We start from the raw sequence: 193,760 nt of genomic DNA, 5'->3' as shown, positions 1-193,760 counted from the left end.
CTAATCGGCCAAGCCACACATTCATATTACATCGCATTGGATCCGTGATTCGTGAACGGGTCCGGACGCAAACTGGACTACACATACACACGGTCGAAGAGACCACCGATATTGGCATTACAGCGGTTCGATTCCGTTGATCGGCGTTACGGCGGCCACAGCGGCGGGGTTCCTCCCGTACCCATCCCGAACACGGAAGATAAGCCTGCCTGCGTTACGGTGAGTACTGGAGTGGGCGACCCTCTGGGAAACTCGTTTCGCCGCCTTCATTCATACTTATCACCCTCAGAGAGCCATGGCTGTGGCTGTCTGGGGGTTTTCGTATTTATGTACGGCACATCGTAACACCGTTCGTGCCGTACCGCTATGCTTAAACGAACGCAACAACAATGCTGAGATGCGCCAAGGTGGCAGAGTCCGGCCGAACGCAGCGGCCTGCAGAGCCGCCCACCGCCGGTTCAAATCCGGCCCTTGGCTTTTATTGCGATGTTTCAAAACAGACTGAAACACACGTGTCTGCTGTAGCAGATCTTCTCAACTTATCTGGTTAGACTGCACAGACAGAAAGCAGGAATGTACACAGCTTGGCTCGTCGATGACTTTCAGTAACGGGACTCTCGATATGTTGACCTCGTGAGGCTGTGCTTTCCTTGCGTTCAAATCGCGGAGTCGCTTTGCTCCTCGGGTAGGTGCTCGGAGGAAAAGCGGGCCGGGCGCGATTTGAACACGCGACCGTCTGGTTAAAAGCCAGACGCTCTGCCGGACTGAGCTACCGGCCCTGTACATCCTACTTTTGGGGTTATGTGGTTAAACGTTTCTTTCTTCGTCGACCAGCCGACGGGAGCGAGGGTGACCCATAACGGGTCGGTGTCAGATGTTACGTTTGACTGCTACTCGAGGTACTCCTCGAGTGCGTCGCTGACGATCGTCCCGGGTTCGACGCCGTCGATCGAGGCCCGCCGCCGGAGGTCGCGGTAGGTCGTCGGTGAGAGCGTCAGCTCGAGGCGGCCAAGCGTGACGCCGTGGTCGCCGAGTGCCTGTTCGATGGGGACGTCGTTGTTGATGGCACTGGCGATGCTGCGGACCTCACGGACGGTAAGCGAGCCGTCGAGGGCGGCCCACGCGAGGAGGAGTCGCGCTTCGCCACCGACGCGGGCGATGTGTTTGGCGGCCGTCGGTGCGATGCGGCCGAGTGCGACCTGCTTGCGGACGGATCGGGGAAGATCGTGGACGCGGGCCCATTTTCGAATGAACGAGACGGTCGTGTCGCCACCGGCGCGTTCGGCCGCAGCCTTGTACGACCCCTCACCGCGAACAAGCGCTGCACAGGCCGCGGCTCCGCGGAGCATATAGAGGTGATCGTCGTTGATTGTGCCGGCGGCGAACTGCCGGACGGTTTCGGCGGCGTCGGCGAGACTGTCGGGATCGTCGGGGTCGAACTGAACGGCTTTGCGGGCACGAGTCCCGGTGACCGATTCGTCGCCCCGGATAACTGGTGCACCGACGGGCGATTCACGATCCGTCGGGATCGAGCGGTCGTCGTCACGACGGCGGTAGTTATCGGGTCGATTATCGGTCATTGGCAGTCAGTATGGGCCTCGAGGGCAAAAGTGTCGCTACCTGGGCCAACGGCTTACTCACCGCGTTTCTCGGCGAGGTGCTCCCAGATCTCCGTACATCCAGCACCTTCTTCGATGTCGTCGAGATGAGCATCGTCGCGCTCGTCGTTGTGGTCGTGGTCGATCGGCTTCGATTTACATTCGGCCGCATCTGTCATGGAACCCCCTTCGAACGGGGAGTGTATAAGCACGGCTTCGGCTGCAAGCAATACCCGTGCTTGGGTCTATCGGTCAGTGATGCCGCTATCCCGGACACGCTGTGTTGCCCACTCAGCGGCGGGATTTCGTGCTGTCGGCTGGGCCGGTGGACGATCGTCTCACGAAGCGGTGTCGTCACGGATCGGGTCGAGTTGCGCTGTCGTGGCGGTCGATACCACTGGCAACATTCGCCGACAAATGGGGCACCACCCGAGGGTGAGCGAGTCGAGTATGGGGATCAGACGCCGCTACTACTTTTAGTACTCGAGGCGCTATCTTTGAACGTGACAACACAGGCTCCCGGAATCGGTGATGGTGGCGGCCGCTCGATTCGAGCCGCCGAGCGGGCTGATCTGCTCGCAGTTGTCCGCATTGAGAACGAGTCGTTCGCCCAGCCATGGCCCTACGACGCCTTTGAACGCTTTCTCGGTGAGCCAGGCTTTCTCGTCGCATTCGAGGGACCAGACGCGGTCGTTGGCTACATTGTCGCCGATGTCGTGAAGAACTTCGGACGCAAACTCGGCCATGTCAAGGATATCGCTGTCCATCCCGACCGCCGCGGGACGGGTGTCGGCACCGCGTTGCTCACACAGGCGCTTGCCGTGCTTGCGGCCCACGGCGCAGAGACGGTCAAACTCGAGGTTCGAACCTCGAACGACACTGCTAAACGACTCTATCGGGAGTTTGGATTCGAACCGCTTCGGCTCGCCCCTGGCTATTATGAGGACGGTGAGGACGCGATCGTGATGCTCCGGAAACTCGACTGAGCGTGCAACCCGGATGCGGTGTGGACAGTCGAGCGCTGTCGGACGTGGACGTTTTACTGTCGGCACTCCTAGCCGCGACTATGGGATACGCTTGCCCGGTTTGTGATACCGAACAGGCAGATGCCGTCCATCTCGCGAATCACCTCGCGGTCACCGCTTCGCTTGGCCGACAAGACCACAGCGAGTGGCTTGCTGAGTACGCCCCTGACTGGAGCGACTGCTCACCTGAAGAATTAGGCGAGATCGTGAGTCAGTATGCTCGCGAAATCGAAACACCGGGGTTCGAGGACTCGAGGCACGACCATGACCACGGCCGTCCGGGATCGCTCGAGGAGGGACTCGCCCGGCAGAGTCGCCAGCCTGGTCGTGGGACCCTGTCTGCCGACGCCGAGAGCGTCATCCAAGAGGCCAGGGTGATGTCCCGACGGATGGAGGGCGAACGCGACGCTGACGACGGAGCCACGGCTGACGAGGAATCGATTGACGACTCGAGTGCGTAGACTGAACGCGTAACTGGTAACTGGATGCCCACAGCACGTCGAAGTATGCACACTGTCGGGACGGTTTCGCCGGCGTCGGTCGAGGAGGCACGTGACCGCTATGCAGCTATCGGCCCCGCGGCACAGACCGTTGTTCGGGAGGTCGCCAAAGCCATGGCGTTCGACCGCGAGGAGTACAACGACCGCGTCACGGGCGAGGTCGTCGAAACCGCTCGAGAGGCGCTCTTTGCGAGCCTCCTCGAGGTTCACGTTGGCAGCCGTGAGGCGTTCGATGACTGGCGAGCGTCCTACGACGGCGACGTCACGGTACTCGGCCACGAGAACGTTGATTGTGTCGTCTGGCATGCCGGGCCCGACGACGAGGCCGTCGCCGCCACCTTCCAAAACGAGGAGGATGCGGCGGTCGCAACCCTCCGTCGACAGGCGTTCGGACGACTGTACCGAGAACTCGTCTAACGCGGCGAACATCGGAAAAGCGGCAGCTATTATGGTCTCGAGACCGACACTCGTTGCTAATGACGATACCCGACGAGTGGGACCTTCAGGAGGCTGTCACCGAGTACGAGACGCCGTGGTACGACGGCGGCTACGACCTGCTCGAGCAACCCGATGGCACCGAAAAGCGCTACTACTGGGCGGACCTGCCACCGGCGGTCGTCGTGGTCGCCCGGATTGATGCCAGTGTGCTCGACTCAGATGACGGCGTCGACGACGGTGACGGGACCGACGGCGATCACCTGCTGTTCGTCGAGCAGTATCGGCCAACGATCCGTGAGACCCATCTCGAACTCCCTGCCGGCATCGTCGAAGACGGAGAGTCCTACACGCACGCTGCGGCCCGCGAACTCGAGGAAGAGACCGGGTTCAAACCATCAAGCACCGTGTTGGTACAGGAGTATGCGGTCGCGACCGGGGTCCTCCGGCACGATCGGGGCGTCGTCTACGCCGAGGGCCTCGAACCTGGCGAGCGCGAACTCGACAACAACGAGTTTCTCGAGGTGACAACGGTCCCGATCGAGTCGGCACTCGAGCGTGCGCGCGAGCAGCCGGCGAACGACTCGACGTTGACGTCGCTGCTGTTGGCTAGCGAAGATGACTTGATCTGAGCGGTCGCGATTCGGGGGCGTCGGCTACTTCGAACTGCGACTCAGAAGCGATCGGAGCCGGTTACTGTATCCGGGTGCATCAACCGTTCGATCGTGCGTATCGTCGAGTGTCGCCATGAGGGCCAACCCCGCAATACAACACAGGATGATTGCGCCGCCGACGAACGTCAGTGTGGTCAGACCGCCCAGGAACAGCCCAGCGATGAGCACGACCGTTCCGAGGAGTTGGCCGACGAACAGGGCTTCGAAGGCCAGTGAGTTACTGTTCATGTGGTTCTAAACGACACGCACGTAGATAACCGAGATACACGACCCACAGGACTGTCCGTATCGCTGGATGCTTTCCGGCGTCCATTGGTTCCGTCGTTACGGTGACACTCTCGAGTGACATACCAGTTGATCCGCGAGCGGAAGCGGGTTCGTGATACTGTTGGACAGCAGTCAGTACGACGTCGGTCGCGAACTCGTGGCCGTCTCCGGGGGCGACGGCCGCAGTAGTGCGACCGATCCTCGACTAGTTCTGTCTGACAGTATGAGTCGGCGTCGACCCGTGGTCTTATTCTGCCGGCGTCCCAATCCGGGTGTGATGGACGGCGAAATCTCTCCCGGCGAGGTCAATGAGCTTCTCGAGGACGATGCAGACGTATGTATCGTGGACATTCGGGATGCACGGAGCTTTGCACACAGCCGGATTCCGGATAGCCAGAACGTTCCGTTTCACGAACTCTCGAGGCGAATCACGGAACTCGAGGGCGAAGACCATATCGTGACCGTCTGCCCACACGGCGAATCAAGCATCCAGGCGGCCCAACTCATTAGTACCTACGAGGGCACCGCGGACGCTCGTGTCGAGAGCATGGAAGGCGGGCTCGATAAATACGGCATGAAGTTCGGACTCGTCAGTGAGACGGATGGTACTGACGATCCCGACGAATCCGCGAACGCTGAATCGCCGTTCTGAGTGGGCTGTCGCTACTGGTTGTCCGGATGTCTGTGTCGTATAAAAAAACGCAGTCACTGAAAAAGCGATACGCGAGACGGCCGTGGATTCGGAAGTCGTCTCAGATCATCGCGGGCATCAGGCGACGTTGAAGCCGCGGTCCCGAAGGAAATCCTCGATGCGGCCGGTGTGGTTTCCCTGGAGTTCGATGTGGTCGTCTTCGACAGTCCCGCCACAGGCGAACTTGGACTTGAGATCCGACGAGAGACTATCTAAGTCGACGTCCTTCGGATCGAATCCTTCGACGATCGTTACCTCTTTTCCGTATCTGCGCTCGTCAATGCGGATATTGAGTTGCTGTTGTCCCTTGGCCACGTCTTCACAGACGCAGAGTTCCTCGGGCAGCCCGCACGTCGAGCAGACTTCCGACATTACGTTCGGTGCTACGAAACGGCCATATTAAACACTATCGGGACCCGTATCCCGTCTCGTGGTTCTTTTTGAGTGTGTGCTGAATTGTCAGTGCCGCTGGCCGATCACTGGCAGCCGCGCTCGAGTGAGCTCGTCGACGATTGCGACCGACTCGTCGGCGGCTGCCTGACTGACGCCGCCACCGTATACGGCCCGTTCGTATCCTTCGACGACCGTTTTTTCGCGTGGATCGATTGCGTGCTCCGGATCCGACGCGAGTGCGTTCAGATACTGGCGGGCGGACTCCGACTGCTTGCGCGGTCTGTACTCGCGGGCGAGTACGCGCTCGAGCCGTCGGTACGCGCGTTCGGCGTCTCGGTCAGGATCGCCTCGAGAGCGTTGCCAGTAGAGGTCGAGTTCCCGGCGCACGGCGGTGGTCACCCCAGTTCGGTGGCCGCCGGCGACTAGTCCGATGAGGGCGATGAGCCCGATCGCAGCCGTCTCACGCGACACGGTTAACAACGATACGAGACTGTGCCAGAGACCGTTTCCGTCGTTACTCGAGTCGGAGACCGTCTCAGGGTCGGCATCCTCCGATTCGGGCTCGGTCGACTCCGTTTCGTTTTCGGGCTCGGAGTCGGGCTGGCTGTCCTCGGGTGTCTCGACATTCTCGTCTGGCCGCTCGGTCACATCGTCGTCTTCGGTGTCCGAGATGGGATCGTCCGCGCTCGTGTCGGTGTCGACGTTTTCGGCCCCCGCCTCGCGAGCTTGCTCGACGCGTTCGGTGTGGACCGAATCGCGGGATTCGCCGGGTGTCGGCTCGAAGGCGACCCAGCCGTGGTCGGGGAAGTAGACCTCGACCCAGGCGTGGGCGTCCGTGCCGCGGACGACGTACTCGTCGTCGCCGACCGGTTGGCCGCTCGTGTAGCCAGTGACGTAGCGAGCCGGAATCTCCTCTGCCCGCAGCAGTTGGACCATCGTCGTCGCGAAGTAGACACAGTAGCCCTCGTTCATCTCGAAGAGGAACGCCTCGGCGACGTTGCCGTCGGGGCGCTCGACGTCGAGGGAGTACCCCTTCGACGAACGGAGGTGGCGTTCGATGGCGACCGCCTTGTCGTACGGCGTCTCGGCGTCGGCAGTGATCACGTCGGCTCGCGCTTCGAACTCGCTCGAGGCCCCCTCGGGCGTCTGGAGATAGTCGAAGTCCTCGGTGATCGGCTCGGGGTAGTCAGTGCCCGCGGCGCGAAGTTGTTCCGGGTCGGGATCGACGATCGCGCTCTCGACGGCGTACTGATCTCCTTCGAGAATCGGTGATTCGGGGTGGACCTGTCCGTGTCGGGAAACCTCGGCGTGCTGGGTGAGATCGCCCTCGATCGCAAGTGGCTGGGCTGCTGTCGGCATCACGCCCAGATCGGTCTCGGCGGTGATGATCTGTGAAGACCGCTCGTACTGCCCGGGGGGCTCCTGAATACGGCCGTCGTACGCCCTGTTCTCACCGGTACGGATCCATCCATCGCCGGTGAAGCGATCGTAGACTCCCGTTCGCCAGTAGGACGCCTGGTCGGCTTCGACGGTAAAGCGCACTTCCGGCGAGAGGTCGACCGGGCCGCCGATTCCGGACTGCTCGGAGGCGAAATCCATCGTTCCCTCGAGCGTCCCGGAATCGCTCCCGGCGACCTGCCCCGACGGTCCGGAGCCGCTGGGGACGAACGTGACCGACAGCGAGAGGACGACGATCAGCGCGAAGAGCACCGCAAGCAAGTCTGCCTGCGCGATCGAGCCGCCTCGCCGCTCGAGTTCGCCAAAGCCGATCGCGCCGACAGCAGCGAGCGTCCCGACCAGGGTAACGATCGTCCCCGCGTCACCGGTCAACACGAGAAAGACGAGCGCGAAGCCGCCAGGAAGAACACTGAGTGCGTACCGGCCCCGAACAGCGAGATACCACGAGAGGAAGACGGGTGCGGGGACGAACGCGAGCGTCCAGATACCTGCTTCGACCATCCGGAGCAGCGGGAGCCCAGCCGCGAGTGCGGCTGTATCGGAGAGCACTGTGTCGCCTGCCGTGCGGACGATACCGATGCCGACGCCGCTGCGCTCGAGGTAGTAGGCAAAACCGATGATTCCGGCAGCGACTGCGCCGACCGTCGCGGTACGGGGCCGGATTAGCCACGCGAGCACCGTCGCCGCCACGAGCATCGCGCCGACGAGGGCCACCAGGGCCCGTGTCCCACCGACGACCTGCGTAACGTCGTGGAGCACGCTCACGTACGACGCCGTCAGGACCAGGATACAGCCACACGCAAGCAGCCGGAACGCCTTCGAACCGATCGGTTCCTCGAGGTCGAGACGAGCCGTTCGATCGCCGGCGTGAGCGTCCGATTTCGTGCTCATGTGGCTACCCCCGGCTCGTCGCCGTCGGGTCGGCCTCGAGTCGATTCAGCGAGTCGTCCACTTGCGACGTCGCCCGTGAGCCGGTCGAACGGGACCGTCCGGCCGTCGACGACGATTCGCGTCCCCTCGGCATCGGCCCGGACCAGTATATCCGCCGCCTGTCGCTGCTCGGCCTCGAGTTCACCGGCCTCGAGGACGGCGAACGCTGCCAGAAGGTCGCGGCGATGTTGCCGTCCCGTTCCCGGTGCGTAGTCGCTGCCGGGCACGCTGACGCCGACGCTGACATCGGTCTCAAGCAGGTGGGTCGTGACGCTTGCGACGGCCGTCGCCAGGTCGTCGGCCCAGCCGGACGGACAGTCGGCGGCGACGGTTACGGAGCCGTGTTCCTCGGCCGTGGCATACTCCGTGACGACGAGGTCGGCGTCGGGTCGTTTGGCGGCGACGTTCCAGTTGACGTCCCGCAGGTCGTCTCCGTGCTGGTACTCTCGCAGGTGGTCGAACTCCGTGCGGTCCCGTCCGTCGATCGTCTCGACAAACGCCCTGAGATCGGTGCCGGCAGCGCCCTGTAGCTCGTGAACGCGCGGGTAGACGAGCACGGACGTCTCCTGGTCGTCGGTGAACCGTCGCTCGACTAGCCCGAAGACGTCGCTGACGGTGATCGACAGTGGGCCGACTCGCGCCTCGCCTCGCTCTGTGAGTTGGAGCTCGTAGCTGAACTGATCGTCGCCCTCGAGTATCGTCTCGAGGACGAGATCATGGTCGGTGTCGTCACCGTCGGCAGTTGCGGTGTCGAGGCCGTTTGATACCGAGAGGCCGTCGCCGACGGTCTCACGAACGGTCGCCGAGACAGTTGTGTCGCTCTCGAGTGCTATTTCGACCGTCCGGTGGTCGCCGACGCTCCCGTCCGGAACGGGAGCACGCGTGATCTCGGGCCGGTCGACTCGGTAGGTCGTGATCAGGCCAGCGACCAGAACGACCAGCAGCGGCGTGACGACGGCGTTCAACGCTCGTGGGCCGTACTGCCACGCCATCGCAACCGAAGCCGCCAAGACGGCGACGACAGTCCAGCCGCGGATCGTCAGTCTCATCGTTACTCGACGGGGACGCGCTCGAGGGCGTTTGCGACGATCGTCGCTCCGTTACGATCGCGGTCGGTCGTCTTGATCCGGTGAGGGAGGACGACGGGTGCTTCGGTCTGGACGTCGTCGGGGAGGACGTACTCGCGGCCGTTGACGACGGCCCGTGCCTGAGCGGCACGCAGGAGGGCGATCGTTCCGCGGGGGCTGACACCGATTCGAGCGTGGTCGCGGGTATCGCCGACCAGTCGGGTGGCGTACTCCCGGACCGGCGACTCGACGGCCACGTTGGCGACAGTCTCGCGGGCGGCGACGAGCGTCTCGCGGTCGGTCACCGGCTCGAGGGCGTCGATCGGGTGGTGGCCGACCGTCCGCTCCAGCAACTCGGCTTCCTCTTCGGGGTCGGGATAGCCGAGCTCGAGTTTCTTCATGAAGCGGTCGAGTTCGGCAAACGGAAGCTCGTAGGTGCGGTTGGGCTCGATGGCGTTTTGGGTCGCGATGACGGTAAACGGGTCGGGCAGTTCGCGTGTCTCGCCGTCGACGGTCACCTGTCTCTCTTCCATCGCCTCGAGCAGCGCCGACTGTGTCTTCGGCGGTGCGCGGTTGATCTCGTCGCCCAGCACAATGTTGCCGAAGACGGGGCCGGGCTGGAACTCGAACTCTCGCGTCTGTTGATTGAAGACGTTCACGCCGGTGACGTCGGCAGGCAGGAGATCGGGGGTGAACTGAACGCGGCGGAACGTACAGTCGACGGACGTCGCGATCGACCGGGCGAGCATCGTCTTGCCGACGCCGGGGACGTCCTCGAGGAGGACGTGGCCGCGTCCGAGCATCGCGGTGACGACGTGTTCGATCGCCTCCTCGTGGCCGACGATCACGTCGGCGACGTTCATCTCAATCTCGGTACAGAGGTCGGCGACCTGTGAGACCTCGAGCGTCTCGGTCGTGGTCCGACTCCCGGTCTGGGTTGGCGGCGTAGGCTCGGTCATAGCTCGAATACATACCGCGGTGGAGAACCGGTCAGACCGCTCATTGCTACGTCAGATGTGACTTGGAGACATATGTTTTGTGTCGAACAGTGTCGCGATCGCCGTCGCTGCTCGGGTAATTGTCTGAAAACGATACCACTACAGCTGGACGTCTTACAGGCGCTCGAGGTTCGTCGCGCGTGGGCCTTTGTCGGCCTGCTCGATATCGAACTCGACTTCCTGTCCCTCCTCGAGATCAGGACCGCCGATGTCTTCCATGTGGAAGAACACGTCGTCGTCTGCGTCGTCAGTTTCGATGAAGCCGTAACCGCCAGTGTCGTTGAAGAAGTCGACCGTACCTTTCGCCATTACAGGTTACCAAACCCCCGACTGAAAGATAAACCTTTGGGGATCGATCCACGCCACGGAGCGACCCAAAACGTGGCGTGTTGGCGTCGAACACGAACTTACCAGTGCTTACACGCCGGACAGACCAGTTCCCCATCCGCACGCCAGACGCGTTCGGTTTCGGTATCACACCGACGACAGCGATACGTCCCCCACGCGTACGTCGAGAGTCCACTGTCGTCGTTGTCAGTTGCCCCCGCGTCCTGCTCATCCGTGTCGTATTCGTCCGTCTCCGCGGCCGAACCGAACTCGGAACGAGTCACGTCGTCGGTCACGGTGGCGGCTACGGCCGGTGCTGGCTTATGTGTTGGCTGTCGGGCCGACGCTGGACCGGCATCGCCAAGTAGCATCGGTGACAACCCCCGCACATGGATACCGTCACACCAATGAACGTGATCGTGGACAACATCATCGAGATGAACGAGTATTTCGCTGACGTCGCCGCTGGCGAGTTGTTCGCACCTCTGCTCGTCCTGATCGGCACGATTCTGGTCGCCTTCACGCTCGGCGTCTTCGGCCTGTTGACCCTTGGTGCGATCGGCAGCCTCTTCTCCTCGAGTTCGAGTTAAGCCGACTCGTCCGAGTCGGACTTACGTCCTGTCGCGCGCCGTCGCCTGTGCCAGCGCCTCGCTCGCGCGGACGACGGCGTCCTCGAGATCCGGCCCCAGCGGCGAGCCGACGACGATGCCGTCGACGTGCTCGAGGACGGCCTCGAAGCGGTCGGCGACGGTCTCGGTCGTCCCGGCGATACAGAAGGCGTCGATCATGTCGTCGGTGACGTGCCCGAAGGCCTCGGTCAGATCGCCCCGTTCTAAGGCCGCACTGACGTCGCCGGCGGCTTCGCGGTCGATATCATGGCGAGCTAACACGGGGTCGGCCGCACCGCCGACGATGAACGCTACGGGTGGGCGGGCCGCCTCGCGCGCTTCCGTTTCGTCTGCAGCGACGCTGACGCTCGCGAACGCGAGCGCCTCGAACTCACCATACTCGTCGGGTCGGTCTGCACGGCCCTGCTCGAGCTGGCCGGCCGACCACTCGAGGTCCTTCGGATGGGCGGCGTTGATCAGGACGCCGTCGGCGTGTTTCGCGCTCATCCGGAGCATGTGTGGCCCCTGTGCGCCGACGTAGGTTGGAATCTCGCAGGGCTCGAGGTTGAGCGAGGCGTCGCGGGCGGTGAACGTCCCCTCGTGGGTGACAGTCTCACCCGCCCAGAGGTCGCGGGCGACGTCGAACGTCTCGAGGACGCGCCGCAGCGGGCTGTCGCGCTCGATGCCGAGATTCGAAAGTGAAGAGCGGTCGCCGGCACCGACGCCGAAGACGGCGCGCCCGTCGCTGATCTCGTCGATCGTCGCCGTCTGGGCGGCCAGTCGGACAGGGTGTGTCTCGTAGGGGTTGACGATCCCTGGCCCGAGTTGAATCTCGTCGGTGGCCTCGACCATCCGTGAGAGCGTCACGAACGGGTCGCGGTTGAAGTAATGGCTGCTCGTGAAGGCGATATCGTAGCCTTCGTCCTCGGCGAGCGCCGCCAGCTCGGCGATTCGCTCCGGCGGATGTTCCGGCGTTAGTTCGATACCCCAGGTCGGCTCGTCGGTCGTCGTGTTGTCTGTCATAAGTACAGTCACAATCGTGCTCAGTCGTCGATACTCCACTCTCGCAGCGCCTGTCGGACGAGGTCGTCCTCAACTGCGCGGAACAGTTCGTCGCTGCCCGCGTGGTCACCGAACGCCCAGTCGCGGACGACGACGGCGGGCGTTCCGCCAGCCCCCTCCCCAGTGACGAGGTTCGCCGCCGAGGCGAGTTCGTCGACCACGGACTGGACGGTGACGCCGAGTTCGTGGCCGTCGCGGTCGAGTTCGCCGCGCCAGTCTCGGCTCGCGGGCATGCCCGCCCAGCCGAGTGCAACGCCACGTTGGCCGTGGCGGAAGGGACGGCCGCAGGTGTCGGTGACGATCACGGCGACATCCTCGATTCCCCGGGCCTCGAGTCCCGACCGAATCCGCTCGGCGCTCTCGGTGGGTTTCTTCGGCAGGAGCAAGAGATCGTGGTCCGGCACGTTCGAGCGATCAATGCCCGCGTTGACGTTGATGTGTCCGAACCGAGTCTCGGTCAGCAGGAAGGGGGCGTCGATCAGTAACTCCGTGCTCTCCTCCAAGACCGCCTGTGCAAATCGCGGGTCTTTCTCTTCGCCAGCGATCGCTTCGATCCGAGCAGCGATCTCCTCGGCCCGACCGCTGACGGGGTAGTCCTCGAGATTCGCCATCCGCCCCTCGGCTTTCGAGACAATCGTGCTCGCGACCGTGAGGACGTCACCGGCCTCGAGATCGGCCCGATCCGCGACGAGAGCCGCGATGTCGTCGCCGGGACGGATCTCGGGCAGATCCGTCACTGGGGTGAGTTCCATACTGGATGAGTGGCACAGCGTCGCTAAAAGCGCACCGTCACCGGAGAATGGAGCCACCGATCCATTCCAACTCGAGTTCGACTGGCAAACGCGTCGATGACCCAGTCGGAATCACGAGCGGGGACGACAGAATCGGTCACAAAACGAGTCCAGCGGTCGAGATCGATCGTTCTCAATCCGCTTACTCGAGCCGGGTTATTGCACTGCCGAAGCCGGAGCGGGGCGCGTAAGCCGAGCGATCGACCACGCCAGTTGTCTCAGCGGCGGCCAAAGAGCCGATCGCGGAGCGAACGCGACGACTGGCGTTCGGTCAACAGGACCGGCGTGTCGACTTCCTCGATAACGTCGAACACGAGCGAGCCCCGAACGATACGCGACAGGAGTCCACGCTCTGTCGCGCCGATTATGACGAGACCGTGGTCGGCACTGAAGCGTTCGATCACGGTTTCGATGTCTCCCGTCTCGACGTGTAACGCAGCATCCGATAACTGATGGCTGTCGGCCCACTCACGCAGGAATTCACGGCCCTCGGCTTCCGCCCCCTCATCGACGACGTGTAACAACGACACCTCGGCATCGATCGTCTCGTGCAGTGCGAGGGCGACCTCTGCGGAGAGGTCAGATGACGACCCTCCGGCTGTGGGGACGACAACGTCGGTCGGATCGAACTCCGTTGCGTCCAGGACGAGGAAATCACACGGCAAGTCGTGTGTCAGTTCGTCGAGAGTACTTTCGGCACGTCCGCCCGCAAACCGCGTGCCGCCGTAGCCCATCACGACCGTGTCGGCATCGTTCGATCGCGCTGCATCGTACACTTCGTCGAGCCCCCGATGGGAGAGGATCGTCTTCGTCTCGATCGGCACATCGAACGCCGCCGCGTCCTGTTTGGCGTCTTCGAGAAGGGTCTTCGAAGCGGTGTCGATCTCTCCGTTCTCGGCAGCAGCGGTAAGCGTTGTCTGGTCGGGGACGGTAACGATGTGTGTGGCAAGGACTCGACCGCCTTCATGTTCGGCGAGTGCACTGGCAAGCGTTATCAGTGCACTCTCCGTTCGAGGGTTGGCCAGTGCGACCATGATCGTCGGTCCGTCCGTCCCACTCGGTGCAACGGCATCAGCAGCCTCGACAACTCGATCCGGCATCTTCTCCTCGCGGTTCCGAATGTAGTCAGAGAGAACACCCTGTTGTGCTGTGTTATCGCGGGCATAGAGGAAGTACCAGAGAACAGCAACGACGACAAACGCTGCGGACAGCGCAATCTCTAGCCCGTCCATAAACGCGACGAGTCCGAGCGATAATACCGCGCCAAGGATCGGTGTGATGGGGTAGAACGGGACCCGGAAATCGGGATCGTATTCCGGGATGTCCGCTTCCCGGAACACGATGAGCCCGACGTTCATCAACGCGTAGACGATGAGATGGAGGACGCTCGCCGCTTTCGCAAGCACCTCGATATCCCTCCCCAGAAACGCGATGAACGCGATAATGAGTGCCCCGGTGACGAGAATCGACCGGTAGGGCGTCGCAAAGCTCGGATGAATCTCGTTGAGCCAGTCGGTGACGATCTTATCACGGCCCATCGCGAAGTTGATGCGCGCCGAAGCGAGAATCGAGGCGTTTGCCGACGACGCAGTCGCCAACAGCGCACCAATGCTCATCAACGCAGCAGCAGCAGCAGCGATCCCCCCAACGGGGCCGAGCGAGGCCGGAAACGCGACCTCGGCAGCCTGTGCAATCGGCGCATCCTGACTGAGTTCGGGCCACGGAATAATTCCGAGCATGGTCGTCACGAGGATCGCATAGATGACGGTCACGATTCCGACACTCCCGATGATGGCAATGGGGAGATTTCGTCCCGGGTTTTTCAGTTCCTCGGCGACAGTTGCAATCTTTGCGTAGCCCAGAAACGACACGAACACGAGTGCCGTCGCCGGCAGAATCGCCCCTGTCCCGAACGGCGCAAGGCCACCCTCATCGGCCAGCGTCGCGTAATCAAAGGACGAAAAGCCCGCGAGTGCGAACGCGGTGAGGATTGCGAGCAAAATGAACACGATAATCGTCTGGATACCACCGGTCTCCTTGGCACCGATGTAGTTGACGCCAACAAAAATACCACCGGCAAGGAGTGCTCCGAACTGGATTGGACTGAGGAACGCAACCTCCGGTAATGAGACGAAGACGACGAGATACTGGCCGAACCCGATGCAGTAAAACGCGGAGGCAAAGGCAAGCCCCATCCAGTCACCCATGCCAGCGATCGATCCAAACATCGGTCCGAGTGACTTGTTGATGTAATAGTAGCCGCCGCCGGCTTTCGGCATCGCAGTACCGAGTTCGGAGACGGATAGCGCGTTCACCATTGCGATCACCCCACCTAAAATAAACGACACGACAACGATCGGCCCTGCTGCGTTGGCGGCGACGCCGGGCAAGACGAAAATCCCGGCACCGATCATCGTCCCGATACCGATCGTCATCGCGGAGATGAGGCCGAGGTCCTTTGCGAGTTCCTCGTCACTCTCGCTGTGGCTCATACTCGGACGATCGGATACTACACACATAAGAACACCGGTAGGATTACGCAATCCGAAATCAAAGAGGGTTATAATTACTCATTAAGTAATCAGTCCTCCAAAACATCGATATCAAATACCACGCGACTAAATGAATGTCATGGACTATCGGCTCGACGAGATCGACCGACGCATCATCTACGAACTGATGCGCGATGCCCGGAACACATCCGCACCGGCCATCGCAGAACAGGTGAACGTCTCTCCAGGAACCATCCGAAATCGAATCGCACAACTCGAGGAGTACGATATTATCCGCAATTATACCGCTGAGATCGACTTCGAACAAGCGGAGGGCCATTTGACGAACCTCTATATCTGCAACGCACCGGTCTCCGAACGCAGCGCCCTCGCACAAGAGGCGAGTGCTGTCCCCGGTGTTATCAACGTCCGTCAGTTGATGACCGGTCGCCGAAACCTCCATATTATGGCAGTTGGAGAGGATACAGAACATCTCAGACGGATCACTCGAGCCCTCTCACGGCTGGGTATCGAGATCGAGGATGAAACGCTCGTTGAGTCTGAAACCCATAGCCCCTATTCCGAATTCGGGCCCGACGAGGAGATTTCGGCGAGCAAGGCGACGGACTTCATTAGCCTCACTGGTGATGCGAACGTCGTCGACGTGACTGTACAGGCCGATGCCCCGATCGTCGGTCACACGCTTGAGGAAGCGGTTCAAACCGAACTCCTCGATGACGACTCGCTGGTCATCGCCATCGAACGGGGCGACCGCGTATTGACACCCCATGGCACGACCAGTATCCAGCCGGACGACATCGTGACGGTGCTGTCCCGTAGCGGCGAGACCGACCACATACTCGAGGCGTTCGTCGCTGACGAAGCGGTTTCAGAATAGTACCGAATCGGTTCGTCGGTATGCGCGCGCCATCCTCGAGTGTGTCGGCCGAGGCGGTCGACAGTTACCGGCTATCGCGGTCGAACAGCGTTCCCGGCCCGTCGCAGGCAAAGCCGGCGACCCCACAGACGTCCCACAGCGTCGCCCCGTTGCTCGTAATCACCGGGACCTCGAGCGTCGACTCGAGGCCTGCGACGGCGGCCAGCGAGCGGTAGTTCGTACAGGAAATGAAGACGGCGTCGACGTCGTCGCCGATGGCCGCGTCTCCGAGGCTCGTTTCCACTTGTCGGGTCGCGTCCGCCGGCGTCAGCGCCCCGATCTCGGTGTTCGCGGCGATTCCACGACCCTCGATCGTCGCCACTTCGAATCCTGCGGCCTCGAGGAACGCGCGTTCTTTCTCGTCGAGGTCGGTGGTGTACGGCGTCAGGACCGCGATCCGGTCGGCGTCGAGTGCCTCGAGGGCGCGGACGACGGAGCGAGCCGTCGCGACCGCGGGCACGCCGGCCGCCTCTTGCAGTCGGGCCTCGAGTTCGGCGTCGAACCCGGGTCCGTGGAGCAGGCTGCCGGTGGTACAGGCGTAGGCGACCGCGTCGACGTCGGCGTGACCCAGTAGTTCTGCCGCCCGCGCCGCGTCGTCGCTCATCGCATCGAGTGCGTCGACGGTCACGGACTCGAGTGCCATGCGCGCGCCGTGGACAGTGACGTCGTCGGGGAGGGCATGGCGAAACTCCGGCTCGGCTGTCGTGTTCGAGGAGGGGACGACCAGTCCCAGTCGGCCGCTCGCGTCGGCGTCGGGGTCCATCGCGGTCACGCCTCCTCGTCGGGCTCGGTTCGCTTGCCGGCAGCGCGGTCGGCCTCGAGCGTCTCGGAATCGCGCTCGTTGGGATCGCCGTGGCCGCCGCCGCCGGGCGTTCGCACTGTCACCGTCGTCCCGGCGTCGACGTCGACGGTCGTCTTCGCCGCGACGGGCTCACCGTCGATCAGGTTCTCGCCGGTGGCACCGTTCTCGCCGCCGGCGACACCCCGTGGCGCGTGGCGACGGCGCTCGGTCAGCAGCGAGACCGTCGCGTCCGTCTCGACGGTGACTGTTCGCTCGAGGCCGAGGCCGCCGCGGAATTTGCCACGACCGCCGCTGTCGGCTCGGAACGCGTAGCGGTCGACTCGCAGTGGATACTCGGTCTCGAGTGACTCGATGGGCGTGTTGAGCGTGTTCGTCATCCCGACCTGCACGCCGTCCATCCCGTCGCGGTCGGCCCGTGCGCCGAAGCCGCCGGCGATCGTCTCGTAGTAGGTAAAGGAGCTATCCCGGCCGCCGATGGTCAGGTTGTTCATCGTCCCCTGACTCTGGGCGGGGACACGCTCGGGCGTGGCCTCGGCGAGTGCGGTGAAGACGACGTCCGTGACTCGCTGGCTCGTTTCGACGTTTCCGCCGACGACCGCCGCGGGGACCTCCGGGTTCAGCAGCGAGCCTTCGGGTGCGTGGACGCTCACGGGTTCGTAACAGCCGTGGTTCGGCGGAATCTCCGGGTCGGTCACACAGCGGACGACGAAGTAGGTCGCGCTCTTGGCGACCGCCAGCGGCGCGTTCAGGTTCCCCTCGAGTTGGTCGTCGGTCCCCGAGAAGTCGACGTCGATCGACTCGCCGTCGACGGTCACCGTCACGCAGATCTCGATGTCGTCGTCGGAGATGCCGTCGCCCTCGAGGACGTCGCTCGCCTGATAGCTGCCGTCGGGCAGGGCATCGATCTCGTCGGCGATCCGCTCGTGGGAGTAGTCGATGACGGCGTCGAAGCCGGCGAGGACGGTCTCGCGGCCGTGTTCGTTGAATAGCGCGGCGAGTCGTTCCTCGGCGCGTTCGTTGGCCGCGAGCTGGGCGCGGAGGTCGGCGCGGCGCTCGGTGGCGTTGCGGACGTTCGCGAGGATCAGCGCACGGACGTCCTCACGGGGTTCGCCGCCGTCGACGAGCCGCGTCGGTGGAAGTCGAAGCCCCTCCTGATAGATCTCCCGTGCGCCCGCGGGCATGCTCCCGGGCGTCATCCCGCCGACGTCGGCGTGGTGGGCTCGAGAGACGGCGTAGCCGACGATTTCGTCCTCGTCGTCGCCGTTGGGCGGCGCAAGCGGCGAGACCATCGTCACGTCAGGGAGGTGTGTCCCGCCTCTGAAGGGGTCGTTGAGCACGAAGACGTCGCCCGGCTTCGGGTCGTACTCGCGCACGGCGTCGACGGACGCGGGCATCGCGCCGAGGTGGACCGGGATGTGTTCGGCCTGGGCGATCATCCGCCCCTCGGCGTCGAACAGCGCCGTCGAGCAGTCCCGGCGTTCCTTGATGTTCGGCGAGTACGCGCCGCGGATCAGGGTCTGGCCCATCTCCTCGGCGACGCTCTCGAGCTGGTTGCGCAAGACCTCGAGGGTCACGGGATCGATACTGTCGGCGGTCTGTTGCGGTTGATTCGTCGTCATCAGTTGTCCACCCCCTCTCGAGTCAGCACGAGGGTTCCATCAGCGAGGATTTCGCCCGCCCACGTCGGCGGGACGACGGTCGTACTTTCGGCCTGTTCGAGAACCGCTGGTCCGGAAATCGTCGCGCCGGCCTCGAGGCGGTCGCGCGCGTAGACGGTCGCCTTTCGCGGTTCGGTGCCGATTCCGGGGAAGTGCGCCTCCCGGGTGCCGACGAGCGCGTCGCCCGCGCCGTCGTGGCGGACGACGGGGTCGGTGCCGGGGACGGTCGCCGTCGCCCGGAGATTGACGATCTCGATCGATTCCGACATCGCGTATCCGTAGGCCTGTTCGTGGGCTTCGTGGAACCGCGTCGCGACTGCTTGCGGGTCGAACGACTCGTCGACGGGGACGGTCAGCTCGAAGCTCTGGCCCGCGTACCGACAGTCGGCCGCGCGCTCGACGCGTGCCGCCTCGCGGTCGGAGGCGTCCGCGAGCACGTCCCCAACGAGGTCGTCGTAGACGTCCTCGAGTCGGCTTTTTTCCGCGTCGTCGAGGCCGACACCGACCGTCCGTACGGCGTCGTAGCTCTCGTCAGCCGCCAGTAGGCCGAACGCCGAGAGCACCCCACCCGGTCGTGGGACGACGACGCGATCGACCTCGAGTGCGTCGGCGAGCGCCGTCGCGTGCATCGGACCCGCGCCGCCGAAGGCGACGAGTGCGAACTCGCGGGGGTCGTGGCCGCGTTCGACCGTCACCGACCGGATCGTCCGGGTCATTGTCGCGTTGGCCACGCGGTAGACGCCGCGGGCCGCCTCGAGTGCGCTCTCGAGGCCGGCCTCCTCGGCCAGTCCCTCGAGGGCGTCGTGGGCTGCCTCGACATCGAGGGTCATCTCGCCGCCGAGTGCTGTCTCCGGGCCGATGTAGCCCAGGACGACGTTAGCGTCCGTGACGGTTGGGTCGGTTCCGCCGCGGCCGTAGCAGGCGGGGCCGGGGTCGGCACCCGACGACTGCGGGCCGACGCGAAGCGCGCCGCCAGCGTCGACCCACGCGATCGAGCCGCCGCCCGCGCCGACGGTGTTGACGTCGACCATCGGCGTTCGGATCGGGAGGCCGGCGATCTCGGCGTCGGTGGTCCGGGCTGCCTGCCCGTCCCGAACGAGGCTGACGTCACTTGAGGTGCCGCCCATGTCGAAGGTGACGAGCCCTTCGGTGTCAGCGTCGTCGACGGTCGCTGCAGCGCCGACGACACCCGCTGCGGGGCCGGACATCGTCGTCGTGACGGCGTGTTCGCGCACCGTTTCGGGGTCAGCGATCCCACCGTTTGCCTGCATGATCTGCGGTGCCGGCACCCCGGCGTCTTCGGCTTCCTCGACCAGCCGACCGACGTAGGTGTCGATCGCGGGCCGGACGTAGGCGTCGACCGCCGTCGTCGATGTGCGCTCGAACTCACGGAACTCCGCGAGTACTTCGTTCGAGGCCGACACCGGGACCTCGAGTTCCTCGCGCAGCGTCTCCGCGACGATGCGTTCGTTCTCGGGGTCGGCGTAGGCATGGAGCAGACAGATCGCGACCGCCTCGACGTCGCGTTCGCGCAGCGTCGTCGCGAGGTCACGGACGTCGTCGGGATCGACCGGGGTCTCGACGCCCTCCGGCGTCGTCCGCTCGTCGATCTCGAAGCGCCGTTCGCGTGGGACGACGGGTTCGGGTTTCTCGGCCTCGAGATCGTACAGATCCGGCCGATCCTGACGGCCGATTTCGAGCACGTCGCGGAATCCCTCGGTCGTCACGAGGGCGGTCTTCGCGCCGCCGCGCTCGAGGAGGGCGTTGACCGAGACGGTCATCGCGTGGGCGAACTCGTCGATCTCGCTGGGATCGATGTTCGCGCGGTCACAGGCTTTGTACAGGCCCTCGAGGACGCCCAGATGCTGGGGGTCGGTCGAGGGTACCTTCGCGGTGACGAGTCGGTCGTCGACCGAGAGCGCGACGTCGGTGAACGTCCCGCCGACGTCGACGCCGATGCGCGTGGCCTCGTCGCCGGTGGATGCGGTCGAGTCGTTGATCGATTCCGTCGTATCTGCGTGCGTGTCGTGTGTCTCTGAATCTGCCATGTCCTTAGAGAATCAAAACGTCGTAGAGCGTTCGGAGGCCGATACCGACGACGACCAGCGTTACGATGCCGCCGAGGACGTTCTGGAGCGTCGTGTTGGTGTGCTCACCCAGCAGGTCGTCGTTGTTCATCGCGTAGATGAGGAAGACGGCGAGGATCGGCAAGAGGAGTCCGTTTGCGACCTGTGCGAAGACGATCACCTGGACGGGGTTGTAATCCAGCCCCGAGAAGACGATCCCGGTACCGAGGATCGTCATCCAGATCGCACGGAAGCGCGTCGACGTCAGGTCGCGCTCCCAGCCGAGTGCACCCGCGGTGGCGTAGGCCCCCGCAAGCGGGGCGCTCATCGCGCTGGTAAAGCCAGCCGCGAAGAGGCCGATCGCGAAGAACGTGAGCGCGTAGCCGCCGAAGACGGGCTCGAGTTGGTCGGCCATCGCGCCGACGTCAGCGATCTGGGTCCCCTCGGGGAACACCGATGCGGCCGTAACGACGATCGACGTCGTGATGAGGCCGCCGACGATGATCATCGCGACCGTGTCCGTCCGACATTCTGCAAGATCGCTCGCGCCGTCCCAGCGCTCCTGGACGGTGCTCGCGTGCAGGAACAGGTTGTAGCCGACGACGGTCGTCCCGATGAGGCCGGCGATCAGGTACGCCGAGCCCTCGGGAACCGTCGGTACGAGCCCGCCGCCGAGCGCGCCGATATCCGGTCGGACGACCGCCGCGTTGATCAGGAACGCGAGGCCCATGACGACCACGAGCCCGATGAAGACGCGTTCGATCAGTTTGTAGTTGCCAGTCCACAGCAGGCCGGCGGCGATCAGGCCGATCACTGGCCCCCAGATGTTCTCGCTGATGCCCGTAATCGTCGACAGGCCGGCTGCGCCACCGACGATGTTCCCCGTCTGGAACGCCGCCGTTCCGACCCCGATCGCGCTCACGACGAGTGCAACGGTGATACCCCTCGCCAGCGGGTTCGAGAACTCGTTTCGGAACGCTTCGCCGAGTCCTTCCTTCGAGATCAAGCCGAGTCGCGCACTCATCTCCTGCAGCACGATCGTCGCCAGAATTGAGAACGCGATCGTCCACACGAGCAGGTACGCGTACTCCGCCCCGATCACGCTTGCCGTCGTTACTGTCCCTGGACCAATGAACGCAGCTGCAATCAGTGCGCCCGGTCCGATCGCTTTGAGCCGGTCAATAACTCCCATGTTGTATGTCCACATGAACCCCTTTCCGAGAGACGCAAAAGGGTTGTTAAGCGGTGTACATACCACACGCATCAAACGCGGATTCGGTACGCTTGTCGTATGAACACGTATGAATCCGTATGAACTTCGGGATTGTCCGCCTATTGCGTCTCTTCGTTGGGTTCTCTCTCAGTAACGATTACTTTCGAGACGCCCTGATCGATTTCGATCTCGGTCGGGAGATCGACGGTACTACGCTCGATGAACCGCGTCATAAACCAGCGGATCGCCTCCGACGGAAAGACGATGTGGTAGACGCCATCTTCCTCACAGCGCACCTCGAGAAAGCCACAGAACGAAAGCCACTCGAGCAGTTCGCCGACTTCCTCGAATCGAGCCGCGTACTCACGTGCGTGGTAGTCAGAAACACGATCGGCTGCCTCGACGAACGCTGGATCGGGGTCGCCACCTGCATGACAGTGCTCGAGAAAGGCATGCAGAAAATCGACGTCGAGGAGCACGTGCTCGCCAGACGTGAGCATCTGGTAGTACTGTTCTAAGTTATCACTCGGCTGTCCGGTCGCGGCCTCGAAATTTGCTGCGTAGAAGGCGAGTGCCTGCCGAACGATTTCGCTTTGGCCGTTGCCCGTCTCGGCGAGCAGCCGCTCGAGCGCTGCGCTCGAGTCATCGTCGAGCGATACAGTGACGCGCTGTGTCATGCCTCTATCTTGAACTCGAGACGGGTATAGTTCACGCACCTTCAGTGGACGATCGCCCAGTTACGGCCGGAAAAACACTCGAGAAACGCATTCAGCGACCGATCGCGCTCGTCAGTGACAGCGACGGTGGTGAGTGTTCCGGCGTGACGACCGACCGATGGCTGCCACGATGTGTGCTGCGATGATCCCGAAACTCACTCCCTCGAGGACGACGTGTCCACAGCTATATGACTGATTCGACGGATGACGCGGCTGTGACACACGTCGTGACCGCATTTCTTCGCAACCGTGGCGAGGTCCTCTTGCTCCGCCGTAGCGATGCTGTCGGCACCTATACCGGCCAGTGGGGCGGCGTCTCCGGCTTTGCCGAGGGTGATCCAGACACGCAGGTCCGTGTCGAGATCCGCGAGGAAACAGGCCTCGAGGTCGGCGAGGACGTCTCGCTCATCCGGAGCGGACAGCCCGTCCGATTCGAGGACGCGGACCTCGAGCGCGAGTGGGCCGTCCATCCGTATCTGTTCGATTGTGAAACCCGCGACATCGAACTGAGCGAGGAACACGATGCCTTCGAGTGGCTGTCGCCGACGGTGGTTCTCGATCCCGACGCCGACCGTGAGCCGGTGCCGGAGCTGTGGACGGCCTACGAACGCGTGGCCCCGTCGGTCCGATCGATCGCGGCCGACAGCGAGCACGGCGCGGCGTCGCTCTCGATCCGGGCGCTCGAGGTGCTTCGCGATCGAGCGGCGATTGCGACAGCCGAGCGAGCCGAATTCGGTGCCGATCCCGACGGCGAATGGGACGAACTCGCCGAACTCGCCCGGCAACTGCTCGAGGCCCGGCCCTCGATGGCCGTCCTTCGCAATCGGGTCAACCGGGCGATGGCCGATGCAACGGCTGCCGCCGACTCGGAATCACCAGACGGTGCGCCGGCCGTTCTCGAGACAACCCTCGCCGGCATCGACCGTGCGCTCGCGGCTGACGACGACGCCGCAGCGAACGCGAGCGATCGCATCAACGGTGCCGTTGGGACCCTCTCGCGGTCGGCGACCGTCCTCGAGGCGCTTCGTAGCGGTGATCCATCGCGGGTGTTCGTGGCCGAATCCCGGCCGGCACGGGAAGGGATCGCCGTCGCCGAGGACCTGGCCGCAGCCGACGACCTCGACTGTCCCATGACGGTCCACACCGACGCGGCCGCGGCCCACGTCCTCTCGAGTGAGGCGATCGACCGGATCGTCGTCGGCGCAGATACGATCTGCCCCGACGGCTCGGTGGTGAACAAGACCGGCACACGAGTGCTGGCGCTCGCCGCTGCCCGCGAGGGGATTCCGGTCTCGGTCGTCGCCGCTACGGACAAGGTCTCGACGCGCGAGGACGTGAACCTCGAGTCCGGCGACCGATCAGCGGTGTACGATGGGGACGCGTCGCTTGACATTCTCAATCCGACGTTCGACATAACGCCTGCTGACTGTGTCGACGAATACGTGACCGAGCGTGGCGTGCTCGAGCCTGATGCCATCGGGGATGTAGCCGCGGAACTTCGGGAGCTCGAGGTCTGGCACGACCGGTAGCGAGAAGCGACAGACCGAAACCCCTCCGGGGACTACACTCGGCTGGCGGCCGTGACGAACTGTTACCCCCTCCGAGCCCCTTGTGACGAGGCTTTTTCCCGAGCCGCCTTTCGATACTGACATCCCACAGCGCCTGCATCGTCGGTGCAAAGCTTGAACGTCGGCTCGTCCGTACTGGCGGCTATGCAATTTGCTCTCGAGCGACTCGGTGTTCACGACTCGGTCGACGCGGTGTTTCCGCCGTCGGAACTCGCTGATTTCTTCGCCGATCTTCCAGCTCCCGTCGACGTTATTGGGGACGACGAGATCGAGGGGTACGATGCCGTCGTCACTCTCGACTATCACGAGGCGCTGCTCGAGTGTGCGTGGATTCACTCGATTCAGGCGGGCGTCGACCGGTTTCCGTTCGACGACCTCGAGGCCAACGACGTCATCCTGACCAACAGTACGGGGATCCACGACCGGACGATCGGCGAGACGGTTGCGGGCTACCTGCTTTCGTTCTCTCGACGGCTGCACACCTTCGTTGCCGCCCAGCAAGACCGCCGGTGGGACCGACCCGAGTGGGATGAAGCGTTTACGCTCCCCGGAACCACGGCCTGTGTCGTCGGCACCGGTACGCTCGGCCGTGGCGTCGCCGAGACGCTTGGCGCGCTTGGTGTGTGCATGACCGGCGTTCGGCGCTCGGGTGAGGCCGTCCCCGGCTTCGAGGAAGTGTACGCGAACACCCACCTGCTCGAGGCGATCAGCGACGCCGACTTCGTTATTGCCACCGTGCCGTTGACCGATGACACCGAGGGACTGTTCGACGCCGCGACGTTCGACGCCATGCGCGAAGATGCCTACTTCGTCAACGTCGCCCGCGGGGCTGTCGTCGACGAACCGGCGTTGATCGACGCCCTCGAGTCGGACTCAATCGCAGGTGCGGCACTGGACGTCTTCGAGGAGGAACCGCTGCCAGAGGCGTCCCTGCTGTGGGATCTCGAGGACGTCATCGTCACGCCCCACTGCGGGGCCTTCACGCGGGATTACTTCCGCGATGTCGGCGGGATCGTCCGCGAGAACGTCCAGCGACTCGAGGCTGGCGAGGCGTTCCACAACCGGGTGGTGTGAGGCGGTCCTCGATCTAGAAGAATTTGAACAAGTCGTCCCGGTTTTGGTCGTGGAGGTGCTCGCGAACGGCCTCGTTCAGTGGGTCGATCTGGCCGCGTTTGGCCGTGATCGGCGCGATGACTTCCTGCCACTGTTTCCACGGCGGGAGCAGGCCGAGTCGATCACAGAGGTCGTCGAGCCGCTCGTCTTCGTCGTCGACTTTGTCCATCTTGTTGACCGCGACGACGGTCGGAATGTCGAGTTCCCGCAGGAAGTGGAACATCTCGACGTCGTAAGGAATCTCGTCGGGGCCCGAGTGGCGGTCGATGATGTCGATGACGCTCTTGCCGTCGACAACGAGGACCGCGACGAGGATATTGTCGGCGTACTCCTCGAGATAGTGGACGATATCGGTCTTGATCTGTTCGCGGTGGTCTTCGTGGACGCCACTCATAAAGCCGAAGCCGGGCAGATCGCTGATAACGAAGTCCTCGGGTGCCCAGTCGTAGTGGTTCGGCTCGCGGGTGACGCCGGGACTGCCCCCGGTATCGAAGCTGTGACCGGTCAACTCGCGCATTAGCGTCGATTTGCCGACGTTCGAGCGACCGACGAGAGCGACTTCGGCCTCGCGGTCGGGACGTGTTTCGAACATACACCGTCGTAGGGACGTCACGGGTTTATACGCACCGCGTCAGTGACGACTGTCCTCGAGTCGAGAACCGATCGATGACACGACGAAAGCGACCCAAGTTATGACCCCGGGGGTTCTCATCGGCACACGTGCGGCTCGTACAGCTGACGATTCCGACGGGCAAGCGCCAGACGATCCTCGAGACGCTCGACGAGCGCGAGATTGATTACGTCCTCACCGACGAGGACAGCAGCCGGGAGTTCACGGCAGTCGTCTACTTTCCCCTCCCGGCGTCCGCGGTCGAGCCCGTCCTCGACGAGCTCCAGGAGACGGGAATCGACGACGATGCCTACACGGTCGTCGTCGACGCCGAGACGGTCGTCTCCCGTCGCTTCGAGGCGTTACGCGAAAAATACGAGGACGGCGACGTCGGGACGGATCGGATCTCGAGACAGGAGCTCCAGGCCGAAGCCGACTCGCTCACGCCGACGTTTAGCGTCTACTCGGTGATGACGATCATCAGCGCCGTCGTCGCGACGGCGGGACTGTTGCTCGATTCGCCCGCCGTCGTCGTCGGCTCGATGGTGATCGCGCCGCTGATCGGGCCGGCACTCGGCGCGAGCGTCGGCTCGGTGATCGACGACGAAGAACTGTTCAAACACAGCGTTGGCTATCAGGTGATAGGCGTCGTGCTCGCCATTGTGGCAGCGGCCATCTTCGCATGGACAGTCAGGACGATAAATATCGTCCCGCCCGGACTCAATATCGCCAGCGTCGGCGAAATCTCCGAGCGCCTCGCACCCGATTTGCTGTCGCTTGCGATCGCGCTCGGTGCGGGCGTTGCAGGGATCATCAGTATCGCGACGGGAACCTCTGTCGCCCTCGTCGGTGTCATGATCGCGGCGGCGTTGATCCCACCCGCTGCGGCGGCCGGGATCGCGCTCGCGTGGGGACAGCCGTCGGCCGCGATCGGTGCGACCGCGCTCGTGTTGGTCAACGTGCTCTCGGTGAACCTCGCTGGGCTTCTGACGCTGTGGTACGTCGGCTACCGGCCGGAGAACCTCTTCTCGCTCGGTGAGACCCAACAGCGTGTCCGGCGGCGTGTGCTCGGCCTGGCCGTGATCGTCCTCGTCTTCGCGGTGTTTCTGGGGGCCATTACCTACTCCTCGTACGCCGTTTCGACCTTCGAAGAAAACGCTCGCGGCGAGGTCGAGACGACGCTCTCTGAGGAGGAGTTCGCCCAGTACCAGCTCCTCGAGTTCGAAGTCGTCATGGACGATGACTACCCGTTCGTCAGCCCGGAGCGTGTCGTCGTCACGGTCGGGGGGCCACAGGGAGACGTGCCACCGGAGTTGGCCGATCAGTTACACGACCGAATCAGTCAACACACGACCGACCCGGTCAGCGTCGAGATCAGATCCGTCGGGCTCGTCGAACGCTGAGAGGGCCTGGTGTCCCGTTGAGTACTCGCCACCCGTTCGGTTTCGAGTCGGTCAACCGCGGTCGTAGACCGTCACCGGCGTAACCGCTCAAAAAGCGTCGCCTCGCCGTCTATTCCAGCAGTGTCGTCGGTCTCGCTCGTCGGCTCGGAATCGCCGTCAGTCGTCGATCGCTCGCGCCCGAGCCGTCGACGAAGCCACGTTCGCGGCCCGCCGATCCGGTTGATGATGTAGGTGGGAAAGTACAGCGCGATCGTACCGAGCGCAAGGAATCCAACGCCGGCGGCGAACTGGCCGGTTCGGAGAAACTCGACGCCGACGACGAACATCGGCCCGGCCATCGAGAGGCCGGCGGCAGTCTGCAGCATCCAGAGGATTCCAGGTCCTTTCATCCTCGATCTGGCGTCGGTTGCCGAACTCGACCGCAGTCGGTCGCTGGCACGGTTATCCCTCGAACGGGAGCTTGGGCTCGTAGTCGACTGCCTCGACGGCTGCGTCGAGCACCGTCTCGACGTCTTCGCCGGTTTCGACGCTCATGGTGTAATCGGCGTTCATCGCCTCGAGATGCCGGTCGTCCCAGACGTCTTTCCGATCGACCTTGTTCGCGATCGTGAGGACGGGAACTTCCTCGAACTGGGCAGCGATCGAGTCGCGAAGCTCGAGTTGGGACGCGAGCGGGTAGCCACACTCGGCGCTCGGGTCGATCATGACGAGCATGCAGTCGGCGAGATGTTCGATGGCGCTGACGGCCTGGGATTCGATCTCGTTGCGCTCTGCCGGGGGTCGGTCGAGCAGCCCGGGTGTGTCGACGATCTGGTAGCGGATGTGGTCGCGCTCGAAATGTCCGAGGCCAATCCCTCTGGTCGTAAAGGGGTACGATGCCGTCTCACCGCGGGCGTTGGTGATGTCGTTGACGAACGAGGATTTGCCGACGTTGGGGTAGCCGGCGACGACGATCGTCGGCTCGTCGGGGTTGATCTCGGGGAGGTCCCGCAGATCGTTCCGGGACTTGTTAATGTAGAGCAGTTCGTCGTCGATCTGCTCGACGATGTCCGCGAGGCGTGCAAAGGCCTGTTTCCGGAACTTTCGGGCCGTATCGACGTCGGTTTTGCGGAGCTTTGGCTGGTACTCCTCGTGGATCTCGCGGGCTTTTCGACTGGCCCACATCACCTCCGAGAGGCTCTGGCGGAGCTTGTCGACGTCGACGATCGCGTCCGCGAGTTCGTAGTAGAACGGATGGACGTCGTCTTCGTAGCCGAAGTCCGGCCACGCGGTGACCACGTTCTCCAAATTGTCCGAGATGATGTTCGCCGCGGTCTGGAGCATCGACTGCTGGGCCTCGAGGCCGCCTTTGGCCTTGCCGGCCCGCGCTGCCCGCGAAAACGCCTTGTCGATCAGCTCTTCCGACGTGGGCGTCGTCGGAAGGTCTTCGAAAATCATACACTGACGTAAGACCCTCGGTCTTAAAAGGTCGTTCGTTATGCGGCGAGAGCTTATTTCCGCCCAGCACCTACACATCCTATGACGAATTGGCGTGCTGTGATCATCGGCTTTCTCGTGGCGACCGTGCTCGGACTGTTCGGACTCGTCTTACCAGGCGTCGGCCAGCTCGCGGCGGGTCTGCTTGGCGGCTTCGTCGCCGGCTACATGGCCGGCGGCGGCCTCGGACGTGGCTTCTGGCACGGACTGCTCGCGGGCGCGCTCGGTGGGATCATCGCCGGGCTCCTCATCGCCGTCTTCGTGGGGCTCACCGGCTGGGTGGCCGGCCCCGCTGGCGGCATGATTACTGGCATTGCAGGGCTGGGGATCTTCGCCATAGCAGTGCTCGTCGCGCTCGTGATGGCACTCGAGAGCGCGATCGCTGGCGCGGTCGGCGGTATCCTCAACCCCGACCGGCCGGACTACAGCCGACGCGATCCGTACTGATACTGTCGGACAGCACGATTCGAAGATCGGTCACGAATTCGCGACCGACGTCTCACTGACTGCTGTCCGACAGTATGAAAACCAGCCGATCCGTGTCAGCGCCGGGCCTCGAGTTCCGCCTCGAGGTCCTCGAGGCGCATCTCTTTCATCGAGAGTAAGACGAGCAGGTGGTAGACGATGTCAGCGGCTTCATAGGCGATCTCGTCGTGGTCGTCGTCTTTGGCCGCGAGAACGAGTTCGGTCGACTCCTCGCCGAGTTTCTCGAGCACTGCGTTCTCGCCTTTCTCGTGGGTAAACAGCGAGGCGGTGTAGGAATCTTCGGGCAGCGTTTCCTTGCGATCTTCGATGACAGCGAACAGTTCCTCGAGTGTCTCCTCCATCTACATTTCACCAGACATGGTACGAATATCTTCGAGTTGCTCGAACTTTTCGGTATCGTCTCGGCCGTCCTCGAAGACGTCTTCAGTGATCTCGATCGGGGCGTTCGTCCGGGCCGCAAGCGCGAGCGAGTCGCTCGGCCGAGCGTCGACAACGGTCTCGCCGCGAGGCGTCTCGAGGTGGAGATCGGCGATATAGGTGCCGCCCTGGCCGTCGTCACGCTCCTCGATCTCGGTGACGACGATGCGGTCGATCCGACTCCCCAGTTCCTCCATGACGTCGAGCAATAGATCGTGTGTCAGCGGCCGGCCGATATCCTCGGCCGCTAAGCCGCGGGCGATGCTCCTCGCCTCGTTGAACCCGATGAAGATCGGGACCACGTCGTCTTCGCCGTCGACGTTCAGGACGACCACCGGTACCGGACCCTGTGGCGTCCCCGCGACGCGGACCGCGTCGATAGAAGCCTGCATATCCCTCTCATCGCGTGCCACGGAGAAAACACGTCCGGTCGCGAATGCATGCATCCTCGCCGAGCAGTCGCCGGTCCCGTTCTATGCCGTTTCCTCGAGCGCCGGCAGCGTCGCGTCGTCGTTTTCGAAAAAGGCCAGCCCGTGGATGCGGCTGTCGGGGGTCAGTTCGGGATGGAACGCGGTGCCGACGACCGACCCCTGTTTCACTGCGACGGGGCGGCCGTCCCACGAGGCGAGCACCGTCGCGTCGCCCACGTCGTCGATCGCTGGCGCGCGGATGAACACCGCCGGATACGGCTCGTCGAGCCCCGCCACGTCGAGTGGGGCCTCGAAGCTGTCTTTCTGCCGGCCGAAAGCGTTTCGCTCGACGGTGACGTCGAGCAGTCCGAGTTCCTCGACCCGGTCGTCAGCCGCGTCGCTCGAGGCGACGATCAGGCCGGCACACGTCGCGAGCAGCGGTTTTCCGGCGTCGACGTGGGCCCGAATTTCGGCGGCGATCCCCTCGCTGTGGAGCAGTCGCGAGATGGTCGTCGACTCGCCACCGGGCATCGCGAGCAGGTCACAGTCGGGGACGAGCCCCGCGTTGCGAATCTCGTGGACGGTAACCTCGCGGTCGTGGGCCCGCGCTGCCCGTTCGATGGCGGCCGTGTGTTCCTCAACGTCGCCCTGAACGGCGATGACGCCAGCGGTCAGTGACATGCCCGCGGGTAGGCAAGATGGGGTCAAAAAGGTCGCGTCCGAACGTCGTCGGACGGACGCCCTCGAGTCGACAGCGCCACCGCTGGTGGTGTACTGATCGCTATAACGGTGGAAACGCCGTCTACGAGACGAACGTCAGGAGCTGTACGAGGACGCCGATCATGACGCCGGTCGCGATGACCGTTTTCGGATCGATCTGGATCGCTTTTGAGTCCTCCGAGTCGAAGTACCGGACGAGCCCGGCACTGGACATCAGCCCACCGGAGTTTTGTCCTTTGTCCATGCTCGGTACTACGCCCGGGTCAAACTAAAGCTTTCGTCCCTGCCCGTTCGACACGTGGTTGCTGTGTCCACGTCGGGTAGCTGACACTGTTTCCCGGTCAAAGACACCCTATCCACTGCCACTATGCCGGTCTCGCCATTGATCTCGTCGCTCGCGGCAAAGCGATCACAGGTGGGAAACCCTTATGCGCGCTGCGTTGGAACTATCACTGGACCGTATGACTGTCACACTTAAGGACTTCTACGCTGACTGGTGTGGCCCCTGCAAGACCCAGGACCCGATCCTCGAGGAGCTCGAGGACGACTGGGAGGGCCGATTCGAGGTCGAGAAAGTAAACGTCGATGAACAACAGGATATCGCTAACGAGTATCAGGTACGCTCGCTGCCAACACTCGTCATCGAAAACGACGACGGCATCGTCGAGCGATTCGTTGGTGTCACCCAGCGCAACGACATCGAGGACGCCCTCGAGTCGGCTGGCGCGTAAGCGACGAACGGACACTCGAGTCGGTGTCGTTTTTATGCTGTCCCAAGGCTGGTGAGCAACGGCATTCTCAGAACTGACACCCTTTCATACGGACTGCTGTCAGTCAGTGCCGACGCAACTGCCAACGAGTCGCGGTTGCACCGAGATATCGGTACAGCAAGGCGTCTCAGTGACCGCAGTTACGGCTCATCCGGATCGAGATCGTCAGCGTCGAACTCGTCGGCCGATGGCTCCTCGCTGGCACCGAACGTTTCGGTCGCGGGCTCCGAATCGATATCGAACTCATCGGTCTCGAGTTCCTGCCCGTCGACGCCGACGCTCCCATCTTGAATTTCGATGACGACCCCGTCGCGCTCCGTCGCGCGGCCGAGCAGCTGGTTCGTCGCCGACTCGACTTCTCGATTGACTTCCCAGACGAACCGGAGGACGGCCTCGAGTTCGGTACCGGCCTGCCGAACGCCGCGTTCGGGCGAGCGTTCGCCGAGGCTCTGGGCACCCTCGGGGTGGAGATACTGGATCGGATGATCGGTCGGCACCTCTCGGAGGTCGACGTCGAACGACCAGAGATATGGGAGAAGCTGGATGGCATATCCGTTCGGTTTCGGTGCCCTTTGGCCGGCAGCTGTCAGCGCGACGCCGATCGCTGTCGTTCCCGAATCGGTATCGTAGTAGACGCCGGGGATGCCTGGAATGGAGAGCCGCATACTCGAGCGATAACGCCCGCCACGGGTGAGTGCACACCCGGCACATCCACGCTCGTTTTATAATACGTACGTCCCGGAGCCGGAAGGTCGCCGTCTGCCTGCTGTGTCGACTGCCTCAGAACGTGTCTGCGAACTTGTCGCGGCGGTTGACGTCGATCTCGCTGACGCTCGAGCCCTCGCGCGTGGCAGCGAGGACGACGGTTGCGCCTTCGGCCGCGAGCCCCCGGCAGGTCGCCGCGCCGATACCCGTGCTTGCGCCTGTGACGATCGCCGTCCGTCTCTCGAGTGGACTGGCTGTCATATCCGCCACCATAGGCATTGAGCCCTAAAAATCACGGTTTTCGAAACCTGTGACGGACCACGACTGTCTCCATGAACACTCCATCGTCAGTGGAAATCATCGGTTCTTGACATAGCTATTTACCCCAGATCGTGCTATCCCGATTCATGAATCCGGAGGCCGAGCACCGGTGTCATCTGCTGATCGGCATCTCGTTAGTCTTGCTGACTGTCGGGATCGGCTATGACTTCCTCGTTGGGACGAAACTAGCCGACTTTCTGGTGATCATCGCTGGCCTGTTCATCGGCTGGGTCGCTTTCCTGTACTGTCTGGGCAACGCCGCGTTCTGGCGATAATCGGTGTCGGGGTGGTCCCCGCTTACACTTCGAGGTCGTACAGTTCGCCGTACTTTGCCGTGACATACTCGAGGAAGTGGTCCGCGGTCAGTTCCTCGCCAGTTGCGCGCTCGATCAGCTCCTGGGTCGTGTACTGCTTGCCGTGCTGGTGGACGTTCTCGCGAAGCCAGCCATTGAGGTCGTCGAACTCGCCCTCGCGAATGCGGGCGTCGAGACCCCCGAGCTCGTCCTCAGCGGCCGCGTACAGTTGGGCCGCGAGCACAGAGCCGAGCGAGTACGTCGGGAAGTAGCCAAAGGAGCCGTGTGACCAGTGGATGTCCTGCAGACAGCCCTCCGCGTCGGTCTCTGGTCGGACGCCGAGGTACTCCTCGTACTTGTCGTTCCAGACCTCGGGGACGTCTTTGACGGCGAGGTCGCCCGCGATCAGGTCGCGCTCGATCTCGAAGCGGATCACGATGTGGAGGTGATAGGTGAGTTCGTCCGCTTCGACCCGGATGAGGTTGTCGTCGTGGACCTGGTTTGCGGCTTCGTAGGCGTCTTCGGACGTGACGTCTTCGAGGCCCGGGAACCGGCCGCGGGCGGTCGGCAGGAACTGCTCCCAGAACGGTCGGGAGCGGCCGATGTGGTTCTCCCAGAGCCGCGACTGGGATTCGTGAACCGAGAGGTCTCGAGCCTCACCTAGCGGTGTACCGTACCCCTCGTCGGGCAGGCCGAGCGTGTAATTTGCGTGCCCGAACTCGTGGATCGTCGAGGTGATCGAGCCGAGCAGGTCGTCCTCCTCGAAACGAGTCGTCACGCGGGCGTCGAACTGCGTCCCCGAGGAGAACGGGTGTGGCGCGGTGTCGAGTCGGCCACGACTCCAGTCGTAGCCCAGCGAGTCGAGGACATCTCGCGCGAGGGTTTCTTGATCGTCGTCATCGAACTCGCCTGCAAAGGCGTCCGTGGTCAGTTCCGCGTCGCTCTCGTCGATCGCGTCGATCAGCGGGACGAGTTCGTCGCGCAGGCGCTCGAGTACCCCCTCTGCGGTCTCGAGGTCGATGTACGGCTCGTAGTCCGAAAACAGCACCTCGTAGGGATCGGCGTCGGGGTCGATGTGGTGGGCGTACTCCCGTTTGAGTTCGACCAGTTTCTCGAGAGTGGGCGCAAACGTCTCGAAGTCGTCTTCCGCTTTGGCCTGTTTCCACGTCGGATGAGCGTTGGCGGTCGTCTCGGAGATCTCCTCGACGAGTTCCTGTGGAACGCTGGTCTCGCGGTCGTAGCGCCGGCGGACCTCTCGGACGACCGCGGCCTGCTCGTCGGTGAGGGCCGCTGATTCGAGCTCCTCGAGTAGCTCCCCGGTCTCGTCGGCCGTCAGCAGTTCGTGGCTGATCGAGGACAGCGTCGAGAGCTGTTGGGCACGGGCGGGCGTTCCTTCGTCGGGCATCACGACTTCTTGATCCCACTGCAGGATGCCGGCCGCGTTCGATACGTTTGCGATTCGTTTGACACGCGTTGCGAACTCGCTGTAGGTCTCGGATGGAGCCCCGTCGCTCTGGGGCTGGTCGGTCGCCATGGGCATATTTTAGCGAAGACACGGTATCAACGTCGTGGTTCCGGCACTCTCGAGTGTGCCGTTTCGTCCAGCCATCCCGTCGGAACGGTGAATAAAAACAGCGCGGCAGCACGCGACTCGTCGGCGGCGACTCGAGACGTATGCAGGCTCTCTGAAACCGGTGTAGAACACGCAAGCACGTGACTGTTCGGGCTCCCTGACGAGTCTTTTGATACAATGGTAGTCGCTTCGATAATCGTGTTCATCGCGAGCCTGTTGATCGGTGCCCTGGGAATCTACGTCGGCGCACGCGTCATCGTCGGCGCTGGCGACTTCGACCACGCAATCGTCACCGCGATAATCGGGGCGGTGGTCTGGGCCGTCGTCGGTTTCTTCGTCGGCTGGATACCCCTCTTGGGGCCGCTGCTGGCCCTGCTCGCGTACATCGCGGTGATCAACTTCCGATATCCCGGCGAGTGGACCGCCGCGGCGATGATCGGCATCCTCGCGTGGGTGACCGTTCTGATCGTCCTGTACGCGCTCGCCGCGCTCGGTGTCACTGATTTCGGCGCGGTCGGCGTCCCCGGCGTCTGAGAGTCGCTGGCCGCTCTATAGTAGCCACTGAAAGTCAGTGTACACCCGATCGCGCGACGGCTGTGCGATCGGTGTGTAAACCGTTTCAGTTGTTACTATAACTCCCGCAACTACAGCCACGACGCCGCGACCCGCTGGTAGGTCTCCCGGCACCGCTCGAGCACCGCAAGTGAGACGCTTTCGTCTTCGGTGTGGGCCTCGCCGGGCTCGGACGGTCCGTAGATCACGCACTCGGTCCCGGTCTGTGCGAGCCACCCCGCGTCGGTCGCGTGGGGTTTCGTCACGAGTTCCGGCGTCCCCGACTGGGCGGCGTCGGCTGCCTCGCGGACCGCCTCGGCGAACATCTCGTCCGCACAGCGCATCGGCGGGAGATCCTGGTCGACGGTCCACGTGATGCCCTCGAGGTCCCCGAGGCGCTCGAGTGGTGCCCGCTCGCCCGGGACCGTCCGCTCGTCGACGGTCAGCGTACAGCGGTCGGGGACGACGTTCATCGCCGACCCGCCCTCGATTTCGGTGACGACGAGACTGCCCGCCAGCGTTTCGCCTGCCACCTCGATTGCTGGTGCCTCGAGGCCACGGACGAGGTCGACGGCCGCGGTCGCGCGGTAGATGGCGTTCTCGCCGGCGTCGACTTCGCTGGCGTGGGCGGCCGTCCCGCGAGCGGTGATCGTACTCCCGCGCCGGCCCTTGTGGGCGACGGCGACGTCCGTCACGCCGGGGCTCGAGTACCCCGTTGACCCTTCGCCAACGATGGCGTAGTCGGGAGCGAAGCCGTGCTCGATGGCGTGTTGTGCACCGACACCGCCAATTTCCTCGCCGACGAAACTGGCGAAAACGAGTTCCCCGGCTGGCGACGGGTCGCTGTCGCGAAACGCGAGCATCGCGGCTGCGACTGCCCCTTTCATGTCCGCCGTGCCGCGACCGTAGAGGCGGCCGTCTCGCTGCTCGACGACGTACTCGAGGTCGCTGTCGGCCGTCTCCGAAGCGCGTTCGATCTGTGATGCCGCCGGCTCGACGACGTCGTGGTGGCCGACGAGTGCCAGCGTCCGGTCGCCCGTTCCCTTCCGTGCGATCACGTTCCCGGCCGCATCGCGGGTGACGGCGGCGTCGGTCTCATGTTGTAGCCACGCCTCGATGTAGTCTCCTGCGGCCGTCTCGTCGTCGTGACTTGGAATCGACACCAGCTCGCGCGTCAACTCGCGGACGGTCATGGCGTCCACTACAACGCGGTGGGTGTTGTGTCCATCGAGCGAGCACGTCCGGCCGACGGGTTACTGTACTTGCTCGTACACCGGCTGGTCGTCCTCGTCGTCCTCGTTGGTCAGCCTCGAGACCGTCTCGCCGACGCTCTGGAGGCTCGCGGTCTGTTCTTCGCTCGCCGCGGCGACCGACTCCGTGGCGTCGGCGACCTGATTGGCCGTCTGGGAAATCTCTTCGACGGTCGTCGCCGCCGACTCGACGTTCCGTGCCTGCTGGTCGGTCGCCGCGGCGATGTCTTCCATCTTCGTGGCCGTCTGGCCGACGGCGTCGTGGATCTCCTCGAGCGAGTCCATCGTCTCGCGGACCCGGTCCGTGCCGTCGTCGATGCGACTGGCCGTCTCTTCGGTCGTTTCGACCGTTTCGATCGCGTCTTCACGGACGCCCTCGACGGCATCCTCGATCGCTGCGAGGTCGCGTTTGGTCTGTTCGGCGAACGACTCGACTTCGTTTGCGATGACACCCATCGTCCCCGAGTTGGAGCCACCCGATCGAGAGGCTTCGATTTTGGCGTTTTTCGCCAGTACGGTCGTTCGCTCCGCGACGTCGTCGAGTCGCTCGAGCACCGCGTCGATCTCTTCCGTTCTCGTCTCGAGGTCGGCGGCGGATTTGGTCACGTCGTCCGTTGCGTCCTCGATGGCCTCGAGTTCGTCCAAGGCGTCGTCGGCCGCGTCGACGCCCTCGGCGGTGAGCTGTTCGGCCCGTTCGCTTTCCGATCGGACGTCGTCGGCGACGCTTGCGATTTCCTCGACCGCGGCGCTCAACTCGCCGAGTTCGGTCGCAGCCTGATTCGTGTGTTTCGCCTGCGCGTTCGTGTGACTGCTGATCGTCTGGGCACGGCTGGCGATCACGCCACCCGCTTTGTGGAGTTCTTCGATCGGTCCCTGCACGTCTTCTTCGACCTCACGTGCGAGCCGCTGGCGACGCTCGATCGAGTCCTCGAGGCGCTGGGCGTAGGAGTCGACGTACGTGTCGGTCGCGATCTGCATGTCGAGGTTGATGATCCGCAACAGCGAGAGCACGTCCATCATCCCGCCGTCGACCGCGTCTCTGACGGTTTCCTCGAAGGATTCCTCGAGTCCTTCATCCTCGTCGCCACCGAATCCGAGTGCGTTGACGAACCCGCTAAGTCCACTCCCATCCGAGTCCTGTTCGTCGACCCACTCCTCGATTGCGTCGACGACCTGCTCCTGGGCACGCTCGTTCAACTGGTGGAGCAACAGCGTGTAGTAGACGCCGTACTGGCCCACGTAGTGTTTCAGCGGCATGTCGAGCATCTCGTGGAGCTTCCCGACTCGAGCACGATTTGCAAAGAACGACTGGTCGTAGTCGCCCGTCGACAGCGAGACGAGATACGCCCGCTGGGTTTGTTTGAGTGATTCGACGCCTTTCGGCGAGCGGTCGATAACGTCCCTGGTCTGTTTGTACTGCAGAATCTTGTCGTAGAAGTCGTCCGCGATCTCGTTTTGGTTCTCGCGCAACAGCGCCTCGAGATTTGCTAGTCGCCGCTCGTCTTCTTCGTCGAAGCCGACGAACTCCTTTCGCCACGCGATCTCGTCGTCGTCGAGACCGATACGGTCGACGAGCTCATCGGCCGCGAGGAACTGATTGAGTCCACCCTGTCCAAACGTCTGCTTCGGATCCATTATCTGAACGTGTTCGGTGTGTATTGTAATATCCAACGAATGTTCTCTCCGAATAGGAATTCAGCGTCCCGTGATGTGAGACGATAGCGCTCCACTCGCACTGTTTGCCGTGGTCTAGGGTCCCCGTCGGTGGAACATCCTTATAGGTATCCGTCGACCAGTTACGGTATGCACGTCGTGCCGGATACGAGCGTGGTCATCGATGGCCGCGTTTCGGCGACGATCGATGATGGGCAGTTCGAGGGAGCGACGATTTCGGTGCCGGAAGCCGTCGTCGCAGAACTCGAGGCGCAGGCAAACGACGGGATCGACAGTGGCTGGGACGGCCTCGAGGAACTCCAGCGACTCGCCGATCTCGCTGACGAGGGCGTGATCGCCCTCGAGTACATCGGTGAGCGGCCAGACGCCATCGAACGGGGCCACGCCGCAGAGGGCGAGATCGACGCGCTGATCCGTGATCTTGCCGAGGACCTCGAGGCGACGTTCCTGACGAGCGATGTCGTTCAGGCCGAAGTCGCGAAAGCGAAAGGCCTCGACGTCGAGCACGTCTCGCCGGAGGTTCGTGAAGTAGGGACGCTGACCGTCGAGAACTACTTTGACGATCAGACGATGAGCGTCCACCTCAAGACGGATACGATTCCGATGGCCAAGCGGGGCGAACTCGGCGAGATGCGCTATGAACAAATCGCCGACGAGCGGACCGACGAGGCGACGATGGACGAGTACGCCCGCGAGATTATCGACGGCGCGAAGGAGTCGTCCGATGGCTTCATCGAACTCTCCGAACCGGGAATGAAGATCGTCCAGTTCCGAGATTACCGCATCGCCATCGGCCGCCCGCCGTTTGCCGACGGGATCGAGATCACGGCCGTCCGACCGATCGCCCAGACCGACATCGAGGACTACGAGAAGGCCGACGAACTGAAAGATCGGCTGCTCGAGCGCCAGCGTGGCGTCCTCATCTCGGGGGCCCCGGGGGCCGGGAAGTCGACGTTCGCACAGGCGGTCGCCCGATTCATCTCGGAGAACGACTACGCCGTCAAGACGATGGAGAAGCCACGAGACCTGCAGGTCGGCCCCGAAATCACCCAGTACACCGAACTGGGCGGCGAGATGGCCAAAACGGCGGACGCACTCCTGATGGTCCGACCCGACTACACCATCTACGACGAGGTCCGCAAGACCAACGACTTCGAGGTCTTTGCGGACATGCGACTGGCGGGCGTCGGTATGATCGGCGTCGTCCACGCGACGCGGCCGATCGACGCCCTCCAGCGACTCGTCGGCCGGGTCGAACTCGGGATGATCCCCCAGGTCGTCGACACCGTCGTCTACATCGAAGCCGGTGAGGTCAACACCGTCTACGACGTCCAGACGACGGTCAAGGTCCCTGCCGGGCTCACCGAGGAGGACCTCGCCCGACCCGTAATTCAGGTGACGAACTTCGAGACGGACGAGCCCGAGTACGAAATCTACACGTTCAACCGACAGGTCGTTACCGTTCCGCTCAAAGACGAAGAAGGCGGCCCCGGCAATGAGTCCGGCGTCGATCGGATCGCCAAAAGCGAGATCGAACGGGAGATCCGCTCGATCGCCCGCGGCTACGTCGACGTCGAACTCAAGAGTCAGAACAAAGCCGTCGTCTACGTCGAAGAAGACGACATCTCGAGCGTGATCGGCAAAGGCGGTGGACGGATCACGGACGTCGAGAACCGGCTGGGGATCGATATCGACGTCCGCACCCACGACGAGAACCCCAACTACGGCGCTGGCGGCGGTGCCGGCGCTGGTTCCGATGGCGGACAACGCGGTGGCGGCCAGGCAGCAGGCCAGATGGTCACCCCCGAGATCACCTCGCGACACGTCGTCGTTCCCGTCGACGGCAACCACGGCGAAACCGTCGAAGTGCAAGCCGGCGGCGAGTACTTGTTCACCGCGACGGTCAGCCGCGGCGGCGAGATTCAGGTCTCTCGAGGAAGTGCGATCGCCGACGAGCTAGAGCAGGCGATCGACCGAAAAGAGCCGATCACGATCGTGCCGTCGTAGGGACCACACCGCGAGTGACCGGTGTGAACGATCGCCCTCGTAACCGATGTGAACGAGGGCTCGGAAGAACGGAGGTTTTGCGGTGTTTTTGATGGCGGTTTTTCGAGGAGCGGTGAGTGAGCACCGCGAACGAACCCGCGGAAAAAGTACGTGTGCGAGAGTCATACGGACTGCTGTAGTCAACTACCGCCGATTACAAACCCGTCTCTGGTGATCGGCGGTAACTCGGTACAGCAGACCGTATCAGGTCTCGAGAGAGCGAGCCGACCCCTATGGCGACCAGACTCGCTGTTCTCGATCGAGCAAGGTAACGACGACGACATGTGGGAGCGTCAGCACCGCGATCGTCACCAGATAGACCGCGAGGACGTCGGCGACGGACGCGGGCGTCTGCGGGACGATAAACCAGATACCCACGAGGACGATCAGTCCGCCCACGGTCAGCGGGGCCGAATCACGGGCGAACCGCCGCCACGCGGTCCCGATCGCCCCTCGCTCGAGCGCTGTGCTGGCGACGGCGTCGACGAGCATCGTCCGAAGGATATGCCGGAGCGAATGCCAGAAACAGAAGTAGAGGCCGATCGCGAGGATTGGTGGGACGACCGTGAAGTAGACGACGAGGCCGAGCGTCTCGGTCACGTCGACCAGCCACGGACCGCGACCGCCAGGTTCCGTCCGGAGAAAGCCACGGAGCAACGCGAACGCGACCAGCGCACCGAAACCGAGTGCGATGGCTGTCCGGGCCGCCGGCGAGAACACCGGCTCGAGCGCGGCCGCCGCATCGGGGTTGAACAACCCAACGATCGTCTCGGCGACGAAGGCGTACTGCGCTGGGAACGCGACCAGCGGAACGAGCATCGGAAGGCCGCCCCGGACGACGAGGGCAAGCAATCGGCTGGGTCGCGTCTCGAGATAGTCGGCGCGGACGAACTCGAGCAGGGCGTAGACGTCACCCTGGCCCCAGTGGACGAGCGTGATGAGAATAAACAGGACGAACGCAGGGACGGGGGCGAGAAGCCACAGGACAGCGTAGGCAGTGCCGACGAACAGGTACAGCAGGCCGACGAGCGCCAGCGAGCGGCGGGTGACGGGCTCTCCTCGAGCCCGCGGCAACACGAGGTGGTCGACGGCCCCGTGGGGGAGCCCGAGGACGACGACGCTGAGCGCCAACGGAACGTACTGATATGGGAGCGGTGGCGAGCCGACGAGGGCCGTTACCGAGACGGCGACAGCGAGAGACAGCAGGCCGACGCCGAGACTCAGGCGGGCCACCCGCCGCCGACTCCTGTCACTTCCTGAGACGACGCAACGACGGGACATCTCACGGCTCATTGGAACTCGTCCCGACTCGAGTCAGCACTCGGGAGAGTGTCGGGACTTCGTGGATGCGATCGAGCAGCCACAGATACATGACGATCCCCTGAACGATGAAGACGTTGGTCACGAGAAAGAACAGCGCTTCCTCGATGGGGAGTCCCAGCAGCGTGTACCCAGTTGTGTACGTATCCGAGATGACCCAGATGCCGAGTTCGATCGCGAGTCGATCGACGATCCAGAGATAGATCGTCGGGACGGCGATCGCAACCAGTACCGGCCGACGGACGGCCCAGAGGTACGTAAGGCCGAACCCCCACTGGATAGCGAGGATCGGCCCGGCCCAGAGCAACAACCAGCCGAGATAGTACGTCGAGGTGCCACTGGTCAGGAGCCAGCCGATGGCGGCGATCGATAGGCCGCCCCCGACGCCGATCACCCGGTGTGTGAGCGGGATTGCGAGCGACCGATTGGCGGTCGCCGGCACCTGGAACAACCAGAACGCGGTCAGTATCGGTTGGAGGACGAAAAAGAGGTATTCTTCGACCGGTGTGTGCCAGACGGTTGCGACGACCGCGCCCTCGCCGTACCACCAGACCGTCTCGGGGATGAGATGATTCGTAAACGGCGTCGTGTAGACGACGGCGAGGCAGATCATGATTCCGAGTCCGGAGAGCGGTCGAACGCCCCACCAGGCCCGGTCGCGCCGAAACGCGAGCCAGCCCAGAGCCACGAGTGGCGGGAGGATAAACGCTAGATGAATACCGAAGTACGTGAGTGGGACGGTCATGGGCGTGTTGGCGTCTGTCGCAGGTTCCCCGTGCGGGGTCGTGGTTCCGTAGTCAAGCTACGGCCGGCGTCGGCAAATCCCTGAATCCAAACTGGTTAGGCCTGATCGAGGCGTGCGACAGCGCCAGTCGCGTGTTGTCGCCACCGCTGACGTACTCGAACAGCTCCATGTCGGTCGGACCGTTCTCGAGGACACGATGTTGTCCGTCGAACGCGAGTGCGAACACGGCTCGTGACTGCAGACGTACAGGTTACTTCAGCGTCACGAAACATAAACGGATATCCGCTCCAATGCGGATATTTACAGGTAGTTAACGGTCACAGCACGGTGAGAACCGGGGCGAAAACGAGAACCGAACGGCACGCGGTGTCACACCCCGTTGGACTCGAGCGAGTAACCCCGATTCCTCACGCAGCCGCGGCGGATGGTGCAGCGGCCCGTTCGAGGACGGAGCGGCTTCGGAGCAGGATGAACCCGAAGCCGACTTTCGCCGAGAGGTCGAGGACCATGAACGCGGCCGTCTCCCAGTACAGCGGGAGGATGCCGAACGTGCCCTCGGTTCCGAGGATCCAGACGACGGGGTAGAGCAACCAGAGCACGATGACCAGGTTGCGGAGGGTGCCGAACAGCGACGCGACCTCCGGAGACTGGTTCCGTGCGTTCTTCGAGAGGGTCCCGACAAGGACGTACAGCAACACGAGCAGGGCGGCGGTGCTGATGCCCCACCACGCGATCCGGGTGCCGGGAGTCGCCGCGAACGCCGCGACCGTACCGGTTCCGATCATGAGGACGTCGAGTCCGATCAGCGTCGCGATCGTGTTGCGGTTCGCGCCGGCGAGCAGCGCGAGGTCGAGCAACAGCAGCGGCGTCGTGAAGATCCAGTCGGCGTATCGCGCCCAGTAGATCGTAAGCGCTTCGTCGCCGACCACCACCTCGGTGACACCAAAGCCCGTCGCCATCGCGAAGTACATGACCGCCGCGATCGACGTGATGAAGATCGTGATGATGTAGAACTCTTGCATCTTCGGGTCTCGGACGCTGCGCCCACGACCGACGAAGTAGAGCGTTCCGAGGGTCATTCCGATCGTTCCGATCCACAGCCACAGGGATTCTGGACCAACTAGTGTGGTCATACTTCCATGTAGCCGTTTACAAAATATACCGATAATCCCTAACGTAGATAACCCCTAGCTACGAGTGTATGTCCGGAATTCTGACGTCGAATTCGAAACCGGAGTGTATATTTTGACGCTCTGTGTTCGCCCATCTGAACCGACGGCCACTGACCCCCTCGAACTGATGACTTCAACTGACCCGAACGATCCGATTGCGGACGCCCTTCTTGGTGAGTCGACGTACGAACGACTTCGAGTAAAGCGGTACGCGCTGATCAAACGACGTATTCCCCAGAAACTCGTCTACCAGAGCGGACTGTTGCTCGTGCTCGCGCTCGTCGTGCCGATCGCAGCCACCTACCCGTCCTCGGTCCGAGCAGCCTTCCCGGGCGGCGAACCCCTGTGGGCGTCGCCGCTCGTCCTCTGGGTCGGCGTGTGCGCCGGCGGGATTCAGCTTGCAACTGCGTCGTGTCTCGTCGCGGTATCGGTCGTGCGTCGCAGCCGTGAACCGCAGTTATCGGAGGCAACGGCACACACGTTGCTGAACGTCGAGGACGTCGCGTCGATGTTCGGACTGGCGACTGGTGGGTTCGCCATTCTGCTCACGGTCGGATTCTTTTTGCTCGGCCACGCGGGCGGAGAAACGTTTCAGTCTGTCATCACTGCTGCACCGCAAAACCCGTACAAGCAGACTGCCGTCTCGGTCCCCGTGATCGCAGTCGGTACGGCAGCGGCGATCGGTTCCGCCGTCGTCTACCTCTGCAGCCTGTATCTCCGGTCGAAGTCCGCGTGAACTACCCTACCCTACTCGCTCACGGCTGACGCCGTTCGCTCCTTGAGGGTAGGGCTTCCTGCTTCCACGACGCGCTTTGCAGACACTGAATGAGTGTCCGTAGGGAGCGCAGTCTCCACAGGCGTTCGAAAATCGTTCAACGATTTTCGCAGCCCATCAGAATCGCAGGAGTGGTCTGCGTCACTTCTGAATCGTGGCTACGCCGGGACGCTATTCGAATCCGATGACTCGAGCGAACGCTTCCGAAACGAGTATTCAAACCAAACCCCGATCACTCAAGCGTCTCGTTCGCACACCAGAAATCTCCGATTTCTGGGGACGCTGTATCTCCTCCCTGCTCGCGCCTTCCCTTCGGTCGGCGCTCGCTGAGGAAGGGGGCTTGGCGCCTCAATCAGCTAAAACCGGACTGAAACAGTCGAAGTCGATCGATCACTCGCCACCCTCGAGCGTGGACGATTCGGGTCGATCGCAAATCGTTCCACCGAGCGAATCGGGGAGAGAACTGCGAACGATCCGGCGTAACAGACCCTTTGAACAAATAGCTATCTTTTTACTATTCAAGAATACATTTGTGGCACTATTCTCCGTAGACTCTGAAATTTAATTTGCGAAACTCTCATCTGTTGCCTGCTTGTTCATCAATGTCACACCGATCTACTAGCTGTTTAAGGATCAGGCATTTATACAAGACGAATGTTCAGACAGAACGTAGATAATATGGGATGTGATCGCTATGGGCGCAAATAGGAAGACAATCAGGTGCTCAGATACCGGAACAACGAGAGGGTCGTTCATTACGGACCCCGACAGCCTCGAGCAAGCGCGCTCGCGCATCGTCGACGATATCCGAGCTACGGTGGACAACGCGGGCGCACAGGGAGCCGTGGTCGCGATGAGTGGTGGTATTGACTCCACCGTCACGGCAGCGTTGGCCGTCGAAGCACTCGGCAGTGACCGCGTGCTTGGGCTCGGCCTGCCCTGTCACAAGACCGAACATCCCAGCGTGAGTGAGGCCCGGACCATCGCGGAGGGACTGGGCATCGAGTTCACGGAGATCCAGCTTCGACCGTTGCTCGAGGCGTTCGAGGAGACGGTCGCGAGCGAACTCGAGTCAGCGGCCGACCGGGACGCAAGCGGTCGTCCACACGAGCGCAACCATGCGATTGGCAACGTGATCGCGCGACTGCGGATGTGCTGTGCGTACTACACGGCGAACCGTCAGCACCGCCTCGTGCTTGGAACGGCAAACCGCTCGGAGTGGCTGCTCGGCTACTTCACGAAGTACGGTGACGGTGCCGCCGATACGTATCCGCTCGGCGATCTCTATAAAACGGAGGTCTGGGCACTTGCAACACAGATCGGCATCCCACGACGGATCGTCAGCAAGGAGCCGACGGCGGGGTTCTGGGCCGACCAGACCGACGCCGACGAACTCGGCGCGTCCTACGACGTTATCGATCCGCTGTTACAGCGCCTCATCGATGACGGCGAGTCGATCCGTGAGGCTGCGGATATGCTCGATATCGATCCTGAGACGGCTCGCTCGATCGCGTGGCTGTCTACTGAAACCCGACACAAGCGTACTATGCCGCCGACACCGGGTATCGGTGGCCGAGATGGCGACACTGGCCGGTAGCTAGCGGCTGGCCTCGTTACGGTACAGATTCGGATTCCGCCACCAGAACAGTCCCCATGACAGCATGAAGCCGGCAGCCATCGCGGCGATATCTCGGAGGATCTGTGGGAGCCCTAGGCCGACGATCGCGACGAGTGCCATCGCCGACCCGACCGCTGCACCCACGACGACGAACACCAGATCACCGGCGATGTGCTCCCGGCTGTGGTCCCAGTACTCCTGCCGGTCCTCGTCGTACCAGACACCGATGTAGATCAACACCGGTGCCATCGACGTGATCACAGTAATGACCTGATACTCTGCGGGCAGTCCCGCTGGCCCGAGTACGGCGATGTTGAGCGTGTTCGCGACGAGTGCCATCGCGAATAGGCCGACCAACAGCCATCCCCACCGTGGAAGCGTCTCTTTGTCCATGCTGGGGGACAGTCACCGTTCCGGAATAATCTGCCGTTTGCGACTGGTCACTCCGCGCAGCAGGCGTCCTTTTTCGCGGACTCGTCGACGCCGTTTCCGTCGGCGGCGACCGGGTTTTCGAGTCGATAGAGACTCTGTCGGGCGTCCGCAAAGTAGATATCCTCGTCGACCATCCCGATTCCTTCCAGGCGTTCTAGTGCATACCGGACGGTCCGGGCTGACAGCATCGATTCTTCGACGATCTGTTTCTGGGTCAACGGCCCATCGTACTCGAGGACCTTGAAGACGAGTTTAGCGCTCGGTGGCAAGTCTTCGATGTCCTCCCCGTCGGTCTCTGCCATACTACAAATCGAACGGTCCCAGCGGCATAAAAGTTGAGCCTTACGAGGCGTCGTTGACATGATAAATTCCGAGATAATCAGGATGGTAAAGTGGGGTCAGATCGTGTGTATTGCGGTATATCGAAAGCTGACTCGGTAGTCAGATACTGGTAGATTCTGCAGCAACCGAGAGGAACATTGTCGGGGTCTCTGCGCCCGATACGAGAATGATCGTAGCCTGCAATTCGGAGTTCGGTCACAGAACTCGAAAGGTCGCTGGCGAGAGGCGACGCTCAACCGGTCGGTGACGGCAATGTGCGTGCCCCGGTCGCTTTGTGTGCCTCACAACTGCTTCCAGACGTCCTCGTCATCGTCGAACCCACCCTCATCGGGTGCTTCGAATTCGTTGTTGCCCTCGAGTTCGAGTTCTTCGGGCGAGAACGCCGGTTCGTCGTCCTGCGTTGGCGACTGCTTCGTGAGGTTCATTTCCGGCCAGGCGGTCTCCTCCCAGAGGCCGCGCTCGCTGTAGTAGTAGACGACATCGTCGTTGACGACGGCAAACAGCCCGCGCTGGCGGTCGTGAACGACGCGCTCGTTCGTATCGATCGCGACGTCGACGACGTCCTCTAACGTATCAAGCGAGATGTGGTAGTCGCCGACCCACATCGGGATCGAGCCACGCGAGATCCACTCGGCGTAGCGCTGCTCGTGGACTGCACGGCGGGCGGCGTCCTCGTCAACCGGTGCCCGCCGAGCGACGAACGCGGCACCCACGAGTGCGAGCGTGCCGAGCACGGAGAGCCCGCCGATGGTCCCCAGACTCCGTGACTCAGTCGTCTGTTCCGTCGCCATCTGGTAGGTATGGCTGTCGGAGGCAGACAGCGACTCCGACAGCCAGTATGCGTCGTCAGTCACCTGAACCGCCGTCGACGCCTGTTGTGTCCCCTGAGTTCTCCCGGTGTCGTACTCGACACGGAGTTCCAGTTCGAGCTCGACCGAGCCGATACCGGAGAGTTCGCGCTCTAACTGGCGCTGTCGGTCCCGGTAGGACTCGACATCGATCGTCGTCGTCGACGTCGCGGTGCCGTCTTCGACCGACGGCGACTCGTCGATCACCGTGTGGGTCTCGTTCCAGAACGACTCCCCATCCCTGGTTGCCTCGAAGCGAAGCGTCAGTTCGTGGGTTACGTCGGCGTCATCGATCGACGTCCTGTCGCCCTCGTCGACCAGCCTGGTCTCGGGCTCGAGGACCAGCTCCGGCGAGGCGTTCAGGACGTACACCCCGCTGTTCTCGAGGCGGTCGCCCTCGCTCCAGAGCTCGCCGTCCCGAACGACGACGGCACTCGTCTGGACGTCGCTCTCGACGCGTTCGTCGCCGTACTGGGTGGTCGTTTCCGTCGTGGGATTGGCGACGGCCCACCCCGTCGCGAGGAGGGCGAGTGCGCCGACGACGATCAGGGCGATTGTGATCACACGACCGTACTGGGCGAGTACTAACTCGAGGCGCGGATTATCGATCACAATTCGAACACCCTGCTAGACATATTGGCTCCGTCTCTCCACTGTTCCCGGCCCGTCCCAATGGGTCGGCTGGAGGACGCGCATATACACATTCACTTTTTGCGACCATTATAACGATATCGGCCCTTTCCGCTGGATCGATGGTTACAGCCATTTCCGAAGTTTCCGCTTGAGACGCGTCGACAGTGGAACGTGCGTGCCAGCGGAGCGAAGGCGTAAATCGCCGCGGCCGAACACCACGAGGACGATCGTGACGGCGACGCCGACAATAACGCCGTTGACGGCGGCGATCGCAACGAGAGGGTGGAGGCCGTGAAGCCAGACCAGTACCGACGGCGGGAGCACCGCGAGATAGCGGTACTCGCCGACGTGGCGGGTGTACTGCCCGGTCGTCTCGGGGGCCGTCAGCGAGACCGTCGTCTCCGCGCTCGAGCGAAGCCCGACCGTCTGCCAGGGCGGGTCCGTCTCGACGTTGTTACTTTTGGCCTCGTGAATCGCGACGATCGGGAGATAGCCCGCGTTGTCGACGGTTCGGGTGAGTTCGCCCGTCTCCCCGGGGGCGAGAATCTGTGGATCGTCTTCGGGCGTCTCGGTGCTGATGATTTCGTACTCGGTGGTGCCTGCTGGAACCACCATCGCTGCGGTCGCAAACGTCACGAACACGAGCAAGACCAGCCCGAGCGTCGTCCAGAACGCGAGGACGTTCTCTCGAGAGCGCGAGCGCTTTTTCTCGCGTCGTGCGGGGCCGAGTCGATCAACCAGCGCCCCGAAGCCGAGCAGGGCGACGCCAACGGCGACCAGCAGCGAGCCGATCCCCTCCGAGTCGGGCGACGTCGTCAGGCCGAGAATCGGACCGACCGTCCCGGCGGCCGCTGCCGCAGCGTTCTGGACGCCCATGATCGCCGTCCCGAGCTTGGGGACCGTGACGACTTCGCCCTGTACCTGCCACGCTTTGGCGACGATCTGGCCGTCCGTGACGTGGGGTTCGCCGCCGTCCTGGTCGGTAAACGGGTTAGCGTCGCCTTTCGTGACGTACCCCTCACTGGTCTCGCCGACGACGCGATGGGTCGTCAGCCCGCCGCCGTGGAGTTCGCGCGCGTCGAAGACGACCACGTCGCCCTCCTCGACCGACCCCGAGACCGCGCTTGGAATCGCGACGAAGCCGTCGCCGGCGTCCATCGTCGGCTCCATACTGCCCGTCGCGACGTAGCCCAGCAGAATCGGCTGTCCCAGTAGCTGGCCGACTAACAGCAACACGATCGCGAGTGCGACGACGACACCGACCGCTCGCTTGAGGAGCGTCGCTGACGTCATTGCCTCGTCCTGTGGACGTTCATGAATACCTGACTATTCAACTAGATTGTCGTTCGGGATCGACCATCTTAAACGCCTCGTGGAGTGGCCTCGAGTCGTCACGCTTCCCTCGAGACGAACGCCCAGCGACGGTTCGCCGCGGCTGCCAGAAACAGGAACCCGGCTGCCATCGGCGGGGCGAGCGCCGCCGTCGTCGCCGCCGAGAGGTCGCGGTTCCGAAGCACGGTCGGCTCCGGTTCATCGACCGTGATCGACCCCGCCTCGACGCCACTGACCGCGATCGCGTACGTTCCCGGCTCAGTGAACTGCCGGTCAAACGTCACCGTCCGCTCCGAGTTCGGCTCGAGCGTCACCGTTCGCGTGTCGACGACGATCCCGTCGACGGCGAGCTCGAGGGTGCGGTCGACCTGCATCTCTGTGGGGTTCGTCACCGTCGCCTCGATCGTCGTCGTCTCGCCCGCGGTGAGTTCGGCGTCAGTGACCGAGGCCGAGAGCACGTTGATCGGTGGCCCCTCGACGGTCACCGACTTGCTGACGCCGTCGACGCCGATTTCGTACGTGCCGGGCCACTGCAACTGGCGTTCGAAGCCCACCGAGGCCGTCTCCCCGGGGGCGAGCTCGAGCGTTTTCGTCTCGACGACGACGCCGTTGACGGTGAACGCGGCCATCACCGTCTCCGTCCTCGGGCCGTTGTTCCGGTAGGTCGCGGTCACCGTCACCGAGTCGCCCGTCTCGGCGGCCGTCACATCGGAGTCGACGGACTCGAGGTCGATCATGCGCGGGATCTCGACCGGATCATCGTCCTCGTCGTCTTCGTCGTCGTCATCCTCGTCCTCGTAGCGGACGTGAACCGTGAACGTCTCCGTACCGCTCTGGGCGAAGTGCGTATCGACCGCCACGCCGATGCTCGTCGTTTGGCCGGCCGTTGGCTCGAGGGGGTTCGACTCTGTGAGTTCGGCTGCTGCATTAGTTCCCGCGTAGAACTCGAGGCCGTCGACGTCGTTACTGATCCAGATCGACTCGATATCATCGGCGCCCGAACCCACCGAAATCGTAAACACCTCGATGAACTCCGTTACCGTGTTGTCGAGGACAGTGAGATCAAGCTCGAGTTCCCCATCTACGACTGTCGCATACCGCTGGTCGACCGGCTCGAGGACGACGTCGTCGCTCGCCGGGTCCTCACCGACCGTGATTGCTACAGTTGGAACTGCGAATGCCACGAGAAAACAAGCGGCTGCAGCTGCGAATAGGGTCTTGGTGGATGGCATCGAATACAGTTATCGGTCGTGTCGGTTCGATCAGACGGCCGAACGTAGGCGAGTGAATCGTAATTAAGCGTTTTCGATCGTGATAGTCAGTAGGCCATTAGAATTACCTGCGTCTCCTGTAGTGAGTTCCGTCAGGCCCATGGTTTCAGAAGTTCCCTCGGTCACAGTAACTTCGTTATTACCATCATCATCAAACGAGAGATCGTAGTTGGCCGTTCCGTCTTCATCATCGAAGTCGAACGTGACGGTGAAAGTATCATTAGTTTGGCTATTGTCATTAATTATTACAAATAGATCTTCATATGCGACCGTAGCGTTTGCTGGGATTGGGTCAAGGGAATCAAAATCTCCACCATCAGATTGTCCAAATCCGATTGTCAAGTCAGCAGCATCAGCAACTAGACTGACCGCATCACTACCCAGACTTGGGGTTTGGTCGTAGGTCGTATCACTGACGACGGTGCCACCGTCAACTCCAACACTGCCGATGCTAGTCGGATCAACTACAACGTCTACGAACTCCTCGGCGATCTCTCCTGCATTATTAATAACATTAACTTCAACTGATCGCTCCGCTGTGACCGTACTGAACGCACCCGAACCGAGCGCAGCGCCGCCGCCCACGATTGCCGTTCCCAATCCAACCATCACACTTCGTCGGTTCATTCTCATGTTTGTAATCTCCGTGTAACCGCGTTCGAACCCGACTCGCAGTCCGGTGTCGAACGCGGCTCTTACTCTCCCGCTAGGAGGCCACCCACTTTGTATTGACTCTCGAGACTTTCTTCAAGATTGATCGCACTCCGTGAAGGGACAGCGAGACCTACTTCAAGCCCGGCCTGAACAGCGAAATCAGTAGTATTCGCTGGATTTGAAGTGTAACGAATTGACAAATACCATGAGTGAGGGTGTTAGTCATGCCGATCGCAACTCTAATTTGCTGACCGATGGGATTGGAACTGACGAGGACGACCGCGGCTCACATACATCCTGAAGTCGGGAGACCGGTTCAATTGGGGGCGTCAGGCTCAATCCCAGTGGCAGTAGCTCAATCAGCGATATTGAAGGGTTCCTGAATATTATGTTGACGATCGAAACGTCCACCATTGATTGATTGAGTGAACTCCATCGACCGAACTTTCGAGGTGGCTGTCGCCATGGACACCAAGGATGACTGTCGCCGATCTCGACAGGAGATAATTAGTCGATCAACGCCATCTCCGACTCCAAATCCGTTTATTATGCACTAGGAGTTGTCGTCGAGAGGGTTGTCGTATTGAAATCACCGTTATTGTTCTCGCCCCTGATCCGCAGAGTATACAACTGGTCACTCTTGACAATCTCACCGGAGTTTGGCTCAATCGTTTCCGCTGGGTTTCCATTTGGCTTGTATCGATCGGGATCTGGGGGGATAACAGTCTTTTCAGCGACGAGTCTACCATTGGCACTCCCCTCTCTTACTTCGTATTTTATTTCAGCAAGTCCGACGTTGTTGGTTTCATCTCGGATGTCAACAGACTTGATTTCAAAGATATTCCCCGAATTGCCTTGTGGGAGAGCCGCAGTAAAGTCTTGATCTTTGTTCGGTGCTTGAATGCGCACGTTCGGATTTGTGTTTCCACTTTCTGACTCGACGGTTCGAGTCGCTTCGAGCGAAACGCTTCCAGACGTACTAATCGTATAACTGACCGTTCCCGTCACCGCTGCTTCGATACTGACGAACTGCGAATTGCCAGCGTTCAGGGTAAACGTGACCGAACAACCGGATCCGCCATCGTTGTCGTAGAGCGTCCCGTCACTACACGTATCGAGGGTAATCTCGTAGGAAACCGATCCAGTCGTGTTGTTCGAGATCTCGACCATCGGTTCCTTGTTGTTCCGCTTGACCGGTCCCTGATCGACGATTCCAATTAGCCCGTCGCCCAGTGGTGCGGCACTCACAGAGACCCCGCGTGCTGCATTGACGGCTGAAAATGCGCCGGTGCTATGCAGTGCACCGGCACCGATTGACGCCACCCCCAGCCCCATGAACACCCGGCGTTTCATTACTAGTTAACATGTTATCCATCATTATAAGTTCGCTGGCTCGACTGTCACCAAAGCGCATACTTACACAGACACACCGACTGGCCTCTCTGCAGTCAGACGCCGTTTCGGTGGCTCAACGCCCTCGTGTAGAATCCAGAATTAAACAGGCGCACTTTCGACAGTATTTCAGTATCCCTGTTCGATCGCAATCTATCTCTCTTGATCACACTATTTTTGCGACAAGAAGTGCATGTCAGTCTGATCAGTCGGGTTGTCGTGTGTACTTCATGCAGCGTTAACCTTTCTTTCAGGATGCAGCAATAGTTTTCCGAGTTAAGTATCAATCAAGCAAGATAATGAGCTTGGTATTAGGGATGCGGCAACTGTACTGATCCATAGAAATCACCACAGTTATCAGCCACTCAGTAACTAATCAGCTGATAAATACACTAAGTCAATAAATACTATTTGATAGTGTCAGCGGTTCCCTACTGTAATTTAAATTTAACTTTGTTGGGTGGCTCTAATAATGATGTTGTCCGGGATCGTGCCGTCCGCACTGGTTGTATCTGTTTCGTCGGACATATCGAACACGACGCTGAAGACCAGATCATCGCTTTGAGCGCTGCCTAGAGTGATCTGGCCACCACTTACCGATGAATTCTCAAGGTACATCCCCGCATCAGATTCGCTGCCCACGTCGCTAGTGAGAAGAGATGTATTATCACTTGCATCTTCAATTTCGAGAGTTATTTCCGAAGCTGTCCCCCCGGTGTTTGTAACGGTAAATACATCATCAAATGTTGTCACTGCGTCAAGATTGATATCGTTCTCGAGGTCGAAGGCGATTATTTCATCGTCGGTACCTCCTGTCCCTTCAAGAGCGCTTCCAGCTTCAATGCTTAGTCCAATTAATGCCCCCGCGTCACCAGTGGTAGAAACATTGACAGATCGGTTTGCTTCTACACTACTAAACGCACCTGTCCCCAGCGCTGCGCCGCCGCCCGCGACGATCGTTCCCAGTCCAACTAACACATTGCGTCGGTTCATGCTCATGATTGTACTCTCCATGTAACCGTGCCTCGATCCCTGCCGATGGGGACGGAACGCGGTTCTTACTCCTCTCTTAGGACCCTACCTACTTTGTATTGTGTATCGAGACTATATTCAGGATTGATAATACCCGTTCCAGCAACCCCAATATCAGCTTCAAGACCGGCTTGAACTCTCGAAATCGCCTTTCCCACAGATTCGGCGAGTCACCGACACTCATACGTCTCACTATCGTGGTTGCTCGAGTCACCCCGCAGAATTCACCACTAATGATACGACTGCCGAATCCGCAGTTCACGATATACTTGAGGCGACGACTCGGCGGCTTCACGCACTACCACGGCACGCCAAGCGCGAGCAAGCTATGTGATGTCGTGACTGTTCGGCGGGCTTATATTTGTGCCACCCGTAGTTCTAGTACGGGCACAGGAACCAGGCCGTAGCTAAGCTGATCTGTGCCACACGCAGCCACTTCGATCCCACTGCATCCATGATACGATCACTCACAGTCATCGCGCTCGCGCTCATCCTCGTCGGAGCGATGGCGATGGCCGGCCCGACATTCGGGTTTGCCACCATCGCCGCCGAGCGCGGCGTGAGTGTCGGGACCGCCGACGACTCGAGTGCCTATCTCGGCCTCGAGGACCGTTCAGCGTCGGCGGCGATCGACGCGCCGGATGGGACGACGACCGTCTACGCAGTGACGGACACTCTCGACGGGCACAGCCAGAGCAGTGTCGACGCCTCAGTGGTTGGGATTACTGACGAGTACAACGCAGCCGTGTCGACGACCGCTCTCGAGGCGACGGTCCAGCCGGGAAGCGACGCCGACACGTTCGATGTCGTCCTCGCGTGTGGGGACGGGGAGGCGCTCGATGGGAGCTACCGCGTCGAACTGCGGCTCGTCGCCTCGGCTGCTGGCTCGAGTGTCGATGCGACACGGACGACAGCCGCGTTCGTCCCCATTGACTGTACGACCCTTTCGGACGAGCCGGTCGTGGTCTCCGTGGACGAGGATGGTGACGTCACGACCGGCGGTGACGTGACGGTCGACAACAACGTCGCTGTCGGCGGGCAGATCACCAGCGGTGGCGATGTCACGATCGCGAACAACGTCGGTGTCTCCGAGACCATCTCCAGTGGGGGCTCAGTGACCGTCGGCAACAACGCGAACGTCGGCAGTATCGTCGCTCAGGGCGATATCGTCATCGCGAACAATCTCGTCAGCGGTGATATCATCGCCGGCGGGGACGTCACCATTGGCAACAACGCCGAGATCGACGGCAACGTCTCGGCCTGTGGATCGGTCACTGTGGGCAACAATGCGGTCGTCACCGGCACGATTCTGGAGAACCAGACCGACCTCGCTGGCGTCCAGTGTTAAGATCGACAGCCGGCGGTACGATACCGGTCGCGGGGACCGAGTTCGATCCACGATCGGATGCGATTCCCACGACTTCGTGATAGTACAGTATACTTATTGGTTGTGAGCATCTCAGCTCTAGACAGACACCGAATGGCGACACAGGCTGAGACACGGTCAGATCCAGGTCAGGGAGAAATCTTCGACCTGCTGAGCAATCAGCGCCGTCGCTACACGATCCATTACTGCAAGCGCGAGGGCGAACCGGTCGAACTCGGGGACCTCGCCGAACACGTCGCCGCCTGGGAACTCGACAAGGAGATCGACGAGCTGACCTCGGCCGAACGCAAGCGCGTCTACACGTCACTCCAGCAGACGCACCTGCCGACGCTCGAGCGCGCCGACATGATCGAGTTCGACGATCGAACGATCGCGCTGACCGACCACGCCTCGGAGTTGGACGTCTACCTGGATATCGTCCCGGGGAACTCGATCCCGTGGGGGCTGTACTATCTCGGGTTGACTGTGCTGGGGTCGGTCGTGATGGCTGGACTGTGGCTCGAGGTCGTGCCAACGGAGACGGTCTCCGAACTGGGCTGGGCAACGCTGGTGTTCGCGCTGTTTGCGGTCTCGGCAGTCGTCCACGCTGTACAGAGCCGACGGATGCGACTTGGTGGGATGGAGAAACCACGATAAACCGGATCAGTCCTGCTAATCGTTTCCGTCGCATGCCCGTCTCGAGCCACTCCCGCCGGCGATACGAGTGGCCATCACTTTCATAAGTGATAATCAAGCAGCCGCTGTGGGAGTTCCGTTCCGTTTCAAGGCGTTCCTGATACGTAGACAGACATTCTTCTATACTTTAACGTACGTGGGATATATAATATATCACTCTGATAGCATAGTAAATGACTTCCTCGACACGCGCCGCCACTCGATCAGAATCGTCCGCTGATCGGGGCGGTGCACCGATCATCGGCATCGTCCTGCTCTTTGGAATGGTACTGGCGGGTGCAATGCTGGTCATCATTGCTGCGGGGCCGCTGTTTGATGCGCTAGAGAGCCAGAGCGATCGGGAGCGGGCGATCACCTATATGGGACAGACCGATCAAGCGCTCGCGACGGCGACGATTTCGGATGGGCCACAACCGCTCGAGGTGCCACCTGATGCTGATATGTCGGTTGTCGACGACGGTTCGATCGAAGTCTCATGGTACAACGAGTCAGCGGATCCGTGGAGCGGCCAAGCGTGTACTGCACCTACCAATGAGTCAGGGACGCTTGGTGCGCTTGAGTACGAACTCGACGACCGAACGATCGTCCATCAGGGTGGTGGGGTCTGGGAGCACGACGGCGACGATACGACGGTCGTCTCGGATCCACAAATCGGCTACGACGGTGAGTCGCTACAACTCCAACTCATGCAGATCAGCGAGAGTGTCGTCGATGGCTCTGGACTGGCAGCGACGGCAGATCACAGCAAGTCAATGGCCCTGACGAATGAGATTCAGGCGACAGCAAGCGACTGTGACGGCAGTAATGTCGCGTTCAGGATCGAAAGTTCGTACCACGAAGGCTGGGCGACGTTCCTCGAGGATGCGCTTGGAGAGGACGAAAACCCCAAAGTCGACGTCATCCACCACGAGGACCATGAAACCGTTGAGGCGGTCATCGAAGACGTTAGGAAACCGGTCGAAATGCCGACATTCATGGTTAAAGAGGATAAAGGGATTGGAATTGCTGGCGAACAAGGGAAAGCGCAGCCGTCGTACGACGACCGGCTCGACAACGCCGATAATCGTGTGTTCTATATTGAAACGGTAATCAAGAATGAGGGCACCAAACGAGTCGGGCAAAACGTCACGGTAACCGTCTTCAACGAAAGCGGGGCCCTTTTTAACACGAGCGAGAACTCAGGTAAACTCGGACCTGGTCAAAACACAACTCTCGGTGGCCAGGACGAGCTGAGTTTTAAGTACGGGGAAGATTTCGGCGGCACGCTCGAGGTCGGCAACATCTATGAGTATTCCATCGAGACGGAAGATCACCAGCCCGATGATCGTGGTTCGTTTTATTATGGTAAAGCGGATCCATACTTCGAGCTGTTGGACAACGTCGAGACGTCAGTTGATGGCGACAACGTGACGATCACTGTGCCAGTCATGAATCTCGGGATCGAAGACGGTGATCAAGACGTCACGCTCGAGTTCCTCGGCGAAACGAATACCCAGAAGATCGACCTAAACTACGGAGCCGAGGGAACCGTTGAGTGGGAAATAAACAAGAGTGCGATCCCAGTTGGAGAACACGAATTCACAATCACAACAGATGAAAATGGCAGCGAAGTCAACGGCACGATCGAAGGCGACGCAACCGGTGGCGACGGAATGGCCTTCGTGGTCGTCGACGACAAGGGTGCCGGTGACGATCAGTTCGTTACCGACGATGGTGAGTCATTTACCGTCAGTGCCGAAGTTGCGAATACGTATCCGACCACCGTCGAGCGGGACGTGACGCTTTCGATCCCGGACGCGAACGTCAACGTCTCCGAACCGAAAGAACTCGAGAATGGGATGACCGACACAGTCGACTTCGAGGTCGACCCCGACAATCACGACTTCGATCACGGTGAAGTCTACGAGTACGACATTCAGGCCGAAGGCGATGGACTGAATCCGAACGGATCGTTCTACTTCGGCCATCCCGGGACCAAATTCGAACTGGCAAACGGCAACGCGACGACCAACGACGAGGCAGTCACGATCACGGCCGACCTCCACAACACGGGCGTCGACGACGGCGAACAGGACGTGACCCTCGATCTCGACCTGAAAGACGACGACGAATTCGACGACGATCCATACGCGGAGACGATCGATGCCGGTACTGCCGAACGAGTCGTCGGTGAGAACGCCACCATCGAACTGCCGATCAACCGGAGCGTCCTGGTCACCGGCACCTACGACGCGACGATCAAGACCGAGGACGACGAACTCGAGATGACGTTCGATGTCGACGCCGGTATCGATCCTGGGGATGTCGAACTCGGTGGCGTCGAGGACGCGAACGTGACTGTCGAGGTGCTGGGGTCACAGGTTTCTAGCACCCAGGGACACATCGCTCCGATGACGTTGGACGTCGTGACGAACGGTGAGACAGAACACTCGTTCCAGAATCCAGATGGCGGCAACAACATCAACATCGGCCCAACTTGGCAGGATAAGAGTGATAATAGCTATACTCACGAATTCACCGTAGACGAAGAAACCGATCTCACCTTGCGAAATACGAGGTACTCGACTTGTAGTGATAAGTATACTCACAGCAGTGATTTACCGCATTACTCGGGTGAGTCGATCTGGTTCAGCTGGTGTGAGGACGTCCCGGAGGGAGACTGGTCTTGGAACCAGATCCAGGGCTGGTATTGGGTAGATCAAGTGGAGTTCGGACCGATCGACGCTTCAGAGGACGCCAACCTTCAGAACGTCCGCGTTCGAAGTAACGAGAACAACACGATCCCGGCACTTCCTTCAGGGACCGATCATCAGCTGAGTGCCACGGAGGTGCTTGAGCAACACGATTTGATCGAAAACAGTGGCGACGAACTCGATATCGGCCCAGGGGAGTTCGTGTTCCTCTTCGAGAATACTGAGTCAACGGACAAAGACGGCATCGACGCACTCTGGGACGAGGCGATAGACGCCTACGAAGACGAGCCCAACGAGACCTACGACCCGAACTTCAACGACCTGATCGTCTACGTTGAGGTCGAACAGGCAGGCGTCGACCCCGGGAAGCCAAGCATCACTATCAGTCCCGGAAGCGGCGAGGAGGCAGACGTCGGTTCAGGCGAGGGCGGCGAGGCCGGCACGCCGGACGATTTCGACCTCAAGCTTGGCGGGGACGCCGATTCCGGTGATTCGCCCGACGTCGGGCCCGGTGACTCCGATCAGGGTGGTGCACCCGAAAGTCAAGTGGTCGACAATACCGGTATCGACATCGGCTCCGATCACGTTGTGGTCGGTTGAGTTGCCGGTTTCGGCCGGCGGCGGCTTATGTCTAAGTAACGGTCCGCACGCTCTCGAGACCAACCCGAACGCCTTTTTAGGCCCGAACGCGGACATCGAGCCATGTCGACCGAATCGATCAGCGACCGACGCGAGCATATTCGCTCGATCAGCGTGACGGCGCTGTCCGCGCTGCTCGGCGTCGCCGCGGCATTCGCCTCGATGTCCATTACGGGCGATGTCGGCCCGGCGGACGCCGCAGGGGATACGCGAGCGCTCATGTTCGTCGCAGGGGCGATCCTCGCGCAGTTTCTCCTTTACGATTTCACGGGGATCTACGGTGAGGACGAGTTTGGCGTGAAACACTACCTGTTCATCACGTTCATGACGTTCTCGCTGTGGTTCGTGACGTGGGGGATCTTGCTCACCGCAGAGGTCACGATCTAACGATGGCCGACGATAGTATCGCCGTCGTGGATCTGGATCGGTGCCAGCCCGACCGCTGTAGCTACGAGTGTAAGAACTATTGCCCGCCGAACCGCACCGGCAAGGAGTGTATCACGCTTCGTGGCGAGGAGGCCGACGAGGGCCAGCCCGAACAGATCCACATCTCCGAGGAGATCTGTCTCGGCGAGACCTGCGGGATCTGTGTCGAGAAATGTCCCTTCGACGCCATCGAGATCATCAACCTCCCGAAGGAACTCCAGGATGATCCAGTCCACCGCTACGGCGAGAACGCCTTCTCGCTGTACGGGCTACCCGCCCCACAGGACGGTCAGGTCACGGGGATTCTCGGCCCGAACGGGATCGGGAAGACGACCGCCGTCCGCATTCTCGAGGGCGAACTCGAGCCCAACCTGGGTCGCCACGACGAGTCACCTGGCTGGGACGAGGTGCTCGAGGCCTACCGCGGGACGGAGCTACAAGACTACATCGCGGCCGTACAGGACGGCGAGGTCACGATCGCTCGGAAACCCCAGTACGTCGACCAGATTCCAAACAGCTTCGACGGCAACACCCGCGAGTTGCTCGAGCGCACGAACGAGCGTGACGCTCTGGAGTACCTCGTCGAGCGCCTCGAGATCGGCCCGGTCATGGACCAGGCGATCGACGACCTCTCGGGCGGCGAACTCCAGCGAGTTGCACTTGCGGCGACGCTGGCTCGAGACACGGACTTTTACTTCCTGGACGAGATCACGCCGTATCTCGACATGAGCCAGCGGGTCACCGCAGCGCGGCTGATCCGCGAACTCGCCGAGGAAGAAGACAAGTCGGTGCTTGTCGTCGAACACGACCTCGCGATTCTCGACCTGCTTGCGGACACGCTCCACGTCGCCTACGGTGAGCCAGGAGCCTACGGTGTCATCACGTCGCCGAAATCCGTCCGCAACGGGATCAACGAGTATCTCTCGGGCTATCTCGATAACGAGAACATGCGGATTCGGCCGAACCCGATCGAGTTCGAGGAACACGCCCCCCGGAGCGAATCTCGAGGCGACACGCTCGTCGAGTACCCCGATCTCACCAAGAGCTACGGCGACGGCGAGTTCACCCTCGAAGTCGAAAGCGGCGAGATCCGCGAGAACGAAGTGCTCGGGATCGTCGGCCCGAACGGGATCGGGAAATCGACGTTCGCGAAGCTGTTGACAGGCAACCTCGAGTCGGATGCCGGCGACACCGACCTCGATTTGGACATCTCCTACAAGCCCCAGTATGTCACCATCGACCAGCCGATGCGGGTCGACGCCTTCCTCTCGTCGATCACCGATCAGTTCGGCTCCTCCTACTGGAACACAGAAATCGCCCAGCCGCTCCAACTCGAGCGAATTATGGAGCAGAACCTCTCGGACCTCTCGGGTGGGGAGCGCCAGCGGGTCGCCATCGCGGCCTGTCTCTCCGACTCCGCCGACCTCTACCTGCTCGACGAGCCGTCCGCCCACCTCGACGTTGAACAGCGCGTGCAGGCGACGAGCGCGATCCGCCGGTATGCCGAACAGCAGGACGCGACTGTGATGGTTATCGACCACGACATTTACACGATCGACCTGCTTGCAGACCGGCTGATGGTCTTCGACGGCGAACCCGCCGTTTCCGGTCGTGCTGGCCAGCCACAGCCGATGCGCGACGGGATGAACGAGTTCCTCGCGAACCTCGAGGTCACGTTCCGCCGCGACGAGCGCACGTCACGCCCGCGGATCAACAAGCCCGACTCGCAGCTGGATCGCCAGCAGAAAAGCGAAGGCGAGTATTATTACGCGCCCTGACGGGATCGACTCGAACACGCCGCGCCTCTTCTGACGGAGCCATTCGACACACAGCGAAGCGTCGCGCTCGTCTCTGAAGTAACTGTACAGCGTCTCGTCGTCAGAAAGCGCTTGCTCGATCGGTTGTGTCCCTGTGTCCCGGCACGACCGTACGTCCCCACTCGATTTCGAATCGAACATCGCACGCGTCGGCCTGTGCATCTCATAGATCGACAATAAAAAACGGACGACCGCTCGAGCTGGAGGGATGAAACCGGCTGTCAGCCAATCAGTCGCTGACAGCTTCCACAGAGGTTCTCCTCTTTGATGTCGACTTCGCGGACGGTCGGCGAGAAGTTCATCACACAGCGGTTGTTGTCACAGTGTTCGAGGCCGTAGGTGTGGCCGATCTCGTGGACGATCTCCTTGCGGACGCGGTCCTCGAAGATGTCGGCGGCGCTCTGGTTCGAGAAGCCGCCGTCACTCGAGGTCTGGAGCCGGTAGGTTGAGACGACGCTGCCGCTGCCATCGAGGTAGGCCAGCCCGAAAACGTAGTTGCGACGGCGATAGAAGAGGTCGTGTGGCGTGATGGCGATGTTTTTGTCTCCCCGGCCGACACGTTCGGCGAGTTGAATGAACGTCTCGGCGGTGTACTGGTTCCGGTCGGCATCGTATGCGCCGTTTGGGACCGACTGGGCGTCGTTGACCGTGACGTCGCAGTCGTAAACCGATCGCAACGCGGCAGAAGCCGACCGCTTGACAGTCGCGGAAACGTTGCCGACCGGCACGATATCGACGAGCATGGCAACTGCTATGGCCGCGGGTGGCATAAACGTCCCGCCGTGGCCCACTCTCGCCGGAACGCGGAGACGTTGCTCGACGTGCTGTCTGCCTACGACCGAGTCATCGAGGTCGGTATCGGCCGCCGAACAGACGTGGCGGCGGCGCTCGCCGAACGAGACCTTTCCGTCACTGCAACCGATGTTCACCACCGCGAGGTACCCGACGGTGTCCGATTCGTCCGCGACGATATCGTCGATCCCGACCCATCGGTCTACGCCGATACGGACGCGATTTATGCCCTGAACCTGCCGCCCGAACTCCATCGCCCGACACTCGAGGCTGCCCGCGCGGCCGATGCCGACTTCCTGTTTACGACCCTCGGCGGCGACCAGCCGACGGTGCCGGTCGAACGCCGGACCATCGAGACGGGGACGCTGTATGTGGCTCGAGCGATGGATCGGTAACGTGGTCACGCAGTCACTCGAAGTCGACGCCTCACCCCCATATCAGGAGCCGAAGGTATTAGGACCGGCTACGACAGTTACGTGAGTGATGCCCGCCGACACTGTCGTTCTGGCTGTCGCGATTGCCCTCGTACTCGTGGCGCTCGCGCTCGCGGTCATCGGGCTCGGAACGCTGTGGTGGATCGGCGTGCAACTACTCATGCTCCCGGGCATCGTCGTTCACGAATTCGCCCACAAGCGGGCCTGTGATCTCGTTGGCGTCCCCGTCCTCGAGGTCGCATACTTCAGATTCGGCGACCCATCGGGCTACGTTCGCCACGTGCAGCCTGAACGCTATCGTCAGTCGTTCGTCATCAGCGTTGCGCCGTTTCTGGTCAACACGATCGTTTCACTTGCTGTCTTTTTCGGCTTCGCCGTCCTCGTGACCACGGTCACCGAGAGTCCTGTCTCGTTCGAGTTGCTCGCCGACCTCGAGACGGTCTCGAGCGACGTGCTCGTCCTTGCAGCCGTGCTGGGGTGGCTCGGTATCGCCGTCGGCATGCAGGCGTTTCCAAGTACCGGCGATGCGAACACGCTTTGGGCCCGTTCGCGAGCGGAGTGGCGGCGCTCACCGATCGTTCTGGTCGGGGTCCCCGTCGTCCTCGTCATCTACGTCGCAAACCTGCTCTCGTGGCTGTGGGCCGACGTGCTCTACGCTGTTGGATTGGCCGTCATCGCGTTCTATGCGGTCGGCTTATTACTCCCCTGAAACGGATCAAAACAGAATCGAGTGTCGCTGCCTGTCGTTTTCAGACAACGTTCAGGGAAGTGGACACAACACCGGTCCGGACCGATGATGGGACTCGAGTCGGCTACGGTGTCGGGGACGGCTCGTCTATCGGCTCCGTTCCGATCGGTTCCTCACCCGGTGGCTGTGCTCCGAGATCGGTTTCGACCGGGTCGTCAGGTCCGATTTCGCCCGTCTCCTCTCCGGTTACGAGGAACTCGGCGACGTTGCCGATGAGGACGTTGTTATCGGCTCGGTAGGCGTTCTCCGGAGTCAGGAAACTCGAGTCGCCGATCACCGCGAGGTCGCCGTGGTGGGCACCGACGGCGTAGCTGTCGGCCTCGCGGGTGGTCGAGAGCCGCGTGTCGGCGCTCGTCTTCATCGTGGTTGTTCCCTGTGCGGTCCCGACTGCGGCTGCACTCCGAAGAACGACCTCGTCGACACCCGTGGTCAGCGGCGAATCGCCCGCTGGTTCGGCGTACAGACTGAGGTAGTTGTTGTCGTTCTCGGCGAGGTTGTAAAGATACCCCGCTTCGGTGTACATGCCGGTTGACGAGCCAAGTTGCATGACACCTTCGGAACTGCCCGGATCCGCGGCGATCACGACGCGGCCGCCGGCGTCGATGAACTCGTCGATCTGGTCGCGCTCAGCGCTCGAGAGCTGTTCCGGCGCGGTCGTCACGAACGCGTCGGCGTCGGCGAGTGTCTGCTGGAGCGGTCCGTCTTCGAACTCGTCGGCGTAGAACTCGACGCCGTGGCCGTTCGAGACGAGCGTCGTGGCGAGCGGGCCGACACCGCGTTCCGGACCGCCGACAGAGCCAGTCGACAGTTCGCGGTCGCCGTCGTCTGTAGCGATACTCAGCGGCTGTCCGCCTCCCATCCCGGTCCCGGTGTGGATTACCACGTCGTTCGCCGGTTCGGCACTGTCCATCGAAATCTCACCCCCATCGGCCGTTTCGTCTGGAAGTGCGTTCTCAGGCTGGAAGTGGTCGGTTTCGACCGTTGGCTGCTCGGGTGTCCCCTCCTCGAGTGCCAGCGTTCCAAGCGAGACGACGCCAACTGTCAGCACGAAGACGGCGACGAACGCAGCGATTAGGGTTGTGGCGCGGCCGCTCATTCCGTCTCACCTCCGGTTTCGACTGCCGTCTCCTGTGGGTGGGTAGCCGATCCGTCGAAATCGGTGTCATCGACCGCGTTGTGCCACATTTCAGGAGTCACCAGCTGGGGCTGGTGCGGGTTGAGCGCCTTGTCCGACCGCTCACCGACGACGACCGTCTCGTGTTCGTCTCCCGCAGTATCGAATCCGATCGGCATTCTAACGCCCGCTTCGGACCGGTGCGTGACGACGTCGTACGACCCCATTTCGGCGTCAGTTGCGACGTCGTGAATCGCGTCGTCGACCGTCCCGATCTCGTCTGCGATCCCGTTGTCGACCGCTTCGGTACCGAAGTAGATTCGTGCGTGTGAAACCTCCTCTCGAGTGAGTTCGAGGTCGTCCCCTCGCTGTTCGAACACGCTTTCGACGAACGTCTCCTTGATCAGTTCGGTGTCCGCTCGCGTGTCGTCGGGGTGTGAGGTTCCCTTATCTGGTGCCGTTGTGCTCTCGCTTGGCCCCGTCGGCGTTGGCGCAGGCCCCATCACGCCGACGCTCCCGACTGTCGAGGATGGCGTGACGTAGATTTCGTCAGCGGGAAGCATCGCGTAGTAGCCACCGGATGCACCCATCTGGTCGACAGCAGCGATCACCGGCATCGCTGCCGATGTCCGTTCGACCGCCATGTACATCCGTTCGCTCGACGCGGGCTGGCCGCCGGGGCTATTGACATCCAGCACGACGGCTCCGACCGACTCGTTGTGTCGAGCCTCCCGAAGCTGGTCTTCGAACTCCTGTGCGGTGTTCGAGTCGATTGCCCCGCTGACTTCGATTACTGCAACGGTTTCGTCTGGTCCATTCGCCTGGGCGTAAACCTGTGGTGCTGCGAGTGCACCCGCCGCGATCGCGACGAGTACGACTGCAGTGACCTGTTGTCGGCGTGTGAGACGCCGCCACGGACGTAATTCCATGTATTCCAATCGTTCTCATATCGGATATGTATGAATGCAAGTGTGTTTTCTCGACGCGAATGTCGTGCTTTCTACTTATATATGTTCTACCAGAACCATCGGTTAATGGTCTCAAGACGGTCGCTCGCTCGAAACGCGTTGGCCCTCGTCTGTGGCGGTTTCCTTTCAACCGGTGTTGGGACGGCGACACAGTCGCGGTCGATCCCGACGACTGGGTGGTACGATGCCAGTGCTGTCGCTGATGCTGCGACGACGGCGGTCGCAGCAGCCGATCCAGCGGTCGTGGAGAGTGTCGGCGTTCCCGACCCGATCGAGTCGGTGCTTACGGACGCACGTGCTCGGGCACGCTCGGTTTCGCTCGGCGACGTCGAGTACGTCCGCGGAAGTGTTGCCATCGACGGAACCACGATCGCCGGTGGCTGTGCCGCCGCGGTCGGCTCGTTCGACACTCAGGCAGTCGAAGCCGAACTCCGGGACCACGAACGTGGATTTACCAGCGTCGGCTCTCGACGACGACGCGACGACGCCGAACAGTTCGTCGCCACCGACGATCCGTACGCAGTCGCACTCGAGTCGTCGACGCTTCGGGTCGGATACGGACGGACTCGAGCGCGTGCCATGAAACATCTTGATGCAGCGCTTGCAGACGACTCTCGAGGACAGCCTCGAACGCGCACGCCGACCGCCAGCTACGGTTCGCTGCCGTCGCTACTCAACGGCGATGCTGTCGCGTACGCCGATCTTGGCCCGAAGACCCGGGCGTTTCTCACTGAGCGCGCGGCGGATCGCTCCGAGTCACTCGCCGCCGTTGTCGAGGCTGCCAGCGCAATCGGGTGCTCACTTCGGGTGGGATCGGCCCGTTCTCGTCTCCGGTACGGAATCGTCACTGGTCCGTCTCGACTCTCGCGGGAGACGATCGACGCGCTTGTCGATGAAGCCACGACGGGCGATCACGCCCTGACAGAGCCGACGATCCACCGCTCTGGACGGACGGTCGTCGTCGACGCCGCGGTCGAGACACCGTCGCTGTGGGCCGCCCACGAACAGTTCGCCGTGGACTCGCCCCAGCCGTCCATGTCGGCCGACTGACTCCGAACGGGTCGTGATACGGTCTGCTGTACCGAGTTACCGCCGATCACCGACCCCGTCTCTGGTGATCGGCGGTAATTGACTACAGCAGTCCGTATGAATCGTATCCGTACCTCGAGCGTGCTAGCTCGTCTCTGCGCGTTGTTGCTCGCCGCATCTCGATCCGTCGCCCTTTATTCACAGTGGGCCGTTAGCCCGCGTATGACCATCCGTGCCGATGCCGTCGTCCTCGATATTGATGGCGTGCTCGTCGACGTCGCCGACTCCTATCGCCGCGCGATCGTCGAGTCTGTCGACCGCGTCTACGACCGAACGATCCGAAAAGACGACATTCAGGCGTTCAAAGATGCCGGCGGGTTCAACAACGACTGGGAGCTCACCTACGCGGCTGCGCTGTACATTCTCGCGACCGGCGAGGGGTACGGCGAGTCGATCGAGACGTTTACTGATGCCATCGCTGCGAACGGTGGTGGCCTCGAGGCAGCCAAAGTCGCGGTTCGGGACGCCCTCGGTGCGCGGGCGACCCAGCGTGTGACCGATCGCTTAGATTGCGACCGACTCCGTGACGTCTTCCAGCAGCTGTATCTCGGTGCCGAACTCTATCGCGGACTCGAGGGCGGCGAACCCGAGATTGAGAGTCGGGGCTTCATCCACGACGAGCCGCTGTTGCTCGACGACGAGACGCGTACGGCGTTGCTCGAGGGCTACGACGTCGGCGTCGTGACCGGCCGACCCGAAGCCGAGGCCGAGATCGCGCTGGAGCGAGTGGGCCTCGAGGACGCGATTCCCGTCGACCATCGGTTTACGATGGACGACTGGGAGGAGGGCAAGCCGCACCCGAAAGCGCTGGTGACGCTCGCCGAACAGTTCGACGCCGACACCGTCGTCTTCGTCGGTGACACCTTAGACGACATCCGAACGGCCACCAACGCCGACGAGACCGATCCCGACCGCGAGTATCACGGGGTCGGCGTGCTCACCGGCGGGCTCACTGGCGAGGACGGACGCCGGAAGTACGACGATGCGAACGCGTCGGCTGTCCTCGAGTCGATTACCGAGTTGCCAGCATTGCTCGAGGCGTAAGCTCGTCACACGGTCCCTGTGGCTGCGATAACTTACGCGCCGTCGCCGTCGCCGGGGAGTCGAACGAACGTCAGCCAGAACTCTTCGAACGAGCGAACGAGGTCGACGAACTCCTCGGGATCGACCGGCTTCTGGAGGTAGGCGTTCGCGTGGAGCTCGTACGACCGAGCGATGTCTTCTTCGGAATCCGAACTGGTCAGCACGATCACGGGGATCGACCGCAGGGCCGGCTCGGATTTAAGCTCCGACAGGACGGCTTCGCCGCTCGTGCCCGGAAGCTGGAGATCAAGCAGAATAAGATCGGGCCTGGGGGTGTCGGCATACTCGCCACGCTGGTGGACGAACTCGAGTGCCGCTTCCCCGTCGGTAACGGTGTGGACGTCGCTTGCGATGCTCGCATCCGCGAACGATTCGGTAAATAACCTCGCATCTCCGGGGTTCGGCTCGACCAGCAGTATCGCGATCGCATTTTGGGCTGGTGGTGTCATACACTCGTTACGGCCGTGTTGAAAATGAATGACGTGGTGGTCCAATGCGTTCTCGGCTCAGCACTCAGCTACGGACCGGAAGCGACCGACACACCCGACGTGTCGACCTCGAGTCGACTGCCCAGCCCTTTTTTACCTGCCCCTGGTGTAGCTCGCCGCAGTTCCCATGGCCGAGTGTTTCCCCAGCGATCTTCCCGGCGAACCGACCTCGCTCTGGCTTGCGAGTACGCTCGAGACCGATCACGACGACCGCGAAGATGACCGAACGGAGACGACCGCACACGACGAGCCGCTCACGTCGAATCGATCGGTCGATGTGGCCGTTATCGGCGGCGGGATCGCCGGCCTTTCGACGGCGGTCGAACTGCGTGACCGAGGCCAGTCGGTCGCCGTCCTCGAGCGTGATCGCGTCGCGACGGGAACAACGGGGAAGTCGACGGCGAAACTGACGAGTCAACACGGGGTGATCTACGATCACCTGCGCCGGGAGTTCGGTCGCCGGCAAGCGACCCAGTATGCACGACTCCAGGAGAACGCAATCGACGAGGTCGAACGGCGGATCGACGACCTCGAAATCGACTGTGGGTTCGAACGCCACCCCTCGTATCTCTACAGCAACGAACCGGACGAGATCCAGCGCGAGACTGACGCTGCACAGGCTGTGGGGCTCTCCGCGACCTACGTGACCTCGGTGCCGCCGTTCGAGCGCGCGCAGGCGGCGGTCAGATTCGACGAGCAAGCGTGGTTTCACCCGCGACAGTACCTCCTCGGAATCGCGGCCGAACTCCGGCGCGACGACGGCGCGGCCGTCTATGAACACACCCGCGTCACGGACGTCGATCCGGGGTCTCCCTGTCGTGTCCATACTCGCGAGGCGACGGTGACAGCCGAGCGCGTCGTCCTCGCGACCGGCTTCCCAATCCTCGACCGGGCGGGCTACTTCGCCCGGATGCACCCGAAACGGTCCTACGTGCTCGGGATTCGCCTCGATGGCGACCCGCCTGAAGGGATGTATTACCGGTCGGGAGACAACTACCGCTCGGTGCGAACCCACCACGATTCGGACGGAACGCTCCTGCTCGTCGGCGGCGAGAACCACAAGACGGGACAGGGTGGCTCGACTGCCGACCGCTACCGACGACTCGAGCGCTGGGCACGCGAACGGTTTCCGGTCGCGTCGATCGACTACCGGTGGTCGACTCAGGACTACCAGACGGTCGACAAGGTTCCGTTCGTTGGTCGAGTCGGCCCTGGTGGTGAGAACGTCTTCATTGCGACCGGCTTTCGCGGTTGGGGGATGACAAACGGCGTCGCTGCCGGACGCCTGCTTGCCGATCTCATCACGGGCGCAAGCCCGCCGGAACGCGATTTGTTCTCCCCGCTTCGATTCACACCGAAGGCTTCGCTCAGCAAGACGCTCACCGAGAACGCCGATGCGGCGAGTCAGTTCGCGACCGACTGGGCACGGACCCTCTTGACCCCCGGTGTCGAGTCGCTCGAGCCCGGTGAGGGACGGGTCGTCCGCCACGGCGGGACACCGATCGCCTGTGCCCGCGACGCCGATGGTGTCCTCCACACCACGTCGGCGATCTGTACCCACCTCTCCTGTCTCGTCCAGTGGAACGACGCCGAGCGGAGCTGGGACTGTCCCTGTCACGGCTCACGCTTCGGACTCAACGGCGCGGTCCTCGAGGGGCCGGCGACTGACGACTTGCCGATGCGACGGCCGGAATCCGATCTGAACCCGGATCGGGATTGAGATCACCGCGCGCTCGAGCCCGCACCCAGTCCCGGATAGTCGGCGATGATCCCGTCGACGCCCGCGGCCGCCAGCTGCTCGAACTGGTGCCAGTTCGTGGCCGTCCAGACGTTGACCGTCCGACCCTCCGCGTGGGCTGCCTCAAGGATGTCGATCTCGCGCTCCCCTTCCGAAAGCCCAGCATACGATGTCTCCACCAACCCTGTCCCAGCAATCGCGTTTCTTGGGGGATGGATCGCCTCGCAGTCGTAGCGACGGGCGATCTCGAGGCCCGCCTCGAGGTCGTCCCAGACGAGTGTTGCGGCGGCGTAGGCGGGTGCAATCTCGCGGACGGCAGCGAGTGCTCCCTCACAGAACGACGAGAAGAGGAACTCGCCGTCGAAGGCCGCACACGCCTCGACGACGCGCTCGACGAACGGCGTCCAGACCTCGCGGCGCTTGGCTCGCTCGCCATTGCTGAGTGGGTCGCCGACCCGCAGGTCGCTCCTCCCCGGGTTCTTCAACTCGACGTTGACGCCGACTGTCTCGGGAATCGCCGCAAGGAACTCGGTGAGCGTCGGCACTGTTCCCTCGGTGCCAAGCACCCGGGTCGCCCGAAGGTCCTCGAGGCTCGTCTCCCAGACGAGCCCCGACGCATCGGTGAGTGGGCGGCCATCGCGGCTGCCATCGAGTCGGACATCGTGGATCACGACGGGCGTGCCACAGGCGGCTGGCTGCACGTCGATCTCGAGCATCGCTGTCTCGTCGGCTGCAGCGGCGCGGACGGCCGCGCCAATGGTGTTTTCGGGGGCGACGCCGGCGTAGCCGCGGTGGGCGATCACGATGGGGACAGCCATTGTTGATTGAGATAGTTTCAAACAGACGGCTGTAACTGTTCCCCTGAAAATTCGGTCGCGGACAGAGCAGCGTCCGTGACTCACGTTTAAGTATCATCCCAGTGTGCGATCCCCATGTCAGCCATTCGGATCACCGATCTCACCAAACGATACGGCGAGATCGCCGCAAACGACGGCATCTCTTTCGCGGTCGGACGTGGCGAGATCTTCGGCTATCTCGGCCCGAACGGCGCGGGCAAGACGACGACGATTCGGCTGTTGCTCGGGCTCATCAAGCCAACGTCGGGGACGGCGAAGCTGCTCGGTGCGGACATCCGTGACCGACGGGCGCTCACTGCGGCGAAAGCTGACCTCGGCTATCTACCGGATACGCTCGGCTTCGAGGAGCGACTCACCGGTCGGGAGGCGCTCGATTACTTCTCCCGGATGCGCGGCGACGAGCGGCGAGACGAACTTCTGGAACTGTTCGATCCGCCACTCGAGCAGCGGATCGAGACGTACTCGGCGGGGAATCAGCGGATGCTCGGGATCGTTCAGGCGTTTATGCACGATCCGACAGTCGCGATTCTGGACGAACCGACGGCCGGGTTGGACCCGCTCAAACAAGACCGTATGCACGCCTTTCTCGAGGCCGAACGCGACGCTGGCAAAACCATCTTCTTCTCCTCACACGTCCTGAGCGAGGTCCAACGCGTCTGTGACCGCGTCGGCATCATTCGGGAGGGGAAACTGGTCGCCCTCGAGGATATCAACGACTTACTCGAGCGGGGCGGCAAGGAGGTTCGAGTGCAGCTGACCGAGTCAGTCGACGAGAGAGCGTTCGTCACGGAGCAGATGATCGACGTCGAGACCGTCGACAGCACGGTTCGGTTTACTTACACTGGAGAGGCCGCAGCGCTGTTGGACCATCTCGTCCGGTTCGAGATCGACGACGTCGATATCGGGGACCCACAGCTTGACGATATCTTCAAACACTACTACGGGGACGAGACCCCCTCGGAGGGCAGATGACGGCCATTCTTCGCAACGAGTCGGGAAAGCTGCTCCGTGGGTCGCTAACCCTGACGGGGCTGCTCGTCATGCTCTCGGCGTTTTTCTTCGTCGTGTTTCCGACAATTCAGGACGAAGCGGCGCTGTTCGAGGCGGTGTATCCGGAGTATCTCCTCTTGTTGCTCGGGGTCGAAGAACTGCACACGATCGAGGGGTTCATCGGCGGCTATCTCTTCCCGTTCATCTGGGTCTTGCTGGCTGGAATCTACTTCGCGTACGTCAGCGCGGGGATGATCTCGAGGGATAGTCGCACGCGGCGGCTGGATCTCACGCTCGCAGGACCAGTCTCTCGCGAGTCGGTCGTCCTCGAAAAGGTCGGTGCGCTGTGGGTCCCGCTGGTCGCGTTGAATCTCGGGCTGGCGGCCGTGTTACTCGCCGGTGTGGCAGTCCTCGGCGAGTCGCTCGATGCTGTCGCGCTCGGAATGGTCCATCTGCTCGGGGTTCCTTACCTGTTGGTTTGCGCCGGCATCGGTATCGTCTGCTCCGTCATCTTCGACCGCGTTGAAACCGCCCAGGCCACGGCGCTGGTGATCGTATTCTTCCTCTGGCTGGTCGACGGACTCTCCCAGTTGAACCCCGATTTCGAGTGGGTCGGCGACCTCACACCAAGTCGGTACTACGATCCGTCGGCGATTCTTGTCCACGAGGAGTATGCGCTGGTCGACGCTGGCATCCTCCTCGCGACGTTTCTCGTCTTGGTGGGACTCGCTGTTCTCATCTTCGTTCGGAGGGATATCTGAGATGACCGCAATTTTCCGCCTCGAGTCCAGAAAGCGGGTTCGGAGTTCGACCGTATTAGTCGCCGTCTTCGCCCTGTTGTCGGCGCTGTACTTCTCGATGTTCCCCGGTATCCAAGACGAGATGGACGTTTTCGAGGAGGCGTTCCCGGAGTACATGTTCGAACTGTTCGGCATCGAAGCGATACACACGGTTGAGGGATTCATCGCCGCCGAAATCTACGCCTTCTTCTGGGTGTTGCTCGTCGCCATCTACTTTGCGTACATCGGGGCTGGCCTGATCGCCAGCGATATCCAGAACCGGACGATGGATCTTACGCTCTCGAATCCCGTCTCTCGCGAGTCGGTCGTCCTCCAGAAAGTCGCCGCGCTGTGGGTTCCGTTGGTCGCCCTGAACGTCGGGGTTTCGATCATCGTCTACGTCGGCGCGCTCGTCATTGGCGAGTCGTTCGACCCGGTTTCCCTCGCGATGGCGCACCTGCTCTCCGTTCCCTATCTACTGGTCTGTGCCGGGATTGGACTCGTGCTCTCGGTGCTCATCGATCACGTTCGAACCGCCAGAGCGACGGCGCTGAGTATCGTGTTTGCCCTGTGGCTCGTCGACAGTGTCTCGAGCGTGGATCCGGAGTATGAGTGGATCGGCGACCTTGCGCCGAGTCGCTACTACGATCCGACGGCGATTCTCGTCCGCGAAGAGTACGCGCTTCTTGACGCCGGCATCCTGCTGGCAGTCTTTCTCGTCCTCGTTGCCATCGCTGTCTTTGTCTTCACTCGTCGGGATATTTGAGCACGCTATCGTAACAACGGAAGCGATTCACAGTTGATCGCACAGCCGTCGTGCGATCAGGTGTGCAGTGACGTTCAGTGGCTACTATAGCACACGCCAACCGCCGCCACCGGACAGTCAGCCCCTGATGAACGAAGGGTCGGGCTATATCGAAATCGATCACATGGTACCTGCCCATGACACCAAGCCGACGAGACGTGTTGCGACTCGCGGGCACGACGGCGACGGCGGCGATGGCTCCTGTCGGCATCGCGGGCACTGTCACAGTCACTGCACAGGAGCCGGTCGACGGCGACCTCCCGGCGTACAGCCAGTGGCTTCCGGTCGACGACGGTGGCCTCGAGTTCGCCTTCGTCGATTGGGCGGCTCTCGACGAGTACGTCCAGGACGAACTCGAGACGGCCAACCCTAACGAAGCGGTTCCGGCAGCGTACGAAGCGGATCCGATGATTGCACCCGTTTCGGAGGGCTCGCTCTCGACGTATCTTTTCGTCGGGCTCACGCTCGGCCAGTTCAGGCTCGGCAGACTCCTCGACGACGAGGCGTTCGAGTCGACCATCGAGGGACTGCTCCGGACGACCGACGCATTCGTCGTGACCGGCCGGATCGACCCTGCAGAGATCGATGCCCAAATCACGGCAGCGCCGGAAGCCGAGTTCATCAGGCAACTCGAGCGGACTGACGAGATCGAAGGATACGATGTCTACACACCGGTTTCCGAAGCCACTGACGCAGCGATAGCCGTTGGCGACGAGGCGCTCGTGATCGTTACCGGCGAGGACCCTAACGCAGCTGACGATCCACGAACCAGACTCGAGCGACCTATCGGTGCGTCGACGGGAACTGCCGACCGGATGACGGATGCGTCCGAGGCGTTCGCGTGGACCCTCGAGCGCGCTGGCGACGGCGACGTCATCGTCGGGCAGTACGGCGACGGCGATGGGGTCGTCGATTTCGCGTTCGACGGACTCGAGGATGCTGAGAGCATCGTCTCGTCGCTTACTGTCGAGGACGAAGAGACCTCCACCGGTGAGTTCGCAGCGGTCATCGACGATCTCGATGAGGCGACACTCGAGGCCGTCCTCGGTGCCTCGGCGGACGAGCGCTCGCTCGATATCGAGGACGACCGCGTGACGGCGACGGGGATGTGGCGAGAACGGAACTGACGGCCAACGGTGTCGCACCCGACGACTGACGGCCCAGCCTTCACGACGCTCGCGCTCGAAGCTCGTTCCATGCCCGAGACCACGCTCGCAGACGTCCAACACAGTCTCGACCGCGCGATTGACCTCGAGACCGAGGCTGCCGTCGACGAGTTACGGACGGCCCGTCAGAACCTTGCGGCCCTCGAAGGAGAGCCAGCCGTCGACGAAGCTCGTCGACGGGAACTCGCGACGACGCTCGAGCAGCGGATTCGCGAGGTCAGGAACCGCGACGCCTACGACAGCGAGTTGGGTGCGGCGATGAATCCGGAAGAGGAGGACGCGCCGTAGTCCGTTTCGTGTTCCTTCTGATGGTTTTATTACAACATGTTCAGAACGAATTAACTGATGACCGATTCGGACCCTGAACCGAAAACGGACGGTGGCGCGACTGTCGGGTTCGATCAGGACGAACTCTATACGACTGTCCGAACCGCTGTCAAAGATGCCCTCCTCGACATCCTCGGTACCGTCTCCCTCCTCGGGTTTGCCCTCCTTTTCGTGGCTGTGGGTGCACAGGCGCTTTTTACCACGTCGTCGACGACCGGGACTGTCCTCGGCGGTGGCGCAATCGCGCTTGGCTTCGTGATCGCTGCGACAGCACTCGAGTTGCTCCCCTCAGTCAGCGGTTGACAGACAGAGACACTTGCTCTCGAGCTGTGACCGCCGCGACTGGGTCGGTGTGTCCGCTCTCGAGAACCCGGCGAGATCGGCCGCGCTCCATCCCTTTTATTCGGCTGCCGTCCCGAGTGTCTGACATGCGAATCGCATTACTCGGCGGAACCGGCGACATCGGACAGGGACTGGCCCTGCGTTTTGCGCGCGATACGGACCACGAGGTCCTTATCGGCTCTCGAGACCCCGAAAAGGCACGCGAGGCAGTCGACGACTACGAGGCCGAACTCGAGGGCCGCGGCGTCGACGCGAACATCAAGGGCTTTGCCAACGAGATGGCGGCCGATCGATCCGACATCGTCGTCCTCAGCGTCCCGCCGTACCACGTCGGCGACACGATCGAGGCCGTTGAAGACCGTCTCGACGAGGAGACGATCCTGGTCACCCCCGCGGTCGGGATGAAAGGCGACGAAGATGGCCTCCACTACCACCCGCCGGGAACCGGCAGCGTCACCGAACTCGTCGCCGAGCGAGCGCCCGATGAGGTACCCGTCGTCGGCGCGTTCCACAACCTCGCGGCCGACGCGCTTGCGGACCTCGACACCGACCTCGACCTCGACACCCTGCTGGTCGCAAACGACGACGACGCAAAGGAGACCGTCCGCAACCTTGCGAACGAAATCGAAGGCCTGCGCGCACTCGATGTCGGCCCGCTGGCCAACGCCGCCGAGGTCGAAAGCGTCACGCCGCTGGTGATCAACATCGCCAAACACAACGCCGATCTCCACGACGTCGGCGTCAAATTCCAGTAGCCGCGTTTCGGCGTTCTTTCGCTCGAGACACTCCATGTAGGCGGCGCGCGCTGTCGACGCGCTCGAGCGCCACGAAAGTGTGTCGACGACACCGCGTGGGGTAAGTGAACGACCGACGAGAGTGAACGAATCGACTGGGGAGGCCGTGGAAATCGGTGGTGCAGTCTGAGCAGTTCGCTTGACTTCGTCATTCGAATCTGTCACTTGAACTCGAAGTCGAGTCCTCATTAGTCGTTCTCAGCTCGATCAGCCCGACTCGAGGGTGACCTCGAGCCGGCTGTTTTTGCCCGTCCGCTCCCTACGATCCTCCATGCGAATCGTTACGATGCTTCCCTCGGCGACCGAAACCGTCGCCGCCCTCGATCTCGAACCGGCGGCCGTCTCCCACGAATGCGACCACCCACCCGGTGTCGAAACACTCCCGTCGGTTACGGCCTCGAGAATCGACACCGACGGCTCGAGTGCCGACATCGACAGTCAGGTGCTCGAGACCGCCGACGACGGGGGCGTCTACGACGTTGACACCGACCTGCTCGCAGAGCTCGAGCCGGAGCTAATCGTCACGCAGGGGATGTGTGACGTCTGTGCGGTCGACGAGACGGTCGTCACCGAGGCCGTCGACACCCTCGATTCCGACCCAGAGATCCTGACGACCGACCCTCACAGCGTCGGCGACGTCCTCGACGACCTCGAGCGAGTCGGCCACGCGACGGGTCGCGAGGAACGCGCCCGCGAGGTCCGGGCCGCCCTCGAGTCCCGAATCGACGCGATTCGGACCCAAACTGCTGACCTCGACCCCAACGAACGGCCACGGGTCGCCATCTTCGACTGGACCGACCCCGCCATGATCGCGGGCCACTGGACGGCCGACCTCGTCGAGTGGGCCGGCGGCACGTACGGGCTGGCCGACGCCGGCGAGCGCTCGCGGCCCCGCGAGTGGGACGAGATTCGTGCGTACGATCCCGAACTCGTGATCGTCGCCCCCTGTGGCTTTGGCCTCGAGCAGATCGCTGCCAACGCGGCGGATCTCACCGAGCGTGAGGGCTGGGACGAGCTTACTGCAGTCCAGAACGGGCGCGTCTGGGCGATGGACGGCGACCACTACCTCAATCGGCCCGGCCCGCGACTGGTCGACACCCTCGAGGCGCTGGCCTCGATCGTCCAGCCCGATCTGTTCGACGACGAGACGCCGCCGGAACCGCTTTCGGAGATCGCGGTTCCGTTCGAGACGCTTTCGGCGCGACTCGAGGCGGACGCCTAACCAGCTGATGACGCCCGATCCCGAACTCGTCGTTCCGACCGCGATCCGTGACGTGATCCTCGAGCGTGCTCGCGACGGTCGCCCCGAAGAGATCTGTGGAGTCTTCGGCGGCGAATACGACCCCGACGGGCGAAGTCGCGTTCGCTCGCAGTACCCCGCCGACAACGTCGCCGAGACGCCACGGACGCGCTACCGGATCAATCCGGAGGCCCAACTCGAGCTCTTCGATCGCCTCGAAGAGCGCGGCGAGGAAATCGTCGGCTTCTATCACTCCCATCCCCGCGGCCCACCGCGGCCGAGCGAGACCGACGTCGCACAGGCGACCTGGCCGGATCGCTCGTATCTGATCGTCTCGCTCGAGCCACGCGAGGTCGGCTCGTGGCGCTGGCGGGAGGACGAGGATGCGGGTCGGTTCGAACGAGAGCGTCTCGTTCTCGAGTGAGTGGCTGTCTCAGGTGTGGTTGGAGCGATAGTGGTCGCTCGCGCATCTTTGTGTGAGCTGAGACAGACGAAAACACACTCGCGCTGGCAATGATGAGCGCCACAGCCTCCCCAGCCGACTCGCTCGTTCACGTCGTTCACTCACTCGCCCCTCACACGACGTCGTCGACGCACACTCACCGAGTTCGGGTTCGTCGACAGCGCGCGCCACCGCACGTGGACAGTCAGTGATCGACGTGGACTGCCAGTTGTTCGGGCGTCGTTACGACGCGTCTCTGAGCACGTCCGGCACCCAGCCCTGATTCGGGTCGTCCGTCTCCTCCATCCACTCGATCAATCGCTCCCGCATCTCGCTGCGAACCTCTCCGTACTCGGGGTGGTCGATCAGGTTCTGGAGTTCGGCGGGATCGGCCTCGAGGTCGTACAGTTCGTCGATATCCGGCCCGTTGTAGACGTACTTGTATCGCTTCGTGCGGACCATTCGCTGGGTGTAGAGGCCGAACTCGTCGCCGTGGTACTGGGCGAACGTGGAGTCGGGCCACTCCAGCGACACGTCGTTCGGATTTCCGCCGGACTCGAGCAAGGGAACGATGCTCCGAGCGTCGAAGGCGTCCGGGACCGCGACGTCGCCGATTTCGAGGAACGTCGCCGCGAGGTTGTGGAGATGAACAGGGGCATCACAGACCGCTCCCGGGTCGGTAACGCCGGGCCAGCGAACCTGCAGTGGAATTCGATAGGTGTCGTCGTACATCAACGGCCCCTTGTTGAACTGGCGGTGGCCGCCGGCGAAATCGCCGTGGTCCGAGGCGTGGACGACGACCGTCTCCTCGGCGAGGCCGTGGCGCTCGAGCGCCTCGAGCACGCGCTCGAGTTGGTCGTCGAGCATTGTCACGAAGCCCCAGTACTTCGCGATGGCTTCGGCCCAGAGTTCCCAGTCGAAGCCATCAACGCCGCGATAATGAAGGTAGTTCTCCTGCACCCGTGGTTTCCCATCGTAGGTCTCGGCGTAGCTTTCGGGCCGCTCGATCTCGTCGGGATCGTACATCGAGGCGTACGGCTCGGGGACGACGTAGGGGTGGTGTGGCCCGTAGAAATCGGCTCGGTGGAAAAACGGTCCGTCCCGGTCGCGCTCGGCGTGGGCGTCGATCGCCTCGATCGTTTTCTCGGCGAGAAACCACGCACGGGTCTCTTCGACGTCGATCGGCGTTTTCGCTGCGACGAACGTCCCCGTAGTGCTGTCTCGGGGGTTCGTCCCCGTGTAGATCTCGTCCTCGAGTTCGACCGCTTTGATCGGTTCCCCGCGCTCGCGGCGATACTCGCGGAACGCGTCGTCGATGTCGTCGTGGTGGGTGTCGCTGCCGCCGAGATACGAGAAGCCGAACTCCTCGGGCGTCTGGTCGCGGCCGACGTGCCATTTGCCAACGTAGCTCAGATTGTAGCCGTGTTCGGCCAACTGTTCGGAAAACGTGGGATGCTCGGACGGCAGGTTCGGCTGAATCGAGTCGGCCTCGTGGCTGTTGTTCAACATCCCGTGACTATGGGGATACCGGCCGGTCAGCAACGATGCGCGAGCGCTCGTACAGATACTGATCGGCGTGAACGCGTGTGTAAAGCGCATGCCCTCGCTCGAGAGCCGATCCATCGTCGGCGTCTCGACGGGCGATCCCTCGGGTGCGCTGCAGTCGTATCGCTCCTGATCGGTAAGGACAAAGAGGACGTTCGGGCGATCGGCGTCGACCATCAAGGGTCGTACACCAAGAGTGTAGTTAATGTTGGGGCCTGGTCTGGATTCGACGCGAACGGTCAGTCGTGTCCTGATGGCTGCGACTCGAGCGCCGTCTCGATCCCTCGACCGTCTTCGACGAGTTCTTTCAACCGTTGGACGAACCGCGCGGCCGGCGCACCGTCGACGACGTCGTGGTCGACCGTCACCGTGAGATTGAGGTACTCGCGGGGTTCGATGTTGCCGTCGACGATGCCCGGTTTTCGTTCGATGCCACCGACTGTCAGCTGCAGCGAGTAGTTCGTCGGACTGATCCCCCAGCCACCGCCCGTGCCGAACATCCCGATGGACGTTACGGCGACAGTGCCCGCAATCCGTTTCCAGCGTCGCGGAAAGTACTGGGGCAGCCGCCAGAACAGCCGTCGAACGGGTGCTGGGAGTCGAAGGCCCAGCGACGCCAATTTGGGTTGTCGTCCCTCGTTGGGGTCGCGCTGGGCGGCACGAATCTCGTTGTGGATCGATCGTAACGACCGCCGATTCGCCGCCCTGATAACGTGTGGGACGCCGGTTTGCACGCCGTCGACCTGCGTTTCGACGATGACCATCACGTCGACGTCGTCGAACCGAACAATTCGTCCCCGCCAGTCGCGATACGACTGGAGCGTTGGGTGGTCCTCGAGGGCTTGCGCCAGACAGTATACGAGAAACGCCGTGAACGAAAGTTGCTCTCCACGCTCGGTTTCGCCGTTCCGGATGCGGCGCCGCACGTCGGTAACGTCGAACTCGACGAGCCCGTGGACGACGCTCCGTCTGCCGGCCGCCTGCATGTAATCGACGGTCCCACGGCGCTGGATCGGGAACGACTCGACCGTCTCTCCTCGGTCAGTCATAGGCGACGTAGCCCAAGGACGGGGAAACGTCTTTGCCCATAACGGGTCGCTCGAGGCTATGAAACGGAGAGTCCTTACGCGAGGTCGTCGAACGTCGGCCGCTCGTGGTCGCCGGGGAACGAGTCAACTGGAACCTGCGTCTGGTCGCCCGATTCCATATCCTTGATCGTTACTTCGTCGTTCTCGAGGTCCTGTTCGCCAACGATAACGACCGTCTCGGCGTTGATCGAGTCGGCGTAGTTCAGTTGCGCGCCGAAGGAGCGGCCCGCGACGTCGGTTTCGACGATGTGGCCACGGTCGCGGAGGTCGCGGACGACCCGGGCCGCCTCGGATCGCGTGTCGCCGATCTGGAGGACGTAGTAGTCCGTCGTCACTTCCTCCTCGGGCCAGACGCCCGCGCGCTGCATCAGGAGGGGCAGCGTTGCGTGACCCGGTGCAACGCCGACCGCGGGTGTCGGCTGGCCGCCGAAGCCTTCGATGAGGTCGTCGTAGCGGCCACCGCCGAAGATCGACCGCGAGACCTCACCTGCGGAGTCGAAACACTCGAAGACGACGCCGGTGTAGTAATCGAGACCGCGCGCGGTCTCGAGCGAGATCGTACAGTACTCACGCGCGCCGAAATCGTCGGCGGCGTCGAGGACGTTCTGGAGGTTCTCGACGGCGTCGTCGACGCGTTCGGTGTCGGCAAACGACTTGACTGCCTCGAGGTTGCCGCCGGCGATGAGGTCACCAAACTCGGCGGCCTGATCTGCCGTCAGGCCGGCGCCGATCAGCAGGTCGTGGTACTCGACCTGTGAGAGCTTATCGGACTTGTCGACGGCCCGAATCGCCGCCTCGGTGTCGACGTCGGCCTCGTAGCTCTCGAGGACGCCACCCAGAATATCGCGGTGGGAGATGCGGAACTCGAAGTGCTCGCCGGTCAGTCCCAGCCCGGTCAGTGCGTCGGCGGCCCAGGCGAGGATCTCGGCGTCGGCCTCGGGTTCCTCGGAGCCGAAGATGTCGACGTTGGTCTGGTAGAACTCGCGCTGGCGGCCCTGCTGGACCTGCTCGTAGCGCCAGAACGGCCGCGTCGAGAACCACTTGATCGGCTTCGAGAGCGCCTGTTGTTTGGCGACGACCATCCGTGCGACCGTCGGCGTCAGCTCCGGGGTGAGCGTCACGTGGCGGCCGCCCTGATCCTCGAAAGAATAGAGTTCATCGACGATGTCATCGCCGCTCTTGTCGGTCCACATCTCCGCGCGCTCGAGTGCGGGCGTACCGATCTCACGGAAGCCGTAGCTGCGGGCAGTGTCCTCTAAGGTGTCGATGGTCGCCCGCCTGGCGGCCATCTCACCGGGGTAGAAATCACGAAAGCCCTTGATGCCGTCGTACATGCCCCGGTATTGGGGCACGGCGAACTTCTATCCTGTTATTTAGTGATTGCTCGTTTACTGTCGGCACACGGCGATCACTGCCGGCCCTTAGCCGCGATGAACGCCAGTGACGTACGTCTGATCGTGGTCCGGGAACAGCTCTCTGATCGCCGCGTGCCCGTCTTCGTCGGCGATGAGCGCTCGCAATTCCGCTTCGTAATCGGCCCGATCGATCTCCTCGCTCGGTCCGGCAATCACTTCAAGTCGATCCTCGACCAGCCGGTCGACGGCTGTGCGGCCAAAGCCCGACAGCGGCGCAATGTAGTCGATGTCGTGACGATCCTCGAGGCTCTGAGCCTGGGCTCTCGAGACCGTCGGGACCCGGTCGTCGCGTCGGGTGCCGTCGGCGATGGCGTCGAACTCCCGCTGGGCCAGCCGCTCGAGGGCGTGCTGGTGGATCTGTTGGATGCCGTTGCGGGGGAAGCCGTCGGCCCGGATCTGGGCGACGGCGTCGTGGGCAACTGCGGGATCGAGTTCGAGCCGGTCGAACGCAAAGCCGATGGCCTCGGCGGTCTCGCAGGCGTGTTTCCAGTCGTCACTGATGCCAAAGTGGGCTGTGACGAGCGTTACGTCGTAGAACTCCTCGAGGAGAAGGGCCGCGAGCGTCGAATCTTTGCCGCCGCTGTAGAGGACGCCGAGCTCCATTAGCGGCGCTTGATGTCGAAGCTCTTCGAGTCGGGCTTTAACTCCTGCAGGAGCTGTTTCATTTTGTCGTCATCGATCTTCCCCTGAATGCGACCGCTGCGGGCGAGTGTGACGACCTGTCGTTCGACCTGTTCGCCGAACTGCGGCTTGCTCATCTTGACAGTGTTGAGCCGCTTGCGAGCCTCGTCGGTCAGGTGCTGGCGCAGGACGGCTTTTTTCTGGGCTTCGGCCTGTTGCTGGGCGGCCTCCTGGGAGGCACCGCCTTGCTGGCCCTCTGCCTGTTCTTGGAGCTGTTCCATCTTCTTCTGGCGGAGTTCCTCGAGTTTCTCCTCGTCTGGTGAACCACTCATAGCTACACGCATCTACCGTCGCACGGCGGAAAATGATTTCGGACGACCGTGAACGCCAGACGGCTCTCTGCGGTTGTGTCGGCGTGAAAACTGGACTCCGAATCCGTCGTCTACGCGTAGCGCTCGAGTTCCGGACGGTCGAGGTCTTCGAGAACGTCGCCGGCGGTGTCGTCGAGCAGGCTGCGTCCCTCGGGCGTGATACGGCGTCCCTCACCTTCAGCGGTCTCGACGAGGTCTTCCTCTTCGAGCTGCTGGAGAATCGTTCGAATCAGGTTCTTCGAGCCGTCGGCGCGCTTGTCGGGAGCGACCTGGTAGCGGTTCGAGCCGTTCTTGCCACCGCCGTACTCCGTCGAGAGTCGTTCGACACCGACAGGGCCGCGGTCAGCGACCTTGCGCAGGAGGCTTGCAGCACGCGTTGCCCAGAAGTCTTCCTGTTCTGGTGGGAGTTCGCGGTCGACACCGGTCTTTGCGAACTTGCCCCAGTCGGGTTCGTCGAGTTGGTCCTCGAGTTCGTCGGCGAGCGCCTCGATGAGGTCGTCCGCCGGAACGTCGTACATCGTAGCCATTGGCGTGTGGTTCCCGTCCGCGGCATTTAAGAGCATCGTATCGCCCTCAGCGTTCGTCTCTCCAAGCCACATTCGCCACGTTCGGCCCGCATCGTTTTTCGCCCTCGAGTCGAAACAGGGTGCATGGACGAACGCGCCGCCCTGGCGCTTTTAGCGCGCGAACTCGAGTTTGCCGGCGACGACGCCGCCATCATCGACGGGCTCGTGATCACGACGGACATGCTCCACGATCGGACGGACTTTCCCGACGGCACGACCCGCTACACGGCAGGCTGGCGAGCCGTCGGTGCGTCGTTGTCGGACGTGGCTGCAATGGGTGCGGAGGCGACGGCTGCCGTCGCCGCCTACGCCGCTCCGGAGTTCGATCCCGAGGAATTGCTCGGCTTCGTCCGTGGCGCACGCGATGTCTGTGATCGCGTCGACGCGAAATACGTCGGCGGCGATCTCGATGGCCACGACGAGTTTACCGTGACGACGACGGCCATCGGCCACATCGACGACCCCGTTTCCCGAAGCGGCGCTCGAGCCGGTGATCTCGTCTGTGTCACCGGCACACTTGGCCGCAGCGCCGCCGCCCTCGAGTTCTTTGAGCGCGGCGATGACGCCGCCCTCGAGCGGGCAAACGAGCTGTTCCGTTTCGAGCCACGCGTCGCAGCCGGGCGGGCGCTTGCTCCCCACGCGACGGCGATGATGGACTCGAGTGACGGACTCGCCCGTTCGCTCCACCAGCTTGCCGAGGCCAGCGACTGTGGGTTTGCGATCGAGTCCGACTCGGTGCCAATCGCCGACGCCTTGCTGGAGGTGGCTGCCGACGATGACGTTCTCGAGCGTGCGACGACGTTCGGCGAGGACTTCGAACTCGTCGTCACGCTGCCCGAATCGGCACTCGAGGCCGTCCAGTCGGCGATCGACATCGACTGTTCGGTGATCGGGCAGGTTACGGACCCTGGCCACGGGATCACGCTGGACGGCGAGCCACTCGCGGATCGGGGCTTCACCCACGGTGGATAGCTCCAGTGTGCGTACTCGTTACTGGATGACTTCGAGCGGCACTGGCATGAAACAGAGTAGCCCGAGCCCGAACGTCACGATACCGACGATAAACCGCCAGGTTCCCAGTTGTTCTTCGGCGACCGGGTGTGCTGCCCCCGCCGAGGCGAGCACCATCGCCAGGAGCCCCCAGAACACCCAGATGAACACCGTTTGGAGGCCGTAGCCGCCGACGTAATAGAGGTAGGCGGCGAGACCGAACAGGACGGCCGGAACGAGTGCGCCGATCGTTTCGTAGAACTCGCTGGTCATCGCCCGGAGGATGTGGCCCCCGTCGAGTTGGCCGACGGGAATCAGGTTGAGGAAGGTGACGAACATGCCGACCCAGGCACCGATGACGACCGGATTGATGTTTCGCGTCGGATCGTCACCGTACAGCGGCTGATCGACTGCCATCGCGAGCAACTCGAGCAAGGGTGGAATGCCGAGTTGCACTGCGCCCGCGTCGGACTGCTGGGCGATCGACTCTGGAACGGTTACCGGCGGCATGTGGAGTCCGATCACGGCGACGATGATCGTCGCGATCAGGCCCGCCAGCGGACCGGCGACGCCGATATCGAACAGCGCCTTCCGGTTTGGCATCCGCCCCTTCAGCTTGATCACTGCCCCCATTGTCCCGATAATCGTCGGCACGGGGAGGAAATACGGCAACGAGGCGTCGACCTCGTGATACCGGCTCAACGCGTAGTGGCCCAGTTCGTGGATCCCTAGTACCGAGAGGATCGCGAGCGAAAACGGCCAGGCGTGGACCATCTCGAGGGGGTCAGCGAACGGATCGATCGACGGATACCACCACAGCGCACCGACGAGCAGTGTCGAAAATACCGTGGCCACGAACAAGATAATGTTCGTCCACGGAATCCCGTCGATGCCGAGGCTGACCGGTTCGGCGACGATGACGTACTCGCCGTACTTGGTCGTCAGCTGTGGTTCGTATCCTGCCTTCCGAAACACGGGCCACAGCTCCTGTATCGCCTGTTCGGGATGGACCCGCGGATCGCCGTAGTACACCAGTTGCTCGTCCTCAGCTCGGACCTCGTAGATCGCAAACACCGATTCGATCCGCTCGAGGGGCGGGCCGTCCTCGAGTGACGGGCCATCCGCCCGCGACGATCCGAACCCGGGCGAGTCGACGTCATCCATTGCTCGATACTCAGGGACCACGCCGTATAAATCGACTGCGTCCACAGGATCGACCGACGGCTGAGACGGATTGCTGTAACTATTTATCGCCGATCGCCAGAACGGGTCGGCGATCGGCGGTAATTGACTACAGTAAACCGTATGAGACGGCCTGCTGTCCCTGTGTCTTATCCCAACTCCTGATGGGTCGGGTTGTACTGGAACTGCCGTCCAGCAGAGCGTATGCTACGATATTGTTAGAAACTAGTTAGAACGTGTGCCGGATGGCGATTTCGAACGCGCCGGCACGACGGGGGACGATCACACCGGTTCGACGCGCCACGTGGTCGCGCTCGTGTACGACCACTTCTCGATCTCGAGTTCGGTTGCCGACTCCGAGAGCTTGACCATCAACGCGCCGATCTCTTTGGGGGACATCCCGACGTCGTCTGCGATGAACTTGCCTTTGAAGTACAGTTCACCGTCTGCTGCGCGGTTGCGCAGGTAGCGTTTCAGGCGGTGTTCCTTGCTTTCCGTGGAGGGGTGGGCTGTAGTGCTCATCGACAGTTGCTCTTTGTGGGGGAGATATGTTATAAAGCAAGGATGGTTAGTGGCGTTTCATTTGCGTTCAGCAATCTGGGGGGTAACCACCGTTTTATCCGTGTTTATCTGACTCTTTACTGTCGCTCGAGAGACTGTTAGACGTTTTATAACTCGTTCTAATCTATTATCGGTGTCTAAATATTCATTGTGACTGGACTGTCTTTTTTCGTGATTGATGACCTATTTTGAACGAGATCTCGGCGAACAAATCCCTCAGGGGCGGTCGTGAACCCAGAACTCGTCGTCGACCGTGACTTCCTTTTTGAACAGCGGCACTTCGTCTTTCAGCCGATTGATTCCGTCTTCGACGGTTCGAAACGCCTCCTCGCGATGGCCGGCGAGGACGACAACGAAGACGATATCTTCGCCATCGGCGACGACACCGGTCCGGTGGTAGAGTTCGACCTCGAGTACGCCGTCGCGGGCCTCGAGATCCGCCTCGAGGGCGGCCATTCGCTCGTCTGCGACGCCCTCGTACTTTTCGAACTCGAGATACTGTGTGCGCGCGTCGTCGTCGTCGTCTTTCGCGCGGACTCGGCCGGTAAACGTCGCGATCGCACCCGCCCGATCCGCCGTCGGTGACCGCTTGACCTGATCGACCAGCGACTCGAGTGTTTCGTGGGGTTCCGTCTCCGTAAGGGCGGTGACGACGGCCTCGACATCGAGTTCGCCGGGTGTGTCGACGGCTGCAATGACGTCGTCGTCCTCGACATCGCTCGAACCGACGACGAGTTTCGGGTACCGAAGGTCGGCAACGCCGACGACGACCGCATAATCACAGGTCGGTGTCAGTCCATCGAGCGCGTCCGTGACGTCCATCCCCGTCCCGGTGGCGGTCCAGTCGCCGTCGGCACCGAGGTCGTAGATGACATCGCCGCCGACGGCCGTCGGTTCGTGGGTGTGCATTCCGTCTGCGATGGTGGCGTCGTATCTGATAACACCGACACGGCCCTCCTGTGTGAGCCGATCGACGGTTCGGTCGACGACTCGTTCGAGTGTGTCGCCGCGTGTGCCGTGGTCGAGAATACCGAGTACGTGCATGGCTGAGATATGGTGACGTCGGACTTTGTAGCTGTCGACGTCCAGCATCGTTCGCCGTGTGCTTCTCGCCGATGGGGGATTTTGCACCTGCGTCGTGACGATGTCGCTATGCCACACCATATCGGCTTTACCGGCGACGTCATGCTCGGTCGGCTGGTCGATCAGCGACAGCGCAACCGCGCCGTCGATGCCGTCTGGGGGTCCGTCCTCGAGCGACTCCGTGAACTCGACGGCCTCGTGATCAACCTCGAGTGTGTGCTTTCGACCCGCGGTCAGGAGTGGCAACGAACCCATCGCCCGTTTCATTTCCGTGCCGATCCAGACTGGGCGATTCCCGCGCTCGAGCGTGCTGGTGTCGACTGCTGTGCGCTCGCGAACAATCACGTGCTCGACTACGAGGCGGTCGCCTTGCGCGACACGCTCGAGCACCTCGACGCGGCAGGCATCGCCCGTTCCGGGGCCGGCAAGACGATCGACGAGGCGCTCGAGCCGGCAGTGTTCTCGGTCGGCGACCTCAGCGTTGCCGTCGTCTCACTGACCGACAACACGCCGGAGTACGCAGCCGACGAGGACTCGCCGGGAACGGCCTGGATCGAGCTCGACGACTGGCGACACGACTCGAGCAACCGGACTGCGTCCGACGACGGCGTCGAACACGAAGCGACACGCCAGCGCGTCCGGGAGGCGCTCGAGCGAGCACACGAGAGCGATCCCGATCTGCTGGTCGCCTCGCTGCACTGGGGGCCGAACATGGTCACGGAGCCGCCGGACTCGTTTCAGGCGTTTGCCCGGTGGCTGATCGACGAGGGCGTCGATCTGCTCCACGGCCATAGCGCCCACGTGTTTCAGGGACTCGAGGTCTACGAGGGAGCGCCGATCATCTACGATGCGGGCGATTTCGTCGACGACTACGCGGTTGGGCCTGAGTTGCGAAACGATCGCGGGTTTCTGTTCGATCTGTCGGTGACGAGCGACGGAACGCCGACCGAACTGCGACTGCACCCGACCGAGATCGACGACTGTGCGGTCCACGAGGCGAGTCAGGGTGCAGCCGAGTGGTCCCGCGAGCGGATGCGAGAACTGTCCGAGCCGTTCGAAACCGAGTTCGACCGCGATGGCGACGCGCTCGTCCTTCCAATCGGTAGATAATCTGCCCCGTGGTGAAACGACTCGCGTGGTTCCAGCCAGTTGGCAACCCTTAAGATTGGCTCGCGGTTACACCGCTGTAGCATGAAAGTGGTCGTTTCTATCGGCGGAAGTGTGCTCGTACCCGAACCCGGGGCCGATCGGGTCGCTGAACACGCCGCCGTCATCGAAGACCTCGTCGAGGATGGCTGTCGTGTCGGTGCCGTCGTCGGGGGTGGTGGTGTCGCGCGTGAGTATATCGGTGCCGCTCGTAATCTGGGGGCAAACGAAATCGAACTCGATCAGTTGGGGATCGACGTCACACGGCTCAACGCGCGCCTGTTGATCACCGCACTGAACGAAGATTCGGTGACGGCACCGGCGAAGGACTACGACGAGGCCGGCGAGGCGCTTCGCCGCGGCGACGTCTGTGTCATGGGCGGGGTTGCCCCGGCCCAGACCACCGACGCCGTCGGTGCCGCCCTCGCCGAGTACGTCGACGCCGACCTGCTCGTCTACGCGACGAGCGTGCCGGGCGTCTACAGCGACGATCCGAACGAAAACGCCGACGCGACGAAGTTTGCGGAGCTCTCCGCGACGGAACTCGTCGACGTCATCGCCGACCTCGAGATGAATGCTGGAGCTTCGTCCCCGGTGGACCTGCTGGCGGCGAAAGTCATCCAGCGCTCGGGAATGCGAACGATCGTCCTCGACGGCACCGATCCCGAACGGATCTCGCGTGCGGTTCGATACGGCGACCACGAGGGAACCGACATCATCCCCGAGGGGGCCGGCGAGGAGCCGACCTACTGGGCACAGAACGAAGATGAGTAGCAACGACGACGCGTCGGAGTCTCCGGCCGATCGGGACGTCGAGAGTCCCTACACCCTCCAACGCGAGGACAGCGACGACACGCGTCACGCCTTCTGGGCGGATACCGTCGCGGATCGAGTCGAGGAGCGCGTGGCCGACCGTCGGGAGGCCACGGAGGGGACGAGCGGGGAGGAACGACCCGCGAGCAAGGACCCCGACGAGCCGATCGTCGTCAAAGGCGGCATCTCTCCCTCTGGCGTCCCCCACCTCGGGAACGTCAATGAGATCATGCGCGGCTACTACGTCGCCACCGTCCTGCGCGAGCGCGGCCACGACGTTCGGCAGGTCTTTACTGCCGACGACCGCGACCCGCTGCGTGGACTCCCGCGGACGCTCTGTGATCTCGAGGGGACCCTCGTCGATCTCGGCGAGGTCGATGCGGGCGCGCTCGGGCGCAACCTCGGCGCACCCTATACCGACATTCCGGACCCCTTCGGCTGCTGTGACTCGTATGGCGACCACTTCTCGACGATCATCCAGGACAGCGCCGACGCGCTCGACGTCCCGATCGAACTGGTCTCGAACACGGAACTGTACGAGAACGGCGATCTCGAGGATGTGACCCGATTTGTCCTCGAGAATCAGGATCGCGCCCGCGAGGTCCTCGCCGCGTACCAGGACAAGGTCGACGAGGACTACGTCCCGTTCAATCCGATCTGTGCTGAGTGTGGCAAGGTTACCGAGACCGTTACTGGCGTCGATCTGGATGCTGAACCGCCGATCGTCGAGTACGAGTGTACCGACATGGATGCCGGCGACCAGACGATCAACGGCTGTGGGCACGAGGGGACCGCGACCCTGCGCGAGGGCAAGATGCCCTGGCGCTTCGAGTGGCCCGCCCAGTGGCAAGTACTGGGCGTCGACTTCGAGCCCTTTGGCAAGGACCACGCAGAGGGCTCCTGGCCCAGCGGCCAGGACGTCGCGCGTAACGTCCTCGAGATCGAGCCGCCTGTCCCGATGGTTTACGAGTGGTTTACCCTCGACGGCGAGCCGTTCTCGTCGTCGGCTGGCAACGTCATCCTCGTCTCGGACGTGCTCGAACTCTTAGAGCCGGAGGTCCTGCGCTACTTCTTTGCCAAGGATCCGTCAAAGGCTCGAGACTTCAGCATCGAGCGCCTCGACCAACTGGTCGACGAGTTCGACCGCCTCGAGGCGATCTACTTCGACGAGATCGACGCCAGCGAGGACGAGACGGCGTTCGCGAAACGAGTGTACCCGCTCGTGGTCGAGGAACCGCGAGAAGAGCGCGTTCGACTGCCCTACACCTTCGCTGCGGTGCTGGGGATGACTGACGACCCAGACTTGCGCGAGGAGATCGCTCGCCGCGAGGGCCACATTCCCGACGACGCCCCCGAGTGGGCGATCGAGGGCGCGCTCGAGCGCGTCGAACAGGCCCGCAACTGGGCCCGACGGACGGAAAACGAGTTCGATTACGAACTCAAGCGTGCCGAGATTCCGGATCACGAGTTCGACGAGGCGACCGAGGACGCACTCGCAGACCTCGCGGACTTCATCGAGGCGGGCCACGAACCCGAGGAGATCCAGGGCGAGATCTACGAGACGGCCAGACGCCACGACGTCGACGTGGGCGAGTTCTTCAGTGCGGGCTACCGGCTCTTTTTCGACGACTCCCAGGGACCGAAGCTCGGCTCGTTCCTCGCGAAGGTCGACCGTGAGTTCGTCGTCGCCCGACTGCGACGGGAACGATAACGCGGCTCGACAGTCCGTCGTTCGGTCGACTCGATAGACAAAAGCCCTTTGAGAACGCCACCCGGACATACGACCGATGGATCACGGTTTCCCCGCTGTCGTCTCTGTTCCCGAACTTTTCGGCTCTGAGCTGGCGACGTGGGCCCTTGTTGGCTTGTTCGCCTACTGGGCCGGCGTTATCGCGCTCCGGAGAGCTGATCTCCTCCCGGAGTACGTCGGGACCCAGGGCCCGATTCTCACCTTCCACACCAAACGCGGCCGGGAGTTTCTCGACTGGCTTGCGGGTCCGAAACGGTTCTGGCGTGCGTGGGCAAACCTCGGCGTCGGTATCGCGATCATCGTGATGGCGACCATGTTCGTCGTCCTGATTCTCGCAGCGATCTCCGCGATCACGTCGCCACAGCCGACCGGTTCGGCCGTCCAACAGCCCCGCAACGTGACGCCGATCCCCGGCGTCAACGACTTCCTTCCGTTATCCGCAACGCCGGGTATCGTCGTCGGACTCCTTGTCGGACTCGTCGTCCACGAGGGCGGCCATGGCCTCCTCTGTCGGGTCGAGGACATCGGTATCGACTCGATGGGCGTCGCGATGCTCGCGATTATCCCCTTCGGCGCGTTCGTCGAACCAGACCAAGAGAGCAGTCAAGACGCCTCGAGGGGCGGCCAGACCCGGATGTTCGCCGCCGGCGTCACGAACAACTTCGCGGTAACGCTGCTCGTGTTTGCGATCCTCTTCGGCCCGATCGCCGGCGCGATTGCCGTCGCTCCCGGCGCTGCAGTCGGCGGTGTTGCATCCGACTCGTCTGCTGATGCTGCAGGCATCGAACCCAACGACCGGATCACCGCCGTCGACGGCGAGCCCGTCGAGACGAACGACGACCTCGCGGATCGACTCGAGGCCGCAGCCGGTGACCAGCTCACGATCGAACTCAACGGCGAGCAAACCGTGACGGTCGACCGGTCGCTGCTCGTCACCACTGCAATGGCAAACGGGCCGGCAGGCGTCGCCGACGGTGACACGATCGTCGCCGTCAACGGCCAGCAGGTCGCGACCGAGCGCGGCTTCTTCGAGGCCGTCGGCGACGACGAGCGCGTCACGCTGACCGTCGAGACCGCAGCCGGCGAGGTGGACGAACGCGAAGTCCCGATCGGTGCCGCCGTCGACGTCAGCGACGATGGACCGCTCGAGGCCGCAACCGGTCCGACCGACGAGACGTTCGTCATCACCGAATTCAACGGCGAGCGAACGCACTCCTATGACGACCTCAGCGCGCTGCTCGAGGAGAGCGAAGCCGGTGACGAGATCTCGGTCGTGGGCTACTTCGGCGACGACCGCGAGGAGTACACGGTGACACTCGACGACCATCCGCGTGAAGACAGTGGCTTCCTCGGTATCTTTGTAAATCAGGGAATCTCCGGCTTCGAGGTCAGCGACATCGGTGTTCAGCTCTATCCTGCTCAGGAGTACCTCTCGATCCTCGGCGGTAATGGTGGCGGTGACGGCGGCGCGACCGACTCCTTCTTTGGGAAGATCGGACTGGCGATCTTCCTGCCGGTGATCGGCGTGATCGGCCTCTTGCCGTTCAACTTCGCCGGCTTCACCGGGGGAATCGAGAACTTCTATGAGGTGCAGGGCTCGCTCGCCGCACTCGGCGACAGCACCGTCTTCATTCTCGCGAACCTGTTGTTCTGGACCGGCTGGATCAACGTCCAGCTCGGCTTTTTCAACTGCATTCCGGCGTTCCCGCTCGACGGCGGGCACATCCTTCGGACGAGCACCGAGGCTATCGTCTCGAGACTGCCGATCGAGGCGACCCGCGGTCACGTCCGGACGGTGACGACGACCATCGGGCTGACGATGCTCGTCAGCTTCCTGACGATGCTGTTCCTGCCGTTCCTGCTCTAGGCGTTCCGGATTCCGGCCTGTTTGCGTTCACGTGAGACAGACACACCTCCTTGAGCCAGTTGGCCGCTCAATTCGGAGCGATGGATCCCGAACCCGGGCGGTGCTGGGAAGAAGCAGTTCCTTCTTGTCGGTTGCTTCCTAACCCTCGGCCATGGAACGACGGACACCACCGCGAACGAAAGAGGGCTGGTACATCCTACACGACTTCCGGACGGTCGACTGGGACGCGTGGCGGGAGGCACCCGATCACGTCCGCGAACGCGCACTCGAGGAGGGGGCAGCGTTTCTCGCCGACTGCGAGCGAGTCACGGACGCCGAAGACGGCGACTCGGGGCTGTTCGCCATGCTCGGCCACGAGACCGACCTGCTGTTCATGCACATTCGGCCGACGATGGCCGACGTCGAACAGCTCGAGCGACGGTTCAACGGGACGGCGTTTGCCGAGTTCACCGAGCAGACCGACTCGTACGTCTCGGTCGCAGAGGTCTCCGACTACGTCACCGACGCCTACTTCGAAGAAGACGAGGAGGTCGAGAGTGCCGGCCTCTCCCGGTACTTAGAGCAGAAGCTCTACCCGCAGATCCCCGACGCCGAGTACGTCAACTTCTATCCGATGGAAAAGCGCCGCCAGCCGGAACACAACTGGTACGACCTGCCGTTCGAGCAGCGCTCGGAGCACATGAGCTCCCACGGCGACATCGGCCGCAGCTACGGCGGGAAGGTCAGCCAGATCACTGCCGGGAGCATCGGCTTTGACGACTACGAGTGGAGCGTCTCGCTGTTCGCGGACGACCCCGCGAACATCAAGAACCTGCTCGCCGAGATGCGCTTTGACCAATCGACGTCGAAGTACGCCGAGTTCGGTCGGTTCTACGTCGGCCGGCGGTTCGATCCCGCCGACCTCGACGCGTACATGGCCGGCGACGCCGTCCCGGCCGAAGGGGACGCAGACGACGCGGGCGATCACCCACACGCCGAGGGCCACCACGACCACGGCGACGCCGACGACGATCACGGTCACGGCCACGGCAGTGACGATAGCCACGCTGGTGGGCCACCCGGCAGCGCCGGCGGCGACGACGTCCGCGGCGAACTCGAGGATTTGGGCGTCTATGCGGGCCAGCCACACGGCGAGGACGTCCACGCGGTCGTCCTCTACTCGGCGGCCGACGCCGACGAGTTGTTCGAGGAGGTCGACGGCATGCGGACGAACTTCGACCACTACGACACACACGTCAAGACCGCCGTCTACGAGTCGGAAGCGGGAGCTGACGACGCTGAGACGGCGATCGTCAGCCTCTGGGAGACCGACCGCGCCGCGAACACGGCCGCCGGCTTCCTCGCCGACCTCCCCGAGGTCGTCCGGCAGGCGGGCGACGACGACGGCGATTCCTGGGGAACGATGGGGATGTTCTACACGGTCAAGCCGGACCATCGCGAGGACTTCACCGGCACCTTCGAGGACGCGGCTGCACTCCTCGCCGACATGGACGGTCACCGCAAGACCGACCTGCTAGCAAACCGCGAGGACGAAAACGACATGTTCATCGCCAGCCGCTGGGACTCCCGCGAGGACGCCATGCAGTTCTTCCGCAGCGACGCCTTCTCGGAGGCCGTCGAGTTCGGTCGCGATATCCTCACCGACCGGCCGCGACACGTCTTCCTCGCCTGATACGGAATGCTGTAACGTTTTACCGGCGCGACCGCAGGACGGGACGCAGTCGCGCCGGAAAAGACTTACAGCGGTCCGTATGAGACGGGCTGCTGTACTGATTTTCCGGCGCGCCTGCCAGATAGCTCGTGCTCGTCCGGACACGACGGACAGCACTGCTCGAGCGGGCCGTTACAGTTTGTCGTAGAAAAAGTAGCCAGCGACGCCTGCAAGCCCGAGCACGAGCGTAATATACGGCCAGTTGCCGGCGTCGTGATCCGTCAGCGCGGCGTGTGCGGTGACGAAGATCGCAAAGCCGATGTGTGCGACGAGCGTCGCAGCGACGAACCCAGCGAGATCCATTGTCCGGGTGATTCGACGTTGTGCTAATAGCCGTTTCGGACCGTGCTGGGGAAAGGTACTCGAGGAGTCCCCACGAAGCGTCTCGTAGTGAATCGACGTGCGTTCCTCGGCGCTGTTCCGTCAGTCGTCCTCGCCGGCTGTGCGACCCGTCTCGGGCTCGCCGACCGCGTCGAGATCGTCCAGAAGTACGTCCGCGTTCATCCCCGAGACGCAGACGAATCGATCGATGTGGCCGTAAGACGGTACGATCCAGACGAGGGACCGTCCTATCGCGACGAAATCCGCGAGCCGCTGGCCGATGAGATCGACGACGGCGATCCCCTCGAGATCGCCGAGTCGGTCGCGGAGCGCCTTCGGGCCGAGTTTGCGATCGTCGAGTATCGAATTCGTGGCTGTGACGTCGACGGTGGCGACTGTCGACACACGACGCTGGTCCGAGAGGATTTCAACGAACTCGAGGCCGGTGATATCGCCGATATTGTCTATCGTAGTTCCGGTGCGGGATTAGTATCCGTCCACGAGTCACATCAAAGCCGCCGCTGATCGGGACGCTACTCGAACGAGCTGTGGCTGTGATCGAACAGGAGTCGTTAGAAGTCGTGGTCAGGGTCGTCTTCGACCGTCCGTTTCATCGACTCACGGCGGGACTTGGCGTCACGGCCGGTCGCCTCGAGCAGGAAGTCGTTTTTGGCGTCGACGGCGTCACCGGCGGCCTCGAGTTCGTCGGGGCCGAGTTCGGTGGGGTCGCGTTCGTAGAACTCGACGCCGAGTTTGTCCTTCTTGCCGGAGTACTCGACGGTTCCGACGACGACCTTCTCGAAGACGGGGTTGTCGGGTTCGCCGATGACGTAGAGGTCGCTGCCCTTGAACTCCTCGGTCCCGGTGATCGGACCGAAGTAATCCTCGACTGACGCTTCCATATCGGGGATTCGCTCCTCGAGATACTCTCCGCGGCGCATTTTGTACTCCTTCATGGATTGGTGATACACGGGGGACTGTTTACCTCTTTTCATAGCGGGCGTTGGGCCGTCTCAACGCTCGCCAGCAGTGTAGGGTAGAACGTCCTAGCGGCGTTCCCGTTCGCTGAGATAGCCCTTCCGACAGTCGGGACAGATGTCGCCGGTGCGAAGCGAGCCGCGGTCGCCGGCCGCGACGTACCCACATTGTGGACAGTAGAACTCGGTTGGAACGCCCTCACGCGGCGTACCGCCGCTTTCGCCGGGGGCCGGTGCCGACCCCGCTCGCTCGATGCCGGTTCCAGCGCCGGCGTCCGGCTGGCTCTCGGCGTCCGCATCCTGTTTTGTGTCGGTCGCCGGCGGCTCGGTCGTGACCGTTCTGGCGTCCGCTGCGGCAGTCGATTCGCCCATCACGCCGTCGGTCGTCCCGTCGCCGTCGTCCTCGAGGACGACTGCATCGTCCGTCACGTCGGCGTCTTTGCGTTCGGTTTCCGCGTCGGTGACCGGGTCCGACTCGTCGCGTTCGCTCTCATCGTCCGGCCAGCCTGCTGGCTCGGCTTCCGCTCCGACGGGTGGGCCGACGTCTTCCGACGCCGGCCACTCGCCGTGTTCGCGATCACGGTCAGGTTCCGGCTCGTCGTCGTCCTCGAGGATTTCGCCATCGTCGGTCACCGGTTCGCCGTGTTCGTCGGTCGGCACGTCGAACCCGTCGTTGTCCCCATTCGCGGGGGCGTCGGCGACGGTGGATGTCGATGCCGGGTCGGCGGGGTCAGCCTCGGTCTCGTCGTGGACGAACTCGACAGCGTCGTCTTCAGCCTCGGCATCGATGAACTCGGCGTCGTCTTCGTTGTCTCCGCCGTTGACGACTTCGGTGTCAACACCGGTTTCGACGGCCGTCTCGGGCGGTGTTTCGACGGCCTCGGTGTCGGCCGTCGCAGTCGTCTCTGGCTCGGGTTCTTCTTTGGTGGGACGCGAGTCGGCGTCCGTCTGGATGGAGAGACTCGTTATCTCGGTGTTCTCGCTGATGACGTTTCGCTCGCCACAGCGGACACACTCTTCGTACTCCTGGACGGTGACGACGACTTCACTGCCCCGTTCTTCGCGCTCGCGTTCGACGTCGGTCTCGCCGTAGTCGTGTCCGAGCAGCGAACATCGCAGGACCATTGTCCCACCGTTCCCAGTCATGGCATAAAAAACGTGCTGCCTGTCGGACCGAGTTCGCGACCCGACCGTATCAGTTCGGGGGAGTCACCGAGAAAACGACAAACGTCAAATCCCCGGCCGTCGAATAGCGAGACGGATGAGAGCAAAGCGGGAGTACCGAGACCGGGACGCGACCGAGGTAGCGGTACTCGACGAACTCGTCGATCGGGCCGACGACGGCATGACCGTCTTCGAACTCCGTGCCGCCGTTGAGGTCGATATCGACCACCTCGAGGACGCCCTCTCGACGCTCAAACAAGACGACCTGATCGTCGTCGAGTCCGACCACACCGAGACCGTCATCAAACCCGACGAACGGGTAATTCCCGAGATTCCGACCGACGAGGACGACGACCAATCCATCGGCGAGTGGCTTCGCGAACGGTTTCCTTTTTGAATCGAAACGCCTGATACGCTCAGGCCCGAGGGAGTATGCATGAGCGTCATCGAGTCTATTCATACCGACCACGGGGCGACGTTCGGCGAGCGTGACGGGCGAACGATCGTCGAACATTTCGGGCGACCTGAACGAACGCATCGTGCGGTTCGCAACGTCGTCGGCCTACTCGAGATGGCCTACGGCGTGATCGTCGTCGAGGGCGACGACCGCCTCGAGTACGTCGATAACGTGGTCTCGAACCGGGTGCCAGACGAGGATGGACAGGGCTGTTATGCACTCGTTCTCGATCCACAGGGCGGGATCGAGGTCGACCTCTACATCTACAACGCCGGCGAGCGACTACTCCTCTTTACGCCGCCGGCCAAAGCCGAGCCGCTGGCTGAGGAGTGGTCCGAGAAAGTCTTCATTCAGGACGTCGACATCCGGGTCGCGACCGACGACTACGGGATCTTCGGGATTCACGGCCCCAACGCCACGGAAAAGATCGCCAGCGTCCTCAACGGAGCCGCCTCGCCCGACGAACACTACTCGTTCGTCCGCGGGACGATGGGGGATGAAGGCGTCTCCGTCATCCGAACCGACGCCCTCACCGGCGAGGAGAGCTACGAGGTCATCTGCGCGGCCGACGACGCTGCGGCCGTCTACGACACCCTCCTGAATCAGGGGTTGAACGCTGCCCCCTTTGGCTACCGAACGTTCGAGAGTCTCGCCCTCGAGGCCGGGTCGCCGCTCTTTGAAACCGAACTCGAGGGGACGCTGCCGAACGTCCTCGGCCTGCGAACCGCCCTGGACTTCGAGAAGGGCTGTTACGTCGGTCAAGAGGTCGTCTCCCGCGTCGAGAACCGCGGCCAGCCCAGCCGGAAACTCGTCGGGCTAACACTCGAGGGTGAGTCCGTTCCCGAATCCGGCGCGGCCGTCTTCGATGGCGACGCCTCCGTCGGTGAGGTTACGCGCGCGGGCGAGAGCCCGCTGCTCGAGTCAGTCATCGCGCTCGCGCTCGTCGACTACGGCCTCGAGAGCGACGAGCTGACGGTCCGTGTCGACGGCGAGGAAGTGCCCGCGACGGTGACGGCGTTGCCGTTCGTCGAGGGATCCGATCAGTCGAATCGACTGCCGGCGTACCAGTAGGCGCACACACACGGACAGCTGTTCGTCAGCACGAACTGGCTGCACCCAGCCCGCGGTATTATCTTGGGCTCCATGGTCGGTCCTATATGCGCTATCTGGAGGTGACGGTCCCGAAGGGAAAACGACAGGCGGTCATCAGCATTCTCGAGGACGAAGGGATCGAGTACGTCGTCAGCGATGAAACCAGTGGTCGGGGGTACACTGCTGTCGTCCGATTTCCTGTCCCGACCCGGGCGGTCGAACCGGTGCTCGATCGGCTCAGGCAGGCCGGGATCAGCGAGGATGCAAGCGTCGTCGTGATCGACGCCGAGACGGTAATTTCCGAGAAGTTTTCGACGCTTCGAGCGCAGTACAGCCACGGCGGACAGACTGGTTCGCGAACCTCGAGACAGGTCCTGCGGACGAAAGCCGACGAACTCACGCCGCCGTTTCCGATCTACGCCGTCATGTTGCTCATCAGCGCCGTCGTCGCCACTGCCGGTCTCCTAGCTGATTCCCCAGCGGTCGTGATCGGGGCAATGGTGATTGCGCCGCTGCTCGGGCCAGCACTCGCCGCCAATGTCGGAATCGTCACCGGCGACGACCGACTCAAGGCGACCGGCTTCAGCTATCAACTCGCCGGGGTGACGATGGTGATCGTCGCTTCGATCGCCCTCGCGGCGCTCGCTCGGCTGGCCGGCCTCGAGCCCGCGGGCGTCGACATCGTCGTCGCTACCGAACTCCAGGAGCGCGTCGCGCCGAACCTCTTTTCGCTCGCGGTGGCGCTCGGTGCCGGGATCGCTGGCATCTTGAGTCTCACACGAGGGTTTTCGGAAGCCATCGTCGGCGTGATGATCGCCGCCGCGTTGATCCCGCCGTCGGCCGCGGTCGGGATCACGGTCGCCTGGGGGATGTACGGTGCGGCGACTGGGGCCGCCGTGCTCGTGATCGTCAACGTCCTGTCGATCAATCTCGCCGCGCTGGCGACTCTGTGGGTCGCCGGCTACCGTCCACAGGGGCTGTTCGAGGTGTCACCGACCCGGACGCCGACGTACACCTACGCGGCGATCTTCGGGGTGGCGCTGCTGGTGTTGGCGGCCCCGCTGGCTGGCGTCACCCTGCTTGACTTTCACACGACCGAACTCGAGTCGGTTGCCGAGGACGAGGCCGAGACGGTGCTCGCCGACCCACAGTACGACACCCGCGAGGTCGACGACGTTGTGGTCGAACTCGACGGCAACTATCCGATCCAGTCGGTCGACCGGATTATCATCACGGTCACCGGGCAGACGCCTGGTCCGGAGCCGGGACTCGCCGAGCGGCTCCACACGGCGATCAGCCACCACAGCGACGAGTCACTGACCGTCGAGGTCCAGTACGTCGTCGCCGAGCAACACGGCGACACTGGTGACTGAGAAAGTAGTCTGGCCTCGATCGTTCGCTCGAATCCATCGAAACGTACGCAAAAACGGGGTTACGTCGCTGGCTTGACGTTCTGGTTCATCCGGAACAGGTTCTCCGGATCGTACGCGGCCTTGACTTCGGCCAGCCGTTGCTGGTTCGTCCCGTAGGCGAGGTTTTCCTCGCCTTCGTCCTCACTGATGAAGTTCATGTAGACGCCGCCGGTCGCGTATGGGGCCATCGCGTCGAAGAACGCTCGAGCCCAGGCGATACAGCGGTCGTCGTCCGCTGGATCCTCCCAGCGCGTGTGGACGTTCATCGCGTACTCCGCATCCCGGTGTGGGTAGGCCGTCGCGTCTGCCGGGACGCGTTTCATCGCGCCGCCGAGCTGTGCGAAAAAGATTTCAGACTGCGGCGACGGCAACTCCTGTGCGTACTCGATTGCCGTCTCGATGGCTTCGTCCGAGAGTGTACTGAAGTTGTGTGACTTCCAGTAGTTTCGCGCACCCGGTTCGAGCAGTGGATCGAACGCTTGCTGGAACTCGGCGTACTGGTGTGGACTGACGACATCGGCGATCGGCTCGCCGTACTCACGAATCGGAGCGAGCACGTCCTCACCCGCTGCCATGTCACCGGCGTAGAACGGAACCACGACGAGGACGTCCTCACCGTGGACCTCCTCCGGGAGGAACGGAAGCGGTGGTGCCTTGCGCAGGACCATCCAGACGGCCGACTCGTCCGGTGCCGTTTCGTTGAAATCCCGCACGTGTCGGAGGACGTCCGGTGCGTCCGCACCGTGGTAGACGACCATCCCGGTGAGCACCTCCGGTCCAACCTCATGGAGGTCGAACTCGAAGGCGGTGACGACACCGAAGTTGCCGCCGCCGCCGCGAACGCCCCAGAACAGATCCTCGTTCTCGTCCTCGTTTGCGTGACGAAGCTTGCCGTCGGCGGTGACGACGTCGACCGATCGCAGGCTGTCCACGGTCATGCCGTACCTGCGAGTGAGCCAGCCGAATCCACCCCCGAGCGTCAGTCCCGCGACGCCGGTTGTCGAGTTAATTCCCAGCGGCGTCGCCAGCCCGAACGCCTGCGTCTCGTGGTCGACGTCGGCGAGGGTCGCCCCCGGTTCCACTCGAGCCGTCTTCTCTTCCGGATCGACCTGCACCGACCGCATCGCAGAGAGGTCGAGCATCAGGCCGTCGTCACAGACCGCGTTCCCTGCAATGTTGTGTCCGGCACCGCGAATTGCGAGCACCATGTCGTGCTCGCGGGCGAAGTCCACCGCCGCGATCACGTCCGAGATACCCCTCGCTCGAGCGATGAGTGCCGGCCGTCGGTCGATCATGCCGTTCCAGACCGCTCGCGTCTCGTCGTAGTTCGGATCCTCGGGACGGAGCAACTCGCCGTGAAGCCCCTCGCCGAATCCGTCTATTGCACCGTCGTCTACGGGTGTGGTAGTTACTGCCATCGTCCCTCAGAGTCAGTACGCCGCCAGTGCGGATATACTTACCATGAATAATAATTATATATAACTCGAGCCGAGAGAGACTCGAAAACCGCCCGATCAGCATGTGACTCGAGGCCTATCGTCGATTCTCGATCCGTCGCGCACACGTCACGTCGACGCGGTGGACCGTCGCGTTTGCGGTAAAACTGGTTTATGATCACTGGCGGTATAATTTATATCATGGCACAATTTGACAAACACCCGGGTGAGAAAGCGCTCGCCGACCTGCCGAGCGAGCCCGTACGGTCGTTCGAAACGGGATTCGGCGGCGACGTCGTGCTTCCGGCGGATCCGGAATACGAACGGGAACGAGCGGTCTGGAACGGGATGATCGACAAGTACCCGGCGATCATCGCCCGCTGTGCCGGCACCGCCGACGTCGTTTCGGCGGTGACGTTCGCCCGCGAGCAGGACCTACCGCTCGCGGTTCGATGCGGCGGCCACAACGTTGCCGGAACCGCCGTCTGCGACGGCGGGCTCGTCGTCGATCTCTCGCCGATGCACGGCGTGCGCGTCGACTCCGAGAATTGGACGGCCCGCGTCGACGGTGGCGCGACGCTCGGCGATGTCGACCACGAAACACAGCTGTTCGGGCTGGCGACGGCCCTCGGTGCGGTCTCGGAGACGGGCGTCGCGGGGCTGACGCTCAACGGCGGCTACGGCCACCTGAGTCGCCAGTACGGGCTCGCGATGGACAATCTGCGTTCGGTCGACGTCGTCACCGCAGACGGGAAGGTCCACACCGCCAGCGCCGACCGTAATGAGGACCTGTTCTGGGGACTCCGCGGCGGTGGCGGCACGCTGGGTATCGTCACCGCCTTCGAGTTCGAACTTCACGAGGTCGGCCCCGAGGTGGACGCCTTTTTCATCTGGTTCCACGCCGACGACATGACCGACGTGATGGCATGCTTCCTCGAGTGGACCGATGACGCGCCACGGGAGGCAGGTGTGCTCGCGTTCACCGCTCACGTGCCCGACCTCGAGGAGTTCCCCGAGGAGGCGTGGGGCGAGCCAGCCGTCGCGATGCTCGGGACGGCTCGTGGCGACCTTGAAGACGACGTCTTTGAGCCGCTGCGCTCGAGTGCGACACCGATCGCCGACCTCAGCGGGTCGATGGCGTACGCCGACCTGCAGTCGATGCTCGACGAGGACTACCCCGACGGGCTGCGCTACTACTGGAAGTCGATCTTCCTGACCGACGTTACCGACGAGGTCGTCGACATCATGGAGCGATACACCGAGTCAGCTCCGTCGGCGCTCTCGACGGTCGACCTCTGGCATCTCGGTGGAGCCGTCGCTGACGTGCCCCAGGACGCGACCGCGTTCTGGCACCGGGACAAGCCGTACATGCTCAACTTCGAGGCCAACTGGGAGGACGAAGCCGACGACGACGCGAACGTGACCTGGGGTCGCGACGGGATCGCCGAAGCGGCAGAACTGGCGGTTGCGTCGGGAAGCTATGGCAACTTCCCGGGGCTGAACGAGGATCCCGCGAAACTGCGCTTTGGCGACAACTACGAGCGACTGGCCGACCTGAAGACGACCTACGACCCGGAGACCCTGTTCGGCGCGGACGGGAGCATCGCTGCGCGAACTGATACCGACTGATCGACGGCCGCGTGACGATGGCCGTCGACGCGGTGGCCCAGTTGTGGCGCTCCCGTTCGTATCGGACTGTTATACGCCTTGGCTCATCAGGTGGCTGCGCAACACGTCACCCTCCTTGTTCCCCGAGGCGGTGTTGACGATGACGACCGTCTCGTCGCCGTCGAACGCGCCGCGCTCGGCGAGTTCCCACACACCGCTTGCGGCCGCCGCCGCGCTCGGCGTCAGCTCGAGGCCCGTCTGCTGGGCGACCTGGACTGCAGCCTCGAGGATGTCCGGATCCTCGGTTGCAATTGCCCCGCCGTCGGTCTCGGACAGCGCCTCGAGTACCCGCCGACTCGCCGGTGGGTCCGGAATCTCGAGTTCGCCACAGATGGTGTCGGGCGTCTCGACCGGCTCGTGGACGTCCCGATTGTTCTCGAACGCGTCGACGATCGGCGCACAGCCCGCCGCCTGGGCGGCATACAGCGCGGGCACCTCGTCGATCAATCCGAGCGCTCGAAGTTCCGTTGCGGCCTTGTACGCCCCGACGAGGCCGACTCCGATACCCGTCGGGTAGGCGATCACGTCGGGGACTGCCCACTCGAGTTCCTCGACGATCTCATAAAGGGTCGTCTTCGCGCCCTCGTGGCGATACGGCGTGACGAACGACTGGACCGAGTACCAGTCGTCGTGTTCGGCCAGCCCCTCCTCGGAGGCTCCGACGGCGTCACCGAAGCGGCCGCCGACGACGTTCATATCGCCGCCGTGGACGTTGATCATGGCTTTGTTCGAAAAACTCGAGCGCGAGGGGACGTAGGTGTGGGACTCGAGGCCAGCACGGCCCGCGTAGGCAGCGGCTGACTGCCCGCTGTTACCCGTCGACGCGAGCGCAATGTCCGTCGCACCGTGCTGGCTGGCCGCCGTCAGCGCAAGTGACTGGCCACGATCAGCCGTCGACCCCGTCGGATTTCGACCGTCGTCTTTGATCAGCAGGCATTCGACGCCCAGTTCGTCGGCCAGGTCGGGACAGTCGACCAGCGCCGTCGCCCCCTCGTCGATCGTTACCGCCGACTCTCGTGGGAACGGAAGCAGTTCCTCGTAGCGCCACAGCGAGTCGAACGGTCGGGACGCGAGCGTTTCGCGATCGAGGTCGATCGCGTCGTAGTCGTAGCTCGGATCGAGCGCCCCGCCGCAGTCGGGACACTGGTGCGGTTCGTCCGCGGCGTCGTAGGTTGCCCCACAGTCGACACACTCGAGGCCAACAAAGGCGTCCGTCGTCTCCATATGCGAGTGTTCGCGGCCCGAGACAAATGATTGTCCATCGGCGGGTTCACGCTGTCGAAGGCGGTTACTGCCTTCGAGGGTTATCACTCGCGGTGGAGAAAGCAGAAGCGAAAACGGCAGAAGTCGGAATCAGTTGTCGCCGGTTTTCGACTGCCACTCGTAGCCGCGTCGTTTGGCCGATTTACCGAAGCCACACGACGAGCAGACTTTCTTCTTGGTGTGGTAGGATTTCTCTCCACAGCGACGACACTTCGTGTGCGTCGTCTTGTTCTTCTTTCCTTGGCTCGGGGTTCCTGCGCCAGTCATGGAGTGATCGAAACGACGTTATCGCCGCGTATAATGGTTGTGTCTTCGGCCGGCGACTCCGATTCGACTTCGTCCCCGATGGGGATCGTCACGTCCTCAAGCACGAGATTCATGTGCTGATCGTAGCCAGCGAGGTCGCCGACGTACTCGTCGCCACTTTTGAGTCGTACCGAAACACGTTCGCCAAGTGACGCCTCGAGGACGTCAAGCGGTCGTCCACTCATACGAAAGAGCGCAGGTGATGGACACTTAATCGTACCGGTCCTGTATCTCTCTGGTACCGACTGTGACGGGTGATTGTCTGCGTTTGGCTAGAACCGATGAAGTATCACGGTCGGAGACGGACCCGTCTTCATCGCGGAGACCGGTCTCGATTCCAGCACACTCTCGTTTCAGACCGTCTCAGTTGTTACTGTAACCCAACGGCTAAGTGTCCGCTCATTGAGCATCCACTCATGGGAGAGAAGAAGTTTACATTCATCGAGTTGCATCTTGACGGCGACACCCAGTTCGGACCACGGGCGCTCGACGCGCCGCTGCCGTTCGGCGAGTCAGAGACGTCGTCCGACCTTGAGGACGAGTCCGACGACGAGGTTGCGACAGCCGACGACGGATCGAGCGGGAAAGCCATCGGTGCCATCATCGCACTCGTCGTCCTCGTTGGGATCGCCGTCGCCGCCAAGAAGTTCCGCGGTGACGACGAGACCGACCTCGAGGCCGAAGACGAACCCGACGTGATCGTCAACTAATCCGAATCGACCGAACGCTTTTGCGCCTGCTTCCCGTACCCGTATTCGTGAACCTCTATCGTAGCGCCCGGGCCGTTGCCGGGGCGTCCGGTGACGATATGATCGACTGGCGGTCGGCCGCCAGCGCTGCGAAAGCAGCAACCGAACCGGGCACGCTCGACCTCGAGGCCGGCGAACGTGACGCCTACGCACGCGACGTCCGAGACGCACGGGAAGCCGTCCGCACGGTTGCAGACGTTGAGTTCGACGTCCCCGACACCATCGAAATCCAGAACCGTCACCACTGGATCGACGCCAACATCGCGACGTTCGAACGCGTCATGGGCACCCTCGAGAATCAGATGCCGGCAAGCACGTTCCCCGGCGTCGCCCGGACGGTCAATACGGGCACGATGACCGTGTTGCTCTCGTTTCTCGGACGAAACGTGCTGGGACAGTACGACCCCCTTCTGCTTGCCGAGACACCCGACGACGACCACGCACTCTATTTCGTCCGGCCGAACATTTTGAACGCCGCCGACAAACTCGACGTCGACGCCGAACGGTTCCGGCGCTGGATCGCCTTCCACGAGGTGACCCATGCCGCCGAGTTCGGGGCCGCCCCGTGGCTGTCCGCCCACCTCGAGGCCCGCATGGAAAACGGCATTGCAGCGCTCTCGGATGGCTCGTTCAGTCGGGAGTCGTTCCGCGAACTCGATGCGGCGATGACCGTCGTCGAAGGATACGCCGAACTCCTGATGGACCACGCCTTCGACGACGAGTACGCCGACCTGCGCCGGAAACTCGACGCGCGACGACAGGGTCGCGGGCCACTTCAACAACTATTCCGGCGGCTGCTCGGGCTCGGGCTCAAAGAACGACAGTACGAACGCGGGAAGCACTTCTTCGAGACGGTCGTCGACGCACGCGGCCTCGAGACGGCGAGTCTCGTCTGGGAGGGTCCCGAGAACCTCCCGACACACGACGAACTCGACGAGCCGGGGCTGTGGCTCCGCCGTATCGAGCGCTGATCACGCACGGAGTTTGCCGACGCCGCTAGTCGGTAATCCAGTAGAGATACCAGAGTAACGCGCCGCCAGCGACGAGGCCGCCGACCATCGTCACCCCAATCGCGGCCAGTGACGCCCCGCCCTGGAGTGCCATCATCCCGCCCGAGAGTCCGACGAGCAAGACGAATCCGACCCCGATCCAGGCAGACGAACTCGTCAGCTGACTTCCGGACGGCGTTGCTCCGGGATCGCGACCGGGCCCACGCCTCATAGCTCGTGGGCCACACTGACGTGCATCGTCGCGAACAGCCACTCGCGGGTGTCGACGGCTGTTTCTCTCTCTGCTGTCTCGACGAGTGCGCCGCTCCAGCGCGTTTCGAAGCGCCGTCGCTCGTCGTCTTCGGTGTCCGTCCAGGCCATCGTCACCTCGTCGACGAACGTGGCGACGCCGTCGCGCTCGGTGACGACGAGGTGGTGGCTCTCGACGGCCCACTCCGCCGTCGTTTCGGTCTGTTCCCGGAGCGCCTCGCTGACGGCCTCGAAGCCGTACAGCGACTCGCTGATTCCGAATTTGACAGTCGACTCCTCCTCGAGAAAGTACGGTGACAGCGGCTCACCGGACCGGAGTGCGTCGTAGTAGTCTCGGACGGCGGTTTCTGCGCGGTCGCTCATACTGTCTCCTGTCGGCGTCTGCTTCCAAAGACACATCGGTCGCACATGCAGCCCGTATGAATGCTACAGCCGACGGCGCTCACATGAAGCCGCGATCGACCTCGTCGGTCTCGATCAGGTCCTCGAGTTCCGCGTGCAACAGGTCATCGGCTTCCTCGAATCGCTCGGCGAGGGCCTCGAGTTCGTCGGGGCGATCGTACTGATCGTAGGCCATCGGGCCGAACGCGGGGCTCTCGACGGCCTCCATCACGTCGTCAAACAGATCCTGTGGCCGCGTCGGCGCATCCGCGTGGGTCTCGAGGACGGTCTCGAGGCGCTTGCCGACGGTCTCGGCCTGGCTCTCGTCCTCGGGCGGGGACTGGACCGCAAAGCGGCCGCCTTCGTCCCGTTCGGGGAGAAACGAGCCGATTTCGTCGTCGAGGTTGCGCGCGACCTGCGTGCCGACGCCGCGAACCTCGAAGGGGTTTTTCGCGTAGGTCTTCAGGAAGAAGACCCCGGCGCGGGGATGGGCGAGGTACATGTCTTCGCCGACGCCGCCGGCCCGGTCACCGGCGACGGCGCGCCAACGTTCGGGGTCGACGCTCCGCTCGGTGACGTCCTCGAGTACGTCCTGCCACTCGCGAATCCGCATATGTGTTGGTTGTGACGCGGACAGAATGAACGTGTCGGTCGCGACGAGCGACGGTCGAGTCGAGCCTTACCAGTCGCCGGCCGGCTCGAGGTCATCGTAGTGGTCGTCGAACGTCTCGAGGATGACCTTGCACGCCCCGACGATGACCGGGCCGAAGAACAATCCCATAAACCCCATGAGGTACATCCCGCCGATGACGCCGACGATGATGATGCTCGGATTGACGTCGGCACGGCCGACGATCAGCGGTCGAAGGAACTCGTCGGACGTTCCGACGACGATCGCCCCGTAGATGACCAGGGCGACGGCCGCGACGGTTGAACCGGTGATAGCCAGCCACACCGCCGCCGGTGCCCAGACGGCGAACGAGCCGATCAGCGGAATCAGCGAGAGCAGGATCATGACGAACGTCCAGAAGACGACGTTCGGGACCCCGGTTGCCAGAAGGCCAAGCCCAGCGAGAACCCCCTGAATGACCGCCACGACGACGTGACCGACCAGTACCGCCCACGTCAGCCGGTCTAATTCCTCGAACAGCGTTTCCTGAACATCCCGGGGAAGGGGAACGATTTCGCGAGTCCAGGCGAACAGCCGGGTCCCGTCTTTCAACAGGAAATAGAGGAGGAACGCGGCCAGTCCGATCCCGATCAGGGCGTGGATAAGCCCGCTGAGGGCGTCGGGCGCACCGCCTAATAGCCCCTCAGAGACACGTTGAGCGCCGCTGGTTGCCGTGTCGGCGATGTTGACGTCCTGGCCCGTTCGCTCGCTGATCGTCGCCTCGAGGCGACCGACTCCCGGCCCACCGTCCTCGAGGCTCCGAGCGAATCGCAACACGTCGGTCGCGATCAGGCCGATCATCACCGCAAACGGAACGATGATCGCAAGCGTTGCCCCGATGACGAGCGAGAGCGACGAGAGCGACGAGCCGATTCGCGGCTCGAGCCGTTTCTGAAGCGGATAGAGGACGTACGCCAAGAGCACGGCGAGCAGGACGTACTGGAGGAACGGCCACACCAACGCGAGCGTCAGCACGGCCGAAATCGTGGCGAGCAGGAGGTAAAATCCCTTGCTGACGTTCATTCTATCACCAACTCCTGTCCGTTCATACCATCCGTATCGTGTCGTCGTGCAAAAGCGCGTGGCCGGCAACTTTTCCCGGCCACGACCGCCATCGGACCCCGCCCATCACCGAATCAAAAGGGATACGATGGCTCCCCCGACAGGACGAGTAACCACCGTTTGCCCATGTCCGTCCGCCAGTCACTCTCGCTCGTCGAACTGTTTCGTGCGACACCAGCCAAAACCGCCCTCCTCATGATCGGCCCGCTCGCACTGGCCGCCGGACAACTCGGGAACAGCTATGTTAACGGCGTCTCGCCCCTCGTCTCGAGTGCGTTCGCCGTCGTCATGCTCGCGTTTGCCGTCGTCGCGACGCGTCATCACGCCGCCGAACACCGGCGTCGACAACTCGAGGCGGAGCTATCGTAGCCACTGAGTCCGTCTCAGGCCCGCGTGGATTCGGTCGCGACTTGTCGGGCACCGCGGGCTTCGTAGGCGTTGTATCCTGCCAAGGCGGCGATGAGCAGTCCAGCGCCAAGTGTACTCCAGAATAGCATCCCAGTCATCTCGAGCAGTGCCGGGGAGATGATCAGCCAGATGCCGAGGATCGCCACTAGCGAAGCGACGCCGATGCTCAGCGGAATGTCGTTCGACAGCCGGTAGACGTTGTAGCCGGCGGCGATGGCGACGACCGCACCGGCCAGCAGGTTGTTCCAGAGCGCCGCCATGCTGGTGTCGAGAGCCAGCACCGAGACGGCGGCCCAGACGCCGAGTGCAGCGATGACGATGCTGAGCACCGACGTCTTCCGTCGCCGTTCCTCGTCTGCGATCGCGGTGGACTCGTCTCGAGGGTCGGGGCCGTCGGGTCGGTCGCCGACGCCGGTTCCCGAATCGACGTTGGACGGGGTCTGTTCGCGCTCGTCGCGTCCGACTCCGCCCTCGCTTTCGCGCTCCGCCTGTGGGTCACGGTCGTCCTTGTTCGGGTCACTCATGCCGTGCGAGGAGTGGCCCTAATGGGGCAAAAACATCGACGACTGTTCCACCGCGTCGCACGGCAAGTCATTGGAAATCGGTTGTTACAACGATGTGTGTCCCCGATGCGAATACCGATCGGGTGGTAGTGACTGGATTCTCGACTAGTCTTCTCTCACCCGCGACCGATAGCGCTTTTGACGGCGCGGCCCGTCACGATCAGTCGTGCACATACGCGGAACCGTCGCGGGGGAGGTCGAATCGCGCTCGGTGTCGACGAGCTACGGCGAGAGCGAACTCGCCGAGGTGCCGCTACGACTGGCAGGCGACGGCAATAGCGGCGAGCCGTCACAGACGGCACCGTTCGCTCGAGGTGGTGACGACGCGGCGGCGGAACCCGCAGACGATCACGAGACCACGACGGTAACCCTCTGGAACAAGTGGGCCGAATCGGCCGACTACCTCGAGCCGGGGCTGGAACTGCTCGTCACTGACGCGAAACAGGAGGAGTATCGGGGCGAGACGCAGTACGCCACGACGGGCGACTCCTACGTCGTCGTCGAGCCGAGCTTTCTGGTGAACGTGACAGCGATCCGCAACTGGGTGCAGTGTCCCCGCCTCTACTATCTGAACAAGCTCTCGGGCGTGCCGCTGAACTACCCCGTCGTCAAGGGGACACTCGTCCACGAGGTCTTCGGCGATCTCTTGCGAGGACGGGACCTCGAGGAGTCGATCGACGCCCGCGTCGACGAACGCGGCCTCGAGCTCGGCTTGCTCGGCGAGACGGCCGAGGCCGTCGCCGAGGAGGTCAGAGAGAACGCCACAGCGATCGAAGGCTGGCTCGAGCAGGGTCGATTAACCGAAGAAGACAGCTGGCGCTCCGAGCAGTTGCTCATCAGCGAAACGTTCGGCCTCCGCGGACGGGCCGACGCCGTCCGTCGGGGCGCGCCGGTCGAACTCAAGACGGGCAAGAACCTGAAGAAAGAGCCGCGATTCAAGGACAAGGTGCAGGCGGCCTGTTATGCGCTCTTGCTCGAGGAACACGGCGGTGACGTCGACCTCGGGACGCTGCTCTATACGAAAAACTCGGCGCTGGATCGCAACGAGGAGACGGGCGATCTCACCCCGGCAAAGGAGTTCACGATGGGCGATGGGCTGTTGAAGTTCGTCGTCCGCCAGCGCAACGAACTCGCGGCGATGGAGATCGCCGGCGACATCCCAACCGGCTACGAGGGCTCGGCCAAATGCGAGTACTGTTTCGAACAGGACACCTGCATGGTCGTTTCGGGCCGACTCGATCAGGAGTCCAAAGCCGGCCAGATCGCCACCCCGCTGCCGGAGGAGGAACGCGAGTACTTCGATCGGTTCTATCAGGCGATCGAAGAAGAACGCCGGGAGGTCCACCGCGAGTACGCCAAACTCTGGGAACAAGACGCCCAGGAGCGCGCCGACGACGATCGCGCGCTGATCGACCTCGAGTTCGTCGAGAAACGGCCGCTCGAGGGCGGTCGCTGGGAGCTTCGCGCCCGTCGAACGAGCAGCGCGAACTCGAAGATTCGAGAAGGCGACTTCGTACTGGCGAGCGACGGCCACCCGGTCCGGGGAAATTCGGAACTCGCAACCATCGAACGACTGGACGATGTGGTCGTCCTGACGGCAGACGAACCGGTCGAAGTCACTCGGCTCGACGTCTACCCCTCCGAACTGACGACCGACCGGCTGCTGGTCGCGATGCACGACGCCGTGCTCAAAGGCGACGAGCGCCGCAAGGATATCTTGTTCGGACGAGCCGATCCCGAATTCGATGAAGTCGATGAGACATTTATTGATAACAATGCGGCCCAGAACGAGGCCGTAACGAAAGCCGTCGGCGCACAGGACTGCGCGCTGATCCACGGGCCGCCGGGCACGGGCAAGACGTACACCATCGCCCGTGCCATCCGCGCGATGGTCGAACGCGGCGAGCGCGTCCTGCTCTCTGCGTTTACGAACCGAGCCGTCGACAACGCCCTCGAGGCCTTGCTCGAGCAACTCGAGGACGGCGTTGGGTCGCAGACACAACGATCTGGAGACGGCGAAGCCGTCTCCGTCGTCCGCGTTGGCTCCGAGAGCGGTATCCGCGAGGACATGGAGCCGTATCGCCTCGAGCGCTCGGGCGACCCCGAAGACCGCCTCGCCGAACTCCAGAGCGCCCAGGTCGTCGCCGCGACGACGGCGACCTGTGGCTCGCGAGTGATGAAAGAGCAGGCGTTCGACGTCGCATTAGTCGACGAGGCCGCCCAGCTCACGGAGCCGGGCACCTGTGCGGCGATCAATCTCACCGAGCGGTTCGTCCTCGTCGGGGACCACGAGCAGCTGCCGCCGGTCGTCCGCGCCGAAAACGACCTCACGGAGTCGCTGTTCGAACGGCTCATCGACTGCCATCCCGAGGCTGGCGTCATGCTCGACCGCCAGTACCGGATGAACCAGCGCATTCAGGCCTTCGCCTCGCGGGAGTTCTACGACGGTGAACTCCGACCCGCAGAACCCGAAGTCGCCGGGCGGAACCTAAACGACCTCGTGGGCGTCTCACGAGAGACACTCCCACCGAAACTGCAAGATCCGGTCGCGTTCGTCGATGTCGAGGGCGACGGCGGGCAGTACACCGACAGCGAGGAGGCAGCGCGGATCGCCGACCTGATCGAGCGTTACGAGGCCGCCGGGCTCGAGCGATCCGAAATCGGCGTGATCGCACCCTTCCGGGCGCAGGTCTCCGAACTCTCGAGACACGTGCCCGACGACGTCACCGTCGATACGGTCGACCGCTTTCAGGGCTCGAGTCAGGAAGTCATCATCATCTCCTTTACTGCGACGGGCTCGCTCGAGGGTCCCATCTTCGAGGATTATCGGCGGATCAACGTCGCACTGACCCGGCCGAAACGCGCGCTCGTGCTCGTCGGCGATCCGGCGGCGCTGTCGTCCGATCCAGTTTATGCGCGAATGCTCGAGTGGGCGCGGACGTAGCCCGACACCGGAGCGTTTGTTCCTCCGGAGAATTAGCAACATGTTTATAGATTGCTTCGAAAGCCGTCACAATGACAGAATCATCGAGACGGCGACTGCTCGCCATCACTGCGGGTGTCGTCACCACGGCAGGTGCCGGCTGTCTGGACGAGTCGTCCGCCGAATCCGACGAGCCAAGCGAAGACGACGCCGACACGGCCGACGGTGACGACAGCGACGACAGCGACGACTCGAGTGCGCTCGCCGACGCAACTGTGGACTATCCTGCGTTCGTCGACGACGACGTGCGCGTCATGGACGACGGGCGAGGGATCGAGTACTCGGATTCCGGGCCGGCGTTCGTCCTGGCTGCGAAGTTCGAGGGCGCGGACGCGGCGGCCGACGAACTCCGTGTCAGCCGTGACCTCGATAGTAACGTACCGACGGCCTACATCGCACCGGTCGTGGACGGCGACAGCGTGACGTATCACGTCTTCGCGAACGAGTCGTTCGTCGATTTCTCCGACTGGGCTCTCGTCGAGATCGTGGACGACACCCCCGCTGACGAGCGTCGAGCGTCGTTCGACGACCTGCAGGCCGGCGTGGTCCACCTCGAGACGAGTACCGACGCCGACGGCCTCGTGGTCGTCGACGGCGGTCGGAATGCGCTCGAGACGGATGCGGCGACGCTCGTCGGCATTCACCGACTGGACGCCGATACCGAAACAGAGGCCGTTCCACAGGTCGCGTTCAGTATCGAACGGTTGGACGACGGGACGACCGTCGAGATTACCCACACGAGCGGCGACCACCTCGAGGGCGATGCCGTCGTCGTCGACGTCGACGGCGATCGAATCGAGAACCCGTTCGGCGTCGAGACGGTGACCGCAGGCGACACGGCCACGCTCGAGGACGTTCCGGTCGGGGCGGAACTCGCGGTGCGCTACGACGATGGCGAGACTGCCGCCGTCATGACCACGACGACCCTCGAGTGAGGGTGTTCGCGTCGCCCAGCCCACTCGGAGTTCCGCGGTGCTGGCGGGTTGGCGAACTGTGGACTCGAGAACCGCCCGACGCGGCGACGGGATACGTTTATAATGCTTTGCTTGACAGTCAGTAGACGTGATGCGATTCGAAGCGGAGAGCAAACTCGTTCGCGAGGCAGTGTCGGCAGAGTATGCGGAGTTCGTGATCGCGATCACCGAACTCGGCGGCGTCACGGCACTGATGGGGATCCTCGCACTGTTGTTCTGGTGGGGCGATCGCCGGCAGAGCGCGCTCGTGATCAGCTACGCGATCGCCGGCCTCGCAGTGATGCTCGCGCTGAAAACAGTGCTCGCCCTCCCGCGACCGCCGGAAGACGCCATGCTGGTCGCCCTCGAGGACGAGCGCGAGGGCTACGGTTTCCCGAGCGGCCACGCGTTCGCGGCGACGGTCGTCTACGGTGGCCTGCTCTCGATGTCCGACCGCGCTCGAGAACCGTGGACCGTCGCTGGCGTCGGGGCGCTCGTCGTCGCCATCTCGCTCTCGAGAGTCGTCATCGGGGTTCACTATCTGGGCGACGTGATCGTCGGCATGCTGTTGGGCGTCGGCTTCGTCGTCGCGATGAACCGACTCACTCGCGGCGTGCCGGCGGTCGGCTTCGCGGTCGCGCTCGTCCTCGCGGTTCCCGCCCTCGTCATCACCGGCGTCAGCGAGGACACCATCCTCGCCGTCGGCGGAGCGCTCGGTGGCCTGTTGACTGCTGGCCGAATCGACGGTCTCCCGGACCTGCAATCGCGACTCGAGGGCGTCGCCCTCGCCGCCGTCGGTGGTGGCGGCGTCGTGGCGCTCCAACTTGTCGAATCGGTCGTCAGCGCCACGCTCGCGCTCGGTGCACTCTACGCCAGCCTCGTCGCGTGGATCCTCGTCGCCCCAGTGGTCGTCGGCCACGTCGGCGACCGACTCGTCGGCTCGGCGGTGGTCGATCGGCGCTCGAGTCGTTACCCCGACGAGTAGTCGACGCTCCCTTCGTCCTCGCTCATTCGAATCCAGTACAGCCGGGTGTACGGCACGTGGACGAACCCTTCGTCCTCGAATCTGAGCCGAACGCCCTGTACCTTCCCCGAGTCCGTAATGTGCTCGGCGTCGACCGCGTCCTCGGCGGTGCCGTCGGGCGTCTCGTACGCGATTGTCGCCATACTGTGACAAACGCTGTCGCGATCAAAAGACTCGTGCAGGCGAATTCGCGCAGGGTCCGGTCTCGGAGCGTGGAAGACGGCCGGGGGTTTACCGCTGTCGGCGGTGAGGGCTCGCTATGCTCGACTCGCCTTACCCGCGCCGGCCCGGCGTTCGGGTTGTGGTCTGGATCGTCGTGGTGATCGCGCTGACGTCCATCGTCACCGGCGTCGTCGCGATTCTCACGGACCCCGCTGTCGAGGGGGCTGGCGTCCTCGGGACGCTGCAGACGGTCATGGAGTTCAGCGGCACCATCGTCGGCTTTGCTCTCCTCGTCACCGCATGGGGAATGCGACGGGGCTACCGAGTCGCGTTCGCCGCCGCTGTCGTCCTCATCGGGCTGTCGGCGGCTCACGGCATCGTCCAGTACCGGCTGCTCTCGGTCCCGCTCGTCGTCCTCTCTGTCGGCGGCCTCGTCGTTCTCGTCACCACGAGCACGCGATTCCGCCGCTCGAGTCACTTCACTGCGACTCAGATCGGCGCACTGCTGGCGCTCGTCGGTGTGTTCTGCTACGGCACCGCCGGCGCGTACGCGCTCCGCAGGCAGTTCGACGGCGTCGACGGGGTCGTCGACGCGATCTACTTCACCGTCGTCACCGCGAGTACGGTCGGCTACGGCGACGTCCACGCGGCCACCGATTCGGGACGCCTCTTTGCCATCTCGCTGGCCATCCTCGGGCCCGCAACCATCGCCGCGGCCGCCGGCAGCCTGTTCCAGCCTGCACTCGAGGCCCACCTCGAGCGAACCGGCCGGCGCACGATGGCGACGAACGACACCGATGCCGCCGGCGGCACCGAGGACGGAGACGCTCCACAGATCGCCGTCCTCGACAGCGATGCGACGCTTGCACCCGTACTTGAGGGGCTTGGGAAACACGCGTCTGTTACGGTCGTCACGAGCGAGGGCGCAGTGTCGAGGCTGCCCGACGACGTCAGCAGGTTCGTCGGCGAAGTGACGGACAACGAACTGCTCGAGCGAGCGGGCCTCGAGCGGTGTCGCGTGGTGCTCGTTTCGGCTGCTGGAACCGATGCTCGCGACGCCATCGCTGCCGTCCAGTCACACAGCGACGCCAAAATCGTGGCCGTTGCTGTGGCCGACTCGAGCGACTCGTTCGTTCGGCTCGGGGCGGACGTCGTCGTCGTCGCGCCCGACCCGGTCCTCATCGAGACGATCATCGACGCGGTGCTGGCAGCCAGCAGTCCCGACGGTCAGTCCCCGGCGTCGGCCGCCTCCCAGAGCGGGTAGAGGTCGTCTTCGATCGGCTCGGTGACTGACTCGCCGTCGAGGATCAGTTCGAACGCACCCGCTTGTACCGTGCCGATTTCGGCTCCCTCGAGGCCCGCCTCGGCGAGTGACTCGAGGCAGTCGTCGACGGCCTCGCTTGGCACGGTTGCGAGCAACGCCCCGGAGCCGAAAATCCGCAGTGGGTCGACGTCGGCCGCCTCGCATAGCTGCTGGGTCTCCTCGCGAATCGGCACCGCGTCGCGATCGATCTCGAGGCGAACGTCGGAGGCGCGGGCGATCTCGAGCGCGCCGGCGGCGACGCCGCCCTCAGTGGGATCGTGCATCGCCGTGGCATACTCCCGGATCGCGCGGCCGTCGGCGACGATACTGATCTCGTCGACGAATCCCGCGGCGCGCTTGCAGGTGGCGTCGTCGACGCCGAGGTCGTCGCCGAAGTCGGACGCCAGAATCGCGGTGCCTTCGAGCCCGGCGGCTTTCGTCAGGACGACGCTGTCGCCGGGTTCGGCCCCGTGTGTCGGGACGAACGCCTCGGCCATCCCCATCGCCGTCAGCGAGAGCAGCGGGCGCTCGAGTTGGTCGACGTACTCCGAGTGGCCGCCGACGATCGACGCGCCGATATCTCGAGCGGCCGCGTCGAGGTCGCGCGTGATCGCCTCGAGTGGTGCGTCCTCGTCGGGGAGCATGATGACGGCCGTCAGCCAGCGCGGGTCGGCACCCGAGGCAGCGACGTCGTTGCAGGCGACGCGGACGGCGAGCGTGCCGACCTGTGAGGCTGCAAGCGAGATGGGATCGGAGCTGACGACGAGCGTCTCGTCGCAGCCGGGCACCGCGATTCCGGCGGCGTCCTCGCCGTCCGCGGGTCCCTGTAGCACTGTCTCGTCGTCGGCAGCCGTTCCCGTCCGGCCGAAGACGTGGTCGAGCAAGTCGTCCGGGCTCACCTTGCCGGGCATACCACGAACTGGGGGGATTGGGGGTTTGTAGCTGTCGGGGTCGACTCGAGCGGCTTCGCAAAACACACACCACGGTCGACGTCGTTCGACCGTCGCTGCTCAGTCGCTGTCCGGTGCCACCGCATCCATCGTCTGGCGAACCTCGGCTTCGGTCGCACCGCGCGGGAAGCTGACCGCGATGGCGTCGATCCCGTCGACGGCCTCGTAGCGCTCGAGGCTCTCGCGAGCCGATTCGGCGTCGCCCACGGCACAGAGATCGTCGAGCAGGTCGTCACCGAGGCACTCGAGTGCGCGCTCGCGGTCGCCTGCCTGCCAGGCGTCGTGGATCGCTACGGCCTCGTCGTAGCCCTGTCGCTCGAGTGCATCACGGTAGAACGTGCCCATGCCGCCGACGTAAAATGCGACGTGCTGGCGGGCGAGTTCGCGGGCGCGGTCGGTGTCATCGAGCACACAGCAGGTCACGCCGGTCGTGACCTGCACGTCCTCGGGGTCGCGCTCGCCCAGTTCGGCCCCGCGTTCGATATCCTCGAGGCGGTCGCGGACGCCGTCGGGGGTGAGCATGATGCCGTGCCAGCCGTCGGCAAAGCGGCCGGCGAGTTCGACGGCTTTCGGTCCCATTCCGGTGACCTCGATCGGCGGGGTGGGCTCCGGTGGCGTACAGCGCAGCCGAAAGCCGGAGAGGTCGAACTCGTCGCCGTCGTAGTCGACGGGCTCGCCCGAGAGCACCTGTCGAACGATGTCGACGGTCTCACGGGTTCGCTTGAGCGGGTTGCCGTACGCCATCCCGTGCCAGTTCTCGATGACGACGGGGCCGCTCGGGCCGAGGCCGAGTCGGAAGCGACCCTCGGAGAGTTCCTGTAGCGTCGCTGCCGTCTGTCCCAGCAAGGCAGGCGAGCGCGAGTAGGTGTTGAGGATGCTCGAGCCGATGTCAATCGAGTCGGTGCGTTCGGCCATCGCCGTCAGGACGGTCACGCCGTCGCGACCCCACGTCTCGGGGAGCCACGCGCAGTCGTAGCCGCCGGCTTCGGCCCGCTGGGTGTAGTCGACGATCGAGTCGACGGTCGGCTGTGCAGCGACCGGCAAGTGGACGTCTCGGGCAGTCATACCTCGTACTCCTCCGAAATCTGTGGGACGCCACCGGCGGTGATCGTCTCGCCGACGATGTACGACGCCGCCGGACTCGCGAGGAACTGCGTGATGTCGGCGATTTCCTCGACGGTACCGATCCGTCGGGCGACCTCCTCGCGGTCAATATTGTCGGCGGAGACGCCCATCTGGCTCTCGACGCCGGGCGTCGCGACGAAGCCGGGGGCGATACAGTTGACGCGGACGTCGTCGTGAGCCCACTCGTTGGAGAGGGTCGTCGTCAGGTTGACGACGGCGGCCTTGGCCGCGCCGTAGGGGCTCATTAGCGGCGAGCCACGCTGACCGGCGACGCTCGCGAAGTTGATTACGGTGCCGCCGCCGTCTTTGAGGTGTGCCGCAGCGGCGTGTGTGCAGTGATACGTGCCGTGGAGGTTGATGTCGACGATGGTCTTCCAGCCGTTCGGCGAGACGTCGTCGAACGCGGCCATGAACGACGCGCCGGCGTTGTTGACCAGCACGTCGAGGCCGCCGAACTCCTCGACGGTGGCCTCGACGAGCGCTTCGACGGCCTCGCGGTCCGTGACGTCACACTCGACCGCCAGCGCTCGGCCGGGGCTGTCGCTCTCGTTGATCTTCTCGGCGACGGGGTCGACGTTTGCTTGCTCGCGCGAGCAGACGACGACGTCGACGCCGTCCTCGGCGAACCGTTCGGCGATTGCCCGCCCGATCCCGCTCGAGGACCCGGTGACGATGGCGGTCTCGCCGTCGACGCTAAACTGAGCGGTGCTCACGCGCGATCACCGACGCTTCGAGCTGTCTGTGTTACCATTGTTAGTTCCACTCGAGTGTATGGAGAGTTTGTTAATAAAGATGGGTATGAATCCCGCAGCGTTAAGTGTGGGGCAGTCACTGCCACAGACAGGCGACGACAGACCACTATGACAGGCGATACCCTATCCATCCGACTCGAGGGCTCGATCCGAAACCGGAACGCCGCAAACGGAACCCGACTCGAGCCGCCGATCGCCGACGCGACGCGGCCGACGGCCCGGAGGGCCGACTGATGGCCGAGCGCAACTCGAGTGCGAGCGACCCCGACTGCATCGAGTGGGAGGCCGTCTTCTGGGACATCGGCGGCGTCATCCTCGACCTTGAGTCCGTCCGGGAGGCCCACGAGGCGTTTATCGCCACGCTCGTCGAGCGACACGACCTCGAGACGACGGTCGAGGAGGCGACGGCGACGTGGCGAACAGCCGTCGGGACCCACTTCCGCGAGCGCGAGGGGACGGAGTTTCGGGCCGCACGCGAGGCCTACGAGAAGGGGATCGACGAACTCGCCACCGAGCCGATTCCGAAACGGGCGTGGCTGTCGACGTTCGAAGACGTCGTTCAGTCGTCGATCGAACCCGTTCCGGGAGCCGTCGAGACGATTACGGCGCTGGCCGAGCGAGACCTCCACGTCGGCGTCATCAGCGACGTCGACGACGAGGAGGGCAAGTGGATGTTATCGCAGTTCGGCGTCCGCGAGGCGTTCGACTCGATCACCACCTCCGAGGAGGTCGGCCGAACGAAACCCGATCCGGCGATGTTCGAAACCGCCCTCGAGAAAGCCGGCGTCGAGCCCAGTCGGTCGCTGATGATCGGCGATCGCTACGACCACGATGTGTGTGGAGCCGACGAGATAGGGATGCACGGCGTCGCCTTCGGTGCCGAGGACGGGCCAGCCGTCTCGTATCGGATCGAGTCACCGGGGGACGTCATCGAGATCATCGACGGCGACGGCTGCTGACTCGTCCCGAACAATGTAAGAGTACAATCCGCCGAAACTATTTTCGTAAAGCAGAGGTGTGATAGTACTGTACATATATGTCGAGTTCGCACCACAGTCCGACAGTCCACGTCGTATTGACACCTGCGACCCTATGAGCGACAGCTACTACGAGCGGCTGGTCGACGAAGATGCATTGGTCGCCTACCTTGAGGACCATCTCGGCGCGGTTGACGACTCCGATATCGTCCGTCATCAGGAGGGCCACTCGAACGAGACGTTGTTCGTCACCTGGGGTGACCGGGAACTGGTAATTCGCCGCCCGCCACCAGGGGAAACCGCCGACACGGCCCACGACGTCCTTCGGGAGTATCGGGTCACGGCGGCGCTGTCGGACACCGACGTCCCCGTCCCCGAGCCGCTGTTGGCCTGTGACGACCACGACGTCATCGGGAGTGACTTTTACGTGATGGAGCGACTCGAGGGCGACGTCCTCCGGGACGACGAACCGGACCGATTCGCCGCGCCCGAACACCGCGAGCGAATTGGCTACGAACTCGTCGACACGCTCGCGACGATCCACGACGTCGAGTACGAGGCCGTTGGCCTCGGCGAGTTCGGCCGGCCCGCCGGCTACACGCAGCGACAGGTCGACCGCTGGGGGAAACAGCTCTCGTGGGCGTTCGAGGTGACCGAAGACGAACGGGCGGTGCCGGACCTCCACGCGGTCGGCGACTGGCTCCGTGCCAACGTCCCCGACACCCATCCCCACACCCTCGTCCACGGCGACTACAAACTCGACAACGTCATGTTCGGGATGACAGGAGCCGACGAGGCTCGAGCCAACCGCACAGCCGACGACAACGGCGAGCAATCGCCCGAACTCGTCGCCGTCTTTGACTGGGAGATGGCCACGCTGGGCGACCCGCGTGCCGATCTGGGCTGGATGCTGTCTTACTGGCGCGATCCAAAGGACCCCGCGCCGTCGATGCCCGAACTCACCAGCCGGTTTATGGAACGGGTGGGGTATCCAAGCCGGGTCGAACTCGTCGACCGCTGGGAGGCCCACACCGGCCTCGCGTTCGAGCACGAACGGTTCTACCGGACGCTCGCCGTCTACAAACTGGCCGGCCTCGGTGAGATGTTCTTCCGGCGCTATCTCGAGGGCAACAGCGACAACCCACTGTACCCGAAGATGGAGGCCCGCGTCCCGGCGCTGGCCGCGCGAGCGAAACGGATTCTCGAGGGTGACGAGCCGCTGTAGTTCGACCACTTGCCCTCTGATTACCGTAGTTTACGATACTGCCCAACCCGCGTACGAGCTGTGCGTTCGACAAGTCGGTGTTTAACATTGGTAACGAATCGTCGGTGGTATTAAGACAGTCCCGGCCGAGCACACGACCATGTCACTCGGAACCATCGGCCACGTTGCTGTCCTGGGTGCAGGGAACATGGGTCATGGAATCGCTGAAGTAACCGCGATGGCCGGCTACGACGTCACGATGCGTGATATCAAAGCCGAGTTCGTCGAGGACGGCTACGAGTCGATCGCCTGGAGCCTCGAGAAACTCGAGGAGAAAGACCGACTCGATGATCCCGCCGACGAGATCCTCGCACGAATCGAGACGACGACAGATCTCGAGGCGGCCGTCAGCGACGCCGATCTGGTCATCGAAGCCGCCCCCGAAAACCTCGAGTTGAAACACGACATCTTCAGCGACCTCGAGCGCTATACGGACGCGGAGACGCTGCTCGCGACGAACACCTCGAGTCTGCCTATCTCTGAGATCGCGGCCGTCGTCGACACGCCCGAGCGCGTCCTCGGCCTGCACTTTTTCAACCCGCCGGTGAAGATGGATCTCGTCGAGGTCATCTACGGTGAGGAGACGAGCGACGACGCCGCCGAGGCCGGCTCCGAGTGGGTCGAATCGATCGACAAGACGCCGATCTACGTCCGCAAGGACGTTCGCGGGTTCGTCGTCAACACCATCGTCGGGCCGTTCATCGGCGAGCCCGCGTGGATGGTCTCCGAGGAAGAGGCGACGATCCGCCAGGCCGACGCCGCGATGGTCCACCAGCGGGGCTACCCGATGGGTCCGTTCGAACTCGGCGATCTGACTGGAATCGACGTCGGCTACCACGTCCGCACGGAAGCCGGCGACGAGATCCCGCCGATCATGGAGGAAAAAGTCGAGGCCGAAGCACTCGGGCGGAAGACCGGCACGGGCTACTACGACTACGAGGACGGCGACGGTGCCGACTACGAGCGCGGGGATGGCGAGGGGTTCGATACACTCCGCGTCGAGGCCCGGATGATCAACCGCGCGGCCTACCTCGTCGGCGAGGACGTCGCCACCCCCGAGGCTGTCGACACGGGCGTCCAGCTCGGGCTTGGCTTCCCTGAAGGCATCTGCCGACGCGCGGACAAACTCGGGCTCGAGCGGGTCCTCGAGAAACTCGAGACGCTCCACGAGGCGACCGGCGACGATCGGTTCGAGCCCCATCCGTACCTCGAGGAACTCGTTGACGCGGGGAACACCGGCGAGGATGCCGGCGCTGGCTTCTACGAGTACGACGCCGACGGCGACCTCGATTCCTATCACCACCTGAACGTCGCGCTCGAGGACGGCGTCCTCCGGGTCGAACTCGACCGGCCATCGCGGATGAACGCGCTTTCGTCGGACTTACTCGAGGAGATCGACGAGCTGTTCTCGACGGTCGACACCGACGACGTGCGGTGTGTGACGATCGAGGGCGCGGGCGACCGCGCGTTCAGCGCCGGCGCCGATATCGGCGGCTTCGCCGGCGCGGAGCCGACCGACCTGATGGACGTCACGCCGGCCTTCGAGACGGTTAACGACTTCCCGCGGCCCGTTCTCGCGAAGATCGACGGCTTCTGTCTCGGCGGCGGCTTAGAGCTTGCCCTCGCCTGTGATCTCCGACTCGCAACCGAGCGCTCGACGTTCGGCGCGCCGGAAATTACCCTCGGGCTGATCCCTGGCGGCGGCGGCACGCAGCGACTCCTTCGGCTGCTCGGCGAGACCCGCGCGAAGGAACTGGTCTTCCGGGGGAACCACATCGACGCCGACCGCGCCGAGGACTGGGGGCTGATCAACCGTGCCGTCGACCGCGAGGAGTTCGGCGAGACTGTCGACGAGTTCGTCGACGACCTCCGGAGCGGCCCGCCGATCGGCCTCGAGGTCGCCAAGAAGGTCATGAACGAAGGAAAAGACGCAAGCCTCGACGCCGCCATCGCCATGGAGAGCCAGGGTTTCGGGCTGCTGGCCAGCACTGAAGACGTGCTGGAGGGAACCACGGCCTTCGCCGAAGACCGCGAGCCAGAGTTCGAGGGCCAATAAATGCCACAGGAGCCGACGGCCTCGAGCGACTGGCCCGAGTGGGGCTCGTTCGTCGAGCAACACGGCTACCTCTCGTGGCTCGACATCAGCGTCGCTCGCCTCGAGGATGGAATGGCTGTCCTCGAGGTCGAACACAACGAGGAGTTCGAGAACCCGGTCGGAAACGACGGCTACGACCCAGTCCACGGCGGAATCGTCGCGACGCTGATCGACACGGCGAGTGCGTTCGCCCTCCGGACGACGTTCGACGATCCGGCGACGGCCCGGCTGACGACGACCGATCTCAACGTCTCGTATCTTCGGCCGGCGACGGGTGATCTTCGGGCGACCGCGGAGGTGATCCGCGCCGGCGGAACGACAGGCGTCACCGAGGTGTCGATCACCGGTGCTGACGGCGAGGCAGCCGTTGGACGCACGACCTACCGGCTGTTCCGACCCAGCGACTGATACGGACTGCTGTCGTCACGTCCCGCCTCTCACCGACTCCGTCTGGAGATCGGCGGGACAGCGGTCCAACAGACCGTATGAGCCGGCAAGGGAGGGCCGGGTCCCGCTCACTGCTCGTCGCGCAGATCCTTGTAGATCTGTGGGTCGGTCTGGAACTTCAATACGTTGTGGACCGACGAGTTGCGGATGTTCGCAATGACGTCGCCGTACTCTTTGTAACAGTTGTGGATCCATCGCGAGATCTGCTCGCGACTGCGAAACATCATGACGGTCTTCCACTGGTACTCCCCGTCGGAAAGGAAGAAAAACAGGGTGTGCTTGTCCCCTTTGATGTGGTCCATCGCGGCTCGCCAACTCTCTTCGAAGTGTTCCGCGTTGAACTTGAACTCGAACAGTGCGAAGATGTAGTACTCCTCGTTCGGAATAATCGCCTCGCGGAAGACGCCCTCGTCGCGCATCCGCCGGATCGATTCGCTGACGGTGACGTGTGACACCTCGATATCGTACTCCGACTTGAGCACGCTCGTCAACTCCCGCGAGGAGAGTTGTGGATCGTTCGAGAGTTCACACAGGATGGCGATATCGCGGTCCTTAAAATCCCAGTTTGGTCGTTCGTCGTCGGTCATATTAGTGTGCAGTGTGGTGGGTCATTAGTATGCATCTGTTCTGTCTAGAATTTCTAGCAGTCGGTCGCTGTAGGCGTCCGGCCGATCCTCGGGGACCCAGTGATAGGCATCCGACAGCGGCGCGAGCGTCGCGTTCGGAACGTCGTCGGCCAGGCGCTCGGCGTACTGATAGGGCTGCATCACGTCGTCTTCGCCCCACAGCAGCAACGTCTCCGCGGTAATACCGCTGTAATCGAGTTCCGTCGTGTGGTTCGTGTTCGTCGCGACCGCGTTGCGAACGAGCGAGACGTGACCCGAATCGGAGAGCCACGGCGCTTTCATGCCCGCGACGAACTCGGGATCTGCCTCGCCGTAGGCTCCGTCGACGAACGCCGACTCAAGGCGCGCCTCGAGTTCTGACCGCTCGAGGTCGGCCGTCTTCGGCAGCCCGAGATTCGAGACGAACTCGACGGGCCAGGAATCGTAGCAGACGGCGTTCGAGAGCACGAGTTGGTCGACGGATTCGGGATTGTGCGCCGCGTATCGCAGTGCGACACCGCCGCCGATGTCGTGGGCGACGAGCGTGACCGTCTCACAGTCGAGATCGTCGAGCAGTCCCTCGAGCATCACTTCCTGGGCGCGGATCGAGCGGTCGAAGCCGTCGCCCATCGCGGAGTTGCCATAGCCCACCAGATCGGGTGCGATGGTTCGACGCGCGTCGGCGACCGCGGGGACGATGTCGCGCCAGAGGAACGACCACGTCGGGATGCCATGGAGGAAAACGACGGGCGGCTCGTCGCTCCCCTCGTCGGGGCCCGCCTCGTGGTAAGCGACCTCGAGGTCGTGGCCGTCGACGGCGACCTGTGTCGTCGCCTGCTGGTCGCTCCAGGTGTCGTGGTCGACCATTCAGGCCCCTCCGGTCACGTTTGCGATGGCCGTCAGTCTCGAGTTGCCGTGGCGTCGACTGGGAGGCCTGCTCGCGTGTACGCGACAGAACCCTCGTTCGGCTGGCTCGATCATTGTCTGTGGTGACATATGTTCACTTCAATTTCCAACACAAAACCATTTCGGTGGAATGCTACCGTTGTTAATCCGATCCGGGCCGCCGACCGCAGACTGCACACTGCCGGCCGTCTCGTTACTCGTCGGCCGAACTGCTCGACAGTCCTCGAACCGACTCATCGCCGATCTGCTTGAGGACGTGTTCGTGAAACGCCTGTAAGGCGGCGCTTTCGTCTTCAGCGAGGACGACGTCGCTGGCCGATAGCGTCGCCAGCCCGAACGCCCGCGGCGTCGGCGAATCGAGCAGGTGCCGAGAAACCTCGAGGTCGCCGGCCTCGATCGCGCCGACGACCGACTCGATTTCCTCGACGTTGAGTTTGTCCTCGAGGATCTCCCGATACGTTTCCTCGATCACAGCGAAGTTCTCGAGGTCCTCCGCGAAGCCGAGTAACATCTCACTCGAGACCTGCTGTTCGCTCGCCGACTTCTCGTAGCCCTTGTAGCGTTTGAGGATCATCAGCGCCCGCGTCGAGTTGATCCGGAAATAGCGCTGGAGGAGGTCTGTGCCCGAAATCGCCCGCCGAAGGTCCTCGCGGACGTCGTCGGCCTCGAGGTCGTCGATGAGTCCCTCGAGGTCGACCTTGCGATTTAACGGCATCGAGAGGACGAAGCCGTTATCAGCGACGGCGACACGGACGTTGGCGGTCGCCTGCTGGGCGCAGTGGTAGGCAAACAGTCTCGAGAGGCCGTCGTTGACTTTGCGGCCGTATGCCGAGTGGACGTAGTAATGGCGTTCGTACTCCTCGCGGTCGCGGACGACCTCGATCGCGAGTCGGTCGTGGGTGCTTACGCTCTCGAGGCCGGCGTACTGGAGTTGGTGGTCGAACAGTCGGGCGATCGCGCGCACGCTGTCGTCGTCCAGCGGGAACTCCCGCAGCCAGGCCCGAACGCGGGGCGGTCCGCCAGTCTCGTAGTGGTCGAGCAGGTCGGTCTGGAACGTGAGGATCTCTCGGCCGAGGTCGACCGACAGCGGCAGCCGTTCGGAGTACCACGAGGGGACCGTCGGGCGGGCGCTCGTGCGGTCGACGTACACCTTCGAACCCCGCCGGTAGCGATACTCGAAGTGGTCGCCGCCGAGGACGAACACGTCGCCCTTCTCGAGCGTATCGAGGTAGTTCTCGTCCAACTGGCCGACCCACTCGTCGCTGGCACGCGTGTAAACGTCGCAGGTAAACGAGTCCGGGATCGTCCCGATGTTGGTCATGTAGATGACCCGCGCTAGCCGGCCGCGTTTGCCGATCAGGGGCTCGCCGACGGGAAACGCCTCGTGGTGGTGCTCGCCGTCGGGCGGATCGTTCGCGTCGCGCCAGATCTTCGCGTAGACGTTTCGATCCTCGAGGCCGGCGTACTCGGCGGTGAGATACCGCATGAGCGACTCGTACTCGGCGTCGGTGTAGTTCCGATAGGGATACGCCCGTCGGAGAATCGCCTTCAGGTCGGCTTCCGGGCGGATCTCCGCGATCGCCATGCCGTAGACGTGCTGGGCGGCGACGTCCTGGGCGTTTTGCGGGATCGACACCGAGTCGACGAACCCCTCGTCGGCTTTTTTGAGCATGACCGCACACTCGAGCAGTTCGTCCCGATCCAGGGCGATCACCCGGCCGGTGACGGTCTGGCCGACGCGATGGCCCGCGCGGCCGACCCGCTGGAGCAACGCGGCAACGCTTTTGGGCGAGCCGACCTGGACCACCATATCGACGTGGGGCATGTCGATCCCCAACTCGAGGCTGGTCGAGGTGGTGACGACGTCGAGGTCGCCGTCTTTCAGCCGCATCTCGATATCCTGGCGAACGTCTTTCGAGAGGCTGCCGTGGTGACAGCCGGAGTTTCCCTCGTCGTAGGCGTCGAAGCGCTCGCGGAGGGTGTGCAAGACGCGTTCGGCACCCGAGCGCGTGTTGGTGAAGACGAGTGTGTTCGTGTGGGCCTGAATGTGCTCGTGGAGTTGGCGATAAAACCGCTCCTGGACGACCTCGCGGGAGGTGTTGATCAGATCGTCGGTCGGACACTCGAGTTCGATGTCGAACTCGCGGGCGAAACGAGCGTCGACGATGTCGTACGGTCGGGGGTCGCCACCCGGCGTTTCCTGCCCGACTAAAAACTCGGCCACCCCCTCGAGCGGCTCGACCGTCGCCGAACAGCCGATTCGTGTGATATCGTGGTCGGTCATCGCCTCGAGTCGCTCGAGGCTGACCGACAGGTGGGTACCGCGTTTGCCGTCGGCGAGCGAGTGGATCTCGTCGACGATGACGTACTCGACGGTGCGCAGTTTCTCACGGAACTTCGGCGAATTCAGCAAAATCGCGAGCGTTTCGGGCGTCGTGTTGAGGATGTGGGGCGTCTCCTCGAGCATCTGCTGGCGCTCGTAGGAGTCCGTATCGCCGTGGCGGATGGCGTGGCGGATTTCGCCCATCTCCCGGTCGTCGTCGCGCTTTGCAACGATGTCTTCGATCCCCTCGAGAGGCACCTCGAGATTCCGATGGATGTCGTTCGCGAGTGACTTCAGCGGCGAAATATAGAGACAGTAGACCGAGTTCTCGAGGCCGTCCTCCGAATCCCGTTCTTTCGTAAACAGCGCATCGATGATCGACGTGAAACTCGCGAGGGTCTTGCCGCTGCCGGTCGGTGCACAGATCAGGGTATTCGTTCTCTCGTGGATCTTCGGGATCGCATCCCGCTGTGGTGGCGTAAAAAAGCCCTCGTTCTCGGGAACGTACTCGCCGAATGCCTCGAGCCACCACTGCTGGACTGCGGGCTCGAGCAACTCGAAGACGTCGCCGTCCTCGATCGTGACCGCGTCCGGATCGAACGGCAACTCGGCGTCGGAATCCAGCACCGCTGGGCGCGCACTCCCGTCCATTGTCGTCGTCTGCGGGACGGGTATGTAAGAGGGTTTGCCCACCGGAGCGAAAGTGAATCGTGCGCTGTGTCGAACGGGTACGCAGTCAGACGATAGCGATGGAGAGTATTACGACCAGGAAGACGTGCCAGACCAGTACCGCAGCTCTGACACCCGCTGTCGGCAGCGGTGGATTCCGAAATACCGCGTCGTAGACGAACAGCGTCGCGACCGCCGCACCGCCAGCCAGCCCTGCCTCGAATGCGACGGACGTGGCGATGCCGATTGCACCTCCGAGCGCGAGGCTCCCGACGATAGCGAGCAGGAGTTTGTCGTAGTACTCGAGGGGAACTACTGACATACGATATGTAGGGCCTCCGTCACGGAAAATCCCTCGTCGAATCCGGGACGGTGGGAACCGATACAGGTGGCAACGCGCCGGCCCGTTCGAGTGTGGCAGTGTCGGGACGGCAATTCGAAAGAGGCTACCCTTATCGGGGAGGCCGTCCGAGGACCCCGTATGCGTGTCACCTTTCTCGGAACTGGGAGCGCGATGCCGACTGGCGAGCGCTTTCAGACGGGAGTGCTCGTACAGGACAACGGTCAAACCCTGCTCGTCGACTGTGGCTCGGGTGTCTTACACCGACTCCAGCAATCCGGCGTCGGCTACGAGCGAATCTCGACGGTGTTGTTGACGCACCACCACCTGGATCACGTCGCCGATCTACTGCCGTTGATGAAAGCCCGCTGGCTCGCCGGTGAAGACCACCTCGAGATCGTCGGTCCACAGGGCACGAAAGCCATGATCGACGGCCTGCTCGAGGTCCACGAGTATATGCAGGACAAACTCGAGTTGCAAGTTCGGGAGATCGTCGCCGGCGAGTTCTCAGTCGCTGGCTTCGACGTCTCGGCCTACGAGACGCGTCACTCGCTGCCGTGTCTGGCCTACCGGTTTGGCGATCTGTTTACGTTCAGCGGCGACACCGAGGCGTTTGCAGGACTGGCAAACTTCGCCGAAGGCTCGGCAATCCTGGCTCACGACTGTTCGTTCCCCGACGACGTCGACGTCTCGAACCACCCGACGCCGGAAACGCTCGGCACGGCACTTGCCGGCCGAGAGATCGGACGAGTTTATCTGACACATTTGTATCCACACACCGAGGGCCGTCACGAGGAGATGCTCGAGTCGATCGGTGCCCACTACGACGGCGACGTTCGGTTCGCCGAGGATCTCAAAACGATCTCGATCGAGTGACGACGAGACGGCCCGGGGACGGACAGTCCACGGAGAACATCCCGTATTTCAGCGGGGGTGCACTCGACTTCGAGTGGCGCGCCCCAGCAGGAATGTCACGTGGGGTATAAAAGACAGCGCTATGGCGGACACCTCGTCTTCTGACTCGCGTCGTGAAATCGATCCGCAGTGGCCGACACGACGGGGAGCCAGACGGTGGTCAAGGTGTCGATACTGCCGACAAGCCGACCGCACAGCCGCGTTATCCGTCGAACTCGCTCTCGTCTTCGTGCACTCGAGTCCGGATTTCGCCTCGTCGATAGTCGTTACGTCGATTATCGATATTGCGATCGAAAAAATATGAGTTATCTGTCCGGGGTACAGTAGTGGAGATAGCGACCCAAAACCAACAATGTCTGGCAAGTATGACCTCGTAATCGTCGGTGGCGGTATCAGCGGTGCATCCCTCCTGTATACGACCGCGAAGTTCACTGATATCGACTCGATCGCGCTGATCGAGAAAGAACCGGAGATCGCAGCGATCAACTCAGATAGTACGAACAACTCCCAGACGCTCCACTTCGGAGATATCGAGACCAACTACACGCTCGAGAAAGCCGAAGAGGTAAAAGAGGGAGCAGAACTCCTCGCGGGCTACTTGGAGGGCCACGATCCCGACCGGGAGATGCACGCAAAGCGCAGCAAGATGGTGCTCGGGGTCGGTGACGAGGAGGTGGCGACGCTCGAACGCCGATACGATGACGAAGGATTCGGCGACCTCTTCCCGAAGCTCCGGCCGATCGAACGCGAGGAAATCGCCGAGATCGAACCCAAAGTCGTGGAGGGCCGCGACCCCGGAACGGACATGCTCGCGCTCCAGACGCCGGACGGCTACGTCGTCGACTACGGGCAGACGTCGAAATCGTTCGTCGAACTCGCCGAAGAAGAAACGAACGTAGACGTCTTCACCGGGACGAAAGTCACGGACATCACGCCGACCCTCGACGGCTATACGATCGAGACGACTAGCGGCCGGTTCGACTGTGACGCCACCGTCGTCGCTGCCGGCTCACACAGCCTCCAGATCGCGAAGGAACTCGGCTACGGGCAGGACAAGGTGTTGCTCCCCGTCGCCGGGAGCTTCTTCCTCGCGGACGATCTTCTGAACGGGAAGGTGTACACGCTCCAGATGAAGAAACTCCCATTCGCCGCCGTCCACGGTGACGCGGACGTCCACGACTCGAGTATCACGCGATTCGGACCGACCGCGAAACTCGTCCCGGCGCTCGAGCGCGGCCGTATCTCGACTGTGAGTGACTTCTTCGACGTGTTCGGCTTGAACGCGGCGGCGTTCCTCAGCTACGCCAACATCCTCTCCGATCGGATCCTCCTGCCGTACGTGCTCCGGAACCTCGTCTACGACGTCCCCAAAATCGGCGCGAAACAGTTCCTGCCGAACGTCCAGAAGGTCGTTCCGAGCGTCGAACTCGAGGACATCGAACGCGCGAAGGGCTACGGTGGCGTCCGGCCACAGATCGTCGACACCAAGAACAAGTCCCTGGACATGGGCGAGGCCAAGATCGTCGGCGACGACGTCATCTTCAACATCACGCCGTCACCCGGTGCCTCGACGTGTCTCAAAAACGCCATGCGGGACACGCAGACGGTGCTCGAGTTCCTCGATGGCGACTACGAGTTCGACGAATCGGCGTTCCGTGCAGACACCATCGGCAACTTCCCGCGCGCGGACGCTGCTGATGAGACCGCCGAGACGGAGACCGTCGACGACATCTCCACGGACGACTGACGAACACGACCAGCCGAGAACTCGTCGACAATAGTTGCGTGACGACTCACGTTTTTCGAGGTGTTTCAATGCGGACCGCCGCACCGAAGTTGATTGTCAGTCAGGTCGTGATCGAGTGTCTGGTATATGTTGACGATCGGCCCAAGCAATTGTCCACACCCACGACGACCCTGGTGAGCGACGTCAGTCCGGGAACAGTTCACGTGTCTGTTCAATCTCGTCGATTAGCGTGACGTCTGCGGGGTCAAGAGCCACATCCAGCGCCGCGAGATTCGACTCGAGGTGCCGGCGACTCGATGCTTTCGGAATTGGACGGATACCCTTCGCCAGAAGCCACGCCAGACTGGCCTGCTCGGGCGTAATGCCGTGGCGAGTCGCGACCTCGACGACCGAATCAATATCACCGGCCCGCCCACCAGACAGCGGCGAGTACGCCACAAGGGGGTAGTCGTGCTTCCGAGCGTGGTCCAGGGCGGGTGTGGGCTGGAACAGCGGGTGGTACTCGATCTGATTAGCTGCGGGTGGCTCCCCGAGGACGTCGATGAATCGCTCGAGGTTGTCCAGTTCGAAGTTGCTCACCGCGACGGCATCGACCAGTCCAGTTGCACGGAGGTCGGCCAGCGCCGTCAGGGTCCGTTCGGGATCGTACGCGCCGGTCGGCCGATGGACGTATAGCAGGTCGACGCGGTCGAGATCCAGTCGCTCGAGGCTTTCGATTGTGCTCTCGCAGACGCGATCCAGCTGGTCGATCCAAAGCTTCGTCGCCACCACGAGGTCGTTCCTATCGACGGCCGCTCGAGCGATCCCCTCGCCGACGACGGCCTCGTTGTCGTAGATCTGTGCGGTGTCGAGGTGGCGGTAGCCACGCTCGATCGCCGTCTCGATCGGTTCGGGATCGTCGAGCCCCATCGTTCCCAGGCCGATCTGTGGGAGATCCATACCTGACTATCACGTCCGAAGGGCCTGTACCTGTTGCACGTGAGCGGGGCTGTATGAATCGGGACCAGAACAAGTCTCGCTCGACGCCGCCGATTGCGACGTGGTTGTCGACAGCGAGTTCGAGCAGTCGAGAGACGAGCCCGTTTTCGCCGTTGAGTAGAAGGGTGCTTTTGCGATGCTCGGAAGCGCGCACTTTTGTTGAGTCACGGATTCCTCGCAGTGCTCGGAACTCGCTCTTGGCCAGTCGAACTCAGGCAAGTTTGAATCCCGTATCCGTTCGCTCGAGAAGCCCCCGTCTCCGAAGCGTGCTGGTAACCAAGCAGACGGTTCTGGTAGTGAGATCGAGGGCAGTACAGAGATCCTCAGTTGTCGCATCCGGCCACACGGAGAGGTAAAGATACACAAGCTTTGCCTGTGCCGACTCGATGTCGTCCGGAATCGAGACCGTCGATCGTGACTGTCCGCTGTGGTGCATACGACATGGTCTGAAGTTCGACGATATTAAAACTAAGCTACGACATTTGTCGAACATCACAACTCGAGCGACGGTAGCTGGCGATTCGGTGGCTGCCGGGAGACGGAGACCATCCTCGAGTGCGTGGCGCGCAAGTCAGTGTATTTTTGTTGTCACCGGCCCGCTCACCGGTATGAATCTCGAGCTGATCCTGCTCGGTTTACTGACTGGCACGCTCACCGGTGCGTTCTTTGCGCTGTTCGACGTCCCCATTCCGGCACCGCCGGAGCTCCCGGGGCTGATGGGGATCGTCGGCATCTATCTGGGCTACAAACTGGTTCAGGCTACAGATCTCAGTATCGACGTGCTCGACTCACTTGGGTTCTAAGCGGTCCCAAATCGCAGCCGTTGGCTGTCGAACCGGGTTTTGTCATACGGTCTACTGTCCATCATTGCTGGCGTGACCGCGAGCCGTCCTGCGGTCGCACCGATACATCGGGACCGCAGATCGTCTCAGTCGAGATCCAGATCGGCGGCGAATTCGCGCGCCCGTGCTCTGATCGCGGCGGCGTCTGCAACGAGGACCTCCCCATCGCGCATGAGCACCTCGCCGTCGACCATCGTAAACTGGACGTCGTCGCCGTGGGCGGCAAAGACCAGATGCGAGAGCACGTCGTGGATCGGCGTCGCGCGGGTGACGTCCGTCTCGAGGCCGATAATATCGGCTTTCCACCCTTCGCGGAGTTTCCCGACGCGGTCGAATCCCGCTGCCTGGGCCCCGTTTGCTGTCGCCATTTCGAATACCGTTTTCGCGGGCAATGCCTGTGGCTCGAGCCGATCGACTTTCTGGAGCAGCGAGGCCTGTCGCATCTCGGTGAACGGATCGAGCGTGTTGTTACACGGTGGGCCGTCGTTGCCCAGCGCGACGTTGATGCCGCGATCCAGATAGTCCAGAATCGGCGCGACACCGCTCGCGAGTTTCATATTCGACGAGGGACAGTAAGTCACGTTGGTGCCGGTCTCCGCGAGCACCGCCCGCTCTGACTCGTCAGTCCAGACGCAGTGGGCGAGGACGACATCCTCGCCGGTCAGCCCGACCTCGTCGAGCCAGTGGATGTTGCGCTGGCCGGTTTCCTCCTCGACGGCTGCGATCTCGCCGCGGTTTTCGCTTGCGTGCGTGTGGATCATCACCCCGTCGTAGGTATCTGCGAGCTCTCTGGCACCGCGAAGTGCGGTCTCGGTACAGCTCACGGCGAATCGCGGCGTTACGGCGTACTGGATTCGGCCGTCGTCGACGCCGTGATAGCGACGGATCAGCCGCTCGCTTTCGGCGAGTGCCTCGTCGGTCTCTTCTAACAGCCCCGGCGGCGAGTCCTTGTCCATGATCACCTTCCCGAGTCGACCGCGAATCCCGAGGTCGCGGGCTGCCTCGAACGCTTTCTCGGCGTGGGCGACCGAGAGGTGATCGATACAGGTCGTCGTCCCGCTCTCGATCAACTCGAGATAGCCGAGTTCGGCGGCCGTCCGCATTGCGTCTGGCGACAACGACGCTTCCATCGGCAGAACGTACTCGTACAGCCAGTCGAGCAGTTCCGTGTCGTCGGCGATGCCCCGTCCGAGGCTCTGGACGGAGTGGATGTGTGCTCCGACGGTTCCCGGCATAAGCACGTCGTAGGTCTCGTGGCCGTGGCCCGGATACTGCTCGAGGCAGTTTTCTCGCTCCCCGACGGCGACGATCACGTCGTCCTCGACGACGACTGCCCCATCGTGGATCACCGTTTCAGAATCAGCAACAACCGTTCCCGACAGTAACATACCGACCCTGGATACCCTGCCGTGGCGCTTAGGCGTGGTGATCCGCGGCGGTCAAACGCAACGAAAAAACGCGATCGCGGCCGTTAGTAGCTGCGGACTTTCGGCTCGTAGGTCTTGTCCTCGCCCTCGAGGATGACCGGCCGGTAGAAGATCGACGGCTTGCCGTCGTCCCACGAGATGAGCGTGTGTTTGAGCCAGTTCTCGTCGTCACGGATCTGGTTCTCTTGACGCCAGTGGGCACCGCGGAACTCGTTGCGCACGAGCGCGCCGAGTGCGATCGTTTCGGCGACGTCGATCAGGTTGCGCGTTTCGATCGTCTGCTGGAGGTCGGTGTTGAACGTACGCGATGGGTCGTCGACGTAGACGTCCTGGTACTCCTCGCGACACTCGCGGATGATCTTCAGCGCTTTCTTGATGCCTTCCTCGGTACGGAAGACGTTGACGTAGTCCGTCATCGCGTTCTGGAGTTTGGAACGGATTTCGGCGTGCTGGACGCCGTCGTCTTTCTCGATCAGGTAATCGATGTGTTCGCGGGTCTGCTCGACGGTGCGCTCTAAGAGCCCGTCCGTGTCGGCCGTGACACCACCGTCTGCAGCGACGCCACCGGACTGGTCGAGACCAGATGCGCCAGGTTCGACCGGCAGATCAGCGTCGGTTTCGTTTTCGATATCGTCGCCGTAGCCGGTCTTGATCTGTGGCTCGCCGAGGTCTTTGCCGGCGGCGTGGTAGCCAGCACGCTTGCCGAAGACGATCAGTTCTGGCAGTGCGTTGCCACCGAGTCGGTTGCCACCGTGGACGGAGACACAGGCACACTCGCCGGCCGCATAGAGGCCGTCGATACAGGTCTGGCCGTTTTCGTCGGTCTCGATGCCACCCATGGCGTAGTGCTGGCCGGGTTTGACCGGCATCGGCTCGACGAGGCCGTCGACGCCTTCGAAGTCCTCTGCGAGGTGGAGAATGTTCTCGAGGCGGTCCATAATGCGCTCCTCGCCGAGGTGGCGCATATCGAGGTGGACGTACTCATCGTTGACGCCGCGGCCCTCGTTGACTTCGGTCAGTTCGGCACGCGCGACGACGTCGCGGGAGGCGAGTTCGCCGTCGTTGTTCGCGTAGCCGTACTCGAACATGAACCGCTCGCCTTTGTTGTTGTAGAGGATCCCGCCTTCGCCACGGACACCCTCGGAGATGAGGACACCGGTGGACGGAAGGGAGGTCGGGTGGAACTGGATAAACTCCATGTCCTCGAGTGGCGCGCCGGCGCGGTAGGCCATCGCGTGACCGTCGCCGGTACAGGAGACGGCGTTAGTGGTGTGGTCGAACGCCTGCCCGGGACCACCGGTCGCGAGGACGACACCTTGGTTCGCCTTGAATCCCTCAACCTTGCCGGACTGCACGTCGTAGGCGACGACGCCGTGGCACTCGCGGTCGTTGGGGTCGTCTTCGTCGGTGGTTGCGAGGTCCATGACGTACCACTCGTCGTAGACCGGAATACCGCGCTTGACGACCTGCTCGTACATTACGTGCAGCAGGTGGTGGCCGGTTTCGGCTCCGGCGTAGGTCGTTCGTGGGTACGAGAGCCCACCGAACGGTCGCTGGGAGACACGGCCGTCTTCCTCGCGGGAGAACGGCATCCCCCAGTGCTCGAGGCGGATCGTGTCTTCGGGGGCGTCCTTCGCGAGGGTTTCGACTGCCGGGGCGTCGCCCAGATAGTCGGACCCTTTCATCGTGTCGTAGGCGTGGAGTTCCCAGTCGTCGCCTTCCTGCAGGGCGGCGTTGATCCCCCCTTCGGCCGCACCCGTGTGGCTGCGAACCGGATGGAGTTTCGAGACCAGTGCAACGTCTGCACCTGCCTCGTCCGCTGCGACCGCAGCTCGAAGGCCGGCGCCGCCGGCGCCGACCACGATAACGTCGTGTTCGTACATATTACCAGAACTTCAGGTTTTTCTTGACTGCTTCCCGCTTGAGCTCCTGAATATGCTCGGTAAGCGGAATGTCTTTCGGACACACCTCGGTACAGGAGAACTGGGTCTGGCACCGCCAGACGCCGTGTTCCTGTTCAAGGATACGGAGTCGATGCTCTTTAATCTCTTCACCCTCGCGGTTGTCCATCGCAAAGCGGTAGGCCTTGTTGATCGCTGCGGGGCCGAGATACTCGTTGTCGCCTGCTGCGATGTTACACGACGACATACAGGCACCACACCAGATACAGCGCGTCGACATCTTGACCTTTTCGCGGTTTTCTCGTGTCTGGCGCTGTTCCTCGAGGTCGCTCGCGTCGGGCGTATCCTCGTTCTGGAAGTACGGCTCGACGGTGTGCATCTGGTCGTAGAAGTGGTCCATGTCGACGACCAGATCCTTGACGACCTCCTGATGGGGAAGCGGTTCGATACGAACTGGGTGTTCTAACTCGGAGATCTGCGTCTTACAGCCCAGTCGCTGCTTGCCGTTGACGAAGAAGGCGTCGGAGCCACAGACGGCCTGCCGACAGGAGTGTCGGAAGGTCAACGAGGAGTCGTACGTGTCCCGCGCGTACATGACTGCGTCGAGGACGGTCATCCCCTTCTTGAAGGGAACGTGGAAGTCGTCGAAGCGCGGTTCCTGTTTGTCCGCGACTTCGGGGTCATAGCGGAACACCTTGATGAGGACCGTGTCTCCCTCGAGTTCGGACTCGTCGACGGACGTCTCGTCGACCATGTCGCTTTCTTTCTCTTTGAGTCGCTCCTGTTGGGGCGACTCTGCTCCTTTCATCTCCGGGTCTTCCGGCGTTTCCTGCGTATTTGGTTTCTGTTGTTGAGTACTCATGTTAGGTCCACCCCGCCATAACGGTTGCAACGTAGGTTCCCTGGGCAATGAGTGCCACGCTCGCGATGACGAGCACCGCAAGCACGACTTTCTTCTGAGTCCCCTGGAGTCCCTGATTAACGAGGGCGTTGTAGACGCCGTTGACACCGTGGAACGTCCCCGCAATCAGGAACAACACCATCGTCAGGAAGTACCCGACGTTCTCCATACGGGCCTGCGTTCCCATGAACGTCACGTCCGCAGCGTGGTTGACGAAGTGCAAGAGGAAGAAATGAAAAGCGAGCACGACGACTAAGAAGGCCGCCGTAATCCGCTGTAGCAGCCACGTCGTGCCGCCCGGGGCGAACGAGGAGTATCGTTCTGCCATTAGATCGTCACCCCGTCCATGAAGGTCGGCACACTCGCAACGGTGATGATCGCCGTCAACACCAGCGAGGCGTAGAAACTCTTGTCCTGTGTGTCGAGCCCGATACCGAGGTCGACCATCAGCAAGCGGAGTCCGTTCAGGATATGAAAGACTGCCACGGCGAGCAGTCCGACCTCGAGCACTCGGATAATGAAGAGACTCTCGAGACCCTGAATGGTGTTCGTATACGCTTCGGGGCCGGTGAGGGCGCTACTCAGCACGGCGATGTGGGTAAACAGGTAGCCGATCAGCATCCACCCGGTGAACTTGTGGAAGATCCACGCCCACATGCCGGCCGAGAACTCCTTCCAGCGACCGAAGTCCTCGATGAGACCGCGATTGTAAGACTGACTCATACGCTCATGTGGTCCGTTAGACCGTGGGGGTATAGAAGTTACTTTTATCGCTTCTGTTGACCGTTATCTCAGAAATATTGAGTCGAGGTCGAATGAAGATCAGTAATGCCTCCCGAACCAGTTCGGGAATCGACGAAACTGCAGGAGCGTCCGGGCTGTCCTGGCCGTCTCACTCGCGGTCAGCGCGGCGGGCGGTCACCGGTCTGGAGCCCCGACTGTGAGTGGTCGGCCGTCCGCTCGCGCTCCAATGCGGTTAACGTGTCCGGCGAGAGTCCGACAAGGTGACATAGGGGATTCCCTGGGTAGACGACCGGGTTCTCGAGGACGCCGACGATCAGTCCGGTAAACGGGGCTTCCACAGTGACGATGTCCTCTTCTTCTTTGAACGGGTTGGTGATCGCACAGATCACCTCGTCTTCTTTGACGAGCTCGCTTCGGCCGCGTTTCATGTCGACGATGCCGCCCGCGTCCGCGCGGATCCAGGTTTTCTCGTTGTCGTCGTCGATGATGGTCCGCCAACCGGGCCAGTGAACGGACGACTCCGGATGGAGTCCGAACTCGGCGAGGACGCTCGCGACGCCGGTCAGCGCGCGGTCGATCAGATTCCGCTGGAACCGATGTGCCTCCCCCATCTCGACGGTGATCGTCGGAATATCGGCCACTGTCGCCTCCCGCCGGAGCGTGCCCGATGGGCCTTCGCCGGCGATGATGACGTTGGAACTGAACGCCTTCGCGACTCGAGCCGTCTTCGGGTTCTCCATGTTGGCTCGAACGTGGAGCATGTTCGTTCGCCCGCGCGTGGATGTGTGAAAGTCGATCCCGAGGTCACAGGGTTCGATAAAGTTCGTGAAGATCTGGTGGGCCATCCGCCGGGCGCTCGTCGACCCTTCACGGCCGGGGAACGAACGGTTCAGATCCCGGTCGTAGATCGGCAGATACCGCTCCTGTGCGAGAAAGCCGTGGACGTTCATCACGGGCAGACAGATCAGTGTTCCATGGAGATCAGAGTGATCCCAGTCGTGGGCGACCTCACGGACGACCTCGATACCGTTGAGTTCGTCGCCGTGGGCTGCCGCCGAGAGGAAGACGGTCGGTCCCGGATGTTCGCCGTTGATGACCGTCACGGGGATCCGAACCGGATCACCGAGATACGTTTCGCTGATACCGTACCGGATGTTCGCCGATTCGCCGGGATCAACGCGGCCGCCGTTGTACGTAAACGCCTCAGCCATGCGACCAGATGTGCCATCGTCGGGCGGCTCGTCGAAATCGTCGCTCATAGCAGTGTCTCCGGCGGCAGCAATGTGAATCTTCTCCTGTTGGTTCGTCAGGGAGCCGCCAACGTTAATTTCACGAACATGAGGGTCGTTCTATCGGACAGCAATCGAGAAAAAACTTGCCCCGTGGGCATATGTTTTGTATGATGATGCGTTATGAACACACATGGAGATTCGTGAAGCAACTGCTGCCGACATCGATGCCATCCGCTCGATTGCCCACCGTTCGCTCAGTTCGACGTACACCGACTTCCTCGAGGAAGCAACGATCGAAGACGCAGTCGAGCAGTGGTACGGCGACTCGTTTGCCGACGAACTCGACACCGACCACTCGCTCGTTCTCGTGCTCGAGCGCGACGGTGACATAGTCGGCTTCTCTCAGAGCGATCTAGTTGGCCAGCGATACGACACCGGTCGCATTCTGTGGCTGCATATCGACCCCGACCACCGCGGTGGCGGCACGGGCGTCCGCCTGCTCGTCCGGACCCGGGAGAAACTGCTCGATGAAGGGGCCGACCAGATTCAGGGACTCGTCCTCGAGGACAACGAGGGTGGCAACGAGTTCTACCAGGACCACGGCTTCGAACAGGCCGGCCAGCGCGAGGTCGAGATCGGCGAAAAGACGTTTACCGAGAACGTCTACGCAGAAAGCGACGCCGGCGAGGACGGCTGGGGAGCCGTCGACGAACTCGAGGTCGATGGCGAGACGATCTACGTGAGCTACGGTGAGGCGTCCCGTGGGGCAAAGGCACCGTTTTACAGCGCCTACAAGAACGAGGACCGAACGGACCGATACGCTTTGCTCTGTGGCAACTGCAACTCGATCGATAACGCGATGGACGCGATGGGACGTGTCGAGTGTAACGCCTGTGGAAACCGGCGGAAAGCGACGCGGTGGGACTCGTCGTACCTCTAATACGGACTGCTGTACTCAATTACCGCCGCTCACCGATCCCGTCTCTGGTGATCAGCAATAACTCGTTACAGCAGCCCGTCTGAGTGTCCCTCGTGTCGGCGCTCTTGCTGTCTCTCTGTAGACTACCTCTCTCGATGAGACTGCTGTCGTAGCTGGTGGCAAGCCGTGATTCGACCTAGTCGGTGGACACCCCGGAGAGCACCCCGTCTCGAACGGCCCACCAACCGTTGCCACACCAGTAGCGACACGCCACGGCGATTCATCGTGACGTTTTGGCCGAGCGTATCGGCCCCGGTATCGAAAGCATACAGCTGTTGTCACCGCATTACAATTGGTGGCTCAGTCTTCGGGACCAGTATCTCGATCGCGCGGTTCGGGCGGGTCGAGCCTCCCACCGACTGAGACATATTTCGAATGAGTAGACAGGACCACATCGTTCACGGATTCAAAGCAACGCTCGTCGCTCGAGCGGTCTATATGCTCTCGAGTGCGCTGTTGATGTTTTTGCTGGCGCGATATCTCCTCGATCCCGATGGGTACGGAACGCTGTACTGGGTGATTGGGGTGCTCGCGATCCTCCAGCTAGTCGCGGATCTCGGGTTCGGCAAGTCCGCAGCCCGCTACTTTTCGGAGTACAGCGAGAAGGCACCAGGACAGATCCCGCACCTAATCCGGACGACGATTACGGTCAAGATCGTCATCATCACGCTCGTTGGCTATACGCTTCTGGTGTTTCACGAGCGGATCGCGATCGGCTTGGGCGAGCCGACGGCCGCACCGTTTCTTGCGGCAGGCGTCATCTACATCACCGTCTTCTCGTTTAGCACCTTCACACAGGTCGCGTTTCAGGGGTTCAATCGCCTCGTCTACAGTGCCGTCGTCCAGGCTATCAGCGGCGTCGCTCGCCTCGTCTTCGCCGTCGGGTTCGTACTCATGGGACTGGGCGCACTGGGAGCCTTTTTCGGGTATATTGTCGGCTACGTCCTCTCGGCTGCCGTCGGAGTAACGTTGTTGTACTACAAGTTCTACACTCAGTACGAGCCGGCTACCACGTACGAGGACGGGCTCTCACGGCGGCTGCTCGAGTACAGCGTGCCGCTGACGGCAACACGGAGCGCAAACGTCATCGACAAACAGATCGACACCGTCCTCGTCGGTGTCTTTCTGACGCCGACTGCCGTCGCGTTCTACACGCTGGGGAAACAAATCTCGGATTTCGTCCTCGCGCCCGCCGAATCGCTCGGCTTTACCATCTCGCCGAACTTCGGTGAGCAGAAAGCAACGGGCCAACTCGAGCGGGCACGCCAGATCTACGAGACGTCGCTGACACACACGATGTTGCTGTATATTCCGGCAACCGCTGGGCTCGTCATCATCGCAGAGCCGCTCGTGACGATGGTCTTCGGGACCGACTATGCGGGTGCGGTCCCCGTCCTGCAGGTTCTCGCCGTCTTCATCGTTTTGCAGGCGATTACGAACCTGACCAGCGACAGCCTGGATTATCTCGGCCGCGCGCGATCGCGAGCCGTCGCGAAAGGCGGGACGGCCGCAGCGAACTTCGGCCTGAATCTCGTGTTGATCCCGACGGTCGGCGTCGTCGGCGCGGCGATCGCGACAGTCGCGACGCATTCGGTGTACGTGGCAGTGAACCTCTATATCGTCCACTCGGAGCTGTCTCTGCGGCTTCGTCGACTCGGTCGATCGATGGGACTGATCTGTGGAATCACCGGTGTGATGGCACTCGCCGTGTTGCTCGTGACGCCGCTGGTCTCGAGTCCCCTGATGTTGATTGGGGCGATCGCGCTCGGTGCGCTGACGTGGGCGATCCTCGCCGTCGCGAGCGGGCTGGTCGATCCACGAGATGTCCGCTCGGCGATGACCTAGAACGGACCGTGTCAGTGACTCTCACTGTCACCGGGAGCTTTCACTGGGTTGTGGAGTTACCACGGCCGGCCAGCGAATCCACATCTGACGTGATATTTGATAGGATACCAATCCACATAGCATGTCCGCCGATCGGGCTGCCGTCGGGCGATCAAGCGACACGACCTCTCAGTTATCTGTCGGTTCCGATGACAGTATCCTTTTTGCCTATGTCGCCCTGCAACTCGGTATGGCTGTTGCAGATCCTGTCACTGTTGGGGTATTGAGCCTTCATACGAGCAAAGAGACGAAAGCGATTTTGAACGCGGTCGAGGCACTGGGTCACGATACCGAATGGCTTCGCAACGAGAACACCGCCGTCAGCGTCACTGACGGCGACGTCGTCCTCGAGCCGGATGTCGACGTCATCGCGAACCGAATGCTGTTGTCGAACACCGAACAGCCCGCCGAGGAACTCGGGCTTGCGAACACGTTCGCACAGCTGATGCCGATGCTCAACGAGCCGTCGACGGTTCTGACGGCGATCCACAAGCTCTCGACGGCGACGACACTCGCAGCGAACGGCGTCCAGACCCCCGACGTCACGCTCGCTCTCAACAGCGAACAACTCAACGCCGCACGCGGTAAGTACGGTGAGGAGGCCGTCTACAAGACGGCAATCGGCACCCACGGCGGCGGTACGTGGAAGGTCGGTACCGAGGAACCGGTCAACGCGAAAGTCGGAAACCGATACGCGTTCTTACAGAAGCTGATCGACCGCGACGGTGCCGAGCACCGAGACGTTCGCGTCTACGTCGTCGGCGGCGAAATCATCAGCGCGATGTACCGCTACGCCCCCGACAACGACTGGCGAACCAATGTCGCACTCGGCGGCTCCGTCGAAAACGCGACCGACGACCTCCCCGAGGAGGCCCGGGAGATGGCCCGTCAAGCATCCGAGGCTATCGGGCTCGACTACGCCGGCGTCGATCTCGTCGAAGGTGACGACGGCTGGTTCGTCCTCGAGGTCAATCCGACGGCTGGATTCAAGGGACTGTACGAGGCAACCCACGTCAGCCCGGCTCCCTACATCGCAAAGCTCGCGATCGAGAGCGCTGGCGGTGAGGTCGACGATGAACGCGTCCAGGAGCTCTCGAACGTCCTCGACGACTCCAGACCGACGGCCCAGCCGAGTCGGTCGTCCAAATCCGACACGGAACCAACCGTGATCGGCTACACCGAAGAGATCGTCCTCTCGGGAACCAGCGGCTCGAAGTCCGTGATGGCCAAATCCGACACCGGTGCGACGCGGACGAGCATCGACACCGGTCTCGCAGCCGACATCGGAGCCGGCCCGATCAAGTCTATCACCCGGATCAGATCCGGCAGCAGCAAGACGGCCAAGAGCCGCCCTGTCGTCGACGTCGTCGTCGGCGTCGGTGGGAATCAACACACCGTCACCGCAAGCGTCGAAGACCGCAGTCACATGGACTATCCTGTCATCCTCGGCCGCGACATCCTCGAGAACTACCAGGTCGATGTCAGTCGGCGGACAGACAGCGACGCCCACGACACGCCAGAGGAAGAAGAGTAACGAGCGGTGCCATCGCCACGTCGTTACGTCGTCGAACGATGACGACAGTCGTGCGGTGGCTGTTTGCCCATCTCTATCGAGTCAAATAGCGGTTTAGAATCTCGATTTCGAGCAGCGAGAATTCTTTGGGCTACTGCGTGTAGTCCTGTTATAATTGGTTTGCGGCTTTCTTTTATATAACAAAACACAACCTCGGTGACGGCGAAGAGCCACCACCACGGTGACTGTGTTAAATACACAGCGCGAGTGTATCACGGATAAAAGCTCTTGAATGCAGAAGATTGCTTTTGCTGCGGCGAAGACATCATTACTGAATTAGAAAATCTTAACACGCGAAGGCAACAACTACCTAGTAATGAATGGGACCGACCAAGAGTGGTGGCCGAATCAGTTGAACCTCGAGATTCTCGATCAGAATGCTGAACAGGTCGATCCGAGAGGTGAGGACTTCGATTACGCCGAGGCATTCGAGTCAATCGACTTCGAAGAACTGAAGGCGGATATCGAGGACGTATTGACGACGTCACAAGAGTGGTGGCCGGCGGACTACGGCCACTACGGACCGTTGATTATTCGGATGGCGTGGCACAGCGCCGGCACGTACCGCACCACCGACGGCCGTGGTGGCGCGTCCGGCGGCACACAGCGCTTTGCACCGCTCAACAGCTGGCCCGACAACGCAAACCTCGACAAGGCGCGTCGCCTGCTCTGGCCGGTCAAACAGAAGTACGGCCGCAAACTCTCGTGGGCCGACCTGCTGGTGCTATCCGGGAACGTCGCCATGGAGTCGATGGGATTCGAGACGTACGGCTTCGCTGGCGGGCGCGAGGACGCGTTCAAGCCCGACAAGGCCGTCGACTGGGGCCCCGAAGCGGAAATGATGGCAGACAAGCGCCACGACGAAGAGGGGAACCTCGAGGGCGATCTCGCCGCCGACCACATGGGCCTGATCTACGTGAACCCGGAAGGCCCGGGCGGTGAGCCGGACCCGAAAGAGTCGGCGAAGTACATTCGACAGTCGTTCGATCGAATGGCGATGAACGACGAGGAAACGGTTGCACTCATCGCCGGCGGACACACGTTCGGGAAGGTCCACGGTGCTGACTCCGACGAGAACCTCGGTCCCGAACCCGAAGCGGCTCCCATCGAGCAGCAGGGCCTCGGCTGGGAGAACGAGCACGGCGAAGGCAACGGTCCCGACACGATCACCAGTGGCATCGAGGGCCCGTGGACCCAGTCGCCCATCGATTGGGACATGGACTTCCTCAACAACCTGCTCGACTACGAGTGGGAGCCCGAGAAGGGCCCTGGTGGTGCGTGGCAGTGGACGCCAGTCGACGAGGAACTCCACGACTCCGCACAGGACGCCCACGACCCGTCGGGGAAGGTCACCCCGATGATGCTCACGACGGACGTCGCCCTCAAGCGAGACCCAGAGTATCGGGAGATCGTCGAGCGCTTCCAGGAGAACCCGATGGCGTTCGGGATGACCTTCGCAAAGGCCTGGTACAAGCTGATCCACCGCGACATGGGTCCGCCGTCCCGGTTCCTCGGGCCGGAGGTCCCCGACGAGGAGATGCTCTGGCAGGATCCCCTTCCCGACGTCGATCACGAACTAATCGGGGACGAAGCGATCGCCGCCCTCAAAGCGGAGATCCTCGAGTCGGACCTGTCGGTCTCCCAGCTGGTCAAAACTGCCTGGGCGTCGGCATCGACGTACCGCGACAGCGACAAGCGCGGTGGCGCGAACGGGGCCCGAATTCGCCTCGAGCCCCAGCGGAGCTGGGACGTCAACGAACCCGACGAGCTCAAGACGGTACTGGAGACCCTCGAAGGGATTCAAGCGGAGTTCAACGACCCTCGAGCCGACGGCGTGCGGGTTTCGCTCGCCGACCTGATCGTGTTGGGCGGCAACGCAGCCGTCGAGCAGGCAGCAGCGGATGCCGGGTACGACGTGGCGGTCCCGTTCGAACCGGGCCGGACCGACGCCTCGCAGGAACAGACCGATGTCGAGTCCTTCGAGGCGCTCAAGCCGAACGCCGATGGGTTCCGCAACTACCTCGAGGACGAGGCCGAGCGCAAAGCCGAAGAGTTGCTGGTCGACAAGGCTGACCTGCTGGACCTGACGGCCGATGAAATGACGGTCCTGGTCGGCGGGATGCGCACGCTGGGTGCGACCTACCAGGACTCGGACCTCGGCGTTTTCACCGACGAGCCGGAGGCACTGACCAACGACTTCTTCGAGACCGTACTCGGCATGGACTACGAGTGGGAACCGGTCTCGGACGACAAGGAAGTCTTCGAGCTGCGCGACCGCGAGACGGGTGAGGTCGAATGGAAAGGCTCGCGCGTCGACCTCATCTTCGGGTCGAACTCCCGACTCCGCGCCATCGCGGAAGTCTATGGGTCCGAAGACGGCGAGGAGCAATTCGTGCAGGACTTCGTGGACACGTGGAGCAGAGTCATGAAGCTCGATCGCTTCGACCTCGAGTAACCGAGCCGCGACGGTTCTCGAGACCCCTCTTGTGGCCTGTATAATCGGGTTCGTGCTACTGTCTTAGCCAGTCGCTCAAACAGTCTGCCACCCTTTTTCGACGGACAAGAGCTGATTATACTGCTCAGTCCAGTCGAAGAATATTTACTAGCTGATGCGTCTCGTTCCGTCCGAACAACGCGCTTTTGTTCGCTCGAGCCTCCTCATCGATGACGATGGCTGATCCAGACTCCACCGCTCGCACCGCTCCCGAATCCGTCCTTCGGGACGATCCCGTGCTGGCCGACGTGATCGATCGCCGCGAGCCACACCCGCTCGAGCCGGTCGAAAACGAGTACGAGCGCCTCTGTGTGTCGATCATCAACCAGCAGCTCTCGACGGCGAGCGCCGCGGCCGTCCGCGAGCGCGTCTTCGACGTCCTCGAGGGCGAGGTCACTCCTGACACGGTGCTCGCCGCGTCTCGAGACGCGCTTCGCGAGGCCGGCCTCTCACGGACGAAAGTCGACTACGTCGAAAACGCTGCCCGCGCGTTTCAAGAGCGCGATCTCACGCGTGTCGGTCTGGCTGATTACACTAACGAGGCCGTGATCGCCGAACTCACCGAAATCAAAGGCGTCGGCGAGTGGACTGCCAACATGTACCTCCTGTTCGTCCTCGAGCGGCCGGACGTCTTACCGCTTGGCGACCTCGCGGTTCGGCGGGGAATCGAAGGGTTGTACAACGACAGTGTGGAGTTGACGCGAGCCGAGATGCGCGAGATCGCTGAGCCGTGGCGACCCTATCGGAGCACCGCGACACGGTATATCTGGGCCGAATACGAGGCCTGACGGCGGCCCGGACGGCCACGCCTTCCGCTCGGACTGCTCGTCTCGAGTCGGTTACTCGAGGTGGTGATAGTCGAGTTCGTACCCTTCCTTGAGGGCCTTACGGACTGGCTCGCTCGGTTCGGCGACACCCCGGCGTCGGATCGAGAGCCCGTGCTCGTCGGCCGAGACGATGAGATTCTGTCGCCAGGTCGGGTCCGTCTCCGGGTAATCCGTCCGGTAGTGTGCGCCACGAGACTCGGTTCGCTCGAGGGCTGTCCGGAGCAACACCTCGGCGACGGTGAGACTCACGGAGAGGTCGACGGCGTACTCGAACGACCGGGAGGTACGGTCGCCGTTGACCCGGAGGTCGGCTGTTCGCGCGCGAAGCTCCTCGAGTCGGTCCAGTCCCTCGCGAAGCCCCGCCTCGGTGCGGAGGATGCCGGCGTGGGTCCACAGCAGGTCGCCGAGTTCCTCGAGGAGGGCCGTGGGCGTGACGTCGCCGTCCGAGGCGGCAAGTTCCGCGAGCGCGGCAAACTCGCGTTCGGCCAGCGCACGCTGGCCGTCGGCGATCGTGGGCGCGTGGTCGTCCGCGGTGACCTGCTCGCTGACGTGCTCGCCCACGAGTTTGCCGATGGCGACGGTTTCGGCAAGCGAGTTGCCGCCAAGGCGATTCGCCCCGTGGACGCCCGCGACGGCCTCGCCGACGGCGTACAGTCCGTCGACGCCGGTCTCGCCCGTCTGGAAGTCGATATCGACGCCGCCCATCGTGTAGTGGGCCGTCGGCCCGACCTCCATCGGTTCGTCCGTGATGTCGACGCCGAGCTCGGCGAATCGCTCGACCATCGTCGGCAGTCGCTCGCGGATGTACTCGGCGTCGCGATGGGAGATATCGAGGTAGACGCCGTCGTTCTCGGTCCCACGGCCTTCGCGAACCTCCTGGGCGATCGCGCGGGCGACCACGTCTCTGGCGTCGAGTTCCATCTGATCCGGCGAGTACCGCTCCATGAATCGCTCGCCCTCGGCGTTGTAGAGCCGACCGCCCTCCCCGCGGACGGCCTCCGTCACGAGTCGGCCATCCCACTCGTCTCCGTAGCGTTCCCCAACCATGCCGGTCGGGTGGAACTGGACGAACTCCGCATCGAGCAGGCGAGCCCCCGCCTCAAGTGCAAGCGCTTGTGCGTCACCGTTGTTCTCGTCGTCTCTCGAGGAGTGACGATGATAAGTCGCCGAGAACCCACCTGCCGCTAGCACGACGTGGTTCGTCCGGAACAACAGCCCCTCGCCGGTCTCCATATCGAAGCCGACCGCGCCGTCGATACGGGTACCATCGGAGAGCAGGCGCGTGATCATCACGTTCTCGCGGTAGGGAATCTCGAGCGCCTGTGCCCGGCCGATCAGCGCCTCGAGCATGGCCTCGCCCGTTCGATCGCCGACGAAACAGGTTCGGCGGTAGGACTGCGCGCCGAAGTAGCGCTGGTTGATCTTTCCGTCGTCGGTTCGGGCGAACGACATCCCCCACTCGTCGAGTTCGCGGATTCGGTCGGGCATGTGTTTGGCCGTTAGCTCGACGGCCTCGGGGTCGTTCAGGTGGTGGCCCTCGTTCAGCGTGTCCGCCGCGTGGATCGGCCAGTCGTCGTCGGGATCGAGCGAGCCGAGCGCGGCGTTGATCCCGCCGGCCGCCCATGTCGTGTGAGCGTCGCCGTAGTCGCGTTTGCCGATGACGAGCGGCTCGAGGCCCGACTCGGCCAGTTCGATGGCGACTCGAGCCCCGGCAGCGCCCGCTCCAATAACGAGCACCGGCGTGGTGACGACGTCGTACTGGGCCTCGCGGTCGTTATCGGCCTCGTCTCCGCCCTGTGGTAGTCGGCCGTCGACGCCACCGTGATCGTCGGCCGTCGGCACGCCGTGGTCAGCAGGCGGTGTTTTTGTCATCAACGTACAGTATGGGCTGGCCGAATATAGGCCACACACCAAACTACGCAAGTGGCCGTAAACGAAGGATACGGGCAGTTATACGGGGTATTTAGCACGCCAAAGAAACTATTGTGAAAGAGGCTGCAGCCGGTCGTTCACCTCGTCGGCGGCGTCACACTGTGGTGGCTCGACGGCCGGCCGGGCACCGACGCAGTTCGACGCGTCGTCGACGGCGACGACTGATTAGGCCTCGAAGGCCTCCCGGTCGATGTCGTCGGGAAGCTCCGGTTCGACGTTCGCCAGTCGCATCGCGTTGCCTGTCACGCCGAGGCTCATCCCCATGTCGCCGATGACGACCGCGTGAATCACCGTGACGATCCCGAACGGCGCGCCGGCGGCGAGGACGGCCTTGACGGCCAGGCTCGCCCAGATGTTCTGGCGAATAACACCGTTTGCTTTGCCCGAGAGGGCAAACAGATACGGCAGGCGCGTTAGATCGTCGCCCATCAGGGCAACGTCGGCTGTCTCGAGTGCCGTATCCGTCCCCGCAGCCCCCATCGCGATGCCGACGTCTGCGGTCGCGAGCGCGGGTGCGTCGTTGATCCCGTCGCCGACCATGGCGACGTGGCCCGTGTCGTCTTCGCCGCCGTGTTCGTCCGCGAGCCGGTCGATCCACTCGAGTTTCTCGTCGGGCAGGAGTTCGGCGTGGTACTCGTTGATGCCGACCTCGGCGGCGATCGCCCGCGCGGTACCCTCGTTGTCGCCGGTGAGCATTACCACGCGGATGCCCTGTGCCTGCAGCCGCGAGACGGCCCATTCGGCTTCGGGACGCACGCGATCCGCGACGCCGATGACGCCGATCGGGCCGTCATCGGTGCCGATGACCACAACGGTCTTGCCCTCGGCCTCTAAGTCAGGGACGACCCCGCTCAGAACGTCCAGACAGCCCTCCCGTTCACACTGCGGTCGGCCACCGCCCGCCGTCGACTCGAGTGTCGTTCCCCCGTCGGTCGTCCGATGGACGTGCTCGAGGTTCGCGAGCCCATCGAAGAGATCGGGTTTGCCGACGTAGTGTGTCGTGCCGTCGATCTCGGCGCGGACACCTTTCCCCGTCAGCGCTTCGAAGTTCGAGATCTCGTGCTCGTCGTCGGTCACGGCCCCCTGCTCGTCGGCGTAGCCCACGATCGACTGTCCGATCGGGTGTTCGCTTCGTCGTTCCACGGCGCTTGCACGCCGGAGGACCTCCTGCTCGTCGACACCCTCGAGCGGAATCACGTCGGTCACGGACAGATCGCCCGCGGTCAGCGTCCCCGTTTTGTCGATCGCGAGAACGTCGGTTTCGCCGACCGACTCGAGATGTCGCCCGCCTTTGATCAGGACGCCGTTTCGCGCGGCGCTGGTGATTCCCGAGACGACGCTCACCGGCGTCGAGATGACGAACGCGCAGGGACAGGCGATGACCAGCAGCGTCAGCCCGCGGAGGAACCAGGTGTTCCACGACGCCCCGACGAGCAGCGGTGGGGCCACTGCGACTGCGACCGCGAGCACGACGACGATTGGCGTGTAGACGCTTGCAAAACGGTCGACGAACCGCTCGCGGTCGGTCTTTTCCCGTTCGGCGTCCTCGACCATCCGGACGATCTGTGCGATCGTCGACTCGTCGGCTTCGCTTTCGACCTCGACCTCGAGATAGCCCGACTCGGGGATCGTCCCGGCGAACACCTCGTCGCCAATCGTCTTGTCCGCGGGCACGCTCTCACCCGTGATGGGCGACTGGTCGATCGCGCTCGAGCCCTCCCGAACGACGCCGTCGGCCGGAATCTTCTCACCCGGCCGGACCACGACCGTGTCGCCGACCGCGAGGTCGTCGGCTGGAATCGTCTCTTCGCTGCCGTCTGCGCGTTTGACGGTCGCCGTCTCGGGCGAGAGGTCCATCAGTTCGCGCAGCGAGTCGCGGGCCCGATCCATCGAGAACCGCTCGAGCAACTCGGCGATCGAAAACAACACCGCGAGCATCGCCCCCTCGAAGGGATGGTGGGCCGCCACGCTGGCGACGATCCCGACGCTCATCAGGAAGTCGATGTCGAGACTCCGGTTTCGAGCGGAGTAGTAGCCGTTTCGCAAGATTGGCGTCCCCGCAACTACCGCGGCGGCGATGAACAGGAGGTGTGATAGCGCGTAGGTGCGACCGGCGACGGCACCGAGCGTCGGATCGAGCGCCGGGACGACAAACGAGAGTGCCATCCCGACTGTGACGATCGCGGCACCGATCGCGGTCCCGATGGCTCGGCGGCTCTGCCAGATCGGATCCTCGTCGGCGACCGCGTTGGTACCGTCGTCGACGGGCGTCGCGTCGTAGCCCGCAGCACCGATCACGTCGGCGACCGACTCGGCGTCGGTTCCGTCGGCGACCGAGACGGTGACGCGACCCGACGTCGGGCGCGTCTCGATCTCGCCGACGCTGTCGGCGCTCTCGAGTGCGTTCTCGACTTTCCCGGCACACGAGGCACAGTCCATGTCGGGGACCGACAGCGTTAGCTCCGACGCCGAATCGACGATTTCGTAGCCGGCCGCTCGAACCCGCTCGCGGATCTCGGCATCGCTCGTTTGCGTGGGGTCGTACTCGACGACGAGTCGGCCGCTCGTTACCCGCGGCTCGATCCCGTCGATTCCGTCCAGTCGCTCGACACTATTGGTTACCTTCCCGGCACAAGACGGACAGTCCATCTCTGGCACCCGTATCTCGAGCGTGTGACTCGAGTCGGGCGGCGTCGATGGCGATGACGCAGTCATTACGAGTCAGTAATCACTCGTAGACTATACGGGTTATTTGGCGTGCGCCAACTTGGACGTCGACTCGGCCGGCCCATCCCCAGCCCGTCGACACCGATCACAGCTCCGCCGTATGCGTCTCGACCGATCGCTCGTCAGTGACGAACGCTGTGGCGAGGCTGGCCTCGGCCCGTCGAAGCCGGTAGGAGAGCGTCGACCGCGGCACGTCCAGTCGCTCGGCGAGTTCGGAGAGGTCGATCCGTCGGGGGGTCTCGTAGTAGCCGTACTCGACGGCCGACTGCAGTGCAGCCTGTTGTTCGCTCGGCAGCGGTCGATCGTTGTCGGGGTCGATCCTGTTGTGTTCGGGACCGAGTTCCGTCAGCCGCAACATCTCGATACCCGCACATTCGCCGACTTCTTCGCCCAGTGCATCGAAAAACTCGTGGATCGGCGCGTCGCTGCCCAACACGATCCGCCAGCGGTAGCGCCGTCCCTCGCGATAGGTCTCGAACAACAGCCCCTCGCCGAGATACTCAAGGGCGATGTGGGGAACCGACGTACAGATATCGGTGCGATCCCAGTAAGTGTAGACCACCAGCGTGTCACTCGAGCGGTCGAGCACCTGCACCTCACACTCCGCCCCGCAGTCGTCTTTGACGAGACAGTCCGCGAAGAAGTCGGCCGTTTTGTAGGCATCTTCGAGCGCCTCGAGTGCCTCCGGTGGCCCCTCGGCGTGGTCGACCCGCCAGAGGCTGTCTTCGGTGACGTGACACGACAGCGACCGGATCGACGCCGCCGGATACTCGGCGAGGACGTCGGCGACCGGGTTCGCACCCGACTCGTACTCGAGGGCGAAGACGAATTCTCTCATTGGGTCTAGACAGGGGCTCGCGCGCCAAAGGGGTTTCTCGGTGGCTGGCGTAGGATGGATGATGGGATCGACGATGGTGACCCGAAGCGAATGGCTCCACGGGTTCTGGGCGTACTACCGGCGATACACGGACACGACCGTCCACACGGCCTCGACCGCGGCGCTGGCGATCTTCGGCCTGCTCGTCTTCGTCGATCCGTGGTTCGTGGCGGTCGCGATTGGCTGTTACGTCCTGCCACCCGTCGTGCTGTATACGCTCTCTGACGAGTCGGCGTCCGACGCGGGCGAGGGGGACGTGCCCGAGGAGTCGCCGTCAACCCATGCCGACCGCACCGTCGACCCTGTGACGACGGAATCGGAGACGGGTGGCTCGAGTGGCACGGACGTTTTGGGACCGACCATGGACCGACCCACTGGTGACGGAGATACCGACAGCGATAGCGACGGTGGAGACGCGGATTTCGACGGTGTCGGAACTGACACCGATGCTGACGCCGACGGGACCGACACCGATTTCGATCGTGACGACGGCGACACGGATTCGGACAGCGACGACGGTGATACCGACTCGGACACCGACGGCTGATCAGTCGTTGCGTTCGTCGTTGGAGGCCACGAAGGCGACAACTGGCCGGGAGCGCGACTCGAGCGGAGAGGAAGGAGGAGTGGTTTTAATTGACGTTTTGTGCTGCGGGCGGGTGTACGCGGCCCTCGGCAAAACTTCGTCTCTAGAAGCCCTTGCCGAGCAGTTCGCGTGCGATGACGTTCTTCTGGATCTCGGTGGTCCCCTCGTAGATCTGGGTGATCTTCGAGTCGCGGTAGAACCGTTCGACGGGGAAGTCGTTGACGTAGCCCGCGCCGCCGTGGATCTGGACGGCCTCGTTTGCAGCGTCGACGGCGACCCGGGAGGCGTACTCCTTGGCCATCGAGGCGAGTTTGGTGATGTCGTTGCCCTGATCGACGTTCCAGGCAGCCTTGTACGTCAGGTTGCGTGCGGCCTCAGTCTCGGTCGCGATGTCAGCGAGTTTGTGCTGGACGGCCTGGAACTCGCTGATCGGCTGGCCGAACTGTTCGCGGTCCTCGGCGTAATCGAGGGCCTCACGCAGTGCGCCTTTCGCGATACCAACACCCTGGGCGGCGACGCCGGTTCGGGTGGCGTCGAAAAACTGCATCTGCTGCATGAAGGCGGCGTCGCGAGTTCCGATGAGGTTCTCCTCGGGAACGCGGACGTTGTCGAGGATGAGTTCGGCCGTGTCGGAAGCGCGGATACCCATCTTGCCGGTGATCTTGTCGGCCGAGAAGCCGTCGCGGTCGGACTCGACGACGATCTGGCTGAAGCCGTTGTAGCGACCCTCGGCGTCAGGGTTGGTCTTACACAGCATGACGAAGAAATCACCAACGGTTCCGTTGGTGATCCACATCTTGTTGCCGTTGATGACCCACTCGTCGCCGTCTTTCTCCGCGCGCGTGGAGACCGAGGAGACGTCCGAGCCGGTGTCGGGTTCGGAGATCGCGGCTCCCGAAATCTTCTCGCCCATCGCAACGGGCTCCAAGAACCGCTCTTTTTGGGCTTCGGTTCCGAACTCCTGGATGGCTTCGGTCCCGAACGAACACGCCATGATTGAGAGCGCGATGCCAGGGTCGTAGGAGAACAGTTCCTCGGCGATGAGGACTGTCTCGAGCGTCGAGTAGCCCGCACCGCCGTACTCGATGGGGATCGACGAGCCGACCAGTCCCATCTTGGCGGCCTCGTCGACGATTTCGTGGGGGAACGTTTCTTCTTCGTCGTACTTCTCCGCTTCGGGGACGATTTCGTTCTCGGCGAACCGCCTGACTTCCTCACGGATCTGCTCCTGTTCTTCGGTGAGACCGAATTCCATGTCAACGAGTTCCGAGGCCAGCGGTAAAGAGCTTTGTAACCGACAGTAAACGAAACTATAGTTTTCTTTAGGAAATAGGGAAACGTTGAAACCCGTGCCGATTGGAACTGTAACCATGGAGCTGGAAGACATCAACACCGTCGCAGTTCTCGGCGCAGGAAATATGGGCCATGGCATCGCGGAGGTCGTCGCGATGGCGGGCTACGATGTAAACATGCGAGACATCAACGAGGAGTTCGTCCAGAACGGGTACGAACAGATCGAGTGGTCACTCGACAAGCTCGCCGAGAACGACCAGCTTACCCAAGAGCAAGCCGACGCGGCCCTCGAACGGATCACACCGCTCGTCGACATGGCGGAAGCCTGTGGCGATGCGGACGTCGTTATCGAGGCCGTGCCGGAGCAGATGGAGATCAAACAAGATGTTTACACCGAACTCGAGGCGGTTGCTCCCGACCGAGCCGTCTTCGCGACGAACACCTCGAGTCTCTCGATCACGGACCTCTCCGAGTTCACGGATCGAGCCGAATCCTTCTGTGGGATGCACTTTTTCAACCCGCCGATCCGGATGGATCTCGTCGAGGTCATCTCCGGCGCCCATACCGAAGATGCCACGCTCGACGTGATCGAAGCATTTGCGGAAGACGTCGGCAAGACGCCGGTTCGCGTCCGCAAGGACGTCCCCGGCTTCATCGTCAACCGCATTCTCGTCCCGCTGATGAACGAGGCCGCGTGGCTCGTCGAAGACGACGTCGCCACCATCGAAGAGGTCGACGCGACGACAAAGTTCGACATCGGGTTGCCGATGGGGAGTTTCGAACTCGCAGACTACGTCGGTATCGACGTCGGCTATCACGTCCTCGACTACATGCACGAGGTCGCCGGCGATCGCTACGAGCCGTGCCCGCTGATGGAGACGAAAGTCGACAACGAGGAGTTCGGCCAGAAGTCCGGCAAGGGATTCTACGACTACGAGGACGGGGACGGCGCGGACGTCTCGATGGACGACGACCTGTTCAGCGAGACTGTCAAAGAACGCCTGCTCGCCGTGCTCGCGAACGAAGTCGCCTACCTCGTCGGGGACGACGTCGCCTCACCCGAAGAGATCGACACGGCAGTCAAACTCGGCGGCCGCTGGCCGAAAGGCCCCGCGAAGTTCGCCGACGAGTACGGCGTCGCCGACCTCGCTGACGCGCTCGAGGACGCCTACGAGGAGACCGACCACCCACGCTACGAGCCGTTCGACCACCTCGCCACCGTCGCCGACGAAGGCGGCTTCTACGATGACGCAGGCGAGGACGACGGCACAGTGGAGTTCGACACGATCGAGCTGACCTACCCCGGCGACAAGGTCGCACAGATCGAACTCAACCGACCCCAGCAGATGAACTCCATCAGCCTGGAACTCATCGAAGAACTCGACGCTGCAATCGACCTCGTCGACGACGACGATGACGTTCGCGCACTCCTGCTGACGGGTGCTGGATCGAAGGCGTTCTCCGCGGGCGCGGACTTCATGAGCATCGCCGGTGGCGGCGCTGACCCCTTCGATGCGGTCGAACTTTCGAAGTACGGCCAGGAAACGTTCGGTCGCCTCGAGGAGATCGAGCTGCCGGTCGTGGCCGCCATCGATGGCTACTGTCTTGGCGGCGGAATGGAACTTGCGACCTGTGCTGATATCCGGATCGCGACCTCGCGTTCGGAGTTCGGCCAGCCCGAATTCAACCTCGGCCTGCTCCCGGGATGGGGTGGCACGCAGCGTCTCCAGCGCATCGTCGGCATGGGCCGTGCAAAAGAGATCATCTTCACCGCAGATCGGTTCCCCGCCGAGGAGATGGCCGCGTTCGGGTTCATCAACGAGGTCGTCGAACCAGACGAGTTCGAGACGGCCGCACAGGACTACGCTGCAAAGCTCGCTGGCGGCCCACCGCTCGCGATGCGCTTTACGAAGCGTGCGATGCAGAAAGGCTGGGACAACCACGAAGCCGGCCTCGAGGTCGAGTCGATGGGCTTCGGCCACGTCGTCAACTCCGAAGACGTCCACGAGGGGATCAATGCCTTCTTTGGTGACGACGAGCCCGAGTTCGAAGGCAAGTAACACGAGTGCGATCTCCGGCCTGAACTGACGGGCGAAATCGATCACGTTCTGCCCGTTTCCCCGTTCGACGCTGGGACGGGACATTCACCGACACACGAGACGAGTTTGGAATATCGAGTTCGATACTGTCCGACACCGGTTCGTATCTCGGACCGTCGCGGGGTTTATGACCCGAAGGTACCATGGGTAAGCCGTGGCTCCAATCGATGAAGAGAACGGAGGGGGCAACGGGTGAGTGAGGCACTCGAGGTGCTCGTCGTCGACGACGAAGCGCGTCTCGCGGACCTGTTTGCCGCATGGCTCAAGACCGAATGGGTCGTCGACACCGCCTACGACGGTATGGAGGCCCTCGAAAAGATGGGCGACGCCGTCGAAATCGTCCTGCTGGACCGACGAATGCCGGGGCTCTCCGGTGATGAGGTCTTAGCCGAGATCAGGGATCGTGGCTACGACTCGCGGGTCGTAATGGTAACCGCAGTCGATCCAGACTTCGACATCATCGAGATGGGCTTTGACGATTATCTCGTCAAGCCGGTCTCGAAGGATGAGCTCGTCGAGATCGTCGACACCGTCATCGGTCGATCGGAATACGAATCGGACATTCAGGAGTACTACGCGCTCGTCTCCAAGAAGGCACTGCTGGAGTCCGAAAAGGCAGAGCGCGAACTCGGAACCAACGACGAGTATCAGACCCTCTGCGATCGCGTCACTGAACTCCAGGGCTGTGTCGACGAGAGCGTCGCGGAGATGCGCACGCACGATGACTTCGTCGGCGCGTTCCAGGACTTACAGCCCGAAAACTGAGTGTTGTCGCTCGATCGTACCCGAATCGAACCCCGTTCTCTCTCGACCGCAGGACTGTCGATGTCCGACAGTGGCTGCTTTGACCACCCAACGAGCGATTTCGTCATCCAGCTGTAGACTGCGACGGCCCACTCATGGGGCCTGACCGTAGATCAGGTTGCGCTGGATCTCGTTTGCGCCCTCATAGATGACGGGAATTCGGGCATCACGGAAGACGCGAGCGATTCGACGGTCGTCAAGGACCGACCGGCCGCCATGAAACTGCATTCCTTGCTCGGAGACGTCGACGGCTGCCTCCGTTGCACTCGTCTTTGCCAGTGCTGCCCAGTAGCCCGCGTTTTCACCGTTCTCGACTTTTTTGCAGGCCCGCCAGGTAAGCGCTCGAGCACGTTCGAAGTCGAGCAGCATATCCGCGAGGCCGTGCTGGACCGCCTGAAACTCGTTGATCGTTCGGCCGAACTCCTCGCGGTCGTGGACGAACTCCCAGGTTTCTTCGATGGCGGCCGCGGCGAGGCCGAGTCCGTGGCCGGAGACGATGACTCGGCCGTGGTTGAAAAACTCCGCGACCATCCAGAAGCCGGCGCCTTCGGTCCCGATCAGGTTTGCTTCGGGGATCCGACAGTCGTTGAACTCGACGTGGGCCTGCTTCGAGGCGCGCATCGCCATCTTCTCGGGGATGTGTTCGGCCTCGTAACCCTCGGTGTCAGTGGGGACGATAAACATCGAGTGGTTGCCGTAGCGGTTGTCCTCGTCGTCGTCCGTCCGGGCGTAGACCGTCACCCAGTCGGCTTCGACACCGTTGCCGATCCAGTACTTCTCGCCATTTAAGACGTACTCGTCGCCGTCTTTTTCGGCCGTCGTCTGCATTCCGGCGAGGTCACTGCCCGTCTCCGGCTCCGACACGGCGAGCCCGGAGCGCTGTGTGCCCTCCGCGACTGGCCGGATATACTCCTCACACTGCTCGTCGGAGCCGTACTTGTAGGTAATCTCGCAGCCGAAACTCGCCAGTTGCAGAGTCAACGCGATTCCGGCATCCGCCCGATAGAACTCCTCAGTCAGCGCGAGTAACTGCGGGAGATCGAGCCCGCGTCCGCCCCACTTCTCCGGAATATCCTGTGCGACGAGATTCGCTTCCTGGCCTGCCTCGAGGATCTCCTCGGGGTACGTTCCCGCCTGAAAATGCTCCTGGGCGTTGGGTTCGATGTGTTCGCGCGCGAACTCGCGCGCCTCGGCTTTGATCTCGCGTGCGTGCTCCGGGACGATGCTGTCCTCGAGTAGTTCCATAACGTGTCATACGATCGCACTATGGATATAGCCGCGGGGCAACTGTGCAAGCCACAAGCGACACCTCGAGCGGACGTGCGGGAGAATGGACTGTGATACGGTCTGCTGTACCGATTTATCGCCGATCACCAGAGACAGGGTCGGTGATCGGCGGTAATTGACTACAGCAGTCCGTATGCGATCCGATCGACGTTGTGTGATCCCCCTCGAGTTGACCGAGAGTTGGGGACCCACCCACCCCACTGCTTCCGCTGTTAGCGGTGAACTGACTGCACCACCCCCATGGGAGGGGGTGATTTGTTCTTTGTGATGAACGGAGTACGGATGTGGTTTTTAGCAATACTACTTAATTCTATACTATTCGTGTAGGGCAATACATGCAGGAACGGCACCGCTAGTGTCCCCCCGAGTGTGGCTAACAGCGGAAGCAGTGGGGTGGGTGTGGACCACACAGGTATCCAGTAACAGCGGAAGTAGTGGGGTGACAGTAGAGTAACAGTAGTGGAACGATACGGCTCGACCCATTTCTCACAGTCTTTCTGGATCTGTCTCTCACTCACAACCCCCTCTCTCACTCACAACCGTTCCGTGACTGTTCGTCGCGCTCATACAGTCTCCATGACGATTGCACAGCCGTCGACACTAGTCACGCAGCGGTATCCAACAGCTCCGACAGACCAGCTTTCACACTCGAGACCGACTGATCGAGTTCGTGTTGTTTGTACTTTCCGCCGCCTTTTCCGCGATTGACCTGCGTCGACGAGATGATACCGAGCGTTTCCAGTTCGGCGAGATACTCACGAACCGCGCGGTCGGAGACGGGATCGTTGCCCTCGCGTTCACACAACATCTCGTAGGGTTCGCGGACGTCACGCGTTCGCGCCGGCGTGTTCCCCTGTTCTGCCAAAATGGTCAGCGCCCACAAAACGAGTTGGCCGTGCATCGAGTAGTTACTGATTCCTTCGACGACCTGGTCGGTCTGGAGCCGCTCTCTGGCCTCGCTGACGTGGGCTTCTGTCACCAGATCGGCGTTGGTCTCGCGGGCGATATCACCACTCTCGAGCAGCAGATCGAGTGCCTGTCGCGCGTCACCGGAGTCTTTCGCGCCGTAGGCGGCACACATCTCGATGACGCCGCTATCGAGGACGTCGTCCTCGAACGCGACCGCTTCACGCTGGCGGAGCACTTCACAGAGTTCGTTCGCGTCGTAGGCACTGAACGAGACTTCCTTCTCGCAGAGACTGGAGCGGACTTTCGAGCTGAGTTGATTCCGGAAGTCGAGGTCATTGGAGATTCCAATGACGCCGAGCCGTGCGGCCGTCACGTCACCGTTCGAGCGCGCTCGAGGGAGCTTGTAGAGGAGGCTGTCGTCACGAATGTGATCGACTTCGTCGAGGACGATCAGAACGGTGCCGCCGAGTGTATCGAGTTCGTCGAACAAAAACTGGTAGACTGATGCCTGTGGATAGCCAGTGTTCGAGATCTGATTTGTCGGATCACGAAGCTCGTTGACGAGGGCGACGGCCGTCTGGTAACTGGAGTTGAGTCCGTCGCAGTTGATTTCGACCGTGTGGAGTTCGAGCCCGTCGACCTTGCCGGCGTCGCGCTCGAGTAATTGAAGGAGAAATCGGGTCGCAGCAGTTTTCCCGACGCCGCTTTTCCCGTACAAGAAGATATTGGAGGGTGTTTCGCCTTCGATGACGGGTTGGAGTGCCGCGTGGTACTGTCTGAGTTCTTCGTCACGACCGACCAGTTCGTCGGGTGTCCACTCCTCTAAGAGTGCTTCGCGCTCTTTGAAGATGCTCCCAGTCGGCTTGAAGCTAAAATCCGACATTGCATGACGTGTCTCGGTAGGCGGCTTTAGCCTTTGGTTCCGTTGTTTCCGATGTATCCAATACGTTATATAGTAGCAACCCCACCGCTTCCGGTGTTAGTTCAAACGGGCGTTTCGAGCGGGCGTTTCGAACAGACGTCGATATCGGATTCCGGGCATCGATATCGGATTCTCGAGTCTCGAACGAGGCGTCACCACTGTCTGCTCGAGTGCTTAGCCGGCGAATCCCGAGAGCAGCCACTCGCCGTCACCGTCCTCGTCGTCCCCGATACTCGGCGCGCTGACAAGCACGAACGCGCTTTCTTCGTCCCCGTTTCGGATCTGGCGCGTCGACGCCGGCGGGATCCAGAGTGCATCCCCGGTCTCCATTGCGACTGGATCGTCGTCGACGACCACGGTCGCCTCGCCCTCGATGAGCACGTAGACTTCCTCGTGATCGTTGTCCGTGTGATCGTGTGGCTTGCTGTTCCAGCCCGGATCACATCGTGCCACCGTCACGCCGACCCGCTCGGTCTCGAGTGGATCACTCAAAAAGTGCATCGCACTCGAGACTTGCTCGACCTCCTCGTAATTGACCTTCCGATAGCTCATGCTCGACCATTGGGCGGGCGAACGCTAAAACAATACTGTTCGGTCGAAGAGAATGACATGTTTGCCGTCCAAATCGGTGTCAGTTGTCCTGAGAGATCGGATCGAAGCTATCGACCGGAATCACGGAGTAATCGACCGTCAGCGCGTCCTTGGTCGCTCGGATCTTGCCGACGAACGTCGAGATATCCTCGAGTTGGCCCTCGAGGACGAACAGTTCCATACAGTAGTGGTCGCCGACGTGACTGTGGAAGTTCGAGGCGACGAGGTCCTCGTGTTCGTGGCGGAGATGCATCATTCGTTCTTCGACGCTGGTCGTCTCGTAGTCGAACAACACCGTGACGATGCCCATCAGCTCTCGGTCCTCGAGACGAGTGTCTTCGAACTCGCCGAGCAGGTTTCGAGAAGCCTCCCGGACGACTTCGCTGCGGCCGGTGTAGCCGTGTTCGTCCGCGAACTGATCGAGTCGCTCGAGGAGTTCGTCCGGCATCGAGACGCTTACGACTGCCATATAATAACTCGGAGGCCATAATCTATTAAGGCTTATCATCGAATCTGGGTTGACAGTCTGGCGGAGTAACTACAGTTTTCCGACTCCGTCGTAAGTAGTACGTATGTACCTCTCTCATCGGACGTGGCCGGAGGTCGGCGAGTACACGGCCGACGAGTCGCTCGCGGTCGTTCCACTCGGGTCGACCGAACAGCACGGCCCCCATCTGCCAGAGGGAACCGACTACATGATCGCCGAGGCACTCGCCCGCGAGGCGACCGAGCGGACGGGGTATCTCTGTACGCCACCGATTCCGATCGGCGTCAGCTCCCACCACCGGCAGTTTCACGGGACCATGTGGGTCGAGCCGCCGGTGTTTCGGGACTTCGTCGAGAGTTTTTCACGGAATCTCACATACCACGGCATTGATCGGATCGTCTACGTCAACGCCCACGGTGGCAACGTCGACCATCTTAGGGAGGTCGGCCGCCGACTCCACGACGATAATGCGGCCTACGCCATCGAGTGGATGTGGGACGAGTCGATCCCCGACCTGATCGAGGAGGTCTTCGAGACGCCCGGTCCCCACGGCGGTCCCAAGGAGACCGCGATGATCATGCATATCGCTGAAACTCTCGTCCGTGAAGATCGCCTCGAGGAGGCCCGCGACGGCGGAACCGTCTTCGATTACGACGCAGAACGCGTCCACGGCGCGACCACGTTCTATGACTCGATCGAGAACAGTCGAAACGGCGTCTTCGGCGACCAGACGGACGCCACGCCCGAAGTCGGCGAGCGCCTGTTCGAGGCCGCCGCAGAACAGCTCGTGGCCTTGCTCGAGTGGCTCGACGACCAGCCGATCGCGACGCTTCTGCCGGAGCCACGCGTCGACCAGCGACCTGATAGGGACGAATAGGCCCTCTCCCGGACGCTGCAGGCCCAACCCAGCTAATCATCTATTACCGAAACGGTCGGCCGGGTTGCAGGTCTCCCGGTCGATGCGCGCTCCTGTCGATCTAATTGACTCCGATCGTCGTGCGTCAGAATACTGTCGAGCACGAATTCAGAGGCTCGGGCCGTTCACACCCGGGTTCTCTCCCAGCACAGATCATCCGTGGGCAGACCGGCTGCGCCCGGATGTCGCCCACGGAACTCCCCCTCGCTCTGGACGGGAGAAGCGAGTCAGCCGGGATTCGGTTATGAATGTAACTCGGTAGGTACGACGGTGTGGTGTTCTCCGAACTGGACAGCGCCATAGCGCGAGCGATCACTCGGAATGTGGTATCGACGGCAATTGTCGTTTATCGCGAGCAGGCGCAACAGTCATTGCCCTGCGTTCTGTTCAGTCTCCTCGACCGAGATGTCGCTTTTATCGTCGTTCCGTCACGGTCCACGCGAGGCACAATTCGGGGTAACGGACACTTCAATCGAAGCGTCTTCTTCGGCCACGACTGGTTGTTTTCACGACATTTTGATAGGCACTCAATTACAAAGCATGGGGTACGACAACGGTGTTCACGCATGGTACAGCAACAACCCGCCCAACAAGTTCCCGACTGGTTGCAAGATCCGGTCGCAGAACTCGTCACGTTCCTCCCGCGATTGGTCGGTGCACTGGTGATCCTCTTCATCGGCTGGCTTATCGGTCGCATCGCCGCGCGAGCCGTCCGGCGGCTCGCCGACGGGATCGAACTCGACAGAATGGTTCTCGAGACGCCCCTCGGCCGTATACTCGGTGGCACGGAGCAAGCGGTCTCCAGTGCGTTCGGCTCCCTTGCGAAGTGGTTCGTCTACGGTCTTGCCATCCTTGCGGCCGCCAACGCCCTCGCGATTCAGCTGCTGTCGGAGTGGGTTTCGACGGCGGTAGCGTACTTGCCGGCCTTTATCGCCGGACTGCTCGTTATCGTCATCGGATTCGTCGTCGCCGACTTCATCGGTGACGTCATCGAGCGGACGCAAGCGGCGGCCCAGACCGCCTACGCGAACTGGTTCGCCAACGGCGCTCGGATGTTCTTGTACTTTACCGCGATCGTCATCGGCCTCGGCACGATGGGGATCGACGTCGGCATCCTCTACGTCTTTGCACGAGCACTCGCGTGGGGACTCGCCGCAGCGGTCGCCATCGGTGCCGGCATCGCGTTCGGCTGGGGTGGCAAGGACTACGTCGCCGACAACATCGATCGCTGGATGGGACGCACCGCCACTGTCACGCCCGATGACCGATCGTCCGACAGCGGGCGGACGACCGAGCGCGACCGTTCCACCGACAGCCGATCCTCTCGGTCCGACCGCGAACCCGGATCGGAACCCGGTCCGACCGACGACTGATTCGCTCGAGGACTCCCGTCACTCGGCGGCCGATTCGACCCGCGACGCGTCGTCGGTTCGATCCCGAGGAAAAAGCGGTTTGACTGGGACGACGACGAAGGATTTGACGGAGCGATTATCCGACGGCCGCCACTTCTCGAGACGCGTCAGTGCGTGCGTTTCGGCGTAACAGTCCTCGAGTCGCTCGAGTGCGGCTTCGAACGCGTCTCGGTCGAACTGGTCAGCGGGGACGGGGTCGGTGGCGACTGCGATGCCCCGCACCCGTGCGTACACGTCGAGACGGCCCTCGAAGACGTGTTCGAGGTCCTCGATGCAGCCGTGAACCTCGCCGAACGCCGATCGATCGTCACGCGTCGGGAGGGAGATGTACGCCTGATACCGATCGGGCTGGCCCGTCACGTGTCGCTTCCAGAGTCGCTTCAGATACCGCACGAATTGTCCTCCGAACTCGGATCGACGCTTGTCCACATTCGTTCTCACGTTCGTCTCGTCGGCACCGGTAATACGTCCTTTGTTGTCGACCGCGACCGAGCAACTGACGATCCCCTGTCGCTCGGCCGCGGTCGGTCCGCGAGAGTTTTGTACACCTACCCACTACCGCTGTCAAGCCATGACTCGGCCGTTCTCTAGCTCCACCGTTCCACGACTCGTCGGTTCCGTGGCGGTCGTCGCCGTCGGCGTCGCGGTTAATACCGGCTTGGAATCTCCCTCTCGATTGCTCCTGGGTCTCGTGTTGATCGCTCTCGGGATCGCTGGCGTCGCCAGCGCCGCTCGAAACTACAGCGTCGATCGACTTCGACTGGCGACACAACGCTGGTGGACGATCGCACTCGGTAGCTTTCTCCCGTACGCGCTGGCGACGGCACCCGCGAGCGACTCGGCGGCAGCCGTCGGAAGCGCGTTCGCCGGCCCGACCGTCTCGCTCGCCCTCGAGTCGGTCGCCGCTGCGGTGGTGTGCTGTGCGGTGGCGCTGACGGTACTGTACGGGTTCGCACACTACGGGATCCATCCCGGCCGCCGGTCTCCCGAAGAGCGAATCCTGGCCGACGGGGACGGACACGACGAATAGCACCATCCCGTTCGGTTGGTGGCTATCGTCGCGTTTTCGAGCACCGGGAGATGCACTTGTACCTACGCTGGACTTATGCGTCTGAGTGGCTTGATGCAGGTAATGAGCGAACGGACAGAACCGTCGAACACGGAGTTCTGGCCGGCCGGCGACGACCGGACGGCGCTTCAGTGTTGCCAGACACTCGTCGACACGGTCGCGGGTGGCGTCTTCCGACTCGACGTCGACGACCGGCTTGTCGCGGTCGACGACACGCTCCTCGAGTTGACGGGGTATGCTCGCGAGGACCTTCTCGAGGAACACGTCTCGGTGATTCTTTCCCAGCTCGATACGGAGCAGGTCGACCGGTCCGTTCGAGTGCAACGATACGTCGACGGAGATGACGTCACCTCGCTCGAGGGCACGATACAAACCGCCGACGGAGCGGCAGTTCCCTGTGAACTCCGACTGAATCGCGTCCGAACCGACGACCAGCCCCAGGGCTCGGTGGGGGTCGTCCGAGAGGCCGATCGACCGGACTCGGAGTCGAGGAGCGGTCCGCCGACGGAAACCGTCTCCGAGTCGGCCGCGGTGGCCCTCGAGGAAGCCGACGTCGGTGTGTTCGTCCTCGACGACGAGTTCGACGTTGCGTGGATCAACGAGGCGACAGAGCGATATTTCGGCATCGATCGGTCGGCCGTCCTCGGCCGGGACAAACGACAGCTGATCGCAGAGCGGATTCGGAATCGGTTTGCTGATCCGGAAACGTTCGCAGAGACCGTCATTGCCACCTACGAGGACAACAGCTACGTCGAGCGCTTCGAGTGTCATATCACCCCTGGCGACGACCGCGACGAACGCTGGCTCGAGCACCGAAGCAGACCCATCGAATCCGGCCCCTACGCCGGTGGTCGCATCGAACTCTACTACGACGTGACCGAGCAGCATCGGCGAGCTACCCAGTTACGGCGGCTACACGAGGCCGTCCGCGAGTGGCTCGAGGGGGATAACCGCGAAGCCGTCGCCGAGCGTGCCTGTCAGGATTTGCGTGAGATTCTGAACCTCGAACTCAACGGGATCCATCTCTACGAGCCGGAGACACAAACCCTCGAACCAGTCGCCTGGTCCGATCGTGCCGCGGCACTGTTCGATGAGCTGCCGTCGTTCGGTCGACACGACGGGATTGCGTGGCAGGTTTTCGACAGTGGCGAGCCGGCGATCTACAGCGATGTCACGACCGAACCGGACGTCTACAACCCGGAGACGTCGATCCGGAGCGAACTCTGTCTGCCGATCGGCGACCACGGTGTCGTCCTCATCGGCTCGGAGACACGCGATGCGTTCGACGACCACGATCTCTCGCTGGCGAACATCATTGCCTCGAGCCTCGAGGCGACGTTCGATCGGCTCCGTCACGAGCACCGCCTCGAGCGCGAGCGCGCCCAGACGGAGGAACTGCTCCGCACGGCCCCGGTCGCGATCTGCGTCACGGATGCCACCGGCGAGCCGCTGCTGTTGAACCAGCGCGCCCGGGAACGCTACAGGCCGGTCGACGATGCGACGCTTGCCACGATCGCGGCGGCCGACGAGTGGTCGGTGACCAACGCCAGCGGGACACCACTCGAACCCGAGGACACCCCGGCAGCACGCGTTCGAACGACTGGCGACCCAGTCACCGACGCCGAACTCGTGATCGAGGACCCGTCGGGTGAACGAACCTGGCTGTCGGTAAACGCCGCGCCGGTAGCCGATCCCAACGGCTCGCTCGCTCGCGTGATCACCATCGGTGAGGATATTACGGTCCGGAAATCCTACGAGCGAAGCCTCGAACGCCGCAAGAGCGAACTCGAGACGGAACTGAGCGAGATCCTCGGTCGAGTCTCGGATGCCTTCTACGCACTCGACGAGTCGTGGCGGTTTACCCACGTCAACGAACGCGCCGAAGCACTCCTCGGCTACTCGAGCGACGATCTCATCGGCGAGGTCATCTGGGACGTCTTCCCCAGCGGGAAACGGTCGGGACTCGCCGATCGCTATCAGGAAGCGATGGCGACGCAAGAATCGATCTCCTGGGAGCGGTACTCGGAGTCGCTCGAACTGTGGCTGGAGATCCAGGCGTATCCATCCGAGACGGGGCTCTCGGTGTATTTCCGGGATATCACGGCCCGAAAACGGAGAGAACAGCAACTCGAGCGATACGAACGGATCATCGAGGCCGTCGATGACGGGATCTACGTTCTCGACGGAGACGAACTGTTTACGGCCGTCAACGACGCCTACACGGAACTGACCGGCTACGATCGTGACGAACTACTCGGCGCTCATGCGTCGCTCGTCTCCGACGAGGCCGTCATCGAACGCGCACGGCGGATCGCCGCTGACGAAAACGAGGCACCGACGATCGACGCCACACTCGAGCGGAAAACCGGCGAGGAGATCCCGATCGAGGCGACCGTGGCGACGATTTCGACCGACGAGCGCGTGTCGACGAGCGCGGACGAACGGGCCGGCATCGTCCGCGACGTCACCGAACGCAGAGCCTACCAGCGCAAACTCGAGGCGTCGAATGAACGGTTAGAGCAGTTCGCCTACGCCGCCTCTCACGACCTGCAGGAACCCTTGCGGATGGTCTCGAGTTACCTCCAGTTGATCGAACGCCGCTACGCCGACAGCTTAGACGACGATGGCATGGAGTTTCTCGCCTACGCCGTCGACGGTGCCGAACGAATGTCGGCGATGATCGATGGGCTGCTCGAGTACTCGCGGGTCGAAACGCGCGGAAACGAACTCGAATCAATTGACCTTGAGGAGGTCTTCGAAGACGTTCGAGGAGATTTCCGGCTTCTGATCGACGAACAGGACGCGGACGTGACGACGGAGCCGTTGCCCTGTGTTTGCGGCGACGGCGGGCAGCTTCGGCAGGTCTTCCAGAACCTCCTCTCGAACGCGCTCGAGTACAGCGGCGACGAGCCGCCGCGGATCCACGTCTCGGCCGAGCGCGACGGCGACGAGTGGATCGTCTCGGTTCACGACGAGGGGATCGGGATGGACCCCGAGAAGACGGATCGGATCTTCAAGGTGTTCCAGCGGTTGCACACCCACGACGAACACCCCGGGACCGGCATTGGACTGGCGCTCTGTCGTCGGATCATCGAACGCCACGGCGGCGAGATCTGGGTCGAGACCGAGCCTGGCGAGGGGACCACGTTCTCGATGAAGCTCCCGGCAGCCGACCGGGCCGAGTAGCCCTGTCGATTCCTCACAGGGGAAGCCAACAGCTATATATTCGACTATCGATTCGTCCCAGCAAAGCGGTATACGATGTGATTCCGATGACACACTGTTCGGATCGACTGCTGCTTGCCGTCTCGTTCGTCTGCTTTGGCGTGGCCGGCATCATCGGTGCCGCCGACGCACTCGCGCCGACAGTCGGGGCGACGGCAGTCGCTATCGCAGGCGTCTACTGTGTCGCCAAGTACGCGACGCGAGTCAGCCGGCGAACGCTCGTCCACGTCGCACTCGTCCTCTGGGTGGCGTTCCTCGCGGTTGCCGGCGTTCACGCCGTCGGCCTAGAAACGGTCGGGGCGGCCGTCCCCGGGCGCGCCAACCTGCTTGTTGGCTCGCTGACCGCGATCACGTGGGCAACGTTGCTGTCAGCCAGTTCGGCGACGGCGTTTCTCGGCTTCCGTGAGTACGGTGCGACGTCCAGTGCTGACAGACCCGAAGACGGCGTTCTCGAGGGCGAGACGTCCGACTACTCGACGCGGTAACTGACCGCGATTCCTTCTCCAAGCGGCAGGACGATTGTCTCGAAATCCGGATCGCTCCGCACGCACTCGAGGTAGTCGATGATCCCCTGTGTGTGTTCGTTGGCGTCGTCTGGGTCGTCGCCGACTGCGTACTCGAGGAGGGTTTCGAACTCGATTGGCCCGGCGGTGATCGCGTTGTCCGCGACGACGACGCCACCGACCGGTACTTTCGGACGGACGGCCTCGAACGCGTCGGCGTACCGGTGTTTCTGGTGGTCGATCAACACCACGTCGAACGGGCCATCGTAGCGCTCGATCGTCGCCATCGCGTCGCCCAGTTCGTACCGCGCGAGGTCGTCGTAACCGCCCTCGTGCAGGTACTCTCGAGCGAGGTTGAGTTCGTCGTCGTCGACCTCGGTGAGGACAAGTTCGCCATCAGCGGGCAGCGTTTCGGCCATCCAGTACGCCGAGTAGCCGTAGCCGGAGCCGAACTCGAAGATCCGTTCGGCGTCGCTCAGGCGGGCAACGAATCGGAGGAACGAACCGACTTCGGGGCCGACGTGGGGAAACCCCTCCCGGTCGGCGTACTCGTCCATCTCGCGTAGCTGTTCGTCGGGATCCGGTCCAATCGCACGCATGAAGCGACCGATATCGTCTGGAAGGACGTCCATAGCCATGTCTACGATAGCACACGGCAAAGTCACTGGTCTTTTTATCGACGCCAGCCAATTCGAAGGCGAGATACGTGACCGCTATTACGACCGCGTTTGCGGGTGTCGTCTTCGGACTCGCACTGGCTGCGCCACCGGGACCGATGAACGCCATCATTGCCGAAGAGAGCGTCGTCAGCGGCTGGCCGGCTGGCTTTCGGGCTGGCCTCGGCGCGATGGCCGCGGACGTACTCTTTTTCGTTCTCACGTTGGCCGGTGCGATTACCGTTATCGACCGCTATCCGACCGTGCGACCGGCGCTCTATCTCGCCGGTGGACTCCTGATGCTGTATTTCGCCGTCGGGGCCATCGAAGAGGCTCGAGCCGCCACGTCATTTACCGACGGCGGCCAGAGCGCGTCGAACGGATTTCGAAAAACGTTCGCCCTCTCGCTGACGAACCCCTACCAGATCGGGTTCTGGCTCACCGTCGGCGTTGGCCTCCTCGAGTCCGGCACCCTCGACGTCCTCTCGTACGTCCCCGGCGCTGGCGACGCCCTCGAGGGCGTGTTCGTCGTCCAGACGGGGTCGCCGTCGCTGTTGGCCGGCTTCTTCGCGGGAATCGCGATCTGGATCGTCGTCTATCCGGCAGCGCTGGTCGCGGCCGACCGGCGCGTCGACGCCTTCGCACCCATGATCGCTGCGGGAAGCGGGGCCGTGCTGGCCGGGTTCGGCGTCTGGTTCCTGGTGACCGGTGGGGCAGCACTGCTGTAGTGTCGGCCACAGTCCGTCGCTGTCCGAGCGACACTACTGGCATCGCACTTGACCTGCAGTCGAATCGGCTTGCACCGCCGGAGTCGACCCTGCAGTCGACCTGGGGGAGGACCAGGTTCCAAGTCACTGGGGACGACCGAAACGATCAGTACTCGTCGCTATCCTACTCCGTGTATGGGCTTCGGATGGTATCTCGCCGCACTGGTCTACCCGGTGATCATCGTCGGCATCATCTATTTTGTCATTCAATCTCGAGCGAGCGAGACCGGGGACTAGGTCGGCTCCGGAACCGCCACTGGCTCTTAGTCGCCCATCGCCGCGATCTCGTCCTCGAGCCACTCACGGAACCACCGCACCCGTTTCAGGCGCTGGTGGGCGATGCCCTCGGCGGTCTCGCTTCGGACTTGCGAGGCGGCATCGTAGCCACGCTCTAAGACCCGGTCGACCATTTCGTCGGTGTCCATATGCGTCCGGGCTTCATACCCCATCCGCAACAGCATTAGCGCAGTGCCGTTTGCGCCGATCTTATCGAGCAGATCGGCTTCGATCAGACACTGGGTCTCGAGAGCGAGATCCGTTAGCTCACCCTGGAAGGAGTGGTATTCGATCGCCCGACACACCTGTTCGATGAACGATTCGGGGTACTCGGCGCGCGAATCGAGGTATTCGCGGGCGACTCGAGCGCCGGCTTCGGCGTGGAGTTCCTGATCCGTCTCGAGTTTGGCCACGTCGTGAAAGAGGGCTGCAACGCGAGTGACGTCGACGTCTGCGCCTTCCTTGCGAGCGATTTCCTCGGCGAGTTCGACCACGTTGAGGATGTGGTTGTGCCGGTATTCGGCTGAATGCCAGGGGTACCAGCGCATGCGGCCGCCTTCCTCCTCTTTCTCGACGCTGGCCGCGAGATACTCGAAGACGAATCCTTTCATCTCCTCGAACTCGGCGTCGGTCACCCTGGTTTCTTTTATTTCGACGCCCACGAGAGATCCCTCCGCAGTAAACGAACGATAGTCATTACCAGAATGTTCGGCCGTTTCGCTCTTTAGCCTTTGGTTCAAAATAGTCCCGCGCGAACATGACGACCGTGCAATACAGAATGGGGCCGAGAACCAACGAAGCGTGGCTGTACTGTCGGAAAACACGCAGTAAACGGCCATCTCGTCTCACGTATCCTCGCCTGCACAATGACTGGTTGCATGCGACAGGTGCGTGAATACTGGTTCCCGACAGTCTGGTCGATGAATCACCCACAAATTTCCGTTAAAGTCAAACAGGCGGCTCGGGAAGTAGTGGTATGAGCAGCGAACAGGAGCAGGAGTCGATTCGGTGTCTCGTCGCGAAAGTAGGACTCGACGGCCACGACCGTGGGGCACACGTCATCGCCCGCGCGTTCCGTGACGCCGGCTTCGAGGTCATCTACTCCGGATTGCACAAAGCGCCGGACGAGATCGTCCAGGCGGCCGTCCAGGAGGACGTCGACGTTCTCGGGATCTCGATTCTCTCGGGCGCTCACGACACGCTCGTCCCGAAGATCATGAACGGCTTAGAGGAATATGGCGCGAAAGACGACACGCTCGTCCTCGCCGGCGGCGTCATCCCGGACGAAGACCGGGACGAACTCAAAGCACAGGGTGTGTCGGCCGTCTTCGGTCCCGGGACGTCGATTGAAGAGACGATCGAGTTCGTCCGCGAAAACGCACCCGAGCGATGAACGCAGACGACGACGCCCTACTCGAGGCCCTGCTCGCGGGCGAACACCGCGCGCTGGCCAGAGTAATCTCGAAAATCGAGAACCGGTCGCCGGGCTACCGAGAGCTCGTCTCGGCGCTCTATGCCCACACTGGTGACGCCGACGTCATCGGGATCACGGGCAGCCCCGGTGCAGGCAAGTCGACGCTGGTCGACAAACTCGCCGAAACCTACCGGGACCGTGGCGAGACAGTCGGTGTCATCGCGATCGATCCCTCGTCGCCGTTTTCGGGCGGTGCGGTGCTCGGAGACCGGATCCGGATGGCTGCGACCGTCGGCGATATGGACGTCTTCGTGCGCTCGATGAGCGCCCGCGGCACCCTCGGCGGACTCTCGACGGCGACCGCAGACGCCGTCAAGGCGATGGACGCCTTCGGCAAGGACAAGATCATCATCGAGACCGTCGGCGCTGGCCAGAACGAGATCGATATCGTCCGGACCGCAGACACCGTCGCCGTGCTCGTCCCGCCGGGTTCGGGTGACGACATTCAGACGCTGAAAGCTGGCATCCTCGAGATTGCCGACGTCTTCGTCGTCAACAAGGCCGATCGGCCGGGTTCCGACCGGACCGTCCAGGAGCTCCAGGAGATGATCCATCTCGGCGACGGCGGTGGCCTCGGCGCTGGCGGTGCCGGCCACCACGGAGCCGACGCGATGGACGACACCGATGCCAACTGGGGCGAGGGACCCGACGAGGAAGCGAGCTGGACCACGCCCATCGTCGAAACCGTCGCCACGAACGGGGACGGCGTCGAGACGTTCATCGACGAACTCGCGAACCACCAGACGTATCTGGTCGACTCCGGCACTCGCGCCAAGAAGGTCCGCCAGCGTTATGCCGAGGAGATCCGCACGCTCTTGCGTGAGGACGTCCACGACATGCTCGAGGACGAACTCGCGGCCGCCGGCGGCATCAACGACCTCGCCGAAGCCGTTCGAAAGGGCGAGACCGACCCCTACACGATCGCCGACGAGCTGTTGACGCCCGTCGACGACTGTCTCGACGAACTCGAGACCGGTGTCAAAAACACGCAGTAGACGAGTTCCGTCGGCAGCTTTTGAGCCCGAACCGCAGGTTGAAGGCCGATGATGAGCTACTGACAGGCATGAACATCCGAACAGCGCTCGGCACAGCGGTCGGTGCCGTCGGCACGGCCGTCCTCGGGAACCGGCTGCTGGCGAATCGTGCGGCCGACCTCGAGAACCCGATCGTCGGCGTCGAACGGACGTATCGCTGGCGCGGGATCGAGACGGCCTACACCGTCGCCGGCGATCCGAACGATCCGGATATGCTCCTGTGTCACGGGATTCATGCCGCCGCAAGCAGCCAGGAGTTCGCGCCGATCGTCGAGCAACTGGCCGAGCACTATCACGTGATCGCAGTCGACCTGCCCGGATTCGGGCGGTCCGAACGGCCGCCGCTGGTCTACTCCGCGACGCTGTACGCCGAGTTCATCCGCGATTTTGCACGCAATGTCACGGACACGCCAGTCGTCGTCGCCTCTTCGCTCACCGGCTCGTTCGCCGTCGACGCTGCCACGGAGAGCGAGTTCGAACAGCTCGTGCTGATCTGTCCGACCGACGAGACCGCACCCGAGCGGCCGTGGCTGCGAACCCTCGTTCGGACACCCATCGTCGGGACGGCGCTGTTTAATCTGCTCGCGAGCAAACCCTCGATTCGGTACTTCTACACTCGAGACGGCTACTACGACGCGTCTCGAGTCGACGACACAACGGTCGAGTACGCCTGGCACAGCGCCCACCAGCCCGGTGCCCGCTACGCGCCCGCCTCCTTCGCGTCTGGCACACTCGACCCCGAGTTCGACCTCCAGACCGAACTCGCCGCTCTCGAGACGCCGACCACGCTCGTCTGGGGTCGTGACGCCGACCTCGTGCCGCTGCGTGACGGCCGGAATCTCGCCGACGCCGCCGACCTCGAGCTCGTCGTCATCGATTATGCGACGCTGTTACCCCACGCCGAACACCCCGAGAAGTTCGTCGAGTATCTGACCGCAGAGCTGTTACACGTCGGCGCTGATATGGATCGCGACAAATAGGCGTCGAAAACGGAGCTCTAGACCGGACTGAATCCGATCACGCGCTCGCCCGTCGTCTCCGAGACCGTGATCTCGAGTTCGACCTCGAGGCCAGTCTCGATCCCCTCGAGATCGATCCCGACGACCTGTCCCGTCAGCGAGACAGGTCCAAAATCGGCGACGGCCGTCGCATACGGCGCGTCGTCTTCGAACGCCGGCGTCGGCACGTGCGTGACGGTAAACGTCTCGACGACGCCCGTCTCGGGCAGTTGAACTTCCTCGAGGTCGGTCGAACCGCAGTCCGGACAGACTCGCCGCGGCGGGAGCGACCCGTGACCCTCGGGGCACTCGAGGTAGTACGCCGCGCCCTCCTCGGCGGCGTCGAGCCAGTCGTCGAAGCCGGCATCCTGCACGCCGGTTTCGGAATCCGTCATTCTGTCACCTCCAGAACGTGAACCGTCGCACTGGCGACCGTTCCACCCGCGTTGTGGGCGACGCCGGTCGTCGCATCCTCGACGGCCGAACTGTTGGGATGTGTTCCGGCGAGCAGTTTCGCGACCTCGGCGATCTGGGACGCGCCGGTCGCACCGACTGGGTGACCTTTCGCCTTCAGGCCGCCCGAGAGATTGATCGGCGTCTCGCCGTCGGCCGTGGTGCGGCCGTCACGGGCCGCCGTGATTCCCTCCCCGATCGGTTCGAGGTCGAGTGCCTCGAGCGCCAGCACTTCGGCGATCGTAAAGCAGTCGTGGACCTCCGCGAGGTCGACGTCGGCCGCGTCGACGCCGGCGTCGGCGTAGGCTTCCGTGCCGGCCTCGCGGGCGGCGGGCGAGCGCGCGAGGTGCTCGCGGTCGTGTAAGGCCATGCGGTCGCCGCCCTGCCCGGTGCCCGTGATGGCGACCGGAGCGTCGAGGTCGTGTTCTGCGGCGTATTCCTCACTTGTGAGGACGACTGCTGCAGCGCCGTCAGAGATTGGACAGGCGTCGTACAGGCCGAGCGGACTCGAGACCTGCGGAGCCTCGAGGACGTCGCTGACCTCGATTGCGCGCTGGTACTGGGCTTTGTCGTTGGTCAGTGCGTTCTCGTGGTTCTTGACGGCGATGTGGGCCAGATCCTCGTGTTCGCCGCCGAATTCGTCGAAATAGGCCTGGGCCATCAGCGCGTACGCGCCGGGGAACGTCGTTCCGGCGCGCACCTCCCAGAGGTCGTCTGCGGCGATGGCCAGCGCTTCGGTCGCGCCCGCCGTGCCGAGGTTGGTCATCCGCTCGGCGCCGCCGACGAGGACGACGTCGTCCTCGCCGTTGCGGACGCGCATGACTGCGTCTCGAACGGCGGTCCCGCTCGAGGCACACGCGGACTCATAGCGGGTTGCCGGTGCCTGAATCCCTGCGGCTTCGGCCATCAGCGGCCCCTGATGGCCCTGATGTTCCGACAGTTCGCCCATGAAGTTCCCATAGAGGAGGGCGTCGACATCGTCACGGGGGACGCCACTATCCTCGAACGCCTTGATACTCGCTTCCGCGAAGAGGTCTCGGCCCGTCCGTTCAGGGGTGTTCCCGAACGGCGTCAGCCCGACACCTGCGACACGCACGTTACTCATAGACACGTCTAACAGGTCAATCGGTTAATACTCGGCGGTTGTGTTCACACCGAAAGAGCAACGCGTCTCGAGGGAGGGTCGAGACGCCACACCGTCTCGCTTGCGTGCGATTATCGCACGTCGACCGAAAACTCGTATTCGTGAGCGACGGCCGCGAATTCGCCGAGCAAATCGGCGACGGCGTCGAGATCCTCGAGATCTAACACCTCGACGGGCGTGTGCATGTAGCGATTCGGGATCCCGATGTTCACCGACGGAATCCCCCCGCGGGAGGTGTAAAAGGCGTCGGCATCTGTGCCGGTCCGGTTCCCCGACGCCTGCAGCTGCACGTCGATCCCTGCTTCGGAAGCGACCGCTCGGATGGCGTCGACGAGGACCGGATGATTCGCACTCCCGCGGACGACGACCGGTCCGCCGCCGAGCTCGACGCCCGTTTTCCGAGCCGAGGGCGTTCCCGGCGCGTCCGTGGCGTGGGTCACGTCGACCGTGACGACTGCATCGGGATCGAGGTCGAAGCCGACCATCTTCGCCCCCTGTAAGCCGACTTCCTCCTGGACCGTCGACACGGCATAGATCGTCGCCTCGAGGTCGCCCTCGGCTGCCCGACGAAGCGCCTCTGCGGCGGCCCAGATGCCGACTCGGTTATCCAGCCCGCGGGCTGCGATACGGTCGTTTGCCAGTTCGGAGACCGTCTGGTCGAACGTGATCGGATCGCCGCGCTCAACGAGTTCTGCCGCCTCATCTGCGTCCGTAGCCCCGATGTCGATGTGTTGCTCGTCGATGTCGTCGATCGACTCGTCGTCCGCGTCGCGGATGTGAATCGCAGCCTGGCCGACGACTCCCGGAATCACGCCGTCGGCGGTATGGATCCGGACGTGCTGGCCTTTCGAGACCGTCCGGTCCGAGCCGCCGATCGCGGTCATTCGAATCGCGCCGCTGTCCTCGATATCCCGCACCATGAAGCCGATCTCGTCGCTGTGTCCCGTCAGTGCGACCGACGGCTCGCCGCCCTCGAGGACGGCGACGGCGTTTCCGTACTCGTCAGTTCGCACCTCGTCAGCAAATTCTTCGACGTACTCGATCCACAGGCGCTGGCCCGCCGTTTCGAACCCCGAGGGCGTCGCGGTCTCGAGCAACCCATCGAGAAACTGTCGTCGTTGTTGGTCCATATGCGGCGTATCGTCCCGTTCCGTGAAAAATACGGCCACTCTCAGATCGGCCGTGGCGTCGTGCGCAGCCAGCGCTGATGCCCGGCTGCCGAGCCGGCTACGGCATCTCGTGGACGGTCAACTCGACAGCACGCGTCTGGCCTTCGATATCCGCGACCAGCCGTTCGACGACGGTCTCGGCTTCGGCCAGTAGCTTGGGTTTGACCTTCCGAACGACCCAGTCGAGCGAGACGAACCGCGGCAGCGACAGCACGCTTTTGTCGGCCGAATACGGGTCGTACGAGGCCTCGAAGTAGATTCGACTCGCCGTCTCGACGCCCTCAGGGGCCGACTCGGGCTCCGGTTCGACGCGCCACTCGCCGTGGGCGTGGAGGTTGTTGATCAGTTCCCACTCGAGCGAATGGGGTGTGTCGATGCTGCGCACCTTCGAGCGGGCGGTGTAGCTGAGTTTCCACCACGTCAGCCGGAGGTCGTAGACGGAGCCGACGCCGCCGTCGCCGTGGACGCGGACCTCTTTCAAGTGGTCCGTGTACCGCGGGTAGTCGGTAAACGACTGGACGTAGGGGAACACCTCCTCGGGCGAGCGGTAGGCGAGCGTGCTGAGGAGAATTCGATCCACAGTAGCCGTACGACGGCTCGAAAAGTAAGGGTTGCTATCCAGACAGTTCAGGCAACACACACGACCGACCCGAAACCGAGAGTCGGCAATTTCTATACCGCCCACTCGAAACGCCGAGATATGCAAGACGTCTGTATCGTCGGCGGCGGCGTCGCTGGCCTCGCCGCATCGATTTACACGGCACGTGCGGGACTGGACACGCTGGTCATCGATAGTGGGGGACGAACTCCCCCACGCAGCCGGACGCAGTCCGGCGACGGCGGCGGGTCGATCCTCGAGCGCAACGCCAGCCTCGAGAACTACCCCGGCTTTCCCGACGGCGTCGATGCCCGCCGGTATCTGGACCTGACGCGCGAACAGGCCCAAAACGCGGGTGCGACGTTCGAACTCGGACGCGTGACGAGCGTCGAACCGATAGACGAGACGGATCTCGAGGCCGGATTCGTCCTCGAGACCGAAGGCGGTGAGCCACTCGAGGCGCGGCGGGTGATCGCGGCCTCGTGGGCCGACAGCGAGTACCTCGTGCCACTGGACGTCGGGCGCATTCAGCGCGGGAGCAAGCACTTTGTCTCGGTCGACGAGGCCGGTCGGACAGCCGTCAATGGGGTCTACGCCGCGGGCCGACTCGCGAACGAACCCCATCAGGCCATCGTCGCCGCCGGCCACGGCGCGAAAGTCGCACTTGCCGTGATCCACGACTCCGATGCGAACTTCTATCACGACTGGGTCGCCCCCGAGGGCTACTTCACCGGCCGTGGGCGCGAGGTGCCCCCGGGCTGTGAGGAGATCAGCGACGAGGAACGGCGAAAGCGTGACGAACGGGCCCGAGCACGGATGCTCGAGGCGTTTGCCGAGCCGCTCGACGAACGGCCGACGATGCATCCAAGCGTCGAACAGGAGTGATCAGTGTCTTCGACAGTATAACATCCACTCCGTGAGAAGAGCAACCGAATGCTCGAGGGAATCAACGTTGCGCTCGGGGTGACGGGATCGATCGCCGCCGTCAAGACGGTCGAACTGGCCCACGAGTTGCGACGACAGGGGGCCGACGTTCGGGGCGTGATGACCGGCAGCGCACAGGGGATCATCCACCCGTGGGCCGTCGAGTTCGCGACCGACAACGACATCGTCACCGAAATTACTGGTAGCGTCGAACACGTCGACCTCTGTGGGTACGACGGCTGGGCTGACGTCTTGCTGATCGCGCCCGCGACGGCAAACACGGTCGGCAAGATCGCCGGTGCCGTCGACGATACGCCCGTCACGACGTGTGCCACGACTGCACTCGGCGCTGATACGCCAGTCGTAATCGCGCCCGCGATGCACGAGCCGATGTACGACCACCCCGGCGTCCTCGAGGCCATCGACACCGTCGCCGACTGGGGCGTCGAGTTCGTCGACCCGCGTATCGAGGAGGGAAAAGCCAAGATCGCAAGCGAGGAGGCGATCGTCTGTGACGTCGCTCGAGCGGCGGGTAAGGGGGTGCTCGAGGACACCCATATCGTTATCACCAGCGGGGCGACGGGGGAGTCGCTCGACCCCGTCCGCGTGCTGACGAACCGGTCGTCGGGGAAGATGGGTCGAGCCGTCGCGAAAGCCTGCTACGCTCGCGGGGCCGACGTGACGCTGGTCCACGGCTTCGTCGGCCCACAGCCGGTGACGCGAGACGCAGCGCTCCCCGACGGGGAACTCCCGTACGCGACGGTCCGACCCGTCGAGAGCGCCGCCGAGATGCTCGAGGCGACCCGTGAGGCCTGCTCTGACGCCGACACACTGGTTTCGGTGGCCGCCATCAGTGACTACACCGTCGAGGAGCGCGACGAGAAGATTCGATCGGGACAGGAGCGTTCACTGGAACTCGAGCCGACGCCGAAGCTCATCGACGAACTCCGCGCCGCCCACCCCGAGCTGCCGATCGTCGGGTTCAAAGCCGAAACCTCGGGTGACGAAGCGGCGATGATCGAGCAGGCACGGGAGACGCTCTCGCGTGCGGGACTGGCCTTCGTCGTCGCCAACGACGCGAGCGTGATGGGCGCAGATCGGACGAAAGCGCTGTTCGTCCACGAGGAAGACGCCGCTCGCTACGAGGGCACGAAAGCAGGGCTGGGTGGCGAGATCGCCGACTCGATCGCCGCGATCGTCGGCGGTGCCCAATCAAAATATCTGGACTGATAATCCCGACAGGGGTGTTATATAGGTGGCGTTCATCGCACGAATTAACAGGTATGCGATCGGGTTTAATGGGGGATGTCTCTGTCGTTACGGATCCAGCGCCGGGTCTCGACAATGAATCGACTGCCGGATCGGCTTCGACCATTACCTCGAGGTGATCCGTCGTGGCTCAACAACAAAAACGGCGGGCCACAGAGCCCGAACCAGACGATCATGGCACTCTCTCGAAGGGCGAAATCTTCGAAGTCCTGCGCAACCAGCGACGGCGCTATGTTCTCCAGTATCTGAAACAGGACAGCCGGCCCGTCGAACTCGGTGACCTCGCCCAGCAGGTCGCCGCCTGGGAGTACGAAACGACACTCGAGAAGGTGACGCCCGAACAGCGAAAACGTGTCTACACGACGCTCCAGCAGACCCATCTCCCGAAGATGGATCAATCCGGGATTCTCGTGTTCGACTCCGACGACGGCGTTATCGAAGCTACCGATCGAACGAACGATCTCAGCATCTACCTCGAGATCGTCCCCGGCCACGAGTTCGCCTGGCGGGAACTGTATCTCTCGCTTGGGGCGATCAGCTGTGCGCTGGTCGCCGCGCTGTGGATGGGAATTTATCCGTTGACCATGCTCCCGGAACTGGGCTGGGCAGGGATCATTGCCACAACGATGACCATAACGGCCGTGGCACATATCTACCACGAGCGGAATATGCGCCTGGGTCACGGCGAGCAACCGCCGGAACTCAGTTACGGTCGTGACGACTGATTCTCGAGTAGCCACTGACCGTCAATACACAGCTGATTGTACGACGGCTGTGCGATCAGTTGGAAATCGTTTCATAGAGGTGAGCGACGCAACCCATAGTTTCGCTCTATTTATTCTCAGTAGGGTTGAGCACGATATCGGATATAACGCCAGCTTGAGAACACAGCGAGGCGGTGGGTTACTTGCTTAGCCATTGACATCCGGCGTGGAGTTGGGCCTGACTCTCACCGCGGCTCGAAGACGTGGACCGGCCAGTCGGTCTCGTAGTCGAGCGCGACCTCCCGCTCTGCGGCCGTCGGCTCGTGCACCGTGAGTTCGACCGGGTCACCGATGGCGACGTCGGCGTAGTCGGCGGCCACGCGCCCAAGGAGGCGGCCACCGTCTGCGAGTTCCACGACGGCGACCGTGTAGGGCGCGTCTGCCGCGAACGCCGGCGGCGGTGTGTGGACCGCCGTGTACGAGAAGACATCGCCCTTGCGGGACTGCGGTTCGACGTCGACGGCGCGACTGCCACAGGCGTAGCAGGCTGGCCGCGGCGGCAACAGGACCTGTCCACAGTCCGCACAGACTCCGCCCAGGAGTTCGCCGTCGGCAAGGGCGTCGAAGAAGCCCGGAAGTGTCCGCGGGTCGGTCGCATCGAGGTCACCGTCAGTCATCGTGCCTCCGCCGTCGTGAGCACGTGGCCAACGGTGACGGCATCTGCGACGCCCCCTTCGTTGAGCAACAGGGCCGTCTCGGCCCCCTCGACCGCGCGGTCGCCTGCGGCCCCCGTGAGCTGTTCGTAGGCTTCGAGCGCCTGCAAGAGCCCGGTTGCGCCGATGGGATGGCCGCGAGCCTTCAGTCCGCCGCTCGGACTCAACTGTACATCCGTCCAACCGTCTGCCCGCTCCGCTGGCGTCTGGTAGCTCTGATAACCCGTTCCCGCGGGGGCGAAGCCGACGGCCTCCGCGAGCAGCGCCTCGCAGACGGTGAAGGCGTCGTGGACTTCCGCGATATCCACGGCCGCGGCGTCGATGCCTGCTTCCTCGTAAGCCGTCTCGGCGGCGATGCGAGCGCCCGCGATGTCGGTCATGTCCCGCTCGGCGACCGCGATGTTGTTCGCGGAGGCCCCGCTGCCCGCGACGCGCACCTGCGGACGGTCGAGGTCGGCCGCCAACTCGGCAGTCGTCACGAGGACGGCCGCGGCACCGTCACCGACCGGCGCACAGTCGAAGAGTTTCAGCGGTGGGGCGATGGGGTCAGATTCCAGGACCGTCGCTACGTCGATCTCCTTTGGAAACTGCGCCCGGGGGTTGCGAGCGGCGTTGGCGTGGTTTTTCACTGCGATCTCGGCAAGGTCGTGTTCCGTGGCGTCCGTCTCGTGGAGGTAGCGCTTGGCGAGCAGTGCGTACTGGCTGGGTGCGGTGATGCCCGAGCGCTGCTCGATGGCACGGTCGAACGCCGCCGATAGCGCGTCCGTCGCGCCGCTGGTGCCCGCGGATGTCATCTTTTCGACGCCGCACGCGAGCACGGCCTCGTGCTCTCCGTTGCGGACGTCCTTGACCGCGTGGCGCAACGCGAGCGCGCCCGCGGCGGCACACCCCTCAACCCGCTCGGCGGGGACGTGACGGAGGCCGGCCCACTCGGCCAACAGCGTCCCGTACATGATCTGGTGTTCGTAGCTCTCTGACTGGTTGCCGACGTACACCGCCTCGACGAGGTCGGCAGGGTCAGGCAGTTCGTCGAACGCCTCCGCGAGGGCGACCGAAAACAGGTCGCGGCCTGGGAGGTCCGTGCGGCCGAGCGGCGAGGCACCGACCGACGCGATGACTGGCTCTGGCATGCGTATACATCACAATCTTAACGAGCCTTGTTAACTGTTCGCGTTCTCGCACTGGCTGAGCTATCTAGCATGACCATTCGGTCGAACAGCGTCACTGGCTCATGCTCGACAGTGTCACGCCCCGAACGGATCGTCAACTTTTACTCCGTTACCACCCGATCCACGACATGGATCAGTTAAAGCGGTCGCTTCTCGAGGCGCCAATCATCGAAAAAAATGGATATCACTACTTCGTCCATCCGATCAGTGACGGACTTCCGAAACTCGATCCGGGCTTGCTCCGCGAGATCGTCATCCGAATCATCCGCAAGGCGGAACTCGAGAACGTCGATCGGATCGTCACCCCCGCGGCGATGGGGATTCACATCTCGACCGCTGTCTCGCTGATGACCGACATCCCGTTGACCGTCATCCGAAAACGCCAGTACGGTCTCGACGGCGAAGTCGAAATCGCCCAGAAAACGGGCTACTCCGAGAACGAGATGTATATCAACGACGTTCGCGAGGGCGAGCGCGTGCTGGTCCTCGACGACGTCCTCTCGACGGGCGGCACGCTCGCGTCGGTCCTCGACGCGCTCGATGAGATCGGTGCGGAGGTTATCGACACGGTTGCGGTCATCAAGAAGGTCGGCGGGGAGAACAAAGCTGCAGATGCGGGCCATGATATCAAGACACTGATCAATGTCGACGTCATCGACGGTGAGGTCGTGATTATCGACGAAGACGGCGACGACTGACCGTCAGTACACCGGGTGAATGCTGCCTCGAAGAGGACAATACATATTTACACCTTCATTCCGCATACGTCTCCATGAGTCAAGAATACAGTCGGGATAGCCTGACTGTTACTCGGCGACGACTTCTTCAGGGGGTGACTGCGGCGGGGATCGCGGGGGCTGCGGGGTGTCTGGGGGGTGATGAGAACGATACGACCGCTACGTACACGGTAGCTGACAGTACCGACGCCGAGTCGATGAATTTCATTCAGGTCTCAGACAGTAACACGAACGATCGGCTCGGGCTGACGATGGATGGGGCATACGCGATTACGCCCGAACTGGACGTGTTTCCACTGTGGCTCGATATCGAGGACACCGGCGACGCGACGGTGTTCGTGGCAACTCTCCGTGATGCGCTCGAATGGGGCGCAGGCTACGGCCAGATGACTGCCGACGACTGGGTCTACATGATTCAGGAAGTCCATCAGGCTGCCGACAACTGGGCACTGTCGACGGCAGCCGGCAACTGGGACAACATCAGGGTCGAGGCGACTGGCTCCCTCGAGTTCCAGATCGAACTCGAGGAACCCAACCCCGACTGGCCGATGGAGCCGACGCTCTGGGGATCGTACTGTCTGCCGAAGGGATTGCTCGAGCCGTACGTCGACGAACGAGACGGGGTGGGACTCGATCAGGACGAGGAGATACAGGAACTCGCCTACACGGGCAATCTCGGCCCATACACGTTCGAACGGTGGGAACGCGGCTCCGAATTCGTCGTGACCCGCAACGACGACTACTACATGCGGGATCGAGAGGCCGAAGACTTCCCGTCGTTCGTCACCGACGACCAGATCGACGCGTGGCAACAGAGTCCCAACTTCGACGAGTTCTCGTGGCGGGCAATCGACGAGCAGAGTACGCGACTGACTGCCTTCGAGCAAGGGGAGATCACCGAAACTGCCGTTCCCTCGAGTCGAGTCGAACGATTCGAAGGCGATCCCGATATCGACGTCAAACAAATTCCCTTCCCGTATCTGCGAACCCTGGCGTACAATCAACGGATGAACGGGTGGGAGGAACTTCGCACGAAGGCGGTACGACAGGCGCTCTCGATGGCGGTCGACAAGACCGAAATCGCGGACAGTATCCATCGTGGCTACGCCAGGACGGCACAGACGTTTCAGCCGGAGTGGTCGGAGTGGTACGACAAATCGGCTGTCACCGAGTTTGGCGAGGGGGACAGCTACGATCAGGCGGCAGCCCGCACCCTGCTCGCGGACAACCTGAGCGCCGGCTATGGGTACGACGACGGGACGTTGCTCGGCCCCGACGGCGAGCAGGTGACGCTGACGATGGCGTACGCACGCGGGATCGAGACAGTCAAGACGACAGTAGAGTTCATCGGAACCGAACTCGAGGCGATCGGAATCGATGTCGAGTTCGACGATGTCACCTTCGATCGGCTGATCCAACAGTACGTCCGCAACGAGTGGCAGGGTGATGACGATCCACCGTGGTCTAACGGCCCGAACAACGCCGGCCCTCGTGATACCACCCGGAGCAAAACGGACTGGGATCTGATGTACGGCAACTCGTTTAACACCTATCCGCGAACACCGGCAGCGATCGACGCGTTCTGGACCGAGCGTGCATCGGCGAACTACTTCGGCTACGTTCCCGAAGCCGATCTGGCCGCCCTGTTTAGCACCGTTCGAACGTCGACGGATCAGCAAGCGCGTACCGACGCGATGGCCGAGATATTCGGCATCCTCAGTGAGGATCAGCCGGTCAACTTCGTTGTCATGACAGACAACATTGTCGGCTACCAGCACGACGTCGAGGGTCCCGAAGCAGTGTTCGGACAGGAGTGGGATCGCCACACCTGGCGATTTACGAAAGCGTAAGTCGGTCAGGTAACAACTACGCACCTAGTGAGCGGGGAGCCCGTACTGGCGTTGACAGGTGAGTTGCCGTGAGCATGGCGGTCTATATCCTTCGTCGGATAACGTGGGCGATCGTCGCGTCACTGATCGTCCTGTCGCTAACGTTTCTCTTGCTGTATTTCACACCAGATACGCAACTAACAGAGCTACAGTTTCAGGCCGCGCAGGCCGGGAACGACCCCGAACGAGTCGGGGAGGCGTACGAACGCTATCACGGACTCGATCAGCCGATTCACGTGCAGTATCTCGAGTTCATGACAAACATGGTCTCGCTGAACTGGGGCTGGTCCGAAACCCGATCACAGCCGGTGACAACGGCGCTCGTGGAGGCGATTCCGTACTCGATGATGTACGCCGTCCCGTCGATCCTCCTCTCGACGATCCTCGGGATCGGTATCGGTCTCTACTCGGCGACTCACCAGTACACTCGAGGCGACTACGCGGCGACGGCGTTTGCCTTCTTTGGGCTGAGTATCCCTGATTTCTGGTTCGCAATCGTCCTTCTCGTCGTCTTCGGTGGCATGCTTGGCTGGGTACCGATCCTCTTTGATACGAGCGTCGCGACGGTTTCGTACGCGAACGTCACACAGTTGCTCCTGCCGGTGACAGTCCTGACGCTTACCTCCGTGGCGAGTCTGATGCGCTACTCGCGTGCAGAGGCACTCGAGTACGTCGAAGCGGCGTTTGTCAAGACGGCGAAGGCAAAGGGTGTCAGCGATCGCCGGATCCTGTATCGACACATCTTCCGCCCGGCGTCAGTCCCACTCGCGACGATTCTCGTTGGTGATCTGGTCGGAATCATCTTCGTCGCATCGTACCTGATCGAGGTCGTCTTCGGCATTCCAGGGCTTGGAACGCTCAGTTATCGGGCGATCGTCAACCAGGATACGGCATTGGTCGTTGGAACAGTTCTCGTTCCAACGTTTCTGACGATCATCGGCAATCTGGTCCAGGATATCGCATATACGGTCCTCGATCCGCGTATCGACTACGGTGATCGCTGATGTCGAGCGACTCAGACAGCCGTCGGAACACGTTCGAAGACGTCGACTGGGACGAAATCGACGACACTGCTCGACCGATCTCGCACAGAGCACTCGCCATTGCGAGCGCGTACGCGATTTTCGTCGGTGGCGTCGCCTACGACGTCCTGCTCGCACCCGAAGGAGACACGATTGCGTCACTCGGACTTTCCTTGCAGGCACTGGACTGGCTCTACATCCTGACGCTGCTGACGCTCGTCGTGTTCGGTCTCGTTCCGCTGTCCGAACATCGGCGGATGACGGCCCACTACTGGAACCAGTTCAAAAAGAACACGGCTGCAGTCGTGAGTCTCGGCTACCTGCTCGTCGTTTTCGCCATCGGATCGATCGGCCCCCGGGTTCTCGAGAAACCGCGAGTCGACGCACGCAACGCCTACCAGCCACCCGTATTCACGTCGGTCGAATCGTGGCTGCCGGTCGACTGCGTTGGACCCGTGGTAAACGACCGCTGTCACGGAACGTGGGCGCATCCGCTCGGGACCACTCACGAGGGCAAAGATATCCTTGTTTCCGTTATTTACGGCATGGAAGTGAGTATGCAGGTCGGGCTCATCGCCGCGTTCATCACGGTGACCATCGCGACGGTCGTTGGCATCAGCGCAGCCTACTTCGGCGGCTGGGTCGATACGGTGTTGATGCGGTACGTGGACCTCCAGATCACGTTTCCGACGTTTTTTCTCTATCTCGTGGTCGTCTATCTGTACGGTGGCAGCCTCTTCAGTATGATCGTGATCTTCGGACTGCTCGGCTGGGGAAGTATCGCCCGCATCGTTCGCAGCGAAGCGCTTCAGCGACGCGAAGAAACGTACGTTCTGGCGGCCAAAAACGCCGGCGCGAGTAGCAGCTGGACGATTCGTCGTCACCTCCTTCCGAACGTCTCGAACAGCGTCATCACGGCGGCCACACTGTTGATTCCGAGCCTGATACTCTTCGAGGCGAGTCTGGCGTTTCTCGGCCTCGGTGATCCCACGGTCCCTTCGTGGGGTGGGCTCATCGCATCCGGACGCAACGACCTCCAGTACGCGTGGTGGATCTCGACGATCCCGGGCGTGTTCCTCTTCGGAACGATTCTCGCCTTCAACTTTATTGGTGATGCGCTTCGAGACGCGTTCGACCCACGATCGGGAGGTGGCACTACATGACTCAAGACGATCCACTCCTCACCGTCGAGAACTTGCACACGTCGTTTCACACCGACGATGGAACCGTCAACGCAGTCGACGGCGTCGACTTCACGGTTCGACGCGGTGAGACGGTCTGTCTCGTCGGCGAAAGTGGCAGCGGCAAGACAGTCGCGTGTGAGTCGATTACCCAACTCTTCAAGCGCCCACCAGGGGAGATCACCGCTGGCTCCATCGTCTTCGACGGAATCGAGTTAACCAACTGCTCCGAGCGCGAACTCACCGATATCCGTGGTGCCAGAATCAGCCACGTCTTCCAGAACCCACAAAACGCACTCAACCCAGTGTATACGATTGGCTGGCAACTCCTCGAGGCAATTGAACTCCACCAGGACGTCTCCCGGGCGGCCGCTCGAGCCGAAGCGGTCGAACTGCTCGACCGCGTCGGCATCTCCGAGGCGAGTGATCGACTCGAGGCGTACCCTCACGAGTTGAGCGGTGGCATGAAACAGCGGGTGATGATCGCGATGGCACTGGCCTGCCAGCCCGATCTGCTGATCGCAGACGAACCGACGACAGCCCTCGATGTCACGATTCAGGCCCAGATTCTCCGCCTGTTAAAAGATCTACAAGCGGAGTACGGTATCGGGATTCTCTTCGTGACACACGATCTTGGTGTCGTCGCGGAAATCGCCGATCGCGTCGTCGTGCTGTACGCCGGCAAGGTCATGGAGCGTGGCACCGTCTACGACGTTTTCGAGACGCCGTGTCATCCATACACGCGAGCGTTACTCGACTGTCTCCCCGGTCGCGGCTCGCTTGGCGGGATTCCCGGCTCGCTTCCGGATCCAATGGCCCCGCCGGCGGGCTGTCGGTTTCACGACCGCTGTCCCGACGCAGTCCCCGACTGTTCGACCGGCGACCAACCGGCGTTCGAATCGGTCGTCGGCGAGGACCACGAGGTGTCGTGTCTCCACTACCGAACGGCAGCCGAGCCAACAGTGCTCGAGTCCGGTGTCGAACCACGACGGCCGAGCGAGCGGACAGATGGCGGTGACACACATGACTGAACCGCATACCGGGGACGACGAACCGCTTTTGTCGGTCCGAAACCTGACGAAACACTACCCCATCACGGACGGACTCCTGGCCACGGATGTCGGCCGCGTCCGTGCCGTCGACGGCATCGATCTCGACGTCTATCCCGGCGAGACGGTTGGCATCGTCGGCGAGAGTGGGTGTGGAAAGTCGACTGCGGCCCGGTCACTGCTCAGACTCGAGGAGCCGACCGCGGGAACGGTGGTATTCGATGGGGAAGACATTACCGCGTTCGACACGTCGGCGCTCAAACGGTTCAGGCGTCGCGCACAGCTGCTCTTTCAGGACTCCGACTCGAGTTTCGATCCGCGAATGAACGTCGGTGACGCGATCGCCGAACCGCTGACCGTCCAGGGAATGCGAGAGCGGACACGTCGGCGTGAGATCGTCACGGATCTCCTCGACCGCGTCGGACTGTCGGCTGCTGATGCCGATCGGTATCCGCACGAACTCAGCGGTGGGCAGCAACAACGCGTCGCACTCGCCCGCGCACTGTCGGTGAACCCGGAGTTGCTTATCGCCGACGAACCGACCGCTGCACTCGACGTCTCGGTGCAATCCGAGATCCTGGCGCTACTGGACGACTTGCACGCGACGGTCGGATTGAGCATTCTGCTTATCAGTCACGATCTGGGCGTTATCCGGCAGCTCTGTGACCGTGTTGCCGTCATGTATATAGGCGAGATCGTCGAACGGGGTTCGGTCGAGGACGTATTCACAAACCCCCAACATCCCTACACTCGAGCATTGGTCGCGTCGATTCCGACGACTGATCCGCGAGAACGCGGCACGGCTGTCGAGCTCACGGGCGATGTTCCGAGTCCGTCGAACCCGCCGAGTGGCTGTCGATTCCACACCCGTTGTCCCGAGCTCATCCAACCGGATGGCTACGATTTCGACCAACGCACCTGGCGACGGATCATGGACCTGCGCCAGCACCTCGCGGACGGAACCGTCGACATCGAGACGATCTGTCATCAATCCGTGATGGATCACGATGACGATACCGGTCCCGACCAGCGGTCGGAGACAGAACCGACGGCGAAACTTCGCGAGGAGTTCGCCCTCCCCGAACAACTCGAGGACGCACGGGCTGATTCGATCCTCGAGTCGGCACTTGACTGTCTCGTCGCTGGCGATCCGGGTCGCGCTGCCGACCTCCTTGCAACCGAGTTCGCCACGCCGTGTGAGCAGCACGCACCGACGCTCGAAGCGACTGATGCGGGTCAGGACGCGTCCTGTCTCCGCCACGACTGAGACGGGCTGCTGTACCGATGTCTCGCACTCGGGTGGGTGTCGTCCGGTCTAAACTCCCACTGTGCGATATCCAGTGCTCACAGCGTTGTGAGCGTCAAAATATAGCGGAAGGCAGATTTGAACTCCGCCAACTTCGGTCGCGTCGCTCCCTCGTTGTCTACTTCAAATCTACTCTAAACACTTTTCAGCGATTCAGCACTCACTCGCCGCTGTGCTCCTCGTTCGTGAGTGAATCCCTGAAAAGTAGCGGGAGGTAGATTTGAACCACGGCGTCACCCTCACTACGTTCGGGTGCCGTCTGGTTCAAACTCCCACCGTGCTATATCCGGCGCTCACGGATTTGTTCGCGCCAAAATATAGCGGGAGGTAGATTTGAACTACCGATCTGCGGGTTATGAGCCCGCCGGAATCTCCTGGCTATCCCATCCCGCTACCATATCGTAACGCGGTGTGCTAATTAAGGGTTGTGATTCGGGTACCGTATGCGGGTTTCTACCGTTCGTCTCGATAGACGTGTAACGTGTCCCGGCACTCACAAATACGGTCGACGAAGAACTTGATCACCCCCAAGAGCCGAGTGCAGTCGAATCAATCAGTGCAGCCGTCCTGATCTCGAGGACACGCAGAACTGCTAGTGGCTAATGGGGTAGACCAGTACCGGATGGGACGTATCGGTGACGATGCGATTCGAGACGCTTCCGAGTTGCTCGTTGTTGTAGTGGTCGGCTCCCCGCTGTCCGAGCACAATGAGATCGATATCGGCATCGGTGGCGTACTCGAGGATCTGTTCCGACGGATCACCGAATCGGGTTTCGGAGACGGTTTCGAGCCCCGCATTGGTTGCTGCGTCGGCGACTGCAGCAACCCAGTGATTGCTTTTCGTCTCGAGCGTCTCGTGGACGGACTCCTCGAGGTCGCCGTCGAGATCGGAGAGCACTCGTTCGTCGACGACTGCGAGAGAGTGGACTGTCGCGTCCGACTGCGTGGCAATCCCGACCGCGTAGTCGATCACGTCGTCGATTCGTTCCCCACCATCAGTCGGCACGAGAATATCATTGTGCATCAGTAGCTGTGTCGTTCTCGATTGATATAAAAGACAGTTGTTTCCTTGACAGGGAAACGGGAGCACGACGACTCCGACAGCATCGTCTCGAGAGCCGGCTTAGAGCGCTAGATCGCCTTTCGGCCGCACGACGTCGACAGCCGCGGCGTCGACGCGATCGACATCGAGAAAGTGGGGGACGTAGTTTCGCCGCTCGTAATCGTCGTACTCGTCTTCGGTGCCGACGGTACACCACAGCTGGACCTCCTCGGGGCCGTGCCATTCACCGTTTCGGTTGATCCCGAAACAGACCAGTTCCTCGCCGTCGTAGTCGATGATGGCCCCTTTTCTGATCCCGGGATCGCCGTAGATGATGACCTGCTTCATGGGCACTGGTTCACACGAGGAACGATTAAACGCTTCGAAGAACCGGGCACTGCCGAGGAACGGGTCGGGCCAGCCACGACACTCACAACCGCGGCCGACGACGAACCAAACGGGTTTTAAACGGCGCTGTCTTAGCCCACGCCAAGTGAGATAACCATGGAGATGCCACGCCGATTCAATACGTACTGCCCGCACTGTAACGAACACCACGAACACGAAGCCGAGAAAGCCCGCTCGGGCCGTTCCTCGGGCATGAAATGGGACGCTCGCCGTACGCGGCGCAACAGTTCGTCCATCGGTAACTCCGGTCGCTTCTCGAAGGTGCCCGGTGGCGAGAAGCCGACCAAGAAGACCAACCTCAAGTACCGATGCAGCGAGTGTGGGAAAGCCCACCTCCGCGAGGGATGGCGCGCCGGCCGACTCAAGTTCCAGGAGTGATTACAATGGCAGGAAATTTCTACAGCGTTCGATGCAGTGATTGTGAGAACGAACAGACCGTCTTCGGCAAAGCCTCCACGGAGGTCGCCTGTGCTGTCTGTGGCACGACGCTTGCGCGACCGACCGGCGGCAAAGCCGAGATCGACCACGAGGTCCTCGAAACAGTCGAGTCACGATGAAATACAGCGGCTGGCCAGATCCCGGCGAACTCGTCGTCGGCAAGATCGACGAAATCGAGGACTTCGGTGTCTTCGTCGATCTCGAGGAGTACCAGGACAAACGCGGTCTGATCCACATCTCCGAGGTCGCGAGTGGCTGGATCAAGAACGTCCGCGATCACGTCCGCGAGGGACAGATCGTCGTCTGCAAGGTCCTCGATGTCGACGAGTCCCACGAGCAGATCGATCTCTCGCTGAAAGACGTCAACGACCACCAGCGCTCCGATAAGATTCAGGAGTGGAAAAACGAGCAGAAGGCCGACAACTGGATGGCACTCGCACTCGGCGAGGACGTCGATGACGAGATCTATACCGCGATCGCCAACGAACTGATCGGTGCCCACGGGAGCCTCTATAAGGGGTTCAAGCAGGCGGCGATCCACGGCGAAGAAGCCCTCGAGGGCACGGATCTCTCGGACGACGAAATCGAATCGCTCGTTGAGACCGCCCGCGAGAACGTCTCGGTGCCGTACGTCAACGTCACTGGCTACGTCGACTTAGAGAACGCATCGCCAAGCGGCGTCGACGGCATTCGAGAGGCGCTGTCGGCTGCCGAAGGCAACGGTGAGGTGCCAGACGAGGTCAACCTCGAGGTCAGCTACGTCGGAGCCCCCGAGTACCGCATCAAAGTGAAAGCGCCCAACTACAAAACCGCCGAATCCCAACTCGAGGACAGCGCCCGCCGCGCGGTCGCTGCCATCGAGAGCCACGGCGGCGAGGGCGAGTACCACCGCGAGCGACAAACGGACGACGAATAACGTATGAAGTCAGACATCCGGGTGTGTTCGGCGTGGCGCGAGGTCCACGACTGCCCGGTGTATACCCTTTCTGAGACGTGTCCGGAGTGTGGCGAGCCGGCGGAAAACAGCGCGCCGGCCCCGTTCAATCCGACCGACCCACACGGCGAGTACCGACGCGCTCTTAAACGTCGCAATCGCTGATATGGTATGGACGAACTCGAGATCGACGCAGTCGCCGAGGTCGACGTAGACGACCCCGTACTCGTCGAGGGGCTGCCAGGTGTCGGACATGTTGGAAGTCTCGCTGTCGAGCACGTGCTCGAGGAACTCGAGGCCGAGAGTACGCTCGTGCGACGAGTCTACTCCACGGAGTTCCCCCCGCAGGTAAGTATCGAGGACGGCGTCTCGTCGCTCACGTGTGCGGAGTTGTACGCCGTCACCGTTCCCGATGGCCGGGATCTCCTCTTGTTGACCGGCGACCATCAGGCCCAGACCAACGAGGGCCACTACGTGCTCACCGATGCGTTCCTCGATATCGCCGAAGAGTTTGGTGCAACCGAGGTGTACGCACTCGGTGGTGTTCCGACCGGCGAACTCATCGACGAGTACGACGTCATCGGCGCTGTCAGCGACGACTCGCTGCTCGAGGGGCTCGAAGACGTCGGCGTCGAGTTCCGCGACGACGAGCCTGCGGGCGGCATCGTTGGCGTCTCCGGCCTAATGCTCGGTCTGGGCGAACGCCGCGGCTTCGAGGCTGCCTGTCTGATGGGCGAGACCAGCGGCTATCTGGTCGATCCGAAAAGCGCTCGCGCGGTGCTCGAGGTGCTCGAGGAGATACTCAGATTCGAACTCGACTACGAGTCACTCGACGAGCGCGCCGACGAGATGGAAGAGGTCATGGGCAAGATCCAGGAGATGGAACAACAACAGCAGATGGACGTGCCGACGGACGACGACCTGCGGTATATCGGCTAAGCCGTTCTCGCCGATTTCGGTTCGGACGGTTGCGACTGTGTGATCGGAAGAGCCAGCAGCCAGCTTGTGGTACAGTCGCTGCTCGAGACGAACGGTTCTCGACTGTCGAATGCGATCAAACAGGTGACCGAATAGGGCCGGTGACGAATATCCGAACAGTTCTCACGAACGGGAACTGTCGAGAAGTTCGTTAGCACTGTCCGACACAGAACGCGAGACGCAGTTCGAACAACGAACGGAGCCATCAACTCGAGCGAATAATCGTTCCCCACAGTCAGGACACCGCCCGTCAGGATACCGAACCATACAGTAACGAGACAAGAATACTGATATATACTTTGTGACTCAGCGCTGAGCGGTCTGACGGGGGAGCGCTGACGCGATACCGACGGATCACCCTCGAGGGGGCGCAATCGCCAGACGGGGCGAGGGTGGGAGCAAAAGATTTATATAGAAGTGCTGACGACATAGTTAGTGAGGATTCAACTATGGCACAACAGCGACGCATGGGCGGACAGCCTATGTTCATTATGAGCGAGGATAGTCAGCGAACGCAGGGTCGCGACGCCCAGTCGTCGAACATTATGGCCGGCAAGGCCGTTGCCGAAGCGGTACGGACGACACTCGGGCCGCGCGGGATGGACAAGATGCTCGTCGACTCCGGTGGCGAGGTCGTCATCACCAACGACGGGGCAACCATTCTCAACGAGATGGATATCGAACACCCCGCAGCCCAGATGATCGTCGAAGTCGCCGACTCCCAAGAAGAAGAGGTCGGAGACGGGACGACGACGGCAGCCGTCATCGCCGGCAACCTCCTCGGTGAGGCCGAAGACCTCATCGAACAGGACGTCCATGCAACGACGATCGTCGAGGGCTATCACGAGGCGTCCGAGATCGCCCTCGAGGCGATCACCGAGCAGGTCAACGAGGCCGACGTCGACGACGAAATCCTGAAACAGGTCGGCAAGTCGAGCATGACCGGGAAAGGGACCGGCGGCCTCACCGCCGAATCGCTGGCCGAGACGGTCGTCGAGGCGATCCGCCACGTCGAAACCGACGCTGGTGTCGCACGCGACAACGTCACCGTCCACACCCAGATTGGCGCGTCCTCG

195 protein-coding genes, 3 tRNA genes, 1 rRNA gene and 2 pseudogenes (1 of these 201 only partly in view) are annotated in these 193,760 nt (G+C 62.6%); 96 read left to right on the top strand and 105 right to left on the bottom strand.

The window, feature by feature from the left end:
* The first annotated feature begins 147 nt into the window (after nucleotides 1–147).
* Both rrf and BW940_RS10670 read left to right on the top strand, forming a co-directional pair.
* Nucleotides 148–269: ribosomal RNA gene (gene rrf, locus BW940_RS10675) — 5S ribosomal RNA — on the top strand.
* 132 nt (nucleotides 270–401) lie between these two features.
* A tRNA-Cys gene (locus tag BW940_RS10670) sits at nucleotides 402–477 on the top strand.
* A gap of 228 nt (nucleotides 478–705) precedes the next feature.
* On the opposite strand, the gene BW940_RS10665 is transcribed toward BW940_RS10670, so the two are convergent.
* From BW940_RS10665 to BW940_RS21800, 3 genes are all read right to left on the bottom strand, one after another.
* Nucleotides 706–779: transfer RNA gene (locus BW940_RS10665), tRNA-Lys, on the bottom strand.
* 111 nt (nucleotides 780–890) lie between these two features.
* Nucleotides 891–1,580: a DUF7119 family protein gene (locus tag BW940_RS10660; protein WP_076609182.1), complete on the bottom strand. Its 690-nt coding sequence runs from the start codon at nucleotides 1,578–1,580 to the stop codon at nucleotides 891–893.
* Between the two features lie 53 nt (nucleotides 1,581–1,633).
* Nucleotides 1,634–1,777, bottom strand: a complete 144-nt coding sequence (locus BW940_RS21800; RefSeq protein ID WP_173834876.1) for a hypothetical protein — start codon at nucleotides 1,775–1,777, stop codon at nucleotides 1,634–1,636.
* A gap of 324 nt (nucleotides 1,778–2,101) precedes the next feature.
* On the opposite strand from BW940_RS21800, the gene rimI reads away from it, so the two are divergent.
* The 4 genes from rimI (at nucleotide 2,102) to BW940_RS10640 (ending at nucleotide 4,190) form a co-directional block, all read left to right on the top strand.
* Nucleotides 2,102–2,584, top strand: coding sequence for a ribosomal protein S18-alanine N-acetyltransferase (gene rimI / locus BW940_RS10655; protein WP_076609181.1), 483 nt, complete (start codon nucleotides 2,102–2,104; stop codon nucleotides 2,582–2,584).
* 80 nt (nucleotides 2,585–2,664) lie between these two features.
* The gene (locus BW940_RS10650; protein WP_076609203.1) at nucleotides 2,665–3,084 is read left to right on the top strand and encodes a DUF5810 domain-containing protein; all 420 of its coding nucleotides are present in this window, start codon (nucleotides 2,665–2,667) and stop codon (nucleotides 3,082–3,084) included.
* A 45-nt stretch (nucleotides 3,085–3,129) separates the two neighbouring features.
* Complete coding sequence (locus BW940_RS10645) at nucleotides 3,130–3,540, top strand: DUF5809 family protein (RefSeq protein ID WP_076609180.1); 411 nt, start codon at nucleotides 3,130–3,132, stop codon at nucleotides 3,538–3,540.
* A 59-nt stretch (nucleotides 3,541–3,599) separates the two neighbouring features.
* A complete protein-coding gene (locus tag BW940_RS10640) occupies nucleotides 3,600–4,190 on the top strand; it encodes an NUDIX hydrolase (protein ID WP_076609179.1) in 591 nt (196 codons plus the stop codon).
* 24 nt (nucleotides 4,191–4,214) lie between these two features.
* Here the strand turns inward: BW940_RS10640 and BW940_RS10635 are convergent, their stop codons facing one another.
* The gene (locus BW940_RS10635; RefSeq protein WP_076609178.1) at nucleotides 4,215–4,460 is read right to left on the bottom strand and encodes a hypothetical protein; all 246 of its coding nucleotides are present in this window, start codon (nucleotides 4,458–4,460) and stop codon (nucleotides 4,215–4,217) included.
* A gap of 316 nt (nucleotides 4,461–4,776) precedes the next feature.
* Between BW940_RS10635 and BW940_RS10630 the strand changes: the two genes are divergently transcribed.
* The gene (locus tag BW940_RS10630; protein ID WP_076609177.1) at nucleotides 4,777–5,151 is read left to right on the top strand and encodes a rhodanese-like domain-containing protein; all 375 of its coding nucleotides are present in this window, start codon (nucleotides 4,777–4,779) and stop codon (nucleotides 5,149–5,151) included.
* Between the two features lie 117 nt (nucleotides 5,152–5,268).
* Here BW940_RS10630 and yciH read toward each other — a convergent pair whose 3' ends face one another.
* The 6 genes from yciH to BW940_RS10600 all read right to left on the bottom strand — a co-directional run bounded on the left by yciH (nucleotide 5,269) and on the right by BW940_RS10600 (nucleotide 10,659).
* Nucleotides 5,269–5,562 carry a stress response translation initiation inhibitor YciH gene (yciH, locus tag BW940_RS10625; protein ID WP_006065982.1) on the bottom strand — a complete coding sequence of 98 codons (294 nt, stop codon included), beginning with the start codon at nucleotides 5,560–5,562 and terminating at the stop codon, nucleotides 5,269–5,271.
* Between the two features lie 87 nt (nucleotides 5,563–5,649).
* Nucleotides 5,650–7,932, bottom strand: coding sequence for a transglutaminase TgpA family protein (locus BW940_RS10620; protein WP_076609176.1), 2,283 nt, complete (start codon nucleotides 7,930–7,932; stop codon nucleotides 5,650–5,652).
* Entirely contained in the window at nucleotides 7,929–9,020 is a 1,092-nt protein-coding gene (locus BW940_RS10615; protein ID WP_076609175.1) for a DUF58 domain-containing protein, read from the bottom strand. Before BW940_RS10615 ends, BW940_RS10620 begins: the two co-directional genes overlap by 4 nt.
* Nucleotides 9,021–9,022: 2 nt before the next feature.
* Nucleotides 9,023–9,997, bottom strand: coding sequence for an AAA family ATPase (locus BW940_RS10610; RefSeq protein WP_076609174.1), 975 nt, complete (start codon nucleotides 9,995–9,997; stop codon nucleotides 9,023–9,025).
* 153 nt (nucleotides 9,998–10,150) lie between these two features.
* Nucleotides 10,151–10,345, bottom strand: a complete 195-nt coding sequence (locus tag BW940_RS10605; protein WP_076609173.1) for a cold-shock protein — start codon at nucleotides 10,343–10,345, stop codon at nucleotides 10,151–10,153.
* Nucleotides 10,346–10,443: 98 nt separating this feature from the next.
* Nucleotides 10,444–10,659 (bottom strand): DUF7573 domain-containing protein, encoded by a 216-nt coding sequence (locus tag BW940_RS10600; RefSeq protein WP_076609172.1) that lies wholly within the window; start codon nucleotides 10,657–10,659, stop codon nucleotides 10,444–10,446.
* 93 nt (nucleotides 10,660–10,752) lie between these two features.
* Between BW940_RS10600 and BW940_RS10595 the strand changes: the two genes are divergently transcribed.
* Complete coding sequence (locus tag BW940_RS10595) at nucleotides 10,753–10,953, top strand: hypothetical protein (protein ID WP_076609171.1); 201 nt, start codon at nucleotides 10,753–10,755, stop codon at nucleotides 10,951–10,953.
* A 21-nt stretch (nucleotides 10,954–10,974) separates the two neighbouring features.
* Here the strand turns inward: BW940_RS10595 and BW940_RS10590 are convergent, their stop codons facing one another.
* The 3 genes from BW940_RS10590 to BW940_RS10575 all read right to left on the bottom strand — a co-directional run bounded on the left by BW940_RS10590 (nucleotide 10,975) and on the right by BW940_RS10575 (nucleotide 15,316).
* Nucleotides 10,975–11,994 carry a 5,10-methylenetetrahydromethanopterin reductase gene (locus BW940_RS10590; protein WP_076609170.1) on the bottom strand — a complete coding sequence of 340 codons (1,020 nt, stop codon included), beginning with the start codon at nucleotides 11,992–11,994 and terminating at the stop codon, nucleotides 10,975–10,977.
* A 20-nt stretch (nucleotides 11,995–12,014) separates the two neighbouring features.
* Complete coding sequence (locus BW940_RS10585) at nucleotides 12,015–12,785, bottom strand: coenzyme F420-0:L-glutamate ligase (protein ID WP_076609169.1); 771 nt, start codon at nucleotides 12,783–12,785, stop codon at nucleotides 12,015–12,017.
* 257 nt (nucleotides 12,786–13,042) lie between these two features.
* Complete coding sequence (locus BW940_RS10575; RefSeq protein WP_076609167.1) at nucleotides 13,043–15,316, bottom strand: amino acid permease; 2,274 nt, start codon at nucleotides 15,314–15,316, stop codon at nucleotides 13,043–13,045.
* Nucleotides 15,317–15,455: 139 nt separating this feature from the next.
* Between BW940_RS10575 and BW940_RS10570 the strand changes: the two genes are divergently transcribed.
* Nucleotides 15,456–16,214, top strand: coding sequence for an Lrp/AsnC family transcriptional regulator (locus tag BW940_RS10570; RefSeq protein ID WP_076609166.1), 759 nt, complete (start codon nucleotides 15,456–15,458; stop codon nucleotides 16,212–16,214).
* A gap of 64 nt (nucleotides 16,215–16,278) precedes the next feature.
* On the opposite strand, the gene BW940_RS10565 is transcribed toward BW940_RS10570, so the two are convergent.
* The 5 genes from BW940_RS10565 to BW940_RS10545 form a co-directional block, all read right to left on the bottom strand.
* Entirely contained in the window at nucleotides 16,279–17,016 is a 738-nt protein-coding gene (locus BW940_RS10565; protein ID WP_076609165.1) for a maleate cis-trans isomerase family protein, read from the bottom strand.
* A 5-nt stretch (nucleotides 17,017–17,021) separates the two neighbouring features.
* A complete protein-coding gene (locus BW940_RS10560; RefSeq protein ID WP_076609164.1) occupies nucleotides 17,022–18,674 on the bottom strand; it encodes a hydantoinase B/oxoprolinase family protein in 1,653 nt (550 codons plus the stop codon).
* On the bottom strand, nucleotides 18,674–20,761 hold the full coding sequence (locus tag BW940_RS10555; protein ID WP_076609163.1) for a hydantoinase/oxoprolinase family protein: 2,088 nt from the start codon (nucleotides 20,759–20,761) through the stop codon (nucleotides 18,674–18,676). The genes BW940_RS10560 and BW940_RS10555 overlap by 1 nt, the downstream gene beginning before the upstream one ends.
* Before the next feature lie 4 nt (nucleotides 20,762–20,765).
* Nucleotides 20,766–21,971, bottom strand: coding sequence for an Nramp family divalent metal transporter (locus BW940_RS10550; RefSeq protein ID WP_076609162.1), 1,206 nt, complete (start codon nucleotides 21,969–21,971; stop codon nucleotides 20,766–20,768).
* Between the two features lie 140 nt (nucleotides 21,972–22,111).
* Nucleotides 22,112–22,669, bottom strand: coding sequence for a ribbon-helix-helix protein, CopG family (locus BW940_RS10545; protein ID WP_076609161.1), 558 nt, complete (start codon nucleotides 22,667–22,669; stop codon nucleotides 22,112–22,114).
* Nucleotides 22,670–22,896: 227 nt separating this feature from the next.
* Between BW940_RS10545 and BW940_RS10540 the strand changes: the two genes are divergently transcribed.
* Both BW940_RS10540 and ddh read left to right on the top strand, forming a co-directional pair.
* The gene (locus BW940_RS10540) at nucleotides 22,897–24,237 is read left to right on the top strand and encodes an NUDIX domain-containing protein (protein ID WP_076609160.1); all 1,341 of its coding nucleotides are present in this window, start codon (nucleotides 22,897–22,899) and stop codon (nucleotides 24,235–24,237) included.
* A gap of 183 nt (nucleotides 24,238–24,420) precedes the next feature.
* A complete protein-coding gene (gene ddh / locus BW940_RS10535) occupies nucleotides 24,421–25,350 on the top strand; it encodes a D-2-hydroxyacid dehydrogenase (RefSeq protein ID WP_076609159.1) in 930 nt (309 codons plus the stop codon).
* Nucleotides 25,351–25,363: 13 nt separating this feature from the next.
* Here the strand turns inward: ddh and engB are convergent, their stop codons facing one another.
* Nucleotides 25,364–25,981 (bottom strand): GTP-binding protein EngB, encoded by a 618-nt coding sequence (gene engB, locus BW940_RS10530; protein WP_076609158.1) that lies wholly within the window; start codon nucleotides 25,979–25,981, stop codon nucleotides 25,364–25,366.
* A 128-nt stretch (nucleotides 25,982–26,109) separates the two neighbouring features.
* On the opposite strand from engB, the gene BW940_RS10525 reads away from it, so the two are divergent.
* The gene (locus BW940_RS10525) at nucleotides 26,110–27,402 is read left to right on the top strand and encodes a TIGR00341 family protein (protein ID WP_076609157.1); all 1,293 of its coding nucleotides are present in this window, start codon (nucleotides 26,110–26,112) and stop codon (nucleotides 27,400–27,402) included.
* A gap of 71 nt (nucleotides 27,403–27,473) precedes the next feature.
* Here BW940_RS10525 and BW940_RS10520 read toward each other — a convergent pair whose 3' ends face one another.
* Together BW940_RS10520 and BW940_RS10515 are read right to left on the bottom strand one after the other, a co-directional pair.
* Entirely contained in the window at nucleotides 27,474–27,791 is a 318-nt protein-coding gene (locus BW940_RS10520; RefSeq protein ID WP_076609156.1) for a hypothetical protein, read from the bottom strand.
* A gap of 52 nt (nucleotides 27,792–27,843) precedes the next feature.
* Nucleotides 27,844–28,839 carry an NOG1 family protein gene (locus BW940_RS10515; RefSeq protein ID WP_076609155.1) on the bottom strand — a complete coding sequence of 332 codons (996 nt, stop codon included), beginning with the start codon at nucleotides 28,837–28,839 and terminating at the stop codon, nucleotides 27,844–27,846.
* Between the two features lie 81 nt (nucleotides 28,840–28,920).
* On the opposite strand from BW940_RS10515, the gene BW940_RS10510 reads away from it, so the two are divergent.
* Nucleotides 28,921–29,325 carry a DUF5518 domain-containing protein gene (locus BW940_RS10510; RefSeq protein WP_076609154.1) on the top strand — a complete coding sequence of 135 codons (405 nt, stop codon included), beginning with the start codon at nucleotides 28,921–28,923 and terminating at the stop codon, nucleotides 29,323–29,325.
* A gap of 95 nt (nucleotides 29,326–29,420) precedes the next feature.
* Here the strand turns inward: BW940_RS10510 and hisE are convergent, their stop codons facing one another.
* The 4 genes from hisE to BW940_RS10490 form a co-directional block, all read right to left on the bottom strand.
* On the bottom strand, nucleotides 29,421–29,705 hold the full coding sequence (gene hisE / locus BW940_RS10505; RefSeq protein ID WP_076609153.1) for a phosphoribosyl-ATP diphosphatase: 285 nt from the start codon (nucleotides 29,703–29,705) through the stop codon (nucleotides 29,421–29,423).
* Nucleotides 29,706–30,173 carry a bifunctional nuclease family protein gene (locus BW940_RS10500; RefSeq protein WP_076609152.1) on the bottom strand — a complete coding sequence of 156 codons (468 nt, stop codon included), beginning with the start codon at nucleotides 30,171–30,173 and terminating at the stop codon, nucleotides 29,706–29,708.
* Between the two features lie 81 nt (nucleotides 30,174–30,254).
* Nucleotides 30,255–30,872: a pyridoxal 5'-phosphate synthase glutaminase subunit PdxT gene (gene pdxT / locus BW940_RS10495; protein WP_076609151.1), complete on the bottom strand. Its 618-nt coding sequence runs from the start codon at nucleotides 30,870–30,872 to the stop codon at nucleotides 30,255–30,257.
* A gap of 121 nt (nucleotides 30,873–30,993) precedes the next feature.
* Nucleotides 30,994–31,155, bottom strand: a complete 162-nt coding sequence (locus BW940_RS10490) for a preprotein translocase subunit Sec61beta (protein ID WP_076609150.1) — start codon at nucleotides 31,153–31,155, stop codon at nucleotides 30,994–30,996.
* Between the two features lie 217 nt (nucleotides 31,156–31,372).
* Here BW940_RS10490 and BW940_RS10485 point away from each other — a divergent pair, with 217 nt between their 5' ends.
* Nucleotides 31,373–31,642, top strand: coding sequence for a thioredoxin family protein (locus BW940_RS10485; protein ID WP_076609149.1), 270 nt, complete (start codon nucleotides 31,373–31,375; stop codon nucleotides 31,640–31,642).
* A 179-nt stretch (nucleotides 31,643–31,821) separates the two neighbouring features.
* Here BW940_RS10485 and BW940_RS10480 read toward each other — a convergent pair whose 3' ends face one another.
* Complete coding sequence (locus BW940_RS10480) at nucleotides 31,822–32,346, bottom strand: hypothetical protein (protein WP_076609148.1); 525 nt, start codon at nucleotides 32,344–32,346, stop codon at nucleotides 31,822–31,824.
* A 175-nt stretch (nucleotides 32,347–32,521) separates the two neighbouring features.
* Nucleotides 32,522–32,647 (bottom strand): annotated as a pseudogene (locus BW940_RS10475) (SDR family NAD(P)-dependent oxidoreductase); the annotation flags it as partial.
* Nucleotides 32,648–32,793: 146 nt separating this feature from the next.
* On the opposite strand from BW940_RS10475, the gene BW940_RS10470 reads away from it, so the two are divergent.
* Nucleotides 32,794–32,982: a hypothetical protein gene (locus BW940_RS10470; protein WP_076609147.1), complete on the top strand. Its 189-nt coding sequence runs from the start codon at nucleotides 32,794–32,796 to the stop codon at nucleotides 32,980–32,982.
* Between the two features lie 22 nt (nucleotides 32,983–33,004).
* Here BW940_RS10470 and BW940_RS10465 read toward each other — a convergent pair whose 3' ends face one another.
* Nucleotides 33,005–34,534, bottom strand: a complete 1,530-nt coding sequence (locus BW940_RS10465) for a carboxypeptidase M32 (RefSeq protein WP_076609146.1) — start codon at nucleotides 34,532–34,534, stop codon at nucleotides 33,005–33,007.
* 216 nt (nucleotides 34,535–34,750) lie between these two features.
* Here BW940_RS10465 and BW940_RS10460 point away from each other — a divergent pair, with 216 nt between their 5' ends.
* A complete protein-coding gene (locus tag BW940_RS10460) occupies nucleotides 34,751–35,107 on the top strand; it encodes a hypothetical protein (protein WP_076609145.1) in 357 nt (118 codons plus the stop codon).
* Between the two features lie 110 nt (nucleotides 35,108–35,217).
* On the opposite strand, the gene BW940_RS10455 is transcribed toward BW940_RS10460, so the two are convergent.
* Nucleotides 35,218–36,318: a M20 family metallopeptidase gene (locus BW940_RS10455; protein WP_076609144.1), complete on the bottom strand. Its 1,101-nt coding sequence runs from the start codon at nucleotides 36,316–36,318 to the stop codon at nucleotides 35,218–35,220.
* A gap of 60 nt (nucleotides 36,319–36,378) precedes the next feature.
* Nucleotides 36,379–38,010, bottom strand: coding sequence for a globin-coupled sensor protein (locus tag BW940_RS10450; RefSeq protein WP_076609143.1), 1,632 nt, complete (start codon nucleotides 38,008–38,010; stop codon nucleotides 36,379–36,381).
* A gap of 168 nt (nucleotides 38,011–38,178) precedes the next feature.
* Between BW940_RS10450 and BW940_RS10445 the strand changes: the two genes are divergently transcribed.
* The gene (locus BW940_RS10445) at nucleotides 38,179–40,056 is read left to right on the top strand and encodes a PINc/VapC family ATPase (RefSeq protein WP_076609142.1); all 1,878 of its coding nucleotides are present in this window, start codon (nucleotides 38,179–38,181) and stop codon (nucleotides 40,054–40,056) included.
* A 270-nt stretch (nucleotides 40,057–40,326) separates the two neighbouring features.
* On the opposite strand, the gene BW940_RS10440 is transcribed toward BW940_RS10445, so the two are convergent.
* The 4 genes from BW940_RS10440 to BW940_RS10430 all read right to left on the bottom strand — a co-directional run bounded on the left by BW940_RS10440 (nucleotide 40,327) and on the right by BW940_RS10430 (nucleotide 43,293).
* On the bottom strand, nucleotides 40,327–41,388 hold the full coding sequence (locus BW940_RS10440; protein ID WP_076609141.1) for a Brp/Blh family beta-carotene 15,15'-dioxygenase: 1,062 nt from the start codon (nucleotides 41,386–41,388) through the stop codon (nucleotides 40,327–40,329).
* A complete protein-coding gene (locus tag BW940_RS10435; RefSeq protein ID WP_076609140.1) occupies nucleotides 41,378–42,160 on the bottom strand; it encodes a lycopene cyclase domain-containing protein in 783 nt (260 codons plus the stop codon). Before BW940_RS10435 ends, BW940_RS10440 begins: the two co-directional genes overlap by 11 nt.
* A gap of 52 nt (nucleotides 42,161–42,212) precedes the next feature.
* Nucleotides 42,213–42,386 carry a hypothetical protein gene (locus BW940_RS21940; protein WP_216819664.1) on the bottom strand — a complete coding sequence of 58 codons (174 nt, stop codon included), beginning with the start codon at nucleotides 42,384–42,386 and terminating at the stop codon, nucleotides 42,213–42,215.
* Between the two features lie 181 nt (nucleotides 42,387–42,567).
* Nucleotides 42,568–43,293: a bacteriorhodopsin gene (locus BW940_RS10430; protein ID WP_076609139.1), complete on the bottom strand. Its 726-nt coding sequence runs from the start codon at nucleotides 43,291–43,293 to the stop codon at nucleotides 42,568–42,570.
* A gap of 166 nt (nucleotides 43,294–43,459) precedes the next feature.
* Here BW940_RS10430 and BW940_RS10425 point away from each other — a divergent pair, with 166 nt between their 5' ends.
* Nucleotides 43,460–44,068: a hypothetical protein gene (locus BW940_RS10425; RefSeq protein ID WP_076609202.1), complete on the top strand. Its 609-nt coding sequence runs from the start codon at nucleotides 43,460–43,462 to the stop codon at nucleotides 44,066–44,068.
* A gap of 11 nt (nucleotides 44,069–44,079) precedes the next feature.
* On the opposite strand, the pseudogene BW940_RS22090 reads toward BW940_RS10425, so the two are convergent.
* Nucleotides 44,080–44,238: pseudogene (locus tag BW940_RS22090) on the bottom strand (RNA-guided endonuclease TnpB family protein); the annotation flags it as partial.
* A 563-nt stretch (nucleotides 44,239–44,801) separates the two neighbouring features.
* Here BW940_RS22090 and BW940_RS10415 point away from each other — a divergent pair.
* A complete protein-coding gene (locus BW940_RS10415; RefSeq protein WP_076609138.1) occupies nucleotides 44,802–45,704 on the top strand; it encodes an NAD+ synthase in 903 nt (300 codons plus the stop codon).
* Here the strand turns inward: BW940_RS10415 and BW940_RS10410 are convergent, their stop codons facing one another.
* The 8 genes from BW940_RS10410 to BW940_RS10375 form a co-directional block, all read right to left on the bottom strand.
* Entirely contained in the window at nucleotides 45,705–46,118 is a 414-nt protein-coding gene (locus BW940_RS10410) for a hypothetical protein (RefSeq protein WP_076609137.1), read from the bottom strand. It lies immediately after the preceding gene.
* 47 nt (nucleotides 46,119–46,165) lie between these two features.
* The gene (locus BW940_RS10405; protein WP_076609136.1) at nucleotides 46,166–46,459 is read right to left on the bottom strand and encodes a MarR family transcriptional regulator; all 294 of its coding nucleotides are present in this window, start codon (nucleotides 46,457–46,459) and stop codon (nucleotides 46,166–46,168) included.
* A 321-nt stretch (nucleotides 46,460–46,780) separates the two neighbouring features.
* On the bottom strand, nucleotides 46,781–47,959 hold the full coding sequence (locus BW940_RS10400; protein WP_076609135.1) for a DUF5305 domain-containing protein: 1,179 nt from the start codon (nucleotides 47,957–47,959) through the stop codon (nucleotides 46,781–46,783).
* 144 nt (nucleotides 47,960–48,103) lie between these two features.
* Nucleotides 48,104–49,273 (bottom strand): signal peptidase I, encoded by a 1,170-nt coding sequence (locus BW940_RS10395; protein WP_076609134.1) that lies wholly within the window; start codon nucleotides 49,271–49,273, stop codon nucleotides 48,104–48,106.
* Between the two features lie 98 nt (nucleotides 49,274–49,371).
* Nucleotides 49,372–50,544, bottom strand: coding sequence for a CARDB domain-containing protein (locus tag BW940_RS10390; RefSeq protein WP_076609133.1), 1,173 nt, complete (start codon nucleotides 50,542–50,544; stop codon nucleotides 49,372–49,374).
* A 63-nt stretch (nucleotides 50,545–50,607) separates the two neighbouring features.
* Complete coding sequence (locus BW940_RS10385) at nucleotides 50,608–51,216, bottom strand: hypothetical protein (protein ID WP_143823884.1); 609 nt, start codon at nucleotides 51,214–51,216, stop codon at nucleotides 50,608–50,610.
* Nucleotides 51,217–51,783: 567 nt separating this feature from the next.
* Nucleotides 51,784–52,590, bottom strand: coding sequence for a hypothetical protein (locus BW940_RS10380; protein ID WP_143823883.1), 807 nt, complete (start codon nucleotides 52,588–52,590; stop codon nucleotides 51,784–51,786).
* A gap of 486 nt (nucleotides 52,591–53,076) precedes the next feature.
* Nucleotides 53,077–53,643, bottom strand: coding sequence for a VCBS domain-containing protein (locus tag BW940_RS10375; protein ID WP_235847791.1), 567 nt, complete (start codon nucleotides 53,641–53,643; stop codon nucleotides 53,077–53,079).
* A gap of 472 nt (nucleotides 53,644–54,115) precedes the next feature.
* Here BW940_RS10375 and BW940_RS10370 point away from each other — a divergent pair, with 472 nt between their 5' ends.
* The 5 genes from BW940_RS10370 (at nucleotide 54,116) to BW940_RS10350 (ending at nucleotide 61,259) form a co-directional block, all read left to right on the top strand.
* Nucleotides 54,116–55,009 carry a FapA family protein gene (locus BW940_RS10370; RefSeq protein WP_076609130.1) on the top strand — a complete coding sequence of 298 codons (894 nt, stop codon included), beginning with the start codon at nucleotides 54,116–54,118 and terminating at the stop codon, nucleotides 55,007–55,009.
* A gap of 132 nt (nucleotides 55,010–55,141) precedes the next feature.
* Nucleotides 55,142–55,684: a DUF7344 domain-containing protein gene (locus BW940_RS10365; protein WP_076609129.1), complete on the top strand. Its 543-nt coding sequence runs from the start codon at nucleotides 55,142–55,144 to the stop codon at nucleotides 55,682–55,684.
* Between the two features lie 212 nt (nucleotides 55,685–55,896).
* A complete protein-coding gene (locus tag BW940_RS10360) occupies nucleotides 55,897–59,016 on the top strand; it encodes a DUF7289 family protein (RefSeq protein ID WP_084776749.1) in 3,120 nt (1,039 codons plus the stop codon).
* A 102-nt stretch (nucleotides 59,017–59,118) separates the two neighbouring features.
* Nucleotides 59,119–59,442 (top strand): EMC6-like membrane protein, encoded by a 324-nt coding sequence (locus tag BW940_RS10355; protein WP_076609128.1) that lies wholly within the window; start codon nucleotides 59,119–59,121, stop codon nucleotides 59,440–59,442.
* A gap of 2 nt (nucleotides 59,443–59,444) precedes the next feature.
* Nucleotides 59,445–61,259 carry a ribosome biogenesis/translation initiation ATPase RLI gene (locus BW940_RS10350; protein WP_076609127.1) on the top strand — a complete coding sequence of 605 codons (1,815 nt, stop codon included), beginning with the start codon at nucleotides 59,445–59,447 and terminating at the stop codon, nucleotides 61,257–61,259.
* Between the two features lie 260 nt (nucleotides 61,260–61,519).
* On the opposite strand, the gene BW940_RS10345 is transcribed toward BW940_RS10350, so the two are convergent.
* Nucleotides 61,520–62,041, bottom strand: coding sequence for an archaemetzincin family Zn-dependent metalloprotease (locus BW940_RS10345; RefSeq protein ID WP_076609126.1), 522 nt, complete (start codon nucleotides 62,039–62,041; stop codon nucleotides 61,520–61,522).
* A 39-nt stretch (nucleotides 62,042–62,080) separates the two neighbouring features.
* On the opposite strand from BW940_RS10345, the gene BW940_RS10340 reads away from it, so the two are divergent.
* Together BW940_RS10340 and BW940_RS10335 are read left to right on the top strand one after the other, a co-directional pair.
* Nucleotides 62,081–62,485, top strand: a complete 405-nt coding sequence (locus tag BW940_RS10340; protein WP_076609125.1) for a UPF0146 family protein — start codon at nucleotides 62,081–62,083, stop codon at nucleotides 62,483–62,485.
* An 88-nt stretch (nucleotides 62,486–62,573) separates the two neighbouring features.
* Complete coding sequence (locus tag BW940_RS10335) at nucleotides 62,574–63,233, top strand: metalloprotease family protein (protein WP_076609124.1); 660 nt, start codon at nucleotides 62,574–62,576, stop codon at nucleotides 63,231–63,233.
* A gap of 103 nt (nucleotides 63,234–63,336) precedes the next feature.
* On the opposite strand, the gene BW940_RS10330 is transcribed toward BW940_RS10335, so the two are convergent.
* Together BW940_RS10330 and BW940_RS10325 are read right to left on the bottom strand one after the other, a co-directional pair.
* Nucleotides 63,337–64,368, bottom strand: coding sequence for a DUF4350 domain-containing protein (locus BW940_RS10330; RefSeq protein ID WP_076609123.1), 1,032 nt, complete (start codon nucleotides 64,366–64,368; stop codon nucleotides 63,337–63,339).
* Nucleotides 64,365–65,315 (bottom strand): S49 family peptidase, encoded by a 951-nt coding sequence (locus BW940_RS10325; protein ID WP_076609122.1) that lies wholly within the window; start codon nucleotides 65,313–65,315, stop codon nucleotides 64,365–64,367. The genes BW940_RS10330 and BW940_RS10325 overlap by 4 nt, the downstream gene beginning before the upstream one ends.
* Nucleotides 65,316–65,420: 105 nt before the next feature.
* Here BW940_RS10325 and BW940_RS10320 point away from each other — a divergent pair, with 105 nt between their 5' ends.
* Both BW940_RS10320 and BW940_RS10315 read left to right on the top strand, forming a co-directional pair.
* Nucleotides 65,421–66,404, top strand: coding sequence for a hypothetical protein (locus BW940_RS10320; RefSeq protein ID WP_076609199.1), 984 nt, complete (start codon nucleotides 65,421–65,423; stop codon nucleotides 66,402–66,404).
* A 207-nt stretch (nucleotides 66,405–66,611) separates the two neighbouring features.
* The gene (locus tag BW940_RS10315) at nucleotides 66,612–67,487 is read left to right on the top strand and encodes a TIGR01548 family HAD-type hydrolase (RefSeq protein WP_076609198.1); all 876 of its coding nucleotides are present in this window, start codon (nucleotides 66,612–66,614) and stop codon (nucleotides 67,485–67,487) included.
* 32 nt (nucleotides 67,488–67,519) lie between these two features.
* Here the strand turns inward: BW940_RS10315 and BW940_RS10310 are convergent, their stop codons facing one another.
* Nucleotides 67,520–67,975: a response regulator gene (locus BW940_RS10310; RefSeq protein ID WP_076609121.1), complete on the bottom strand. Its 456-nt coding sequence runs from the start codon at nucleotides 67,973–67,975 to the stop codon at nucleotides 67,520–67,522.
* A gap of 166 nt (nucleotides 67,976–68,141) precedes the next feature.
* Here BW940_RS10310 and BW940_RS10305 point away from each other — a divergent pair, with 166 nt between their 5' ends.
* A complete protein-coding gene (locus tag BW940_RS10305) occupies nucleotides 68,142–69,734 on the top strand; it encodes an FAD-dependent oxidoreductase (protein WP_076609120.1) in 1,593 nt (530 codons plus the stop codon).
* A gap of 2 nt (nucleotides 69,735–69,736) precedes the next feature.
* On the opposite strand, the gene BW940_RS10300 is transcribed toward BW940_RS10305, so the two are convergent.
* Nucleotides 69,737–70,570 carry a glycerophosphodiester phosphodiesterase gene (locus tag BW940_RS10300; protein WP_076609119.1) on the bottom strand — a complete coding sequence of 278 codons (834 nt, stop codon included), beginning with the start codon at nucleotides 70,568–70,570 and terminating at the stop codon, nucleotides 69,737–69,739.
* A gap of 114 nt (nucleotides 70,571–70,684) precedes the next feature.
* On the opposite strand from BW940_RS10300, the gene BW940_RS10295 reads away from it, so the two are divergent.
* The 9 genes from BW940_RS10295 to BW940_RS10255 all read left to right on the top strand — a co-directional run bounded on the left by BW940_RS10295 (nucleotide 70,685) and on the right by BW940_RS10255 (nucleotide 77,476).
* Nucleotides 70,685–71,581 carry an ABC transporter ATP-binding protein gene (locus BW940_RS10295; RefSeq protein WP_076609118.1) on the top strand — a complete coding sequence of 299 codons (897 nt, stop codon included), beginning with the start codon at nucleotides 70,685–70,687 and terminating at the stop codon, nucleotides 71,579–71,581.
* Nucleotides 71,578–72,360, top strand: a complete 783-nt coding sequence (locus BW940_RS10290; protein ID WP_076609117.1) for an ABC transporter permease subunit — start codon at nucleotides 71,578–71,580, stop codon at nucleotides 72,358–72,360. Before BW940_RS10295 ends, BW940_RS10290 begins: the two co-directional genes overlap by 4 nt.
* A 1-nt stretch (nucleotide 72,361) precedes the next feature.
* Nucleotides 72,362–73,144, top strand: coding sequence for an ABC transporter permease subunit (locus tag BW940_RS10285; RefSeq protein WP_076609116.1), 783 nt, complete (start codon nucleotides 72,362–72,364; stop codon nucleotides 73,142–73,144).
* 176 nt (nucleotides 73,145–73,320) lie between these two features.
* Complete coding sequence (locus BW940_RS10280) at nucleotides 73,321–74,310, top strand: hypothetical protein (protein ID WP_076609115.1); 990 nt, start codon at nucleotides 73,321–73,323, stop codon at nucleotides 74,308–74,310.
* Between the two features lie 69 nt (nucleotides 74,311–74,379).
* The gene (locus BW940_RS10275) at nucleotides 74,380–74,637 is read left to right on the top strand and encodes a hypothetical protein (protein ID WP_076609197.1); all 258 of its coding nucleotides are present in this window, start codon (nucleotides 74,380–74,382) and stop codon (nucleotides 74,635–74,637) included.
* Nucleotides 74,638–74,694: 57 nt separating this feature from the next.
* Nucleotides 74,695–74,979: a hypothetical protein gene (locus BW940_RS10270; protein WP_076609114.1), complete on the top strand. Its 285-nt coding sequence runs from the start codon at nucleotides 74,695–74,697 to the stop codon at nucleotides 74,977–74,979.
* A 125-nt stretch (nucleotides 74,980–75,104) separates the two neighbouring features.
* Nucleotides 75,105–75,773 carry an NADPH-dependent F420 reductase gene (gene npdG, locus BW940_RS10265; RefSeq protein WP_076609113.1) on the top strand — a complete coding sequence of 223 codons (669 nt, stop codon included), beginning with the start codon at nucleotides 75,105–75,107 and terminating at the stop codon, nucleotides 75,771–75,773.
* Nucleotides 75,774–76,083: 310 nt separating this feature from the next.
* Nucleotides 76,084–77,034, top strand: coding sequence for a cobalamin-binding protein (locus tag BW940_RS10260; protein ID WP_076609112.1), 951 nt, complete (start codon nucleotides 76,084–76,086; stop codon nucleotides 77,032–77,034).
* A gap of 7 nt (nucleotides 77,035–77,041) precedes the next feature.
* Nucleotides 77,042–77,476, top strand: a complete 435-nt coding sequence (locus tag BW940_RS10255; protein WP_076609111.1) for a desampylase — start codon at nucleotides 77,042–77,044, stop codon at nucleotides 77,474–77,476.
* Nucleotides 77,477–77,737: 261 nt separating this feature from the next.
* On the opposite strand, the gene BW940_RS10250 is transcribed toward BW940_RS10255, so the two are convergent.
* The 6 genes from BW940_RS10250 to BW940_RS10225 all read right to left on the bottom strand — a co-directional run bounded on the left by BW940_RS10250 (nucleotide 77,738) and on the right by BW940_RS10225 (nucleotide 83,061).
* Nucleotides 77,738–79,216: a sulfatase-like hydrolase/transferase gene (locus BW940_RS10250; protein ID WP_076609110.1), complete on the bottom strand. Its 1,479-nt coding sequence runs from the start codon at nucleotides 79,214–79,216 to the stop codon at nucleotides 77,738–77,740.
* Between the two features lie 62 nt (nucleotides 79,217–79,278).
* Nucleotides 79,279–80,088: a 2-oxo acid dehydrogenase subunit E2 gene (locus BW940_RS10245; RefSeq protein ID WP_076609109.1), complete on the bottom strand. Its 810-nt coding sequence runs from the start codon at nucleotides 80,086–80,088 to the stop codon at nucleotides 79,279–79,281.
* A 74-nt stretch (nucleotides 80,089–80,162) separates the two neighbouring features.
* Nucleotides 80,163–81,461, bottom strand: a complete 1,299-nt coding sequence (gene hisS / locus BW940_RS10240) for a histidine--tRNA ligase (RefSeq protein ID WP_076609108.1) — start codon at nucleotides 81,459–81,461, stop codon at nucleotides 80,163–80,165.
* Nucleotides 81,462–81,548: 87 nt separating this feature from the next.
* Nucleotides 81,549–82,145, bottom strand: coding sequence for a DUF7411 family protein (locus BW940_RS10235; protein ID WP_076609107.1), 597 nt, complete (start codon nucleotides 82,143–82,145; stop codon nucleotides 81,549–81,551).
* Complete coding sequence (locus BW940_RS10230; RefSeq protein WP_076609106.1) at nucleotides 82,145–82,495, bottom strand: DNA-binding protein; 351 nt, start codon at nucleotides 82,493–82,495, stop codon at nucleotides 82,145–82,147. Before BW940_RS10230 ends, BW940_RS10235 begins: the two co-directional genes overlap by 1 nt.
* 110 nt (nucleotides 82,496–82,605) lie before the next feature.
* Entirely contained in the window at nucleotides 82,606–83,061 is a 456-nt protein-coding gene (locus BW940_RS10225; RefSeq protein WP_076609196.1) for a 30S ribosomal protein S19e, read from the bottom strand.
* Nucleotides 83,062–83,184: 123 nt separating this feature from the next.
* Here BW940_RS10225 and thiL point away from each other — a divergent pair, with 123 nt between their 5' ends.
* Nucleotides 83,185–84,072 (top strand): thiamine-phosphate kinase, encoded by an 888-nt coding sequence (gene thiL / locus BW940_RS10220; RefSeq protein ID WP_076609105.1) that lies wholly within the window; start codon nucleotides 83,185–83,187, stop codon nucleotides 84,070–84,072.
* An 18-nt stretch (nucleotides 84,073–84,090) separates the two neighbouring features.
* Here thiL and BW940_RS10215 read toward each other — a convergent pair whose 3' ends face one another.
* From BW940_RS10215 to BW940_RS10205, 3 genes are all read right to left on the bottom strand, one after another.
* On the bottom strand, nucleotides 84,091–85,254 hold the full coding sequence (locus BW940_RS10215) for a site-2 protease family protein (RefSeq protein WP_076609104.1): 1,164 nt from the start codon (nucleotides 85,252–85,254) through the stop codon (nucleotides 84,091–84,093).
* 300 nt (nucleotides 85,255–85,554) lie between these two features.
* Nucleotides 85,555–85,794 carry a DUF7123 family protein gene (locus tag BW940_RS10210; RefSeq protein ID WP_076609103.1) on the bottom strand — a complete coding sequence of 80 codons (240 nt, stop codon included), beginning with the start codon at nucleotides 85,792–85,794 and terminating at the stop codon, nucleotides 85,555–85,557.
* Nucleotides 85,795–86,049: 255 nt separating this feature from the next.
* Nucleotides 86,050–86,877, bottom strand: a complete 828-nt coding sequence (locus tag BW940_RS10205; protein ID WP_076609195.1) for a molybdopterin synthase — start codon at nucleotides 86,875–86,877, stop codon at nucleotides 86,050–86,052.
* A 108-nt stretch (nucleotides 86,878–86,985) separates the two neighbouring features.
* Here BW940_RS10205 and BW940_RS10200 point away from each other — a divergent pair, with 108 nt between their 5' ends.
* The 5 genes from BW940_RS10200 (at nucleotide 86,986) to BW940_RS10180 (ending at nucleotide 94,164) form a co-directional block, all read left to right on the top strand.
* Nucleotides 86,986–88,026 (top strand): CapA family protein, encoded by a 1,041-nt coding sequence (locus BW940_RS10200; protein ID WP_143823882.1) that lies wholly within the window; start codon nucleotides 86,986–86,988, stop codon nucleotides 88,024–88,026.
* A gap of 81 nt (nucleotides 88,027–88,107) precedes the next feature.
* Entirely contained in the window at nucleotides 88,108–88,836 is a 729-nt protein-coding gene (pyrH, locus tag BW940_RS10195) for a UMP kinase (protein ID WP_076609102.1), read from the top strand.
* On the top strand, nucleotides 88,829–90,586 hold the full coding sequence (gene lysS / locus BW940_RS10190) for a lysine--tRNA ligase (protein ID WP_076609101.1): 1,758 nt from the start codon (nucleotides 88,829–88,831) through the stop codon (nucleotides 90,584–90,586). The genes pyrH and lysS overlap by 8 nt, the downstream gene beginning before the upstream one ends.
* A gap of 76 nt (nucleotides 90,587–90,662) precedes the next feature.
* Nucleotides 90,663–92,492, top strand: a complete 1,830-nt coding sequence (locus BW940_RS10185) for a site-2 protease family protein (RefSeq protein WP_076609100.1) — start codon at nucleotides 90,663–90,665, stop codon at nucleotides 92,490–92,492.
* A gap of 151 nt (nucleotides 92,493–92,643) precedes the next feature.
* Entirely contained in the window at nucleotides 92,644–94,164 is a 1,521-nt protein-coding gene (locus tag BW940_RS10180; protein WP_076609099.1) for a heme-binding protein, read from the top strand.
* A gap of 171 nt (nucleotides 94,165–94,335) precedes the next feature.
* On the opposite strand, the gene BW940_RS21795 is transcribed toward BW940_RS10180, so the two are convergent.
* Nucleotides 94,336–94,506, bottom strand: a complete 171-nt coding sequence (locus BW940_RS21795; RefSeq protein ID WP_173834875.1) for a hypothetical protein — start codon at nucleotides 94,504–94,506, stop codon at nucleotides 94,336–94,338.
* 87 nt (nucleotides 94,507–94,593) lie between these two features.
* Between BW940_RS21795 and BW940_RS10175 the strand changes: the two genes are divergently transcribed.
* A complete protein-coding gene (locus BW940_RS10175) occupies nucleotides 94,594–95,049 on the top strand; it encodes a hypothetical protein (RefSeq protein WP_076609098.1) in 456 nt (151 codons plus the stop codon).
* Nucleotides 95,050–95,096: 47 nt separating this feature from the next.
* Here the strand turns inward: BW940_RS10175 and BW940_RS10170 are convergent, their stop codons facing one another.
* Both BW940_RS10170 and BW940_RS10165 read right to left on the bottom strand, forming a co-directional pair.
* A complete protein-coding gene (locus BW940_RS10170; RefSeq protein ID WP_076609097.1) occupies nucleotides 95,097–95,480 on the bottom strand; it encodes a DUF5611 family protein in 384 nt (127 codons plus the stop codon).
* A gap of 90 nt (nucleotides 95,481–95,570) precedes the next feature.
* Nucleotides 95,571–96,626 (bottom strand): DUF7093 family protein, encoded by a 1,056-nt coding sequence (locus BW940_RS10165; RefSeq protein WP_076609096.1) that lies wholly within the window; start codon nucleotides 96,624–96,626, stop codon nucleotides 95,571–95,573.
* Nucleotides 96,627–96,762: 136 nt separating this feature from the next.
* Here BW940_RS10165 and BW940_RS10160 point away from each other — a divergent pair, with 136 nt between their 5' ends.
* The 3 genes from BW940_RS10160 (at nucleotide 96,763) to BW940_RS10150 (ending at nucleotide 99,587) form a co-directional block, all read left to right on the top strand.
* Entirely contained in the window at nucleotides 96,763–97,062 is a 300-nt protein-coding gene (locus BW940_RS10160) for a DUF6432 family protein (RefSeq protein WP_076609095.1), read from the top strand.
* 39 nt (nucleotides 97,063–97,101) lie between these two features.
* A complete protein-coding gene (gene ygfZ, locus BW940_RS10155; protein ID WP_076609094.1) occupies nucleotides 97,102–98,193 on the top strand; it encodes a CAF17-like 4Fe-4S cluster assembly/insertion protein YgfZ in 1,092 nt (363 codons plus the stop codon).
* Between the two features lie 86 nt (nucleotides 98,194–98,279).
* Entirely contained in the window at nucleotides 98,280–99,587 is a 1,308-nt protein-coding gene (locus BW940_RS10150; protein ID WP_076609093.1) for a TIGR00341 family protein, read from the top strand.
* Between the two features lie 59 nt (nucleotides 99,588–99,646).
* Here the strand turns inward: BW940_RS10150 and BW940_RS10145 are convergent, their stop codons facing one another.
* The gene (locus tag BW940_RS10145; RefSeq protein WP_076609092.1) at nucleotides 99,647–101,044 is read right to left on the bottom strand and encodes an FAD-binding oxidoreductase; all 1,398 of its coding nucleotides are present in this window, start codon (nucleotides 101,042–101,044) and stop codon (nucleotides 99,647–99,649) included.
* Nucleotides 101,045–101,263: 219 nt separating this feature from the next.
* Here BW940_RS10145 and BW940_RS10140 point away from each other — a divergent pair, with 219 nt between their 5' ends.
* A complete protein-coding gene (locus BW940_RS10140) occupies nucleotides 101,264–102,691 on the top strand; it encodes an FAD-binding oxidoreductase (protein WP_076609193.1) in 1,428 nt (475 codons plus the stop codon).
* 69 nt (nucleotides 102,692–102,760) lie between these two features.
* Here the strand turns inward: BW940_RS10140 and BW940_RS10135 are convergent, their stop codons facing one another.
* The 3 genes from BW940_RS10135 to BW940_RS10125 form a co-directional block, all read right to left on the bottom strand.
* Nucleotides 102,761–103,954 carry a threonine synthase gene (locus tag BW940_RS10135; RefSeq protein ID WP_076609091.1) on the bottom strand — a complete coding sequence of 398 codons (1,194 nt, stop codon included), beginning with the start codon at nucleotides 103,952–103,954 and terminating at the stop codon, nucleotides 102,761–102,763.
* A gap of 129 nt (nucleotides 103,955–104,083) precedes the next feature.
* The gene (locus tag BW940_RS10130) at nucleotides 104,084–104,260 is read right to left on the bottom strand and encodes a 50S ribosomal protein L37e (RefSeq protein ID WP_076609090.1); all 177 of its coding nucleotides are present in this window, start codon (nucleotides 104,258–104,260) and stop codon (nucleotides 104,084–104,086) included.
* A complete protein-coding gene (locus tag BW940_RS10125) occupies nucleotides 104,257–104,484 on the bottom strand; it encodes an LSM domain-containing protein (protein ID WP_076609089.1) in 228 nt (75 codons plus the stop codon). Before BW940_RS10125 ends, BW940_RS10130 begins: the two co-directional genes overlap by 4 nt.
* Before the next feature lie 231 nt (nucleotides 104,485–104,715).
* Between BW940_RS10125 and BW940_RS10120 the strand changes: the two genes are divergently transcribed.
* Both BW940_RS10120 and BW940_RS10115 read left to right on the top strand, forming a co-directional pair.
* Nucleotides 104,716–105,009, top strand: a complete 294-nt coding sequence (locus BW940_RS10120; RefSeq protein WP_076609088.1) for a hypothetical protein — start codon at nucleotides 104,716–104,718, stop codon at nucleotides 105,007–105,009.
* A gap of 47 nt (nucleotides 105,010–105,056) precedes the next feature.
* Nucleotides 105,057–106,019 (top strand): zinc-dependent metalloprotease, encoded by a 963-nt coding sequence (locus tag BW940_RS10115; RefSeq protein WP_076609087.1) that lies wholly within the window; start codon nucleotides 105,057–105,059, stop codon nucleotides 106,017–106,019.
* 25 nt (nucleotides 106,020–106,044) lie between these two features.
* Here the strand turns inward: BW940_RS10115 and BW940_RS10110 are convergent, their stop codons facing one another.
* The 4 genes from BW940_RS10110 to BW940_RS10095 form a co-directional block, all read right to left on the bottom strand.
* On the bottom strand, nucleotides 106,045–106,269 hold the full coding sequence (locus BW940_RS10110) for a hypothetical protein (protein ID WP_076609086.1): 225 nt from the start codon (nucleotides 106,267–106,269) through the stop codon (nucleotides 106,045–106,047).
* The gene (locus BW940_RS10105) at nucleotides 106,266–106,670 is read right to left on the bottom strand and encodes a nuclear transport factor 2 family protein (protein WP_076609085.1); all 405 of its coding nucleotides are present in this window, start codon (nucleotides 106,668–106,670) and stop codon (nucleotides 106,266–106,268) included. The genes BW940_RS10110 and BW940_RS10105 overlap by 4 nt, the downstream gene beginning before the upstream one ends.
* Before the next feature lie 79 nt (nucleotides 106,671–106,749).
* Nucleotides 106,750–107,301 (bottom strand): helix-hairpin-helix domain-containing protein, encoded by a 552-nt coding sequence (locus BW940_RS10100; RefSeq protein ID WP_076609084.1) that lies wholly within the window; start codon nucleotides 107,299–107,301, stop codon nucleotides 106,750–106,752.
* A 66-nt stretch (nucleotides 107,302–107,367) separates the two neighbouring features.
* Nucleotides 107,368–108,381: an AI-2E family transporter gene (locus BW940_RS10095; protein ID WP_076609083.1), complete on the bottom strand. Its 1,014-nt coding sequence runs from the start codon at nucleotides 108,379–108,381 to the stop codon at nucleotides 107,368–107,370.
* 165 nt (nucleotides 108,382–108,546) lie between these two features.
* On the opposite strand from BW940_RS10095, the gene BW940_RS10090 reads away from it, so the two are divergent.
* Nucleotides 108,547–108,789, top strand: coding sequence for a hypothetical protein (locus BW940_RS10090; protein WP_076609082.1), 243 nt, complete (start codon nucleotides 108,547–108,549; stop codon nucleotides 108,787–108,789).
* 14 nt (nucleotides 108,790–108,803) lie between these two features.
* On the opposite strand, the gene BW940_RS10085 is transcribed toward BW940_RS10090, so the two are convergent.
* A complete protein-coding gene (locus BW940_RS10085; protein WP_076609081.1) occupies nucleotides 108,804–109,352 on the bottom strand; it encodes an SPW repeat protein in 549 nt (182 codons plus the stop codon).
* Nucleotides 109,353–109,557: 205 nt separating this feature from the next.
* Here BW940_RS10085 and BW940_RS10080 point away from each other — a divergent pair, with 205 nt between their 5' ends.
* The 3 genes from BW940_RS10080 (at nucleotide 109,558) to BW940_RS10070 (ending at nucleotide 114,312) form a co-directional block, all read left to right on the top strand.
* A complete protein-coding gene (locus tag BW940_RS10080; protein ID WP_076609080.1) occupies nucleotides 109,558–112,335 on the top strand; it encodes an AAA domain-containing protein in 2,778 nt (925 codons plus the stop codon).
* Nucleotides 112,336–112,406: 71 nt separating this feature from the next.
* Nucleotides 112,407–113,309: a hypothetical protein gene (locus BW940_RS10075; protein WP_076609079.1), complete on the top strand. Its 903-nt coding sequence runs from the start codon at nucleotides 112,407–112,409 to the stop codon at nucleotides 113,307–113,309.
* Nucleotides 113,310–113,439: 130 nt separating this feature from the next.
* Nucleotides 113,440–114,312: a phosphatase PAP2 family protein gene (locus tag BW940_RS10070; protein WP_076609078.1), complete on the top strand. Its 873-nt coding sequence runs from the start codon at nucleotides 113,440–113,442 to the stop codon at nucleotides 114,310–114,312.
* Here the strand turns inward: BW940_RS10070 and BW940_RS10065 are convergent.
* Entirely contained in the window at nucleotides 114,297–114,494 is a 198-nt protein-coding gene (locus tag BW940_RS10065; protein WP_076609077.1) for a hypothetical protein, read from the bottom strand. The genes BW940_RS10070 and BW940_RS10065 overlap by 16 nt on opposite strands.
* Before the next feature lie 116 nt (nucleotides 114,495–114,610).
* On the opposite strand from BW940_RS10065, the gene BW940_RS10060 reads away from it, so the two are divergent.
* The gene (locus tag BW940_RS10060; protein WP_076609076.1) at nucleotides 114,611–115,777 is read left to right on the top strand and encodes an ion channel; all 1,167 of its coding nucleotides are present in this window, start codon (nucleotides 114,611–114,613) and stop codon (nucleotides 115,775–115,777) included.
* Here BW940_RS10060 and BW940_RS10055 read toward each other — a convergent pair.
* The 3 genes from BW940_RS10055 to BW940_RS10045 form a co-directional block, all read right to left on the bottom strand.
* On the bottom strand, nucleotides 115,741–116,727 hold the full coding sequence (locus tag BW940_RS10055) for an AIR synthase family protein (protein WP_076609075.1): 987 nt from the start codon (nucleotides 116,725–116,727) through the stop codon (nucleotides 115,741–115,743). The two genes, BW940_RS10060 and BW940_RS10055, sit on opposite strands and share 37 nt — an antisense overlap.
* 99 nt (nucleotides 116,728–116,826) lie before the next feature.
* Nucleotides 116,827–117,831 carry a TIGR04024 family LLM class F420-dependent oxidoreductase gene (locus tag BW940_RS10050; RefSeq protein ID WP_076609074.1) on the bottom strand — a complete coding sequence of 335 codons (1,005 nt, stop codon included), beginning with the start codon at nucleotides 117,829–117,831 and terminating at the stop codon, nucleotides 116,827–116,829.
* Nucleotides 117,828–118,604 (bottom strand): SDR family NAD(P)-dependent oxidoreductase, encoded by a 777-nt coding sequence (locus BW940_RS10045; RefSeq protein WP_076609073.1) that lies wholly within the window; start codon nucleotides 118,602–118,604, stop codon nucleotides 117,828–117,830. The genes BW940_RS10050 and BW940_RS10045 overlap by 4 nt, the downstream gene beginning before the upstream one ends.
* Nucleotides 118,605–118,751: 147 nt before the next feature.
* Between BW940_RS10045 and BW940_RS22350 the strand changes: the two genes are divergently transcribed.
* The 5 genes from BW940_RS22350 (at nucleotide 118,752) to BW940_RS10025 (ending at nucleotide 123,387) form a co-directional block, all read left to right on the top strand.
* Nucleotides 118,752–118,877 (top strand): hypothetical protein, encoded by a 126-nt coding sequence (locus BW940_RS22350; RefSeq protein WP_268875538.1) that lies wholly within the window; start codon nucleotides 118,752–118,754, stop codon nucleotides 118,875–118,877.
* Nucleotides 118,877–119,602, top strand: coding sequence for an HAD family hydrolase (locus tag BW940_RS10040; RefSeq protein ID WP_076609072.1), 726 nt, complete (start codon nucleotides 118,877–118,879; stop codon nucleotides 119,600–119,602). Before BW940_RS22350 ends, BW940_RS10040 begins: the two co-directional genes overlap by 1 nt.
* 133 nt (nucleotides 119,603–119,735) lie before the next feature.
* A complete protein-coding gene (locus tag BW940_RS10035; protein ID WP_076609071.1) occupies nucleotides 119,736–120,845 on the top strand; it encodes a phosphotransferase family protein in 1,110 nt (369 codons plus the stop codon).
* A gap of 139 nt (nucleotides 120,846–120,984) precedes the next feature.
* Complete coding sequence (locus tag BW940_RS10030) at nucleotides 120,985–122,940, top strand: 3-hydroxyacyl-CoA dehydrogenase/enoyl-CoA hydratase family protein (protein ID WP_076609070.1); 1,956 nt, start codon at nucleotides 120,985–120,987, stop codon at nucleotides 122,938–122,940.
* Complete coding sequence (locus tag BW940_RS10025) at nucleotides 122,941–123,387, top strand: PaaI family thioesterase (protein WP_076609069.1); 447 nt, start codon at nucleotides 122,941–122,943, stop codon at nucleotides 123,385–123,387.
* 107 nt (nucleotides 123,388–123,494) lie between these two features.
* Here the strand turns inward: BW940_RS10025 and BW940_RS10020 are convergent, their stop codons facing one another.
* From BW940_RS10020 to BW940_RS10005, 4 genes are all read right to left on the bottom strand, one after another.
* On the bottom strand, nucleotides 123,495–124,013 hold the full coding sequence (locus tag BW940_RS10020; protein ID WP_076609068.1) for an Lrp/AsnC family transcriptional regulator: 519 nt from the start codon (nucleotides 124,011–124,013) through the stop codon (nucleotides 123,495–123,497).
* A 24-nt stretch (nucleotides 124,014–124,037) separates the two neighbouring features.
* Complete coding sequence (locus BW940_RS10015; protein ID WP_076609067.1) at nucleotides 124,038–124,898, bottom strand: alpha/beta fold hydrolase; 861 nt, start codon at nucleotides 124,896–124,898, stop codon at nucleotides 124,038–124,040.
* 232 nt (nucleotides 124,899–125,130) lie between these two features.
* Complete coding sequence (locus tag BW940_RS10010) at nucleotides 125,131–127,911, bottom strand: ATP-dependent helicase (RefSeq protein ID WP_076609066.1); 2,781 nt, start codon at nucleotides 127,909–127,911, stop codon at nucleotides 125,131–125,133.
* A gap of 85 nt (nucleotides 127,912–127,996) precedes the next feature.
* Complete coding sequence (locus BW940_RS10005; protein WP_076609065.1) at nucleotides 127,997–128,251, bottom strand: hypothetical protein; 255 nt, start codon at nucleotides 128,249–128,251, stop codon at nucleotides 127,997–127,999.
* A 159-nt stretch (nucleotides 128,252–128,410) separates the two neighbouring features.
* Between BW940_RS10005 and BW940_RS10000 the strand changes: the two genes are divergently transcribed.
* Both BW940_RS10000 and BW940_RS09995 read left to right on the top strand, forming a co-directional pair.
* Entirely contained in the window at nucleotides 128,411–129,145 is a 735-nt protein-coding gene (locus BW940_RS10000) for an MBL fold metallo-hydrolase (RefSeq protein WP_076609064.1), read from the top strand.
* A gap of 391 nt (nucleotides 129,146–129,536) precedes the next feature.
* On the top strand, nucleotides 129,537–130,931 hold the full coding sequence (locus BW940_RS09995) for an FAD-dependent oxidoreductase (protein WP_076609063.1): 1,395 nt from the start codon (nucleotides 129,537–129,539) through the stop codon (nucleotides 130,929–130,931).
* A 183-nt stretch (nucleotides 130,932–131,114) separates the two neighbouring features.
* Here the strand turns inward: BW940_RS09995 and BW940_RS09990 are convergent, their stop codons facing one another.
* Nucleotides 131,115–131,870, bottom strand: a complete 756-nt coding sequence (locus tag BW940_RS09990) for an aldo/keto reductase (RefSeq protein WP_076609062.1) — start codon at nucleotides 131,868–131,870, stop codon at nucleotides 131,115–131,117.
* A gap of 250 nt (nucleotides 131,871–132,120) precedes the next feature.
* On the bottom strand, nucleotides 132,121–132,345 hold the full coding sequence (locus tag BW940_RS09985) for a MarR family transcriptional regulator (RefSeq protein ID WP_076609061.1): 225 nt from the start codon (nucleotides 132,343–132,345) through the stop codon (nucleotides 132,121–132,123).
* 172 nt (nucleotides 132,346–132,517) lie between these two features.
* Between BW940_RS09985 and BW940_RS09980 the strand changes: the two genes are divergently transcribed.
* Nucleotides 132,518–132,712 (top strand): XapX domain-containing protein, encoded by a 195-nt coding sequence (locus BW940_RS09980; protein WP_076609060.1) that lies wholly within the window; start codon nucleotides 132,518–132,520, stop codon nucleotides 132,710–132,712.
* Between the two features lie 125 nt (nucleotides 132,713–132,837).
* Here BW940_RS09980 and BW940_RS09975 read toward each other — a convergent pair whose 3' ends face one another.
* From BW940_RS09975 to BW940_RS09950, 6 genes are all read right to left on the bottom strand, one after another.
* Complete coding sequence (locus BW940_RS09975; protein ID WP_076609059.1) at nucleotides 132,838–134,139, bottom strand: 5'-deoxyadenosine deaminase; 1,302 nt, start codon at nucleotides 134,137–134,139, stop codon at nucleotides 132,838–132,840.
* A gap of 83 nt (nucleotides 134,140–134,222) precedes the next feature.
* Complete coding sequence (locus BW940_RS09970; RefSeq protein WP_076609058.1) at nucleotides 134,223–136,061, bottom strand: FAD-binding protein; 1,839 nt, start codon at nucleotides 136,059–136,061, stop codon at nucleotides 134,223–134,225.
* Between the two features lies 1 nt (nucleotide 136,062).
* Nucleotides 136,063–136,941 carry a succinate dehydrogenase/fumarate reductase iron-sulfur subunit gene (locus tag BW940_RS09965; protein WP_076609057.1) on the bottom strand — a complete coding sequence of 293 codons (879 nt, stop codon included), beginning with the start codon at nucleotides 136,939–136,941 and terminating at the stop codon, nucleotides 136,063–136,065.
* A 1-nt stretch (nucleotide 136,942) separates the two neighbouring features.
* Entirely contained in the window at nucleotides 136,943–137,308 is a 366-nt protein-coding gene (locus BW940_RS09960; protein ID WP_076609056.1) for a succinate dehydrogenase/fumarate reductase transmembrane subunit, read from the bottom strand.
* Entirely contained in the window at nucleotides 137,308–137,703 is a 396-nt protein-coding gene (gene sdhC, locus BW940_RS09955) for a succinate dehydrogenase, cytochrome b556 subunit (protein WP_076609055.1), read from the bottom strand. The genes BW940_RS09960 and sdhC overlap by 1 nt, the downstream gene beginning before the upstream one ends.
* A 179-nt stretch (nucleotides 137,704–137,882) precedes the next feature.
* Complete coding sequence (locus BW940_RS09950; RefSeq protein ID WP_076609054.1) at nucleotides 137,883–138,983, bottom strand: succinylglutamate desuccinylase/aspartoacylase family protein; 1,101 nt, start codon at nucleotides 138,981–138,983, stop codon at nucleotides 137,883–137,885.
* 163 nt (nucleotides 138,984–139,146) lie between these two features.
* Here BW940_RS09950 and BW940_RS09945 point away from each other — a divergent pair, with 163 nt between their 5' ends.
* The 5 genes from BW940_RS09945 (at nucleotide 139,147) to BW940_RS09925 (ending at nucleotide 146,674) form a co-directional block, all read left to right on the top strand.
* The gene (locus BW940_RS09945) at nucleotides 139,147–139,896 is read left to right on the top strand and encodes a GNAT family N-acetyltransferase (RefSeq protein WP_076609053.1); all 750 of its coding nucleotides are present in this window, start codon (nucleotides 139,147–139,149) and stop codon (nucleotides 139,894–139,896) included.
* A 414-nt stretch (nucleotides 139,897–140,310) separates the two neighbouring features.
* The gene (locus BW940_RS09940) at nucleotides 140,311–141,780 is read left to right on the top strand and encodes a flippase (RefSeq protein ID WP_076609052.1); all 1,470 of its coding nucleotides are present in this window, start codon (nucleotides 140,311–140,313) and stop codon (nucleotides 141,778–141,780) included.
* Between the two features lie 229 nt (nucleotides 141,781–142,009).
* A complete protein-coding gene (locus BW940_RS09935; RefSeq protein ID WP_076609192.1) occupies nucleotides 142,010–143,353 on the top strand; it encodes a RimK family alpha-L-glutamate ligase in 1,344 nt (447 codons plus the stop codon).
* A gap of 355 nt (nucleotides 143,354–143,708) precedes the next feature.
* Nucleotides 143,709–145,847, top strand: coding sequence for a catalase/peroxidase HPI (katG, locus tag BW940_RS09930; RefSeq protein WP_076609051.1), 2,139 nt, complete (start codon nucleotides 143,709–143,711; stop codon nucleotides 145,845–145,847).
* A gap of 209 nt (nucleotides 145,848–146,056) precedes the next feature.
* Nucleotides 146,057–146,674: a DNA-3-methyladenine glycosylase family protein gene (locus BW940_RS09925; protein WP_076609050.1), complete on the top strand. Its 618-nt coding sequence runs from the start codon at nucleotides 146,057–146,059 to the stop codon at nucleotides 146,672–146,674.
* Nucleotides 146,675–146,725: 51 nt separating this feature from the next.
* On the opposite strand, the gene BW940_RS09920 is transcribed toward BW940_RS09925, so the two are convergent.
* The 3 genes from BW940_RS09920 to BW940_RS09910 form a co-directional block, all read right to left on the bottom strand.
* Nucleotides 146,726–148,585: an L-aspartate oxidase gene (locus BW940_RS09920; protein ID WP_076609049.1), complete on the bottom strand. Its 1,860-nt coding sequence runs from the start codon at nucleotides 148,583–148,585 to the stop codon at nucleotides 146,726–146,728.
* A 225-nt stretch (nucleotides 148,586–148,810) separates the two neighbouring features.
* Complete coding sequence (locus BW940_RS09915; RefSeq protein WP_076609048.1) at nucleotides 148,811–151,360, bottom strand: heavy metal translocating P-type ATPase; 2,550 nt, start codon at nucleotides 151,358–151,360, stop codon at nucleotides 148,811–148,813.
* Nucleotides 151,361–151,457: 97 nt separating this feature from the next.
* Nucleotides 151,458–152,210 carry a helix-turn-helix domain-containing protein gene (locus BW940_RS09910; protein ID WP_076609047.1) on the bottom strand — a complete coding sequence of 251 codons (753 nt, stop codon included), beginning with the start codon at nucleotides 152,208–152,210 and terminating at the stop codon, nucleotides 151,458–151,460.
* A 61-nt stretch (nucleotides 152,211–152,271) separates the two neighbouring features.
* Between BW940_RS09910 and BW940_RS09905 the strand changes: the two genes are divergently transcribed.
* Nucleotides 152,272–152,796 carry a hypothetical protein gene (locus BW940_RS09905; RefSeq protein WP_076609046.1) on the top strand — a complete coding sequence of 175 codons (525 nt, stop codon included), beginning with the start codon at nucleotides 152,272–152,274 and terminating at the stop codon, nucleotides 152,794–152,796.
* 142 nt (nucleotides 152,797–152,938) lie between these two features.
* Here BW940_RS09905 and BW940_RS09900 read toward each other — a convergent pair whose 3' ends face one another.
* Nucleotides 152,939–154,090, bottom strand: coding sequence for an acyl-CoA dehydrogenase family protein (locus BW940_RS09900; protein ID WP_076609045.1), 1,152 nt, complete (start codon nucleotides 154,088–154,090; stop codon nucleotides 152,939–152,941).
* Nucleotides 154,091–154,205: 115 nt separating this feature from the next.
* Between BW940_RS09900 and BW940_RS09895 the strand changes: the two genes are divergently transcribed.
* The gene (locus BW940_RS09895) at nucleotides 154,206–156,188 is read left to right on the top strand and encodes a 3-hydroxyacyl-CoA dehydrogenase/enoyl-CoA hydratase family protein (RefSeq protein ID WP_076609044.1); all 1,983 of its coding nucleotides are present in this window, start codon (nucleotides 154,206–154,208) and stop codon (nucleotides 156,186–156,188) included.
* A 231-nt stretch (nucleotides 156,189–156,419) separates the two neighbouring features.
* Nucleotides 156,420–156,992, top strand: coding sequence for a HalX domain-containing protein (locus BW940_RS09890; RefSeq protein WP_076609043.1), 573 nt, complete (start codon nucleotides 156,420–156,422; stop codon nucleotides 156,990–156,992).
* Nucleotides 156,993–157,124: 132 nt separating this feature from the next.
* Here the strand turns inward: BW940_RS09890 and BW940_RS09885 are convergent, their stop codons facing one another.
* The 4 genes from BW940_RS09885 to nikR form a co-directional block, all read right to left on the bottom strand.
* Entirely contained in the window at nucleotides 157,125–158,276 is a 1,152-nt protein-coding gene (locus tag BW940_RS09885; protein ID WP_076609042.1) for an acyl-CoA dehydrogenase family protein, read from the bottom strand.
* Nucleotides 158,277–158,922: 646 nt separating this feature from the next.
* On the bottom strand, nucleotides 158,923–160,110 hold the full coding sequence (locus BW940_RS09880) for an orc1/cdc6 family replication initiation protein (protein WP_076609041.1): 1,188 nt from the start codon (nucleotides 160,108–160,110) through the stop codon (nucleotides 158,923–158,925).
* Nucleotides 160,111–160,323: 213 nt separating this feature from the next.
* The gene (locus BW940_RS09875; RefSeq protein WP_076609040.1) at nucleotides 160,324–160,701 is read right to left on the bottom strand and encodes a cupin domain-containing protein; all 378 of its coding nucleotides are present in this window, start codon (nucleotides 160,699–160,701) and stop codon (nucleotides 160,324–160,326) included.
* A 79-nt stretch (nucleotides 160,702–160,780) separates the two neighbouring features.
* Entirely contained in the window at nucleotides 160,781–161,209 is a 429-nt protein-coding gene (nikR, locus tag BW940_RS09870) for a nickel-responsive transcriptional regulator NikR (protein WP_076609039.1), read from the bottom strand.
* Between the two features lie 103 nt (nucleotides 161,210–161,312).
* On the opposite strand from nikR, the gene BW940_RS09865 reads away from it, so the two are divergent.
* A complete protein-coding gene (locus tag BW940_RS09865) occupies nucleotides 161,313–162,104 on the top strand; it encodes a creatininase family protein (RefSeq protein ID WP_076609038.1) in 792 nt (263 codons plus the stop codon).
* A 605-nt stretch (nucleotides 162,105–162,709) separates the two neighbouring features.
* Nucleotides 162,710–163,516 (top strand): mechanosensitive ion channel family protein, encoded by an 807-nt coding sequence (locus BW940_RS09860; protein ID WP_076609037.1) that lies wholly within the window; start codon nucleotides 162,710–162,712, stop codon nucleotides 163,514–163,516.
* An 18-nt stretch (nucleotides 163,517–163,534) separates the two neighbouring features.
* On the opposite strand, the gene BW940_RS09855 is transcribed toward BW940_RS09860, so the two are convergent.
* Entirely contained in the window at nucleotides 163,535–163,948 is a 414-nt protein-coding gene (locus tag BW940_RS09855; RefSeq protein WP_076609191.1) for a hypothetical protein, read from the bottom strand.
* Between the two features lie 178 nt (nucleotides 163,949–164,126).
* On the opposite strand from BW940_RS09855, the gene BW940_RS09850 reads away from it, so the two are divergent.
* From BW940_RS09850 to BW940_RS09840, 3 genes are all read left to right on the top strand, one after another.
* The gene (locus BW940_RS09850) at nucleotides 164,127–164,585 is read left to right on the top strand and encodes a DUF1467 domain-containing protein (RefSeq protein WP_076609036.1); all 459 of its coding nucleotides are present in this window, start codon (nucleotides 164,127–164,129) and stop codon (nucleotides 164,583–164,585) included.
* 102 nt (nucleotides 164,586–164,687) lie between these two features.
* On the top strand, nucleotides 164,688–167,810 hold the full coding sequence (locus BW940_RS09845) for a PAS domain S-box protein (protein WP_076609035.1): 3,123 nt from the start codon (nucleotides 164,688–164,690) through the stop codon (nucleotides 167,808–167,810).
* Nucleotides 167,811–167,896: 86 nt separating this feature from the next.
* Nucleotides 167,897–168,334 carry a hypothetical protein gene (locus BW940_RS09840; RefSeq protein WP_076609034.1) on the top strand — a complete coding sequence of 146 codons (438 nt, stop codon included), beginning with the start codon at nucleotides 167,897–167,899 and terminating at the stop codon, nucleotides 168,332–168,334.
* On the opposite strand, the gene BW940_RS09835 is transcribed toward BW940_RS09840, so the two are convergent.
* A complete protein-coding gene (locus BW940_RS09835) occupies nucleotides 168,319–168,984 on the bottom strand; it encodes an O-methyltransferase (protein WP_076609033.1) in 666 nt (221 codons plus the stop codon). The genes BW940_RS09840 and BW940_RS09835 overlap by 16 nt on opposite strands.
* A gap of 74 nt (nucleotides 168,985–169,058) precedes the next feature.
* Here BW940_RS09835 and BW940_RS09830 point away from each other — a divergent pair, with 74 nt between their 5' ends.
* The gene (locus tag BW940_RS09830) at nucleotides 169,059–169,736 is read left to right on the top strand and encodes a LysE family translocator (protein ID WP_084776748.1); all 678 of its coding nucleotides are present in this window, start codon (nucleotides 169,059–169,061) and stop codon (nucleotides 169,734–169,736) included.
* A 302-nt stretch (nucleotides 169,737–170,038) separates the two neighbouring features.
* On the opposite strand, the gene BW940_RS09825 is transcribed toward BW940_RS09830, so the two are convergent.
* Nucleotides 170,039–170,713: an HD domain-containing protein gene (locus BW940_RS09825; protein ID WP_076609031.1), complete on the bottom strand. Its 675-nt coding sequence runs from the start codon at nucleotides 170,711–170,713 to the stop codon at nucleotides 170,039–170,041.
* 314 nt (nucleotides 170,714–171,027) lie between these two features.
* Between BW940_RS09825 and BW940_RS09820 the strand changes: the two genes are divergently transcribed.
* The 3 genes from BW940_RS09820 (at nucleotide 171,028) to BW940_RS09810 (ending at nucleotide 173,539) form a co-directional block, all read left to right on the top strand.
* On the top strand, nucleotides 171,028–171,444 hold the full coding sequence (locus BW940_RS09820; protein WP_076609030.1) for a cobalamin B12-binding domain-containing protein: 417 nt from the start codon (nucleotides 171,028–171,030) through the stop codon (nucleotides 171,442–171,444).
* Complete coding sequence (meaB, locus tag BW940_RS09815) at nucleotides 171,441–172,520, top strand: methylmalonyl Co-A mutase-associated GTPase MeaB (RefSeq protein WP_076609029.1); 1,080 nt, start codon at nucleotides 171,441–171,443, stop codon at nucleotides 172,518–172,520. Before BW940_RS09820 ends, meaB begins: the two co-directional genes overlap by 4 nt.
* A 68-nt stretch (nucleotides 172,521–172,588) precedes the next feature.
* Nucleotides 172,589–173,539, top strand: a complete 951-nt coding sequence (locus BW940_RS09810; protein ID WP_076609028.1) for an alpha/beta fold hydrolase — start codon at nucleotides 172,589–172,591, stop codon at nucleotides 173,537–173,539.
* 17 nt (nucleotides 173,540–173,556) lie between these two features.
* On the opposite strand, the gene BW940_RS09805 is transcribed toward BW940_RS09810, so the two are convergent.
* The 4 genes from BW940_RS09805 to BW940_RS09790 form a co-directional block, all read right to left on the bottom strand.
* Nucleotides 173,557–173,952, bottom strand: coding sequence for a Zn-ribbon domain-containing OB-fold protein (locus tag BW940_RS09805; RefSeq protein WP_076609027.1), 396 nt, complete (start codon nucleotides 173,950–173,952; stop codon nucleotides 173,557–173,559).
* Nucleotides 173,949–175,115 carry a thiolase domain-containing protein gene (locus BW940_RS09800; RefSeq protein ID WP_076609026.1) on the bottom strand — a complete coding sequence of 389 codons (1,167 nt, stop codon included), beginning with the start codon at nucleotides 175,113–175,115 and terminating at the stop codon, nucleotides 173,949–173,951. The genes BW940_RS09805 and BW940_RS09800 overlap by 4 nt, the downstream gene beginning before the upstream one ends.
* Nucleotides 175,116–175,225: 110 nt before the next feature.
* Nucleotides 175,226–176,284 carry a M20/M25/M40 family metallo-hydrolase gene (locus BW940_RS09795; protein WP_076609025.1) on the bottom strand — a complete coding sequence of 353 codons (1,059 nt, stop codon included), beginning with the start codon at nucleotides 176,282–176,284 and terminating at the stop codon, nucleotides 175,226–175,228.
* Nucleotides 176,285–176,381: 97 nt separating this feature from the next.
* Nucleotides 176,382–176,903 carry an SRPBCC family protein gene (locus BW940_RS09790; RefSeq protein ID WP_076609024.1) on the bottom strand — a complete coding sequence of 174 codons (522 nt, stop codon included), beginning with the start codon at nucleotides 176,901–176,903 and terminating at the stop codon, nucleotides 176,382–176,384.
* A gap of 120 nt (nucleotides 176,904–177,023) precedes the next feature.
* Between BW940_RS09790 and BW940_RS09785 the strand changes: the two genes are divergently transcribed.
* The 3 genes from BW940_RS09785 to BW940_RS09775 all read left to right on the top strand — a co-directional run bounded on the left by BW940_RS09785 (nucleotide 177,024) and on the right by BW940_RS09775 (nucleotide 179,839).
* A complete protein-coding gene (locus BW940_RS09785) occupies nucleotides 177,024–177,806 on the top strand; it encodes an NAD(P)/FAD-dependent oxidoreductase (protein WP_076609023.1) in 783 nt (260 codons plus the stop codon).
* Nucleotides 177,807–177,854: 48 nt separating this feature from the next.
* Nucleotides 177,855–179,075, top strand: coding sequence for a bifunctional phosphopantothenoylcysteine decarboxylase/phosphopantothenate--cysteine ligase CoaBC (gene coaBC, locus BW940_RS09780; protein WP_076609022.1), 1,221 nt, complete (start codon nucleotides 177,855–177,857; stop codon nucleotides 179,073–179,075).
* Between the two features lie 164 nt (nucleotides 179,076–179,239).
* Entirely contained in the window at nucleotides 179,240–179,839 is a 600-nt protein-coding gene (locus BW940_RS09775) for a DUF7344 domain-containing protein (protein ID WP_076609021.1), read from the top strand.
* Nucleotides 179,840–180,063: 224 nt separating this feature from the next.
* Here the strand turns inward: BW940_RS09775 and BW940_RS09770 are convergent, their stop codons facing one another.
* Both BW940_RS09770 and BW940_RS09765 read right to left on the bottom strand, forming a co-directional pair.
* Nucleotides 180,064–180,495 (bottom strand): Zn-ribbon domain-containing OB-fold protein, encoded by a 432-nt coding sequence (locus tag BW940_RS09770; RefSeq protein WP_076609020.1) that lies wholly within the window; start codon nucleotides 180,493–180,495, stop codon nucleotides 180,064–180,066.
* Nucleotides 180,492–181,661, bottom strand: a complete 1,170-nt coding sequence (locus tag BW940_RS09765; RefSeq protein ID WP_076609019.1) for a thiolase C-terminal domain-containing protein — start codon at nucleotides 181,659–181,661, stop codon at nucleotides 180,492–180,494. The genes BW940_RS09770 and BW940_RS09765 overlap by 4 nt, the downstream gene beginning before the upstream one ends.
* A gap of 167 nt (nucleotides 181,662–181,828) precedes the next feature.
* Here BW940_RS09765 and hpt point away from each other — a divergent pair, with 167 nt between their 5' ends.
* The 6 genes from hpt (at nucleotide 181,829) to BW940_RS09735 (ending at nucleotide 188,845) form a co-directional block, all read left to right on the top strand.
* Nucleotides 181,829–182,398 carry a hypoxanthine/guanine phosphoribosyltransferase gene (gene hpt, locus BW940_RS09760; RefSeq protein ID WP_076609190.1) on the top strand — a complete coding sequence of 190 codons (570 nt, stop codon included), beginning with the start codon at nucleotides 181,829–181,831 and terminating at the stop codon, nucleotides 182,396–182,398.
* Between the two features lie 74 nt (nucleotides 182,399–182,472).
* Complete coding sequence (locus BW940_RS09755) at nucleotides 182,473–184,287, top strand: ABC transporter substrate-binding protein (RefSeq protein WP_076609018.1); 1,815 nt, start codon at nucleotides 182,473–182,475, stop codon at nucleotides 184,285–184,287.
* 74 nt (nucleotides 184,288–184,361) lie between these two features.
* A complete protein-coding gene (locus BW940_RS09750) occupies nucleotides 184,362–185,330 on the top strand; it encodes an ABC transporter permease (protein ID WP_076609017.1) in 969 nt (322 codons plus the stop codon).
* Entirely contained in the window at nucleotides 185,330–186,511 is a 1,182-nt protein-coding gene (locus BW940_RS09745; RefSeq protein WP_076609016.1) for an ABC transporter permease, read from the top strand. Before BW940_RS09750 ends, BW940_RS09745 begins: the two co-directional genes overlap by 1 nt.
* Nucleotides 186,508–187,560: an ABC transporter ATP-binding protein gene (locus BW940_RS09740; protein ID WP_076609015.1), complete on the top strand. Its 1,053-nt coding sequence runs from the start codon at nucleotides 186,508–186,510 to the stop codon at nucleotides 187,558–187,560. The genes BW940_RS09745 and BW940_RS09740 overlap by 4 nt, the downstream gene beginning before the upstream one ends.
* Nucleotides 187,553–188,845 carry an ABC transporter ATP-binding protein gene (locus BW940_RS09735; RefSeq protein ID WP_143823881.1) on the top strand — a complete coding sequence of 431 codons (1,293 nt, stop codon included), beginning with the start codon at nucleotides 187,553–187,555 and terminating at the stop codon, nucleotides 188,843–188,845. The genes BW940_RS09740 and BW940_RS09735 overlap by 8 nt, the downstream gene beginning before the upstream one ends.
* A 357-nt stretch (nucleotides 188,846–189,202) precedes the next feature.
* Here the strand turns inward: BW940_RS09735 and BW940_RS09730 are convergent.
* The 3 genes from BW940_RS09730 to BW940_RS09720 all read right to left on the bottom strand — a co-directional run bounded on the left by BW940_RS09730 (nucleotide 189,203) and on the right by BW940_RS09720 (nucleotide 190,274).
* Nucleotides 189,203–189,277 (bottom strand) — tRNA-Met (locus BW940_RS09730).
* 199 nt (nucleotides 189,278–189,476) lie between these two features.
* The gene (locus tag BW940_RS09725; protein ID WP_076609013.1) at nucleotides 189,477–189,908 is read right to left on the bottom strand and encodes a universal stress protein; all 432 of its coding nucleotides are present in this window, start codon (nucleotides 189,906–189,908) and stop codon (nucleotides 189,477–189,479) included.
* Nucleotides 189,909–190,007: 99 nt separating this feature from the next.
* Nucleotides 190,008–190,274 (bottom strand): HAH_0734 family protein, encoded by a 267-nt coding sequence (locus BW940_RS09720; RefSeq protein ID WP_076609012.1) that lies wholly within the window; start codon nucleotides 190,272–190,274, stop codon nucleotides 190,008–190,010.
* A gap of 156 nt (nucleotides 190,275–190,430) precedes the next feature.
* Between BW940_RS09720 and BW940_RS09715 the strand changes: the two genes are divergently transcribed.
* The 6 genes from BW940_RS09715 to thsA all read left to right on the top strand — a co-directional run.
* Nucleotides 190,431–190,712 (top strand): 50S ribosomal protein L44e, encoded by a 282-nt coding sequence (locus BW940_RS09715; RefSeq protein WP_076609011.1) that lies wholly within the window; start codon nucleotides 190,431–190,433, stop codon nucleotides 190,710–190,712.
* Between the two features lie 5 nt (nucleotides 190,713–190,717).
* Nucleotides 190,718–190,891 (top strand): 30S ribosomal protein S27e, encoded by a 174-nt coding sequence (locus BW940_RS09710; RefSeq protein WP_076609010.1) that lies wholly within the window; start codon nucleotides 190,718–190,720, stop codon nucleotides 190,889–190,891.
* Nucleotides 190,888–191,688 (top strand): translation initiation factor IF-2 subunit alpha, encoded by an 801-nt coding sequence (locus tag BW940_RS09705; RefSeq protein ID WP_076609009.1) that lies wholly within the window; start codon nucleotides 190,888–190,890, stop codon nucleotides 191,686–191,688. Before BW940_RS09710 ends, BW940_RS09705 begins: the two co-directional genes overlap by 4 nt.
* A gap of 3 nt (nucleotides 191,689–191,691) precedes the next feature.
* A complete protein-coding gene (locus BW940_RS09700; protein ID WP_076609008.1) occupies nucleotides 191,692–191,871 on the top strand; it encodes an RNA-protein complex protein Nop10 in 180 nt (59 codons plus the stop codon).
* A 6-nt stretch (nucleotides 191,872–191,877) separates the two neighbouring features.
* Nucleotides 191,878–192,645 (top strand): proteasome assembly chaperone family protein, encoded by a 768-nt coding sequence (locus BW940_RS09695; protein ID WP_076609007.1) that lies wholly within the window; start codon nucleotides 191,878–191,880, stop codon nucleotides 192,643–192,645.
* Between the two features lie 521 nt (nucleotides 192,646–193,166).
* Nucleotides 193,167–193,760, top strand: the beginning of a protein-coding gene (gene thsA, locus BW940_RS09685) for a thermosome subunit alpha (protein ID WP_076609189.1). It continues 951 nt past the right edge of the window; only the first 594 of its 1,545 coding nucleotides appear in the window; it begins with the start codon at nucleotides 193,167–193,169; its stop codon lies beyond the right edge, outside the window.

Origin of the sequence: Natronorubrum thiooxidans (genome assembly GCF_900156475.1) — an archaeon.
Taxonomy (GTDB): domain Archaea; phylum Halobacteriota; class Halobacteria; order Halobacteriales; family Natrialbaceae; genus Natronorubrum; species Natronorubrum thiooxidans.
The sequence above is the reverse complement of the archived record's forward strand: the minus strand, read 5'-3'. Positions and strand labels throughout refer to the sequence as shown.

Coding starts and splice junctions, on each gene's coding strand:
- BW940_RS10660 (WP_076609182.1), bottom strand. CDS start 1,580: ATGACCGATAATCGACCCGATAACTACCGCCGTCGTGACGACGACCGC.
- BW940_RS21800 (WP_173834876.1), bottom strand. CDS start 1,777: ATGACAGATGCGGCCGAATGTAAATCGAAGCCGATCGACCACGACCAC.
- BW940_RS10650 (WP_076609203.1), top strand. CDS start 2,665: ATGGGATACGCTTGCCCGGTTTGTGATACCGAACAGGCAGATGCCGTC.
- BW940_RS10645 (WP_076609180.1), top strand. CDS start 3,130: ATGCACACTGTCGGGACGGTTTCGCCGGCGTCGGTCGAGGAGGCACGT.
- BW940_RS10640 (WP_076609179.1), top strand. CDS start 3,600: ATGACGATACCCGACGAGTGGGACCTTCAGGAGGCTGTCACCGAGTAC.
- BW940_RS10635 (WP_076609178.1), bottom strand. CDS start 4,460: ATGAACAGTAACTCACTGGCCTTCGAAGCCCTGTTCGTCGGCCAACTC.
- BW940_RS10630 (WP_076609177.1), top strand. CDS start 4,777: ATGGACGGCGAAATCTCTCCCGGCGAGGTCAATGAGCTTCTCGAGGAC.
- yciH (WP_006065982.1), bottom strand. CDS start 5,562: ATGTCGGAAGTCTGCTCGACGTGCGGGCTGCCCGAGGAACTCTGCGTC.
- BW940_RS10620 (WP_076609176.1), bottom strand. CDS start 7,932: ATGAGCACGAAATCGGACGCTCACGCCGGCGATCGAACGGCTCGTCTC.
- BW940_RS10615 (WP_076609175.1), bottom strand. CDS start 9,020: ATGAGACTGACGATCCGCGGCTGGACTGTCGTCGCCGTCTTGGCGGCT.
- BW940_RS10610 (WP_076609174.1), bottom strand. CDS start 9,997: ATGACCGAGCCTACGCCGCCAACCCAGACCGGGAGTCGGACCACGACC.
- BW940_RS10605 (WP_076609173.1), bottom strand. CDS start 10,345: ATGGCGAAAGGTACGGTCGACTTCTTCAACGACACTGGCGGTTACGGC.
- BW940_RS10595 (WP_076609171.1), top strand. CDS start 10,753: ATGGATACCGTCACACCAATGAACGTGATCGTGGACAACATCATCGAG.
- BW940_RS10590 (WP_076609170.1), bottom strand. CDS start 11,994: ATGACAGACAACACGACGACCGACGAGCCGACCTGGGGTATCGAACTA.
- BW940_RS10585 (WP_076609169.1), bottom strand. CDS start 12,785: ATGGAACTCACCCCAGTGACGGATCTGCCCGAGATCCGTCCCGGCGAC.
- BW940_RS10575 (WP_076609167.1), bottom strand. CDS start 15,316: ATGAGCCACAGCGAGAGTGACGAGGAACTCGCAAAGGACCTCGGCCTC.
- BW940_RS10570 (WP_076609166.1), top strand. CDS start 15,456: ATGGACTATCGGCTCGACGAGATCGACCGACGCATCATCTACGAACTG.
- BW940_RS10565 (WP_076609165.1), bottom strand. CDS start 17,016: ATGGACCCCGACGCCGACGCGAGCGGCCGACTGGGACTGGTCGTCCCC.
- BW940_RS10560 (WP_076609164.1), bottom strand. CDS start 18,674: ATGACGACGAATCAACCGCAACAGACCGCCGACAGTATCGATCCCGTG.
- BW940_RS10555 (WP_076609163.1), bottom strand. CDS start 20,761: ATGGCAGATTCAGAGACACACGACACGCACGCAGATACGACGGAATCG.
- BW940_RS10550 (WP_076609162.1), bottom strand. CDS start 21,971: ATGGGAGTTATTGACCGGCTCAAAGCGATCGGACCGGGCGCACTGATT.
- BW940_RS10545 (WP_076609161.1), bottom strand. CDS start 22,669: ATGACACAGCGCGTCACTGTATCGCTCGACGATGACTCGAGCGCAGCG.
- BW940_RS10540 (WP_076609160.1), top strand. CDS start 22,897: ATGACTGATTCGACGGATGACGCGGCTGTGACACACGTCGTGACCGCA.
- ddh (WP_076609159.1), top strand. CDS start 24,421: ATGCAATTTGCTCTCGAGCGACTCGGTGTTCACGACTCGGTCGACGCG.
- engB (WP_076609158.1), bottom strand. CDS start 25,981: ATGTTCGAAACACGTCCCGACCGCGAGGCCGAAGTCGCTCTCGTCGGT.
- BW940_RS10520 (WP_076609156.1), bottom strand. CDS start 27,791: ATGAAAGGACCTGGAATCCTCTGGATGCTGCAGACTGCCGCCGGCCTC.
- BW940_RS10515 (WP_076609155.1), bottom strand. CDS start 28,839: ATGATTTTCGAAGACCTTCCGACGACGCCCACGTCGGAAGAGCTGATC.
- BW940_RS10510 (WP_076609154.1), top strand. CDS start 28,921: ATGACGAATTGGCGTGCTGTGATCATCGGCTTTCTCGTGGCGACCGTG.
- hisE (WP_076609153.1), bottom strand. CDS start 29,705: ATGGAGGAGACACTCGAGGAACTGTTCGCTGTCATCGAAGATCGCAAG.
- BW940_RS10500 (WP_076609152.1), bottom strand. CDS start 30,173: ATGCAGGCTTCTATCGACGCGGTCCGCGTCGCGGGGACGCCACAGGGT.
- pdxT (WP_076609151.1), bottom strand. CDS start 30,872: ATGTCACTGACCGCTGGCGTCATCGCCGTTCAGGGCGACGTTGAGGAA.
- BW940_RS10490 (WP_076609150.1), bottom strand. CDS start 31,155: ATGGACAAAGGACAAAACTCCGGTGGGCTGATGTCCAGTGCCGGGCTC.
- BW940_RS10485 (WP_076609149.1), top strand. CDS start 31,373: ATGACTGTCACACTTAAGGACTTCTACGCTGACTGGTGTGGCCCCTGC.
- BW940_RS10480 (WP_076609148.1), bottom strand. CDS start 32,346: ATGCGGCTCTCCATTCCAGGCATCCCCGGCGTCTACTACGATACCGAT.
- BW940_RS10470 (WP_076609147.1), top strand. CDS start 32,794: ATGAATCCGGAGGCCGAGCACCGGTGTCATCTGCTGATCGGCATCTCG.
- BW940_RS10465 (WP_076609146.1), bottom strand. CDS start 34,534: ATGGCGACCGACCAGCCCCAGAGCGACGGGGCTCCATCCGAGACCTAC.
- BW940_RS10460 (WP_076609145.1), top strand. CDS start 34,751: ATGGTAGTCGCTTCGATAATCGTGTTCATCGCGAGCCTGTTGATCGGT.
- BW940_RS10455 (WP_076609144.1), bottom strand. CDS start 36,318: ATGACCGTCCGCGAGTTGACGCGCGAGCTGGTGTCGATTCCAAGTCAC.
- BW940_RS10450 (WP_076609143.1), bottom strand. CDS start 38,010: ATGGATCCGAAGCAGACGTTTGGACAGGGTGGACTCAATCAGTTCCTC.
- BW940_RS10445 (WP_076609142.1), top strand. CDS start 38,179: ATGCACGTCGTGCCGGATACGAGCGTGGTCATCGATGGCCGCGTTTCG.
- BW940_RS10440 (WP_076609141.1), bottom strand. CDS start 41,388: ATGAGCCGTGAGATGTCCCGTCGTTGCGTCGTCTCAGGAAGTGACAGG.
- BW940_RS10435 (WP_076609140.1), bottom strand. CDS start 42,160: ATGACCGTCCCACTCACGTACTTCGGTATTCATCTAGCGTTTATCCTC.
- BW940_RS10430 (WP_076609139.1), bottom strand. CDS start 43,293: ATGACCACACTAGTTGGTCCAGAATCCCTGTGGCTGTGGATCGGAACG.
- BW940_RS10425 (WP_076609202.1), top strand. CDS start 43,460: ATGACTTCAACTGACCCGAACGATCCGATTGCGGACGCCCTTCTTGGT.
- BW940_RS10415 (WP_076609138.1), top strand. CDS start 44,802: ATGGGCGCAAATAGGAAGACAATCAGGTGCTCAGATACCGGAACAACG.
- BW940_RS10410 (WP_076609137.1), bottom strand. CDS start 46,118: ATGGACAAAGAGACGCTTCCACGGTGGGGATGGCTGTTGGTCGGCCTA.
- BW940_RS10405 (WP_076609136.1), bottom strand. CDS start 46,459: ATGGCAGAGACCGACGGGGAGGACATCGAAGACTTGCCACCGAGCGCT.
- BW940_RS10395 (WP_076609134.1), bottom strand. CDS start 49,273: ATGACGTCAGCGACGCTCCTCAAGCGAGCGGTCGGTGTCGTCGTCGCA.
- BW940_RS10390 (WP_076609133.1), bottom strand. CDS start 50,544: ATGCCATCCACCAAGACCCTATTCGCAGCTGCAGCCGCTTGTTTTCTC.
- BW940_RS10385 (WP_143823884.1), bottom strand. CDS start 51,216: ATGAGAATGAACCGACGAAGTGTGATGGTTGGATTGGGAACGGCAATC.
- BW940_RS10380 (WP_143823883.1), bottom strand. CDS start 52,590: ATGAAACGCCGGGTGTTCATGGGGCTGGGGGTGGCGTCAATCGGTGCC.
- BW940_RS10375 (WP_235847791.1), bottom strand. CDS start 53,643: ATGGAGAGTACAATCATGAGCATGAACCGACGCAATGTGTTAGTTGGA.
- BW940_RS10370 (WP_076609130.1), top strand. CDS start 54,116: ATGATACGATCACTCACAGTCATCGCGCTCGCGCTCATCCTCGTCGGA.
- BW940_RS10365 (WP_076609129.1), top strand. CDS start 55,142: ATGGCGACACAGGCTGAGACACGGTCAGATCCAGGTCAGGGAGAAATC.
- BW940_RS10360 (WP_084776749.1), top strand. CDS start 55,897: ATGACTTCCTCGACACGCGCCGCCACTCGATCAGAATCGTCCGCTGAT.
- BW940_RS10355 (WP_076609128.1), top strand. CDS start 59,119: ATGTCGACCGAATCGATCAGCGACCGACGCGAGCATATTCGCTCGATC.
- BW940_RS10350 (WP_076609127.1), top strand. CDS start 59,445: ATGGCCGACGATAGTATCGCCGTCGTGGATCTGGATCGGTGCCAGCCC.
- BW940_RS10345 (WP_076609126.1), bottom strand. CDS start 62,041: ATGCTCGTCGATATCGTGCCGGTCGGCAACGTTTCCGCGACTGTCAAG.
- BW940_RS10335 (WP_076609124.1), top strand. CDS start 62,574: ATGCCCGCCGACACTGTCGTTCTGGCTGTCGCGATTGCCCTCGTACTC.
- BW940_RS10330 (WP_076609123.1), bottom strand. CDS start 64,368: ATGAGCGGCCGCGCCACAACCCTAATCGCTGCGTTCGTCGCCGTCTTC.
- BW940_RS10325 (WP_076609122.1), bottom strand. CDS start 65,315: ATGGAATTACGTCCGTGGCGGCGTCTCACACGCCGACAACAGGTCACT.
- BW940_RS10320 (WP_076609199.1), top strand. CDS start 65,421: ATGGTCTCAAGACGGTCGCTCGCTCGAAACGCGTTGGCCCTCGTCTGT.
- BW940_RS10310 (WP_076609121.1), bottom strand. CDS start 67,975: ATGACACCACCAGCCCAAAATGCGATCGCGATACTGCTGGTCGAGCCG.
- BW940_RS10305 (WP_076609120.1), top strand. CDS start 68,142: ATGGCCGAGTGTTTCCCCAGCGATCTTCCCGGCGAACCGACCTCGCTC.
- BW940_RS10300 (WP_076609119.1), bottom strand. CDS start 70,570: ATGGCTGTCCCCATCGTGATCGCCCACCGCGGCTACGCCGGCGTCGCC.
- BW940_RS10295 (WP_076609118.1), top strand. CDS start 70,685: ATGTCAGCCATTCGGATCACCGATCTCACCAAACGATACGGCGAGATC.
- BW940_RS10290 (WP_076609117.1), top strand. CDS start 71,578: ATGACGGCCATTCTTCGCAACGAGTCGGGAAAGCTGCTCCGTGGGTCG.
- BW940_RS10285 (WP_076609116.1), top strand. CDS start 72,362: ATGACCGCAATTTTCCGCCTCGAGTCCAGAAAGCGGGTTCGGAGTTCG.
- BW940_RS10280 (WP_076609115.1), top strand. CDS start 73,321: ATGACACCAAGCCGACGAGACGTGTTGCGACTCGCGGGCACGACGGCG.
- BW940_RS10275 (WP_076609197.1), top strand. CDS start 74,380: ATGCCCGAGACCACGCTCGCAGACGTCCAACACAGTCTCGACCGCGCG.
- BW940_RS10270 (WP_076609114.1), top strand. CDS start 74,695: ATGACCGATTCGGACCCTGAACCGAAAACGGACGGTGGCGCGACTGTC.
- npdG (WP_076609113.1), top strand. CDS start 75,105: ATGCGAATCGCATTACTCGGCGGAACCGGCGACATCGGACAGGGACTG.
- BW940_RS10260 (WP_076609112.1), top strand. CDS start 76,084: ATGCGAATCGTTACGATGCTTCCCTCGGCGACCGAAACCGTCGCCGCC.
- BW940_RS10255 (WP_076609111.1), top strand. CDS start 77,042: ATGACGCCCGATCCCGAACTCGTCGTTCCGACCGCGATCCGTGACGTG.
- BW940_RS10250 (WP_076609110.1), bottom strand. CDS start 79,216: ATGGTCGACGCCGATCGCCCGAACGTCCTCTTTGTCCTTACCGATCAG.
- BW940_RS10245 (WP_076609109.1), bottom strand. CDS start 80,088: ATGACTGACCGAGGAGAGACGGTCGAGTCGTTCCCGATCCAGCGCCGT.
- hisS (WP_076609108.1), bottom strand. CDS start 81,461: ATGTACGACGGCATCAAGGGCTTTCGTGATTTCTACCCCGGTGAGATG.
- BW940_RS10235 (WP_076609107.1), bottom strand. CDS start 82,145: ATGGAGCTCGGCGTCCTCTACAGCGGCGGCAAAGATTCGACGCTCGCG.
- BW940_RS10230 (WP_076609106.1), bottom strand. CDS start 82,495: ATGAGTGGTTCACCAGACGAGGAGAAACTCGAGGAACTCCGCCAGAAG.
- BW940_RS10225 (WP_076609196.1), bottom strand. CDS start 83,061: ATGGCTACGATGTACGACGTTCCGGCGGACGACCTCATCGAGGCGCTC.
- thiL (WP_076609105.1), top strand. CDS start 83,185: ATGGACGAACGCGCCGCCCTGGCGCTTTTAGCGCGCGAACTCGAGTTT.
- BW940_RS10215 (WP_076609104.1), bottom strand. CDS start 85,254: ATGGATGACGTCGACTCGCCCGGGTTCGGATCGTCGCGGGCGGATGGC.
- BW940_RS10210 (WP_076609103.1), bottom strand. CDS start 85,794: ATGAGCACTACAGCCCACCCCTCCACGGAAAGCAAGGAACACCGCCTG.
- BW940_RS10205 (WP_076609195.1), bottom strand. CDS start 86,877: ATGCACGTACTCGGTATTCTCGACCACGGCACACGCGGCGACACACTC.
- BW940_RS10200 (WP_143823882.1), top strand. CDS start 86,986: ATGCCACACCATATCGGCTTTACCGGCGACGTCATGCTCGGTCGGCTG.
- pyrH (WP_076609102.1), top strand. CDS start 88,108: ATGAAAGTGGTCGTTTCTATCGGCGGAAGTGTGCTCGTACCCGAACCC.
- lysS (WP_076609101.1), top strand. CDS start 88,829: ATGAGTAGCAACGACGACGCGTCGGAGTCTCCGGCCGATCGGGACGTC.
- BW940_RS10185 (WP_076609100.1), top strand. CDS start 90,663: ATGGATCACGGTTTCCCCGCTGTCGTCTCTGTTCCCGAACTTTTCGGC.
- BW940_RS10180 (WP_076609099.1), top strand. CDS start 92,644: ATGGAACGACGGACACCACCGCGAACGAAAGAGGGCTGGTACATCCTA.
- BW940_RS21795 (WP_173834875.1), bottom strand. CDS start 94,506: ATGGATCTCGCTGGGTTCGTCGCTGCGACGCTCGTCGCACACATCGGC.
- BW940_RS10170 (WP_076609097.1), bottom strand. CDS start 95,480: ATGAAGGAGTACAAAATGCGCCGCGGAGAGTATCTCGAGGAGCGAATC.
- BW940_RS10165 (WP_076609096.1), bottom strand. CDS start 96,626: ATGGTCCTGCGATGTTCGCTGCTCGGACACGACTACGGCGAGACCGAC.
- BW940_RS10160 (WP_076609095.1), top strand. CDS start 96,763: ATGAGAGCAAAGCGGGAGTACCGAGACCGGGACGCGACCGAGGTAGCG.
- ygfZ (WP_076609094.1), top strand. CDS start 97,102: ATGAGCGTCATCGAGTCTATTCATACCGACCACGGGGCGACGTTCGGC.
- BW940_RS10150 (WP_076609093.1), top strand. CDS start 98,280: ATGCGCTATCTGGAGGTGACGGTCCCGAAGGGAAAACGACAGGCGGTC.
- BW940_RS10145 (WP_076609092.1), bottom strand. CDS start 101,044: ATGGCAGTAACTACCACACCCGTAGACGACGGTGCAATAGACGGATTC.
- BW940_RS10140 (WP_076609193.1), top strand. CDS start 101,264: ATGGCACAATTTGACAAACACCCGGGTGAGAAAGCGCTCGCCGACCTG.
- BW940_RS10135 (WP_076609091.1), bottom strand. CDS start 103,954: ATGGAGACGACGGACGCCTTTGTTGGCCTCGAGTGTGTCGACTGTGGG.
- BW940_RS10130 (WP_076609090.1), bottom strand. CDS start 104,260: ATGACTGGCGCAGGAACCCCGAGCCAAGGAAAGAAGAACAAGACGACG.
- BW940_RS10125 (WP_076609089.1), bottom strand. CDS start 104,484: ATGAGTGGACGACCGCTTGACGTCCTCGAGGCGTCACTTGGCGAACGT.
- BW940_RS10120 (WP_076609088.1), top strand. CDS start 104,716: ATGGGAGAGAAGAAGTTTACATTCATCGAGTTGCATCTTGACGGCGAC.
- BW940_RS10110 (WP_076609086.1), bottom strand. CDS start 106,269: ATGAGGCGTGGGCCCGGTCGCGATCCCGGAGCAACGCCGTCCGGAAGT.
- BW940_RS10105 (WP_076609085.1), bottom strand. CDS start 106,670: ATGAGCGACCGCGCAGAAACCGCCGTCCGAGACTACTACGACGCACTC.
- BW940_RS10100 (WP_076609084.1), bottom strand. CDS start 107,301: ATGCGGATTCGCGAGTGGCAGGACGTACTCGAGGACGTCACCGAGCGG.
- BW940_RS10095 (WP_076609083.1), bottom strand. CDS start 108,381: ATGAACGTCAGCAAGGGATTTTACCTCCTGCTCGCCACGATTTCGGCC.
- BW940_RS10090 (WP_076609082.1), top strand. CDS start 108,547: ATGTCCGTCCGCCAGTCACTCTCGCTCGTCGAACTGTTTCGTGCGACA.
- BW940_RS10085 (WP_076609081.1), bottom strand. CDS start 109,352: ATGAGTGACCCGAACAAGGACGACCGTGACCCACAGGCGGAGCGCGAA.
- BW940_RS10075 (WP_076609079.1), top strand. CDS start 112,407: ATGACAGAATCATCGAGACGGCGACTGCTCGCCATCACTGCGGGTGTC.
- BW940_RS10070 (WP_076609078.1), top strand. CDS start 113,440: ATGCGATTCGAAGCGGAGAGCAAACTCGTTCGCGAGGCAGTGTCGGCA.
- BW940_RS10065 (WP_076609077.1), bottom strand. CDS start 114,494: ATGGCGACAATCGCGTACGAGACGCCCGACGGCACCGCCGAGGACGCG.
- BW940_RS10060 (WP_076609076.1), top strand. CDS start 114,611: ATGCTCGACTCGCCTTACCCGCGCCGGCCCGGCGTTCGGGTTGTGGTC.
- BW940_RS10055 (WP_076609075.1), bottom strand. CDS start 116,727: ATGCCCGGCAAGGTGAGCCCGGACGACTTGCTCGACCACGTCTTCGGC.
- BW940_RS10050 (WP_076609074.1), bottom strand. CDS start 117,831: ATGACTGCCCGAGACGTCCACTTGCCGGTCGCTGCACAGCCGACCGTC.
- BW940_RS22350 (WP_268875538.1), top strand. CDS start 118,752: ATGACAGGCGATACCCTATCCATCCGACTCGAGGGCTCGATCCGAAAC.
- BW940_RS10040 (WP_076609072.1), top strand. CDS start 118,877: ATGGCCGAGCGCAACTCGAGTGCGAGCGACCCCGACTGCATCGAGTGG.
- BW940_RS10035 (WP_076609071.1), top strand. CDS start 119,736: ATGAGCGACAGCTACTACGAGCGGCTGGTCGACGAAGATGCATTGGTC.
- BW940_RS10030 (WP_076609070.1), top strand. CDS start 120,985: ATGTCACTCGGAACCATCGGCCACGTTGCTGTCCTGGGTGCAGGGAAC.
- BW940_RS10025 (WP_076609069.1), top strand. CDS start 122,941: ATGCCACAGGAGCCGACGGCCTCGAGCGACTGGCCCGAGTGGGGCTCG.
- BW940_RS10020 (WP_076609068.1), bottom strand. CDS start 124,013: ATGACCGACGACGAACGACCAAACTGGGATTTTAAGGACCGCGATATC.
- BW940_RS10015 (WP_076609067.1), bottom strand. CDS start 124,898: ATGGTCGACCACGACACCTGGAGCGACCAGCAGGCGACGACACAGGTC.
- BW940_RS10010 (WP_076609066.1), bottom strand. CDS start 127,911: ATGGACGGGAGTGCGCGCCCAGCGGTGCTGGATTCCGACGCCGAGTTG.
- BW940_RS10005 (WP_076609065.1), bottom strand. CDS start 128,251: ATGTCAGTAGTTCCCCTCGAGTACTACGACAAACTCCTGCTCGCTATC.
- BW940_RS10000 (WP_076609064.1), top strand. CDS start 128,411: ATGCGTGTCACCTTTCTCGGAACTGGGAGCGCGATGCCGACTGGCGAG.
- BW940_RS09995 (WP_076609063.1), top strand. CDS start 129,537: ATGTCTGGCAAGTATGACCTCGTAATCGTCGGTGGCGGTATCAGCGGT.
- BW940_RS09990 (WP_076609062.1), bottom strand. CDS start 131,870: ATGGATCTCCCACAGATCGGCCTGGGAACGATGGGGCTCGACGATCCC.
- BW940_RS09985 (WP_076609061.1), bottom strand. CDS start 132,345: ATGCACCACAGCGGACAGTCACGATCGACGGTCTCGATTCCGGACGAC.
- BW940_RS09980 (WP_076609060.1), top strand. CDS start 132,518: ATGAATCTCGAGCTGATCCTGCTCGGTTTACTGACTGGCACGCTCACC.
- BW940_RS09975 (WP_076609059.1), bottom strand. CDS start 134,139: ATGTTACTGTCGGGAACGGTTGTTGCTGATTCTGAAACGGTGATCCAC.
- BW940_RS09970 (WP_076609058.1), bottom strand. CDS start 136,061: ATGTACGAACACGACGTTATCGTGGTCGGCGCCGGCGGCGCCGGCCTT.
- BW940_RS09965 (WP_076609057.1), bottom strand. CDS start 136,941: ATGAGTACTCAACAACAGAAACCAAATACGCAGGAAACGCCGGAAGAC.
- BW940_RS09960 (WP_076609056.1), bottom strand. CDS start 137,308: ATGGCAGAACGATACTCCTCGTTCGCCCCGGGCGGCACGACGTGGCTG.
- sdhC (WP_076609055.1), bottom strand. CDS start 137,703: ATGAGTCAGTCTTACAATCGCGGTCTCATCGAGGACTTCGGTCGCTGG.
- BW940_RS09950 (WP_076609054.1), bottom strand. CDS start 138,983: ATGAGCGACGATTTCGACGAGCCGCCCGACGATGGCACATCTGGTCGC.
- BW940_RS09945 (WP_076609053.1), top strand. CDS start 139,147: ATGGAGATTCGTGAAGCAACTGCTGCCGACATCGATGCCATCCGCTCG.
- BW940_RS09940 (WP_076609052.1), top strand. CDS start 140,311: ATGAGTAGACAGGACCACATCGTTCACGGATTCAAAGCAACGCTCGTC.
- BW940_RS09935 (WP_076609192.1), top strand. CDS start 142,010: ATGGCTGTTGCAGATCCTGTCACTGTTGGGGTATTGAGCCTTCATACG.
- katG (WP_076609051.1), top strand. CDS start 143,709: ATGAATGGGACCGACCAAGAGTGGTGGCCGAATCAGTTGAACCTCGAG.
- BW940_RS09925 (WP_076609050.1), top strand. CDS start 146,057: ATGACGATGGCTGATCCAGACTCCACCGCTCGCACCGCTCCCGAATCC.
- BW940_RS09920 (WP_076609049.1), bottom strand. CDS start 148,585: ATGACAAAAACACCGCCTGCTGACCACGGCGTGCCGACGGCCGACGAT.
- BW940_RS09915 (WP_076609048.1), bottom strand. CDS start 151,360: ATGACTGCGTCATCGCCATCGACGCCGCCCGACTCGAGTCACACGCTC.
- BW940_RS09910 (WP_076609047.1), bottom strand. CDS start 152,210: ATGAGAGAATTCGTCTTCGCCCTCGAGTACGAGTCGGGTGCGAACCCG.
- BW940_RS09905 (WP_076609046.1), top strand. CDS start 152,272: ATGGGATCGACGATGGTGACCCGAAGCGAATGGCTCCACGGGTTCTGG.
- BW940_RS09900 (WP_076609045.1), bottom strand. CDS start 154,090: ATGGAATTCGGTCTCACCGAAGAACAGGAGCAGATCCGTGAGGAAGTC.
- BW940_RS09895 (WP_076609044.1), top strand. CDS start 154,206: ATGGAGCTGGAAGACATCAACACCGTCGCAGTTCTCGGCGCAGGAAAT.
- BW940_RS09885 (WP_076609042.1), bottom strand. CDS start 158,276: ATGGAACTACTCGAGGACAGCATCGTCCCGGAGCACGCACGCGAGATC.
- BW940_RS09880 (WP_076609041.1), bottom strand. CDS start 160,110: ATGTCGGATTTTAGCTTCAAGCCGACTGGGAGCATCTTCAAAGAGCGC.
- BW940_RS09875 (WP_076609040.1), bottom strand. CDS start 160,701: ATGAGCTATCGGAAGGTCAATTACGAGGAGGTCGAGCAAGTCTCGAGT.
- nikR (WP_076609039.1), bottom strand. CDS start 161,209: ATGGCAGTCGTAAGCGTCTCGATGCCGGACGAACTCCTCGAGCGACTC.
- BW940_RS09865 (WP_076609038.1), top strand. CDS start 161,313: ATGTACCTCTCTCATCGGACGTGGCCGGAGGTCGGCGAGTACACGGCC.
- BW940_RS09860 (WP_076609037.1), top strand. CDS start 162,710: ATGGTACAGCAACAACCCGCCCAACAAGTTCCCGACTGGTTGCAAGAT.
- BW940_RS09850 (WP_076609036.1), top strand. CDS start 164,127: ATGACTCGGCCGTTCTCTAGCTCCACCGTTCCACGACTCGTCGGTTCC.
- BW940_RS09845 (WP_076609035.1), top strand. CDS start 164,688: ATGAGCGAACGGACAGAACCGTCGAACACGGAGTTCTGGCCGGCCGGC.
- BW940_RS09840 (WP_076609034.1), top strand. CDS start 167,897: ATGACACACTGTTCGGATCGACTGCTGCTTGCCGTCTCGTTCGTCTGC.
- BW940_RS09835 (WP_076609033.1), bottom strand. CDS start 168,984: ATGGACGTCCTTCCAGACGATATCGGTCGCTTCATGCGTGCGATTGGA.
- BW940_RS09820 (WP_076609030.1), top strand. CDS start 171,028: ATGAGCAGCGAACAGGAGCAGGAGTCGATTCGGTGTCTCGTCGCGAAA.
- meaB (WP_076609029.1), top strand. CDS start 171,441: ATGAACGCAGACGACGACGCCCTACTCGAGGCCCTGCTCGCGGGCGAA.
- BW940_RS09810 (WP_076609028.1), top strand. CDS start 172,589: ATGAACATCCGAACAGCGCTCGGCACAGCGGTCGGTGCCGTCGGCACG.
- BW940_RS09805 (WP_076609027.1), bottom strand. CDS start 173,952: ATGACGGATTCCGAAACCGGCGTGCAGGATGCCGGCTTCGACGACTGG.
- BW940_RS09800 (WP_076609026.1), bottom strand. CDS start 175,115: ATGAGTAACGTGCGTGTCGCAGGTGTCGGGCTGACGCCGTTCGGGAAC.
- BW940_RS09795 (WP_076609025.1), bottom strand. CDS start 176,284: ATGGACCAACAACGACGACAGTTTCTCGATGGGTTGCTCGAGACCGCG.
- BW940_RS09785 (WP_076609023.1), top strand. CDS start 177,024: ATGCAAGACGTCTGTATCGTCGGCGGCGGCGTCGCTGGCCTCGCCGCA.
- coaBC (WP_076609022.1), top strand. CDS start 177,855: ATGCTCGAGGGAATCAACGTTGCGCTCGGGGTGACGGGATCGATCGCC.
- BW940_RS09770 (WP_076609020.1), bottom strand. CDS start 180,495: ATGACTGACGGTGACCTCGATGCGACCGACCCGCGGACACTTCCGGGC.
- BW940_RS09765 (WP_076609019.1), bottom strand. CDS start 181,661: ATGCCAGAGCCAGTCATCGCGTCGGTCGGTGCCTCGCCGCTCGGCCGC.
- hpt (WP_076609190.1), top strand. CDS start 181,829: ATGGATCAGTTAAAGCGGTCGCTTCTCGAGGCGCCAATCATCGAAAAA.
- BW940_RS09755 (WP_076609018.1), top strand. CDS start 182,473: ATGAGTCAAGAATACAGTCGGGATAGCCTGACTGTTACTCGGCGACGA.
- BW940_RS09750 (WP_076609017.1), top strand. CDS start 184,362: ATGGCGGTCTATATCCTTCGTCGGATAACGTGGGCGATCGTCGCGTCA.
- BW940_RS09745 (WP_076609016.1), top strand. CDS start 185,330: ATGTCGAGCGACTCAGACAGCCGTCGGAACACGTTCGAAGACGTCGAC.
- BW940_RS09740 (WP_076609015.1), top strand. CDS start 186,508: ATGACTCAAGACGATCCACTCCTCACCGTCGAGAACTTGCACACGTCG.
- BW940_RS09735 (WP_143823881.1), top strand. CDS start 187,553: ATGACTGAACCGCATACCGGGGACGACGAACCGCTTTTGTCGGTCCGA.
- BW940_RS09725 (WP_076609013.1), bottom strand. CDS start 189,908: ATGCACAATGATATTCTCGTGCCGACTGATGGTGGGGAACGAATCGAC.
- BW940_RS09720 (WP_076609012.1), bottom strand. CDS start 190,274: ATGAAGCAGGTCATCATCTACGGCGATCCCGGGATCAGAAAAGGGGCC.
- BW940_RS09715 (WP_076609011.1), top strand. CDS start 190,431: ATGGAGATGCCACGCCGATTCAATACGTACTGCCCGCACTGTAACGAA.
- BW940_RS09710 (WP_076609010.1), top strand. CDS start 190,718: ATGGCAGGAAATTTCTACAGCGTTCGATGCAGTGATTGTGAGAACGAA.
- BW940_RS09705 (WP_076609009.1), top strand. CDS start 190,888: ATGAAATACAGCGGCTGGCCAGATCCCGGCGAACTCGTCGTCGGCAAG.
- BW940_RS09700 (WP_076609008.1), top strand. CDS start 191,692: ATGAAGTCAGACATCCGGGTGTGTTCGGCGTGGCGCGAGGTCCACGAC.
- BW940_RS09695 (WP_076609007.1), top strand. CDS start 191,878: ATGGACGAACTCGAGATCGACGCAGTCGCCGAGGTCGACGTAGACGAC.